General features: G+C 71.5%; 186 protein-coding genes, 3 tRNA genes, 2 rRNA genes, 1 other RNA gene, 6 pseudogenes and 1 riboswitch (1 of these 199 only partly in view). Of the genes and pseudogenes, 120 read left to right on the forward strand and 78 right to left on the reverse strand.

Features of this window, described 5'->3' with window-relative positions; all coding sequences use genetic code 11:
* Positions 1-301 (forward strand): 23S ribosomal RNA (locus AC5L3C_RS22810) (it extends 2,825 nt beyond the left edge of the window).
* A 93-nt stretch (positions 302-394) separates the two neighbouring features.
* Positions 395-511, forward strand: a 5S ribosomal RNA gene (gene rrf, locus AC5L3C_RS22815).
* 49 nt (positions 512-560) lie between these two features.
* Here rrf and AC5L3C_RS22820 read toward each other — a convergent pair.
* From AC5L3C_RS22820 to AC5L3C_RS22840, 5 genes are all read right to left on the reverse strand, one after another.
* Entirely contained in the window at positions 561-1,871 is a 1,311-nt protein-coding gene (locus AC5L3C_RS22820) for a DUF58 domain-containing protein (protein WP_493650600.1), read from the reverse strand.
* Entirely contained in the window at positions 1,871-2,860 is a 990-nt protein-coding gene (locus tag AC5L3C_RS22825; protein WP_125506088.1) for an AAA family ATPase, read from the reverse strand. Before AC5L3C_RS22825 ends, AC5L3C_RS22820 begins: the two co-directional genes overlap by 1 nt.
* On the reverse strand, positions 2,860-4,056 hold the full coding sequence (locus AC5L3C_RS22830; protein WP_493650601.1) for a DUF4350 domain-containing protein: 1,197 nt from the start codon (positions 4,054-4,056) through the stop codon (positions 2,860-2,862). Before AC5L3C_RS22830 ends, AC5L3C_RS22825 begins: the two co-directional genes overlap by 1 nt.
* Entirely contained in the window at positions 4,053-4,742 is a 690-nt protein-coding gene (locus AC5L3C_RS22835; protein ID WP_493653982.1) for a DUF4129 domain-containing protein, read from the reverse strand. Before AC5L3C_RS22835 ends, AC5L3C_RS22830 begins: the two co-directional genes overlap by 4 nt.
* Positions 4,743-4,803: 61 nt before the next feature.
* Positions 4,804-6,150: a DUF7847 domain-containing protein gene (locus tag AC5L3C_RS22840; RefSeq protein WP_493650602.1), complete on the reverse strand. Its 1,347-nt coding sequence runs from the start codon at positions 6,148-6,150 to the stop codon at positions 4,804-4,806.
* A gap of 140 nt (positions 6,151-6,290) precedes the next feature.
* Here AC5L3C_RS22840 and mtnA point away from each other — a divergent pair, with 140 nt between their 5' ends.
* From mtnA to AC5L3C_RS22875, 7 genes are all read left to right on the forward strand, one after another.
* Positions 6,291-7,439, forward strand: coding sequence for an S-methyl-5-thioribose-1-phosphate isomerase (gene mtnA / locus AC5L3C_RS22845; RefSeq protein ID WP_493650603.1), 1,149 nt, complete (start codon positions 6,291-6,293; stop codon positions 7,437-7,439).
* A gap of 4 nt (positions 7,440-7,443) precedes the next feature.
* Positions 7,444-8,133, forward strand: coding sequence for an MtrAB system response regulator MtrA (gene mtrA, locus AC5L3C_RS22850; RefSeq protein WP_206302306.1), 690 nt, complete (start codon positions 7,444-7,446; stop codon positions 8,131-8,133).
* 1 nt (position 8,134) lies between these two features.
* Positions 8,135-10,285: an MtrAB system histidine kinase MtrB gene (gene mtrB, locus AC5L3C_RS22855; RefSeq protein WP_493650604.1), complete on the forward strand. Its 2,151-nt coding sequence runs from the start codon at positions 8,135-8,137 to the stop codon at positions 10,283-10,285.
* A complete protein-coding gene (locus AC5L3C_RS22860; protein ID WP_493650605.1) occupies positions 10,275-12,113 on the forward strand; it encodes an LpqB family beta-propeller domain-containing protein in 1,839 nt (612 codons plus the stop codon). The genes mtrB and AC5L3C_RS22860 overlap by 11 nt, the downstream gene beginning before the upstream one ends.
* Before the next feature lie 101 nt (positions 12,114-12,214).
* Positions 12,215-13,129, forward strand: coding sequence for a ComF family protein (locus tag AC5L3C_RS22865; RefSeq protein WP_493650606.1), 915 nt, complete (start codon positions 12,215-12,217; stop codon positions 13,127-13,129).
* A 311-nt stretch (positions 13,130-13,440) separates the two neighbouring features.
* A complete protein-coding gene (gene hpf / locus AC5L3C_RS22870) occupies positions 13,441-14,133 on the forward strand; it encodes a ribosome hibernation-promoting factor, HPF/YfiA family (protein ID WP_125506096.1) in 693 nt (230 codons plus the stop codon).
* Between the two features lie 203 nt (positions 14,134-14,336).
* Positions 14,337-15,083, forward strand: coding sequence for a response regulator (locus AC5L3C_RS22875; protein WP_493650607.1), 747 nt, complete (start codon positions 14,337-14,339; stop codon positions 15,081-15,083).
* 30 nt (positions 15,084-15,113) lie between these two features.
* Here AC5L3C_RS22875 and AC5L3C_RS22880 read toward each other — a convergent pair whose 3' ends face one another.
* Both AC5L3C_RS22880 and AC5L3C_RS22885 read right to left on the reverse strand, forming a co-directional pair.
* Entirely contained in the window at positions 15,114-16,301 is a 1,188-nt protein-coding gene (locus AC5L3C_RS22880; protein ID WP_493650608.1) for a winged helix-turn-helix domain-containing protein, read from the reverse strand.
* A 50-nt stretch (positions 16,302-16,351) separates the two neighbouring features.
* Entirely contained in the window at positions 16,352-16,921 is a 570-nt protein-coding gene (locus AC5L3C_RS22885) for a GNAT family N-acetyltransferase (RefSeq protein ID WP_493650609.1), read from the reverse strand.
* A 279-nt stretch (positions 16,922-17,200) separates the two neighbouring features.
* On the opposite strand from AC5L3C_RS22885, the gene secA reads away from it, so the two are divergent.
* Entirely contained in the window at positions 17,201-20,047 is a 2,847-nt protein-coding gene (secA, locus tag AC5L3C_RS22890) for a preprotein translocase subunit SecA (RefSeq protein ID WP_493650610.1), read from the forward strand.
* 90 nt (positions 20,048-20,137) lie between these two features.
* Here the strand turns inward: secA and AC5L3C_RS22895 are convergent, their stop codons facing one another.
* Positions 20,138-21,019, reverse strand: coding sequence for an Rv3235 family protein (locus AC5L3C_RS22895; RefSeq protein ID WP_493650611.1), 882 nt, complete (start codon positions 21,017-21,019; stop codon positions 20,138-20,140).
* 326 nt (positions 21,020-21,345) lie between these two features.
* Between AC5L3C_RS22895 and AC5L3C_RS22900 the strand changes: the two genes are divergently transcribed.
* The 4 genes from AC5L3C_RS22900 (at position 21,346) to AC5L3C_RS22915 (ending at position 29,839) form a co-directional block, all read left to right on the forward strand.
* Positions 21,346-21,852 carry a DUF6912 family protein gene (locus tag AC5L3C_RS22900; RefSeq protein WP_493650612.1) on the forward strand — a complete coding sequence of 169 codons (507 nt, stop codon included), beginning with the start codon at positions 21,346-21,348 and terminating at the stop codon, positions 21,850-21,852.
* Between the two features lie 53 nt (positions 21,853-21,905).
* Positions 21,906-22,577 carry an HAD family hydrolase gene (locus AC5L3C_RS22905; protein ID WP_493650613.1) on the forward strand — a complete coding sequence of 224 codons (672 nt, stop codon included), beginning with the start codon at positions 21,906-21,908 and terminating at the stop codon, positions 22,575-22,577.
* 651 nt (positions 22,578-23,228) lie between these two features.
* A complete protein-coding gene (locus AC5L3C_RS22910; RefSeq protein ID WP_493650614.1) occupies positions 23,229-28,181 on the forward strand; it encodes an NAD-glutamate dehydrogenase in 4,953 nt (1,650 codons plus the stop codon).
* 131 nt (positions 28,182-28,312) lie between these two features.
* Positions 28,313-29,839, forward strand: a complete 1,527-nt coding sequence (locus AC5L3C_RS22915) for a hypothetical protein (RefSeq protein ID WP_493650615.1) — start codon at positions 28,313-28,315, stop codon at positions 29,837-29,839.
* A 54-nt stretch (positions 29,840-29,893) separates the two neighbouring features.
* Here AC5L3C_RS22915 and AC5L3C_RS22920 read toward each other — a convergent pair whose 3' ends face one another.
* The 4 genes from AC5L3C_RS22920 to AC5L3C_RS22935 form a co-directional block, all read right to left on the reverse strand.
* A complete protein-coding gene (locus AC5L3C_RS22920; RefSeq protein ID WP_493650616.1) occupies positions 29,894-31,567 on the reverse strand; it encodes a glycosyltransferase family 2 protein in 1,674 nt (557 codons plus the stop codon).
* Positions 31,564-33,759, reverse strand: coding sequence for a CDP-glycerol glycerophosphotransferase family protein (locus AC5L3C_RS22925; protein WP_493650617.1), 2,196 nt, complete (start codon positions 33,757-33,759; stop codon positions 31,564-31,566). Before AC5L3C_RS22925 ends, AC5L3C_RS22920 begins: the two co-directional genes overlap by 4 nt.
* A gap of 144 nt (positions 33,760-33,903) precedes the next feature.
* Positions 33,904-34,827 (reverse strand): ABC transporter ATP-binding protein, encoded by a 924-nt coding sequence (locus tag AC5L3C_RS22930; RefSeq protein ID WP_493650618.1) that lies wholly within the window; start codon positions 34,825-34,827, stop codon positions 33,904-33,906.
* On the reverse strand, positions 34,820-35,749 hold the full coding sequence (locus tag AC5L3C_RS22935) for an ABC transporter permease (RefSeq protein WP_493650619.1): 930 nt from the start codon (positions 35,747-35,749) through the stop codon (positions 34,820-34,822). Before AC5L3C_RS22935 ends, AC5L3C_RS22930 begins: the two co-directional genes overlap by 8 nt.
* 144 nt (positions 35,750-35,893) lie before the next feature.
* Between AC5L3C_RS22935 and AC5L3C_RS22940 the strand changes: the two genes are divergently transcribed.
* Positions 35,894-36,520, forward strand: coding sequence for a TetR/AcrR family transcriptional regulator (locus tag AC5L3C_RS22940; RefSeq protein ID WP_125506108.1), 627 nt, complete (start codon positions 35,894-35,896; stop codon positions 36,518-36,520).
* A gap of 12 nt (positions 36,521-36,532) precedes the next feature.
* Here AC5L3C_RS22940 and AC5L3C_RS22945 read toward each other — a convergent pair whose 3' ends face one another.
* From AC5L3C_RS22945 to AC5L3C_RS22955, 3 genes are all read right to left on the reverse strand, one after another.
* Positions 36,533-37,042 carry a hypothetical protein gene (locus tag AC5L3C_RS22945; protein ID WP_493650620.1) on the reverse strand — a complete coding sequence of 170 codons (510 nt, stop codon included), beginning with the start codon at positions 37,040-37,042 and terminating at the stop codon, positions 36,533-36,535.
* A gap of 88 nt (positions 37,043-37,130) precedes the next feature.
* Positions 37,131-38,771: a glycosyltransferase gene (locus AC5L3C_RS22950; protein WP_493650621.1), complete on the reverse strand. Its 1,641-nt coding sequence runs from the start codon at positions 38,769-38,771 to the stop codon at positions 37,131-37,133.
* Between the two features lie 115 nt (positions 38,772-38,886).
* A complete protein-coding gene (locus tag AC5L3C_RS22955) occupies positions 38,887-39,381 on the reverse strand; it encodes a MarR family winged helix-turn-helix transcriptional regulator (protein ID WP_493650622.1) in 495 nt (164 codons plus the stop codon).
* A gap of 123 nt (positions 39,382-39,504) precedes the next feature.
* Here AC5L3C_RS22955 and AC5L3C_RS22960 point away from each other — a divergent pair, with 123 nt between their 5' ends.
* Positions 39,505-39,918 carry an organic hydroperoxide resistance protein gene (locus AC5L3C_RS22960; RefSeq protein WP_125506110.1) on the forward strand — a complete coding sequence of 138 codons (414 nt, stop codon included), beginning with the start codon at positions 39,505-39,507 and terminating at the stop codon, positions 39,916-39,918.
* A 9-nt stretch (positions 39,919-39,927) separates the two neighbouring features.
* Here the strand turns inward: AC5L3C_RS22960 and AC5L3C_RS22965 are convergent, their stop codons facing one another.
* The 8 genes from AC5L3C_RS22965 to AC5L3C_RS23000 all read right to left on the reverse strand — a co-directional run bounded on the left by AC5L3C_RS22965 (position 39,928) and on the right by AC5L3C_RS23000 (position 53,542).
* Positions 39,928-41,487, reverse strand: a complete 1,560-nt coding sequence (locus AC5L3C_RS22965) for a hypothetical protein (protein WP_493650623.1) — start codon at positions 41,485-41,487, stop codon at positions 39,928-39,930.
* A gap of 96 nt (positions 41,488-41,583) precedes the next feature.
* Positions 41,584-42,849, reverse strand: a complete 1,266-nt coding sequence (locus AC5L3C_RS22970; protein ID WP_125506112.1) for a hypothetical protein — start codon at positions 42,847-42,849, stop codon at positions 41,584-41,586.
* Positions 42,846-45,062 (reverse strand): bifunctional glycosyltransferase/CDP-glycerol:glycerophosphate glycerophosphotransferase, encoded by a 2,217-nt coding sequence (locus AC5L3C_RS22975; protein ID WP_493650624.1) that lies wholly within the window; start codon positions 45,060-45,062, stop codon positions 42,846-42,848. The genes AC5L3C_RS22970 and AC5L3C_RS22975 overlap by 4 nt, the downstream gene beginning before the upstream one ends.
* A gap of 7 nt (positions 45,063-45,069) precedes the next feature.
* On the reverse strand, positions 45,070-47,283 hold the full coding sequence (locus AC5L3C_RS22980) for a bifunctional glycosyltransferase/CDP-glycerol:glycerophosphate glycerophosphotransferase (RefSeq protein ID WP_493650625.1): 2,214 nt from the start codon (positions 47,281-47,283) through the stop codon (positions 45,070-45,072).
* Between the two features lie 151 nt (positions 47,284-47,434).
* Positions 47,435-49,702 carry a bifunctional glycosyltransferase/CDP-glycerol:glycerophosphate glycerophosphotransferase gene (locus AC5L3C_RS22985; RefSeq protein WP_493650626.1) on the reverse strand — a complete coding sequence of 756 codons (2,268 nt, stop codon included), beginning with the start codon at positions 49,700-49,702 and terminating at the stop codon, positions 47,435-47,437.
* 147 nt (positions 49,703-49,849) lie between these two features.
* Positions 49,850-50,767, reverse strand: coding sequence for a carbohydrate ABC transporter permease (locus AC5L3C_RS22990; protein WP_125506116.1), 918 nt, complete (start codon positions 50,765-50,767; stop codon positions 49,850-49,852).
* The gene (locus tag AC5L3C_RS22995; protein WP_493650627.1) at positions 50,764-52,113 is read right to left on the reverse strand and encodes a carbohydrate ABC transporter permease; all 1,350 of its coding nucleotides are present in this window, start codon (positions 52,111-52,113) and stop codon (positions 50,764-50,766) included. The genes AC5L3C_RS22990 and AC5L3C_RS22995 overlap by 4 nt, the downstream gene beginning before the upstream one ends.
* Before the next feature lie 7 nt (positions 52,114-52,120).
* A complete protein-coding gene (locus AC5L3C_RS23000; RefSeq protein ID WP_493650629.1) occupies positions 52,121-53,542 on the reverse strand; it encodes an ABC transporter substrate-binding protein in 1,422 nt (473 codons plus the stop codon).
* A 205-nt stretch (positions 53,543-53,747) separates the two neighbouring features.
* Here AC5L3C_RS23000 and AC5L3C_RS23005 point away from each other — a divergent pair, with 205 nt between their 5' ends.
* Positions 53,748-54,386 (forward strand): hypothetical protein, encoded by a 639-nt coding sequence (locus tag AC5L3C_RS23005; RefSeq protein WP_493650630.1) that lies wholly within the window; start codon positions 53,748-53,750, stop codon positions 54,384-54,386.
* A gap of 477 nt (positions 54,387-54,863) precedes the next feature.
* Here AC5L3C_RS23005 and AC5L3C_RS23010 read toward each other — a convergent pair whose 3' ends face one another.
* Positions 54,864-59,297 (reverse strand): FtsK/SpoIIIE domain-containing protein, encoded by a 4,434-nt coding sequence (locus AC5L3C_RS23010; protein ID WP_493653984.1) that lies wholly within the window; start codon positions 59,295-59,297, stop codon positions 54,864-54,866.
* 456 nt (positions 59,298-59,753) lie between these two features.
* On the opposite strand from AC5L3C_RS23010, the gene AC5L3C_RS23015 reads away from it, so the two are divergent.
* From AC5L3C_RS23015 to AC5L3C_RS23030, 4 genes are all read left to right on the forward strand, one after another.
* Positions 59,754-61,397: a serine/threonine-protein kinase gene (locus tag AC5L3C_RS23015; protein WP_125506118.1), complete on the forward strand. Its 1,644-nt coding sequence runs from the start codon at positions 59,754-59,756 to the stop codon at positions 61,395-61,397.
* A gap of 109 nt (positions 61,398-61,506) precedes the next feature.
* Positions 61,507-62,748, forward strand: a complete 1,242-nt coding sequence (locus tag AC5L3C_RS23020) for a serine/threonine-protein kinase (protein WP_493650631.1) — start codon at positions 61,507-61,509, stop codon at positions 62,746-62,748.
* 142 nt (positions 62,749-62,890) lie between these two features.
* Positions 62,891-63,997 (forward strand): peptide chain release factor 2, encoded by a 1,107-nt coding sequence (gene prfB / locus AC5L3C_RS23025; RefSeq protein ID WP_493650632.1) that lies wholly within the window; start codon positions 62,891-62,893, stop codon positions 63,995-63,997.
* 307 nt (positions 63,998-64,304) lie between these two features.
* A complete protein-coding gene (locus AC5L3C_RS23030; RefSeq protein WP_125506121.1) occupies positions 64,305-64,997 on the forward strand; it encodes an LPXTG cell wall anchor domain-containing protein in 693 nt (230 codons plus the stop codon).
* Positions 64,998-65,114: 117 nt separating this feature from the next.
* Here the strand turns inward: AC5L3C_RS23030 and AC5L3C_RS23035 are convergent, their stop codons facing one another.
* A complete protein-coding gene (locus tag AC5L3C_RS23035; RefSeq protein WP_125506122.1) occupies positions 65,115-65,306 on the reverse strand; it encodes a hypothetical protein in 192 nt (63 codons plus the stop codon).
* A gap of 235 nt (positions 65,307-65,541) precedes the next feature.
* Here AC5L3C_RS23035 and ftsE point away from each other — a divergent pair, with 235 nt between their 5' ends.
* The 18 genes from ftsE (at position 65,542) to AC5L3C_RS23125 (ending at position 87,056) form a co-directional block, all read left to right on the forward strand.
* A complete protein-coding gene (ftsE, locus tag AC5L3C_RS23040; protein ID WP_030224873.1) occupies positions 65,542-66,231 on the forward strand; it encodes a cell division ATP-binding protein FtsE in 690 nt (229 codons plus the stop codon).
* Between the two features lie 29 nt (positions 66,232-66,260).
* The gene (gene ftsX, locus AC5L3C_RS23045) at positions 66,261-67,178 is read left to right on the forward strand and encodes a permease-like cell division protein FtsX (RefSeq protein WP_125506123.1); all 918 of its coding nucleotides are present in this window, start codon (positions 66,261-66,263) and stop codon (positions 67,176-67,178) included.
* 67 nt (positions 67,179-67,245) lie between these two features.
* Positions 67,246-68,430 (forward strand): S41 family peptidase, encoded by a 1,185-nt coding sequence (locus AC5L3C_RS23050; protein WP_493650633.1) that lies wholly within the window; start codon positions 67,246-67,248, stop codon positions 68,428-68,430.
* Between the two features lie 46 nt (positions 68,431-68,476).
* Complete coding sequence (gene smpB, locus AC5L3C_RS23055; RefSeq protein ID WP_493650634.1) at positions 68,477-68,956, forward strand: SsrA-binding protein SmpB; 480 nt, start codon at positions 68,477-68,479, stop codon at positions 68,954-68,956.
* Positions 68,957-69,060: 104 nt separating this feature from the next.
* Positions 69,061-69,460: a transfer-messenger RNA gene (gene ssrA / locus AC5L3C_RS23060) on the forward strand.
* A gap of 59 nt (positions 69,461-69,519) precedes the next feature.
* Positions 69,520-70,188: an extracellular catalytic domain type 1 short-chain-length polyhydroxyalkanoate depolymerase gene (locus AC5L3C_RS23065; protein WP_493650635.1), complete on the forward strand. Its 669-nt coding sequence runs from the start codon at positions 69,520-69,522 to the stop codon at positions 70,186-70,188.
* A gap of 372 nt (positions 70,189-70,560) precedes the next feature.
* The gene (locus tag AC5L3C_RS23070; protein ID WP_493650636.1) at positions 70,561-72,462 is read left to right on the forward strand and encodes a hypothetical protein; all 1,902 of its coding nucleotides are present in this window, start codon (positions 70,561-70,563) and stop codon (positions 72,460-72,462) included.
* Entirely contained in the window at positions 72,462-74,615 is a 2,154-nt protein-coding gene (locus AC5L3C_RS23075; protein ID WP_493650637.1) for a bifunctional polysaccharide deacetylase/glycosyltransferase family 2 protein, read from the forward strand. The genes AC5L3C_RS23070 and AC5L3C_RS23075 overlap by 1 nt, the downstream gene beginning before the upstream one ends.
* 55 nt (positions 74,616-74,670) lie before the next feature.
* Positions 74,671-75,975, forward strand: a complete 1,305-nt coding sequence (locus AC5L3C_RS23080) for an acyltransferase family protein (protein WP_493650638.1) — start codon at positions 74,671-74,673, stop codon at positions 75,973-75,975.
* A 112-nt stretch (positions 75,976-76,087) separates the two neighbouring features.
* Complete coding sequence (locus AC5L3C_RS23085) at positions 76,088-77,032, forward strand: hypothetical protein (RefSeq protein ID WP_125510342.1); 945 nt, start codon at positions 76,088-76,090, stop codon at positions 77,030-77,032.
* A 151-nt stretch (positions 77,033-77,183) separates the two neighbouring features.
* Positions 77,184-78,542: a nitrate/nitrite transporter gene (locus AC5L3C_RS23090; protein WP_493650640.1), complete on the forward strand. Its 1,359-nt coding sequence runs from the start codon at positions 77,184-77,186 to the stop codon at positions 78,540-78,542.
* A gap of 120 nt (positions 78,543-78,662) precedes the next feature.
* Complete coding sequence (locus AC5L3C_RS23095) at positions 78,663-79,814, forward strand: uroporphyrinogen-III synthase (protein WP_493650641.1); 1,152 nt, start codon at positions 78,663-78,665, stop codon at positions 79,812-79,814.
* 112 nt (positions 79,815-79,926) lie between these two features.
* Complete coding sequence (locus AC5L3C_RS23100) at positions 79,927-80,520, forward strand: CGNR zinc finger domain-containing protein (RefSeq protein ID WP_493650642.1); 594 nt, start codon at positions 79,927-79,929, stop codon at positions 80,518-80,520.
* 293 nt (positions 80,521-80,813) lie between these two features.
* Positions 80,814-81,398 (forward strand): sigma-70 family RNA polymerase sigma factor, encoded by a 585-nt coding sequence (locus AC5L3C_RS23105; RefSeq protein ID WP_004930798.1) that lies wholly within the window; start codon positions 80,814-80,816, stop codon positions 81,396-81,398.
* Positions 81,399-81,472: 74 nt separating this feature from the next.
* Positions 81,473-82,237, forward strand: coding sequence for an anti-sigma factor family protein (locus tag AC5L3C_RS23110; protein ID WP_493650643.1), 765 nt, complete (start codon positions 81,473-81,475; stop codon positions 82,235-82,237).
* 60 nt (positions 82,238-82,297) lie between these two features.
* Positions 82,298-84,649, forward strand: coding sequence for a HelD family protein (locus AC5L3C_RS23115; RefSeq protein ID WP_493650644.1), 2,352 nt, complete (start codon positions 82,298-82,300; stop codon positions 84,647-84,649).
* A 370-nt stretch (positions 84,650-85,019) separates the two neighbouring features.
* Complete coding sequence (locus AC5L3C_RS23120) at positions 85,020-86,438, forward strand: NAD-dependent malic enzyme (RefSeq protein ID WP_125506133.1); 1,419 nt, start codon at positions 85,020-85,022, stop codon at positions 86,436-86,438.
* A gap of 336 nt (positions 86,439-86,774) precedes the next feature.
* Positions 86,775-87,056, forward strand: coding sequence for an HU family DNA-binding protein (locus tag AC5L3C_RS23125; RefSeq protein WP_125506134.1), 282 nt, complete (start codon positions 86,775-86,777; stop codon positions 87,054-87,056).
* 149 nt (positions 87,057-87,205) lie between these two features.
* Here AC5L3C_RS23125 and murA read toward each other — a convergent pair whose 3' ends face one another.
* Positions 87,206-88,552 (reverse strand): UDP-N-acetylglucosamine 1-carboxyvinyltransferase, encoded by a 1,347-nt coding sequence (gene murA / locus AC5L3C_RS23130; protein WP_125506135.1) that lies wholly within the window; start codon positions 88,550-88,552, stop codon positions 87,206-87,208.
* A gap of 309 nt (positions 88,553-88,861) precedes the next feature.
* Here murA and AC5L3C_RS23135 point away from each other — a divergent pair, with 309 nt between their 5' ends.
* From AC5L3C_RS23135 to AC5L3C_RS23210, 16 genes are all read left to right on the forward strand, one after another.
* The gene (locus AC5L3C_RS23135) at positions 88,862-89,434 is read left to right on the forward strand and encodes a YqgE/AlgH family protein (protein WP_164555703.1); all 573 of its coding nucleotides are present in this window, start codon (positions 88,862-88,864) and stop codon (positions 89,432-89,434) included.
* A gap of 30 nt (positions 89,435-89,464) precedes the next feature.
* Complete coding sequence (locus tag AC5L3C_RS23140) at positions 89,465-89,746, forward strand: DUF3039 domain-containing protein (protein WP_125506137.1); 282 nt, start codon at positions 89,465-89,467, stop codon at positions 89,744-89,746.
* Positions 89,747-89,983: 237 nt separating this feature from the next.
* Entirely contained in the window at positions 89,984-91,279 is a 1,296-nt protein-coding gene (locus AC5L3C_RS23145) for an extracellular solute-binding protein (RefSeq protein ID WP_493650645.1), read from the forward strand.
* Positions 91,276-92,265, forward strand: a complete 990-nt coding sequence (locus AC5L3C_RS23150; RefSeq protein WP_493650646.1) for a carbohydrate ABC transporter permease — start codon at positions 91,276-91,278, stop codon at positions 92,263-92,265. Before AC5L3C_RS23145 ends, AC5L3C_RS23150 begins: the two co-directional genes overlap by 4 nt.
* 29 nt (positions 92,266-92,294) lie before the next feature.
* A complete protein-coding gene (locus AC5L3C_RS23155) occupies positions 92,295-93,140 on the forward strand; it encodes a carbohydrate ABC transporter permease (RefSeq protein ID WP_125510344.1) in 846 nt (281 codons plus the stop codon).
* A gap of 1 nt (position 93,141) precedes the next feature.
* Positions 93,142-94,785, forward strand: a complete 1,644-nt coding sequence (locus AC5L3C_RS23160) for a beta-N-acetylhexosaminidase (protein ID WP_493650647.1) — start codon at positions 93,142-93,144, stop codon at positions 94,783-94,785.
* An 832-nt stretch (positions 94,786-95,617) separates the two neighbouring features.
* Positions 95,618-96,511, forward strand: a complete 894-nt coding sequence (locus AC5L3C_RS23165; RefSeq protein WP_125506140.1) for an FAD binding domain-containing protein — start codon at positions 95,618-95,620, stop codon at positions 96,509-96,511.
* Positions 96,508-98,445, forward strand: coding sequence for a (2Fe-2S)-binding protein (locus tag AC5L3C_RS23170; RefSeq protein ID WP_493650648.1), 1,938 nt, complete (start codon positions 96,508-96,510; stop codon positions 98,443-98,445). The genes AC5L3C_RS23165 and AC5L3C_RS23170 overlap by 4 nt, the downstream gene beginning before the upstream one ends.
* Positions 98,442-100,757: a xanthine dehydrogenase family protein molybdopterin-binding subunit gene (locus tag AC5L3C_RS23175; RefSeq protein ID WP_493650649.1), complete on the forward strand. Its 2,316-nt coding sequence runs from the start codon at positions 98,442-98,444 to the stop codon at positions 100,755-100,757. The genes AC5L3C_RS23170 and AC5L3C_RS23175 overlap by 4 nt, the downstream gene beginning before the upstream one ends.
* A gap of 224 nt (positions 100,758-100,981) precedes the next feature.
* The gene (locus AC5L3C_RS23180) at positions 100,982-102,163 is read left to right on the forward strand and encodes an SUKH-4 family immunity protein (protein ID WP_493650650.1); all 1,182 of its coding nucleotides are present in this window, start codon (positions 100,982-100,984) and stop codon (positions 102,161-102,163) included.
* Between the two features lie 104 nt (positions 102,164-102,267).
* The gene (locus tag AC5L3C_RS23185; protein WP_493650651.1) at positions 102,268-103,743 is read left to right on the forward strand and encodes an MFS transporter; all 1,476 of its coding nucleotides are present in this window, start codon (positions 102,268-102,270) and stop codon (positions 103,741-103,743) included.
* 37 nt (positions 103,744-103,780) lie between these two features.
* The gene (locus AC5L3C_RS23190; RefSeq protein WP_086684213.1) at positions 103,781-103,981 is read left to right on the forward strand and encodes a ribbon-helix-helix protein, CopG family; all 201 of its coding nucleotides are present in this window, start codon (positions 103,781-103,783) and stop codon (positions 103,979-103,981) included.
* Positions 103,978-104,376 carry a type II toxin-antitoxin system death-on-curing family toxin gene (locus AC5L3C_RS23195; protein WP_493650653.1) on the forward strand — a complete coding sequence of 133 codons (399 nt, stop codon included), beginning with the start codon at positions 103,978-103,980 and terminating at the stop codon, positions 104,374-104,376. The genes AC5L3C_RS23190 and AC5L3C_RS23195 overlap by 4 nt, the downstream gene beginning before the upstream one ends.
* 110 nt (positions 104,377-104,486) lie before the next feature.
* Entirely contained in the window at positions 104,487-106,286 is a 1,800-nt protein-coding gene (locus tag AC5L3C_RS23200; protein WP_125506145.1) for a DEAD/DEAH box helicase, read from the forward strand.
* A gap of 276 nt (positions 106,287-106,562) precedes the next feature.
* A complete protein-coding gene (locus AC5L3C_RS23205; protein WP_493650654.1) occupies positions 106,563-107,204 on the forward strand; it encodes an IclR family transcriptional regulator in 642 nt (213 codons plus the stop codon).
* A 481-nt stretch (positions 107,205-107,685) separates the two neighbouring features.
* Positions 107,686-108,477, forward strand: coding sequence for a S16 family serine protease (locus AC5L3C_RS23210; protein WP_493650655.1), 792 nt, complete (start codon positions 107,686-107,688; stop codon positions 108,475-108,477).
* On the opposite strand, the gene AC5L3C_RS23215 is transcribed toward AC5L3C_RS23210, so the two are convergent.
* A complete protein-coding gene (locus AC5L3C_RS23215) occupies positions 108,467-108,841 on the reverse strand; it encodes a VOC family protein (protein WP_493650656.1) in 375 nt (124 codons plus the stop codon). The genes AC5L3C_RS23210 and AC5L3C_RS23215 overlap by 11 nt on opposite strands.
* 93 nt (positions 108,842-108,934) lie before the next feature.
* On the opposite strand from AC5L3C_RS23215, the gene AC5L3C_RS23220 reads away from it, so the two are divergent.
* Positions 108,935-109,906, forward strand: a complete 972-nt coding sequence (locus AC5L3C_RS23220) for a helix-turn-helix transcriptional regulator (RefSeq protein ID WP_493650657.1) — start codon at positions 108,935-108,937, stop codon at positions 109,904-109,906.
* 99 nt (positions 109,907-110,005) lie between these two features.
* Here the strand turns inward: AC5L3C_RS23220 and AC5L3C_RS23225 are convergent, their stop codons facing one another.
* The 5 genes from AC5L3C_RS23225 to AC5L3C_RS23245 form a co-directional block, all read right to left on the reverse strand.
* A complete protein-coding gene (locus AC5L3C_RS23225) occupies positions 110,006-110,974 on the reverse strand; it encodes a glycine betaine ABC transporter substrate-binding protein (RefSeq protein WP_493650658.1) in 969 nt (322 codons plus the stop codon).
* 104 nt (positions 110,975-111,078) lie between these two features.
* The gene (locus AC5L3C_RS23230; protein WP_493650659.1) at positions 111,079-111,972 is read right to left on the reverse strand and encodes an ABC transporter permease; all 894 of its coding nucleotides are present in this window, start codon (positions 111,970-111,972) and stop codon (positions 111,079-111,081) included.
* Entirely contained in the window at positions 111,969-113,243 is a 1,275-nt protein-coding gene (locus AC5L3C_RS23235) for a betaine/proline/choline family ABC transporter ATP-binding protein (RefSeq protein ID WP_493650660.1), read from the reverse strand. The genes AC5L3C_RS23230 and AC5L3C_RS23235 overlap by 4 nt, the downstream gene beginning before the upstream one ends.
* Positions 113,244-113,247: 4 nt before the next feature.
* Positions 113,248-113,895: an ABC transporter permease gene (locus AC5L3C_RS23240; RefSeq protein WP_125506153.1), complete on the reverse strand. Its 648-nt coding sequence runs from the start codon at positions 113,893-113,895 to the stop codon at positions 113,248-113,250.
* 30 nt (positions 113,896-113,925) lie between these two features.
* The gene (locus AC5L3C_RS23245) at positions 113,926-114,417 is read right to left on the reverse strand and encodes an Lrp/AsnC family transcriptional regulator (RefSeq protein ID WP_493650661.1); all 492 of its coding nucleotides are present in this window, start codon (positions 114,415-114,417) and stop codon (positions 113,926-113,928) included.
* A gap of 101 nt (positions 114,418-114,518) precedes the next feature.
* On the opposite strand from AC5L3C_RS23245, the gene hppD reads away from it, so the two are divergent.
* The 3 genes and pseudogenes from hppD to AC5L3C_RS23260 all read left to right on the forward strand — a co-directional run.
* Complete coding sequence (gene hppD / locus AC5L3C_RS23250; protein ID WP_493650662.1) at positions 114,519-115,667, forward strand: 4-hydroxyphenylpyruvate dioxygenase; 1,149 nt, start codon at positions 114,519-114,521, stop codon at positions 115,665-115,667.
* A gap of 266 nt (positions 115,668-115,933) precedes the next feature.
* Positions 115,934-116,113 (forward strand): annotated as a pseudogene (locus AC5L3C_RS23255) (helix-turn-helix domain-containing protein); the annotation flags it as partial.
* 33 nt (positions 116,114-116,146) lie between these two features.
* Positions 116,147-116,452 (forward strand): annotated as a pseudogene (locus tag AC5L3C_RS23260) (tyrosine-type recombinase/integrase); the annotation flags it as partial.
* A 203-nt stretch (positions 116,453-116,655) separates the two neighbouring features.
* Here the strand turns inward: AC5L3C_RS23260 and AC5L3C_RS23265 are convergent.
* The 5 genes from AC5L3C_RS23265 to AC5L3C_RS23285 all read right to left on the reverse strand — a co-directional run bounded on the left by AC5L3C_RS23265 (position 116,656) and on the right by AC5L3C_RS23285 (position 129,648).
* A complete protein-coding gene (locus AC5L3C_RS23265) occupies positions 116,656-117,294 on the reverse strand; it encodes a hypothetical protein (protein ID WP_493650663.1) in 639 nt (212 codons plus the stop codon).
* 11 nt (positions 117,295-117,305) lie between these two features.
* On the reverse strand, positions 117,306-124,310 hold the full coding sequence (locus AC5L3C_RS23270; RefSeq protein ID WP_493650664.1) for a polymorphic toxin-type HINT domain-containing protein: 7,005 nt from the start codon (positions 124,308-124,310) through the stop codon (positions 117,306-117,308).
* 94 nt (positions 124,311-124,404) lie between these two features.
* Complete coding sequence (locus AC5L3C_RS23275) at positions 124,405-128,046, reverse strand: LamG domain-containing protein (RefSeq protein WP_493650665.1); 3,642 nt, start codon at positions 128,044-128,046, stop codon at positions 124,405-124,407.
* A 74-nt stretch (positions 128,047-128,120) separates the two neighbouring features.
* On the reverse strand, positions 128,121-129,350 hold the full coding sequence (locus AC5L3C_RS23280; protein WP_493653985.1) for a VCBS repeat-containing protein: 1,230 nt from the start codon (positions 129,348-129,350) through the stop codon (positions 128,121-128,123).
* Positions 129,337-129,648 (reverse strand): hypothetical protein, encoded by a 312-nt coding sequence (locus AC5L3C_RS23285; protein ID WP_493650666.1) that lies wholly within the window; start codon positions 129,646-129,648, stop codon positions 129,337-129,339. Before AC5L3C_RS23285 ends, AC5L3C_RS23280 begins: the two co-directional genes overlap by 14 nt.
* Before the next feature lie 544 nt (positions 129,649-130,192).
* Between AC5L3C_RS23285 and AC5L3C_RS23290 the strand changes: the two are divergent.
* Positions 130,193-130,301: pseudogene (locus AC5L3C_RS23290) on the forward strand (hypothetical protein); the annotation flags it as partial.
* 902 nt (positions 130,302-131,203) lie between these two features.
* Here the strand turns inward: AC5L3C_RS23290 and AC5L3C_RS23295 are convergent.
* Positions 131,204-132,148, reverse strand: coding sequence for a LysR family transcriptional regulator (locus AC5L3C_RS23295; protein ID WP_125506168.1), 945 nt, complete (start codon positions 132,146-132,148; stop codon positions 131,204-131,206).
* Between the two features lie 417 nt (positions 132,149-132,565).
* On the opposite strand from AC5L3C_RS23295, the gene AC5L3C_RS23300 reads away from it, so the two are divergent.
* Positions 132,566-133,075, forward strand: a complete 510-nt coding sequence (locus AC5L3C_RS23300; RefSeq protein WP_125506169.1) for a Rossmann-fold NAD(P)-binding domain-containing protein — start codon at positions 132,566-132,568, stop codon at positions 133,073-133,075.
* A 78-nt stretch (positions 133,076-133,153) separates the two neighbouring features.
* Positions 133,154-133,900 (forward strand): annotated as a pseudogene (locus AC5L3C_RS23305) (SDR family oxidoreductase); the annotation flags it as partial.
* 54 nt (positions 133,901-133,954) lie between these two features.
* Here AC5L3C_RS23305 and AC5L3C_RS23310 read toward each other — a convergent pair.
* Positions 133,955-134,096: pseudogene (locus tag AC5L3C_RS23310) on the reverse strand (tyrosine-type recombinase/integrase); the annotation flags it as partial.
* Between the two features lie 505 nt (positions 134,097-134,601).
* Between AC5L3C_RS23310 and AC5L3C_RS23315 the strand changes: the two are divergent.
* The gene (locus AC5L3C_RS23315; protein ID WP_125506171.1) at positions 134,602-135,291 is read left to right on the forward strand and encodes a response regulator transcription factor; all 690 of its coding nucleotides are present in this window, start codon (positions 134,602-134,604) and stop codon (positions 135,289-135,291) included.
* Positions 135,288-136,730: a HAMP domain-containing sensor histidine kinase gene (locus AC5L3C_RS23320; RefSeq protein ID WP_493650667.1), complete on the forward strand. Its 1,443-nt coding sequence runs from the start codon at positions 135,288-135,290 to the stop codon at positions 136,728-136,730. The genes AC5L3C_RS23315 and AC5L3C_RS23320 overlap by 4 nt, the downstream gene beginning before the upstream one ends.
* Positions 136,731-136,934: 204 nt before the next feature.
* On the opposite strand, the gene AC5L3C_RS23325 is transcribed toward AC5L3C_RS23320, so the two are convergent.
* The 3 genes from AC5L3C_RS23325 to AC5L3C_RS23335 form a co-directional block, all read right to left on the reverse strand.
* Positions 136,935-139,088 carry an MMPL family transporter gene (locus AC5L3C_RS23325; RefSeq protein WP_125506173.1) on the reverse strand — a complete coding sequence of 718 codons (2,154 nt, stop codon included), beginning with the start codon at positions 139,086-139,088 and terminating at the stop codon, positions 136,935-136,937.
* A gap of 233 nt (positions 139,089-139,321) precedes the next feature.
* Positions 139,322-140,860 carry a trypsin-like serine protease gene (locus AC5L3C_RS23330; protein ID WP_493650668.1) on the reverse strand — a complete coding sequence of 513 codons (1,539 nt, stop codon included), beginning with the start codon at positions 140,858-140,860 and terminating at the stop codon, positions 139,322-139,324.
* 104 nt (positions 140,861-140,964) lie between these two features.
* Complete coding sequence (locus AC5L3C_RS23335) at positions 140,965-142,374, reverse strand: tetratricopeptide repeat protein (RefSeq protein ID WP_493650669.1); 1,410 nt, start codon at positions 142,372-142,374, stop codon at positions 140,965-140,967.
* Positions 142,375-142,477: 103 nt separating this feature from the next.
* Here AC5L3C_RS23335 and AC5L3C_RS23340 point away from each other — a divergent pair, with 103 nt between their 5' ends.
* From AC5L3C_RS23340 to AC5L3C_RS23350, 3 genes are all read left to right on the forward strand, one after another.
* The gene (locus tag AC5L3C_RS23340) at positions 142,478-143,893 is read left to right on the forward strand and encodes an FAD-binding oxidoreductase (protein WP_493650670.1); all 1,416 of its coding nucleotides are present in this window, start codon (positions 142,478-142,480) and stop codon (positions 143,891-143,893) included.
* A gap of 114 nt (positions 143,894-144,007) precedes the next feature.
* Positions 144,008-145,549, forward strand: a complete 1,542-nt coding sequence (locus tag AC5L3C_RS23345) for an RDD family protein (protein ID WP_493650671.1) — start codon at positions 144,008-144,010, stop codon at positions 145,547-145,549.
* Between the two features lie 99 nt (positions 145,550-145,648).
* Positions 145,649-146,338, forward strand: coding sequence for an RDD family protein (locus tag AC5L3C_RS23350; RefSeq protein WP_493650672.1), 690 nt, complete (start codon positions 145,649-145,651; stop codon positions 146,336-146,338).
* A gap of 72 nt (positions 146,339-146,410) precedes the next feature.
* On the opposite strand, the gene AC5L3C_RS23355 is transcribed toward AC5L3C_RS23350, so the two are convergent.
* Positions 146,411-146,707 carry a hypothetical protein gene (locus AC5L3C_RS23355; protein WP_493650673.1) on the reverse strand — a complete coding sequence of 99 codons (297 nt, stop codon included), beginning with the start codon at positions 146,705-146,707 and terminating at the stop codon, positions 146,411-146,413.
* 389 nt (positions 146,708-147,096) lie between these two features.
* On the opposite strand from AC5L3C_RS23355, the gene AC5L3C_RS23360 reads away from it, so the two are divergent.
* Together AC5L3C_RS23360 and AC5L3C_RS23365 are read left to right on the forward strand one after the other, a co-directional pair.
* Positions 147,097-149,454, forward strand: coding sequence for an immune inhibitor A domain-containing protein (locus AC5L3C_RS23360; RefSeq protein ID WP_493650674.1), 2,358 nt, complete (start codon positions 147,097-147,099; stop codon positions 149,452-149,454).
* A gap of 122 nt (positions 149,455-149,576) precedes the next feature.
* Positions 149,577-149,900, forward strand: coding sequence for a hypothetical protein (locus AC5L3C_RS23365; RefSeq protein WP_493650675.1), 324 nt, complete (start codon positions 149,577-149,579; stop codon positions 149,898-149,900).
* A gap of 94 nt (positions 149,901-149,994) precedes the next feature.
* On the opposite strand, the gene AC5L3C_RS23370 is transcribed toward AC5L3C_RS23365, so the two are convergent.
* Positions 149,995-150,588, reverse strand: coding sequence for a nicotinamidase (locus tag AC5L3C_RS23370; RefSeq protein ID WP_493650676.1), 594 nt, complete (start codon positions 150,586-150,588; stop codon positions 149,995-149,997).
* A gap of 163 nt (positions 150,589-150,751) precedes the next feature.
* Positions 150,752-152,104: a nicotinate phosphoribosyltransferase gene (locus tag AC5L3C_RS23375; RefSeq protein WP_493650677.1), complete on the reverse strand. Its 1,353-nt coding sequence runs from the start codon at positions 152,102-152,104 to the stop codon at positions 150,752-150,754.
* 120 nt (positions 152,105-152,224) lie between these two features.
* Between AC5L3C_RS23375 and clpS the strand changes: the two genes are divergently transcribed.
* The 7 genes from clpS to AC5L3C_RS23410 all read left to right on the forward strand — a co-directional run bounded on the left by clpS (position 152,225) and on the right by AC5L3C_RS23410 (position 157,176).
* Positions 152,225-152,542: an ATP-dependent Clp protease adapter ClpS gene (gene clpS, locus AC5L3C_RS23380; protein WP_093767120.1), complete on the forward strand. Its 318-nt coding sequence runs from the start codon at positions 152,225-152,227 to the stop codon at positions 152,540-152,542.
* Positions 152,543-152,617: 75 nt separating this feature from the next.
* Entirely contained in the window at positions 152,618-153,217 is a 600-nt protein-coding gene (locus tag AC5L3C_RS23385; RefSeq protein WP_493650678.1) for a DUF2017 domain-containing protein, read from the forward strand.
* 364 nt (positions 153,218-153,581) lie between these two features.
* Positions 153,582-155,120, forward strand: a complete 1,539-nt coding sequence (locus tag AC5L3C_RS23390; RefSeq protein WP_493650679.1) for an alanine/glycine:cation symporter family protein — start codon at positions 153,582-153,584, stop codon at positions 155,118-155,120.
* Positions 155,121-155,218: 98 nt separating this feature from the next.
* Positions 155,219-155,641, forward strand: a complete 423-nt coding sequence (locus AC5L3C_RS23395) for a M67 family metallopeptidase (RefSeq protein WP_125506184.1) — start codon at positions 155,219-155,221, stop codon at positions 155,639-155,641.
* 99 nt (positions 155,642-155,740) lie between these two features.
* Complete coding sequence (locus tag AC5L3C_RS23400; RefSeq protein WP_312847494.1) at positions 155,741-155,836, forward strand: putative leader peptide; 96 nt, start codon at positions 155,741-155,743, stop codon at positions 155,834-155,836.
* Between the two features lie 104 nt (positions 155,837-155,940).
* A complete protein-coding gene (locus AC5L3C_RS23405) occupies positions 155,941-156,219 on the forward strand; it encodes a MoaD/ThiS family protein (protein ID WP_493650680.1) in 279 nt (92 codons plus the stop codon).
* A gap of 6 nt (positions 156,220-156,225) precedes the next feature.
* A complete protein-coding gene (locus AC5L3C_RS23410) occupies positions 156,226-157,176 on the forward strand; it encodes a PLP-dependent cysteine synthase family protein (RefSeq protein ID WP_125506187.1) in 951 nt (316 codons plus the stop codon).
* 63 nt (positions 157,177-157,239) lie between these two features.
* Here the strand turns inward: AC5L3C_RS23410 and AC5L3C_RS23415 are convergent, their stop codons facing one another.
* Entirely contained in the window at positions 157,240-157,377 is a 138-nt protein-coding gene (locus tag AC5L3C_RS23415) for a hypothetical protein (protein ID WP_493654205.1), read from the reverse strand.
* Between the two features lie 201 nt (positions 157,378-157,578).
* Here AC5L3C_RS23415 and AC5L3C_RS23420 point away from each other — a divergent pair, with 201 nt between their 5' ends.
* Positions 157,579-158,331, forward strand: a complete 753-nt coding sequence (locus AC5L3C_RS23420) for an MBL fold metallo-hydrolase (RefSeq protein ID WP_125506188.1) — start codon at positions 157,579-157,581, stop codon at positions 158,329-158,331.
* Positions 158,332-158,403: 72 nt separating this feature from the next.
* On the opposite strand, the gene AC5L3C_RS23425 is transcribed toward AC5L3C_RS23420, so the two are convergent.
* Both AC5L3C_RS23425 and AC5L3C_RS23430 read right to left on the reverse strand, forming a co-directional pair.
* Positions 158,404-159,654 (reverse strand): PTS transporter subunit EIIC, encoded by a 1,251-nt coding sequence (locus AC5L3C_RS23425; protein WP_125506189.1) that lies wholly within the window; start codon positions 159,652-159,654, stop codon positions 158,404-158,406.
* A 221-nt stretch (positions 159,655-159,875) separates the two neighbouring features.
* Positions 159,876-161,189, reverse strand: coding sequence for a PTS transporter subunit EIIC (locus AC5L3C_RS23430; protein WP_125506190.1), 1,314 nt, complete (start codon positions 161,187-161,189; stop codon positions 159,876-159,878).
* 190 nt (positions 161,190-161,379) lie between these two features.
* On the opposite strand from AC5L3C_RS23430, the gene AC5L3C_RS23435 reads away from it, so the two are divergent.
* The gene (locus AC5L3C_RS23435) at positions 161,380-161,613 is read left to right on the forward strand and encodes a PTS sugar transporter subunit IIB (RefSeq protein ID WP_125506191.1); all 234 of its coding nucleotides are present in this window, start codon (positions 161,380-161,382) and stop codon (positions 161,611-161,613) included.
* Positions 161,614-161,685: 72 nt separating this feature from the next.
* Here AC5L3C_RS23435 and AC5L3C_RS23440 read toward each other — a convergent pair whose 3' ends face one another.
* Positions 161,686-163,059, reverse strand: a complete 1,374-nt coding sequence (locus AC5L3C_RS23440; RefSeq protein WP_493650681.1) for a ricin-type beta-trefoil lectin domain protein — start codon at positions 163,057-163,059, stop codon at positions 161,686-161,688.
* Between the two features lie 356 nt (positions 163,060-163,415).
* Here AC5L3C_RS23440 and rph point away from each other — a divergent pair, with 356 nt between their 5' ends.
* The 3 genes from rph to rdgB all read left to right on the forward strand — a co-directional run bounded on the left by rph (position 163,416) and on the right by rdgB (position 165,346).
* A complete protein-coding gene (rph, locus tag AC5L3C_RS23445) occupies positions 163,416-164,153 on the forward strand; it encodes a ribonuclease PH (protein WP_493650682.1) in 738 nt (245 codons plus the stop codon).
* Positions 164,154-164,296: 143 nt separating this feature from the next.
* Positions 164,297-164,695, forward strand: coding sequence for a hypothetical protein (locus AC5L3C_RS23450; protein ID WP_493650683.1), 399 nt, complete (start codon positions 164,297-164,299; stop codon positions 164,693-164,695).
* Positions 164,696-164,743: 48 nt separating this feature from the next.
* Positions 164,744-165,346: an RdgB/HAM1 family non-canonical purine NTP pyrophosphatase gene (rdgB, locus tag AC5L3C_RS23455; RefSeq protein ID WP_493650684.1), complete on the forward strand. Its 603-nt coding sequence runs from the start codon at positions 164,744-164,746 to the stop codon at positions 165,344-165,346.
* A gap of 4 nt (positions 165,347-165,350) precedes the next feature.
* Here the strand turns inward: rdgB and AC5L3C_RS23460 are convergent.
* Both AC5L3C_RS23460 and bcp read right to left on the reverse strand, forming a co-directional pair.
* Positions 165,351-165,437 (reverse strand) — tRNA-Leu (locus tag AC5L3C_RS23460).
* 39 nt (positions 165,438-165,476) lie between these two features.
* The gene (bcp, locus tag AC5L3C_RS23465) at positions 165,477-165,944 is read right to left on the reverse strand and encodes a thioredoxin-dependent thiol peroxidase (protein ID WP_125506196.1); all 468 of its coding nucleotides are present in this window, start codon (positions 165,942-165,944) and stop codon (positions 165,477-165,479) included.
* Between the two features lie 139 nt (positions 165,945-166,083).
* Between bcp and AC5L3C_RS23470 the strand changes: the two genes are divergently transcribed.
* The 3 genes from AC5L3C_RS23470 to sugE all read left to right on the forward strand — a co-directional run bounded on the left by AC5L3C_RS23470 (position 166,084) and on the right by sugE (position 167,298).
* Complete coding sequence (locus AC5L3C_RS23470) at positions 166,084-166,413, forward strand: DUF3618 domain-containing protein (RefSeq protein ID WP_493650685.1); 330 nt, start codon at positions 166,084-166,086, stop codon at positions 166,411-166,413.
* Between the two features lie 45 nt (positions 166,414-166,458).
* Positions 166,459-166,815, forward strand: coding sequence for a GroES family chaperonin (locus AC5L3C_RS23475; protein ID WP_125506198.1), 357 nt, complete (start codon positions 166,459-166,461; stop codon positions 166,813-166,815).
* 66 nt (positions 166,816-166,881) lie between these two features.
* Positions 166,882-166,945: riboswitch (guanidine-III (ykkC-III) riboswitch) on the forward strand.
* Between the two features lie 32 nt (positions 166,946-166,977).
* Positions 166,978-167,298 carry a quaternary ammonium compound efflux SMR transporter SugE gene (sugE, locus tag AC5L3C_RS23480; RefSeq protein WP_493650686.1) on the forward strand — a complete coding sequence of 107 codons (321 nt, stop codon included), beginning with the start codon at positions 166,978-166,980 and terminating at the stop codon, positions 167,296-167,298.
* A gap of 20 nt (positions 167,299-167,318) precedes the next feature.
* Here the strand turns inward: sugE and AC5L3C_RS23485 are convergent, their stop codons facing one another.
* A complete protein-coding gene (locus AC5L3C_RS23485; protein WP_493650687.1) occupies positions 167,319-169,748 on the reverse strand; it encodes a transglycosylase domain-containing protein in 2,430 nt (809 codons plus the stop codon).
* A 238-nt stretch (positions 169,749-169,986) separates the two neighbouring features.
* Between AC5L3C_RS23485 and AC5L3C_RS23490 the strand changes: the two genes are divergently transcribed.
* The 4 genes from AC5L3C_RS23490 (at position 169,987) to AC5L3C_RS23505 (ending at position 173,439) form a co-directional block, all read left to right on the forward strand.
* Positions 169,987-170,787: an ABC transporter permease gene (locus tag AC5L3C_RS23490; RefSeq protein ID WP_493650688.1), complete on the forward strand. Its 801-nt coding sequence runs from the start codon at positions 169,987-169,989 to the stop codon at positions 170,785-170,787.
* A gap of 64 nt (positions 170,788-170,851) precedes the next feature.
* Positions 170,852-171,628 (forward strand): ABC transporter permease, encoded by a 777-nt coding sequence (locus AC5L3C_RS23495; protein WP_493653987.1) that lies wholly within the window; start codon positions 170,852-170,854, stop codon positions 171,626-171,628.
* Between the two features lie 8 nt (positions 171,629-171,636).
* Positions 171,637-172,623 carry an ABC transporter ATP-binding protein gene (locus tag AC5L3C_RS23500; RefSeq protein ID WP_493650689.1) on the forward strand — a complete coding sequence of 329 codons (987 nt, stop codon included), beginning with the start codon at positions 171,637-171,639 and terminating at the stop codon, positions 172,621-172,623.
* A 33-nt stretch (positions 172,624-172,656) separates the two neighbouring features.
* A complete protein-coding gene (locus AC5L3C_RS23505) occupies positions 172,657-173,439 on the forward strand; it encodes a DUF1707 SHOCT-like domain-containing protein (protein WP_493650690.1) in 783 nt (260 codons plus the stop codon).
* A gap of 18 nt (positions 173,440-173,457) precedes the next feature.
* On the opposite strand, the gene AC5L3C_RS23510 is transcribed toward AC5L3C_RS23505, so the two are convergent.
* A complete protein-coding gene (locus tag AC5L3C_RS23510; protein WP_493650691.1) occupies positions 173,458-173,793 on the reverse strand; it encodes an EthD domain-containing protein in 336 nt (111 codons plus the stop codon).
* 106 nt (positions 173,794-173,899) lie between these two features.
* On the opposite strand from AC5L3C_RS23510, the gene AC5L3C_RS23515 reads away from it, so the two are divergent.
* On the forward strand, positions 173,900-174,280 hold the full coding sequence (locus tag AC5L3C_RS23515; protein ID WP_493650692.1) for a MerR family transcriptional regulator: 381 nt from the start codon (positions 173,900-173,902) through the stop codon (positions 174,278-174,280).
* 22 nt (positions 174,281-174,302) lie between these two features.
* Here AC5L3C_RS23515 and AC5L3C_RS23520 read toward each other — a convergent pair whose 3' ends face one another.
* Positions 174,303-175,670 (reverse strand): SGNH/GDSL hydrolase family protein, encoded by a 1,368-nt coding sequence (locus AC5L3C_RS23520; protein WP_493650693.1) that lies wholly within the window; start codon positions 175,668-175,670, stop codon positions 174,303-174,305.
* Between the two features lie 222 nt (positions 175,671-175,892).
* On the opposite strand from AC5L3C_RS23520, the gene AC5L3C_RS23525 reads away from it, so the two are divergent.
* From AC5L3C_RS23525 to AC5L3C_RS23545, 5 genes are all read left to right on the forward strand, one after another.
* Complete coding sequence (locus AC5L3C_RS23525) at positions 175,893-177,275, forward strand: DUF445 domain-containing protein (protein WP_493650694.1); 1,383 nt, start codon at positions 175,893-175,895, stop codon at positions 177,273-177,275.
* Between the two features lie 579 nt (positions 177,276-177,854).
* Positions 177,855-178,259, forward strand: coding sequence for a DUF5980 family protein (locus AC5L3C_RS23530; RefSeq protein ID WP_493650695.1), 405 nt, complete (start codon positions 177,855-177,857; stop codon positions 178,257-178,259).
* 180 nt (positions 178,260-178,439) lie between these two features.
* Positions 178,440-178,907, forward strand: a complete 468-nt coding sequence (locus AC5L3C_RS23535) for an Hsp20/alpha crystallin family protein (protein ID WP_493650696.1) — start codon at positions 178,440-178,442, stop codon at positions 178,905-178,907.
* Between the two features lie 113 nt (positions 178,908-179,020).
* Positions 179,021-179,506: a DUF2267 domain-containing protein gene (locus AC5L3C_RS23540; protein WP_493650697.1), complete on the forward strand. Its 486-nt coding sequence runs from the start codon at positions 179,021-179,023 to the stop codon at positions 179,504-179,506.
* Positions 179,507-179,744: 238 nt separating this feature from the next.
* A complete protein-coding gene (locus AC5L3C_RS23545) occupies positions 179,745-180,107 on the forward strand; it encodes a VOC family protein (RefSeq protein ID WP_493650698.1) in 363 nt (120 codons plus the stop codon).
* 27 nt (positions 180,108-180,134) lie between these two features.
* Here AC5L3C_RS23545 and AC5L3C_RS23550 read toward each other — a convergent pair whose 3' ends face one another.
* The gene (locus AC5L3C_RS23550) at positions 180,135-180,437 is read right to left on the reverse strand and encodes a hypothetical protein (RefSeq protein WP_493650699.1); all 303 of its coding nucleotides are present in this window, start codon (positions 180,435-180,437) and stop codon (positions 180,135-180,137) included.
* A gap of 131 nt (positions 180,438-180,568) precedes the next feature.
* On the opposite strand from AC5L3C_RS23550, the gene AC5L3C_RS23555 reads away from it, so the two are divergent.
* The 6 genes from AC5L3C_RS23555 (at position 180,569) to AC5L3C_RS23580 (ending at position 184,377) form a co-directional block, all read left to right on the forward strand.
* Positions 180,569-181,153, forward strand: a complete 585-nt coding sequence (locus AC5L3C_RS23555) for a sugar O-acetyltransferase (RefSeq protein ID WP_493650700.1) — start codon at positions 180,569-180,571, stop codon at positions 181,151-181,153.
* A gap of 16 nt (positions 181,154-181,169) precedes the next feature.
* Positions 181,170-181,781 (forward strand): TetR/AcrR family transcriptional regulator, encoded by a 612-nt coding sequence (locus AC5L3C_RS23560; protein WP_493650701.1) that lies wholly within the window; start codon positions 181,170-181,172, stop codon positions 181,779-181,781.
* Between the two features lie 40 nt (positions 181,782-181,821).
* Positions 181,822-182,229, forward strand: coding sequence for a YciI family protein (locus AC5L3C_RS23565; protein WP_493650702.1), 408 nt, complete (start codon positions 181,822-181,824; stop codon positions 182,227-182,229).
* Between the two features lie 8 nt (positions 182,230-182,237).
* The gene (locus tag AC5L3C_RS23570; protein ID WP_493653988.1) at positions 182,238-183,395 is read left to right on the forward strand and encodes an RNA polymerase sigma factor; all 1,158 of its coding nucleotides are present in this window, start codon (positions 182,238-182,240) and stop codon (positions 183,393-183,395) included.
* A 71-nt stretch (positions 183,396-183,466) separates the two neighbouring features.
* Positions 183,467-184,009 (forward strand): GNAT family N-acetyltransferase, encoded by a 543-nt coding sequence (locus AC5L3C_RS23575; RefSeq protein WP_493650703.1) that lies wholly within the window; start codon positions 183,467-183,469, stop codon positions 184,007-184,009.
* A 50-nt stretch (positions 184,010-184,059) separates the two neighbouring features.
* On the forward strand, positions 184,060-184,377 hold the full coding sequence (locus AC5L3C_RS23580) for a hypothetical protein (RefSeq protein WP_493650704.1): 318 nt from the start codon (positions 184,060-184,062) through the stop codon (positions 184,375-184,377).
* Between the two features lie 181 nt (positions 184,378-184,558).
* Here AC5L3C_RS23580 and AC5L3C_RS23585 read toward each other — a convergent pair.
* The 5 genes and pseudogenes from AC5L3C_RS23585 to AC5L3C_RS23605 all read right to left on the reverse strand — a co-directional run.
* Positions 184,559-185,324: pseudogene (locus tag AC5L3C_RS23585) on the reverse strand (hypothetical protein); the annotation flags it as partial.
* A gap of 142 nt (positions 185,325-185,466) precedes the next feature.
* Complete coding sequence (locus AC5L3C_RS23590; RefSeq protein WP_493650705.1) at positions 185,467-186,306, reverse strand: helix-turn-helix domain-containing protein; 840 nt, start codon at positions 186,304-186,306, stop codon at positions 185,467-185,469.
* An 80-nt stretch (positions 186,307-186,386) separates the two neighbouring features.
* A complete protein-coding gene (locus AC5L3C_RS23595; protein WP_493650706.1) occupies positions 186,387-186,860 on the reverse strand; it encodes an SRPBCC family protein in 474 nt (157 codons plus the stop codon).
* A gap of 508 nt (positions 186,861-187,368) precedes the next feature.
* Positions 187,369-187,563: a DUF397 domain-containing protein gene (locus AC5L3C_RS23600; RefSeq protein WP_493650707.1), complete on the reverse strand. Its 195-nt coding sequence runs from the start codon at positions 187,561-187,563 to the stop codon at positions 187,369-187,371.
* 2 nt (positions 187,564-187,565) lie between these two features.
* Positions 187,566-188,408, reverse strand: coding sequence for a helix-turn-helix domain-containing protein (locus AC5L3C_RS23605; RefSeq protein WP_493650708.1), 843 nt, complete (start codon positions 188,406-188,408; stop codon positions 187,566-187,568).
* A gap of 156 nt (positions 188,409-188,564) precedes the next feature.
* Between AC5L3C_RS23605 and AC5L3C_RS23610 the strand changes: the two genes are divergently transcribed.
* The gene (locus AC5L3C_RS23610; RefSeq protein ID WP_493650709.1) at positions 188,565-189,275 is read left to right on the forward strand and encodes an ATP-binding protein; all 711 of its coding nucleotides are present in this window, start codon (positions 188,565-188,567) and stop codon (positions 189,273-189,275) included.
* 155 nt (positions 189,276-189,430) lie between these two features.
* On the opposite strand, the gene AC5L3C_RS23615 is transcribed toward AC5L3C_RS23610, so the two are convergent.
* Entirely contained in the window at positions 189,431-190,285 is an 855-nt protein-coding gene (locus AC5L3C_RS23615) for a DUF6551 family protein (RefSeq protein WP_493650710.1), read from the reverse strand.
* Between the two features lie 441 nt (positions 190,286-190,726).
* Entirely contained in the window at positions 190,727-190,966 is a 240-nt protein-coding gene (locus tag AC5L3C_RS23620) for a hypothetical protein (RefSeq protein ID WP_493650711.1), read from the reverse strand.
* 198 nt (positions 190,967-191,164) lie between these two features.
* Here AC5L3C_RS23620 and AC5L3C_RS23625 point away from each other — a divergent pair, with 198 nt between their 5' ends.
* Positions 191,165-191,530, forward strand: coding sequence for an iron chaperone (locus tag AC5L3C_RS23625; protein ID WP_493650712.1), 366 nt, complete (start codon positions 191,165-191,167; stop codon positions 191,528-191,530).
* A 24-nt stretch (positions 191,531-191,554) separates the two neighbouring features.
* On the opposite strand, the gene AC5L3C_RS23630 is transcribed toward AC5L3C_RS23625, so the two are convergent.
* Entirely contained in the window at positions 191,555-192,499 is a 945-nt protein-coding gene (locus AC5L3C_RS23630) for a DUF5996 family protein (RefSeq protein WP_493650713.1), read from the reverse strand.
* Between the two features lie 452 nt (positions 192,500-192,951).
* Between AC5L3C_RS23630 and AC5L3C_RS23635 the strand changes: the two genes are divergently transcribed.
* A complete protein-coding gene (locus tag AC5L3C_RS23635; protein WP_493650714.1) occupies positions 192,952-194,022 on the forward strand; it encodes a hypothetical protein in 1,071 nt (356 codons plus the stop codon).
* 270 nt (positions 194,023-194,292) lie between these two features.
* Positions 194,293-195,150, forward strand: coding sequence for a hypothetical protein (locus AC5L3C_RS23640; protein ID WP_493650715.1), 858 nt, complete (start codon positions 194,293-194,295; stop codon positions 195,148-195,150).
* Here the strand turns inward: AC5L3C_RS23640 and AC5L3C_RS23645 are convergent.
* The 5 genes from AC5L3C_RS23645 to AC5L3C_RS23665 all read right to left on the reverse strand — a co-directional run bounded on the left by AC5L3C_RS23645 (position 195,138) and on the right by AC5L3C_RS23665 (position 197,986).
* On the reverse strand, positions 195,138-195,995 hold the full coding sequence (locus tag AC5L3C_RS23645; protein ID WP_493650716.1) for an aldo/keto reductase: 858 nt from the start codon (positions 195,993-195,995) through the stop codon (positions 195,138-195,140). The genes AC5L3C_RS23640 and AC5L3C_RS23645 overlap by 13 nt on opposite strands.
* Positions 195,929-197,125, reverse strand: coding sequence for a JmjC domain-containing protein (locus AC5L3C_RS23650; protein WP_493650717.1), 1,197 nt, complete (start codon positions 197,123-197,125; stop codon positions 195,929-195,931). Before AC5L3C_RS23650 ends, AC5L3C_RS23645 begins: the two co-directional genes overlap by 67 nt.
* Before the next feature lie 83 nt (positions 197,126-197,208).
* Positions 197,209-197,376, reverse strand: a complete 168-nt coding sequence (locus AC5L3C_RS23655) for a hypothetical protein (RefSeq protein ID WP_493650718.1) — start codon at positions 197,374-197,376, stop codon at positions 197,209-197,211.
* Between the two features lie 131 nt (positions 197,377-197,507).
* A complete protein-coding gene (locus AC5L3C_RS23660; protein ID WP_493650719.1) occupies positions 197,508-197,798 on the reverse strand; it encodes a hypothetical protein in 291 nt (96 codons plus the stop codon).
* Positions 197,799-197,845: 47 nt separating this feature from the next.
* Positions 197,846-197,986, reverse strand: a complete 141-nt coding sequence (locus AC5L3C_RS23665) for a hypothetical protein (RefSeq protein WP_493650720.1) — start codon at positions 197,984-197,986, stop codon at positions 197,846-197,848.
* A 344-nt stretch (positions 197,987-198,330) separates the two neighbouring features.
* Here AC5L3C_RS23665 and AC5L3C_RS23670 point away from each other — a divergent pair, with 344 nt between their 5' ends.
* The 3 genes from AC5L3C_RS23670 (at position 198,331) to AC5L3C_RS23680 (ending at position 201,734) form a co-directional block, all read left to right on the forward strand.
* Positions 198,331-199,674, forward strand: coding sequence for a tetratricopeptide repeat protein (locus tag AC5L3C_RS23670; protein ID WP_493650721.1), 1,344 nt, complete (start codon positions 198,331-198,333; stop codon positions 199,672-199,674).
* Between the two features lie 69 nt (positions 199,675-199,743).
* Positions 199,744-200,937, forward strand: coding sequence for a serine hydrolase domain-containing protein (locus AC5L3C_RS23675; protein WP_493650722.1), 1,194 nt, complete (start codon positions 199,744-199,746; stop codon positions 200,935-200,937).
* Between the two features lie 281 nt (positions 200,938-201,218).
* On the forward strand, positions 201,219-201,734 hold the full coding sequence (locus tag AC5L3C_RS23680) for a PH domain-containing protein (protein WP_493653990.1): 516 nt from the start codon (positions 201,219-201,221) through the stop codon (positions 201,732-201,734).
* Here AC5L3C_RS23680 and AC5L3C_RS23685 read toward each other — a convergent pair.
* Positions 201,623-202,084, reverse strand: coding sequence for a MarR family winged helix-turn-helix transcriptional regulator (locus tag AC5L3C_RS23685; RefSeq protein ID WP_493650723.1), 462 nt, complete (start codon positions 202,082-202,084; stop codon positions 201,623-201,625). The genes AC5L3C_RS23680 and AC5L3C_RS23685 overlap by 112 nt on opposite strands.
* Positions 202,085-202,202: 118 nt before the next feature.
* Here AC5L3C_RS23685 and AC5L3C_RS23690 point away from each other — a divergent pair, with 118 nt between their 5' ends.
* Positions 202,203-203,108 (forward strand): NADP-dependent oxidoreductase, encoded by a 906-nt coding sequence (locus AC5L3C_RS23690; RefSeq protein WP_493650724.1) that lies wholly within the window; start codon positions 202,203-202,205, stop codon positions 203,106-203,108.
* Between the two features lie 41 nt (positions 203,109-203,149).
* Here the strand turns inward: AC5L3C_RS23690 and AC5L3C_RS23695 are convergent, their stop codons facing one another.
* Positions 203,150-204,199 carry an SEC-C domain-containing protein gene (locus AC5L3C_RS23695; RefSeq protein ID WP_493650725.1) on the reverse strand — a complete coding sequence of 350 codons (1,050 nt, stop codon included), beginning with the start codon at positions 204,197-204,199 and terminating at the stop codon, positions 203,150-203,152.
* Positions 204,200-204,469: 270 nt separating this feature from the next.
* Here AC5L3C_RS23695 and AC5L3C_RS23700 point away from each other — a divergent pair, with 270 nt between their 5' ends.
* The 3 genes from AC5L3C_RS23700 (at position 204,470) to AC5L3C_RS23710 (ending at position 206,663) form a co-directional block, all read left to right on the forward strand.
* Positions 204,470-204,793, forward strand: a complete 324-nt coding sequence (locus AC5L3C_RS23700) for a DUF6412 domain-containing protein (RefSeq protein ID WP_493650726.1) — start codon at positions 204,470-204,472, stop codon at positions 204,791-204,793.
* Between the two features lie 141 nt (positions 204,794-204,934).
* The gene (locus tag AC5L3C_RS23705; protein ID WP_125506252.1) at positions 204,935-205,654 is read left to right on the forward strand and encodes a YidC/Oxa1 family membrane protein insertase; all 720 of its coding nucleotides are present in this window, start codon (positions 204,935-204,937) and stop codon (positions 205,652-205,654) included.
* A gap of 151 nt (positions 205,655-205,805) precedes the next feature.
* A complete protein-coding gene (locus AC5L3C_RS23710) occupies positions 205,806-206,663 on the forward strand; it encodes a fumarylacetoacetate hydrolase family protein (RefSeq protein WP_125506253.1) in 858 nt (285 codons plus the stop codon).
* A 130-nt stretch (positions 206,664-206,793) separates the two neighbouring features.
* Here the strand turns inward: AC5L3C_RS23710 and AC5L3C_RS23715 are convergent, their stop codons facing one another.
* Together AC5L3C_RS23715 and AC5L3C_RS23720 are read right to left on the reverse strand one after the other, a co-directional pair.
* Positions 206,794-207,282, reverse strand: a complete 489-nt coding sequence (locus AC5L3C_RS23715) for a heme-degrading domain-containing protein (RefSeq protein ID WP_493650727.1) — start codon at positions 207,280-207,282, stop codon at positions 206,794-206,796.
* On the reverse strand, positions 207,279-208,346 hold the full coding sequence (locus AC5L3C_RS23720) for a Gfo/Idh/MocA family protein (protein WP_493650728.1): 1,068 nt from the start codon (positions 208,344-208,346) through the stop codon (positions 207,279-207,281). Before AC5L3C_RS23720 ends, AC5L3C_RS23715 begins: the two co-directional genes overlap by 4 nt.
* A gap of 47 nt (positions 208,347-208,393) precedes the next feature.
* Between AC5L3C_RS23720 and AC5L3C_RS23725 the strand changes: the two genes are divergently transcribed.
* From AC5L3C_RS23725 to AC5L3C_RS23750, 6 genes are all read left to right on the forward strand, one after another.
* Positions 208,394-209,518 (forward strand): ROK family transcriptional regulator, encoded by a 1,125-nt coding sequence (locus AC5L3C_RS23725; RefSeq protein WP_493650729.1) that lies wholly within the window; start codon positions 208,394-208,396, stop codon positions 209,516-209,518.
* A 213-nt stretch (positions 209,519-209,731) separates the two neighbouring features.
* Positions 209,732-211,720 carry a serine/threonine-protein kinase gene (locus AC5L3C_RS23730; protein ID WP_493650730.1) on the forward strand — a complete coding sequence of 663 codons (1,989 nt, stop codon included), beginning with the start codon at positions 209,732-209,734 and terminating at the stop codon, positions 211,718-211,720.
* A 70-nt stretch (positions 211,721-211,790) separates the two neighbouring features.
* Positions 211,791-213,761: an FHA domain-containing protein gene (locus AC5L3C_RS23735; protein WP_493650731.1), complete on the forward strand. Its 1,971-nt coding sequence runs from the start codon at positions 211,791-211,793 to the stop codon at positions 213,759-213,761.
* 58 nt (positions 213,762-213,819) lie between these two features.
* A complete protein-coding gene (locus AC5L3C_RS23740) occupies positions 213,820-214,599 on the forward strand; it encodes an HAD-IIA family hydrolase (RefSeq protein ID WP_493650732.1) in 780 nt (259 codons plus the stop codon).
* A 98-nt stretch (positions 214,600-214,697) separates the two neighbouring features.
* Positions 214,698-215,333: a sortase domain-containing protein gene (locus AC5L3C_RS23745; protein ID WP_493650733.1), complete on the forward strand. Its 636-nt coding sequence runs from the start codon at positions 214,698-214,700 to the stop codon at positions 215,331-215,333.
* Between the two features lie 435 nt (positions 215,334-215,768).
* A complete protein-coding gene (locus AC5L3C_RS23750) occupies positions 215,769-216,794 on the forward strand; it encodes a glycoside hydrolase family 6 protein (protein ID WP_493650734.1) in 1,026 nt (341 codons plus the stop codon).
* A 37-nt stretch (positions 216,795-216,831) separates the two neighbouring features.
* On the opposite strand, the gene AC5L3C_RS23755 is transcribed toward AC5L3C_RS23750, so the two are convergent.
* The 4 genes from AC5L3C_RS23755 to AC5L3C_RS23770 all read right to left on the reverse strand — a co-directional run bounded on the left by AC5L3C_RS23755 (position 216,832) and on the right by AC5L3C_RS23770 (position 225,742).
* Positions 216,832-221,061, reverse strand: coding sequence for an nSTAND1 domain-containing NTPase (locus AC5L3C_RS23755; RefSeq protein WP_493650735.1), 4,230 nt, complete (start codon positions 221,059-221,061; stop codon positions 216,832-216,834).
* A gap of 176 nt (positions 221,062-221,237) precedes the next feature.
* The gene (gene glxA, locus AC5L3C_RS23760; protein WP_493650736.1) at positions 221,238-223,178 is read right to left on the reverse strand and encodes a radical copper oxidase GlxA; all 1,941 of its coding nucleotides are present in this window, start codon (positions 223,176-223,178) and stop codon (positions 221,238-221,240) included.
* On the reverse strand, positions 223,175-225,208 hold the full coding sequence (locus AC5L3C_RS23765; protein WP_493650737.1) for a glycosyltransferase family 2 protein: 2,034 nt from the start codon (positions 225,206-225,208) through the stop codon (positions 223,175-223,177). The genes glxA and AC5L3C_RS23765 overlap by 4 nt, the downstream gene beginning before the upstream one ends.
* 460 nt (positions 225,209-225,668) lie before the next feature.
* Positions 225,669-225,742 (reverse strand) — tRNA-Lys (locus AC5L3C_RS23770).
* Between the two features lie 764 nt (positions 225,743-226,506).
* Here AC5L3C_RS23770 and AC5L3C_RS23775 point away from each other — a divergent pair.
* Positions 226,507-227,124 carry a peptidoglycan-binding protein gene (locus AC5L3C_RS23775; RefSeq protein ID WP_493650738.1) on the forward strand — a complete coding sequence of 206 codons (618 nt, stop codon included), beginning with the start codon at positions 226,507-226,509 and terminating at the stop codon, positions 227,122-227,124.
* A gap of 75 nt (positions 227,125-227,199) precedes the next feature.
* Positions 227,200-228,372, forward strand: coding sequence for an SPFH domain-containing protein (locus tag AC5L3C_RS23780; RefSeq protein ID WP_493650739.1), 1,173 nt, complete (start codon positions 227,200-227,202; stop codon positions 228,370-228,372).
* 82 nt (positions 228,373-228,454) lie between these two features.
* On the opposite strand, the gene AC5L3C_RS23785 is transcribed toward AC5L3C_RS23780, so the two are convergent.
* Entirely contained in the window at positions 228,455-229,486 is a 1,032-nt protein-coding gene (locus tag AC5L3C_RS23785) for an alpha/beta fold hydrolase (RefSeq protein WP_493650740.1), read from the reverse strand.
* Positions 229,487-229,741: 255 nt separating this feature from the next.
* On the opposite strand from AC5L3C_RS23785, the gene AC5L3C_RS23790 reads away from it, so the two are divergent.
* Positions 229,742-230,347, forward strand: a complete 606-nt coding sequence (locus tag AC5L3C_RS23790; protein ID WP_493650741.1) for a lytic polysaccharide monooxygenase auxiliary activity family 9 protein — start codon at positions 229,742-229,744, stop codon at positions 230,345-230,347.
* Positions 230,348-230,423: 76 nt separating this feature from the next.
* On the opposite strand, the gene AC5L3C_RS23795 is transcribed toward AC5L3C_RS23790, so the two are convergent.
* Positions 230,424-230,497, reverse strand: a tRNA-Lys gene (locus AC5L3C_RS23795).
* Between the last annotated feature and the right edge of the window lie 189 nt (positions 230,498-230,686).

The raw sequence follows: 230,686 nt of genomic DNA on the forward strand, positions 1-230,686 counted from the left end.
ACAGTTCGGTCCCTATCCGCTGTGCGCGTAGGAGTCTTGAGAAGGGCTGTCCCTAGTACGAGAGGACCGGGACGGACGAACCTCTGGTGTGCCAGTTGTTCTGCCAAGGGCATGGCTGGTTGGCTACGTTCGGGAGGGATAACCGCTGAAAGCATCTAAGCGGGAAGCCTGCTTCGAGATGAGGACTCCCACCCACTTGATGGGGTAAGGCTCCCAGTAGACGACTGGGTTGATAGGCCGGATATGGAAGCACGGTAACGTGTGGAGTTGACCGGTACTAATAGGCCGAGGGCTTGTCCTCAGTTGCTCGCGTCCACTGTGTTGGTTCTGAAACCACGAACAACCCCATGCCATGGTCACGGCGTGGTGCTGGTTGTTGATTGTTTCATAGTGTTTCGGTGGTCATAGCGTAGGGGAAACGCCCGGTTACATTCCGAACCCGGAAGCTAAGCCTTACAGCGCCGATGGTACTGCAGGGGGGACCCTGTGGGAGAGTAGGACGCCGCCGAACAATTCTTGAGAGAGCCCCCGTGCCATTCGGCCCGGGGGCTTTCGGCGTTTCACAGCCGCCCCGCCGCCTTGAGCGCCAGATAGGCATCCGCCAGCGCCGGTGCCAGCTCTTCCGGAGTCGCATCCACGACCGTGACGCCGAGGCGGCGGAGGTGTTCCGCGGTGCGGTCGCGTTCGGCGTGGGCCTGGGCCGCCGACGCGGCCTCGTAGACGGCGTCGACGTTGCCCCGGGCCTCCGCCATTCGCGCCGTGTGCGGATCCGCCACCGACGCCAGCAGCACCGTGTGGCGTTGCGTGAGCCGGCCCAGAACGGGAAGCAGGCCCTCCTCGACGGGGGCCGCGTCGAGTGTCGTGAGCAGGACGATCAGGGAGCGTCGCGGTGCCGTGCGCAGCGCCGTCGCCGTCAGCCCCCGGGCGTCGGTTTCGACGAGCTCCGGTTCCAGCGTGGCCATGGCGTTGATGAGGGAGGGGAGGACGTCGCCGGCGGTGCGGCCCTGGACGAGGGCGCGCAGGCGGCGGTCGTAGGCGAGGAGGTCGACGCGGTCGCCGGCGCGGGAGGCGAGGGCCGCCAGGAGGAGAGCGGCGTCCATGGAGGCGTCCAGGCGAGGGGTGTCGTCGACCCGGCCCGCGGAGGTGCGGCCCGTGTCGAGGACGAGCAGGATGTGGCGGTCGCGTTCGGGACGCCAGGTGCGTACCGCTACCGCGGACTGGCGGGCGGTGGCGCGCCAGTCGATGGAACGGGTGTCGTCGCCGGGGACGTATTCGCGCAGGCTGTCGAACTCCGTTCCCTCGCCGCGGGTCAGCACGCTGGTGCGGCCGTCCAGTTCGCGCAGGCGCGCCAGTTTGTACGGCAGATGCTTGCGGCTCGTGAAGGGCGGCAGGACACGGACCGCCCAGGGGACCCGGTGTGTGCCCTGGCGGGCGAGGAGGCCGAGGGGGCCGTAGGAGCGGATGGTGACGCGGTCGGCGTGGCGGTCGCCGCGGCGGGTGGGGCGCAGGCGGGTGGTGAGGCGCCGGCGTTCACCCGCGGGGACGAGGAGGCGGTGGCGGGAGGCCTCCCGCTCCGTACCGGGCTGCCAGCTGCTCGGGGGCCAGGCGTCGCGGATCCGGGCGCGCAGAGGCCGACGGGACGGGTTGGTGATCGTCAGGGTGACGTCGGCGGTGTCGCCCAGGCGTACGGAGGTGTCGCCGGATCGGGTCAGGCCGAGGTGGCGTACCGGGGCGGCCAGGGCGAAGTCGCAGGCGCAGGCCAACGCGAGGGGTGCGTTGACGGCGAGGATCCCCGTCCAGCCGGGTTCCCAGATGCCGACGGGGACGGAGCCGAGTGCCGCGAGCAGGGCGGCGCGTCCGGTGAGGGCCATCAGCGGGGCACCGGGACGTGGGACAGGATCGCGTTGATGACCGAGTCGGTCGTGACGCCTTCCATCTCGGCCTCCGGACGGAGCTGCACGCGGTGACGGAGGGTGGGGAGGGCGAGGGCCTTGACGTCGTCGGGGATGACGTAGTCGCGGCCCGTGAGCCAGGCCCAGGCGCGGGCGGTGGCGAGGAGCGCGGTGGCGCCTCGGGGGGACACGCCGAGTGTGAGGGACGGCGATTCGCGGGTGGCGCGGCAGATGTCGACGACGTACGCGGTGATCTCGGGGGAGACGGTGGTCGCGGCGACGGCGCGACGGGCGGCTTCCAGGTCCGCGGCGTTCGCGACGGGGCGTACGCCGGCGGCGCTCAGGTCGCGCGGGTTGAAGCCCTCGGCGTGGCGGGTGAGGACGTCGATCTCGTCCTGGCGGGAGGGGAGGGGGATGGTGAGCTTGAGGAGGAAGCGGTCGAGCTGTGCTTCCGGCAGGGGGTAGGTGCCCTCGTACTCGACGGGGTTCTGGGTCGCGGCGACCAGGAAGGGGTCGGGGAGGGGGCGGGGGGTGCCGTCCACGGTGACCTGGCGTTCCTCCATGGCTTCGAGCAGGGAGGACTGGGTCTTCGGGGGCGTGCGGTTGATCTCGTCGGCGAGGAGGAGGTGGGTGAAGACGGGGCCGGGCTGGAAGGAGAACTCGGCGGTGCGGGCGTCGTAGACCAGGGAGCCGGTGACGTCGCTCGGCATCAGGTCGGGGGTGAACTGGACGCGTTTGGTGTCGAGTTCCAGGGCGGCTGCGAGGGCGCGCACGAGGAGGGTCTTGGCGACGCCGGGGACGCCTTCGAGGAGGACGTGACCGCGGCAGAGCAGGGCGACGACGAGGCCGGTCACCGCGGGGTCCTGGCCGACCACGGCCTTGGCGATCTCGGCACGCAGGGCCTCCAGGGAGGCCCGGGCGGCGGCCGGGTCCCCGGTGTGCGCGGCGTTGTCAGTGGTCGGGTCCATCATGGACGGCGTACCTCTCTTTCGAGGGCGTCGAGTTGGTCGGCGAGCGTGACGAGTGCTGCGTCGTCGCCGGGGGGCGGGCCGAAGAGGAGGGCGTGCAGGGACCGTCCGTCGCCCTGGAGGTGGGCGGACAGAGCGGGGAGCAGGGCCTCGGGCGCGTGCGCCTGGGAGGCGGGGACGCCCACGAGGGGGGCGAGGCGGGTGCGTGTGGTGGAGCGGAGAGCGAGGGCGGCGCGGTCGCGGGCGTTGGCCTTGCGGTAGAGGCGGGCGCGGCCTTCGACGGTCTCGGAGGCGCGGATCGCCACGGGGAGTTTCTCGGGGACCAGGGGGCCGAGCCGGCGTGCCCGCCACAGGGCGGCCACGGCGGCGGCGAGGAAGAGTTGCAGGGTGCCCCACAGCCAGCCGGAGGGGAGCAGGTCGAAGAAGCTGCGCTCGTCGTCCCCGGTGACGGCGGTGGTGTCGGCGAGTGAGGGGAGGTACCAGACCAGATGGGGGCGCGAGCCGAGGAGTTGCAGGGCGAGCGAGGCGTTGCCGTGCCGGTCCAGTTCCGCGTTGAGGAGGATGTCGGGCGAGCCGAGGAGGACGGTGTCGCCGTCGCCGGAGGGCGCCGGGAGGCGCAGCAGGGTGGCCAGGCGTTCGCTGGGGTAGCACTCGTCGGCGTCGAGGTGGGTGGTGGTGTAGCGGATGCCGCCCGTGTCGGCGGTGCCGGCGCGCTGGGCGGCGGGCAGGGCGCATGCGGGGGCGAGGGTGGAGTCGAAGCTGGTGGCGGGGTCGGCGGTGACGCCCGGGGCGAGGCGTTCCACGGAGGCGCTGCCGGCGGAGACCAGCACGGTGCGGCCGCCGGACCGGGCGAAGGCGGAGTGCAGCCGGGTCTGCTGGCCGGGGGTCAGCAGGTCGGGGATCGCGACCAGGAGGGTGGTGTCGGGGCCGGCCGCGTCGGCGGCCTCGTCCAGGGTCGCGACCACGCGGGTGTCCACGCCCCGGTCGGCCAGGAGTTCGGCGATGGCACGGCTGCCGTAGGGGTCGGCGGAGCGGGGGTCGAGTTCGCCGTGGCGGGCGTCGGAGCGGACCACGGCGATGGCGACGGCCGCGGCGAGCAGCAGCACCAGGGCGAGGGCGACGCCCCGCGTGCGGGTCCACACCTGGCGGACCGTGGGCGAGGCCGAGGTGGACGGGTGCGTGACCTCGGTCGTCATCCGGCGGCTCCGTGGCGGGTGGTGGTGTCCGTGCTCCGGGTGCTGCCGGCGCTGACCGCGAGCTGTGGCCGGGTGCGTTCCAGGCCGTGGTCGAGGTCGGCGATCCGCCGGTACGACTCCTGGGTGGCGGCCCTGCCGCCGTATGTCACGTCGTCGAAGTCGCGGGCGGCGGCGCGCAGGCCGTCGGTGTGGGCGGGCAGGGCGCGGCCGGCTTCCGCGGCGGCCTCGTCGGCGGTGCGGCCGGGGCGGGAGTCGAGCAGGGCCCGTTCCTCCAGGGCGCGGACGATGGCCCGCATGCGTTCCTGGACGGCCTGGTTCCAGTGGCCTTGGGCGGCGTGTGCCTCGGCGGTGGCGCGGTGTTCGGCGGCGCTGCGGGGGCGGTCGTCGAACAGGGCGGGGGCCGAGGCGGGGTGGCGGCGGGGGGTGCCCAGGCGCCACCAGAGGGCGCCCAGGACGGCGAGTACGGCCGCGACGATGACGACGAGGCCGAGGGTGCCGCCGGGTGCCGCGGTGGAGGCGGTGTCGAACAGTTTGCCGATCCAGTCCCAGAAGGCGTCGAGGGCCCGCTGGAACCAGCTGGGGTCGTTCTCGTGGTACATGCGCTTGGACAGCTCGCGTCGGGCCGCCTCCTGCGCGGGGTCGCGCGGGACGGTCAGGGGCGGCTCGTCGTCGCCGCTCAGCGGCATGCGTACGGCCGTGGCCAGGGCCTGTGCCGTGGTGAGAACTCCCCCCGTGGTGATCACCGCGTCAGCTCCCCGGGGTGGTGCCGGGGCTGTCCGCCGGGACGCCGGCGGCGCGGGCGAGTTCGAGGTCGAGCGCCTCGCGGCGGATGCGCTGGTCGATGTAGAGGAGCACGGTGACGCCGGCCGTGATCGGGAACGTGATCATGGCGCCGATGACCGAGCCGATGCCGCTGACGATGAGGAACGTCCAGCCGAGGTCGCCGCCCGCGGTGTTGAGGAAGCCGGTGGCGCCGTCCCCGCTGAGGGCCGAGGCGAGGAAGGTGAACGGGATGACGATGATCGACGCGACGACGTTGGCGATGATCGTCGCGAGGAGCTGGATGCCGAACACCCGCCACCAGGAGCCGCGGACCAGTTTGGCGGAGCGGCTCATCGCCTTGACGATGCCCTGCTTCTCGAGCATCAGCGTGGGCGAGGCCAGCGAGAAGCGGATCATCAGCCACAGGGCGAGTACGCCGGCGCAGATGACTCCGAGGACGGTGAGGGCGATGCCCACCTCTCCGCCCGCCGCCACCGACACGAGGATGCCGGGCAGCGCGCCCGCGGTGATGATGCCGGCGGTGATGAGCAGCAGCAGGCAGATCAGGCCGAACAGTTTGACGATCTGGGGGCGGGCGTCGCGCCAGGCGTCCGCGGTGGTGACGGGCCTGCCGAGCACCGCGCGGCTGGTGACGGTGGTGAGCAGGGCGGTGGCGGCGACGGTGCCGACGAGCGTGATCAGGAAGACCACGCCGGAGTTGAACAGGGCGTCGCCCATGGCGTCGGTCAGCTCGCTGAGCGTGGCGCTGGGGTCGTTGAGCGCCTCGGTGCTGGAGTTGTCGAGGACCAGGCCCTGGAGCAGGACGACGACGATCTCGGTGAGGACGGCGACGGTCAGGGCGATGCCGAGGACGGTGCGCCAGTAGGTGCGCATGGTGGAGACGGCGCCGTCGAGGATCTCGCCCACGCCGAGGGGGCGCAGCGGGATGACGCCGGGCTTGGCCGCGGGCGGGGGGCCGCCCCAGCCGCCGCCCCAGCCGCCTCCCCAGCCGGGGTGGCCTCCGGGGCCTGCGGGGGGCGGGGCGCCCCAGCCGGGGCCGGCGGGCGGGGGAGCCTGGCCGGGGCCCGTGGGGCCCGTGGGGCCCGTGGGACCGGGGCCGCCGGTGGGCGCGGACCACTGTCCGGCCGGCGGCTGGTCCTTGGACCACTGCACGCCCGGGTCCTGCGGCGCCTGGCCCGGCTGCGGGGGCCGGTCGGCGGGCTGCTCCGGGTCGTCCGGGCGGCCGGCGGGCTCGGCAGGTCCGGCCGCGCCGGGTTCCTGCCCCTCGGACGGGGCGGATCCGGGCGAGGCCCAGCCCGGAGTGTCTTTCATCGTCGCTCCTTCACGGTGCCCGTCCGCGGTCGCGGCGGCAGCTTGGCAGCCATCGTGCCATGGGGTGGTCGTCGGGTGACCTGGCGAGGTGAGGGCTGCGTTCCTTCAATTGTCGGGGCGACAGGGGGCAGACTGGCCGCATGGCTGATCAGTACGCACACAGCGGCGACACCAAGCGGCCGACCGAGATCCCGGCGCTGCGCTGGGAGGAGCCACCCGAAGGCCCCGTTCTGGTCCTGCTCGACCAGACGCGGCTGCCGGCCGAGGAGGTCGAGCTCGTCTGCACGGACGCGCCCGCGCTGGTGGAGGCGATCCGCTCGCTCGCTGTGCGGGGCGCCCCGCTGCTGGGCATCGCGGGCGCCTACGGCGTCGCGCTGGCCGCCGTGCGGGGCTTCGACGTGGACGACGCGGCGGCGGCGCTGGAGAGCGCCCGGCCCACCGCGGTGAACCTCGCCGTCGGGGTGCGCCGGGCGCACTCCGCGCACCGGGAGGTGCTGGCCCGGGGCGGTAACGCCCGGCAGGCGGCAGGGGCCGCGCTGGCCGCGGCGCAGCAGCTGCACCGGGAGGACGCCGAGGCCAGCGCCCGGATGGCGGGGCACGGGCTGGCACTGCTGGACGAGCTGCTGCCCGGCGGCGGGCACCGGATCCTCACGCACTGCAACACCGGTTCGCTGGTGTCGGGCGGTGAGGGGACGGCGTTCGCGGTGGCGCTGGCGGCGCACCGCGCGGGGCGGCTCAGGCGCCTGTGGGTGGACGAAACGCGTCCGTTGCTGCAAGGTGCTCGGCTGACGGCATACGAGGCGGCCCGCAACAACATGGCGTACACGCTGCTCACCGACAACGCGGCGGGATCGCTGTTCGCGGCGGGCGAGGTGGACGCGGTGCTCGTCGGGGCGGACCGCATCGCGGCCGACGGTTCGGTGGCGAACAAGGTGGGGAGCTATCCGCTCGCGGTGCTCGCGCGGTACCACCATGTGCCGTTCGTCGTCGTGGCGCCGGTGACGACGGTGGATCCGCGGACGCCGGACGGGGCGTCGATCGAGGTGGAGCAGCGGCCGGGGCATGAGGTGACGGAGGTCACGGCGCCGCAGGTGCCGGTGGCCGGAACGGAAGCGGGAGGGGGGATTCCGGTGGCGCCCCTGGGGACGCAGGCGTACAACCCGGCGTTCGACGTGACGCCACCGGAGCTGGTGACGGCGATCGTCACCGAGGAGGGCGCCGTTTCGCCCGTGACCAACGAGGCCCTGGCGGCGTTGTGCGCCAGGTCACGCCAGGTAACGATGAGCTAATGGGATGATGTCGTTTATGAAGGGACGAGTCCTTGTCGTCGACGACGACAGCGCACTGGCCGAGATGCTCGGCATCGTGCTGCGCGGTGAAGGTTTTGAGCCGTCTTTCGTAGCCGACGGCGACAAGGCGCTGGCCGCCTTCCGTGAGACCAAGCCCGATCTGGTGCTCCTGGACCTGATGCTGCCCGGCCGGGACGGCATCGAGGTGTGCCGTCTGATCAGGGCGGAGTCCGGGGTGCCGATCGTGATGCTCACGGCGAAGAGCGACACCGTCGATGTCGTGGTGGGCCTGGAGTCCGGTGCCGACGACTACATCGTGAAGCCGTTCAAGCCGAAGGAGCTGGTGGCCCGTATCCGGGCGCGGCTGCGCAGGTCGGAGGAGCCGGCGCCGGAGCAGCTCGCCATCGGCGATCTGGTGATCGACGTGGCCGGTCACTCCGTGAAGCGGGACGGGCAGGCCATCGCGCTGACGCCGCTGGAGTTCGACCTGCTGGTCGCGCTGGCCCGCAAACCGTGGCAGGTGTTCACGCGCGAGGTGCTCCTGGAGCAGGTCTGGGGCTACCGCCACGCGGCGGACACCCGGCTGGTGAACGTGCATGTGCAGCGGCTGCGCTCCAAGGTCGAGAAGGACCCGGAGAAGCCGGAGATCGTGGTGACCGTCCGTGGTGTCGGATACAAGGCAGGACCGAGCTGACATGTCCGGTGACAGTGCCGCTTCGGCGCCCGGCCGGTCCGGGGGCCGTCCGGGGCGGCCTGTCGGCCGGAAGGCGACGGGCTCCAACTGGGGACGTCTGTTCGAGGGCGGTTTGCTCGAGGGCGGCGTCCAGGGCAGTCCGGTCATCCGGCTGTTCATGCGCTGGGTGCGCCGGCCGCTGCTGCCCGTCATGCGGCTGTGGCGGCGCAACATCCAGCTCAAGGTCGTCGCCACCACGCTGCTGATGTCCCTGGGCGTGGTCCTGCTGCTGGGCTTCGTCGTCATCGGCCAGGTGCGCAACGGTCTGCTGGACGCCAAGGTGAGGGCGTCGCAGAGCCAGGCCACCGGCGGTTTCGCCGTGGCCAAGCAGCAGGCCGAACAGGACGTGAGCGTCACGGGCGACGAGGACATCGCGCCGGAGGGCCATCCCTCGCAGAGCGTCATCCAGTGGATGAGCGATCTCGTGGCCTCGCTCTCCAGCGGCGGCCAGGGCGCCTTCGACGTGGTGACCCTGCCCGCGGGCGGCGAGAGCGGCAGCGGGCGCGGCCCGCGGGCCTCCGGTGAGGTCAACCCGACGGTCAGTGTGCCCGCGGAGCTGCGGGAGCGGATCGACTCCAGCACCTCGCCGGCCCAGAGCTACACGCGCGTCGTCTACAACGACGACAAGGAGTCCCAGCCCGCCCTGGTCATCGGCAAGCAGGTCAACGACCCCAACGGCGACCCGTACCAGCTCTACTACCTCTTCCCGCTCACCCAGGAGGAGAAGTCGCTGAGCCTGGTCAAGGGCACGCTGGCGACCGCGGGGCTGTTCGTGGTGGTGCTCCTCGGGGCGATCGCCTGGCTCGTCGTGCGCCAGGTCGTCACCCCCGTGCGGATGGCGGCCGGAATCGCCGAGCGGCTGTCCGCCGGGCGGCTGCAGGAGCGGATGAAGGTCACCGGCGAGGACGACATCGCCCGCCTGGGCGAGGCCTTCAACAAGATGGCGCAGAACCTCCAGCTGAAGATCAGCCAGCTCGAGGACCTGTCGCGGATGCAGCGCCGCTTCGTGTCGGACGTGTCCCACGAGCTGCGGACACCGCTGACGACCGTACGGATGGCCGCGGACGTCATCCATGAGGCGCGCGAGGACTTCGACCCGGTGACCGCGCGGTCGGCCGAGCTCCTCGCCGACCAGCTGGACCGTTTCGAGTCGCTGCTCGCCGACCTGCTCGAGATCAGCCGCTTCGACGCGGGCGCGGCGGCGCTGGAGGCCGAGCCGATCGACCTGCGCGAGGTCGTGCGCAGCGTGGTCAGCGGGGCCGAGCCGCTCGCCGAGCGCAAGGGCACGCGGATCAGGATCGTCGGCGACCAGCAGCCCGTCGTCGCCGAGGCCGACGCGCGCCGCGTGGAGCGCGTGCTGCGCAACCTCGTCGTCAACGCCGTCGAGCACGGCGAGGGCAGGGACGTCGTGGTGAAACTGGCCGCGGCAGGCGGCGCGGTGGCAGTGGCGGTGCGCGACTACGGCGTCGGGCTCAAGCCCGGCGAGGCGACCCGGGTCTTCAGCCGCTTCTGGCGGGCCGACCCGGCACGCGCGCGGACCACCGGCGGTACGGGACTGGGGCTGTCCATCGCCCTGGAGGACGCGCGGCTGCACGGCGGCTGGCTGCAGGCCTGGGGCGAGCCGGGGGGCGGCTCGCAGTTCCGGCTGACGCTGCCCAGGACCGCGGACGAGCCGCTGAGGGGGTCCCCGATACCCCTGGAGCCGAAGGACTCGCGGCGCAACCGCGGGCTCGACGACGCCGGCCTGCCGCGCGGCGGGGACGGCGAGAAGAGCGCCACGGTGCCGGTGGGGCAGCCGGGCAGCGGTTCGGCCAGGGACCCGTTCCCCCTGCCGCCCGCGGCCGTGACCCCCACTGCCGACCCCACGGCCCTGCCCGGCAGCGGAGCGCGCGTGGTGGCACGGTCCGGCAGAGCTTCGGGCAGTACGCGCATGACGCCCGGCACGCTGGGCGAGGCAGGCGCGCCGCTCGGCGGGGGCGGGAAGGACGCGGCCGCGCGGCGGCCGTCGGAGGACGCCGGGGACCCGGCGCGGAGGACCGGGGACGAGGGACCCGGCGATGAGAGTGCGACGCGTGATGCGGAGAGGGACGGGGAGGCTTCGCGTGGGCGGTGAGCGCGTGCGGCGCGGCAGGGGGTCATCGGTGCGCAGGGCGGCGTACGCCGCCACGGGGGTCGTTCTGCTGGCCGGGTGCGCCTCGATGCCCGACAACGGGGGACTGCGGGGCGTGGAGTCCACACCGCGGCAGGACGCCCAGGTACGGGTGTTCGCCATGCCGCCGCGTGAGGACGCCACCCCCACACAGATCGTCCAGGGCTTCCTGGAGGCGCTGACCAGTGACGACCCCGAGTACCGGACCGCGCGCCAGTATCTGACCCGGGAGATGTCCAAGACCTGGCAGCCGGAGCTGTCCACCACCGTGCTGGCGAACGGCCCGGGCGCCCACGCCGACCGCCCGGACCGGGAGGACACCGGCGCCATGTCCTACACCCTGACCGGCACCCGGGTGGCCACCGTGGACGCGGAGCAGGCGTACGCGCCGGACTCCGGGCCCTACAGCAAGATCGTGCATCTCACCAAGGACGAGAAGAACGGTCAGTGGCGCATCGACGCGGTGCCGCAGGGCGTCGTGATGGGCAGGTCGGACTTCCAGCGCAACTACATGTCCGTCAACAAGTACTACTTCGCCTCGAACAACGCGGAGACCAGGGCCACGGACCTGCCCATGGCGGTCGCCGACCCGGTCTACGTGCGCAGGAAGGTCGACCCCACGACCCGGGTGGTGCGCTCCCTCATCGACGGGCCCACGACCTGGCTGGACCCGGTGGTCCGGTCGAGCTTCCCCACCGGCACGGCGCTGCGCAAGGGCGCGGGCCCCCTGACGCCGGACGACCGGGGCAGGCTCACCGTGCCGCTCAACGAGAGTGCGGCCGAGGTCGGCACCGGACGCTGCGAGGAGATGGCGGCGCAGCTGCTGTTCACCCTGCGCGGGGTCAGCCCCGCGGTGGAGGAGGTCGAGCTGCGGGCCGACGGCGGGCAACTGTGCCTGCTCACGCAGGACGGTGCCGAGACCGTCGCCACGCGGGGCGCGCTGAACCAGCCCGACTACCTATACTTCGTCGACGAGGAGCGCCGGCTCGTACGGATCGCCGCGGGCACCAGTGACACCGACGCGGAGCCGGTGCCCGGGGCGCTCGGCGAGGGCGAGAAGGCGCTGCGTTCGGTGGCGGTCGCGCGGGACGAGCGCACCGCGGCGGGCGTGGCCCTCGACGGCAAGGCGCTGTTCGTCTCCTCGCTGGTGACGGGCAGCTCCCTCGGTGACCCGGTGCTGAGCAGCGCCGGCAAGTCCGAGCAGGACCGGCTGACCACGCCCAGCTGGGACTCCCAGGGCGGGCTGTGGGTGGCCGACCGGGATCCCGCGAAGCCGGGGCTGTACCTGCTGGAGAAGGGCGCCGGCGAGCCGCTGGAGGTGCGCACGCCAGGGCTGGACGGCCGGGTGCGGGCGGTCCGGGTGGCCGCCGACGGGGTGCGGATCGCGCTCGTCGTGGAGCAGGGCGACCGGCTGTCGCTGCAGGTCGGCCGGATCGAGCGGAGCAGGCCCGCCGACGGTGCGGACGAGCGTCCGGCGGTGACCGTGCTGGAGCTGCGCGAGGCGACGCCCGAGCTGGAGCAGGTCACGGCCATGTCGTGGGCCGGCGACAGCCGGCTCGTGGTGGTGGGGCGCGAGCAGGGGGGTGTGGAGCAGATGAAGTACGTCGACATCGACGGCTCCACGCCGGACGTGCCGCTGCCCGCCGCCCTCACCGGCGTCAAGGCCGTCACCGCCTCCGAGGACGAAACGGCCCCGCTGGTGGCGTACTCCGTGGACGGGATCGTGCGGCTGCCCTCGGGGGCCCAGTGGCAGAAGGTGACGGCGGGGACGGCACCGGTCTATCCGGGGTGAGAGCCGCCCCCGTCCGAGGGTATGACCGGCCCCGTCCCGCCCGGTCCCGCGAGTTGTCCACAGGGGTGGCCGGGTGGGGCGGACGTTGGCACAGTGGGCCCATGCGGGACTGGTGGCACGACCTCACCGACCTGGTGCTCCCCGCCGAGTGCGGCGGATGCGGCAGGCCGCGTGCGGTGCTCTGCGCCGCGTGCCGTACGGCGCTGAGCGGTGCCGCGCCGCGCCGGGTGAGGCCGGTCCCCGAACCGGCCGGACTGCCGCCGGTGCACGCGGCGGCACGGTATGCGGACGAGGTGCGCGCCGCGCTGCTCGCGCACAAGGAGAGAGGCGCCCTGGCCCTGGCCCGGCCGCTCGGCCAGGCCCTGGCGGGAGCGGTGCGCGCGGGGTTGCGGGCGGCCGGCCCCGGGACCGGGCGGGCGGCGCCGGGTGCCGCGCCGCCCGGCGGCCGCGGCCCCCGGGACGGTCCGGTGCTGCTCGTTCCCGTGCCGTCCGCGCGCCGGGCCGTGCGGGCCCGCGGACACGACCCCGCCCGGCGGATCGCATACGCGGCGGCGGGTGAGCTGAGGCGGTCGGGGGTACCCGCCCGAGTACTTCCCGCCCTGCGGCAACGGAGGGCCGTGGCCGATCAGTCGGGGCTCGGCTCCCGGCAGCGGATGGCCAATCTCGCGGGCGCGCTGACGGCGGCCCCGGGCTGCGGCCGGCTGCTGGCCGGTGCCCGGGTCGTCCTGGTCGACGACCTGATGACCACGGGGGCGTCGCTGGCCGAGGCGGCGCGCGCGGTGCGGGCGGAGCGGGGCGCGGGATCGAGTATTTCGGGGCCCGCGTTCGTGTACCTGGGTGAGAGGTGGGAAGGGAGAGGAGAACAGCGGGACGGACCAGCTCAACAGAGGGCGCGTCGGCCGTCCGGCAGGCCGCGGGGGACGGCGGCCGGGGACCGGGCCGACCGCATCGTCGGCGTGATGTGCGCGGCCGTCGTCGCGGCATCACCAGATGCTTTCGAATTACACCGGAACTGATTGAGAACGAGCGTCGTTGCAGGTAATGAGAGGGGCAATTCCCCTGAATGGAGGTACGGCGCGGTAGAGGGTGACGACATCCGTCCGGGCGAGATATGTTCGGTTGTGAGGGAAAGCCGCAGGCCACACCTCTCGATTCCGATTGCCGTGCCGCGGGTTTTTCGCCATCACCCGCGCCGGCGGACTGGAACTCTCGTCCGTGGGGGAGGAGGTGGACGTCACCGAGTCCGAGGCTCCGGACGTCACCGGGGCCTGGTGCAAAAGGGAGGCACTCCGCATCGACGCGGAGTGATCCGGGAACGGAGTTCTGCGTGGACATCGTCGTCAAGGGCCGCAAGACCGAGGTGCCCGAGCGGTTCCGGAAGCACGTGGCCGAGAAGCTGAACCTGGAGAAGATCCAGAAGCTCGATGGCAAGGTGATCAGCCTCGACGTCGAGGTGTCCAAGGAGCCCAACCCCCGGCAGGCCGACCGCAGCGACCGGGTGGAGATCACCCTGCGCTCCCGCGGTCCGGTGATCCGGGCGGAGGCGGCGGCGAGCGACCCGTACGCGGCGCTCGATCTGGCAGCGGAAAAGCTGGACGCCCGGCTGCGCAAGCAGCACGACAAGCGCTTCTCGCGGCGCGGCGCGCGCAGGATCTCGGCCGCCGAGGTACCGGCGCACGTACCGGGCGTGGCGACGCTCAACGGGACCGGCGCGAGCTCTGCGGAAAAGGAGCCGGAAGCCGTCCCCACCAAGAAGATCGGCTCGCTGGAAGTACAGGGTGACGGACCCCTCGTCGTCCGCGAGAAGACCCATGTGGCCGCGCCCATGACCCTCGATCAGGCTTTGTACGAAATGGAGCTGGTCGGGCACGACTTCTATCTGTTCATCGACTCCGAGACCAAGGAACCCAGCGTCGTCTACCGGCGCCATGCCTACGACTACGGCGTGATCCACCTCAGCACCGACACGATGGTCACCGAGTCCAACTCCCCCGAGGCGGGCGGGACACTCGGCGGCTGATCCGCCGGGCGACAGCACAGCAGGTGCCCCTGGTGCGCGTGTGCGCCCCCAGGGGCACCGGTGTGCGCCCACTTCGCGCGCACGGCGGCACCTCGCTGTCGGCCGGGCATGGAATCATGGCGGCAACGGCTCAACCGGTGGGCCGTTGCCTTGGGTTGGCGATGGCCCGGGACCACAGGCCACAGCCTTCAGGGGGAGGAACGATGGCGGACAGCTTCGGACCGATGCAGGACGAGGATGCCGACGACGGCGTCGTCGGCATGGGCCCGGACGCGGACACTCCACGCAAGGAGCCGATCAGAGTCCTTGTGGTGGACGATCACGCACTGTTCCGCCGCGGACTGGAGATCGTGCTCGCCGCCGAGGAGGACATCCAGGTCGTCGGCGAGGCGGGGGACGGCGCGGAGGCCGTGGAGAAGGCGGCCGACCTGCTGCCGGACATCATTCTGATGGATGTGCGGATGCCCAAGCGGGGCGGGATCGAGGCCTGCACCTCCATCAAGGAGGTCGCCCCCAGCGCGAAGATCATCATGCTGACGATCAGTGACGAGGAAGCCGATCTCTACGACGCCATCAAGGCGGGAGCGACCGGCTATCTCCTCAAGGAGATCTCCACCGACGAGGTGGCGACGGCCATCCGGGCGGTGGCCGACGGACAGTCCCAGATCAGCCCCTCCATGGCGTCGAAACTGCTCACCGAGTTCAAATCGATGATCCAGCGGACCGACGAGCGCCGGCTCGTGCCCGCGCCCCGGCTGACCGACCGCGAACTCGAAGTCCTCAAACTCGTCGCCACGGGAATGAACAACCGCGACATCGCCAAGGAACTGTTCATCTCCGAGAACACCGTGAAGAACCACGTGCGCAACATCCTGGAAAAGCTGCAGCTGCACTCCAGGATGGAGGCGGTGGTCTACGCGATGCGGGAGAAGATCCTCGAGATCCGGTGACAAACGGGGCAGGCCCCGCCCCGCCCCGGCTCAGGCGACGGCCCGGGCGAGCTCCAGCACGAGGGCCTCGCGCAGCTCCGGCGCGTCCACCCGCTCCACCCGGACGTTGGCGCAGTCCACCCAGCCCGCCGCCTCCACCAGCGCCTGCGCCACCGCCGGGACCGCCTTGGGGCCGTCCAGCGTGACCTGCTTGGCCACCAGCGTGCGCCCCTCCCGGGCCGGGTCCACCCGGCCGACCAGCCGGCCGCCCGCGAGGACGGGCATCGCGAAATAGCCGTACACCCGCTTCGGCCTCGGCACATAGGCCTCCAGGCGGTGGGTGAAACCGAAGATCCGCTCCGTGCGCGCCCGCTCCCAGACCAGGGAGTCGAACGGCGACAGCAGCGTCGTACGGTGCCGGCCGCGCGGCACCGTCGCCAGAGCCTCCGGGTCGGCCCAGGCCGGCTTCGACCAGCCCGCCACCGTGACCGGGACCAGACCCGAATCGGCGATCACCGCGTCGACCTGCTCACCCTTGAGGCGGTGGTAGTCGGCGATGTCCGCGCGGGTGCCGACGCCCAGGGACCGGCCGGCCAGCCGGACCAGGCGGCGCAGGCACTCGCGGTCGTCCAGCTCGTCGTGCAGCAGTTCCGCCGGGATCGCCCGCTCGGCGAGGTCGTAGACCCGCTTCCAGCCGCGGCGCTCGACGCACACCACCTCCCCGTACATCAGCGCGCGCTCCACGGCGACCTTGGTCCCGGACCAGTCCCACCACTCGCTCGTGCGCTTCGCGCCGCCCAGCTCCGTCGCCGTGAGCGGCCCTTCCGCGCGGAGCTGCTTGATCACCTGGTCGTAGGTGCCGTCGGGCAGCTTGTGGTTCCAGTGCGGCCGGTCACGGAAGGCGCGTCGGCGGAAGGCGAAGTGCGGCCACTCCTCGATGGGCAGGATGCACGCCGCGTGCGACCAGTACTCGAACGCGCGCGGCGGCCGGGAGCCGTCCTTCCAGTACGCCTCCTCGACGGTCCGGCGCCCCACCGCGCCCAGCCGCGCGTACGGGATGAGCTCGTGGGAGCGGGCCAGGACGGAGATCGTGTCCAGCTGCACCGCGCCCAGACGGCGCAGAACCCCCCGCACGCCGGAGCGGCGGTCCGGAGCACCGAGGAAGCCCTGGGCGCGCAGGGCGATGCGGCGGGCCTCGTCGGCCGAGAGTTCCGTGGTGGGGCGTGGCAGGGTCGTCATACGTGCGCACGATAGGCGCAGGCACTGACAGCGGGGGAGGGCCCGGGGCGTCAGCCCTTGCCGGGCACGTAGGGCGTCGTGGACACGAGCCCCAGGTCGGAGGGGAGCAGGGAGCCCACCCAGCAGTCCCGCAGCACCCCCTTGTTGTTGAGCGAGGCGCGCAGGACGCCCTCGATGGTGAAACCCGCCCGTTCGGCCACCGCGCGGGAGGCGGCGTTGCCCACCTCCGCGCGCCATTCCACGCGGTCGACCGACAGCCGCGTGAAGGCCCAGCGGGAGACGGCCAGGGAGGCCTCCGTCATGTAACCGTTGCCCCGGTGCTCCTTCGTCCCCCAGAAGCCGATCTCACCGGTGCCCAGGGAGCGCATGGTGATGCCGAGCATGCCGGTGAGCTCGCCGGTGGGCAGGAAGACGCCGAAGGTGAACATCGAGCCGTTCGCCCACCCGTCCGGGGCCATCTGCTCGGTGAAGCCCCGGGCGTGCTCGGGAAGGTAGGGGGAGGGGACCGTGGTCCAGCGCTGGATGTCGGGATCCTGGCAGGCGGCGTACACGGCGTCGGTGTCCTGCCGCCCGACGGGGCGCAGCAGGAGGCGGTCGGTGGTGAGGGTGACGGGTTCCATCGGCCGATTCTGCTCACGCGTCTGTTGGCGGCGCCATCTTTTTAGCCGTGCGTGAGGAGATGATCACCCTTCGCGCAAATCACCGGTGCGGCGCGGCACCATCGCGGGCCGCGGGACGTTGTCCTTGTGAGGCAACCGTGAAACGGGTAGGAAGCAGCCGACGGTCACTGCACGGCAGGCCTCCCGGCGTGACGGGGTCCTCGCATACGATGGCCGTTGCTCCGTCAGTGAAATGGAAACCGACCGTCCCAGGCCCGACCGGCAAGGAGACCAACCCCCGTGTCCGTCCTTTCGAAGATCATGCGTGCAGGCGAAGGCAAGATCCTGCGCAAGCTGCACCGCATCGCGGACCAGGTCAACTCCATCGAAGAGGACTTCGAAGGCCTCTCCGACGCCGAGCTGCGGGCCCTCACCGATGAGTACAAGGAGCGTTACGCCGACGGTGAGAGCCTGGACGACCTGCTGCCCGAGGCGTTCGCCACCGTCCGCGAAGCCGCCAGGCGCGTGCTGGGCCAGCGGCACTACGACGTCCAGATGATGGGCGGCGCCGCGCTCCACATGGGTTATGTGGCCGAGATGAAGACCGGTGAGGGCAAGACGCTCGTCGGCACCCTGCCCGCGTATCTGAACGCGCTGTCGGGCGAGGGCGTCCACATCATCACGGTCAACGACTACCTGGCCGAGCGCGACTCCGAGATGATGGGCCGCGTCCACAAGTTCCTGGGCCTGAGCGTCGGCTGCATCCTGGCCAACATGACGCCGGCCCAGCGCCGCGAGCAGTACGCGTGCGACATCACCTACGGCACGAACAACGAGTTCGGCTTCGACTACCTGCGCGACAACATGGCCTGGTCCAAGGACGAGCTCGTCCAGCGCGGCCACAACTTCGCCATCGTCGACGAGGTCGACTCGATCCTCATCGACGAGGCCCGTACGCCGCTGATCATCTCCGGCCCGGCCGACCAGGCCACCAAGTGGTACGGCGACTTCGCCAAGCTGGTCAAGCGGCTCAAGCGCGGTGAGCCCGGCCAGCCGCTCAAGGGCATCGAGGAGACCGGCGACTACGAGGTCGACGAGAAGAAGCGCACGGTCGCCATCCACGAGTCCGGTGTGGCCAAGGTCGAGGACTGGCTGGGCATCGACAATCTGTACGAGTCGGTGAACACGCCGCTCGTGGGTTACCTGAACAACGCCATCAAGGCCAAGGAGCTCTTCAAGCGCGACAAGGACTACGTCATCATCGACGACGAAGTCATGATCGTGGACGAGCACACCGGCCGTATCCTCGCCGGCCGCCGGTACAACGAGGGCATGCACCAGGCCATCGAGGCGAAGGAATCGGTGCCGATCAAGGACGAGAACCAGACGCTCGCCACGATCACGCTGCAGAACTTCTTCCGCCTCTACAAGCGCCACGACCACAACGGCAAGGAAATCCCCGGCCTGTCCGGCATGACCGGTACGGCGATGACCGAGGCCGCCGAGTTCCACCAGATCTACAAGCTCGGCGTGGTGCCCATCCCCACCAACCGGCCGATGGTCCGCAAGGACCAGTCCGACCTGATCTACCGCACCGAGGTCGCCAAGTTCGAGGCGGTCGTCGACGACATCGAGGAGAAGCACCGCAAGGGGCAGCCGATCCTCGTCGGCACGACGTCGGTGGAGAAGTCCGAGTACCTCTCCCAGCAGCTCAGCAAGCGCGGCATCCAGCACGAGGTGCTGAACGCCAAGCACCACGAGCGTGAGGCGTCCATCGTCGCCCAGGCCGGCCGCAAGGGCAGCGTCACCGTGGCGACCAACATGGCCGGCCGTGGTACGGACATCAAGCTCGGCGGCAACCCCGAGGACCTCGCCGAGGCGGAGCTGCGCCAGCGCGGCCTCGACCCCGAGGAGCACATCGAGGAGTGGGCGCAGGCCCTGCCCGAGGCGCTCGCGCGGGCCGAGGAGGCGGTCAAGGCCGAGAAGGAAGAGGTCGAGAAGAGCGGCGGCCTGTACGTCCTCGGCACCGAGCGGCACGAGTCGCGGCGCATCGACAACCAGCTGCGCGGTCGTTCCGGCCGTCAGGGCGACCCCGGCGAGTCCCGCTTCTACCTCTCGCTCGGCGACGACCTGATGCGCCTGTTCAAGGCCCAGATGGTCGAGCGCGTGATGTCCATGGCCAACGTGCCGGACGACGTGCCGATCGAGAACAAGATGGTCACCCGCGCCATCGCCTCCGCCCAGTCGCAGGTCGAGACGCAGAACTTCGAGACCCGTAAGAACGTCCTGAAGTACGACGAGGTCCTCAACCGCCAGCGTGAGGTCATCTACGGCGAGCGGCGCCGCGTCCTGGAGGGCGAGGACCTCCAGGAGCAGATCCACCACTTCATGGACGACACCATCGAGGCCTATGTCCAGGCGGAGACCGCCGAGGGCTTCCCCGAGGACTGGGACCTGGACCGGCTGTGGGGCGCCTTCAAGCAGCTCTACCCGGTGAGCGTGACCATCGAGGAGCTGGAGGAGGAGGCCGGCGACCGCGCGGGTCTGACGGCCGAGTTCATCTCCGAGTCCATCAAGGACGACATCCGCGCCCAGTACGAGGCGCGCGAGGGGCAGCTGGGCTCCGAGATCATGCGTGAGCTGGAGCGGCGGGTCGTGCTGTCGGTCCTGGACCGCAAGTGGCGCGAGCACCTCTACGAGATGGACTACCTCCAGGAGGGCATCGGCCTGCGCGCGATGGCGCAGAAGGACCCGCTGGTCGAGTACCAGCGCGAGGGCTTCGACATGTTCCAGGCCATGATGGAGGGCATCAAGGAGGAGTCCGTCGGCTATCTGTTCAACCTGGAGGTCCAGGTCGAGCAGCAGGTCGAGGAGGTCCCGGTCGAGGAGGCCGAGCCGGTCGCCGACCTGGAGAAGAAGGACGCGGTGCCCGCCCAGGCGGGGCCCCGTCCGGAGATCCGCGCGAAGGGGCTCGACGCCCCGCAGCGGCGGAACCTGCACTTCTCGGCGCCGACGGTGGACGGCGAGGGCGGCACCATCGAGGGCGACTTCGCCACCGGTGACGAGCCGGTGCGCTCCGAGGCCGACGGCCTCACCCGTGCGGAGCGCCGCAAGCAGGCACGGGGCGGGCGTCGCCGCAAGAAGTGAGCCGAGCCGCTCCGTGGACGGGGCGGCTGTGGGACGGACCGAGGGCCGGGCACCTGGCGGGTGCCCGGCCCTCGGGCGTGTCCGGACGGCTCAACGGGCGGCCGCGCGGTGCGGGCGGGGGCCGCCCAGCTCCACGGCGGTGCAGCGCCAGCGCAGATCGCGTCCCCGCTCCAGCCGGAACGCCATGGCGCGCAGCCTGTCCCCGGCGCCGATCCGGGCGAACGCCTCGATGGCGCCCTCGCGGGGTTCGAAGTAGCCGATGTCACGGACGACGGGGCGGGCGCCGCGGGTGCGCAGCGGTCCCCGCTCGGCGAGCCGGATCAGCTCGTCGTAGGCCGGGCCGGCGGTGTGCCGCAGCATCGCGTGCACGGGGCGCCGGCCGCTGAGTACGGCGAGGAGCAGTTCGGCGAAGCGGTCGGTCGGGCGGAGCTGCGGGACGGCGGGCCGCCGTGCCGGGACCCGCTCACCGGTCCGCGGCACGACGACGGGCCGGCCCGGTCCGGCCCCCGCCGCGTCCTGGACGCCCCGTCCCGGCACCGCGCCCCGCCGCGCCCGGGCGGCACGGGCGGGCGGCCGGTTGTCGGCCGGGCGCGTGGCACGGCCTCCCCCGGCGGCGGGCCGACGCCCGCCGGGGGAGGGCGCGGATGCCCTGCGGATGGTGGGGGTGCGGGGCGGGGTGGTGCCGGCGGCCGGCACGGTGGCGGAGGGCGCGCTGTCGGGGGAGGGCGCGGATGCCCTGCGGATGGTGGGGGTGCGGGGCGGGGTGGTGCCGGCGGCCGGCACGGTGGCGGAGGGCGCGCTGTCGGGGGAGGGCGGGGAGCCGGCGTGGGCCGCCCGGCTCGCTGTGAGCGGCCGGTCTCCGGCAAGGGAGGGGGCGGGCGGACGGCCGTCGGCGGGCCGGGTGGAAGGGCCCTCCTCGGCAGCCGGTCGGGGCCCGCCGGGGGCGGGCGTGCGGGGGTGGTGTCTGGTCATGACCTTGCGCATGGGGGACCCCGTTCGGTGGGCCCGGGGCGGCTGGGGGAGCCGGTGGTACCGGGCAGTAACTTCGTGTTGGGGATCTTGTACGGGGCGATGGCCGGTGGGAGCAAGGCGGAGGAACGTGGGCCGGGGCGGCCGGAGGATTCACTTATCAGGGTGACGGGCGGGGACCCGGCCCCGTGTTCGTGCGGGCGTACCGGGTGACTTTCCGGATCGGAGTGGACGGGTCCGGGGGTGTGGGCAGGGACTCGATGGGGGACGCCGGGTCGTATCCTGAGGGCTCTGCGGAGCCCCTCCGATTCATACGAAAGCGGCTGATCATGCGCGTCTACGTCCCCCTGACCCTCCCCGGGCTCGCCGAGGCGTACAAGACGGGTCAGCTGGGGGACGGGCCGTTCCTGGCCTACGCCGTCACGCCCGCGCTACGCGAGTGGTACCTCTCCGACGACATCGAGGAGCTGGAGTACGCCGCGCTGAGCCGCGCCGCGCTGGCCTCCCTGCGGCTGCTGGCCGCGGACCCCGACGCCCCGCGGCGCCGGGTCGTCGTCGCCGTGGACGTGTCCGACGGCGCCGCCCAGTCCGACCCGGACCGGGGCCTGGACCCGGCCGCGCTGGGCGAGGTGCGGGTCGCCGGGGCCGTACGGCTGGCCAGGGCGGCCGCGGTGCACGTGGACGCGCAGGACGCGGAGGCGGACGTGGCGGCCGCGGCGGACGCGCTGCCCGCGGCGGACGCCGGTGACGACGACGCGCAGTTCGTGGTGGACGGGGCGGAGGACCACGAGCTGCTGTGGTACGCGACGCAGGAGATCCCCAACCTGGTGGACTGAGCTCTGGCCTGCGGTTCTGCCGATTGTCGGCGGAGGCGGGTACGTTTTTCGGCATGGGGATGCACACCGACGCACACATCGTCTGGGACTGGAACGGCACGCTGTTCCACGACGTGGACGCCGTCATCGGCGCGACGAACGCGGCCTTCGCCGAGCTGGGCCTGGAGCCGCTCACGCTGGAGCGGTACCGGGAGCTGTACTGCGTACCGGTGCCGAAGTTCTACGAGCGGCTGATGGGGCGGCTGCCGAGCGAGGCCGAGTGGGAGCTGATGGACAGCACCTTCCACCGGTACTACACCGAGCACCGGGTGAGCTGCGGGCTCGCCGAGGGTGTGGTGGAGCTGCTGGCGGAGTGGGCGGCGGCCGGCCGCAGTCAGTCGATCCTCAGCATGTACGGACATCAGGACCTGGTGCCGCTGGTGCGGGGCTTCGGGATCGAGCCGCACTTCGTCCGGGTCGACGGGCGGACCGGGCCGTCGGGCGGCAGCAAGGCGGAGCACATGGTGCGTCACCTGGCCGCGCTGACGGGGGTGGAGCCGGCGCGGACGGTGGTGATCGGGGACGCGGCGGACGACGCGGTGGCCGCCGCGCATGCGGGGGCCCGGGCGGTGTTGTACACCGGGGGGTCGCATGGGCGGGCGAGTCTGGAGGCGGTGGGGGTGCCGGTGGTGGATTCGTTGCGGGAGGCGGTTGTCGTGGCGGAGCGGTTGGTGGCTGCGGCCTGACGTGCGTCGGCCCCGGTTCAGTGTCCCTGCGTGGGGACTGGCCGGGGAGTGGTGCGCTGCCCGGCGTGTACGGGGTGCCTCCCCCACTCTCGGCAGCGCTCGAGCGGGAGGTACCCCCACCGCCCACCCGTGCCGCCCTGGGGGCACCTCCCAGGCCCTTGAGGCACTGGGGGAGGCACGACTGCCCGCAGGCTGGGTGCGGCTGCCCGCAGGTGGGTGCGGCTGCCCGCAGCTCAGTGCGACTGTGCAGAGTGGCAAAGTTTGGGGCTTGGTTTTGTACACATACGGCTCATGACGGGGTACCTGGAGAGGGCGATAGCCTTAGTGGCGTGATCAGCGCGATATCTCGCGGGGGCCTGCGCGTCCCCGCTGTGCGCCCGGTGAGCACGGACGACATCCGTGACCGGGTGGCAGTCGCTGGTCTTCGCGGGCGGCACGGGACGCGGCGCACCCCGGAGGGGCGGACGCCACGGAGAGCAGAGTCACACCCGTCGGACGCACCGAATTCGGCCGAGAAGCCCCCGCTCATCTCATCCCGCGGCATAGCGTCGGTACGGACCGGACACCCCGCGTCGTATCACCGCACCACGAGGTGGGAAACCGTACTTCCTTCTACGTCACGCAACGGCGCGCGACAGGAGCCAGAGGACCATGCAGACCAAGCTGGACGAAGCCAAGGCCGAGCTGCTCGATCGGGCCGCCCGGGTAGCTGAGAACAGCCCGGCCGGGGGGAAACTGCCGACTGGGACGACGGACAAGGGCATGCCCGACCGGGACACCGTGCTCGAGTTCCTCCAGCGCTACTACCTGCACACCGCCCCGGAGGACCTGACCGACCGCGACCCGGTCGACATCTTCGGAGCCGCCGTCTCGCACCTCCGGCTCGCCGAGAGCCGGCCGCAGGGCACCGCCAACGTACGGGTGCACACCCCGACCGTCGAGGAGAACGGCTGGACGTGCAGCCACTCCGTCGTCGAGGTAGTCACCGACGACATGCCCTTCCTGGTCGACTCCGTCACCAATGAGCTGACCCGCCAGGGCCGCGGCATCCACGTCGTCATCCACCCCCAGATCGTGGTCCGCCGGGACGTCACCGGACAGCTGATCGAGGTGCTCACCGCCCCGGCCGGCGGCGACCTCCCGACGGACAAGCGCGACCTCCCGCACGACGCGCACGTCGAGTCCTGGATCCACGTGGAGATCGACCGCGAGACCGACCGCGAGGACCTCAAGCAGATCACCGCCGATCTGCTGCGCGTCCTGTCCGACGTCCGCGAGGCCGTCGAGGACTGGGGCAAGATGCGCCGGGCCGCCACCGCGCTGGCCGAGGCGCTGCCCGAGGAGTCCATCCCCTCCGACGTGCCCGAGCAGCAGGTCGAGGAGGCCCGCGAGCTGCTGCGCTGGCTCGCCGACGACCACTTCACCTTCCTCGGCTACCGCGAGTACGAGCTGCGCGACGACGACTCGCTTGCCGCCGTCCCCGGCACCGGCCTCGGCATCCTGCGCTCCGACCCGCACCACTCCAGCGGCGAGGACCACCCGGTCAGCCCGTCCTTCGAGCGGCTGCCCGCCGACGCCCGCGCCAAGGCGCGCGAGCACAACCTGCTGGTGCTGACCAAGGCGAACAGCCGGGCGACCGTGCACCGGCCCTCGTACCTGGACTACATCGGCGTCAAGAAGTTCGACGCGGACGGCAACGTCGTCGGTGAGCGGCGCTTCCTCGGACTGTTCTCGTCCGCCGCCTACACCGAGTCCGTGCGCCGGGTGCCGGTGATCCGGCGCAAGGTCGAGGAGGTGCTGGAGCGGGCCGGTTTCTCCCCGCACAGCCACGACGGACGCGATCTGCTCCAGATCCTGGAGACCTACCCGCGCGACGAGCTGTTCCAGACCCCGGCGGACGAACTCCAGTCCATCGTGACCTCGGTGCTCTACCTCCAGGAGCGCCGCCGGCTGCGGCTGTACCTGCGCCAGGACGAGTACGGGCGCTACTACTCCGCCCTCGTCTACCTGCCGCGGGACCGCTACACCACCGGGGTGCGGCTGCGGATCATCGACATCCTCAAGGAGGAGCTCGGCGGCACCAGCGTCGACTTCACCGCCTGGAACACCGAGTCGGTCCTCTCCCGGCTGCACTTCGTGGTCCGCGTCCCGCAGGGCACCGAACTGCCGGAGCTGTCCGACGCCGACAAGGAGCGCATCGAGGCGCGGCTCGTCGCGGCCGCCCGCTCCTGGGCCGACGGCTTCAGCGAGGCGCTGACCGCCGAGTTCGGCGAGGAGCGCGCCGCGGAGCTGCTGCGCCGCTACGCGGGCGCCTTCCCCGAGGGCTACAAGGCCGACCACTCCCCGCGCAGCGCGGTCGCCGACCTGGCCAGGGTCGAGCTGCTCGACGAACAGCGGGACTTCGAACTCAGCCTGTACGAGCCGGTCGGCGCCGCCCCCGAGGAGCGCCGCTTCAAGATCTACCGCAAGGGTGAGGCCGTCTCTCTCTCCGCGGTGCTGCCGGTGCTCCAGCGCCTGGGCGTCGAGGTCGTCGACGAGCGGCCGTACGAGCTGCGCTGCTCGGACCGGAGCGTGGCCTGGATCTACGACTTCGGTCTGCGCATGCCCAAGGCGCCCGGCGGCGGCCTGGACTACCTCGGCGACGACGCACGCGAGCGCATCCAGGACACCTTCGCGGCGACCTGGACCGGCCAGGCGGAGAACGACGGCTTCAACGCCCTCGTGCTCAGCGCCGGGCTGACCTGGCGGCAGGCCATGGTGCTGCGGGCGTACGCGAAGTACCTGCGCCAGGCGGGTTCCACCTTCAGCCAGGACTACATGGAGGACACCCTCCGCCACAACGTCCACACCACCCGGCTGCTCGTCTCCCTGTTCGAGGCGCGGATGTCGCCCGACCGGCAGCGCGCCGGGTACGAACTGGTGGACGCCCTGTTGGAAGAGGTCGACGCCGCCCTGGACCAGGTGGCCTCGCTGGACGAGGACCGCATCCTGCGCTCCTTCCTCACCGTCATCAAGGCGACGCTGCGCACCAACTTCTTCCAGGAGGCGAGCGGCGGAGTGCCGCACGACTACGTCTCCATGAAGTTCGACCCGCAGGCCATCCCGGACCTCCCGGCACCCCGCCCGGAGTTCGAGATCTGGGTGTACTCGCCGCGCGTCGAGGGCGTGCACCTGCGCTTCGGCAAGGTCGCGCGCGGCGGCCTGCGCTGGTCGGACCGCCGTGAGGACTTCCGTACGGAGATCCTCGGCCTGGTCAAGGCGCAGATGGTGAAGAACACCGTCATCGTGCCGGTCGGTGCCAAGGGCGGCTTCGTCGCCAAGCGGCTGCCCGACCCGGGCGTCGACCGGGACGCCTGGATGGCGGAGGGCATCGCCAGCTACCGGACGTTCATCTCGGCGCTGCTCGACATCACGGACAACATGGTGGGCGGCGAGGTCGTGCCCCCGGCGGACGTCGTCCGGCACGACGAGGACGACACCTACCTCGTCGTCGCCGCCGACAAGGGCACCGCCAAGTTCTCGGACATCGCCAACGAGGTCGCCGAGGTCTACAACTTCTGGCTCGGTGACGCCTTCGCCTCTGGCGGCAGCGCGGGCTACGACCACAAGGGCATGGGCATCACCGCCCGCGGTGCCTGGGAGTCCGTCAAGCGGCACTTCCGGGAGCTGGGCGTGGACACCCAGACCGAGGACTTCACGGTCGTCGGCATCGGCGACATGTCCGGTGACGTGTTCGGCAACGGCATGCTGCTCAGCGAGCACATCCGGCTGGTCGCCGCCTTCGACCACCGGCACATCTTCATCGACCCCAACCCCGACGCGGCCGTCTCCTACGCCGAGCGCCGCCGTCTGTTCGAGCTGCCGCGCAGCTCCTGGGAGGACTACAACCCCGAGCTGATCTCGGCCGGCGGCGGGGTCTTCCCGCGCACCGCCAAGTCCGTGCCGGTCAACGCCCAGATCCGCGAGGCCCTCGGCCTGGAGTCCGGCGTCACCAAGATGACCCCGCCGGACCTGATGAAGGCGATCCTCACGGCACCGGTCGACCTGCTGTGGAACGGCGGCATCGGCACGTACGTCAAGGCGTCCACGGAGTCCAACGCCGACGTCGGCGACAAGGGCAACGACCCCATCCGGGTGAACGGCAAGGACCTGCGGGTCGAGGTCGTCGGCGAGGGCGGCAACCTGGGCATGACCCAGCTCGGCCGGATCGAGTTCGCGCTGCACGGCGGGCGGCTCAACACCGACGCCATCGACAACAGCGCGGGTGTCGACACCTCCGACCACGAGGTGAACATCAAGATCCTGCTGAACGGTCTGGTCAAGGACGGCGACATGACCGTCAAGCAGCGCAACAAGCTGCTCGCCGCGATGACCGACGAGGTCGGCCGGCTGGTGCTGCGCAACAACTACGCGCAGAACACCGCCATCGCCAACGCGCTGGCGCAGTCGAAGGACATGGTCCACGCTCAGCAGCGGTTCCTGAAGCACCTGGTGAACGAGGGCCAGCTGGACCGGGCCCTGGAGTTCCTGCCCAGCGACCGCCAGATCCGCGAGCGGCTCTCCTCCGGGCAGGGCCTGACCGGACCGGAGACGGCCGTCCTGCTGGCGTACACGAAGATCACGGTCACCGAGGAACTGCTGCAGACCTCGCTGCCCGAGGACCCGTACCTGAAGGTGCTGCTGCACGCGTACTTCCCGACGGCGCTGCGCGAGCAGTTCCCCGACCGGATCGACAACCACCCGCTGCGCCGTGAGATCACCACGACGGTGCTGGTCAACGACACGGTCAACACGGGCGGTACGACGTATCTGCACCGGATGCGCGAGGAGACCGGGGCATCGCTGGAGGAGATCGTCCGGGCGCAGACGGCGGCCCGTGCGATCTTCCGCTCCTCGGTGGTGTGGGACGCGGTCGAGGCCCTCGACAACAAGGTCGACGCGGACGTCCAGACCCGGATCCGGCTGCACTCGCGCCGGCTGGTCGAGCGCGGCACGCGCTGGCTGCTCAACAACCGGCCGCAGCCGCTGGAGCTCGCCGAGACGGTGGAGTTCTTCTCCGAGCGCGTCGAGCAGGTCTGGGCCGAGCTGCCGAAGCTGCTGCGCGGCGCGGACCTGGACTGGTACCAGAAGATCTACGACGAGCTGAGCGGCGCCGGTGTCCCCGACGAGCTCGCCACCCGGGTCGCCGGCTTCTCCTCGGCCTTCCCGACGCTCGACATCGTGTCGGTGGCCGACCGGATGGGCAAGGAGCCGCTGGACGTCGCCGAGGTCTACTACGACCTCGGTGACCGGCTGCGCATCACCCAGCTGATGGACCGCATCATCGAGCTGCCGCGCGCCGACCGCTGGCAGTCCATGGCCCGCGCGGCGATCCGCGAGGACCTCTACGCGGCGCACGCGGCGGTGACCGCGGACGTGCTGGCGGTGGGCGACGGCTCGGCGACGCCGGAGCAGCGCTTCGAGGTGTGGGAGCGGAAGAACGCGGCCCTGCTGAGCCGGGCCCGCACCACCCTGGAGGAGATCCACAGCTCCGACGCGTTCGACCTCGCCAACCTGTCGGTGGCGATGCGGACGATGCGGACGCTGCTGCGGTCGCACTCGTAACCCCGCGAGGGTGTGGGCGAGGGGCGTTTCGGACCGTGGGGTCCGGGGCGCCCCTCGCGCCGTGTGGTGCCTTAGGTGGGATGGGTGATGAATATGTGGGGTGCGGGGTGATGAACGGTTATTGCTGATATGTGAATGTCCGATTCATATCGTCCGTAGGGTCGGGGCGGGGCAGTACGCGCCGCGTACCGGCCCCTCCGGCGGCCATCGGCCGGGTTATAGCCCGGGCCGCCGCGGGGCTCGTGCTGGTCCTGCTGGTCCTGCTTGTCGTACGGCTGCCCTGGGCCGGTGACCTGGGCATCCACGCGGCGACCGTGGAGCGGCTGCGGCACAGTCTGCTCGACCCCGGCAATCCGCTGGTCGACGCGGACACCCCGAGCCCGTACTACTCGCCGTGGATGCTGGTGCTCGGCGCGGTCGCCCGGCTGACGGGGCTGGGCACGTTCGCGGTGCTGCGGCTGGCCGCCGCGGCCGGGCTGGTGCTGCTGGTGACGGGCGTCTGGCGGTACATACGGACGCTGAGCGCGCATCCGGCGGCGCCCGCGCTCGCCCTGCTGAGCCTGCTGCTGGTGTGGGGGACGACGCCGTTCGCGTGGAGCGGCTTCCTGGGGCTCAACTCGCTGGCGCTGACGATGGCGTATCCCAGCACGTTCACCCTCGGGCTCGCCTTCCACTTCTGGGCCTGGCTGACCGGGGCGCTGCGCGGGGGCGGCGCGGGCGGGTGGGGGGCGTGGACCGGCCTGGGGGTGCTGTGGGGGGTGATCCTGCTCTGCCATCAGTTCTCGGGGATCGTGGCCTCGCTGGGCGCGGTCGCCACGGTGGTCGCGGCCCGGGCGGGGCGGGCGGTGTGGCCGCGGCTGGGGGTCGCGGCGGCGGCCGGAGCGGTGGTGCTGTGGGCGTGGCCGTACTACGACTTCTTCGCCCTGCTCGGCGCGGGGGACGGGCTGGAGTCGGTGCACCGGGGGCTGTACACGCGGCTGCTCCCGCGGTACGGGCTGGTGCTGCTCGGGGTGGCCGCGCTGATACCGCGGTGGCTGCGCGACCGCAGGGATCCGCTGGTGGTGTTCTTCGCACTGGGAGTGGTGGTCGTCTCGGCGGGGTGGGTGACCGGGCACTACTCGTGGGGGCGGGCGTTGCCCGCGGTGGTGGTGCCGGCGCAGGTGGGGGTGGCGTTGGCGGCCGTAGGCGCGCGGGAGGGACGGGCGCGGGGTGTGTGGGCGCTGCTGCTCGGCGGGGCGCTGGCGGTCGGGGGGTGGGCGCAGGCGGGGACGCTCGGGTACGTGGTGCCGCGCGATGTCCTGCCGGAGGCGGTGGCCGAGCGGTACCGGGAGCCGTGGACGGGATACCACTGGATCACGCCGTGGGTGCGGTACGGGGACGTGGTCATGGCCGAGGGGCGGTCGGCGCGGCAGGTTCCGGCGTACGGGGCGTACACGGTCGCGCCCGGTTACCCCGACTTCTTCCTTCCGGACGGGGAGCGGCGGGCGGCGGCCACGGAGGCGTACTTCGCGGCGGGGACCCCGGAGTCCGTACGGAGGCACGTGGAGCGGGGGTTCGGGGTGCGGTGGGTGGTGGACCGGCGGGGGGTGCTGGCGGGGACGGGGCTGCGGGCGGTGGCCCGGGGGCCGGAGGGGGAGGTGCTGTACGCGGTGCCATGAGCTGGGGGCGGTGGGCGGGTGGTGCGGGTTCTCGAACGCCGGACGGGCTGGGTTTCAGCGCAGGGCGCCGGCGATGAGGTGGGCGGCCTGGCGGGCCTTGGGGTGGGCCAGGCGGGTGGCGAGGGGGCGGAGGGTCGCGGTGAGGCCGACCGGGGTCCAGCGGATCTGGAGGCGGCCCGGGCCGTGGCCCTCCGGTTCGACCGTGACCCGGTGCGGGGCCGCGCCGGAGCGGTAGGGGACGCGGGCGGTCCGGGCCGGGAAGTCGAGGGGAGCCAGCAGCACGCCCCGGTTGCTCTGGCCGCCGCAGGTGAGCCGGACCACGGGGTGACGCACCCCCGCGAAGCCGCTCAGCGGCAGGCGTGCCGTCGCCGGGTCGAGCCGGACCCGGCCCTCGAAGACGCCGGGCCGTACCGGTGAGAGCCGGAAGGGCACGGTGAGCCGGCGCCGGCCGGGGGAGATGACGAGGCTCGCGCGCTGGGGGCCGACCGGGAGGCGCAGGGAGGGGTCGTAGGTGCGCACGGTCAGGTCGACCGAAACGCCGGGGCCCGGGGTGAGCTCCGTGATCTCATGGCGGAACTGGGCGCCGAAGAAGGGGCGGGTGGCCGGCTCCAGGTCGGTGAGGTCCAGCTCGCGGCGGGCCCCGGCGGACCCGGGGACGCGGTCGCCCCAGTAGGTACGGCCGTCCGCGTCGGTGGTCAGCCGCCTCGGCGCGACGGAGTGGGCCAGGCCCCGGGCGGCGAGCCGGGCGTCGGTGAAGCGGCGGTCGCGGACCAGCTGGAGCACCACCCGTTCGGGGCGGGGGAGCCGGGCGTAGGCGCCGGGGGACAGGGTCCCCAGGTACGGGTTGACCACGTCCGCGAAGGACGCGAGCCACTCCTCGTCCCGGTAGGGCAGGTCGCCCGCGTACATCCGGAAGTCGTGCTTGAGGAACTTGTGGTCCTTGTCCTCGCGCAGCGCCCCGTGCCCGCTCTCCACCAGGAACGCGTCGATCAGCCGCTGTACGTGGATCCGGTCGCGGACGTTGCTGAGCAGATGCCGCTGGTTGGAGATGGACGCCGCCTCGGAGCCCGCGTACGGGGCGACGTACCAGAGGTACACGGGCTCGGGGATGATCGTGAACCGTTTCGCCAGGCAGTACGCCTGCGCCGAGAACAGCTGGTCCTCGTAGTGGATGCCCTCCGGGAAGCGCAGGTCGTACCGGTCGAGGAAGGCGCGGGCGTACATCTTGCTGGTCGACAGGTGTTCGAAGAACAGGCGCGGGTCGTCCTCGATGCCGTCCAGCGTGCGGTGCTCCTGCACGAGGTGCGGCATCCAGGTGGAGCGGCGGCCGGTGTCCACCCGGATCCGCCGCACCGCGCCCATCGCGAAGTCGATGTCGCGTGCGCGGTGCGCGGCGAGCAGGGAGGCGACCGCGTCCGGCGGGAGTTCGTCGTCGGAGTCGAGGAACATCAGGAACGGGGCCCGCGCGGTCTCCAGGGCGCGGTTGCGGGGTACGCTGCATCCGCCGCTGTTCTCGGGCAGCCGCAGGCAGCGGATGCGCGGGTCGGCGGCCGCCAGTTCCCGGGCCACCCGGGGCGTGTCGTCCGTGGAGTGGTCGTCGCTGACGATGATCTCGAGGTTGCGGTGGGTCTGGCGGCGTACGGACTCCACCGCGCGGGGAAGCCGCTCGGCGTCGTTGTGCACGATCACCGTGACGGTGACGTCGGGGATCCGCGGGTCGGTCGTCACGCGGTCGCCTCCTCGGGGGTGGGCGCCGGGGTGCGTTCCCCGATCGGCAGGACCGGCGGCAGCGACGCCTCGTCCTGGCCGAGGAAGACCCGGCGCACGACGCGTTCGGCGGCGCGGCCGTCGTCGTACTCGCAGAACCGGCGGCGGAAGGCCGCCCGCGCCTTCGCCGCGCTCTCGTCGTGCCAGGCGTCGGTGGCGAGGATCTCGGTCAGCTCCTCCTGGGTGCGGGCGACCGGGCCGGGTGCCTCGGCCATGAGGTCGAAGTAGACCCCGCGCGTGGTGCGGTACGTCTCCCAGTCGTCGGCGTGGATGACGATCGGGCGGTCCAGGTTGGCGTAGTCGAACATGATCGACGAGTAGTCCGTGACGAGGGCGTCGGCGGCCAGGCACAGCTCCTCGACCGGGTCGTAGGCGGAGACGTCCACGATGCGGCCGGAGCGGCGCAGCCCGGTGAGCGGGGAGGCGCCGCCGTCGTAGAAGTAGTGGGCGCGCACCAGCAGCACGGTGTGCTCGCCGAGGCGGTCGGCGAGGGCGGCGAGGTCCAGGCGCGGGGTCCAGCCGGCCTCGTAGTCCCGGTGCGTCGGCGCGTAGAGGACGGCCCGGCGGCCGGGGGCGATGCCGAGGCGGTCGCGGACCGCGCGGATGTCGGCGGCGCCGGCCGTGTAGAAGACGTCGTTGCGCGGATAGCCGTGGTCGAGCGAGACGAACTGAGCCGGGTACGCCCTCTCCCACATGCGGGTGGTGTGGCTGTTGCTGGAGATGCTGTAGTCCCACTTGTCGACGCGCTCGAGCAGCGCGTCGAAGTCCAGTCCCTGCGCGGCGGCGGGGAACGGCATCTGGTCCAGGCCCATGCGCTTGAGCGGGGTGCCGTGGTGGGTCTGGAGATGGACGGCGTCGGGGCGTTTGACGACCGCGTTCGGGAAGTTCACGTTGTTGACGAGGTACTTCGCGGTGGCCAGCACCTCCCAGTAGCGGCGGGTGCCGGGGACCACATGGTCGGTGCCGGGCGGGAGCAGGGCCGCGTTGCGCTCGGTCACCACCCAGACGGGATGGATGTCCGGGGCGAGTTCGGACGCCTTCGCGGCGATCGCTGCCGGATTGCAGGCGACCCCCCGGTTCCAGTAGGCGGAGAACACCGCGAGACGGGGGTCGACGGGGCGGCGCAGGGCCCTGCGGTACTGGGTGTCGCGGACCCGGGCGCCGACCTCGCGCTTCCCCGCGCGCACCGCGGAGCGCACCGCGCGGCGGGCCCGGTTGGCGGTCTGGAAGGCCCGGTACTTGGTGTAGGCGTCCTCCTCGAGCAGCGCGCGGCGCATGCCGTCCAGGCCGGCGGGGCGGCGGTGGCCCTCGGGGCGGCGGCGCAGGGCGGCGAGCGAGGCCCGGTGGAAGAACTCCTCGGCCACGTCGTCGGGCAGGCCGCCGCGGGCGAAGGTGCGCAGGCAGTCCCGGACCATGATCTCGTACAGCACGGTGTAGACGGCGGGGCGTTCCCGGGCGAGGTCGAGGAGGCGCTCGTAGCGGTCGACGAGCGCGAAGTGCTGCTCGGGGGTGGTCGCCGGGAGGCTCGCGGGGCGCAGCCTGCGGTCCTCGTGGGCGATGTGCGGCAGGCAGGCGACACGGCCGGCGAGCAGCAGGGCGGCGAGGGCGGCCTCCGGCTCGCTGTCGGTGGTGAGCCGCTCCTCGTGGGCCCGCCAGAAGCCGGCGCGCAGCACGCGGGTGCCGAGCAGCGGGGTCAGCCGCAGCAGGTAGGCGCCGTCGTCGAGGGCGAGGTCGGTGCGGCCCGCGCGGGTGAGCAGGGGTCCGTCCGCCGAGGGCAGCCCGGAGCTGCGCCAGGTGCTGCGGAGGTGGTCGACGAGCAGGACGTCGACGGTGTCGGGGAGTTCGGCGGTCCGCTCCGCGACCGTGCGGGAACTGCCGGGCGGCAGGCCGTCCTTCGCGGGGACGAAGTGCAGCCAGCGCCCGGTGGCCCGCGCGGCCCCGGCCGCCCGGGCCGCCGCGTCGGACGTGCCGGCGGGCAGCGGCACCACCTGGACCTGGGCGGAGTGCCGCTCCGCCGTCTCCCGGGCCCAGTCGCCGACGGCGGCGACGACGACCTCGACGTCCGGGAGGGGGCGGGCGGCGAGCGAGCCGAGGAGGCCGGTCAGATGATCCTGCGTGTTCGGCCCGTGGACGATGACGCTGAGCTCGGGCATCGAGGGGCTCCTTCGGCTACGCGTCGCTCCGGACAGTCCTCTTCGGTCATATTGACACCAATGCGACGAAGTGGACGCCAAGGCGCGCGGGGCGGCGCAGGTGAGCCGCGCGGGCCGTACGGTCCTACGGCCGCCCCCCGGGCCTCACGACGCGGCGGCGGCCGCCTGCGGCTCGGTCGTCGCCTCGCTCCTGGGCTCGGTCTTCGCCTCGGTCTTCGCCTCGGTCTTCGCCTCGGCCTTCGCTTCTGGCTTCGGCTTGGGCTTCGGTTTGGCCTTGGCGGTCTTGTCCCCGGTGAACGCCTCGTACTCCTTGAGCACCTCCTCGGTCGGCCCGTCCATGCGCAGCTCGCCCCGCTCCAGCCACAGCACGCGTTCGCAGGTGTCGCGGATGGACTTGTTGTTGTGGCTGACCAGGAACACCGTTCCGGCGTGCTTGCGCAGCTCGCGGATGCGGGCCTCGGAGCGCTTCTGGAAGGAGCGGTCGCCGGTGGCCAGCGCCTCGTCGACGAGGAGGACGTCGTGGTCCTTGGCGGCGGCGATGGAGAAGCGCAGCCGGGCCGCCATGCCGGAGGAGTAGGTGCGCATCGGCAGGGTGATGAAGTCGCCCTTCTCGTTGATGCCGGAGAAGTCGACGATCTCCTGGTACCGGGCCTTGATCTCGTCGCGGGACATGCCCATCGCGAGCCCGCCGAGGTGGACGTTGCGCTCCCCGGTCAGGTCGCTCATCAGCGCGGCGTTGACGCCGAGCAGGGAGGGCTGGCCGTCGGTGTAGATGCGGCCGTTCTCCACCGGGAGCAGTCCGGCGACGGCCTTGAGCAGGGTCGACTTGCCGGAGCCGTTGGTGCCGATCAGGCCGATGGCCTCGCCGCGGTAAGCGACGAAGGACACGTTGCGCACCGCGTGCACCCGGCGCACGCCGGAGGCCTTCTCGGTCTGCTTGCGGCGCAGGATGCGGTTGAGGGCCGCGGTGGCGGAGCCGCGTCCGGCGCCGGTGCCGTTGACCCGGTAGACGATGTCGACGCCGTCGGCGATGACGGTGGGGACCCTCTGGTCGGTGGTGTCAGCCACGGCCGTACCTCTCCTCGGACTTCCAGAAGTAGACGAAGCCGACCACGCCGGTCAGCAGGGCCCAGCCCAGCGCGAACGCCCACACGTGCGGCGGCAGGTACGACGAGCCGTACTCGTCGATCAGCGCGAACCGCACCAGATCCATGTACACCGCCGCCGGATTCCACTGCAGGACGTCGGCCAGCCAGGACGGAACGTCCTTGTAGTGCAGCATCGCCGGAATGAGGAACATCACACCCGAGGCGTACATCCACGTACGCAGCACGAACGGCATCAGCTGGGCCAGGTCCGGCGTCTTGCTGCCCATCCGCGCGAAGATCAGCGCAAGCCCGGTGTTGAACACGAACTGCAGCACCAGCGCCGGCACGACCAGCAGCCACGACAGATCCGGGAAGCTGCCGAACGCCAGCATGATCACCACCAGCACGATCATCGACGCCAGCAACTGCTGGAGCTGCTGCAACGCGAACGAGATCGGCAGCGAGGCCCGCGGGAAGTGCAGCGCCCGCACCAGCCCCAGGTTGCCCGAGATCGCCCGCACACCCGCCAGCACCGAGCTCTGGGTGAACGTGAACACGAACACGCCCGTCACCAGGAACGGCACGTAGACATCCTTCGGGATGCCCCGGTTGGCGCCCAGCAGCAGACCGAAGATGAAGAAGTACACCGCCGCGTTCAGCAGCGGGGTCGCCACCTGCCACAGCTGGCCCAGCTTGGCCTGGCTGTACTGCGCGGTGAGCTTCGCCCGGGAGAAGGCGAGGATGAAATGCCGCCGGCCCCAGAGCTGACGGACGTACTCGATGAGGGACGGCCGGGCGCCGCTGACCGTGAGGCCGTGCCGGGCGGCGAGGGCCGCGAGGTCGTCCTCGGCGGGTGCCGGGCCGGCCGGTGCGGGGGGCGGTGTGTGGAGGACCTGACTCACATCCGCTGCTTTCGCTAGAGGGAGGGGGAGGGCAACGGGTATTCGACGTCGGGACGGGACCGTATCGTCGTGACGGAGCGTAGGCCGAATACACGTCGGAACGCAACCGTTTCGTCGCTACGGTGGCGGCCTATGCTGGGCGGCATGACGACGAACGCAGACGAGCCCCAGCCGCGTCCGCGCCGCCGGGCCCCGGCCGGGGCGGCCGTACTGCGCCAGGACGTGACGGAGGCGATCCGGGCGGCCGTCTTCGAGGAGCTCGCCGCGGTCGGCTACGCGCGGATGTCGATCGAGGGGATCGCGCGCCGCGCGGGCGTCGGCAAGACCGCGGTGTACCGCCGCTGGCGTTCCAAGCTCCACCTGGTCCTGGACCTGGTGTCCGCGATCGCCGTCCAGGGCCTGCCCGCCCCCGACACCGGCTCCCTGGAGAGCGACCTGCGCCTCTTGTACGAGGTCAGCTCCCGCGCCCTGCGCCACCCCGTCGCCTCGCAGATCCTGCCCGACCTCCAGGCCGAGGCGGCCCGCAACCCCGACATCGCCGAGGCCCTCCAGAAGGCGGTGCGCGAGGGCCAGGACGGCGTGGCCAAGGGCATCGTCACCGCGGCGCAGGCCCGCGGCGAACTGCGCCCCGGACTCGACCACGACCTGGCGCTGGACCTCATCTCCGGCCCGCTGTACTGGCGCTCGGTGGTCATCCGCAGCCCCAGGCTCCCGAAGGGCTACCTGGCCTCGCTGACCGGGGCGACCGCCGCGGCCCTGAAGGCGCTCTGACGCGGGGCGCGGTCAGCGGGACGCGAGCGCGTCGTCCCCGGCGGGGCCGCCTCGGCCGACGGCGACCGCCCAGGCGACGGCCGAGGACGCCGTCACCTGCACCGTGCCCGGCTCATGGGCGCCGGCCACGGCGAGTTCGTTGTACGTGAGGGTGGGCTCGTCCGTACCGCACGCGAAGCGGAAGCCCGCGTCCATCGCAGGCAGCGCGACGTCGACGGTGCCCTTGCCCCGGCAGTTCACGGCGACGACGAGGGCCTTGCCCGCGGGGCCGGCCCGGTAGGAGAAGCCGCCGTCGCCACGGGCCGGGCCCCGCCGTCCGGCCAGGACCGCACCGTCCCGGGAGCCGAGCTCGGAGGCCGTGACCGCGACAGCCGACCGATCGGGGGCGGGCCGACCGGTGGCCGGCCGCTCGGTCGGGGCGGGACGCGCCGCACTGCCGCCGGTGTCGTCGTTGCCCGAGGCGCAGCCCGCCGCCGCCAGCAGTGCGAGAGCCCGGACCGCCGTCCCGCGCCGCACGCCCATCCGGCCTCCCCCAGCCCGCGTGATCACTGCTCCGGACACTATGGGCCAGGGCACGAACACGGCCACCGCCCGCATGATCCTCTGAGGATCATTTGAGCAGGAGCCGCGCCGCCGGCCCGGCCAGGCGCCGCAGCCCGCTCCGCAGGGCCGGGACGATGCCGCGCACGCCGGTGGCCACGCGCAGGGCCAGGGAGCCCGAGTGGGTGGCGTACGGGTGGACGAGGACCAGGCCGTGCCGGGGGCTCGGCAGCGCGTGGCGGCGGAGCAGGCCGGGGCCGGACAGGGCGCGGGCCGTGACGGCGCGGGCCGAGCCGTCCCGGAAGCGCAGGCGCAGCCGCAGGTCCCAGGCGCCGGTGCCGAGCGCCGCCAGCCGCTCCGGACGCACCGGGGTCTCCGCGACCCAGGTTCCCTCCATGGACGCACGCAACGGCACCGTACGGCGCAGGGCCGGCGCCGCGCCGTCCCGGTGCCGCCACTCCACCTCCGCCTCGACCGGGCCCGCCTGCGCCGTCCTGCCGTACAGGTCGTGCAGACGCAGCCGCAGGCGGCGCGCGCGGGGGCGCAGTTCCGCGTCCACGGCGAGCGGGAGCCGGGCGGTGGGGCGGGTCAGCAGGCCCTCCAGGGTGAGGCCGGGCAGGTCGTCCGACCAGCACGGGGTGCCCTCCCGCGCGCGGGCGTACGGCGGGGTCAGCCGGGCCGGCCGGGCCGCCAGCTCCCGCAGCCGGGGCAGGTCGCGCGGCGCGGGGGAGGCCAGGACGACCCGGGCGATCAGCGGTCCCGGCGCCACCGGGTCGCGGGAGCGGTCGGCGGCGTCGAACTCCGCGAGGAAGGCCCGGGTGTGCGCCCACCACGCGCGCCGGTACTCCACGTCCCGCAGCGGCAGCTCGCGCGCGTACATGCGCAGGTCGTGGTCGAGGAACTTGGCCCGTGCCCGGCGTGCCAGCCGCTTCTCCCCGGCGTCCAGCAGGATCGCGTACGCGGTGCGGCACGCGTGCGTGCGGGCGCGCCAGTTGCCGACGCCCGCGCGGTCCAGCGAGATCGACAGCCGCCGCGCGGAGCGCCGGACGTGCCAGAGGTATACCCGGTCCGGGACCAGGGCCACGCGCGGGGCGGCGGCCCACACCCGCGCGGTGAACACGATGTCCTCGTAGGGGAAGCGGCCCTCGGGGAAGCGGATGCCGTGCTCGCGCAGGAAGGCGGTGGCGTAGAGCTTGTTGACGCAGAGGGTGTCGTGGACCAGACGCGGGCGGTGCGCGGGGTGGGCGAGGACGGCGGGCGCGGCGTACAGGTCCGGCTCCCACGGCACCTCGCGGCCCGACGGCAGCTCACGGCGTACGCACAGACCGCCTGTGACCTGTGCGCCGGCCCCGGCCGCGGCCGTGAGCAGGGCGTCCACCGCGCCGGGCGGCAGGACGTCGTCGCTGTCCAGGAACATCACGTACGGCGCGGTCACCGCGTCAAGCCCGGTGTTGCGGGGTGTGCCGCAGCCGCCGCTGTTGACCGCGAGCCGGATCACCCGCACCCGGGGGTCCTCGGCGGCCAGCCGGTCCAGCAGGCCGGCGCTGCCGTCCGTCGAGCAGTCGTCGACGGCGACGACCTCGCCTACGGCGGGTCCTTGCGCGAGCGCCGAGCGGACGGCGTCGGTCACATGGGCGGCGTCGTCGTGGCCGATGACCACGACGGCGACGACGGCGACGTCGGGGGCGGGCCGGGGGTGAAAGGGGTGCATGGCGTCCTCGGGCACGTGGTGAGGTATTCATACCCTTTGCCCCGCTCGGGGAGCCCCGTACACGCCGTACCCGCCGTGCCCCCCGTACGACCGCCGTGCGCCCGCGATGCCGCCGTCACGCGCCGTCGGCCGCCGCCGTGTCCAGTGCCGTGGTCAGCCGGTGCAGCTGGGTGCTCAGCGCCTTGATCTCGTCGATCTCGAAGCCGGTCGCGGCGAGGATCCGGCGGGGCACCTCCACGGCCCGCGCCCGCAGCGCCTCGCCCTCCTCGGTGGGCCGGACCTCCACCGACCGCTCGTCGCGCGCACTGCGCTCCCGGCGCACCAGGCCGGCCGTCTCCAGGCGCTTGAGCAGCGGGGACAGGGTGCCGGAGTCCAGTCGCAGATGCTCGCCGAGCTGCTTCACCGGCAGGGTGCCGTGCTCCCACAGCACCAGCATCACCAGGTACTGCGGATAGGTGAGCCCGAGGTCCTTGAGGACCACCCGGTAGACGCCGTTGAAGGCGCGGGAGGCGGCGTGCAGGCTGAAGCAGATCTGCCGGTCGAGGCGGAGCCATTCCTCCGGGGCGCCCGGCAGGGGCGTCGCCGAGGGCGGGCTCGGGGAGACGGTCATGCCTCCAGGGTAGCTCGCGGGCCATTTGGTTGTGCGCAATTTAATTGTGTGCTCTACTTGTGGTCGTGAGAGGGCCGGACCCCCGCGGGGGACGGCCCGGTATCCGACGAGGGAAGGTCTCCCATGGACGCGCTCTACACCGCTGTCGCCACCGCCACCCACGGCCGCGAGGGTCGCGCCGTCACCTCCGACGGCAAGCTGGACCTCGGGCTGAGCGCCCCCGCGGAGCTGGGCGGCGACGGCCGGGGCACCAACCCCGAGCAGTTGTTCGCCGCCGGGTACGCGGCCTGCTTCGGCAGCGCCCTCGGCGTGGTCGGCCGCGCCGCCAAGGTCGACCTCAGTGAGGCCGCGGTGACCGCCGAGGTCGACCTCGGCAAGCAGGGCGAGGGCTTCGCGCTCGCCGTGACGCTGCGGGTGGAGCTGCCCGACGGCCTGGACGAGGCGACCGGCCGCAAGCTGGTCGAGCAGGCCCACCAGGTCTGCCCCTACTCGAACGCCACCCGCGGCAACATCCCGGTCGGCCTCGTCATCGAGTAACCGCGCCGCTCACCCCCCGACGCGCGCCAGCACCTCCCCCGTCCGCCGGCTCCACGTCACCACCACCGCCTCCTCGGGCACCCGCTGCCAGCGTGTCAGCAGCAGCCAGCGCGCGTGGTACCGGCGGACGATCGCGGCCCGCTCCGCGCGGGTCGAACCGGGATCCAGGTACGCGTGCACATCGGCCACCCGCCGCAACCGCTCCCGCTCGTCCAGCGCGGCGTCCGGCCAGGCCGGCGCGGCGAGGTTGGGCCCGTACCCGGCGATGGCGTGGACGGCGTGGTAGCCGTCGGTGATCACCACCTCGCCCGGATCGATGTGCCGCGCGGCCCAGTCGTACGCCGGCCAGTCCGGCGGCTGTTCGAAGCCGACCGGGTCGGCCGCGGGCGGCACCACCGCCCCGGCGTGCACGGTCAGGAAGCCCGCGCAGGCCCCCGCCGCCGTCGCCCCGCCCAGCACCCTGCGCCACACCGGCCACGGCCGGGGTGCCGCCAGCTCCACCGCGAGCGCGAACTGCAACGGCACCAGCGTGAGCCCGAGCACCCTGCCGTAGGTGTAGTGGCCGCTCACCCAGCCGTACGCCACCACCAGGCAGTCCAGGACGAACATCAGCACCAGCGGGTCACGCCACGAGGTCCGCCACGCCCGCAGCCACAGCGCCGGCAGCCCGAGCAGCGCCAGCCCGAACTGACCGGGCAGGTCCCGGTACAGCCGCCGGTGCATCGCGTCCACCGTGCCGTCCCCCGCCAGGGCGAACACATCGAAGTACGGCCAGCACGCGCCCACCAGCAGCGCCACCGCCACGGTCAGCGCCCACCGCCCGGCGACCGCCGCCGACCACCGGCGCTGCCACCCCGCGACCAGCGCCAGCGCGCCCAGCGCGGCCGCCACCGCCGTGATCGGATGCACGAGCAGCAGCACCCCGTACAGCGCGCCCAGCGCCGCGTACCCGGACAGCGGACGCAGCCCGCCCGGCCCCACGTACCGCACGGCCTCCGCGTCCCGGGCCCGGGCGCCCGTCAGGGCCCAGGCCCAGAAGGCCAGTCCGATCGCGAACGTCGACGGGTAGGCGAGGTTGCCGGTCATCGACATCAGGTTCAGATAGCCGCTCCACCACGCCCGCTCCACCCCCCACACCAGCGTCATCGCGGTGAGCGCCAGCACCGGCGCCCAGGGGCGCGGGGTGAGGGTCCGCACGAAGCGGCCGATCCCGGTGAGCAGCACCAGCAGGTTCAGCGGCCCGGTGAGCTTGAGCACCTCCCAGCCGCCCAGCCCGGTCAGCCGGGCGGCCACGGCCTGCACCCAGGCGAACGGCGAGTAGTAGGGGCTGCCCGCCCCCGGCAGGTCCGCCATCGGATGCCGGGGGTGCAGCAGATCGTCCTTGAGCCGCTCGACGACCGCCGCGTGCTGCCCGGCGTCGCAGCACAGCGGCACCCTCCAGTACGCCAGTGACATCACGAGCCAGAACAGAAAGCCGAAGAGCTGGTACGGAGTGGGGCGCCAGGCCCCGCCGCCGCGCAGCGCCGTGGCACCGCCCACGGTCCGCCGTACGAGGACTCCGGCGCTCATCGGATGACGAGGAATGAGGGCATTTCAGACATCTGGCGTATGTTCCCGGCGGGGTCGACCGCATGACCCCGCATCACCCCATCGAGTGACGGCAGGTCAGCGGGCGAGTTCCACCGGAGCGCCCTGCGTCGGCACCACCGCCCGCCGTACCACCGGCTCCAGCAGCAGCGGCACGCCCAGCACCGGCAGCAGCCAGGCCAGCGTGATCAAACGGCCGCCCCAGATGTTGATGTCCGGATGCCCGGCCTGGTTGAGGATCCCGGTGGCCGCCGCCGCGACCAGGAACGCCCCGAACGCCGGCCGCCGCCGCGCGCCCGCCGCACCGGCCGCCAGCGCCGCCACGAACAGCGGCTCCCACAGCTGCCGCCGCAGCCACTCCATCCAGAAGTTCCCCTGGAGCTGGAAGAACTCCGCCCACGGACGCTCCCGGTCCGGGCGGGCGAAATGATCGGTGAGCAGATCCTGCACGCTCTCCGACACCGACGGATAGTGCAGCAGCCGGGCCAGCAGCACCGTGCCCAGCACTCCCGCGCACCCCGCCGCCGCCAGGGCCGCCACCCCCTGCCCCACGGCCCGCCCCCGCCACCGGCGCCGTACCGCGACCGCCGCGCCCGCGACCGCAAGGCCCAGCCCGAGAAACAGTGCCTGCGAGTGCTTCACCGTGAACAGCGCGAGCAGCGCGGCGCACACCAGCGCCACGCCCGCCCGCGTCCTGCGCCCCTCCAGCACCAGCGCGCACCCCCACAGCGCGGCCAGGGTGAGCGCCAGCAGCAGCCCCTCGGTCATCGGGCGCATCGCGGTCGTCCCGCACGGCAGCACCAGGAACAGCGCCTGCCCGGTGAGCGCGAGCGGCACCGGCACCGACAGGGTCCGCAGCACCAGGAACGCCAGCACCCCGCCCGCGCAGGTGATCACCACACCGGCCGCCCACAGGCCCCAGGTCGCCCCCAGCAGGCCGACGAACGGCACCAGGAACACCGGATAGCCGGGACGCACCTCGAAGATCCGCATGAACCGCTCCGGCATGAACGGCACCGTGTGCCCCTCGGCCCGCCCGGCCGCGAGATGCGCCTCGACCGCCCGCCACTCCTGCTCCCGGCACTCCCGCAGCACCTCGGGCGCCGGATCCGGGGCGTGGAAGCGCACCACGTTCACGTTCTGCGCGCGGTGCGCCATCGCGGCCCGCCCCGCGCAGTAGTGGTCGATGGTGACCGCCGCCGCCTCGTGGGTGTCCGCGCCGCCCAGTCTCAGGGCGTACGACAGGTAGTTCTTGCTGTCGGGGGTGTCCCGGCCGGTGACGTTCGCGAGTTGCAGCAGCGCGAAGACCGCGGCCAGCAGCAGGACCCAGGTGCGCGGCCTCACGACGGGGTCAGCAGGTCACGGCTCCCGGCCTGGGCGGGCACCCGGTCGCCGCCCGGGGCCGGCTCCGGCAGCGGCTCGCCCAGCATCAGCGCCCGCACCACCCGCTCGGCGGCCCGGCCGTCGTCGAACTCGCCGTACCGCTGCCGGAAGGCGGACCGCAGCCGCGCCGCCTCCTCGTCCTGCCAGGTACCGGACTCCAGCAGCCACACCAGCTCACGGTAGGAGCGCGCCACATGCCCCGGCGCCTCCGCCGTGATGTCCACATACGCGCCCCGGCTCGCCCGGAAGGCGTCCCAGTCGTCGGCGTGGATCACGATCGGCCGGTCCAGCAGCGCGTAGTCGAACATCAGGGCCGAGTAGTCGGTGACCAGGACGTCCGCGGCGAGCAGCACGTCCTGCACCTCCGGCTCGTCCGTCGCGTCGATCAGCACGCCCCGCCGGTGCAGCTCCGTGAGGCCGAGGCCGCGTGCGGGACCGTCGGCGAGCGAGGGGTGCAGCCGGACCACGAGGGTGCGGCCCTCGCCCAGGTCGGCGGCGAACCGGGCCAGGTCGATCCGCTCCACCAGCCCGTCCCTGCGGTAGTCCCGGCGGGTCGGCGCGTACAGCACCACCGTGTTGCCCTCGGGGACGCCGAGCCGCGCGCGGACGGCGCGGCCGCTGTCCGGGCCCGCGCCGACCAGGACGTCGTTGCGGGGGCTGCCGCTGCGCAGGGAGGTGAAGTGGCAGGGGAAGGCCCGCTCCCACACCAGCTCGGAGTGCCGGTTGGCGACCAGGCTGTAGTCCCAGCGGTCGGCCCGGCGCAGCATCTGCGGCACGTCGAAGCCGTGCCGGGCGCCGGGCCTGTCCAGCAGATCGGCGCCCATGAACTTCAGCGGAGTGCCCCGGTGGGTGTGGATGTGCACGCTCCCCGGGCGTTTGGGCAGCGCACCCGACCAGTTGACGTTGTTGACCAGGTACGTGGCCCGCTCGGTCGCCCTGCGGTAGCCGGGCGAGCCGAGCAGGACGTACTCGGTGTCCGGCGGCAGCCCCGCCGCCTTCTCCTCGTCGGCCAGCACCCACACGCCCCTGATGTGCGGGGCGAGTTCACGCGCCGCGCGGTAGATCGCCGCCGGGTCGCCGAGCACACCCCGGTGCGAGAAGGCCGAGTACACGGCGAGCCGCGGATCCAGCGGGCGGCGCGGTACGGACCGGGCCCGCACCGCCCGGGCCGCCGCTCCCGCGCGCACCTGCCGGGCCCGCCGCTCCAGCTCCCGGCCGGCCCGCCCGGCCTGCCGCCGCAGCACGTACCCGGCGTAGCCGCCCTCCAGCACCCGCAGTTCGGCGGGGACCCGGACGCCCTCCGGGCGGTGCAGGCGGAACATCTCGGCCGTACGGCGGAAGAACTCGCCCCGGTCGGACGGGGGGAGCCGGTCCGGTTTGGAGAGGATGTCGAGACAGTGCTCGCCCATCTTGGTGTGCAGGAACGGCCGCCAGTGCGCCAGCGCCGGCCGGGCGTCGACGAAGCGGAACACGCGCGCGTACTGTTCGTGGACGTCGAAGTGCTTGCGGCTGGTGGTGGACAGGATGTTGCCCTGGCGGCGCTGACGGTAGTACAGGCAGATCCGGTCCAGGGTGGCGATCCGCCCGGCGCTGAGCAGCACCGGGAACGTCCAGGGCGTGTCCTCGTAGTAGCCGGGCGGGAAGGCGAAGCCCTCCCGGTCGACGAAGTCGCGGCGGTAGACCTTGTTCCACACCACCATCAGCAGGTCGAGGATCTCGGGCCGCTCGGCGGCCGTGAAGGTTCCCCCGGACGCGTCCGCCAGCATATGGGCCAGCGCGTTGCGCCGGGTGCCGCCCCACCAGTGGGTGCGGGCGTAGTCGAAGATCAGCACGTCCGGGTCGCCGGTCTCGTCCAGACGGTCGGCCAGGGCGCGCAGCGCGCCCGAGGTGAGGGTGTCGTCGCTGTCCAGGAAGAACAGGTAGTCGCCCGTCGCGTGCGGCATCCCGGCGTTGCGGGCCCGGCCGAGGCCCACGTTCTCCGGCAGGTGCAGCACCTGGACCCGCTCGTCCCGGGCCGCGTACCCGTCGAGGATCTCTCCGCAGCCGTCGGGCGACCGGTCGTCGACGGCGATCACCTCGATGTCGCGGTACGACTGTCCGAGCACCGAGTCGAGGCAGGCGTGCAGATAGCCCTGCACCTTGTGGACGGGGACGATGATGCTGAAGCGGGGCACTGCTTCGTCAGCTCCTCACCAGAGTGGCGGCGGCCGCGGGGGCGGGGACACGCTCCGCGAGCGGGATCACGGGCGGCAGGGCCTCCGGCGGCTCGCCGAGCAGCACCCGGCGCACCACCCGTTCGGCGGCCCGGCCGTCGTCGAAGGGGCAGAACCGCTCACGGAACCGGGCCCGCAGCGCCGTCGACTCCGCGCCGGCGTACGAGCCGTCGCGGAACACCCGGGCCAGCTCGTCGGGGGTGCGGACCACCGGCCCCGGCGGAGCCTCCATCAGGTCGAAGCAGACGCCGCGGATCTCCCGGTAGACGTCCCAGTCGTCGGCGTACACGACGATCGGGCGGTCCAGGTTGGCGTAGTCGAACATGATCGACGAGTAGTCGGTGATCAGCGCGTCGGCGGCCAGGCACACGTCCTCCGAGGAGCGGTGCGCGGACACGTCGATGACCTTGCCGGTCCGGCCGGCGGTGCCGCGCCCGCCCCGGTCGTAGAAGTAGTGGGCGCGCAGCAGCACCACGACGTCGTCGCCCGCCGCCGCGCAGAACGCCTCCAGGTCGAGGCCGGTCACGAAGCCGGTGTGGTGGTCGCGGTGGGTGGGCGCGTACAGCACGGCCCGCGCGCCCTCCGGGATGCCCAGCTCCGCGCGGATCCGGGCCACGTCGTCGGCACCGGCCGTCACATACACGTCGTTGCGCGGATAGCCGTACTCCAGGTGCTCGTAGGAGCCGGGGAAGGCGCGCTCCCACACGCGCGTGGAGTGTGGGTTGGAGGACAGGTTGAAGTCCCAGCGGTCCACCCGGCCGAGCAGCTTGCCGAAGCTGCCGGTGGCGGCGGCCACCACCGGGTACGTCGACTGGTCGACGCCCATGGTCTTCAGCGGGGTGCCGTGCTGCGTCTGGAGATGGACGCTGCCGGGGCGCTTGACGACGCCCTCCGCGAAGTTGGCGTTGTTGATCAGGTACGTCGCGCGGGCGAGGAGGTCCCAGGCGCGGTGGCTGCCGAGGACCGCGTACTCCACCCCGTCCGGCACGGTGTGCGCCTGGTCGGCCTCCACCAGGAACACCGAGCGGATGTGCGGGGCGAGTTCGCGGGCCTTCGCGTGGATCGCGGCCGGGTTGCAGGCGTAGCCGCGGCCCCAGTACGCGCAGTACACGGCCAGGTGGGGATCCAGCGGGCGGCGCAGCTGCATCCGGTACCGCAGCCGGGTGCGCAGGCCCCGCGGGCGCGGCAGCACGGCCGCCGCCCGGCCCGCCGCGCGGCGGGTGCCGCGCAGCGCGGCGAACGCCGCGTAGGAACCGGCCGCCAGCAGCCGGTGCTGCACGCCCAGGCTGCCGCCCGGGGGCCGGAACCCGGCGGGGCGGTGACGGCGGTACAGATCGCTCGCCCGGCGGAAGAAGGCGCGGCGGCCCGACGGGAGCCGCCGGGAGTGGGCGGCCGTCTTCAGCACGGCCGCGAACAGCTGCTCGAACAGCGGTCCCGACCGGGCGGCGGGGATCTCCAGGTCGGCGGCCCGGCCGAGCACCAGCGCGACCTGGTCGAGCAGCTCCGCGTGGTGCGCGCCGGGCAGGTTCAGCCGGCTGCCCTGACGGCGCACCAGATGCCGTACGACCACCGCGCGGAGCACCGCCACGCGCTCGGCGCCCAGCATCGCGAGGCCGCCCCAGCCGATGTCCGTGAAGTGTCCCCCGGGGAAGGCCAGGCACTGCTCGGCGACGAAGGCACGGCGCCACAGCGCGCTCCACGCGGGCAGGCCCACGCCGGTCAGACGCGGGGCACGCCCGGGCGCGAAGGCGCCGTCCGGGGCGCCCGCCAGCAGGGGTGCCGCCGGGTTGCCGGGCTCGCCCTCCCACCAGGGCACCCGCTCGTGCTCGAAGTGCAGCACGTCCACCCGCCCGGTCCGTTCCAGCCGCGCGTCCAGGGCGGCCAGCGCACCCGGGACCAGGACGTCGTCGCCGTCGAGGAACAGCAGATACGTCCCGGTCGCCGCCCGCATCCCCGCGTTGCGCGCCCCCGCGAGCCCCTGCGAGGGCGGGGCGTGCACGGGCGCCACCCGGGAATCCCGCTCGGCGTGCCGGGCGGCCACGTCGGCCGCCGGGGAACCGGGCGCGTCACAGACCGGGATCAGCTCGAAGTCGCCGAAGGACTGGGCGAGGACCGAGTCCAGCGCCTGGCCCAGCCGGCCTGCGACCCCGTGGGACGGGACGATGATGCTGAAGCGGGGCATGCTGCTCTTTCCGTAGGGATGTCGTGGCGCCGGCCGCACCGGCGTGCGGGACGCCGACCGGGCCGCCCCGCCGGCCGCCGGGCGGGCGGCCGCGGCGGCGCGGGCCGCGACGAGCCGGGGGGCATGGGAACTCCCCAGGGGCCAACGACGGTCAGCCGCCGTCGGTGACGGTCACCAGCCCGGCGGTCTGCCGCGGGGGTGGCGCCACGGGCGACGGCACGGCGGGCACGGCGGCCGCCGAGGGCGCCGGGCGGCGCTCCTCCACGGGGACGACCGGTGGGACGGCCGTCTCGCCGAGCAGGACCCGGCGGACGACGCGCTCGGCGGCCCGGCCGTCGTCGTGCGGGCAGAAGCGGTCGCGGAACGCCGCGCGCAGCCGGGTGGAGCGGGCGCCGCACCAGTGGCCGGAGGCGAAGATGTCGACCAGTTCGTCCTCGTCGCAGGCGACCGCGCCCGGCGGGAACGTCCCCGGGTCGAAGTAGAGGCCCCGGGCCGCCTCGTACGCCTCCCGGCCCTGCGTGTGCAGGACGATCGGCCGGTCCAGGCCCGCGTAGTCGAACATCAGCGGGGAGAAGTCGGTGACCAGGGCGTCCGAGGCCAGGCAGAGCGCCGCGGGGTCCGGGTGCCCGGTGACGTCCAGGACCCGCCCGGAACCGGAACCGGCCGGGGCGTCGTGCGGGCGGCGGTCCGGTCCCAGGGCCAGCACCGCGAACCGCGGGCCGAGCCGGCGTGCCACCCGCTCCGGGTCGAGCAGCCGGGGCTGGGTGCGCAGGTAGTCGCGGTGGGCCGGCGCGTACAGGATCGCCACCGCCCCCTTCGGCACGCCCAGCGCCTCCCGCAGCGCGGCCACGTCCGCACCGGTCGCCCGGTGGAAGCGGTCGGTGCGCGGCCTGCCGTACTCCAGGGTGGTGTAGCGGCCGGGGTACACCCGCTCCCAGGTCAGGGTGGAGTGACGGTCGGCGGAGACCACGTAGTCCCACTGGTCGACGTCCTTCAGCAGCCGCGCGAAATCGGTCTCCCGGGCCGCCGCGGGCCGCTCCTGGAGGTCCAGGCCCTCGTGCCCGAGCGGGGTGCCGCGCTGGGCCCGGACCAGGATCTGGCCCCGGCGCTTGAGCAGACCGGGCTCGCTCGCCGTGTCGGTCACCAGATAGGCGGACCGGGCGAGCGCGGTCCAGTGGGCCGCCGTACCGGGGACGATGCGGCGGGTGCCCGGAGCGAGGGCGTGATGGTGCTCGGGGGCGGCCACCCAGGCGGTGCGCAGATGCGGGGCGAGGTCGCGCACCGCCGACTCCAGGGCGCCCGGGTCGCCGCCCTGGCCCGCGTGGGCGGTGAACAGGGCCTGGTCGGCGCGGAGCGGGAGCAGCCGCTGGAAGCGGTAGTGCCCGCGCAGGGCGGCGCGGCGCAGGGCCCGCAGCAGCCGCCCGCCGAGCCGGGCCGTCCCGCGGCACAGGGCCGCCGTGAGCCTGATCGCCCGGTAGGTGCGGTGCAGCCCGAAGCGGACCAGCGTGTGGTGGACGCGGGCGCGCGCGGGGACGGGCGCTCCCGGTGTCCGGTGGCGCCGGTAGTGGGCGCGGGCCCGGCGAAGGAACGCGGCACGCGAACCGCGCGGCAGCCGCTCCCGCCGCGTGTACACCGTCACCAGGTGGTCGACCATGCGCCGGAACAGCACCGCCCGCCAGCGTTCGAGGTGGGGCCGCTCGTCGAGGAACGCGAACACCCGGTCGTACTGGTCGAAGACGTCGAAGTGCCGCTCACTGGTGGTGCGCAGGATGCAGCCGGAGCGCCGCTGCCGGTAGTGCACGCACACCCGGTCCAGCGTGGCGATCGACTCGGCCGTCATCAGGGCCGGGTACGTCCACGGGGTGTCCTCGTAGTAGCCGGGCGGGAAGGCCAGGCCCGCGCGCCGGACGAACTCCCGGCGGTAGGCCTTGTTCCAGGCCACCATCAGCAGGTTCAGCAGCCCCGGACGGTCGTCGAGCGTGAACGGCGCCGGGCCGCGTTCGGTGAGCTCGGCGGCGGCCCGGTTGCGCACGGCCTCGCCCGACCAGTACGTGCGCGCGTAGTCGTAGACCAGCACGTCCGGGTCGCCGGTCTCCTTCAGCCGGTCGGCGAGGGCGAGGAGCGCGCCCGGGGTGAGGGTGTCGTCGCCGTCCAGGAACACCAGGTAGTCGCCGGTGGCCCGGTCGATGCCGGCGTTGCGGGCCCGCCCGAGCCCGAGGTTCTCCGGCAGGTGCACCACCCGTACGCGCGGGTCACGGGCCGCGAACTCGTCGATCACCGCACCGCAGGCGTCCGGCGAGCAGTCGTCGACGGCGATCAGTTCGAGATCGGGATACGACTGGGACAGCACCGATTCCAGGCACGCGTGCAGATACGCCTGAACCTGGTACGCGGGGACAATGACACTGAACCTGGGCAAGGGGCATCCAACGGTCGGTGCGGGCGTTCTGCCCGGCAACGGCCGCTGGGCCGACTCGGTTACGCCCCGTGCGGCATCCGGGGGACGACCGTCACACGAAGGGGCGGGCCCGACCGGCCCGCCCCTTCAACTCGGAGATGTCTTCTGCTACTTGACCGCGCCGGCCATCACGCCGGAGACGAACTGCCGCTGGAAGGCGAAGAACACCACCAGCGGGACCACCATCGAGATGAACGCGCCCGGCGCCAGCACGTCGATGTTGCTGCCGAACTGCCGTACCTGCGTCTGCAGGGCGACCGTGATGGGCTGGCTCCCCGAGTCGGTGAAGATCAGCGCGACCAGCATGTCGTTCCACACCCACAGGAACTGGAAGATGCCGAGCGCCGCGATGGCCGGACCGGCGAGCGGCATCACGACCCGTACGAACAGCCGCAGTTCGCCCGCTCCGTCCAGCCGGGCCGCCTCCAGCAGCTCACGGGGGATCTCCGCGAAGAAGTTCCGCAGCAGGAACACCGCGAACGGCAGACCGAAACCGACGTGGAAGGCGACCACGCCCGTCACGGAGCCGAAGATGCCCAGCGTGCCGAAGAGTTCGGCGATCGGGATCAGCGCCACCTGCACCGGCACCACCAGCAGCCCCACGACCGCCAGGAACCACCAGTCGCGGCCCGGGAAGTCCATCCAGGCGAAGGCGTACCCGGCGAGCGAGCCGATCACCACCACCAGCACCGTCGCCGGGACGGTGATGTACGCCGTGTTCAGCAGCGATCCGGTGATGTCGTCGTTCTTCAGCAGGGTCTCGTAGGCGTCGAAGGTGAGCTGCGAGGGCTCGGTGAACACCGTCCACCAGCCGTCGGAGGCCATGTCCTCGGGCGTGCGCAGGCTGGCCAGCAGCAGTCCGAACGTCGGCACCAGCCAGAACAGGCCCACGACGATCAGGAACACCCGGACCAGACCGCCGCTCACCCACTGACCGAGCCGGGAGCCCAGCGACTGCCGGGCCCCGGCGGCGGGCAGGGGCGGCGCACCCGCCCCGGTGGTGAGACTCCCGGCGTCCGCGCTCATCGCCGCACCTCCCGCCGCAGCCGTCGTACGTTGAACCACATGACGGGGATCACCAGCAGCAGCAGGAACACCGCGATCGCGCTGGCGATGCCCGGCTGGTCCTCGGAGAAGCCCTTGCGGTAGAGCTCCAGCGCCAGCACGTTGGCGTCGTCCTGGGAGGAGCCCGGCGCGATGATGAACACCAGGTCGAACACCTTCAGCACGTTGATCATCAGCGTGACGGTGACCACCGCGAGGACCGGCGCCAGCAGCGGCACCGTGACCCGCCGGAACACCTGCCACTCGTTCGCGCCGTCCACCCGCGCGGCCTCCAGCAGCTCACGCGGCATGCCCGCGAGCCCGGCCGCGATCAGCACCATCGCGAAGCCCGCCCACATCCAGATGTACGAGCCGATGATGGCCGGCGTGACCAGCGACGGGCCGAGCCAGTCCAGGCCGTTGTACGGCGCCGCGAAGTTGCTCGCCGGGAGCCTGAGATGCGCGCCGTCGGCCTTCGACGACAGGGAGAACGTGCCGTCGTCGCCCGCCGTGGCCTTCTCCACGACCTTGCCGTCCTTCACCGCCTCGATCCGCATCCCCGCATAGCCCAGCTCCGAGGCGTCGACCCGGTTGAGCGTGCCGACCCCCTTGCCCCGGGTGAAGTCCTGCCAGGCCGTCCCGGAGATCCGGTCGTCCTCCGGCTTCGGCGCCGCCGCCCGCGCGGTGTCGTCCGGCATCTGGTCCGGGGCCACACCGACCATCGGCAGCGTCACCGTGTCGCCCGTGCGCACCGGCGACTTGGTGATGAACGCGCCCCCGCCGGCCGGCTCCAGCGGCGACTCACGGCCCGGGTGCGCCTTCGGGAACGCCGAGGACTGGGCGAAGGTGTCGTGCACCCCCACCCACACCGCGTTCGCCACGCCCTTGTCCGGGTCCTGGTCGTACACGAGACGGAAGATGATCCCGGCCGCCAGCATGGAGATCGCCATCGGCATGAAGACGACCAGTTTGAACGCCGTGCCCCAGCGCACCCGTTCGGTCAGCACCGCGAAGACCAGGCCCAGCGCGGTGGCGACGGTCGGCGCGAACACCACCCAGATGACGTTGTTCTTCAGCGCGGCACGGATGCCGTCGTCGGTGAACAGCGCCTGGTAGTTGTCGAGTCCGGCGAATCCGTCGCCGGACTGGTCGTAGAAACTGCGGACGACGGAGTACCCGATCGGGTAGACCACGAGCGCACCGAGCAGCACGAGCGCGGGCAGCAGGAACAGCGCCGCGACCGTTCTGCGCGTGCCGGTGACGCTTCTGCGCGACTTGGGAGCGGCGGGGCCCGGCTTCAGGGCCCCCGCCGCCGTGTCCGACGCCATCGCCGGTTCAGTTCCCGTACGCCGCGGCCGCTTCGGCCTCCAGCTGCGCCTGGGTGCCCGCGATGTCCGAGGGGTCCTTCAGGAAGTCCTGAAGCACCTTCCACTCGCCCTTGCCGGGCGTGCCGCCGAAGGCCTGCGGGGCCTGGTCGGACATGTCGAAGCGGAAGTCGTCCCCGGCGTCGACCAGCGCCTTGGCCATCCGCTGCTGGACCTCGTTGGGATACGCGTCGTTCGGCACGTTCTTGTTGGGCGAGAGGTAGCCGCCCAGACCGGCGTGGATGCGCGCCGCGTCCGGGGAGGCGAGGAAGGTCGCCAGCGCCTGGGAGGCCTCGGAGTCCTCCAGGATCACCGCGGCGTCGCCGCCGGACACCACGGGCGGGGTGTCACCGACCGCCGGGAACGGGAACACCTTGGCGTCCGTGCCCACCTCCGCCTCGGTCTCCCCGATGTTGACCTGTACGAAGTCGCCCTCGTAGACCATGGCGGCCTTGGGCTGGTCGCCGCCGGTGAAGGCCTGCGTCACGGACGCCGGGAAGTCGGTCTGCAGGGCACCGGAGGCGCCGCCCGCGACATAGTCCTTCTTGCCCCAGATCTCCGCGAGCGTGGTCAGGGTCTCCTTGACGGAGGGGTCCGTCCACTTGATCTCGTGCCGGGCCAGCTGGTCGTACTTCTCCGGGCCCGCCTGGGACAGATAGACGTTCTCGAACCAGTCGGTCAGCGTCCAGCCGTCCGCGCCGCCGACCGAGAACGGCGTGACCCCGGAGTCGTACACCATCTGCGCGGCGGTGAGCAGTTCGTCCCACGTCTTCGGCTCGGCCGCGCCGGCGTTCTCGAAGACCTGGGCGTTGTACCAGACCAGCGACTTGTTGGCGGCCTTGTAGTAGACGCCGTACTGCTTGCCGTCGACCGTGCCGATGTCCTGCCAGCCCTGCGAGTAGTTCTTGGCGAGCTCCGCCTTCGCCTCGGCGCCCAGCGGCTTGGCCCAGCCCTTGTCGACGGCCTGCTTGATGGCGCCCGGCTGCGGCAGCATCGCCACGTCCGGCGGCGCCCCGCCCGCGACCTTCGAACCGAGGAAGTTGATGATCGGGTCCTGGGCGGGAACGAAGGTCACCTTCGCGCCGGTGCGCTTCTCGAACTCCGCGAGGACCTTCTTGAAGTTGGCCTGTTCGGCGCCGGTCCACACGGCGGCGACCTCCAGGCTCTCGCCGTCCAGCTCGGGCAGCGTGACGGTGGTGCCGGTGTCGGCGGTCCCGCCGTCCTTGTCGTTGTCGCCGCCGTTGTCGTCGTCGCCTCCGCAGGCGGTGAGCGACACCGCGAGCACACCCGCGGCGATCGCCGCGGCGGCCCTCGTGGCCCTGCGGGTGCGGGGAGTCGTCACATGGTGGTCGGGCGACCTGCGTATCCGGATGAACCTGCTCGTCCTGCGCATCACTGCCCCGTTCTCGTACTCCGTCGTACTTCGCCGAACGTTCGAGCGCTGTCCCGTGCGCTCTGGTCTACGCCCGGGGGGTGGGGGTGGCAAGAGCGCGTCCCGTGTCAAGTCCGGGATCGTGACCCCGTCGTGACCCGGTGTCATCGGGGGGATGAGTACGGGGACTCATGACGCCCGTGGGGGGAGGCGACATGCTGAGGGGATGTCCATCAGACGATCAGTCACCGCTGCCGTGCTGCTCGCGGTCACCCTGACGGCGTGCGGGACCGAGCCGGGCGGCCGGCAGGCGGCGGCGGGGGTGCCGGAGAGCACGGAGCCGTCGGGGAGCGCGGAGCCGTCGGGGAGCGCCCGGCCGTCCTTCAGCCCGCGGCCGAAGTGCGCACGGCCCGCCGAGCCGCCCACCGTGCCCCCGTCGCCTTCCTCCACCGGGAACACGGACGCCCCCCGGGAGCAGAACGGGAACGGGAACGGGGACGGCGCTCCCCACTACGCGGAGAACCACGCCTACCGCATGCAGGGTTCGCTCACCCCGGAGCGGCGGGCCTGGGGCGTGGCGTCGGCCCGGCTCATCCGCGCGGAGCTGGAGAAGGTGCGCGAGGAGGGCGGGGCCGGCGCGTACGGCGTCTTCGACGAGCGGCGTATCGCGGCGGCCCTGGGCCGCCTCGGCTGCGGCAAGGAGCACGGCGTCTACATCGGCAACGGCTTCTACAGCGTGCACACGGGGGACGCCTGCGTGTCCGGCCGGGTGACGGAGGACCAGCTGACCGTCAAGGTCCACGGCGCCTACGCCGAGCCCCACCCCGGAACGGGCCCCTGCGTCGAGAACAGGGGAGGCCACTGACGGGCTCCACCGGGTCTGCAGGGGGGGTGTTGGCCGGTCGGAGGGGCTGGGAGCGGGGGCGCCCGTGCCGCCGAGTTCTGCCGGGTCGGTCCCGGTCCGATTGGCGGGCTGGTGTCGTGATCGGCGGGCGGTGGTGGTTGGGCCGTGAGCCGTGCGGGGTGTTTGGGCGGGCTGGTGTCGTGATCGGCGGGCGGTGGTGGTTGGGCCGTGAGTCGTGCGGGGTGTTTGGGCGGGCTGGTGTCGTGATCGGTGGGCGGGCGTGGTTGGGGCCGTGGGCCGCGCGGGCTCGCGGTGTTTCCGGTCTGCACCGGGGCGGGGGGCTGTGCCCTCGGGGTGTGGCCCCTGAGGAGGGCGGGCGGAACTCCGGGGCCCGCGTCGGTGCGGGGCGGCGCCGGTGCCTGGGCGGCCGAGGGGGCCTCTGCGGGCGCGGGGGCCCGCCGTCGTCCCCGGCTCGGCCCGGCGCGGGGCGCCGCCCCGTCACAGGAGTGACGGCACCTCCGCTGCCGAGACCTGGCGGGCCGCTCGTTCCAGGGCGCTGGCCAGCAGGGCCAGGTCGGTCGGGCCGTTGCCGAGTTCGCGTACGTGGCGGCGGGCCGGGGGGTCGCCCATCCGGTGCCAGTCCAGGGGGACGACCGTCGGGCGCAGCGTCGCCGTCCGCGGGATGCGGCCCGTGACCCGGCCGCCCTGGAACGCCGTCTCCCACCCGTCCGGGCGGGCCAGCCGGCCACGGCCCGGCGCCGGGTCGTCCGGACCGCCGCCCGGCACGGGAGCCTCCAGCGCGACCCGCAGCGACGCCTGCCGCACCGGCTCCGTCTGCGCCGTCCGTGCGCAGGGGGCGGTGGCCGACACCAGATGCACACCCAGCCGCTCGCCGTCCCGGGCCACCGCCTCCAGCGCCCGCATCACCGATCCGGCGGCGGGCCGCCCCGGTGACCCGAGCGCGGGGGAGACCAGCGCGTCCAGGTCGTCCACGACCACCACCAGCCGCGGCAGCGGCGGCGCGGCCTCCGTCCTGCGCCGGTCCGCGTCCGGCCGCAGCCGCAGCGTCGAACTGGGCGGCGCGTCCAGGTCACCGCTCGGCTCACCGGCCCCCGCGCGGGAGGCGGCCGTGCGCTGGGCGACCATGCGGTCCGACAGCTCACGTCCGGTGTGCCACTCGGCGAAGTCGGAGCGGCCCAGCAACTCGGCACGCCGCTTCAGCTCGGCGGTCAGGGACTGCGCGAATTCCCGCATCCGCACCGGATCGCCCGCCCCGAGATGCGTGGTGACATGCGGGACGTCCGTACACACCCGCAGCCCCTCGCCGTGCCCGTCGACCAGCACGATGCCCAGCCGGTCGGGGCGCTCGGCGGCGGCCAGCGAGGCGACGACCGCCCGCAGCAGCTCCGTACGGCCGCTGCCGGGAGGCCCCTCGATCAGCAGGTGCGGCCCCTCGGCGGCGAGGTCGGCGACGACGGGCCCGCGTGGTCCGGCGCCCAGTATGGCGGTGACGCGTCCGCCGAGCGCCTGGGTGTCGTCGGCCGCGTCCGCCCAGCGGGCCATCAGCGAGGCCGGGGTGGCGCGGGCCAGGCCCAGCTCGTCCAGCAGCCGCGCGGACTGGGGCAGCGGCGCGGACACGCGCGCGTGCCGCCCGCCCGCGGCGCCGTCCGTGCGCAGCGGAGCGAGCGCCCGGGCGAACCGCTCGGCCCAGGCCCGGGAGACCGCGTCGACGGTGGCGAGGGTGCCGTGGCCGACCGGGCCCGGGGGCGTCCCGGAGCCGGTCGCGGCCACCCGGAGCAGCCGCAGGGCGGTCGCCACGTCACCGCTGAGCAGGGCGACGGCCCCGCACTCCCGGAACGTCGGCGCCACCGCGCAGGCCGCCTCGTAGGTCTCCGTCACCGGCGACGCGGGCGAGGCGGCCGCCGTCTCGGCGAGGCACAGGAGGTGGATGCCGGCCCGGGGGCCGTCCTGGGCCAGCCGGGCGACCGCCTCGCGGATGTCCGCGCCGCCGGGGTCACCGTCCACGACGAGCACGGTGTACGGGCCGTCGCCCTGCTCAGCGGTGACCGCGGCGTCCGGGCCGGCCGCGCCCGCGGCCGCGTGGTCGTGGTCCGCCAGCCGGCGGAGCAGCTCGTCGGTGCGGGCCGTGGCCTGCTCCCGGTCGTGCGCGAGCAGCAGCCGGCAGTCCTGGCCGTGCCCGGGGCGTACGTGCGGCAGCCAGCCCAGCCAGGACCACTCCGCGGTGCGCTCCTCCAGGGGGCGGGTGTGGTCCGCGGCGATCAGGACGATCTCCAGGGAGTCGGGGGAGTGCAGCGCCGCGAGCTGGGCCAGCACCGCGCGGGCCAGCCCGGCGAGGCGTTCGCGCGGGCCCGCCAGGCCGAGCGAGCCGACCTCGCGCAGTCCCGCGGTGACCGGTACGGCGGGCAGCAGGCCGGAGCCGTCCGGCGCGGTCCGGTCCGCGGTGCCGAGCCGCACCGCGAGCGCCTCGGGGTGACCCGGACCGCGCTCCCACAGCCGGGGGCCGGGGCCGAGCGCGGTCAGCAGCAGCGTGGCGGGGTCCGGCCAGGTCTCGGGGAGCACGGGGGCGACGAGGGCCGACTGCGGCGCGTGCTCGCCCGGGTCCGCGCCGCGGCCGCTCCGTGCGTCCGCTGCCGCCTCCCGCTCCTGCCGTCCGCCGGCCAGCCGCCGGGCCCACGCCCCGATACCGCCCCGCTTCCGCCCGCCGGAGGGCTGGGGGAGCGCGGTGCCGCGGACGGGGGTGCCCTTGCGGGTGCCGGTTCCGCCGGGGACGGCACCGGCCCCGGTTCCCTCCAGTGCGTCGCCGGTCGTACCGACGGTGGGTCCCGCGGGCGCGCGTCCGTCGCGCGCGCTGCCGGTGGCATGCCGGGTGGGGTGGGCGGGCGCGTCACCGGCGGAGGCGCCTGTGGGGTCGCCGGAACGAGCCCCGGTCGCGGGGAGGGAACCCGGGCCGGCGGCCCCGCCGTGCGGGTGACCGTCGCGCGCTCCACCGCGGGGCGCCCGGCTCGAAGCGGTGGTGGGTGCCTCGTCCCCGGCGTCGCCGTGGCCCGTGTCCGGCGTCCGCGGTCCCGGCGGGACGGAACCGGCCGGGACGACGCCGTACCCGTCGGCGAGGCTTCCGAGGCCCGCGTGCGTCGGCTCCCCGACCGGGCCCTGCCCGGACACCCGCCGCCCCTTGGGCGCACGGGGCACGTCCGTCTGCGTGGCGATCCGCACCGTACGCCGGACGGAGGCGTCATCGTGCCGCTCACCCCCGGGCGCCCCGCCCTGCTCCGGCACCGGCACAACGGAGCCGTGCCCCGGCCGCTGTCCGTCGGGCACGGGGCCGTCGGTGCCTGGTCCGCCGGGGGCCCGACTGCCCGGAACTGCGCGTCCGTGGGCCGTCTGCCCGCCGGGGCCCCGCTGTCCGTCGGGCACGGGGCCGTCGGTGCCTGGTCCGCCGGGGGCCCGCCCGCCCGGAACCGTGCGTCCGTGGGCCGTCTGTCCGTCGGGGCCCCGCTGTCCGTCGGGCACGGGGCCGTCGGTGCCTGGTCCGCCGGGGGCCCGCCCGCCCGGAACCGTGCGTCCGTGGGCCGTCTGCCCGCCGGGACCCCGCTGTCCGTCGGGACCCCGCTGTCCGTCGGGCACGGGGCCGTCGGTGCCCGGTCCGGCGGGGGACCGCCCGCCCGGTGTCCGTGGGCCGGGCATGCGCGCACCGGGGCCGTATGGCGGTTGCTGTCCGGCGGAGGCGTGATCGCCGGCGCCGGCCCGCCCGCTCGCCGTCTGCGGTCCGGGGCCGTGTGCGTGGGGTGGACGTGCGCCGGCGTCGTGCTGCGGTTGCTGTCCGGCGGGTGCGCGGGTGTCGGCGGCCGGTCCGGCGCCGGACCGGCCTCCCGGCGCATGTCCGTGGGCCGTCTGCCCGCCGGGGCCGTGCTGCGGCTGCCGTCCGTCGGGCACATGGCCGACGTGGGCCTGCCGGCCCGGGATCCGCCCACCGGGGCCGTCCACGGCCCGTCCGTCGGCCGCGCGGGCGCCGGCCGTCCCGTCGCCGTCGGCGTGTCCGGCGGCGGAGGCCGGTCCCGCAGGAGCCCCGCCGCCCGGCGCTCGCCCACCGCCCGCGGGCAGGTTCGCCGAGCCGTAGGCGTGACGGGTCTGCCCCCGGGGCGGTTCCGTGGGCCGCACGCGCGTGTGCGGCACCGCGCCCGTGTCGCCGGTGACCGGCGGGTCGTCCGCCGCACCGCCGGAGACGTCCCCCGTGGCCCGCGGCCCCGGCACCCGGACGTGTCCCTCCCCGTCCGGTGTCGTCGCCGCCCGCGCGGTGGAGCCCGCCGCCGGCGTCAGGCGCAGGGCCGACTCGCCGATGCGCAGCAGCGCGCCCGGGGCCAGCCGGACCGGGCGGGGACCCACGCGCCGGCCGTCGAGGGTGGTGCCGTTGGTGGAGCCGAGGTCGGCGACCGAGACGCGGCCGTCGGGGGCCACCGTCACCGCGCAGTGCAGACGGGAGACGTCCGGGTCGTCGAGCGGTACGTCGGCGTCCGCGGAGCGGCCTATGCGGATCTCGCCCCCGTGCAGCAGATGCACCCCGCCCGCGTCCGGACCCGCGACGACATGCAGCCGGGTCGGGGTGTCGTCCAGCTCGGGATGCGGCTCGGGCTCACCGGGCGCGCCTACGGCCAGCACCGCGCCGTCGATCAGCGGCGGTTCGCCCAGCGTGCAGCGCTGGGCGTCGAGGCGCTGGTCACCGGCGTACAGCACCGGCGTGCCCGACGCGCCCGCCGTGCCGTCGCCGCCGGAGACCGCCGAGGCCAGGGCGGAGGCGACCGCGGCCAGAGCCGTGCCCGCGGGCGCCGTGACCAGCACGTCGCGGCTCGCGGCCCGCTCCCGCGCGGGGGAGGCGGGGCCCAGCGGGTCTACGACGGTCAGCCGGATCTGCATCGCCGTCAGCGGTCCCTTCTGCGCGAGCGCCCGCGACAACGGGGGAACGAAGCCGCCCCGCGGTCCCCCAACCGCGGACTACCCCCACCATCACACGCGCACGTACGGCCAGTACTGCACGCATCCTCGCACCTGCCACCGACAACGCGCCCGCCCTCCGGCAGCAAATGATCTTGATTGGTCGGCTCTGCCCGCAAAAGTGCCTGTCCAGTGACGCGCCGGTGATCGCTACGGGCGCACTTGAGATCGGTCACGTCCGCCTTGCGGCAACCAACGGACCGAGTGGAGCGTCTTTCCTGCGAAACCGTCGAACACGGGCGGGGGCCGGAACGTAATACCAGGGTCGAGATCGACCGACCGGTATCCCGCGCGGCGGCACTACAGTGGGTCGGAACATTCCGCAGCAGGGTGGACCTCGGTGTACGCCAGCCAAGCAAGCAGCAGGGAGCGCATGACGTGCGGCCGGTAGGGAGTAAGTACCTGCTCGAGGAGCCGCTCGGTCGCGGCGCCACGGGCACCGTCTGGCGCGCCCGCCAGCGGGAGACCGCGGGCGCCGAGGCGGCCGTACCGGGCCAGCCCGGCGAGACCGTGGCCATCAAGGTCCTCAAGGAGGAACTCGCGAACGACGCCGACGTCGTGATGCGGTTCCTGCGCGAGCGCTCCGTGCTGCTGCGGCTCACCCACCCCAACATCGTCCGGGTCCGCGACCTGGTGGTCGAGGGTGATCTGCTGGCCCTGGTCATGGACCTCGTCGAGGGCCCCGACCTGCACCACCACCTCCGCGAGAACGGCCCCTTCACCCCCGTCGCCGCGGCCCTGCTGACCGCGCAGATCGCCGACGCGCTCGGCGCCAGCCACGCCGACGGCGTGGTGCACCGGGACCTGAAGCCCGCCAACGTGCTGCTCAAGCAGGACGGCGGCGAGATGCACCCGATGCTGACCGACTTCGGCATCGCCCGCCTCGCCGACTCCCCGGGTCTGACCCGCACCCACGAGTTCGTCGGCACGCCCGCGTACATCGCGCCGGAGTCCGCCGAGGGCCGCCCGCAGACCTCCGCCGTCGACATCTACGGTGCCGGCATCCTGCTGTACGAGCTGGTCACCGGCCGCCCCCCGTTCTCCGGCGGCTCCGCCCTCGAGGTGCTGCACCAGCACCTGAGCGCCGAACCGCGCCGTCCCTCCACGGTTCCCGACCCGCTGTGGACGGTCATCGAGCGCTGTCTGCGCAAGGACCCGAGTCAGCGGCCCAGCGCCGAGAACCTCGCGCGCGGGCTGCGCGTCGTCGCCGAGGGCATCGGCGTGCACGCGAACTCCGCGCAGATCGCCGCCGCGGAGAACGTCGGCGCGCTCCTCGCACCCGACCCGACGCCCGCCCAGGTGCCCGACGCGCCCGGCGCCGCCGACCCGACACAGGTGCTGCCGCACACCGGCGGCGCCTACGACCCCAACGGCGCCACCAGCGTCCTGCCGCAGACCGGCGGACCGGCCGGCGCCGCCGACCCCACCGCCGTCATGCCCCCGGTGCCGCCCGGGCAGCCGGGGCAGCCCGGCGGACCGGGACCCGAGGACCCGCATCCCTGGCAGAGCCAGCTCCGCGCGGCACGCGACCGCAACGAGCAGACCCAGGTCCAGTACCTCGACCCGAGCCAGGACCCGCTGCGCCGCCGCCCCCAGCGGCAGGTCGCCCGGCCCCAGCAGCCGCCCCAGCAGCCGCCGCAGCGGCGTCCCCAGCCGCAGCCCGGCCCGGGGTACGGCCATCCCCAGCAGCACCAGCCCCAGCAGTACGCCCCGCCCCCGCCTCAGCCTCAGCGGCAGCAGCCCCAGCCGCAGCGCTACGCACCGCCACCGGAGCCGCAGCGTCCGGCCCGCGAGCCCCGGCCGCCCCGGCAGCGCAGCGCCAACCCGATGCGGATCCCCGGCCTCGGCTGTCTCAAGGGATGCCTGTTCACGATCGTCATCCTGTTCGTCGCGGGCTGGCTGATCTGGGAGCTGAGCCCGCTCCAGGACTGGATCGGCACCGGCAAGGGCTACTGGGACCAGCTCACCGACTGGTTCGGCGCCGTGACGGGCTGGATCCAGGACCTGGGCGGCTCGGGCTGAGCCTGTTTGCTGATTTGTCGACATCTGGGGGTCGATTTCCGTATCCCCGGTGAAGGCAGGCTGTCCGGACGCGTAGTTTTAGCGACAACACGCGTCGGTAGGAGCAGTCTTGGCACGGAGAATCGGCAGCCGGTACACCGCCCATCAGATCCTCGGGCGGGGCAGCGCCGGCACGGTGTGGCTGGGCGAGGGTCCCGACGGGCCCGTCGCCGTCAAGCTGCTGCGTGAGGATCTCTCCTCGGACCAGGAGCTCGTCGGCCGCTTCGTGCAGGAGCGCACGGCCCTGCTCGGTCTGGAGCATCCGAACGTCGTCTCCGTGCGCGACCTGGTGGTCGACGGCAACGACCTCGCCTTGGTCATGGACCTGGTCCGGGGCACCGACCTGCGTACCCGCCTCGACCGGGAGCGCAGGCTGGCCCCGGAGGCGGCGGTGGCGATCGTCGCCGACGTCGCCGACGGACTGGCGGCGGCCCACGCGGCCGGTGTCGTGCACCGGGACGTCAAGCCGGAGAACGTGCTCCTGGACATGCAGGGCCCGCTCGGCCCCGGCGGCTCGCACCGCGCCCTGCTCACGGACTTCGGAGTGGCGAAACTCATCGACACGCCGCGCCGCTCCCGCGCCACGAAGATCATCGGTACGCCGGACTACCTGGCCCCGGAGATCGTGGAGGGCCTGCCGCCGCGCGCCTCGGTCGACATCTACGCGCTGGCCACGGTCCTGTACGAGCTGCTCGCGGGCTTCACGCCGTTCGGCGGCGGCCATCCGGGCGCGGTGCTGCGCCGCCATGTCACCGAGACGGTCGTGCCCCTCCCCGGCATCCCGGACGAGCTGTGGCAGCTGCTGGTGCAGTGCCTGGCGAAGGCCCCCGCGTCCCGGCTGCGCGCCTCCGAGCTGGGCGCCCGGCTGCGGGAGCTGCTGCCGATGCTGGCGGGGATGCCGCCGCTGGACGTCGACGAGCCGGACGCCGAGCAGGCGGAGGAGGCGGGGGAGGACCCCGCGTCCGGTCCCGCCCCGGCCGCCGGGGAGCCGGTGCGGCGGCGCGGCGCGGTCCCCCTGGTCCCCGGCGCGAAGCCGTCCGACTCCAACCGCGACACGCATACGTCCATGAGGGTGCCCGCCCCCGACGAACTGGCCGGCGGCGCCCGGGGCACCGCCCGTGCCCCCCGCGCGGCCGGCGCCCCCCGCCCCGGCTCGGCCCGCAACCGCGCGGTGACCCGCCGGCGCCGCCTGACCCTGGCGGTCGCGGCGGTGCTCCTGGCAGCGGCCGGCGTAGGCACCTGGCTCGCGACAGCGGACGACCCGCCCACCCCACCTCAGGACACCAAGAACTCGGCCCCGACGACTCCGTAGGAGCAGCCCGCCTCAGGGGTGCGGGACTGCATCGATGTGCGGCGGGGGCGAACCCACCCATCCCCCCCACCCCGCAGCACCCGGCGCACCCCCGTCCCCCGCCCGGCGAGGGCCGCCGCGTGGAACCGTTACGCTGGAGGGCGTGGCAGTCGTCGATGTATCCGAAGAGCTCAAGTCCCTCTCCTCGACCATGGAGTCGATCGAGGCCGTTCTGGACCTCGACAAGCTGAGGGCAGACATCGCCGTGCTCGAGGAGCAGGCAGCCGCGCCGTCCCTGTGGGACAACCCGGACGAGGCGCAGAAGATCACCAGCAAGCTCTCCCACCTCCAGTCCGAGGTGCGGAAGGCGGAGGCGCTGCGCGGCCGGATCGACGATCTCGCCGTGCTCTTCGAGATGGCCGAGGAGGAGGACGACCCGGACACCCGCGCGGAGGCCGAGTCGGAGCTGGCCTCGGTCCGGAAGGCGCTGGACGAGTTGGAGGTCAGGACCCTCCTCAGCGGCGAGTACGACTCCCGTGAGGCGCTGGTCAACATCCGCGCCGAGGCCGGCGGTGTCGACGCCGCCGACTTCGCAGAGAAGCTCCAGCGCATGTACCTGCGCTGGGCCGAGCAGCACGGCTACAAGACCGAGCTGATCGAGACCTCGTACGCGGAGGAGGCCGGCATCAAGTCGACCACCTTCTCCGTGCAGGCGCCCTACGCCTACGGCACCCTCTCCGTCGAGCAGGGCACGCACCGCCTGGTGCGCATCTCGCCGTTCGACAACCAGGGCCGCCGCCAGACCTCCTTCGCGGGCGTCGAGGTGCTGCCCGTCGTCGAGCAGTCCGACCACGTCGACATCGACGAGTCCGATCTGCGCATCGACGTCTACCGTTCCTCCGGCCCCGGCGGCCAGGGCGTGAACACCACGGACTCGGCGGTGCGCATCACGCACATCCCGACCGGCATCGTGGTCTCCTGCCAGAACGAGCGCTCGCAGATCCAGAACAAGGCCACCGCCATGAACGTCCTCCAGGCGAAGCTGCTGGAGCGGCGCCGCCAGGAGGAGCAGGCCAAGATGGACGCCCTCAAGGGCGACGGCGGCAACTCCTGGGGCAACCAGATGCGTTCGTACGTGCTGCACCCCTACCAGATGGTCAAGGACCTGCGCACGGAGCACGAAGTCGGCAACCCCGAGGCCGTGTTCAACGGGGAGATCGACGGGTTCCTCGAGGCCGGAATTCGCTGGCGCAAGCAGCGGGAGAAGTAACTCACCGGCGTTCACGCCGATTTGTCGACAAGGCAACTGCCGTCCTGATGGCGGCAGTTGCCTTTTGCTTGCCGGGATGTCCGGGATTTACGTCACACTCACGTCTTCCTTCCCGCGCAAAGCACACGTAGCCGGACATCGCGCACGCAACGGCCTTGACGTTCTTTTGGAAAATCGGAAGGGTGAAGCGTGGCATGCGTATCTCTGGGGCGCATGTGAACCGGGGGCGTTTCACTGGAGCAACCCCCGTTGATCACGGCCCCGAGCGCCGCCTCATTGACGATGAGCTACTGGGGGTAGCAACCACATGACCAAGAAGACGCGGATCCGTGTCGCTCGGATCGCGGCGGGCGCCGTGATCGCGGCCGGTGCTTCGCTGACGGCGGCCGGCGCGGCCTCCGCCCTCGACCTCGGCGTGAGCGCCGAGGTGTCCGACGACGGTGCCAACGTCAACGTCTCCGTCGAGGGCGACGAGACGGACGACCCGGGCTGCGACGTCGGCACCGGTCCCGACTGCGAGGACGAGGGCGAGACCCCGGGCGGCGAGGAGCCGGGCGGGGAAGAGCCGGGTGGCGAGGAGCCGGGCGGGGAAGAGCCCGGCGGCGAGGAGCCCGGTGGCGAGGAGCCGGGCGGGGAAGAGCCCGGTGGCGAGGAGCCGGGTGGCGAGCAGCCCGGTGGCGAGGACCCGGTCGAGGAGCCTTCCGGCAACCCGTCCACCCCGGCCAACGGCGGCAATGGCGGCAACGGCGGCAACGGTGGCGGCAACGCCGCCGACCCCGACGGTGGCGCCTCCACCCAGGAGGAGGGCTCCTCCGCCCTCACCGACACCGGCGAGGAGGCCCCCGCCGCCTCGGCCCAGGGCAACGGCAAGGAGCTCGCCGAGACCGGTGCCGCCGAGACCACCTTCCTGGTGATCGGCGCCGCCACCATGATCGCCGGCGGTATCGGCTTCCGGGTGCTGCCGCGCCTGATGACCGGCCGCGGCGGCGCCGCCGCCTGACGGTGACGGCACGCGTACGCACCGTACGCGCCACGTGAACGGCGAAGGGCCCGGAGCGCACAGCGCTCCGGGCCCTTCGGCACATCCAGGTTCCTGGCTCCGCCCCGCTCCCGCTCGTCAGACGGTCTGCTGGGCGAGCAGCGCCACCGCCGCGATCAGCACCGTCACCAGGGCGATCAGCGTCATGGGGGTCAGCCCCGCGAAGAAGTTCTCCTGTTGCAGCCGCTCGCGGCTGGCACGGCACACGGGGCACCGGCCCTCGCTCACGGGCGCGGCGCAGTTCGCGCACACCATCCGGTCATACGTCATGCGCTCGCCCTCCTCGCACCGGTTCCACTCGCTCAACGCCCGCAGGTCCGCGAACGTTCCCCTCTTCCACTGTGCCAGGTTCCCGCGGAAGCTGCGCCGGGGTCGCTCCGAGGGGGCGGTCCGCCACCGGAACAAAAGGGCGCATCTCTTGCGCAACCGCCACCGGTGCCTGCGCTCGGCTCCCCGGTTCGCGTATGGTCACGCTCATCTACCCCCGGCTACCCGTGGTGCATCCGTGATCCGATTCGACAACGTGTCCAAGGCTTACCCCAAACAGAACCGTCCTGCCCTCAGAGATGTCTCCCTGGAGGTCGAAAAGGGCGAGTTCGTGTTCCTCGTGGGGTCCTCCGGCTCCGGAAAGTCCACCTTCCTGCGGCTGATTCTCCGCGAGGAGCGGGCCAGCCACGGGCAGGTGCACGTCCTGGGCAAGGATCTCGCCCGCGTCTCCAACTGGAAGGTGCCCCAGATCCGGCGCCAGCTGGGGACCGTGTTCCAGGACTTCCGCCTGCTGCCGAACAAGACGGTCGCCGAGAACGTCGCCTTCGCGCAGGAGGTGATCGGCAAGTCGCGCGGTGAGATCCGCAAGTCCGTGCCGCAGGTGCTCGACCTCGTCGGGCTCGGCGGCAAGGAGGACCGGATGCCCGGCGAGCTCTCCGGCGGTGAGCAGCAGCGCGTCGCCATCGCGCGGGCCTTCGTCAACCGGCCCAAGCTGCTCATCTGCGACGAGCCCACCGGCAACCTCGACCCGCAGACCTCCGTCGGCATCATGAAGCTGCTCGACCGCATCAACCGGACGGGCACCACCGTGGTGATGGCGACGCACGACCAGAACATCGTGGACCAGATGCGCAAGCGCGTCATCGAGCTGGAGAAGGGCCGTCTCGTCCGCGACCAGGCACGCGGCGTCTACGGCTACCAGCACTGACGCTCCACGGAAAGGCTTGATCAGACGCCATGCGCGCCCAGTTCGTTCTGTCGGAGATCGGCGTCGGTCTCCGCCGCAACCTGACGATGACCTTCGCGGTCGTCGTCTCCGTCGCCCTGTCGCTCGCCCTGTTCGGCGGGTCGCTCCTGATGAGCGACCAGGTGAACACGATGAAGGGCTACTGGTACGACAAGGTCAACGTCTCCATCTTCCTGTGCAACAAGAGTGACGCCGAGTCCGACCCCAACTGCGCCAAGGGGGCGGTGACCGACGACCAGAAGGGTCAGATCAAGACCGACCTGGAGAAGATGTCGGTCGTCGACACGGTGACGTACGAGTCGCAGGACGAGGCGTACAAGCACTACAAGGAGCAGTTCGGCGACTCGCCGCTGGCCAGCTCCCTCACGCCGGACCAGATGCAGGAGTCGTACCGCATCAAACTGAAGGACCCGGAGAAGTACCAGGTCATCGCGACCGCCTTCGACGGGCGGGACGGCGTGCAGTCGGTGCAGGACCAGAAGGGCATCCTGGACAACCTGTTCGAGCTGCTGAACGGCATGAACTGGGCCGCCCGCGCGGTGATGGCGCTGATGCTGGTGGTCGCCCTGATGCTGATCGTGAACACGGTGCGCGTCTCCGCGTTCAGCCGCCGCCGGGAGACCGGCATCATGCGGCTGGTCGGCGCGTCCGGCTTCTACATCCAGGCGCCCTTCATCATGGAGGCCGCGGTCGCCGGACTGATCGGCGGCACGCTGGCGTGCGGGTTCCTGCTGGTCGCGCGGTACTTCATCATCGACCACGGACTGGCCCTGTCCGAGAAGCTGAACCTCATCAACTTCATCGGCTGGGACGCCGTTCTGACGAAGCTGCCGCTGATCCTCGCGACCAGTCTGCTGATGCCGGCGTTGGCCGCCTTCTTCGCGTTGCGCAAGTACCTGAAGGTGTGACTCTTGCCAAGAGGGGCGTGCGGCCAACCGGCCGTGCGCCCCTTCGCGTTGTCCTAGACTCACCGGCATGTCAGGTCGTGCCCTGTTCTGCCAACCCCGCCGCATTCGCCGCGGGGCCGCCCTGACCTTGGTGTTCACGAGTGTGCTGGTCGCCGGTGCGGCCACCGGGAGCCTGCCCGGGGGTGAGCGCGGGACCGCGGACGACGGTGCCCGTTCGGCCGCCCCCGTGGGCCATCACGCGGAGGTCGCACGGGCGGCCGAGGAGGCCGCCGCGGACGGCACGTCCCCCATGGAGGCCGCCCAGCGCGCCGTGAGCCGCAGCGGTGACCGCTGGGCCGCCGTCTACTCGCCGGGCGAGTACGAGGAGTTCGAGGACTCCCTGGACGGCCGGTACACCGGCGTCGGCCTGTGGGCCCGGGCGCGGGACGGCCGTATCGAGGTGACGAGGGTCGGCAGCGACACGCCCGCGGCCGAGGCCGGCATCCGCGCGGGGGACCGGCTGCGCAGCGTCGACGGCCGGAAGGTGGACGGGCGGCCGGTCACGGAGGTCGTCTCGTTGCTGCGCGGCGACACCACCGGCGAGAGCGCCGGCAGCACGGTCCGCCTCGGTCTGGAGCGCGGCTCGCGCTCCTGGCACGAGACCGTGCGCCGGGCGCGGCTGTCCCGCGACACCGTGACCGTGCGCGAGCTCGCCTCAGGGGTCACCGTGATCGAGGTCTGCGCCTTCACCAAGGGCTCCGGTGAGCAGGTCCGCACCGCGGTGCGGCAGGCCCCGGCCGCCGCCGGGATCGTCCTCGACCTGCGGGGCAACTCCGGCGGACTGGTGGCCGAGGCGGTCACCGCGGCCTCCGCCTTCCTCGACGGCGGTCTGGTCTCCACCTACGACGTCGAGGGCGAGCAGCGCGCCCTGCACGCCGAGCCCGGCGGCGACACCGACAGACCCCTGGTCGCGCTCGTCGACGGCGGGACGATGAGCGCGGCCGAGCTCCTCACCGGCGCCCTGCAGGACCGCGGACGGGCGGTCGTGGTGGGCTCCCGCACCTTCGGCAAGGGCTCGGTCCAGATGCCGACCGAGCTGCCCGACGGCTCCGTGGCCGAACTCACCGTCGGCCACTACCGCACCCCCTCCGGCCGGGGCGTCGACGGGCACGGCCTCACCCCCGACGTGGAGGCCGACGAAGAAGCGCTCCAACGGGCCGAGACGGTCCTGAGCGGACTGGGCCGCCAGGACGACGCGCCCGGCCCGCGGTAATCGGCTTCCCGCGACCCCCCTCCGTAGTGCGAAAATGGGCGGCACTATGGCTAAGGAAAAAGGGCGCAAGCTGATCGCGCAGAACAAGAAGGCGCGGCACGACTACCTCATCATCGACACCTACGAGGCCGGCCTGGTCCTCACCGGGACCGAGGTGAAGTCCCTGCGCCAGGGGCGGGCGTCGCTGGTGGACGGCTTCGTCCAGCTCACCGACGACGAGGCGTGGCTGCACAACGTGCACGTGCCGGAGTACAGCCAGGGCACCTGGACCAACCACAGCGCGCGGCGCAAGCGCAAGCTGCTGCTGCACCGCGAGGAGATCGACAAGCTGGAGGCCAAGTCCCAGGAGACCGGGTACACCATCGTGCCGCTGGCCCTGTACTTCAAGGACGGCCGCGCGAAGGTGGAGATCGCGCTGGCCAAGGGCAAGAAGGAGTACGACAAGCGGCAGGCGCTGCGGGAGAAGCAGGACCGGCGCGAGGCGGAGCGGACGATCTCGGCGATCCGCCGCAAGCAGCGGGCCTGACCCTGCGGGAATAGGCTGGCACGGTCGTGCGTTGGTCACGTACGATGGCTCTGCACCCCACGGAGGGTGCGGTGCGACCCCCTCGGGGTTTGAAAAATCAACATGGGGATGATCGGTTTCGACAGCGGCTGTTGAGGCAGGGGAAGCGTGTCGAGGAAGCGGCCATGATCTCGTAAACCACAGGCCGAAAAAAATAATCGCCAATTCCAAGCGCGATTCCTCCCAGCAGGCCTTCGCCCTCGCTGCCTGATCTCAGGTAGCAGAGCGAGCCTCCTACTACGGGAGTGTCAGCCCGGGGCTGTTCCCGACCCGGATCCTGGCATCAGCTAGGGAACTAAACCTTGATCCCGGTCACGGGGTGAAAAGGGAAATCAAACAGTGACTGGGCCCGTCGGAGACTTGTCCGCGTGATCTCCGGGGCCGAGAAAAGCGTAGCGGACTGCACACGGAGAAGCCCTGGTTCTGCACCGTTGGACGCGGGTTCGATTCCCGCCATCTCCACTCATCCCATGTGGGCACGGGTCCCGTCGCGTCGAGCGGCGGGGCCTTTGTCATGGGGCCACATGCTGACAGCCCTCCTGGCCGCCCGTCTCTCCGTCCTCCTTGCCCCCGCCCCGGCCTCGGCCGCCTCCCTCGCCCAGATGGTCGACCGGCAGCTCGCCGACGTCTCCGGCGGCCCCTCGCGCGTGTACGTCACGGGACTGTCCGCCGGGGGCGGGATGACCGCCGTGATGATGGCGGCGTACCCGGAGAAGTTCGCCGCGGGAGGCGTCGTCGCCGGGCTGCCGTACGGCTGCGCCCAGGCCGCCGGCTCGCCGTACGTGTGCATGTACGTCGGTGCCGCGCAGACGCCGGGGCGGCGGGGCGGCCGGGTACGTGCCGCGCGGCCCGGGTACACCGGACCCTGGCCGGCGCTCACCGTCCTGCACGGCACGGCCGACCGCACGGTGCGGGCCGCGAACATGACCGCCCTGGTGGAGCAGTGGACCGATGTGCACGGCGCCGACCGCACCGCCGACGTCAGCGACACCGTCGCCGGACACCCGCACCAGGTCTTCCGGAGCCCGGGCGGCGACGCGGTGGTCGAGACGTACCGCCTGACCGGCATGGGACACGGTCGGCCCGTCGACCCCGTCAGCGGTGACGCCCCGTGCGGGACGGTCGGCGCGTACTTCCTGGACGTGAACCTGTGCGCGGCGTACCGGCTGGGGAAGGCCTGGGCGCTGGGCTGAACCGGCGGCCTTCCCCAGCACCTGGTGGCCGGAACGCGTCACCCGGTCCTCGCCGGCGTGGACTTCCCGCCGATCCCGCTCTGGGCGGACTTGGACGGGGCTGCGGCCGTGGTGGCGGGCGAAGAGGGCTGGCGAGGATGCCCGGTGATGGTCGGATTCCGGCCACCGCTCTGTACTGCCGGCATCCCCGTGATGTCTCGCATTTGATACGAAAACCCACTGGGGAAACACAGAACCTCCGCGTGCGCTACATTCATTGCCTGAGCACAGTGTGATAAACGGGGCGCTCGGAGCGGGTGGGGGCCCGACCCGGCGGCAAGCGCTCAGGTCGTACGCGCACCCGGAACTGTCCCTGGGGGGAAGTGCGTGCGCGTGGAAGAGTGGCGAGAAGACGCCCAACCCGAGAGGCTCGAGGACGCAACGGCGGCCGAGGAGCTTCCGAAGGCCGAGGGCGACGAGGGCTCCGCGGAGACCGGTTCGCTCGAGGAGCGCTGGGCCCGCCTCGGGGTCCACCCCCCGCGCGGCCGCCCGCCGCACGCGGACCACACGGTAACGCTCCGCGCGGACTCCCCGCGAACCCAGGAGCCGGCCACCCCGCAGGACCGTTCGGCCCCACACCCCCAGCGGCCCACGACCGCGTCGAGCGAGGCGGACGGCTCCGGGTCTCCGCGCGGAGAACGGACGAGCGCCCCGTCGCCCTCACGGGACGCCCGCGAGGGCCGGGCGGCCACCGCGGCGCCCCGCGGTGAGCGGGTCACGAGCCTGTGGGACGCGCCCCGGACCCCGGCGGCGCGGAACACTCCGTCGGCCTCGCGGGACGACCGAGCGGACGCCTCGCGCGGCGCGCACCGGGCCGAGGACGCCCCGCGCAAGGAGCGCGTGGACGCCCCGCGCGGTGCCGACGGCGGCACCGCCTTGCACGACGACCGCCCGGACCGCGCCGCGGCTCCGCATGACGCGGACCGCACCACGGCCCTGTTCGGCACGTCCCCCGTGGACGGCCCGCGTGACGCGGGCGGCTCCGGGTCCCCGCGTGGTGAGCGGACGAGCGGCCCTTCGGCCCCACCCGCCGATCGCGCCGGCGGCCATGCCGGCTCCCGTGGTGAGCGGGCCTCGGGCCCGCGTGACGCGGCCCCGACATCGGCGGCTCGCGGCGGGTGGCCGGCCGCTCCGTCGGCCCCACGCGCCGGCCGCGCTCCCGCCGCGGGCGGCAATGCGGCCTTCCCCGGTGAGGCCGCGCCCACGTCGCGCGGCGCGGCACCGCGTGGTGAGAGGGCCTCGGGCCCGCGTGAGGGCCGCGCGGCCGCCTCGCACGGCGCCGACGGTGCCTCCGCCCCCCGTGACGTGGACCGTACCGCGGTGCTGCCTCGCACCGACGCCGCTGAGACGGACGCGGAGCGGACCACCATGTTGCGCAGTCCCTTCGCCAAGCCCGGAGGGAAGAACCCCTGGCCCGTCTCCTCCTCCGCGGACGCCGCCGCGCGGGATCCGTGGCAGGAGGAGGAGACCCTCGCGGAGCAGCCCGCCGAGGCCACGCACGACCCGCACGAGGTGACCGTCCAGCTCGACGCCGTGCAGTTCGGGGACGGCGTGCTGAGCCGGGCGCCCGCCCGTCCCGACGCCGGTCAGGACGGCTCCGACGGCCCCGTGTTCGTCGACGAGTCCGGCCGCCGCAGCCGCAGGTACCGCCGCATCGGCATGACCATCGGTCTGCTCTGCGCCGGCTACGCCGTCGTCATCGTCGCCACGCTGCTGTCCGGCACGTCCGACGCCCCCTGGCTGCCCGTCCCGGGACAGGAGCAGGAGGAGAAGCCCGCCGGCAAGGTCGAGACCACCCCGGAACCCGGGCAGACGGAGGCCACCCCCAGCTCCGGCACCAGTCTCCTCCCGGGCGGCTCCGCCGGCCCCGGCGCCTCCAACCTGCCCGGGCCGGGCGCCGGCGTCTCCTCGCCCGGCACGACCGCCGGCCCGGACACGCCCGCCAGGACCACCGACCCCGCGCCCTCCAAGACACCCGGCAAGACCGAGCAGCCGGGCGGCGGAGCCGCCGACGACCCCACGTCGAAAGCCCCCGTGGAGACGCCCACCACCCCGCCCGCCACCACCCCGCCCGCCGACGACGATCCCGATCCGGAGACGTCCGCCCCCGAGGGCGGCGAAGCCGGCGGCACCGAAGTCAACGGCGCCGGCGCCAACGCCGAACCCAACAGCGACACCGGCGCCCTCCCGGTCGCCGCCGAGACCGCCGCACCGTCCCCGGAGTACGTCCTCTGATGGCATCCCGAAACCGCCGTCGCCGGCTGCCCTTGCGGCTGCTGCTGCCTGTGCTCTTCCTCGTCGCCCTGATGGCGATGCTCATGCTGCGCGGCTACGTGCACAGCGAGATCCTCGCCGACCACCGCGTCCAGGCCCCGACCTCGTCCGACCGGGTGCCGGACAAAATACTGGAGGGCGGTCCGGTCATCGACACCCGCGGCGGCCGCGCGGAGACCCTGGGCGTGCCCGACCGGCACCTCGTGCTCACCTTCGACGACGGCCCCGACCCGGTCTGGACGCCCAAGGTCCTGGACGTGCTGAAGAAGTACGACGCGCACGCCGTCTTCTTCGTCACCGGGACGATGACCTCCCGCTACCCCGACCTGGTCCGCCGCATGGTCGACGAGGGCCACGAGGTCGGCCTGCACACCTTCAACCACCCCGACCTCGCCCTGCAGTCCAAGAACCGCATCGACTGGGAGCTGTCGCAGAACCAGCTCGCCATCACCGGCGCCGCGGGCATCCGCACCTCCCTGTTCCGGCCGCCGTACTCCTCCCAGTCCGCGGCCATGGACAACAACACCTGGCCGGTCACCCAGTACATAGGCGACCGCGGCTACATCACCGTCGTGAACACCCACGACACCGAGGACTGGGCCAAGCCCGGCGTCGACGAGATCATCCGCCGCGCCATTCCCGAGCGCGGCAAGGGCGGCATCGTCCTGATGCACGACTCCGGCGGCGAGCGCCACCAGACCGTCCAGGCGCTCGACCGGATGCTGCCCGACCTGAAGCGCAAGGGCTACGAGTTCGACAACCTGACCGAGGCCCTCGAGGCGCCCAGCGCGCACACCCCGGTGACCGGCGTCGAGCTGTGGAAGGGCAAGGCCTGGGTCTTCCTCGTCCAGGCCTCCGACAACATCACCGGCGTCCTCGTGGTCGGCCTCGCCATCATCGGCTTCCTGGTCATCGCGCGTTTCGTGCTGATGCTCGTGCTGTCCGCCATCCACGCGCGCAAGGTGCGCCGCAGGGGCTTCGCCTGGGGGCCGCCGATCACCGAACCGGTGTCGGTGCTGGTGCCGGCGTACAACGAGGCCAAGTGCATCGAGAACACGGTGCGTTCCCTCGTCGCGAGCGACCATCCCGTCGAGGTCATCGTCATCGACGACGGTTCCAGCGACGGCACCGCGCGGATCGTGGAGTCCCTGGGACTGCCCGGCGTCCGGGTGGTCCGCCAGCTCAACGCGGGCAAGCCCGCCGCCCTCAACCGCGGTGTGGCCAACGCCCGCTACGACATCATCGTGATGATGGACGGCGACACGGTCTTCGAGCCGACCACCGTCCGCGAACTCGTGCAGCCCTTCGGCGACCCCCGCGTGGGCGCCGTCGCGGGCAACGCCAAGGTCGGCAACAAGGACAAGCTGATCGGCGCCTGGCAGCACATCGAGTACGTGATGGGCTTCAACCTCGACCGCCGGATGTACGACGTCATGCAGTGCATGCCCACCATCCCCGGCGCCGTCGGCGCCTTCCGCCGCTCCGCGCTGGAGCGGGTCGGCGGCATGAGCGACGACACCCTCGCCGAGGACACCGACATCACCATGGCCATCCACCGCGACGGCTGGAAGGTCGTCTACGCGGAGAACGCCCGCGCCTGGACCGAGGCACCCGAGTCGGTGCAGCAGCTGTGGTCCCAGCGCTACCGCTGGTCCTACGGCACCATGCAGGCGATCTGGAAGCACCGCCGCGCCCTGATCGAGCGGGGCCCCTCCGGCCGCTTCGGCCGCATCGGACTGCCGCTGGTCTCGCTGTTCATGGTCCTCGCCCCGCTGCTGGCCCCGCTGATCGACGTGTTCCTCATCTACGGCCTGGTCTTCGGCCCGACCGGCAAGACGGTCCTGGCCTGGTTCGCCGTCCTCGCCCTCCAGGCGGCCTGCGCGGCCTACTCCTTCGTCCTCGACAAGGAGAAGTTCACCCCGCTGCTCTCCCTGCCCCTGCAGCAGATCCTCTACCGGCAGCTGATGTACGTCGTGCTGCTGCAGTCCTGGATCACGGCCCTCACCGGCGGCCGGCTGCGCTGGCAGAAGCTGCGGCGCAAGGGCGGCGTCTCCGCCCCGCCCGGTGGCTCCGCCCAGCAACCGCAGCCCCTGGGCGGCAGCCCGGTGGCGTAGCCCGCCGCTCCTCCTCTCCCGCCTGCCCGGCGGCACACCAGGAAGACCCACGCACGTGACCGCACCCCTCCTGCCGACCGGCACGGACGGTACCGACGGAACCGACGGAACCGACAAAACCAGCGCGACGGATCTCGCGGACGGCCGGGACGGATCGCACGACCCGTCCCGCCCCGCTCCGTCCGAACCGGCGCCGCGCCCGCCCGCCCGTGACCGCTACTTCGACCTGCTCCGCGCGGTCGCCCTGTTCCGCGTCGTCCTCTACCACCTGATGGGCTGGGCCTGGCTGCCCGTCGTCTTCCCGTCCATGGGCGTGATGTTCGCCCTGGCCGGCAATCTCATGGCCCGCTCCCTGAAGCGGCCCGCCGTCCAGGTCGTACGGGGCCGGATGCGTCGCCTGCTGCCCCCGCTGTGGCTGCTCGGCGCGATCGGTGTGACCGGCATGCTGGCGCAGGGCTGGAGCCCCGACGACGACGGCCACCCCGGCTGGTGGTTCCTGCACCTGGCCTACTGGGTGCTGCCGCTGAGCGACCCGCCCTACGCCGAGGGCGTCGCCGGGATCCAGGGCGTGCTCGGCGAGGACTGGGCCGCGGAACTCGCGGGCCCGCTCTGGTACATCCGTGCCTACCTCTGGTTCGTGCTGCTCTCCCCGGTCCTGCTGAAGCTGCTGCGCGCCCTGCCGTGGCCGGTGATCGTCGCGCCGCTCGCGCTGTCGGCGGTCCTGACATCCGGCTGGCTGTCCCTGCCCGGTGAGCGGATCGACTCGGCGCTCACCGACTTCTCCACCTTCGGCGCCTGCTGGATCCTCGGCATGGCCCACCAGCAGGGTGTGCTCAAGCGCCTCCCGCAGTACGTCGTGCCCTCCCTGGCGCCGCTCGTCGCCGCCTTCGGCCTCTGGTACGCCTTCCGGCAGGACTTCGGGACCGGCCACGACCTCGACTCCATCCCCTTCGCACAGGCCGTGTGGTCGTTCGCGACCGTCCTTCTGCTGCTGCACCTCAGCCCCTCGTGGACCGAGTGGCCGCGGCGGCTGCGCCGCTGGGACCGGATGGTCACCCTGCTCAACTCCCGCGCGGTGACCATCTATCTGTGGCACAACGTCTGCATCCTGGTCGCCGCCACCCTCTACGACCGGCTGTGGGGCTTCGAGACGCTGGAGCTCAACGTGCCCTGGCTGCTGGAGAGCCCCTGGCCGGTGCTGGTGCTCGCCTGGATCCTGATCTCGGGATGTGTGCTGGCCTTCGGCTGGGTGGAGGACCTCGCGGCCCGGCGCAGGCCCCGGCTCTGGCCGGACGGCCGGGCGGACGGCCGCGCGGGCGGCGGCGGACGCCGGCGGGCTCCCAAGCGGGCGCGGGGCTGACCCGGCCGGGGCGGGCGGGCCCCGCGGGTACCGCGCGGGCGTACGTCCGTGCGAGACTGCCCCGGTTGCGAAGGTGAACCGGGTGACCGGTGAGACGGGGGAGCGGGTACGGATGAGCAAGCGGCAGACCCAGAAGATGCTGCAACTGATGGCGAGCGGGGAGCCGGTCGAGGTCGCCAATCCGATGGCGTCCGTGAAGAAACTCGCCCGACTCGCCTTCATCGCCCAGCAGTTCGGCTACGAGTACGCGGAGGTGTGGCAGGGCGGCCGCAACAACAGTCAGCTCAAGATGCTGATCGTGCCCGACCCCAGCCCGCAGGCGCGGGCCCGGGCCGCGCAGAACTGGGCGCAGTATCCGAACGCGGGTGACGGGGAGTCCCTGCCGCCCCTCGTGCCGGACGCGGTGGAACTGCTCAAGGCGCGCATCAACTTCGACCTCACCGGCAAGAGCGCCGAGAAGCGGATGGGCTACGGGGCCATCGGCGTCTCCATCGGCTGTGTGATCCTGGCCTACCGGCTCGGGGGAACATCCACGGACTTCGTGATCTCGGGCGGGATCTGGCTCGCCCTCATGGCGGTCTTCGGCATCGGTGTCGTCGTCACCCGCAAGCGCAACGCGAAGTTCGCGGCCCGGCTCCAGGCGGCGGGGTTCGCGCCGGTGACGGACGAGACCGGCCGGGTGCGCTACCTGCCCCCGGGCGGGCAGATGCCGGGCCACGGCAACCCCTTCGGCGGCGCCCCGTACGGCGCCCCGGCGCCCGGCTACGGACAGCAGCCGCAGCCGCCGGGCCCCGGGTACCAGGGCGGGCCCGCGATGCCGTACGGTCAGCCCGCCCCGGGTGCCTACGCCCCGCCCGCCCCGGGTGCCTACGCCCCGCCCGCCTACGGCACACCGCCCGCGCCCGCCCCGTACGGCGCCCCGCCCGCCCCGTACGGCGCCCCGCCCGCTCCGTACGGCGCCCCGCCGCAGCCGCAGGTCCAGCCGCAGTCCCCTCCGCAGGCCCAGCCCCAGCAGAACGTCCAGCAGAACCCCCACTGGCAGCCCCCGCAGCGCTGAACCCCGCATCTCTCATCCCGCCCCCGCGCGGGGTGAGAGCAACGTTCCCTGCCGGTCACTGTGCGGCACAGTGACGAAACCCCGCCTCCCTACCTTCGGGACCATCCCCGCGCGGCACCCCGCCCGCGCCCCGGAGCACAGTGGAGGCCCCATGACAGCCCCCCGCGGACGCTGGATCCAGCAATGGGACCCGGAGGACGAGACCTTCTGGAACCGGACCGGAGAACCGATCGCCCGCCGCAATCTCCTCTTCTCCGTGCTGTCCGAGCACATCGGGTTCTCCGTCTGGACGATGTGGTCGGTGCTGGTGCTCTTCATGGGCCCGGAGTACGGGCTCACACCGGCCGACAAGTTCCTGCTGACGTCGCTGGTCACGCTCGTCGGCGCCGTGGTCCGCGTCCCGTACACCTTCGCCGTCGCGGTCTTCGGCGGCCGGAACTGGACGGTGATCAGCGCAGGGCTGCTGCTGGTGCCCACCGTCGCCGCCTTCGCCGTGATGGAGCCGGGCACGTCCTTCAGCACGTTCATGCTGGTCGGACTGCTGGCGGGGATCGGCGGCGGCAACTTCGCCTCCTCGATGACCAACATCAACGCCTTCTTCCCGATGCGGAAGAAGGGCTGGGCGCTCGGGCTGAACGCCGGCGGCGGCAACATCGGCGTCCCGGTGATCCAGATCGCCGCCCTCGCCATCATCGGCGCGAACGGCGGACCGCGGGTGCTGCTCGGCCTCTACATCCCGCTGATCGTCGTGGCCGCCGTGCTCGCCGCCCGCCACATGGACAACCTCGCCTCGGTGCGCAACGACACCGGTGCCGCGCTGGACGCCACGCGGGACGCGCACACCTGGATCATGTCGTTCCTGTACATCGGCACCTTCGGCTCGTTCATCGGCTACAGCTTCGCCTTCGGGATGGTGCTCCAGACCCAGTTCGGCCGTACGCCGCTGCAGGCCGCCTACGTCACCTTCATCGGCCCGCTGCTCGGTTCGCTGATCCGCCCCGTGGGCGGCAGGCTCGCCGACCGCTACGGCGGCGCGCGGATCACCCTGTGGAACTTCGTCGCCATGGGCGCGGCGACCGCCGTGCTGATCGCCGCCTCCATGCGGGCGTCGCTGACGCTGTTCACCGTCGCGTTCGTCGTCCTGTTCGTGCTGACCGGCCTCGGCAACGGGTCGACGTACAAGATGATCCCCGGCATCTTCCACACCAAGGCGCTGGCCCGCGGCCTGCGGGGCGAGGAGGCGGCCGCGTACGGGCGGCGGCTGTCCGGGGCGGCCATGGGGCTGATCGGCGCGGTGGGGGCGCTCGGCGGGGTCGGTATCAACCTGGCCTTCCGCCAGTCCTTCCTCTCCTACGGCTCGGGCACCGGGGCGTTCGTCGCGTTCCTCGCCTGCTACGCGGTCTGCTTCGCGGTCACCTGGGCGGTATACCTTCGCCGCCCCGCGGCCCGTCCGGGTGACACGAGCCCGGCTCCGGAGGAGAAGTCGCAGCTCAGCTATGCCCGGGTGTGACGTAACACTGGTGACATGAAGCCGAACCGAGCCTGTCATGGACCGTTGACAGGCTCGATCGGCATGGAGGTGGAGCCGCACCTTCATGCGGGACGCCGACTGGAGCGCGGGACGAGAACCATGGACGACGAACAAGAGCAGCCGGACCACGGGCCCCTGGCCGGGTTCACCGTGGGTGTGACGGCGGCGCGCCGTGCCGACGAGCTGGGCACCCTGCTTCAGCGGCGCGGAGCCGCGGTGCTGCACGCCCCCGCCCTGCGGATCGTGCCGCTCGCCGACGACAGCGAACTGCTGGCCGCCACCAAGGAGATCATCGGGCAGGCCCCGGACATCGCGGTCGCCACCACCGCCATCGGCTTCCGGGGCTGGGTGGAGGCCGCCGACGGCTGGGGACTGGGGGAGGACCTGCTGGCGCGGCTGCGCGGGGTGCGGATCCTGGCGCGCGGGCCGAAGGTGAAGGGCGCGATCCGGGCCGCCGGGCTGACGGAGGAGTGGTCGCCGCCGTCGGAGTCGATGGCGGAGGTGCTCGACCGGCTCCTGGAGGAGGGCGTCGACGGTCTGCGGATCGCCGTACAGCTGCACGGTGAGCCGCTGCCGGGGTTCGTGGAGTCGCTGCGGGCCGGGGGAGCGGAGGTGGTGGGGGTGCCGGTCTACCGGTGGCTGCCGCCGGAGGACCTCGGCCCCGTGGACCGCCTCGTCGACGCGGTCGTCGCCCGCGCCCTGGACGCGGTGACCTTCACCAGCGCGCCCGCCGCCGTGTCCCTGCTGTCGCGCGCGCGGGAGCGCGGACTCCTCGACGAGCTGCTCGCCGCCCTCGGCCACGACGTGCTGGCCGCCTGCGTCGGCCCGGTCACCGCGCTGCCGTTGCAGGCCCGCGGCGTCGCCACCGTCCAGCCCGAACGCTTCCGGCTCGGCCCTCTGGTCCAGCTGCTCTGCCAGGAACTGCCCGCGCGGGCCCGCGCGTTGCCCGTCGCCGGGCACCGGATGGAGATCCGGGGGCACGCGGTCCTGGTGGACGGCGGGCTCAGGCCGGTGCCGCCGGCCGGGATGTCCCTGCTGCGGGCGCTGTCCCGGCAGCCCGGCTGGGTCGTCTCCCGCGCGGAGCTGCTGCGCGCGCTGCCGGGCGCGGGCCGCGACGAGCACGCGGTGGAGACGGCGATGGCCCGCCTGCGGTCCGCCCTCGGCACCCCGAAGCTGATCCAGACGGTCGTCAAACGCGGCTACCGCCTCGCCCTGGACCCGGCCGCGGAGTCGAAGTACGGCGTGGGCTGACCGCGGCCCGAGGGGTTCCGGGGGCCGGTGCGGACGGGCACTGTGGGAGGAGGACGGATCCCGGATCGCTCACGGCCCCGCGCGCGGGGCCACGCTAGGCGGTGGCAGGAACATGGCACTGGGTACGGTCACGGCGCCCTACGAGCTGAGGTTCGACACCGGGCGGGTCTGCCTGGATCTGCTCGCGACCACCCATCCCGAGGAACGGCTCGACTCCGTGGCGGTGCTGCGGGCCTGGATCACCGGCTCCGGGCTCGTGCCCGAGGGCACCGCGCTGGCCCACGCGGACACCTCCTGGCTGGTGGCGTTCCGTGAACTGCGCGGCCGGATCGGCCCGTTGGTGCGCGGCCGGCCGCCCTCCGGGGTCCGCTCGTACGACCTGGCGCTCACCCGGGTGAACGAACTCGCCCGCGCGGCGCCCCCGGCGCCCCGCGCGGTGCCCGGCGAGGACGGCCTGCTGGTGCGCCGGCTCGACGGGCCGCCCGGCCGGGCCGCGCTGCTCGGGGCCGTCGCGCGGGATGCCGTGGACCTGATCACCGACCCCGTCGCCCGCGCGAGCCTGCGCCAGTGCGAGGGCGACAACTGCCCCATCGTGTACCTCGACACCTCCCGGGGGCGCAGGCGCCGCTGGTGCTCCAGCGAGGTGTGCGGCAACCGGGAACGCGTGGCCCGTCACCGCCGCCGCGCGGCGCTGGCCCGCGCCTGAGCGCCTGTCCGACTCAACCGCCTTGCTCCCTATGCGGCTTCTGCGCGCCGGCGGTGCGGAAAAATTCTGAAGTGACGTCCGTTACACCCTCGTTGGCCCTCCGCGCGGTGCCGGCGGGACGGCCGCCCCCGTCGCTGTGTCGGAAATGTAAAGAAGTGGCGGGGGGAATGTGCGTTCATGTCCAGGTCGTCGCGTCGCCCCGCAGAAAACTCCGATCTCCCTTTGAACACCCGACCCCTGGCGTCCGTACCGGATGTCGAGCGACCGACTGGGGGATCCCCCGGACACCGGAGGTGGGCGTGCGCAAGGATGCGGCCGTGGCCAATGAACGTGGAGCGAGGGCCCGACATCGCATGTCCTCACAGCCCTCGGAGCCAGACGAGGAGCTGATGCGTGCGCTGTATCGCGAGCACGCCGGGCCTCTGCTGGCCTACGTCCTGCGGCTGGTCGCCGGAGACCGGCAGCGAGCCGAGGACGTCGTGCAGGAGACGCTCATCCGTGCCTGGAAGAACGCCGGTCAGCTCAATCGGGCGACCGGTTCGGTACGCCCCTGGCTGGTGACGGTCGCCCGGCGCATCGTCATCGACGGCCACCGCAGCCGGCAGGCCCGGCCGCAGGAGGTCGATCCGTCGCCGCTGGAGGTCATCCCCGCGGAGGACGAGATCGACAAGGCGCTGTGGCTGATGACGCTGTCGGACGCGCTCGACGACCTGACCCCGGCCCACCGGGAGGTACTCGTCGAGACGTACTTCAAGGGGCGTACCGTCAATGAGGCGGCACAGACCCTCGGCATACCCAGCGGCACCGTCCGCTCCCGGGTGTTCTACGCCCTGCGGTCGATGAAGCTGGCTCTGGAGGAGCGGGGGGTGACGGCGTGATGAGTGTGTACGGGGGAAACCAGGGATTCGGCACGGGCGGTACGGGTATGTCTGGTGCCATGGAGGGATCACCGGTGCCGAACGAGCACGAGACCGTCGGTGCCTACGCCCTCGGCATCCTCGACGACGCCGAGGCGACCGCCTTCGAGGCGCACCTGGCGACGTGCGAGTGGTGCGCCCAGCAGCTCGACGAGCTCGCCGGCATGGAGCCGATGCTCGCCGCGCTCGCCGACCTTCCCGGCACCGGGACGCCCGCGCTGGGCGAGTCGCTGTCCGCCAAGCCCTCACCGCGCGTGGTGGAGAAGCTGGTCGACGAGGTCGCCGAACGCCGCGCGCGCAAGCGCCGCCGCAACTTCTACATGGTGGCCGCCGCGGGCGCGCTCATCGTCAGCGGACCCTTCGTGGCCGTGGCGGCGAGCAACGGAGGCGGCGAGGGAGACGGCGGCGGGGGCGGTACCAACCGCACGCTCGCGGCCAACCCCGCCAAGGAGGCGTTCGACAAGAGCTCCGAGAAGATCATGGCGACCGACCCCGAGACCCAGGTGACCGCGACCGTGGCCCTGGAGAAGAAGCTCTGGGGCTCCGAGATCGTCACGGAGCTGAAGAACGTCAAGGGTGAGCAGAAGTGCTCGCTGATCGCCGTCGGCAAGAACGGCGACCGCGAGACGGTGAACTCCTGGTCCGTGCCCGGAGAGGGCTACGGCCTGCCCGACGCCAAGACGGACAAGGCCAAGCAGCCCCTGTACGTGCAGGGCGGCGCCGCCTTCGCGCCCAACGAGATCGACCACTTCGAGGTCATGACCTTCGACGGCGACCTGCTGGTCCAGGTCGACGCGTAGCCTCCAGGGGCCCCCTTCGCGTACGGTTGACGGCTGCCCAGCACGTCAGAAGGGGGCCCGGTGGCCGCTCAGGCTCAGCAGGAAACCGGGGTCGAACCGGTCCACGACTCCGTTCGGGACCGGGAGATCCGAGTCGAACAGGAACACCTGGACCGGGTGTACCGGCGCCTCGACGAGAAGATCCACGAGGCGGAGTTCCTCATGCGCGACGCCGCCCGGCGCGGCCACGTCGGCACGCCCGGCGCCCTCGCCGAGCGGGACGCCCAGGTCTTTAGGGCCGGCATCCACCTCAACCGGCTGAACAACGAGTACGAGGACTTCCTCTTCGGCCGGATCGACCTGCTGCGGGGCAAGGACGGCAAGAAGGGCCCCGACGGCGCGTACACCGCCGTCGAGCCGGCCGAGGGGGCCATCCGCCCCGACAACACCGCCGACATCGCCGAGACCCTGCACATCGGCCGGATCGGCGTCCTCGACGAGGACTACGCCCCGCTGGTCATCGACTGGCGGGCCCCCGCGGCCGCTCCCTTCTACCGGTCCACCCCGGTCGATCCGGGCCGGGTCGTGCGGCGGCGCGTCATCCGCTCCAAGGGCCGGCGGGTGCGCAGCGTCGAGGACGACCTGATGCGCCCCGAGCTGACCGCGTACCTCGACGGACGCGAGCTGCCGGTGATCGGCGACGGCGCCCTGATGGCCGCGCTGGGGCAGGCCCGTACGCACACCATGCGGGACATCGTCGCGTCCATCCAGGCCGAGCAGGACCTGGTGATCCGCGCCCCCGCCGCCTCCGTGACCTACGTCGAGGGCGGCCCCGGCACCGGCAAGACCGCCGTCGCCCTGCACCGCGCGGCCTACCTCCTCTACCAGGACCGGCGCCGCTACGCCGGGGGCATTCTGATCGTCTCGCCCACCCCGCTGCTCGTCGCCTACACCGAGGGCGTGCTGCCCTCCCTCGGCGAGGAGGGCCAGGTCGCCATCCGCGCCATCGGCTCCCTGGTCGACGGCGCCGAGGCCACCCTGTACGACTCCCCGGCGGTGGCCCGGGTCAAGGGCTCGTACCGCATGCTCAAGGTCCTGCTGAAGGCCGCGCGCGGAGCACTCGAGCTGAACGATTCACCGCAGCGGCTGCGGGTCGTGGCCTTCGGCCGGCGCCTGGAACTCCAGGCGCCGGAGCTCGCGGACGTCCGCCGCACCGCCCTCGGCGGCACCGCCCCGGTCAACCTGCTGCGCCCGCGCGCCCGCAAGCTGCTCCTCGACGCCCTGTGGGAGCGCTCCGGCGCGGGCCACCGGCACACCGACCCGGAGCTGGCCGCCGAGCTGCGCGCCTCCTTCGACGAGGACGTCACCGCCGAGGACGCCTTCACCGACTTCCTCGACGCCTGGTGGCCGGAGCTGGCCCCGGCCACCGTCCTGGACGCCATGGCGGACGAGAAGTGCCTGGGCCGATGGGCCCGCCGCGTCCTCAACCCGGGCGAGGTCCGCAAGGTCGCCCGCTCGTTGCAGCGGGACGGCCGCTCCGTGCACGACATCGCGCTGCTCGACGAGCTCCAGGCCGTCCTCGGCGCCCCGGCCCGCCCCCGCAGGAAGCGCGAGCTGGACCCGCTGGACCAGCTCACCGGCCTGGAGGAGCTGATGCCGGTGCGCGAGGAGACCCAGCGGGAGCGGGCCGAGCGGCTCGCCCAGGAGCGCGTCGAGTACGCGCACGTCATCGTCGACGAGGCGCAGGACCTCACGCCGATGCAGTGGCGCATGGTCGGCCGCCGCGGCCGGCACGCCACCTGGACGATCGTCGGCGACCCGGCCCAGTCCTCCTGGTCCGACCCCGACGAGGCCGCCCAGGCCCGCGACGAGGCCCTCGGCACCCGCCCGCCCGTCTCCCACCACCACCCTTCCAAGGAAGGCCCTTCGGGCCGCCCCTCTCGTGGCCGCCGCTTCGAGCTCACCGTGAACTACCGCAACCCCGCGGAGATCGCCGACGTGGCGTCCAAGGTGCTCGCCCTCGCCATGCCCGGCTCCGGCGCGCCGCGGGCGGTGCGCTCCACCGGTGTCGCACCGCGCTTCGCCGTCGCCGGGGACGCGCTGGGCGAGACCGTGCGCGCCGAGGCCGCCGGGCTGCTGGAGCGCGTGGACGGCACCGTCGGCGTGGTCGTCGCCATGCAGCGCCGTGCGGAGGCCCGGCGCTGGCTCGACGGGCTCGGCGACCGCGTGGTGGCGCTCGGCAGCCTGGAGGCCAAGGGCCTGGAGTACGACGCGACGGTCGTCGTCTCCCCCGCGGAGATCGCCGACGAGTCCCCGGCCGGGCTGCGCGTGCTGTACGTCGCCCTCACCCGGGCCACGCAGCAGCTCACCGTGGTCTCGGCGGACCGCGACGAACCGGACGCGGACGGGGTGCCCGACCTGCTGCGGGACTGAGGGGCAGCACGTCCGCGCACGGCACTCGTGCCACGGGAATGGCCTTACGGGATCTGTTTGTTAGCCTGGACGTGGCACCGGCCCGATCCAAGCCCCCGGGCCCAACCTTCGTCGCTTCGAGCGACCACTTGCCGCGAGGCGAGCATGGCGGGTCGGTGTCACAGGCGTAACGAGAGGCCCACGTCACTTCCGGTGACGTGGGCCTCTTTCGTTGTCGGAACACCTCTCGTATGGTGAAAACTGTTTTCCGAAACGCGTCCCGTCCGGAGAACAAAACGTCCGCAATCCACGGCGGCTACCGCGTACCCAGGGGTAGGTGCGACGATCGGACAGCACAACTCGCGACACGGTAAAGCAGAGGAAGTCGGCCATGGCAACGGCGCCCAGCGTCTCCTACTCGATGACCATCCGGCTGGAGGTGCCCGCGGGAGGAACCGCGGTGTCCCAGCTCACCGGGGCTGTCGAGTCCCACGGAGGCTCGGTGACCGGCCTCGACGTAACGGCCTCCGGCCATGAGCGGCTCCGTATCGACGTCACCATCGCGGCCACCTCCACCGCCCACGCCGAGGAGATCGTCGAGCAGCTGCGCGGCATCGAGGGCGTCACCCTGGGCAAGGTCTCCGACCGTACGTTCCTGATGCACCTCGGCGGCAAGATCGAGATGGCGTCGAAGCACCCCATCCGCAACCGTGACGACCTCTCCATGGTCTACACGCCGGGCGTGGCCCGGGTCTGCATGGCCATCGCCGAGAACCCCGAGGACGCCCGCCGCCTCACCATCAAGCGCAACTCCGTTGCGGTCGTGACCGACGGCTCCGCCGTGCTGGGCCTGGGCAACATCGGCCCCAAGGCCGCGCTGCCGGTCATGGAGGGCAAGGCCGCCCTGTTCAAGCGGTTCGCCGGCATCGACGCCTGGCCGCTGTGCCTGGACACCCAGGACACCGACGCGATCGTCGAGATCGTCAAGGCCATCGCCCCGGGCTTCGCCGGCATCAACCTGGAGGACATCTCCGCGCCGCGCTGCTTCGAGATCGAGGCCCGGCTGCGCGAGGCCCTCGACATCCCCGTCTTCCACGACGACCAGCACGGCACCGCCATCGTCGTCCTGGCCGCGCTGACCAACGCGCTGCGGGTCACCGGCAAGTCGATCGACACCATCCGGGTGGTGATGTCCGGCGCCGGCGCCGCCGGCACGGCCATCCTCAAACTGCTGCTCGCCGCGGGCGTGAAGAACGCCGTGGTGGCCGACATCCACGGAGTCGTCCACGCGGGGCGCGAGGATCTGGTGGACGCCGCCCCCGACTCCGCGCTGTGCTGGATCGCCGACAACACCAACCCCGAGAACCTCACCGGCACGCTGCGGCAGGCCGTGCGCGGCGCCGACGTCTTCATCGGCGTCTCCGCCCCGAACGTGCTCGGCGCCGAGGACGTCGCCGCGATGGCCGAGGGCGCGATCGTGTTCGCGCTCGCGAATCCCGACCCGGAGGTCGACCCGGCAATCGCCCGGCAGACGGCGGCCGTTGTGGCCACCGGCCGCTCCGACTTCCCCAACCAGATCAACAACGTGCTGGTGTTCCCGGGCGTCTTCCGCGGTCTGCTGGACGCCCAGTCCCGCACCGTCAACACCGAGATGATGCTGGCCGCCGCGAAGGCGCTGGCCGATGTGGTCACCGAGGACGAGCTCAACCCCAACTACATCATCCCCAGCGTGTTCAACGACAAGGTCGCGGGAGCGGTCGCCGGCGCGGTGCGCGACGCGGCGAAGGCCGTGGGGGCGACTGCCTCGTAGGACACCCGGCGTCAAGAGGGCTGTGAGGATCACCACGACCGGTGTGGATCCGGCGCGTCGCGGGACCCGAAGATCCTGACAGCCCTCTATCGTGGCGGACCGGGCCGTGGCGCTCTTCGTGTGACTCCCTGGGGTGTTCTCACGACGCGTGCGGGTGCCGGATTGGCTTTACCGCCGCAGGTAGAGGCAGGATGCGTCCCTGGGCGCGAGGGTCCGACGGCGGACCCGGGTCCGGGGACTCACCGAGGAACCTGGCAGCATCGGCTTGGCCGTGCCCAACATGCGGCTCCGCCGCGTGGCACGCCTCAACGGCAAGAAGAACACGGGAGTAAGAACATGAACCGCAGTGAGCTGGTGGCCGCGCTGGCCGACCGCGCCGAGGTGACCCGCAAGGACGCCGACGCCGTACTGGCCGCGTTCGCCGAGGTCGTCGGCGACGTCGTCTCCAAGGGCGACGAGAAGGTCACCGTCCCCGGCTTCCTGACCTTCGAGCGCACGCACCGCGCCGCTCGTACGGCGCGCAACCCGCAGACGGGCGAGCCGATCCAGATCCCCGCGGGGTACTCCGTGAAGGTGTCGGCGGGCTCGAAGCTGAAGGAAGCCGCCAAGGGCAAGTAGCCTTCCCTGCCGAGAGCGTCGCGGGCGACTGCTGACCAGTCGTGGCCGGTCGCGCGGTGCCCCGCGGCCCTGGGAAGTCGCATCAACGCCGATGGGGCGGTCACCCGATCCGGGTGACCGCCCCATCGGCGTCTTCGTGACCGGTCCCGTCAGACCAGCGCCTTGCCCGGGAGTTCGACCTTGGCGCCCAGGTCCGAGAGCTTCTCCATGAAGTTCTCGTAGCCGCGGTTGATCAGGCCGATGCCGTGGACCCGCGAGGGGCCCTGCGCGGCGAGGGCGGCGATGAGGTAGGAGAAGCCGCCGCGCAGGTCCGGGATGACCAGGTCGGAGCCCTGCAGCCGGGTGGGTCCCGAGACCACCGCCGAGTGCAGGAAGTTGCGCTGGCCGAAGCGGCAGTCCGAGCCGCCCAGGCACTCGCGGTACAGCTGGATGTGGGCGCCCATCTGGTTGAGCGCGGAGGTGAAGCCCAGCCGGGACTCGTAGACCGTCTCGTGGACGATGGACAGCCCCGTCGCCTGGGTCAGCGCGACCACCAGCGGCTGCTGCCAGTCCGTCTGGAAGCCGGGGTGCACGTCCGTCTCCAGCGCGATGGACTGCAACTGCCCGCCGGGGTGCCAGAAGCGGATGCCGTCGTCGTCGATCTCGAAGGCGCCGCCGACCTTCCGGAAGGTGTTCAGGAACGTCATCATCGAGCGCTGCTGGGCGCCGCGGACGTGGATGTTGCCCTCGGTCGCCAGCGCGGCGGACGCCCAGGAGGCGGCCTCCAGGCGGTCCGGTATGGCGCGGTGGGTGTAGCCGCCGAGGGTGTCCACACCGGTGACGCGGATCGTCCGGTCGGTGTCCATCGCGATGATCGCGCCCATCTTCTGCAGCACGCAGATCAGGTCCTCGATCTCCGGCTCCACCGCCGCGTTGGACAGCACGGTGACGCCCTCCGCGAGCACCGCGGTGAGCAGCACCTGCTCGGTGGCGCCGACGGACGGGTACGGCAGCCGGATCTTGGTGCCGCGCAGCCGGTGCGGGGCCTCCAGGTACTGGCCGTCCGCCCGCTTCTCGATGGTCGCGCCGAACTGCCGCAGCACGTCGAAGTGGAAGTCGATGGGGCGGCCGCCGATGTCGCAGCCGCCGAGCCCCGGGATGAACGCGTGCCCGAGCCGGTGCAGCAGCGGGCCGCAGAACAGGATCGGGATCCGCGAGGAGCCGGCGTGGGCATCGATGTCGGCGACGTTCGCGCTCTCCACGCTGGTGGGGTCGAGCACCAGTTCGCCGGGCTCGTCCCCCGGGCGGACCGTCACGCCGTGCAGTTGCAGCAGGCCGCGTACGACCCGCACGTCGCGGATGTCCGGCACGTTGCCCAGCCGGCTCGGTGCGCTGCCCAGCAGCGCGGCGACCATGGCCTTCGGTACGAGGTTCTTCGCACCGCGGACACGGATCTCGCCCTCCAGCGGGGTTCCGCCGTGGACAAGCAGTACGTCATCAGCGCCGTTGACGGTCATGAATCTCGCGTTCCGTGGGGAGCGGGGCAGGGTCAGGAGGGAAAGCGTAGTCGCCTCCGACCCCCCTTCTGTAAGCCTGAGGACGCTCCGGGTACGTCATGGGTTCGTCACAACACGAACCGTTCCCCGGCGGCCACGCGCGGTGACCGCGGGCCGTGTGCGCCGGGCGTGCTCCCGTCCGCCCTCCCGTCTCCCGCCACCACCCTCAACTGGGGCCTTACCAGGCCGCTCCCTTATTTCATGGCTGCATTCACTCCCGTACCCCCATTGCCTCCCCGCGCGGCGGGCAGATGCGGGATCATGTCTGGCATGACCGAGGTGTCCTCGCTCACAGGGCGGCTGCTCGTGGCCACTCCCGCTCTGGCGGACCCGAACTTCGACCGCGCGGTGGTCCTCCTTCTCGACCACGACGAGGAGGGCTCCCTCGGTGTGGTCCTCAACCGCCCGACGCCGGTGGACGTCGGCGACATCCTCGAGGGGTGGGCGGACCTCACCGGCGAGCCCGGGGTCGTCTTCCAGGGCGGACCGGTCTCCCTGGACTCGGCGCTCGGCGTCGCCGTCGTCCCGGGCGGGGCGGCCGGGGAGAGCGCGCCGCTGGGCTGGCGGCGGGTGCACGGCGCGATCGGGCTCGTCGACCTCGAGGCCCCGCCCGAACTGCTCGCCACGGTCCTCGGCTCGCTGCGCATCTTCGCCGGTTACGCCGGCTGGGGCCCCGGCCAGCTGGAGGACGAGCTGGTGGACGGCGCCTGGTACGTGGTGGAGTCCGAGCCCGGTGACGTCTCCTCCCCGGCCCCGGAGCGGCTCTGGCGCGAGGTGCTGCGCCGCCAGCGCAACGAGCTGGCGATGGTGGCCACGTATCCGGACGACCCGTCGCTCAACTGATGCGTGTGAGCTTCAGTACCCTTGGCTGTTATGAGCACTCTTGAGCCCGAGCGCGGGACTGGTACGGGGACCCTCGTCGAGCCGACGCCGCAGACCTCCCACGGCGACGGTGACCACGAGCGCTTCGCCCACTACGTCCAGAAGGACAAGATCATGGCGAGTGCCCTCGACGGCACTCCCGTCGTGGCGCTGTGCGGCAAGGTCTGGGTGCCCGGCCGCGATCCGAAGAAGTACCCGGTATGCCCCATGTGCAAGGAGATCTACGAGTCCATGGGCGCCGGCGGCGACGATCAGGGCAAGGGCGACAAGTAGTCCGCCCGGCCCGGCCGTACCGGCCGGTCGGATGTGTTTTCCCGTGAGGCCTCCGGGGTGCGTTTTGCGTGCCCTGGGGGCCTTTGTGCTGTCCGTCCGTTGCACAGGGTGCGTCTGCCGGTCACAGAGTGGTTGAGATCTCTTGTGGCGTGGTTCATCCACTCCATAGCCTCCGTGGTGTTGTGCACAGCGAAACCGGTATTGCGTATGCTGCAACGCGTTCGGAGGAGTAACTCCATGAAGCTGTCCGCCCGCCTGGTCGCCGTCGCGGCCGTCCTCGCCACCGCCGCCGCCTGTTCGCCCCAGACGTCCGACAACTCCTCCTCCGAAAAGGACGAGAAGACCGGCACTCTGCGCGTCTGGCTCTTCCAGGAGGTCAACAACGACCCCAAGAAGCAGGTCGTCGACTCCGTGGTCGCCGAGTTCGAGAAGGCGCATGAGGACACCGACGTCAAGGTCGAGTACATCCCCGTCGAGACGCGCGCCCAGCGCATCAAGGCGGCCTTCAACGACCCGGACTCCGCGCCCGACCTCATCGAGTACGGCAACACCGACACAGCAGGCTATGTGAAGGACGGCGGACTCGCCGACATTACCGAGGAGTTCAAGGCCTGGGACGAGGCGAAGGACACCGACCCCACCGCCAGACAGTCGGTCACCGTCGACGGCAAGATCTACGGCGCCCCGTACTTCGTCGGCGTCCGCGCCCTGTACTACCGCACCGACGTCTTCGACGACCTCGGCCTCGACGCCCCGAAGACCCAGGCCGAGTTGATCTCCACCGCCAAGGAGATCCACAACGCCAGGCCCGAGCTGTACGGCATCGCGGTCGGCGGCGCCTACACCTACGGCGCGATGCCCTTCATCTGGGCGCACGGCGGTGAGCTCGCCACCGGCAAGGGCGGCTCGTACGCCTCCGCCATCGACAGCCCCGAGGCCCAGAAGGGCATCGAGGCGTACACCTCGCTCTTCGGCGACGACAACTGCCCGGCCGCCAAGTGCGCGGGCATGGGCGGCAACGACACGGTGACCGCCTTCGCCTCGGGCAAGGCGGCCATGGCGATCGGCGGCGACTTCAGCCACGCGGCCATCGAGGCCGGCAAGGTCAAGGGCAAGTACGCCGTCGTGCCGCTGCCGGGCGTCGAGGAGGGCTCCATCGCCCCCGCGTTCGCCGGCGGGAACAACCTCGGCGTGCTGAAGTCCACCACGCACCGCACCCTCGCCGTCGACCTGATGAAGCGGCTCGCCTCCAAGAAGACGCAGGGCACCCTGTTCGACTTCATGGGCTTCCTGCCGACCTTCTCCGACGTGCGCGACCAGGTCGCCGCGAAGGAGGAGTTCGTCAAGCCGTTCGTCGAGACGCTCGCCGCCGACACCAAGTTCGTCCCGGCGTCGCCGGCGTGGGCGCAGATCGACTCCTCGCAGGTGCTGCCGACCATGTTCCAGGAGGTCGTCTCCGGTAAGAAGGACGTGGAGAAGGCGTCGGCCGACGCGGCGAAGAAGATGAACGAGGCATTCGGGTCCGTCGGATGACGGTGCCCACTGACTCGGGGGTTCTGGAACGCCGTCGGGTGCGGGGGGCGCACGGCCCCTCGCGCCCGCGTGGCGGCGGCCGCGCACCCGGCAAGGCCCTCCGCCCCCTGCACGCCCCCGCCGGCACGCCGTGGCTCTACCTGGCGCCCGCCCTCGTCGTCCTCGGCGGGCTGCTCGCCTACCCGATCTACCAGCTCGGGCTGATCTCTCTCTTCCACTACACCCAGGCGCAGGTCAGCGGGGGAGAAACGACCACCTTCGAGGGGCTCGGGAACTACGCCGAGCTCTTCCGGGACGATCAGTTCTGGCAGGTGCTGCTGGCCACCGTGGTGTTCGCGGCGGCCTGTGTGATCAGCACCCTGGCCGTCGGGTGCGCGCTCGCGGTACTGCTCACCCGGATCCGTGCCGTGCCGCGGCTGGCGCTGATGCTGGCCGCGCTCGGCGCCTGGGCCACCCCGGCGATCACCGGCTCCACGGTGTGGCTGTTCCTGTTCGACGCCGACTTCGGGCCCGTCAACCGGGTGCTGGGGCTCGGTGACCACTCCTGGACGTACGGGCGGTTCAGCGCCTTCTTCCTGGTGCTCCTCGAAGTGGTGTGGTGCTCCTTCCCGTTCGTGATGGTGACGGTCTACGCCGGCATCCGCTCCGTACCGTCCGAGGTGCTGGAGGCCGCCGCCCTGGACGGCGCCTCGCAGTGGCGCATCTGGCGCTCCGTGCTCGCGCCGATGCTCCGGCCGATCCTGGTGGTCGTCACCATCCAGTCCGTCATCTGGGACTTCAAGGTCTTCACCCAGATCTACGTCATGACCAACGGCGGCGGCATCGCGGGCCAGAACCTGGTCCTGAACGTCTACGCCTACCAGAAGGCGTTCGCGTCCTCGCAGTACAGCCTCGGCGCGGCGATCGGCGTCGTCATGCTGCTGATCCTGCTCGCCGTCACGCTGGTCTATCTGCGGCTGCTGCGCCGGCAGGGGGAGGAACTGTGACGATCGTGAGCCAGGGCCGGGGGCGCCGGGTGAAACCCGTGCGCCGGTTCGGCCGGCGTCCGGGACGGCTGGCGGCCGAGGCGGCGGCGCTGCTGATCGCCGCCGTGGTGGCCTTCCCGCTGTACTGGATGGTCCTCAGCGCCTTCAAACCGGCCGGGGAGATCGAGTCCACCGAGCCGCGCCCCTGGACGCTCGCGCCCACGCTGGACTCCTTCCGGCGGGTGTTCGGGCAGCAGGACTTCGGCCGGTACTTCCTCAACAGCGTCGTCGTCGCGGTCGCCGTGGTGGTCGCCTCCGCGCTGATCGCCTTTCTCGCCGCGACGGCCGTCACACGTTTCCGCTTCCGTATGCGCACCACCTTGCTGATCATGTTTCTGGTGGCGCAGATGGTGCCCGTGGAGGCGCTGACGATCCCCCTGTTCTTCGTCATGCGGGACTTCGGCCAGCTGAACACGCTGTGGTCGCTGATCCTGCCGCACATCGCGTTCTCCCTGCCGTTCGCGATCTGGATGCTCAGGGGGTTCGTGAAGGCCGTTCCGGAAGCGCTGGAGGAGGCCGCGTACATCGACGGGGCGAGCCGCGCCCGCTTTCTGTGGCAGATCCTTTTCCCGCTCGTCCTGCCGGGCCTCGTCGCCACCAGCGTGTTTTCCTTCATCTCCACCTGGAACGACTTCCTGTTCGCCAAGTCCTTCATCATCAGCGACATCTCGCAGTCCACCCTGCCCATGGCGCTGCTGGTCTTCTACAAACCCGACGACCCGGACTGGGGCGGCGTCATGGCGGCGTCCACGGTCATGACGATTCCGGTACTGGTCTTCTTCGTACTCGTACAGCGGCGTCTGGTCTCCGGACTGGGCGGCGCGGTAAAGGACTGACGTGACTGAACTGATTCCAGCGCCCCGCAGTGTCGTCGCCGGCTCCGGCGAGGTGCGGCTGACCGAGCGCACCCGGATCCGCGCCGGCCGGGGGACGGAGGACGTCGGTGACTGGCTGCGCACCGTCCTCCGGCAGGCGACCGGACTGCCGCTGCCCGTGGGGCGGGACGGCGGCGACGCGGACGGGGAGAGCATCGCGCTCGCGCTCCGCGCGGGGCTCGGGTCCGAGGAGTACCGCCTCGTCAGCGGCCCGGCGGGGGTGCGCATCGAGGGCGGGAGCGCGGCCGGTGTGCTGCTCGGCGCCCAGACGCTGCGCCAGCTCCTCGGCCCCGACGCCTACCGCAGGGCACCGGTCCGCCGCGACCGGGCGTGGGCGGTTCCGCACGTGACCGTCGAGGACGGTCCCCGCTTCCGCTGGCGGGGGCTGATGCTGGACGTCGCGCGGCACTTCATGCCGAAGGACGGGGTGCTGCGCTATATCGATCTCATGGCGGCGCACAAACTCAATGTGCTGCACCTGCATCTGACGGACGACCAGGGCTGGCGCATCGAGATCAAGCGCTATCCGAAGCTCACGGAAGTCGGCTCCTGGCGCGCGCGGACGAAAGTCGGCCACCGCGCCTCACCGCTGTGGGACGACAAGCCGCACGGCGGTCACTACACCCAGGACGACATCCGCGAGATCGTCGCCTACGCCGCCGAGCGGCATATCAGCGTCGTCCCCGAAATCGACGTGCCCGGGCACTCGCAGGCCGCCATCGCCGCGTATCCGGAACTGGGCAACTCCGATGTCGTCGACACGGCCTCCCTGACGGTCTGGGACACGTGGGGGATCAATGCGAACGTCCTCGCGCCGACCGACGACACCCTGCGCTTCTACGAAGGGGTGCTCGAGGAAGTCCTGGACCTGTTTCCCGCGGACGCCGGTCCGTTCTCGCCGTTCGTGCACATCGGCGGCGACGAATGCCCCAAGGACCAGTGGCGGGAGTCGGACACCGCGCAGAAGCAGATCAGCAACCTCGGGCTCGCCGACGAGGATGCCCTGCAGGCCTGGTTCATCGGGCACTTCGACAGCTGGCTCGCCGCGCGGGGGCGCCGGCTGATCGGCTGGGACGAGATCCTGGAGGGCGGCCTGGCCCCCGGCGCCGCGGTGTCGTCCTGGCGCGGCTACGCGGGCGGGGTGACCGCCGCCCGCGCGGGGCACGACGTGGTCATGTGCCCCGAGCAGCAGGTGTACCTGGACCACCGTCAGGCCGCCGGCCCCGAGGAGCCGGTGCCGATCGGGTACGTGCGCACCCTGGAGGACGTCTACCGGTTCGAGCCGGTTCCGGCGGAGCTGACGGCGGAGGAGCGTGCGCGGGTGCTGGGCACGCAGGCCAACGTGTGGACCGAGGTGATGGAGGACCAGGGGCGCGTCGACTACCAGACGTTCCCCCGGCTCGCCGCGCTCGCCGAGGTCGCCTGGAGCGACCTGCCCGCTCCGGCGGACCGTGACTTCACCGATTTCGAACGCCGGATGACCGCGCACTACCGCCGCCTGGACGCCCTGGGCGTCGGCTACCGCCCGCCCACGGGCCCCCTCCCCTGGCAACAACGCCCGGGCATCCTGGGCCGCCCCATCGACGGCCCCCCACCGACCCGGTAACCCCTCCCCGGCCCCTCGCGAACACCCGCACACCCGGGCCCGCTGCCCCGCCGGCAGCGCGCGGGTGCCGTGGGCCCGTCCGGTGGGCGGTTCGCTGCGGTCGCGTGAGCTCCTCCGGCCCCGGCGAAGACCCGCGCACCCGGGTCCGCTGCCCCGCCGGCGGCGCGCGGGTGCCCTGGGCCGGCCCAACGACGGCCCGCCGCCGCATCGGTGGGCCCCACGGGTCTTGCCCCGGGGCTGCCTGGCGGCGCGCGGTCGGAGCTGCGGGCAGTCGTGCCTCCCCCGCTCGTGCCTCCCCCCGCTCGAGCGAAGCCGGGAGTGGGGGAGGGCCGGGCACAGCGGCACCGGCAGGCGCCGGCGGAGCGCGTCCGCCGCCCCCTCCCGCGTGTCCTGGGAATGCCGCACCGGTCGCGCGCGTCCGCGCCCCCGACGAGGCCGCATCTCTCCGGCGCAGCCGCGCACTTCGGGCCGCTGTCCGGCAAGCAGCGGCCCGGCGCGCCGGGCCGTCCGTCCGCGAGCACGGGGACGCCGCACCGGACTTCCGCGCGTGCCCCGGGGCCGACGAAGGTCCCCCTACGGCGCGCCCCCGGGGCCCGTCGAGCAGGCCGTGTGATACGGGGACAGGCCTCGCCGAAGTGTGGCAATACGCGGCAGACCGGTGATGGCGGGTGAAATTCGGCAGGTCCGGGGTGAGGTGGGCGAATGCCTCCTAGCGGACCCCCGTCTTCGGCGCCTGCCAAGATGTGCCAGAGTTGCCACGTCCGCCCTGTCAGCACGTACCGTACGGCGCACAGGTGGGACCAGGTGGGGCAGCGGGAAGGGGCAGCCGGTTTTGAGCACGCACGCACCGCAGGCGGCGCAGGCCGTGACGCTGCCCACGACACTGGACGAGGCCGTGGCCGCGCTCACGGCGATGCCCGCCGCCGTGCCCGTCGCGGGCGGCACGGACCTGATGGCCGCCGTCAACTCCGGGCAGCTCAGGCCCACCGCGCTGGTCGGCCTCGGCAGAATCAGCGAGATCCGCGGCTGGCAGTACCTGGACGGACACGCCCTGCTCGGCGCCGGCCTCAACCACGCGCGCATGGGCCGCCCCGACTTCGCCGCCCTCATCCCGGCGCTCGCCGCCGCCGCGCGGGCCGCGGGACCGCCGCACATCCGCAACGCCGGCACCCTCGGCGGCAACATCGCCTCCGCCGCCCCCACCGGAGACGCGCTCCCCGTGCTGGCCGCGCTGGAGGCGACCCTGGTCGTCGCCGGTCCGGGCGGCGCCCGCCGCGAGGTGCCCGTGTCGCACCTGCTGGCCGGCATGGACCTGCTGCGCCCCGGCGAACTCATCGGCTTCGTGCGCGTACCGCTGCTGCACGCCCCCCAGGTGTTCCTCAAGGCGACCGGCCGCACCGGCCCCGGCCGGGCGGTCGCCTCCGTCGCCCTCGTGCTCGACCCCGCGCGGCGCGGGGTGCGCTGCGCGGTGGGCGCCATCGCGCCGATGCCGCTGCGGCCCCTGCAGGCCGAGCAGTGGGTCGCGCAGCTCATCGACTGGGACAACAACCGCGCGATCGTGCCCGAGGCACTGAGCGCGTTCGGGGAGTACGTCGCCGCGGCCTGCATCCCCGACGCCACCCCCGGCGAGGACGGCACCGTCCCGCCGCTTCCGCCCGCGGTACTGCACCTGCGGCGCACCGTCGCCGCGCTGGCCCGACGAGCACTGGGGAGGGCGCTGTCGTGACCGACGACCAGCACGGAGAGGGCACGCCCCCCGGCGGCAGCCGCTGGGACCCGCTGCCCCAGGGCGACTACGACGACGGCGCCACGGCCTTCGTCAACCTCCCCGAGGGGGGCATCGACGCCCTGCTCGACTCCATGGAGAGCCCGCTCGCCGCGCCCGGTCAAGGCTATGTGCCGCCGCAGATAACGGTCGCCCCCGCGACCACCGCGGGCACCGACCCGGCGGCCACCGGCAGCTGGGCCGTGCCCGGCGCGCCCGTCGACGGCGCCCAGTGGCACGAGCAGGGCAGCCCCGAGGCGAACGCCGAGCCGGGGGACCGGTTCGGGTACGAACCGGGCGCCACCGGTCAGTGGAACTTCGAGGACACCGCGGCCGCCGGGAACGGCACCGCGGCGGGGCAGGACGTCACCGGCCAGTGGTCGATCCCGGTCGCCGACGGCGACCTCCCGGACGAATCGGGCGAGTTCACCACGTCCTCCCTGGCCGAGCAGTGGGGCGGCGGCACCACCCCTCCGGCCACCCTCCCGGGCGGCGCCCCGGCCCCCTGGGCCGCCACCCAGTCCATCGGCCGGCCGTGGGGCCCCGGCGTGCCCGGAGTCCCGCAGGAGCCCGAGCAGCAGGGCGGCGGGCACGGCACCGCGCGGGAGCAGCGGGACGCCGCGACCCGGCCGCACGGCGAGCCGCAGCCGGCCGCCGGAGAGCGCGCACCGGAGCCCGCACCCGGCCACGGCACCGACCAGCACCCGCCGTACGGCGCACCCGGGGGCGCGGAGGCCGCCGCCGCCCCGCCGCAGGCGCCCGCGCGGGACGGCGCGGCGTGGGAGTCCGGGCCGGCCGACGGCTCCGCGCACGCCGGACCCCGGTCGTCCGGCATGCCCCAGCCGCTCCCCGCCGACGACCGCACCGGAGCGGCCCCGTGGCACCCCGGCGCGGAAGCCGCCGACGGTGCCTCCGCGGAGCACTGGGAGCACCCGCGCCCCGGCGCCCCTCAGGACGCCGTACGCCCCGCTGACGCCCCCGCCGCGTCGTCCGGGGACGCCGACCGGGCCCCTGACGCCCCCGGCGGCCCGCCGGAGCCCCCCGCCGACCGCGCGGAGGCCGAACGGCGCGCGGAGGCCGAACGGCGCGCGGAGGCCGAACGGCGCGCGGAGACCGGCGCGGCCGCCGGCGACGGCGCGCCCGCGGACGATGCCCGCGGCGCCGCCACGGAATCCGGCACTCCGGACGAACCGGATGCGGACGCCGGGGCCGAAGCCCTGCCGCTGGATTCCCCGGCCACCCCGCACGACGACCACCCCCTCGCCTCCTACGTGCTCCGCGTCAACGGCACCGACCGGCCCGTCACCGACGCCTGGATCGGCGAGTCGCTGCTCTACGTGCTGCGCGAGCGGCTCGGCCTGGCCGGCGCCAAGGACGGCTGCTCGCAGGGCGAGTGCGGCGCCTGCAACGTGCAGGTCGACGGGCGGCTCGTGGCGTCCTGCCTGGTCCCGGCCGTCACGACGGCGGGCAGCGAGGTCCGTACCGTCGAGGGACTGGCCCAGGACGGCCGGCCCTCGGACGTGCAGCGCGCGCTCGCGCGGTGCGGCGCCGTGCAGTGCGGCTTCTGCGTCCCCGGCATGGCGATGACCGTGCACGACCTCCTCGAGGGCAACCCCGCCCCCAGCGACCTGGAGACCCGCCAGGCCCTGTGCGGCAACCTGTGCCGCTGCTCCGGCTACCGGGGCGTGGTGCAGGCCGTCAAGGAGGTCGTCGCCGAACGCGAGGCGCACGCCGAGGACGCCGGGTCCGACACCGACGGCGAGGGCGACGCGCCCCGCATCCCGCACCAGGCGGGCCCCGGCGCCGGCGGCGTCAGCCCGACGGCCTTCGGCGGTCCCGGCCCCCTCGAGCAGCCCCATGACCAGCCCTACGGCCAGGACGGAGGCCAGGCGTGAGCAACGAAGCAGCCACCGCACCGGCCGCGCGGGCCCCCGAGGCCGCCCCCGAGCCGGAGCCGGTCCCGCACGGACTCGGCGCCTCCCTCCCGGCCGCCGACACCCGCGCCAAGACCGAGGGCACCTTCCCGTACGCCGCCGACCTGTGGGCCGAGGGCCTGCTGTGGGCGGCCGTGCTGCGCTCCCCGCACCCGCACGCGCGCATCGTCTCCATCGACACCGCCCACGCGCGGGAGATGCCCGGCGTCCGCGCGGTCGTCACCCACGAGGACGTCCCCGGCACCCCGCTGCACGGCCGCGGCAAGGCCGACCGCCCGGTCTTCGCCTCCGAGGTCGTGCGCCACCACGGCGAGGCCATCGCGGCCGTCGCCGCCGACCACCCCGACACCGCGCGGATGGCCGCCGCCGCCGTCATCGTCGAGTACGAGGTGCTCGACCCGGTGACCGACCCCGAGCAGGCCTTCGAGGCCGAACCGCTGCACCCCGACGGCAACCTGATCCGGCACATCCCGCTGCGCCACGGCGACCCCGAGGCGGCCGGCGACATCGTCGTCGAGGGCCTGTACCGCATCGGCCGCCAGGACCCGGCGCCCATAGGGGCCGAGGCCGGGCTCGCCGTGCCCCGCCCGGACGGCGGCGTCGAGCTGTACGCGGCGTCCACCGACCCGCACGGCGACCGGGACACCGCCGCCGCCGCGTTCGGCCTGGAACCCGATCGGGTGAAGGTCGTCGTCACCGGGGTGCCCGGCGCCACCGGCGACCGCGAGGACCAGAGCTTCCAGCTCCCCCTGGGGCTGCTCGCGCTGAAGACCGGCTGCCCGGTGAAACTCACCGCCACGCGCGAGGAGTCCTTCCTCGGCCACACCCACCGCCACCCCACGCTGCTGCGCTACCGCCACCACGCCGACGCCGAGGGCCGGCTGGTCAAGGTCGAGGCGCAGATCCTGCTCGACGCGGGCGCCTACGCCCACACCTCCTCCGACGCCCTGGCCGCCGCCGTCGCCTTCGCCTGCGGCCCCTACGTCGTCCCGAACGCGTTCATCGAGGGCTGGGCGGTGCGCACCAACAACCCGCCCTCCGGCCATGTGCGCGGCGAGGGCGCCCTTCAGGTGTGCGCCGCCTACGAGGCGCAGATGGACAAGCTGGCCAAGAAGCTCGGCGTCGACCCGGCGGAACTGCGTCTGCGCAACGTCATGGCCACCGGCGACCTGCTGCCCACGGGCCAGACCGTCACCTGCCCGGCACCGGTCGCCGAACTCCTCGAGGCGGTGCGGGACTTCCCGCTGCCGCCGCTGCCCAAGGACACCCCCGAGGAGGAGTGGCTGCTGCCCGGCGGCCCCGAGGGCGCGGGCGAACCGGGCGCGGTGCGCCGGGGCGTGGGCTACGGCCTGGGCATGGTGCACATGCTCGGCGCGGAGGGCGCGGACGAGGTGTCCACGGCCACCGTGCGGGTCCACGGCGGCGTGGCGACCGTGCTGTGCGCGGCCGTCGAGACCGGCCAGGGCTTCTCCACCCTGGCCCGGCAGATCGTCCAGGAGACCCTCGGCATCGACGAGGTGCTCGTGGTGCCCGTGGACACCGACCAGCCCCCGGCAGGACCGGGCTGCCGCGGCCGGCACACCTGGGTGTCGGGCGGCGCCGTGGAGCGCGCCGCGAAGATGGTCCGCACCCAGCTCCTCCAGCCGCTCGCGCACAAGTTCGGCATGTCCACCGAGCTGCTGCAGATCACCGACGGCAAGATCACCTCGTACGACGGCGTGCTGTCCACGACCGTCACGGAGGCGTTGGAGGGCCGGGAACTGTGGGCCACCGCCCAGTGCCGCCCGCACCCCACGGAGCCGCTGGACGAGTCCGGCCAGGGTGACGCCTTCGTCGGCATGTCCTTCTGCGCGGTCCGCGCGGTGGTCGACGTCGACATCGAGATCGGCTCGGTCCGGGTCGTCGAACTGGCCGTCGCCCAGGACGTGGGCCGGGTGCTGAACCCGGCGCAGCTGAACGCGCGGATCGAGGCGGGCGTGACCCAGGGCCTGGGCGCCGCGCTCACCGAGAACCTGCGCACACCGCGCGGTCTCGTGCGCCACCCCGACCTCACCGGCTACGCCCTGCCGACCGCGCTGGACGCGCCGGACATCCACATCGTGAAGCTGGTCGAGGAGCGGGACGTGGTCGCGCCGTTCGGCGCGAAGGCGGTCAGCGCGGTACCGGTGGTGACCTCACCGGCGGCCATCGCCTCCGCCGTCCGGGCCGCCACGGGCCGCCCCGTGAACCGCCTCCCGATCCGTCCGCAGGCCGCGGTGGTCACCGGCACCTGACACGCGTTGCGGCGTTTCGCGGGACGAGGCAACGCGAGCGGCCGAGCGTGCGTCTTGAGAGGTGAGGGGCGCCGGATGCCGCGCGCTCTCGGACCGGGGGCGTTGTCAGTGGTGGCGCGTAGTGTTCCGGTCAGTGGGACGGCCCCGGTCCATGAGGGCAGGCCGTCCGGCCCGGGCGGGGCGTACGCGGACCCGGGACCGAACGCACGGATCGCGGGGGAATCATGAGCAGCACCGACACCGTTGTCGCAGAGGTGATCACACTCGCCGAGGCCGACCTCGACCCCTTCATCACACACGCGTGCACGCGCAGTTGGCTGACGGGCCCCGGACTGCCGGCGGACAACGGCCTGTTCAGCTTCGCGGAGCTGGCCCGGCGGGGCGGCCCGCACACCGTGGCCGGCTCGACGGGCGGCCCCTGCGACCGGCTCCCGGCCGGGCTGCGCGACCAGCTGGTCATCGGCGGGGTGCTCGGCCCGGAGGGCCTGGAGACGGAGTCGGTGCTGCTCGACGGCGCGACCGGCGAGGTCTCGACGACGTACTTCTTCCACGACCGCCCCGACCTGATGGACCGCCGGCCGCTGGCGCCGTCCCTGCCGACGCTGGTGCGGTTCGCCGCGGCGACGGACGAGCTGGCAGGGCTGCGCGGCCAGTTCGCCGCCTACGCGGGGCGGTACGGCACCGAGGCGGCCGCGGAGGCCTCGCGCCAGCTGCTGGCGGTCTTCGAGGAGGGCGCGGACGGGGAGCCGGCGCCGTTCTGGCGGATGGCCGCGCTGATCCGCCCGCTGGCCCTGGTGGCCGGCCCCGGCACGGCCTCGGGGCTCGCCCTGGACCTTCCCGTCCGCCTCCTGGACGACGCGTTCGGCCGGGGCGCGGTGGTCCGCTTCGAGGAGGTCGACTTCCCCGCGACGCTGACGCACGAGCCGACCCGGCGGTTCCTGCGCGAGACGGGCCTGCCGGAGGACGGCTTCCTGTTCTCCCTGGACACGGACCTGCCGCTGCGCACGCTCGTGGAGTACTACGCCGAGGACTGCCGCGGCGGCCTGCCCGCCGCCCTGTCCCCCGCCCGGGCGGCCCGCCTGATCCGCCTGGGCGGCCTGGTCGACGACCACAGCCTGCTCGTCGACGGCGCCACGGGCGCGGTGTTCAGCTGGAACGAGCCGGCCGCCCTGCTCCACCCGCTGAACACGGACGTCTCCACGCTCGCCTTCACGCTCTGGCTGCTGCACCGCGAGCGCTCCCTGGACGCGGAGTCGGGCCACGCGCTGACCACCGACGCCTACGACCAGCTCGCCCTGACGATGATCCAGGTCCTGTCCGCCATCGACCCCACGGGCACGACGGCCGACGCGGACTGGCACTACTGGACGGAGCTGTTCCAGGACGAGGCGGGCGGGGTGCTCTAGACCCGTCGGCCCGGTGACCGGGCCGGTCCTACGACCATGGTCCCGGTGCCGTTCGCGACCCCCGACAGGGGTCAAACCCCGCTGCGGCCCTTACGCTGGCGGGCATGACCACCCCGAACCCGCGCGACGCCGGTGTCGCCGAGCCCGCCGGTGCCCGCGCCCCGGCCGGCGCCGTACCCGACGAGACGGTGCTGAGCCGCCCCTACCGGGCCCTCAGCACCGGCATCGTCTCCGTGGTGCTGCTGATCGCCTTCGAGGCGACCGCCGTCGGCACGGCGATGCCGGTGGCGGCGCGCGAGCTGGACGGGGTGGCGCTGTACGCGTTCGCGTTCTCGGGGTACTTCACGACCAGCCTGTTCGGCATGGTGCTGTCCGGTCAGTGGTCCGACCGCAAGGGCCCGCTCGGGCCCCTCACCGCGGGCATCGCCTCCTTCGCGGCCGGCCTGGTGCTAGCCGGGACGGCGGGCGCGATGTGGCTGTTCATCCTGGGGCGGGCGGTGCAGGGCCTCGGCGGCGGGCTGGTGATCGTCGCGCTGTACGTCGTCGTCGGGCGGGCCTACCCGGAGCGGCTGCGCCCGGCGATCATGGCGGCGTTCGCGGCGAGCTGGGTGGTGCCGTCGATCGTCGGCCCTCTCGCGTCCGGCGCGGTGACGGAGCACATCGGCTGGCGCTGGGTGTTCCTCGGCATACCGGTGCTCGTGGTGTTCCCGCTGGCGCTCGCGCTGCCGCAGATACGGCGCCTGGCGTCCGGCCCGGTCGGCCGGGACGGGCCGGACGGGGACGGCGCCCCGGCCTCCTTCGACGGCCGCCGCATCCGGCTGGCCCTGGCCATCTCCTTCGGCGCCGGGCTCCTCCAGTACGCCGCGCAGGACCTGCGCTGGGTGTCGCTGCTGCCGGGCGCGCTGGGTGCGGCCCTGCTCGTCCCCGCCGTGCTCGGCCTCCTCCCGCGCGGCACGTACCGGGCGGCGCGCGGACTGCCCTCGGTCGTGCTGCTGCGCGGCGTGGCGGCCGGCTCCTTCATCGCGGCCGAGTCCTTCGTCCCGCTGATGCTGGTCACCCAGCGCGGCCTCAGCCCGACCCTCGCCGGCTTCTCGCTCGCGGCGGGCGGCGGCACCTGGGCGCTGGGCTCCTGGGTGCAGTCCCGGCCCCGCCTCGAGCCGTACCGGGAACGCCTGATGGCCCTCGGGATGGTGCTGGTCGCGGCGTCCGTCGCCGTCGCGCCCAGCGTGCTGATCGACGCCGTGCCGGCCTGGACGACGGTGGCGGTCGCCTGGGCCTTCGGGTGCTTCGGCATGGGCCTGGTGATCTCCTCCACCAGCGTCCTGCTGCTCCGGCTCTCCGCCCCCGCGGAGGCCGGCACCAACTCCGCCGCCCTGCAGATCTCCGACGGCCTCTCCAACGTGCTGCTCCTGGCGGTCGGGGGAGCGGCCTTCGCGGCCCTGGGCGGCGGCACGGCCGGCCACGCGGCGACGCAGGCCACCGCCTCCCACCCGGCCGCCTTCGTCGCGGTGTTCCTGCCGATGGCGGGGGTGGCGCTGGCCGGGGCGTGGGTCGCTACGCGGGTGAGAGCAGTCAAGTAGTACCACTTTGGTATCGCTGGAGTAGTACCGTTTTGGTATGGCTATGAACCTGCGTCTCCGCGACGACCAGACGGAAGCTCTCAAGCTGCGCGCCGAGGAGGAGGGCGTCAGTATGCACGCGATACTGCTGCGGGCCGTGGATGACTATCTGGCGCGGACGGCGCACCAGGCGCTGGTGCGCAAGGCCGCCAAGGAGCAGACCGCCAAGTGGGCCGAGTTGCTGGAGCGGCTGAAGTGACGCACGTCTACCTCACGGCCGAGGATGTCCTCCTGGCCATTGCCGGGGACGCCGTCGACGACCAGGACGTCGCCGTGCGCGACGCGGGGCTGCTGGAGTCGGCCGTGCATCGCCCCTCGGCGTCCATGTTCGGGCAGGAGGCCTACGCCGATCTGTTCGACAAGGCGGCGGCACTTCTGCAGTCCCTGGTCATCAACCACCCTCTCGTCGACGGGAACAAGCGCACGGCCTGGGTGTCCTGCGTCGTCTTCCTGGCGATGAACCAGGTGCAGTTGCGCCCCGACATCGATGCGGCCGAACGCCTGGTCATCGCCGTGGAGACCGGCAGTATGGACGAGGTCAAGGCGATCTCCGAAGCGTTGAGGGACTTGGCCGAGCAGCAAGGTGTGACCTGAGTCCCATCCCGGGCGGTACCGGCGGCGTACCGCCATGGACGCCGCCGGGCCATCGGTAGGGTGGGCCGGTCGTCATACGTACCTCCTCGCCCGACCACCCCACGGAGACCGTGACTACCACCGCCAGTTCCGCGTCCCACTCGCACCACCTCTCCCCGGCCTTTCCCGGACGTGCCCCCTGGGGCACCGCGGGCAAGCTGCGGGCCTGGCAACAGGGGGCGATGGACAAGTACCTCCAGGCGCAGCCCCGGGACTTCCTGGCGGTGGCCACACCCGGCGCAGGCAAGACGACCTTCGCGCTGACGCTGGCGTCCTGGCTGCTGCATCACCACGTGGTGCAGCAGGTGACCGTCGTCGCGCCCACCGAGCACCTGAAGAAGCAGTGGGCCGAGGCCGCCGCACGGATAGGCATCAAGCTCGACCCCGAGTACAGCGCGGGCCCGCTCGGCAAGGAGTACGACGGCGTCGCCGTGACGTACGCCGGTGTCGGCGTGCGCCCCATGCTGCACCGCAACCGCGTCGAGCAGCGCAAGACCCTCGTCATCCTCGACGAGATCCACCACGCCGGTGACTCCAAGTCCTGGGGCGAGGCCTGTCTGGAGGCGTTCGAGCCGGCCACGCGGCGGCTCGCGCTGACCGGTACGCCGTTCAGGTCCGACACCAACCCCATCCCCTTCGTGACGTACGAGGAGGGCGACGACGGCATCCGCCGGTCGTCCGCCGACTACACCTACGGATACGGCTCCGCGCTCGCGGACGGCGTCGTGCGGCCCGTGATCTTCATGTCGTACAGCGGCAACATGCGCTGGCGCACCAAGGCCGGCGACGAAATCGCCGCCCGCCTCGGCGAGCCCATGACCAAGGACGCCGTCAGCCAGGCCTGGCGCACCGCGCTGGACCCGCGCGGCGAGTGGATGCCGGCCGTGCTGCGCGCCGCCGACCAGCGGCTCACCGAGGTCCGCAAGGCCGTCCCGGACGCCGGCGCCCTCGTCATCGCCTCCGACCAGGACTCCGCGCGGGCCTACGCCAAGCTCATCCGGGACATCACCGGCCACAAGCCCACCGTCGTGCTGTCCGACGACACCGGCGCGTCGAAACGGATCGACGACTTCAGCGCCGGCGACGACCGCTGGATGGTCGCCGTCCGCATGGTGTCCGAGGGCGTCGACGTACCGCGCCTCGCGGTCGGCGTGTACGCCACCACCATCTCCACCCCGCTGTTCTTCGCCCAGGCCGTCGGGCGTTTCGTACGGTCCCGGCGGCGCGGCGAGACCGCGTCCGTGTTCCTGCCGACCATCCCCGACCTGCTCGGCTTCGCGGGCGAGATGGAGCGCGAACGCGACCACGTCCTCGACAAGCCGAAGAAGGAGGGCGAGGAGGACCCGTACGCCGAGTCCGAGAAGGAGATGGAGGAGGCGAACCGGGAACAGGACGAGGACACCGGCGAGCAGGACATGCTGCCCTTCGAGGCGCTGGAGTCCGACGCCGTCTTCGACCGGGTGACGTACAACGGCGCCGACTTCGGCATGCAGGCCCACCCCGGCAGCGAGGAGGAGCAGGACTACCTCGGCATCCCGGGACTGCTCGAACCCGACCAGGTGCAGCTGCTGCTGCAGAAGCGGCAGGCCCGGCAGATCGCGCACAGCCGCAAGAAGCCCGCCGAGGAGGCCGACCTCCTCGAGCTGCCCGCCGAGCGGCGCCCGGTGGTCTCCCACAAGGAGATGATGGAGCTGCGCAAGCGGCTCAACAATCTCGTCGGCGCCTACGTCCACCAGAGCGGCAAGCCGCACGGCGTCATCCACACAGAGCTGCGCCGGGTCTGCGGCGGCCCGCCCTCGGCGGAGGCCACGGCGGGACAGCTGCGCCAGCGGATCGAAAAGGTGCAGGAGTGGGCCACGCGCATGCGGTGACCCGGGGGTGCGTATCGGGACATAGGGAACCACTTTCCGGCGAGAGTGCCCGGATTCTGGACGGAGCCTTCCGCTCACCGAACCGGCTCGCTACTGTCCCCGCTACGCACACGCCCCGTGGCAGCGCCGCCGCGGAGCGCAGCCGTGAAGCGACTGTGCCCGGGACACTGCCGGGCCGCCGGCCGATCGGCGGCCTCTGAAGCGCGTGACCGACGGGACTCGGTGACGCATCCGCCGCGAGGGGGCCGTCGACCTCACCACTAAGGAGTGGGCGTCGTGACCGCGGAGACCTCCCAGACGCTCGACAGGGGACTACGCGTCCTCAAACTGCTCGCCGACACGGATCACGGGCTGACCGTCACCGAGCTTTCCCACAAACTGGGCGTCAACCGGACCGTTGTGTACCGGTTGCTCGCCACGCTGGAACAGCATGCCCTCGTACGCCGCGACCTCGGCGGACGGGCCCGCGTCGGCCTCGGCGTGCTCAGGCTGGGGCGCCAGGTGCACCCGCTGGTGCGGGAGGCGGCGATGCCGGCGCTGCGGTCGCTGGCGGAGGACATCGGCGCGACCGCGCACCTGACGCTGGTGGACGGGTCGGAGGCGCTGGCCGTGGCCGTGGTGGAGCCGTCCTGGACGGACTACCACGTGGCGTACCGGGCGGGGTTCCGGCATCCGCTGGACCGGGGGGCCGCGGGCAAGGCGATCCTCTCCGCCCGGCAGCACTCCGCCGACGAACCCGGGTACACGCTGACACACGGGGAGCTGGAGGCGGGGGCGTGCGGGGCGGCCGCGCCGCTGCTGGGGGTGACGGGGGTCGAGGGCAGCGTGGGCGTCGTCATGCTGGCGGACGTCGTGCCGGAACGGGTGGGCGCCCGCGTGATGGACGCCGCCCGAGAAGTCTCCGACGCCCTCCGCTGACACCCCGCTGCGGCCAACCGCCCGCCCAGCCGCCGCCCCGCCGTCCCCGCGTGCGCGTCGCCCCGCCGTCCCCGCAGCCGCTGGCCCGCCGTCCCCGCGGGCGCGTCGCCCCGCCGTCCCCGCGGGCAGTCGTGCCGCAGGGCGGCACGGGTGGGCGCGACGGCACCCCGTAGGCGCCGGGCCGCGCCACCTCCTCCCGGGCCACACCAGCACCGGTGCGGTACTCGGCCGGGGGCGGGCTGCTCTGCCGGCACTTGCCGGGTGCCTCCCCCACTCTCGGCTTCTCCCCCACTCTCGGCTCCGCTCGAGCGGGAGGTACCCCCATGAGCGGGAGGTACCCCCACCGCCCACCCGTGCCGCCCTGGGGGCACCTCCCAGGCCCTCAAGGCACTGGGGGAGGCACGACTGCCCGCAGCGGCGGACGACTGCCTGCGGGGAGCGGCACGATCGCCCGCAGCTGCGGCACGTTAGATTGGCTGACGTGTTCTCTCGCCTCACGCGCCCCCAGAAGGCGGCCGCCCTAGCCACCCCCGTCGTGGCACTCCTGGCCACCGCCGGCCTCGCCCCCCTCCCCTTCTCCGTGGCGCAGCCCGGCATGACCGCGAACGTGCTCGGGGAGAACAAGGGTGAGCAGGTCATTACCATCTCCGGCGCCCCCGTACGGGAGACCACCGGCCAGCTTCGCATGACCACCATCGAGGCGACCTCCCCGGACACCCGCGTCGACCTCGCCGACGTCATCGACAGCTGGTTCAGCACCGACCAGGCGGTCATGCCCCGCGACTCGGTCTACCCCAGCGGCGACAGCGTCGAGGAGATCGAGCAGTACAACCGCAAGCAGATGAAGGAGTCCCAGGACGAGGCGACCAGGGCCGCGCTGAACCACCTGAACCTCCAGGACGAGGACATCGACGTCACCCTGAGGCTCGCCGACGTCGGCGGCCCCAGCGCCGGCCTGCTGTTCTCCCTCGGCATCGTCGACAAGCTGGACGGCGACGGCAGCGGCGGCGACCTCACCGGCGGCCGGGTCATCGCCGGCACCGGCACCATCGACGAGGACGGCACCGTCGGCCCCGTAGGCGGCGTGCCCCTGAAGACACAGGCGGCCAGGCGCGACGGCGCCACCGTCTTCCTCGTCCCCGAGGCCGAGTGCGCCGACGCCCGGGCGGAACTCCCCGAGGGTCTGCGCCTGATCCCGGTCACCACCCTCGACGGCGCCGTCGACGCCCTGATCGCCCTGGAGAAGGGCACCGGCAAGGTCCCTAGCTGCTAGCGGGCGTGAAGAAGTTGACGAGGTTGCCGTCGGGGTCGCGCAGCAGCAGCGACCGGTTGCCCCAGGGCATCGTGACGGGACCGTTGACGAAGTCGGTGACGAAGGCGCTCAGCTCCCGGTGCACCCGGTCCACGTCATCGACGCGGAACTCGATGATCACGCTGTGGTTGTCCGCCGGGCGCGCGGAGCCCGGGGCGAACAGCGGGACGGTGCGGGTGCTCGCGATCGCGAGCGTGGCGCCCGCGGTCCTGATCTCGGCGAAGTCCTCGTTGGCCCACGTCGCCTCCACCCCCGTGGCGCGCTCGTAGAACGCGACGAGGCGGGCGACGTCGCCGGTGATGACGCGGATCGAGACGAACTCCATGGAAATCTCCTTGGCCGTGCGGGAGGCGTGCACGCCACAGGCTAGGAGAGATAGAGGACAGAATCGGTCCGGTATGGACGTTAGGCTGCGGCCATGCCCCGACCCACCGGCCGCGTCCTGACCCTCCTGGAGCTGCTGCAGTCGGGCGGCACCCGGACGGTGGCCGAACTCGCCGACCGGCTCGGCGTCGAGGGACGCACGGTGCGGCGGTACGTGAACCAGCTGATCGACCTCGACGTACCCGTGGAGTCGGTGCGCGGCCGCTACGGCGGGTACCGGCTGGCCCCCGGGTACCGCCTGCCTCCGCTCATGCTCAGCGACGACGAGGCGCTGGCCGTACTGCTCGGCCTGGTCGCCGGCCGCCGGGCGGGGCTGACGACGGCGGAGCGCACGGCGAACGAGACGGCGGCCGCGAAGATCCGGCGGGTGCTGCCCCGGCACCTCGCCCGCCGGCTCGACACCCTCCTGGACGCCCTCGCCTTCACGGACCCGCCCGGCGCGTCCGACCCCCCGGACACCGGGATCCTGCTCACGATCGCCGACGCGGTGCGCCACCGCCGCCCGGTCTCCGTCCGCTACACCGACCGCGGCGGACGGTACAGCGAACGCACGCTGCACCCGTACGGGATCGTCGCCCACGGGGGCCGCTGGTACGTGACGGGCCAGGACGCCGAAGCCGGCGAGGACCGGACCTTCCGGCTCGACCGCGTCGTCTCCGCGAGAGCCCTGCCCGGCTCCTTCGAGGCACCGGCGGGCCCCGATCCGGCACAGCGCCTGCTGACCGGGATGGCCACGGCCGAGTACCGGCACCGGGTCACCCTGCGGATCCAGGGGACGGCCGAACAGATCCGCGCGCACATCCCGGCCAGTGTCGCGACCCTGGAGGAGCACGACGCCGCGCCCGACGGGTGGCTGCGCGCCGAGCTGCGGGCGGAGCGGCTCGACTGGCTGCCGCCGGTGCTCGCCGCCCTCGGCCGGCCGTTCGTCATCGAGCGCCCCGACGAACTCCGCGACCTCGTCCTCGCACTCGCCGACCGCCTCACGACGTACGCCCGCCGGACCTGACCGCGGGGACCCGGCGGCACCGGGCGGCGCGCCTCACCGGACGGTACGCCTCACCGGACGGTACGCCTCACCGGACGGTACGCCTCACCGGGCGGCGCCTCACCCCTCCTTGACGAACCCCTCGTCCACCATCCAGTCCAGCGCCACCTGGTGCGGGTCCTCCCCGTCGACGTCCACCTTGGCGTTCAGGGTCTGCGCCACGTTGTTGTCCAGCTTCTCCGTGACCGGGGCCAGGACCTCGGCGATGGCCGGCCACTCCTCGAAGGTGTCGGAGTTGATGGTGGGCGCCGCGTTGTAGTTGGGGAAGAACTTCTTGTCGTCCTCCATGACCACGAGGTTCATGGACTTGATGCGCCCGTCGGTGGTGAAGACCTCGCCGTAGGTGCAGGCGCCGTCGGCCGTCTGGGTGTAGATGATCCCGGTGTCCATCTGCGTGACGTTGCCCGCCGGGATGTCCATGCCGTACGCCTTCTCCATGCCCGGCAGGCCGTCCGCGCGGTTGGCGAACTCGCCCTCCACGCACAGCGTCACCGCGCCCGGGTCGGTGCGCGACAGATCCGCCACCTCGGAGAGGGTCCGCGTGCCGTACCGCTCGAAGTTCGCCTGGTTCATGGCCAGGGCGTAGGTGTTGTTCAGCTCGGACGGCTCCAGCCAGGTCACCCCGTTCTTCGCGTCCGCATCCCGCACCGCCAGCCACTGCTCGCGCGGATCGGGGATCGGTCTGCTGTTGCCCTGGTACGTGATCCATGCCGTGCCCGTGTACTCGAAACCGGCGTCCGCCTCGCCGTTGACGACCGCCTCGCGGGAGCCGACCGAGCCCTGGATGCCGGTCCGGTCGACGACCTCCGCGCCCGCCGCCTGGAAGGCGATGCCCATGATCGCCCCGAGGATCAGCTGCTCGGTGAACTCCTTGGAGGTCACGGTGAGTTTCGCGCCCTCCAAGGGCTTGCCCTGCCCGATCGAGCCCGGCTCGACGTCGTCGACCATGGGGGACCCGCTGGTCAGACCGCAGCCCGAGGCGAGCACGAGCAGGGCGGCGACGGCGAGGAAGAGGCGCACACGCCTCATGGCCCCGGCATGCCCCACGACCCCGACCGGTCTCATGGCCCCGGCATGTCCCACGACCCCGGCCGGTCTCATGGCCCCGGCATGCCCCACGACCCCGACCCGTCTCATGGCCCCGCCTCCAGACCCCGCGGCCGCAGCAGCAGTTCCGCCAGGGACGCCAGCCAGTCCACCAGCAGGGCGAGCGCGACCGTGAGGATCGAGCCCACCATCAGCACCGGCATCCGCTGGCTGGTGATCCCGGTGGTGATCAGCACGCCCAGACCGCCGCCCCCGCCGAAGGTCGCCAGCGTCGCCGTGCCGACGTTCAGGACCAGCGCCGTCCGGATCCCGGCGAGGATCAGCGGCACCGCGAGCGGCAGCTCCACCCGGGTGAGCACGCCCAGCGGGGACATGCCGATGCCGCGCGCCGCCTCCAGCAGGGTCGGGTCGTTGGCCCGCAGACCGGCGATGGTGTTGGCCAGCACCGGCAGCACGGCGTAGGCGATGATGCCGATCAGCGCCGCCCTGCGGCCGATGCCCAGCCAGATCACCAGCAGTGCCAGCAGACCGATCGCTGGGGTGGCCTGCCCCATGTTGGCGAACGCCATCGCGGCCGGGGTGGCCCGGCGGAACATGCGGCGGGTCAGCAGGATGCCCAGCGGGATCGCGATGATCAGCACGAAGAACGTGGAGATCGCGGTGAGCTCGATGTGCTGCCACAGCGCCTTGCTGACCTGCCCGTCCGACAGCGCGTTCCGGGTGAGCGCGTCGAGCTCCGCCTGCTCGAACCACAGCCACGTCGCGAGCAGTACGGCGATCAGCACCAGCGGCAGGAAGGTCAGCTTCTGCCAGGTCACCCGGGAGCGCTGCGCGGCCGTGGGCGGGGGAGTGGCGTGTTCCTCGTCGGAGTGTCCGCCGCCGTCGTCCCGGAAGACCAGCCCCCGCACCTCGTGCTCGCCCTCGGGCCGCCGCCCGGAGGAGCCGGAGGATCCGGACGCACCGGATGTCGAGCTCGTCACGCCTTCGCCTCCCCGCCGAAGCCCTCCTGCTCCGCGTGGGTCTGCGCGGCCCGCTGCTCCTCGAGATCGTGCTGGGCGTCCATCGCCTCCAGACGATCGGCCTCCAGCAGCTCGTGCACGGAGTTCATCAGCGTCTCCACGTCCACGACACCTTCGTACGCGCCCCGCCGCCCGGTGACCGGGACCCGGCCGGTGTTGTCGGTGAGGACGGCCTCCAGCGCGTCCCGCAGGGTCGCGTCCCGGGTCACCGTGTCGTGCACCAGCTGGCCCGCGCGGGCCAGCGAGCCCTTGGCGCGCATCATGTCGCCACGCCGCAGCCACTTGTACGGGCGGCCCCGCTTGTCGAGGACCAGCACCTCGTTGACGCCGCCCGCGCGGAGCTTGGTGAAGATCTCCTGGAGCGGGTCGTCGACGTTCACCGTCGGATAGTCGGTGATCCCCACGTCCCGCACCCGGGTCAGGTTGAGCCGCTTCAGGGCCGCCCCGGCGCCCACGAAACCGGAGACGAAGTCGTCGGCGGGGTTGGTGAGGATCGCCTCCGGGGTGTCGAACTGGGCGATGTGGGAGCGTTCGCGCAGCACCGCGATCCGGTCACCGATCTTGATGGCCTCGTCGAAGTCGTGGGTGACGAAGACGATCGTCTTGTGCAGCTCCCGCTGGAGCCGGATCAGCTCGTCCTGGAGGTGGTCCCGGGTGATCGGGTCCACCGCGCCGAACGGCTCGTCCATCAGCAGCACCGGCGGGTCCGCCGCCAGCGCCCGCGCCACGCCCACCCGCTGCTGCTGGCCGCCGGAGAGCTGACGCGGATAGCGGCCCTGGAACTCGCCGGGGTCCAGGCCGACCAGGTCCAGCATCTCCTCCACCCGCGCCCGCACCCGCGCCGACGGCCAGCGCAGCATCCTCGGCACCAGCGCGATGTTCTGCGCCACCGTCATGTGCGGGAAGAGCCCGCTCGCCTGGATCGCGTACCCGATCTTGCGGCGCAGCCGCACCGGGTCCATGTCGGTGACGTCCTCGCCGCCGATGCGGATCCGGCCGGCGGTGGGCTCGATCAGCCGGTTGATCATCTTCAGGAGGGTGGACTTCCCGCAGCCTGAGGGGCCGACAAGGATCACCGTCTCGCCCTCCCGGATGTCCATGGTGACGTTGTCGACGGCCGGCAGCGCACTGCCCGGGTACCGCTTCGTCAGCCCCTCCAGCTCGATGGTCGCCCCGACCGATCGGGGCTCCTCCGTCTCCGAGGCGTCGGAACCGGGCGCGGAATCAGCCATGGAACTAGGCACGGATCCCCCTGGGAATGGTCAGCCGCCCGATCAGGACGTACGCGGCGTCGAACAGCAGGGCGAGGACGATGATCCCGAGGGTGCCCGCGAGCACCTGGTTCAGCGCGTTCTTGCTGCCCAGCGAGGCGATCCCGCGGAAGATCAGGTTTCCCAGGCCCGGCCCCGAGGCGTACGCGGCGATGGCGGCGATGCCCATCAGCATCTGCGTGGAGACCCGGATTCCGGTCAGGATGGGCGGCCAGGCCAGCGGCAGCTCCACCCGGGCCAGCCGGGCGGTGCGCGACATGCCGATGCCCGTCGCCGCGTCCACCAGCGACGGGTCGACCCCGCGCAGGCCCACGATGGCGTTCCGCACGATCGGCAGCAGCCCGTACAGGGTCAGCGCGATCACGGTCGGCGGCACGCCGAGCCCCACGATCGGGATCAGCAGACCGATCATGGCCAGCGCCGGAATGGTCAGCAGGGTGGCGGTCGTGGTCGTGGCGAGGTTGCCCGCCCACTCGCTGCGATAGGTGACCACGCCGATCAGCACACCGAGCACGGTCGCCACCACCATGCACTGGAAGACGACGCTGGCGTGCTGGTAGGCGTCGATGAGCAGTTGCTGGTGCCGGCTCTCCAGGTACTCCCAGAAGTTCACACGTGCTCACCCCAGCTCGGCCAGGTCGGATCACTCGCCGAGCGCGGCCTGCTCCACCAGCGGGATGATCCGCAGCGGAACGGGATTCTCCATGACGATCGCCGTGGAGGCCCGGACGATGCCATCAAAACCGACGACGCGGTCGATCACCCGTTGAAGATCGGCGTTCGAGCGAGCCACCAGCCGGCACATCATGTCCCCGGTGCCGGTGGTGGTGTGCAGCTCCAGCACCTCCGGCACGGTCGCCAAGTGGGCCCGTACGTCCGCCCCTTGACCCTGCCGGATCTGCAGCGTCGCGAACGCCGTGACCGGGTATCCGAGGGCCGCCGGATCCACCTCGGGGCCGAATCCGCGGATGACTCCGTTCGACTGAAGCCGGTCGAGCCGGGCCTGCACGGTGCCCCGCGCCACGCCCAGCCGCCGGGACATCTCCAGCACCCCGATCCGCGGCTCCCGCGCCAGCAGCACGATGATCCGCCCGTCCAGATGATCGATCGCCGTACCGTCCTCCCAAATGGTCACCCTGTACAGAAAACCCGCCTGCACGGGCATCCGACTGCACACATTGCCCAGTGAATATCAGAACTATTGCGCACCTTGCAGGGCTGCCCCACCCTGCACCTATGACGCAGACCACAGACCACACTCCCGCAGCGACCACCCGGCAGGCCGACCCCTTCCCGGTCAAGGGAATGGACGCGGTCGTCTTCGCCGTGGGCAACGCCAAGCAGGCGGCCCACTACTACTCCACCGCCTTCGGCATGCAGCTCGTCGCCTACTCCGGACCGGAGAACGGCAGCCGCGAGACCGCGTCCTACGTGCTGGAGAGCGGCTCGGCCCGCTTCGTGTTCACGTCAGTGATCAAGCAGTCCACCGAATGGGGCGCCTTCCTCGCCGACCACGTGGCCGCGCACGGCGACGGCGTCATCGACCTCGCCATCGAGGTCCCGGACGCGCGCGCCGCGTACGACTACGCCATCGAGCACGGCGCCCGCTCCGTCACCGAGCCGTACGAGCTCAAGGACGAGCACGGCACCGTCGTCCTCGCGGCGATCGCGACGTACGGCAGGACCCGCCACACGCTGGTCGAGCGCAGCGGCTACGACGGCCCCTACCTGCCCGGCTACGTCCCCGCCGCCCCGATCGTCGAGCCGCCGGCCCAGCGCTTCTTCCAGGCGATCGACCACTGCGTCGGCAACGTCGAGCTCGGCCGGATGAACGAGTGGGTCGAGTTCTACAACAAGGTCATGGGCTTCACGAACATGAAGGAGTTCGTGGGCGACGACATCGCCACCGAGTACAGCGCGCTGATGTCGAAGGTCGTGGCCGACGGCACGCTCAAGGTCAAGTTCCCGATCAACGAGCCCGCCATCGCCAAGAAGAAGTCCCAGATCGACGAGTACCTGGAGTTCTACGGCGGCGCCGGCGTCCAGCACATCGCGCTGAACACCAATGACATCGTCCACACCGTCCGCCAGATGCGCGCGGCCGGCGTCCGGTTCCTGGACACCCCCGACTCCTACTACGACACCCTCGGCGAGTGGGCCGGCGAGACCCGGGTCCCGGTCGAGACCCTGCGCGAGCTGAAGATCCTCGTCGACCGCGACGAGGACGGCTACCTCCTGCAGATCTTCACCAAGCCGGTCCAGGACCGCCCGACGGTCTTCTTCGAACTCATCGAACGCCACGGCTCCATGGGCTTCGGCAAGGGCAACTTCAAGGCCCTCTTCGAGGCCATCGAACGCGAACAGGCCAAGCGCGGCAACCTGTAACGCCGCAGGCGTCCCCGCGGGCAGCCGGGCCTCCCCTCAAAGTACTGGGAAGGCCCGCCTGCCCGCGGACACGTGTGCTCGGCTCGGCTGCGCACGCCAGGCAGTTTCGTCGGATCAGAAGGCGCAAGCCAACAGGCCTCGGCTTCGGTGGTGCGCCGTGGCCGTCGGCTGGTCGGTCGGCTGTGCGGTGGTCGGGTGCTCGGGCTGGCAGATACGGCGCTGGGGCGGGGTACCGTCGAAGTGTTGCCGCACAACGGAGTTCGCCAGTGTCGCAGAGCATCGAGGCGCACACCGGCGCTCGGATCGCCCGTATCCGGAAGCAGCGCGGCCTGACACAGCAAGGGCTGACGATGCGGGCGCCCCTGTCGAAGTCGCTGTTGTCGAAGGTCGAGTGCGGGCAGAAGCCCGCTTCCCCGGCTCTTGTCGCCGCCTGTGCCCGCGCGCTGGGGGTCTCACACCTCCGACCTGCTACTGCCGTCCCCGCTCGTGGCACCCGCCGCTTCCGGAGCTTCCTCAGCCGCGCCGGAATCCGCCGCATCCGCTTCCACGACCTACGACACTCGGCTGCGACCCTGCTCCTGGAACAGGGCGTTGAACTCGTCATCAAGGAACTTCTCGGCCACGCTCACATCGGCGTCACCGCCGGCGTCTACGCCCACGTCCGACTCCGCCTCCAGCGTGACGCCATCGACGCCCTCGGCACCGCGCTCGGAAGCCCCACGATCACCGAAACAACCAACGGCGATGGCGACGAACCGCCACCCTGCGCCGCCCTCGTCCGCTGACGTTGCCGTCAACTACTGCCGTCATCCCACGCAGAAGCCCCGCCAGGACATACCTGGCGGGGCTTCAAATTTGCGACTGCTACCCAACATGGTTTGCGTCGCCCCGGATGGCGAGGTTGCACCTCGCCCTCCAACCGACGCAGCACCCCGGCGGCAGTTGCCGCACCGCCAGTAGGCATCAAGGGGCAGTCCGGCGGAACCTCTCAGGGCAGACGCAACCGATCCACCTTCAGCACCAACTTCATCTGCTCTGCGAGAGCAAGGTTCGCAGCCCCAGCCCGACGCATAAACCGAGTCGCGGGAAACTCGTCAGCGGGAAACTCCCCAAGGAAATCCACATCGCCCTTGGTTTCGGCTAGGGATGCTTCCCCGGCCTCGTCACCCTTCAGGAAGTACTCCCCTTCGTCACTCTGATATTCCGCCAGGAATTCGGCGATCTCCGAGCGGATTTCGGCGATCGAGATCGCCGAGTTCACTGCGGACTCTGGATCTGCCTCAAGGAAGCTTGACATCGCGGACACCGATACGGAGATGGCATCCGCTGCGAAGCCGGCGGCTTCTCCGCCGACATCCTCAAGGCGAGTGATCCAGCACTCTGCCTTCTCTCGGACCCGCGTGAGATCCGACGCCGAGGCCTGCTGGATACCGCGCAGGTCCAGCCACACCGCATCCAGTCCGTTGTTGATCCGGTAAAAGGAGTCTCCCTCTCCTGAATCATGAAGGAACGCCATGGATACCGATCGCACCTTCGTCGCACACAGAGCCGTGACGGCCAGCCGTTGGCGTGGGGTCAGCCGTGCGCACTCCACACGGACGACTTCGACGTCTTCGAGAAATCCCATCTCAATTCACCTCACGGAGTCCAAATCGCCTGTGTATCGCTGACCAGGGTCGCACCCTTGCCCTGCAGGAAACCCCGACATGCTGGGCAGAACGGTCTATTCACTGCCAGGCCTGTCGGCGTTAGGTCAAGATGGACTGCTGTCTCCCAGAGCTTGACCTCTGCATGCGGGAAGTTTCCTGATGCGTCCACGCCAGTGCGCGATATCCCGAGCTCGTGAGGGAGGAGCTGTGCACGTTGAATCTGAGAGATATTCTTCCGTGCTCCAACGGCCACAACGTCGAGAGATTCCGGTCCACCGCCTACCGCGTGCATGACTCCAGTGGTCGCCCTGTCGTTCGCCTTCCCCGCCGGGATGAGCGCGTGCAGGGTGTCGGCTCGGTCTTGCAGGTTGTCAAGATCGAGAGCGCCGCCGCCGCAGTTGTGAACCAGGACCGGCGTGGCCCCCGCCAGCACATAGTACGTGTGGATGCCGGTGACCGTGAGGTCGTGTGTGCGCTGGCGTTTGTCGAATGCGCGGGTGGCTTTGAGGGTGACCGAGTCGCCGTTCGCGGTGTGCAGGCGCATGCCTGGCTTGAGGTCGCCGGCCTCGATCCAGGCCTGCTCGGAGTCCGACCAGAAGGGGTGGGTCGTGGTGGAGACCAGTTTCTCGGACGTGCCGGAGACCTGTTTGATCGTCAGGTCGACGAAATGTTTGTCGTCCTCGGTGACGATCGTGCCGACGACCTCGCGGACCGTGTTGCCGCCCGTCTTCGGGTCGGTGACGGTGATCTTGTCGCCGAGCTTCACCTTCTCGATCGGCTTGGTCTTGCCGTTGGCGAGGAGGACCTTGGTGCCGGGTAGGAAGCTGTGCTTCCCTCCGACGAGGCAGGATCCGGCGTCGCCGGCCGTTTCCTTCTTACGTGCGGCTGCTGCCTTCTTTCTGGCATCGGCCAGTTTGTCCTTGGCCTTCGCCAGGCCGGCCCGTGCCTTGCCCAGGGCCTTGCCCGCCTTGTGGAGGGCCTTGGTTCCGCCGATCAGGTCTGCGATCAGGCCGGTGACCCGCTTGGCGAGTTTGGCGCCCTTCGCCCAGTTCCACGGTGCCCCGTACTTGGCGAGGATCTTGCCCGCCAGTCCGCCCGCGAAGCTGCCGGCGATGTTGAGCAGGGTCTCGCCGCAGGCTCCGACGTCGCCGCTGGAGATGCAGTCCAGCGCCGCGTCGACGCCCACGAGGTCACGGACAATCTTGACGAGAGCCTTGCCCGCCGTCTTGATGCGCTGCTTGGCGACCAGTTGCTGTGCCCTCGCCGACGCCACGTTCGCCGACGCCTCATTGACGTCCGACTGGGCCTTGTCGACGTCCTTGTTGCCGGTGTCGGTGTAGGTGCTGGGACCACCTTCACTCTTGGGATCGCCGTAGCCGGCGCAGTACCCGTAGCCGAAGCAGCTCTCGAGGCCCGACGGGTCGGACAGGGTCACCGGGGAGTTGTCCGCGTAGGCGTAGCCGTTGATCTGGTGCGGGCGGGTGTAGTCGATGAGGGGGTCGACCGAGATGAACTTGCCCAGGTGCGGGTCGTACTCGCGGGCTCCCAGGTGTGTCAGGCCCGTCTGCGCGTCGATCGTGCCGCCGACGAAGCCCTTCTCCCCCGGCCACATGCCGGAGTCCTCGCCGCGCCGGACACCGTAGGGGTCGAAACGACGCTGGGACACCGCCCCCGTCGCCGAATCGATCGCCAGTTCACCCGTGCCATGGTGATCCGAGGCGACGAACGACAGCTTGCCGTCCGTGCGCACGGCCACCGACTGCCCGGCGTACTCGTAGTAGCGGGTGGCCGATGTCTTCGTACCGTCGGCCGACAGCTTCAGCTCGGTGCCGGGGAGGTAGACGGTCGTCCCGGAGGAGTCCTTGCGCATGACCCGGCTGCCGGAACTGTCGTACAGGTAGCTGGTCTTCGAGCCGTCCGCCTCGGTGACCTCACGGACCTTCCCGGTGTCCGTCCAGGCCAGGGTCTGCGTGTCGCCGCCGATGGTGCGCTGGGTGGTGTTGCCCGCGTCGTCGTACTCGTACGACGACTGCCGGTCCCCGGTCGGGGTGTTCTCCACCACCTTGGTGACCTGGTGCGGGCCGCTGCCCTGGGCCCCCGCGCCGCCGTACTCGTAGCTACGGGTGATGTTCTTCGAAGCATCGAGCCCGGTGTCGTGAACCGTCTCCGAGACACGGTTGCCAATGGCGTCGGTCTCGTAGGACTTCCAGTACGGGGCCGGGCCGCCCAGGGCGCCGGTGCCCGCCGCGGAGTCACAGGCCGTCGGGCCGCTGCCGTCCACCGGGGTGGTGGAGCCACGCGTTCCCGTGCCGGCCGCGCTCGCCGCGGTGGCCTTCGGAGTCCACGCGTCCTTCAGTCGCTGCCGGGTGTCGTAGGCGAAGCACTGCAGGTCTGGGGAGGCGGAGTTCGCGGTGTCCGCGATGGACAGGACGTTGCCTGCCTGGTCGTAGGAGTACCGCGCGTCCTTCGCGGGGGCGGTCGCGTCGTAGACGTCGACCACCGAGCGGGTGAGCCGGTCGGTCCCCTTCTCGTAGCTGAAGGTCTGCCAGACCTTCTTGCCGCTGCCGGTGGACAGCTCCAGCTGCTGCACCAGGCTCTTGCCGGAGTAGACGGTGTCGGTGACGTACGGGGTGATGCTGCCCGTCATCGACTTCGGCCGCTGCAGGGAGTCGTACGTGTAGACCAGCCCCTCCGCAGGCAGGTCGCCGATGGCCGGCAGACCCATGCCCTGGACCGTTCCGTCACGGTTGTAGGTGGAGGTGAAGACGTAGGTGCCGGCCAGGGAACCCTGAGAGGCCGGGACCTGGTACGCCGTTTTCAGCGGGCGGTAGAAGTCGTCCATCGACTGGACGGCCGTGGCGAAGTACTCCGTCGGGGAGACGTAGCTGAGGGTGGCGTACCGCTGCCCCAGCCAGCCCGCCCTGTCGTACCGGTTCTCGCTCAGCTTGGTGCCGGTGTTCGGGTCGCCCTGCCAGGTCGTCACCACGCGGCCGAGCGCGTCGTAGACGGTCGAGGTCTTCTTGCCCCGGCCGTCGTAGGTCGCGACCGGCCGGTCCAGGTCGTCGTACTCCGTGCGTGAGGTGCCCGCGTCGGGGTCGACCGACTTGGTCTTGCGGCCCAGCTGGTCGTACTCGTACCGCCACTCGTTGCCCTTGGCGTCGGTGACCGTCTCCAGCTTGCCTGCCGGGGTGAACGTGTACTTCGTCGACTCGTACGGCACGCCCACGCCGGGTGAGGAGCCACGGTGGTGACGGATCTCGATGGTGTTGCCCTGGGCGTCGGCGACCGTCGTGGTCGGCAATGCGCCGACGGGCGGATCGACGTGGGTCAGCTCACCGTCGTACGTGGTGGTGGTGCGCCACTGCTCCGCGCCGCCGACCGCGAAGATCTGCGCGGTGGTCCGGCCCAGGCCGTCGTACTGCATGAGGCTCTGTGCGCCGATCTCACCGTCGGGGACCACCAGCAGTTCGCCGGAGGCCGCGCCGGCCGCGTTGTACGTCGCGTTGGTCTTCTTGATGTTGCCGGTGCCGTCGTAGAACGTGTCGGCGACCATCCGTGTGCCGTCCGGACCCTCGGTCTGGATCTGGCGCGGTCTGAGAAGAGCGTCGTAGAGCTGGTACTCCGCGCCGTAGGTCCCGTCGTTCTCGATCTTCTCGGTCTTGATCGAGGTGACCTTGTCCTTGCGGACGTCGTACGAGTACTTGATGCTCGGCGTCTGCCTCTTCTGCCGGTCCGCGAGCCATACGGAGGTCAGGCGGCCCAGTGCGTCGTAGGCGAGGTCCGTGCGCTGGCCGTTGGGGTCGGTCTGACCGGTCGACATGCCCCAGGCGGGGGCGTAGTCGGTCGTGGTGACATGACCCAGGGCATTGGTGACGACGGTCTTCGTCAGCAGACCGTTGGTCTCGGTGTAGGCGGTCTTCGTCTCGTTCTGCCCGGCGTCCTTCTGAGACAGCGGGCGGCCGAAGACGTCGTAGGTCGTGGTCCCGGTGACCTGGTACGTCGCCGTGGTGCCGTTGTGCGACGTCATCCGTTCGGTCTTCGTCGCGTCACCCTTGGTCGGGGCCGCTCCGAAGGCTCCTCCGTCGTAGGACGTGCGCTCGTCGGCCAGGACCTGCGTCCTGCGGTCGGGGGTGGCGGAGCACCTCACCGACACCGCCTCGCTGCGCGCGGGCAGGGAGAGGATGTTCTTCGCCGCGTTGTCCGCGTAGGTGGTGCGGGTGCAGGTGTCGTCCTCGGTGGTGGAGAGGTCGCCCTGGTCGTCGATCTCCTTGACGCGACCGGTGTGGTTGCCGGTCTCATAGGTGGTGGTGGACTTCGTCTCGCGCCAGGTGCCGTCGGACAGCAGGTTGAAGCCGCGGCCGGTCCGGGCGCGCACGATCGACGCGCGTGTGGTGCCCCAGCTCTTGGCCCGGGTGGCGGTGTAGTGCTTCCAGGGTGTGTTGATCGTCTTGGAGATCAGCCGGCCGCCGTCGTAGGTGGCGGTCTCCAGCTCGTGGCCGGTGAACTCCTCGGCGTCGGTGTACTCGGTTCCGGTGGAGTCCTTGACCTTCACCGACCGGGTTCCCCCGGCCGGGTCCTTGTCGCCGTCCATGCCCTGCAGGAAGGTGTGGTCGACTCGCGAGATCTGCTTGTCCGCGGTGCCGCTGGTGACGGTGACCTTGCGGTACCCCTGCCAACTGCCCCAGGTGAGGTACTTCTCGTCGGTGATGCCGTCGGGCTCGGCCTTACGCCAGGCGGCGTCGCCCTGGTACGAGTAGCGGGTGACCATGCCGTCGCTGCCGCCGGTGCGGTCCGTCTCGATGATCGCGGAAACGACGTACTTGTGGAACCAGTCGGTGATCGGGTCGATGGAGCCGGGCGGTGCCCATTTCACCGGGTAGCAGCGCTTGGTCGACTCACCCGGCTTGGGCAGCGTCGCTTTGGTGCAGTCGGCGGGTGCGTAGTTGACGTCGAGCTGGGCGCCGGTCTCGCTGAGCACCAGGGAGAGCCGGTAGCGGTGGAAGGGTGCGATGTTGTCGCCGGTCGCGTCGACGCGGTTGGCGAGCTGCTCACCGAAGAGTTCGACGGAGGGCAGCTCGACGGCGGTGCCGGCCCGGCCCTCGTGGTCGATCTTCGACAGCCAGAGGGTCTTGGAGTCGTCGCCGTTGTCGGTGAACAGGTGAGTGAAGGTCCAGGCGTCCACGTCCTGGTAGGTCGTGGCGTCCTCGCGCATCTGCGTGGTGATCGACGTCAGGCGCTTTGTGGTGAAGAAGGTCTGGACGGGCGAGGTGCACTTGGTGTCGGCCTTGCACTCCTGGTCGACGGGTACGTCCGGCCAGTGGGAGGCGTTGGCCTTCGTGCGCTTGCTCGCCGCGCAGTCGAAGTCGGCGGTGGGCAGGCAGCGTTCGGCGATGCCGAAGACGATGCGGGCCGGGGCCTTGGCGTCGTAGACCTTGCCGTCCTGCTGGCCGTAGTCGATGCGCTTGAGGTAGCCGCCGCGGTGGTACGCGGTGCCGTTGACGTCCGTCTTGCCGTTCAGGGCGTAGCGGTTGGTCTCGCGCCCGTAGTAGTAGGACATCACGTTGCCGTGCGTGTCCTTGACGTAGTCCAGGCTCCAGCGCCATGCCTGCTTGCAGTGGGCGCTGGTGAAGGTGCTGTTGTAGCAGGGCTCACCGGAGTCGTCGCCGAAGACGGGGGCCGTCCAGACAGAGGCGGTCTCCTCGTTCCCCGAGGCCCAGCCGGGCAGGCGGTTCTTCCCGAAGTAGTACTCGGTGCCCTCGGGCGTGGTGATGCGCCAGTGCTCGCCATCGTTGTCGCCGTTGGTGGCGCCGGTCAGCTTCTCGACCTTGGTGCCGTCGTCGGACGACATGTGCCACTCGCCGGTGGTGTCGTCCTTGACCAGCTCGCCGGACATGCCGTTGAGCATGATGGTGGCGTTGTCGTACGCCCAGCACTGCTCGCCGGAGCCGCTGTGGCCGTCGTCGGAGCAGGGCTTGTAGCGGCGCTCGATGTACCCCGGGTCGTAGGAGAATCCCTCGCCGATCCAGGAGCCCTGGTTGTTGGTGGCGGACGTGCGGCCGTCGGCCGACTGGGAGGAGTAGCCGAGACCGACGGTGGGCGTGAGACCGCCGGGGGTCGGGACCGTGCGCAGCGGATAGTTCCAGCTGAATGCGCCGGAGGAGGCGGCGACGGTCCAGTCGGCCGAGGGGGACAGTGCCGTCGCCTTGTACGTGCCCTGCGCGCTCGACGGGCCCGCCGTCACCGCGACGAGCGAGGTGGCGTCGGCGGCCATGGTGGAGACGCCCTTCGCGGGGGCGGGAGCGGCCGTGACGTCGGCGGACATCGTGCCGGTCCGCACGTCGTTGACGGTGGGCAGCGCCTTGGGCTGCTCGGGGCAGGCCTCGCTGCCGGGCACGGCGGCCGTGGCGCAGGCGGGGAGTTGCACCAGTTGCAGACGGGAGGCGTAGGAGCCGCCGAAGCCCTCGGCGAACTCCGAGTAGTCCACGGTCAGGCGGACTGTGGCTGCCTTGTCCTCGCCGTCGGCGCGCCGGACGCCCAAGAGGACGTCGGCGCCGGTCTTCGCGGCGCGCGCGGGGTCGAGGACGTCCACGCGGACCCTGTCGGCGGGTTGCGCCGACTGCGCGGCCTTCGCCTTGGTCCTGGCTCCGGTCTTCGCCTCGCCGACCTTGACCGGCAGCCCTCCGACCTCGGTCGGACCGGCCGATCCCACGGTCATCTCGGCGCCGCCCTGCCGGGGCCACAGCGCCTTGTCGAGGCCCTTGACCGCGGCCTTACGGGCCGGGTCGGAGGGGCGGGGCTTCGCTTTCCCGGAGTGTCCCTCGGCGGGATCCCCGTCATCCTGGACAGCGGGGCGGTCGGTGCGGCCCCGGTTTCCGCCGTCGAGCGGCACTGCCTGGACCGACGACGCGGACAGGGCGAGCGCGAGCCCGAGCACCGTCGCGACGACCACCGGTCTGGGCGGGCGGCGGCTCAGTAAGCGGCCACGGAAGAGCATCCGTCAACTTCCTGATCGTAGGGGGCGGGAGAGAAGGAGGCTGAACAGGTGTGCCGGACTCTTACGGCCCGACACACCTCACTTCGACGGAATGTCACATGTCAGGGAGAGCAGTCAGGCGGGCCATCTGCTGCACCGCGACCGGATCCGCCGCGCCGCTGTACGCCCGCACCTCGTCGATGGCGCCGGCGAAGTATTCGCTCTCTCCGCGCAGCGAACGGCCCACCTGAAGGCCGCCGGTGGCGGACCAGAGGGTGGCGTCCTGGCCGTAGGCGCCGGCGACGAGCTGGCCGTCGACGTACAGCCGGATCGAATGGGCGAAAGCGTCGTACACGACGGCGAGGTGCTGGCCGGAGGCGCCGGTGTCGGGCAGCGCCTGGTCGTCGGTGAAGGTGACGATCTCGGGGGCGGCCGCGTCGGTCCGGGCGACCGCCAGCTCCCACTGCTGCGTGGCGGCCTGGTAGCGGACCTGGACACGGTTGGCATGGGCCCCCGGCAGGGAGAGCACCGTCTGTGACTTCTCCGGGTCCAGCGAGGTGAGCTGGGCACGGGCCGTCAGGGTGAAGCTGCTGTTACCGGTGACGGGGGCGGTCGCGGTGGCGGCGTGGTCGCCGTCGCCGTCCAGCACCAGGTTGCCTTCGCCGACCAGGGCCGAGACGTCGAACAGCGGGTCGGCCGGACGGTAGATCGATGCGTTGCCCGCGAGGGTCAGCGCCTGACCGCCGCCGGTTTCCGGGGAACCACCCCCGGTGGCCTCATCGAGCTGCCAGTAGCCCTTGCGGGCCGGCTTGACGGTCATCAGCTCGGCGACCTGAGCCGTCGGCAGGACACGGTCGAAGGCGCGGACCTCGGCGAGGTCACCAGTGAAGTGGTCGCGGTAACCGCTCTTGGCCGTCGCCCGGCCGATCTGCAGCGGGCCGTACGACTTCCACGTGGAACGACGGTCGGCGGTGCCCTTCAGGTCCTTGTTGACGTAGATCTGGAGCTGCGGTCCGCCGGCCTTCTGCGCGTCATAGACGCCGGTCAGCAGTACCCATTGGTCCTTGATCACCGTGGTGTCGGCGGCGAGGGCCTGCCACTTGCCCAGCGAATCGACGTCGTTGACCGGGACGGCGAAGGCCCAGGTCTTCGCCGTCGCGTCGTAGCCGAGGGTGAAGCCGGGCTCCCCGGTGCCGTCCTGGCTGACGACCGTCGTGTCGTGGTCGAGCGCGGTGGGCCGCACCCAGGCGCTGACGCTGAAGCTCTTGGCGGTGTCCAGCACGGTCTCGCTGACGTCGAGGTACGCGTCGGCGCTGCCGTCGAGATGAGCGGCACTGTCCGCATTGCCGCCGGGGCCGTCCGCGCCGAAGGTGACGGCTGTGCCCGCGGTTGCCGAGAACTCACCGCTCTCGTCGTGGGCCTCGGTGCCGTCAGCCGGGTCGGCGAGATTCCACTGGGCGACGACCGGTCTGCCCTCGCTCACCAGGAAGTCGTACAGGGTACTGCTGGCGTGTCCCGCCTTGTCGACAGCGATCACTTCGAGCACCTGGCGCCCGGAGCGGGTCGGCATCCACTGCGTCGAGACGGAGCCGCCCGCCTTGGCCGGGGTCAGCCGGGTGAGCGCGGCACCATTGAAGGAGTAGCGGTACTCGACGACATCGGTGTCCGGGATGGAGTCGTTCGGGTTGGGCGAGAAGCTGAAGGTGCCGTAGGTGCCCACGCCGTCGTGGTAGACGGTGTCGGAGGGGTACTGCTTGGACAGGACCAGCGGCTTGCCCGGCCATGTCTTGTCATAGACGAACTCGCAGCGTTGCGCGGGGTCACCCGCCGAGCTCCACGGACCGTAGCCGTCACCGTCGGTCGCTCGTGCGCTCCAGTAGATGACCGTGTTCTGCGGGATCGTCGACTTGACGGTGTGCTTGAACTCGGTCCCCCGGGTGGGGGAGAGCCAGTCACGGCTCAGATATGTGTAGGACTTGGCCTCCTTCGTGGTGGGATCCGTCCACTCCACCTTGAACTGGACCTTGACCTTGTCGGTCTTGCCGTTGCCGTGGTCCGGGTCGCTCGCGATGGCCTCCAGCGTCGGTGGCCTGTCGGTGGTCGCGCGGCCCGCGCCCCACTTGCACGAACCACCCGGGTCCGTGGACATGTCCGCCGTTCTGATCTGCCGGGGCAGGTTGTTGTACTTGATCGACAGGTAGGCGTTGCCGCAGATCCGCTTCCACTCGGCGAAGCGGGACTCGTCGGCCGCACGCAGGCCGAGCGTCATCGAGTTCCAGCCGTTCGCGGCGGCCGTCTTGACCTCGCTGGTCAGCTCGCCGCTTGCGCCGCCCTCGAAGTGCAGGTTGGCCTGGCTGGAGCAGGATGTCGGAGAGATCGCCTTGTCGACGGTCCCGATGTGGTCGTCCCAGTCGTCCGAGGTGTTGGACCAGTTGCTGGACGAGGTGATGCGGTAGTCCTTGCCACCGATCCGGTAGAGCCGGATCGGCTCTGCGGTCGGGGTCGCGCTGTAGATGTGTTCCACCCGGGCGGAGAAGGTGGCGCCCATGATCTGCTTTCCTTTGTAGAAGGAGAGCGGCATGGTGAACAGCAGGCGGCGACGGCCGATTCCGTCACACGACTTGGGGCTGTAGTCGGTGGGACACTTGCCGACACCGGCGCTGCCGGAGTACTTCCAGTCCTGCTCCGAGGGCATTCCGGACATGATCCCGGTCCAGGCGGTACGGGAGGTGGTCCGCTGGATGGGGTCGATGACCACGGGGAAGACGGTGTCCTCGCTGCTGAGCAGCTCCTGGTCGGGAATGAGGCTGAGCCTGCCCTGGCCCACCTCGACATCCAGGGGGGCGACGCGGCCGCCGCCGCCCGGCCCCTCGAGGGCCGACTCGGACACGTCCTGTGTGCCGGGCACGGCCGTGGGGATCGCGGACTCTCCCGCTGTATCCTGCAGCGTCTTCGCCACAGCCTTCGGGCCCTGCTTCCCGGCCGGCGTCTCCTCGACGGCAGCCGAGTCCCACATGACCGGCTTGCCGGCCTGGAAGACGGTACCGCCGACAGTGGCGTCCTCGGCGACGATCGCCCCGGCGGCGTCCTCCGCGACGTGCAGCCCGTCGGTCGTCATGCCCAGGTCGAGCCGGGCGATGCGCGGGTCGGACGCCGCTTCGGGTGTCTTGACGACGAGCAGATGACCGAAGCCGTCGGCCTCGGCACGCAAGGCCAGGTCGACGCCGGGCAGTACCTCTGGGTAGGTGGCGGTGTCGCCTTCGACGGTCGGCTCGGGCAGCCGGCCGTACGGCCAGGACAGGGCCAGCTCACGGCCGGCCCGCCGCATCGTCACGAACGGCTTGTCCGTCTGTCCGGCGGAGAAGGACACGTCGACGGTGGCGGCCTTGGGTCCCCAAGTACCGTCCGCACGCTCCACGAGCGTCTCGTCGACATCGACCCACTCGCCGTTCTGCACGGTGCGGACGGGCTCGGTGTATTCGCGAGCGGTGAAGCTCCCGTCAGGCTCGGCGAATACCTCGCGGCGCTCGCTGCGCAGCCCGACGACCTCGACCTTCCGGCCGCTCTTCTGTGCCTCGGCGAGAGCTTGCTGCTCGGTCACCATCGGCTGGTCGTCCGCGACGGGTGCGTGGCGCTCCGGCCCGCCGTCGGCCGGGAGCGCGACCACTCCCGCCACCACCGCGCCGGCGGCTGCGGCCGCCACTGCGGCGCGCAGCGCGACGGCTCGTCGTATCAGTCGGGGTCTGTCCGAGGACACGTGTCCACTCTCCAGTCGGTTCATGTCTGTCCCACTGGTGCGGCCACCGGCGGCACCCCTCTCCCGAGGCACCGTCACCGGACCGTCACGCCGAAGGTGGTGTCGGCCGCCGGGATCCCGCCCTCACCGGGCCTGATCGTCACTGTCGGCGCTCCGCCGGACGCCACGTCCCACGGGAATCCGTGAACCGCGTGCCCCTCGGCCGGTCCGTAGGGCATTCCGACGTACAGCAGCGAAGGGGTGGCGGCGAGCGACAGGCCGGCGAGCTGGCGCGAGGCGGGGATGCCCGGGATCCCGTAGCCCGGGTCGATCCACTCGTCGGAGGCACCGGGCGGACCGACCAGCGGGACGATCTGGACACCGCCCTTGTCGCTGTGCTCCTCGGACGACTCCTCGCCGGGTACACCGACGGCAAGTCGGGTGTTCGTCGCGGTGGTCGTGGAGTTCGGGGCGGTGTTGACGGCGACGAGCCGCCGGCCGAAGAAGTCACCGGCCTCGGTGTCCTCCGCCATGTCCGCGGCGTTCTGGTCGATCCAGGTCATCTCCGTGAAGGCGCCGCTCGCCGCTATCCGGAACACCTGGACGGCACCCGCGTCGACCGTCGTGGCCAGGTCCTCTCCGGGAATACCGACCGCGAGCAGTGACTCGGTGGTGGAGGTGGCGCCGGAGGGCCGGTACGGGACCATGGCGATCGCGGCGCCGAACTGGTCTTCGACCTCCTCCGCGCCGAGGACGGCCTCCTGGTCCTGGGCGATTCCGGTGAGAGGTTTGGGACGGCCGGAGCTGAGCGTGTGGCTGAAGGTGGTCACGGCACCGGCGAAGGTGGTCGTGCCGAGCGCCTCGCCGGGCGCGCCGACCGCGAAATGGGTCGGGCTTGCGGCGAGGGTGGTACCGAAGCGGTCGTCCCGATCGGCAGTGCCGGGTACCGCACCGCCGGTCTCGGTGTCCTGGTTGACGCCGACGACCGTCTGCGCCGTTCCATGGATGTAGCAGAAGCCTCCGGCGTCCTCCTGATCGCCGACCGACTCACCGGGGATGCCGATCAACAAGTACGGGTTCCCGTTCGCGGTCTGGCCGGCGGTGACCGCGTAGCCGACCCAGTCGCCCGCCTCCGCGGCGCCCCCCAGGGGTTTGTCGGCGCCCTGGTAGAACTCCTTCACGGATTTGGTACCGGCGTTCAGACCGTCGGGGGCCCCGTAGAGCAGGTGGACGGCGCCGGAGTCGGCCGCGGTGCCGATGTCCTCATACGGCGAGCCGATCACCAGGTCGCTGCAGCCGTCGAGGTCCGCGTCATAGACGGCCAGCGCGTAGCCGTACTGGTCCCCCGCCTCTGGCCCCCCCCGGGATGTCGTCCAGCTCCTGGGACACGGTCAGCGTGCCCTTGCCCCCGCCGTAGACGACGTGAACCTGCCCGGCCTCCCGCACGCCGGCCACCGTCGCCTCGGGATCTGCGATCGCCGTATCCCTGATGCCGTCACCGTTGAAGTCCGAGTCGATGCCCGACGGACAAGCGACGGCGGCCGCGGCCGGCGTACCGCCGGCTCCGAGCCCGAAGGTGAGCAGCGCTCCCACGGTGACGGCGACGGAACTGCGTCGCCACACTTTCCCGAGTCCTAACACACACGCCCCGTAAATAAGGAAGGGATGAGAAAAATCAAAAGCCGAAGGATCATCACTGCGGATGGAGTGAGCCTGCAATACCCGCGCACCTCTTGGAGCTCGTGACATAAGTCACAAAGAATGCACACCATCTCCAGACTCTGGGCACAAGTAGGCACTCGCTCTCCCGTTCATCCTCACGCACCCGTTGACGCGAATCCGGCAATCAGTCATCAAACGGCAATCTGCACACCCGTGGTTGCGGGCAGGAGCTGCCAATTTTCACTCATTCATACCTATATGCGTTGATTGCCGTTGCCGACCCTTCGCTCGGGCGGCGTCCCTCGCCAGCTGGGACCTGCGCTCGCGCATTGGCCACATACCAAACGTGACCACATCACTGGCCGAAAAGAACCGCGCGGAACAGCAGCTTGAGAAGGTAATGCAACCTCCGGCCCACCGCATCGGCGGCTTGCCGCCAAAGCGGCGAACAGCCCTATAGCTCACTATTTAGGAATGCAGATACGACTCGGTCACCCTCAAAGCCACCCGCGCATTCGACAAACGCCAGCGCACACACGACCTCACGGTCACCGGAATCCACACGTACTATGTGCTGGCGGGGACCACACCGATCCTCGTTCACAACTGCAATGACAGCCTGGACTTTGCTCACGGTACGACATCGACGCACGCGGATGCCATCCAGGCGAACGGGCTGAGTGGGGATGCAGCGCGCGCGAACGCGCACGGAGGATCGCTGAATCAGCCGGGGAGCCTGTTCACCTATCGCGTCACACCGGGGGACGGCGAGACGTTGAGCGCTACCGCCTCTTTCGGCGCCTCGTGTGCGGGGCTCGGCGAGCGTCCGGCGCTCATGATCTTCAGGATGTGCCGATGCGAGTATGACCGACCAACTGCCGCTGGCCACATCACAACTCGCGTAACCGGCGAGGTCAGCGGAAGGATCGAGCGCATATTCAGTCCTGAGGCGATGTCTTCGCTGAGCCTCGTGCAACGACTGAACTTCTGATGCTCGATGTGCCGAAAGAACGAGAGCGAGCTGAATGTGTCGAGCGCTGATGGCTACGACGAAGCGATGCCGGAGGTTCGCGAGTATGTCGCTGCATACCAACGTGCACTTGAGCGTGTCCGGGCCAGTCACCGTGGGCGGCCAATGGGCGACGTGCGCCGGGCTCTCCTGGAGGAGTTCGAGACTGAAGGGCTTCAAGTGTGGAGCGAGGTAGTAACAGATGCGGCGCGCATCATCGCTGGTGATGCGGACTGAAGTCCGGCCCCCGCAGACCGTCCCGACGTTCGCTTTAGTGAATATTCGGGATCGACGCTAGTCCATTGTCTGCCGTTATGCGTCACCTGACGGCAGTAGCTGACGGCAACGGCGGCGAACATCAGGGGGTCCTGCTCGGCCATGCACCCGCAGGGGCCCGCAGCTCCTCATCAGCGGCGTCGTCGTCGTGAGACGCCGGGCGGCCAGGTGACGTGAACCATCTGGTGCAACCGGATGTAGGCCATACCCGGCGCCTCTGGATCTCCGGACCTACGACGGCCCGTCCGACCCATCGACAACGCCAGACCGGCTGACAGGATCCGGGGGCTCATGCCGCATCGCCTGGAGCATGGCTCGCGCACCGGCCGATCGCTCGGCCGCCGTGACCATGACCGTCTCTCTTGTGATGACGAGTGCCGGGTCCCGGACGGGGAGCCACTTCACACCCTGCGGAACGGCGTCCGCCGCGAGTCGGGGAAGGACGGAGATCCCCAGTCCGGCGGCGACGAGCCCCAGCCGGGTTTGCCAGCCACGAGCTTCATAGGCCACTCGAGGGGCTTCCAGGGTGGGCCAGGCACCGAACTGAGGACTGCCTTCGTCGCCGGTACCGACGATCCAGGACTCCTGGGCCAGCTCGTCGATGTGGACCTCCTTCCGGGAGGCCAGCGGATGGTCGGCGCTGACGGCTACGCCCATGCCCCGTCCGGTGGGCACGGCTTCGATGCGCAGGCCCGTCAAGTCGTAGTCGGGTAGCCCTTCCCCGATGGCCACAACGGCCACCTCGATGCGTCCCGCGCGCAGGCGACGCAGCTGTGCGGGGCTGGAGGCTTCCCACAGGCTCACCGTGAGGGCCGGATGAGCTTGGCGTAGGCGCGCGATGGCCCGCGGCACCAGACCGGCCGCAGCGGTCGGGTACGCGCCGACGGCGAGGCGACCTGCGAGGCGGTCGCGGAGCCCGGCCATCTCCAGTTCAGCTGATTCCAGATGGGCGATCACCTGCCGGGCATGGCGCAGAAGAGCCTCCCCCGGCTTCGTCGGCCGCACGCCGCGGGCATGCCGTTCGAACAACAGGGCTCCCGCAGCGGCTTCGGTGGCGTTGACCTGCCGCGAGACCGCGGACTGGGTGTACCCCAGTGCCTCCGCCGCCGCGGTGAACGACCCCTGCCGAGCCACTTCCAGTACGACTCGCAGTCCGGTCAAGGTCAGTTCCGCCATGAGCTGGACGATATGCGCGGCGTTCAGGGGGTAGCAAGCGAGCCCTTACCCATCCGTCATGGCGCTGCGCGGAAGAGCCCGTCGTGGCCGCGGCGAGCGAGGGCACGGGCTCAGGGGCATTTCCTGGTCCACCACGGCCAGACAGGGCGTGCCGGCTGCGGCCCGGGCGCAGTGGCAGCCCACGGAGTCGTACTGCAGAGAGAGACGGATGGCGCCGAGAGGGCCGGCGGCCGCGAAGGTGACAGTCTCGGCTCCGGTTCTCGGGTCGGCGCGGTGACCGTGTGGGGTGCCGGCGAGTGGTCCATCCGTGAGGCATGCGATTGCCGCATGCCTCCCATGAGAAACCATCGCTTGTCGACATGGCTCATGTGACGGATGTTGGAGGTGCTCCACCACAGACGAAACGGAGGTCAGGTGATGAGCCTGTCGGCACAGAACACAGGAGGGCATCCGAGCGGCCCCGTGCATCAGGGGCGGCTGCCTGCCGATGCCGCGATGAGTCCGGACCAGGTATGCCTTGTCACTCGGTTCTCCGCGGTCGATGATGCGGCATTCCGCAAGCTCGTCGATGAACTGCGGGCAACCGCTGCGGGAGTCGCCTTCGCACCGGACATCACCAACCCGACGTACAGCGCCACCAAGGCGGCACTGCACTCCTTGGTCCAGTCCGTGCGACTCCAGCTCGAACGCGACGGTTCACCGATCAAGGTCTTCGAGTTCATGGCCCCCCTCGTCGACTCCCCGTTCTCAGCCGGCGTGGTCTCCGACCGGAAGATGCCCGCCACCGACGCCATCGCCGCACTGTTCGACGGCGTGGAACGCGAAGAACTCGAACTGCACGTAGGCATGACGGCAGACGTCCACCAGGCACTACGCCGCTCCTCTGATGCGGCAGCGCGTGCCGTCAACGCCGCGACCGGCGGCTGACACCGGTCCGCACTGGTGCCGTGCTCACCCCCTCATTGACCCGACATCGAAACCATCACAGTCTCAGGAGCAGGAACAATGACCACCTGGCTCATCACCGGAGCCTCTCGCGGCATCGGCCGTGAACTGACCGAGCAGCTGCTCGCCCGCGGCGACAGGGTCGCCGCAACCCTGCGCAGGCCCGAGCAGCTCGACGACCTCGCCAACAGGTACGGCGACCGGCTGTGGCGCCGGCGCCTCGATGTGACGGACACCGCCCAGATCGATCAGGTGATGAGCCAGGCCTTCGCCGATCACGAGCGCATCGATGTCGTCGTCTCGAACGCCGGTGTCGGCGTGTTCGGAGCGGCGGAGGACCTCACCGACGAACAGGTCCAGGCAACGATCACCACCAATCTCACCGGCTCGATCCAGCTCGCCCGCCGTGCCGTCCCGCACCTGCGCGAGCAGGGCGGAGGCGTACTCGTCCAGATGTCGAGCATGGGCGGCCACATCACCTTCCCCGGGTTCGCGATCTACCACGCCACCAAGTGGGGGGTGGAGGGCTACTTCGAGTCGCTGGCTACCGAGATCGCCCCGTTCGGAATCAAGACGGTGCTCGTCGAACCCGGAATGGTCCGAACCAGTTTCTACGATGCGGCTCAGCGGGTTCCGCTCAGCGAGCCGTACCAGGGCGGACCGGCGGACATGCCCGAGATCAAGCTGGAGGACATGGTCGGCAGCCAGTCCGGCGTCGCCCACGCCACCATCGAGGCGGCTCTGTCCGACGACCCGCCCCTACGGCTGCTGCTGAACTCCGACGCCTACGAGGCTGTCACCACCACAGTGCGTGACCGACTCACATCCTTCGAAAAGCAACGCGACACCGCATACGCCGCGGACGCGGAGTGGGGCGTGGCCGAGGAGTTCCTTGATCACGACAAATGTCGACGCCCTGTTCCAGGAGCAGAGTCGCGGTCGAGTGCCTGAGGCCGGGGGAGCGGATCCGACGGAGGCCGGTCTTGCGGAGGAGCGTGGCGAATCATCAGGGGGTTACCTCGGAGACGCGCTCCCGAGACACCCAGTCGCACGGGTGGTATCGCTCGCAGGAGCAGGGTTGGGGCCACGTGCACGGCCTGCACCGACTTACCGATCAGCGCGGGCAGGTCGCGCACCATGTCCGTGTACTGCGCCTGACGGCGCTCCAGAGCCCGTTGGACATCCGTCCGGATCCACAGGCCAAACGCGGAGCCGTCTCCCAGTCCGGCGCGATCTCTCAGTTCTCCAGCCCTTCACCAACCAGAGGGTTCATGAAGGGCTGGTCATGGCTTTCAGGGACATCTCTCGAAGCGGGACGTTCCTGGCGGATTGGGTGCCTGACGGGTAGCCCGGCGGTTGGCAGGGCTTCAGCGTGGTCACGGCGCCGTCGTCGCCGGTGGGCGCAGCGGCCGGCAGAACGGCCACCAGGAGCCGCCGCTCTAAGCCTGGCCTCAGGTTGGTCGGGGACAATGGGCGGCAAAACCATTGACCGGAAGGGGCCGGGCGGCGTGCGGATCATGATCGCGGATGATGACCCGGCCATCCGGGACTCGCTGGAGCGGGTGCTCCAGGTCGAGGGGTACGACACCAGCACCGTCACCAACGGTTTCGCCGTGCTCGACGGGGTCGGTGGGGCCGGCGGTGACACGCTGGATCTGCTGCTCCTCGACGTGATGATGCCCCGCCTCGGCGGGTTGGAGACCTGCCGGCGGCTACGGGCCGCGGGCCGGGATCTGCCGGTGCTGATGCTGACCGCCCGAGACCAGGTCTCCGACCGGGTCGCGGGGCTGGACGCGGGCGCCGACGACTACCTGCCCAAGCCGTTCGCCACCGAGGAGTTGCTGGCCCGGGTGCGGGCCCTGCTGCGCCGGCGCACGCCGACCGAGGAGTCGCAGATCCTGTCGTACGCCGACGTCCGGCTCGATCCCGACCGGTTCGAGGCGTGGCGGGGCGACCGGCCGCTGCATCTGACCCGGACCGAGTTCTCCCTCCTCGAGGTCCTCGTGCGCAACGCGACCCGGGTCCTGACCCGCGACGCGCTGTTCGAGGCGATGTGGGGCTTCGGCATGAGCTCCACCGCCAACAACCTCCAGGTGTACGTGAGCTACCTGCGCCGCAAGATGGAGGCCGACGGTGAGCCGCGATTGATCTACACGCTGCGCGGCCTGGGATACACGTTGCGGGAGACTCCTCCGTGAGCAGGCCCGCCGGCCGGGAACCGCGCCGGCTGACGCGATGGTGGCGTCGGCGGTCCCTGCGGGCCAGGCTGACGGTGATCGCGGCGACGGCCATCGCGGTCAGCGTGTTCGTGGGCTTCCAGGTGGCCAGCGAGCTCATGGAATGGGAGCTGCGGGACACCGTCGAGGAACAGCTGCGCGCCGACTCCCGCGTCCTGGCGGCGAACGCGGAGCGCGCCGGTCTGGCGCAGGTCCAGCTGTCGCCGTATGCCGGATCCGGTCGGCTGGTGCGGGTCATCCTGCCCGACGGCTCGGTCCGGACGCCGGCCGGACAACCCGCGCTGCCCCCGGTCAGCGAGAACGCCGGGCGCGTGGCGCGGGGCGCGTCGGCCGATCTGATGGAGTCGAACGGCAGCGACGAAGAGGGCTACGCCGTCTACACGCTGCGGGCGGGCGACGGCGCGGTCCAGGTGGCCCGCGTCGTCGACGACAGCCCGGTCAACCGGTTCGGGTTCGGCATGCTGCTGATCGGGCTGCTCTGCGTGGCCGGCGGCGCCCTGGTCGGGCGGGCCGTGGCGCGGACCGGGCTGGCACCGATCGACCGGCTGACCGCCGCCGCCGTACGTGTCGCGCACACCCGGGAACTCGACGCCGACATCCCGGACGAGGGCGGTGGGGAGATCCGGCGGCTGATCCGGTCGATCAACGACATGCTCGCCGCGCTCCGGGACTCCCGGCAGGCACAGCGGCTGCTCGCCGAGGACGCCGCCCACGAGCTCAAGACCCCGCTCACCAGCCTGCGCCTCAACGTCGAGCTGCTGATGCGGCTCGATCGGCGCGGCACCCTGGACAGCGCACTGCCGGCGGAGAGCCGGACCCGGCTGCTCAACGATCTCGGCGCCCAGGTGGCCGAGTTGGGCACCCTTGTCGCCGAGCTGACCGACCTGGCGCGCGGTGACGTCAGCGACGAGAGCACCGAGGTGCTCGACCTCGCCGACGTGGTGGTCGCCGCCGCGGCCCGGGCGCGTTCTCGCGTGCCCGACGTCGACATCGCGCTCGACGTGACCTCCGTGCGGGTGAACGGGCGTCCCGCCGCGCTCGAGCGAGCGGTGCTCAACCTCATCGACAACGCCGGCAAGTGGTCCCCCGAGGACCAGCCGGTCCAGGTCCGGCTCCGTGCCGAGGGCGAGTCGGCGGTGCTCGAGGTCGACGACGCCGGGCCGGGCATCGACGCCGGCGACGTACCGCGGGTGTTCGACCGGTTCTACCGTGCCGACAGCGCCCGGGCGCTGCCGGGATCCGGTCTGGGGCTGTCGATCGTGCAGCGGGTCGTCGACGCCCACGGCGGCAGTGCCACCGTCGCCCGCTCCGCGCGCGGTGGCGCGCTGCTTCGGCTCGACCTTCCGGCCGCGGCCCCGCCCGCGCGGCTCACCGCCGGGGATGACACCGGGCTGCGCTGACCGCCCCTCCGGTGCGGCGCAGGACGTGGGGCGGCGGGCCTGGGGTGGGCCCCGCGTGGCTCACCGCCGGGGCAGCGCGTCGCGATGTGCCGCGCCCCACCCCGGCGCGTGGCGCGCGACCAGAGGGCGGCGACCGTCGGACCCATGCAAAAGATCCGGGACGGGCCTGGGTTCCCGTCCCGGATCTCGTCCGTGGCGCCGCGCTCACCGTTGCAGCGCGGACTCCTCCTCGTCGGCGAGCGCCGCCTGTCGACCGTCCGGCAGCTCCGCCGCCGGACGGGCCAGGCGGCTCGGCCACCACATCCGCCGCCCGATCAGCAAGGTGAGGGCGGGCACCAGGACCGACCGCACCAGCAGGGCGTCGAGCAGCACGCCGAAGGCGACCAGGAACCCGACCTCCACCAGCATCACCAGCGGAAGTGTGACGAGGACCGCGAACGTGGCCGCCAGGACCAGGCCCGCCGAGGTGATGACGCCACCGGTGGCCGAGAGGGCCTTGAGCATGCCCTCCCTGGTGCCGAGACGCAGGGTCTCCTCCCGGGCCCGGCTGGTCAGGAAGATGTTGTAGTCGACGCCGATCGCCACCAGGAACAGGAACGCCAGCAGCGGCACCGAGGAGTCGATGCCCTTGAACCCGAGGATCGTGTCGAAGACGAACACGCTGCCGCCGAACGCCGCGGCGAACGAGACGATCACGGTGGCCATCAGGACCAGCGGGGCCAGGACCGCGCGCAGCAGCAGCCCGAGAATGATCAGGACGACGACGAGCACCAGCGGGATCACCAGCTTTTCGTCGCGCTTGGTGGTCACCTCGGTGTCGAGGTTCTCCGCACTCGGCCCGCCGACGATCGCCTCCGCCCCGCTCACCGCGTGCACGGCGGTGCGCACCCGCTTGATCGTGTCGTACTCCGCGGCGGTGTCCGGCGCGTCCTTCGGGAACACGGAGATGTTGGCCCAGTCACCGCTGGTCTGCTCCGGGACGGCCATGGCCACACCGGGAGTGTCCTCGACGACGTCGAGCACCCGCTCCTGGTGCGCCGGCCGCGTGAAGACCGTCATCGGCTGGCCGCCGAGCTCCGGGAAGTGCTCGCGGAGAACGGTGAAGCCGGTGACCGACTCGGGCGCGGACAGGAACTGGTCCTGCTCCCGCAGGGCGCCGGTGTTGCCCGCCAGCCCGAGGGCGAGCACGCCGAGGACTCCGAACGAGCCGAGCGTCGCCACCCACCGGCGGCGGCTGAGGGCGGTGCCGAGCCGTCCCCACAGCCCCCGCTTCTCCTCGACGGCCGTACTGAACCGCGGAACGGCCGGCCAGAAGATCCGCCTGCCGAGCACCACGAGCACCGCCGGGAACAGCGTCAGCATGGCCACCAGCGCGCACAGGATGCCGGCCGCACCGATCGGGCCCAACCCGCTGGTGCTGTTCAGGTCCGCCACGAGCAGGCAGAGCAGGCCGGCGACCACGGTGGCCGCGGACGCGACGATCGCCGGCGCCGCACTGCGCAGGGCGTGGACCATCGCGACCCGGACGTTCTCATGGTGGTGCAGTGCCTCCCGGTATCGGGCGATGAGCAGCAGCGCGTAGTCCGTGCCGACGCCGAACACCAGGATCGTCAGCAGCGCCGAGTTCTGGTCGTTGACCACGATGCCGAAGCCCTTGACGAGCAGGTAGACGGTCCCCATCGCGGTCAGTGCGGCCGCGCCGACGGCCACCAGCGGGATGATCCACAACACCGGGCTGCGGTAGGTGAGGATGAGCAGGAGCGTGACGACGGCGATGGTGGTGAGGAGGACCTGCTCGTCGATGCCGTCGAAGACGGCATCCATGTCGCCGTCGATCGCGCCCGGGCCGGTCACGTCGAGTTCCAGGCCGGAGGGGCGGTCCTCCGCGGCGTCGCGCAACGGGCCGACGATCTCCTCCGGTGGGCCGTAGTCCGTGCTCACCTCGAGGGTGAACGTCATCGCCTTGCGGTCGGTGGAGAGGCTCGTCGGTGAGCCCTCGTCGTCCTCGTCGGCCGCCTCCGCCTCCTTCGGCGGGTACCGCTTGGCCAGGGTGTCGTAGTGCCGCTCGACCGTCGCGCGGTCGGCGTCGGTCATGCCGTCGGCCCGGTGGTACACGAAGACGAACGTGCTGTCCTCGCCGCCGGGGAGACTGTCGTCCAGCGCCGCCACCTTGGTGGACTCGGCACCGGCCGGCAGGGTGTCCACGGCGCTGTCGGTGGTGACCGAGCTCAGCTTTCCGCTCAGCGGCACCATGCCCGCCGCCAGCACCAGCCACAGGCCGATCACCAACCATGGCACCCACCGGCCGGCCAGCCGGCCGGCCGGCGCTCTCCCGGACGGCGCCGCATTGACTGCCATCACTAGCCTCCTGCATAGGGGTTGCATCGCTGATCTGGATGCCAACTTCCTAGCGAGCGAACCTGAGGCCACTGTTAGTACGCTGCTCAGACCGGCTGCCCGAACCGCGTGCCGAACGCACACATCGGCGTGCAAGGCCGGTTCACGCGGCAGCCCGGGGCGGTGCGCGTCCCGGCGAACATGGGCGGGCCCGCCGGTTGAACCGGGGGCCCGTCGGGGTTCGGCTCTTCTGCCTACTCACCCGTCAAGGTGCAGCCCTCGCGGGACAAATCCAGGTGGGAGCCCTTGGTCAGGCAGGTGGTGATCATGTGTACCTGCTGGCCGTAGGCGCGGCCCGGGGCGGAGGTCACGGCACCGTGGCGGTCGACCTCGCAGGGGTTGTTGTCGGTGCACTGTTCGCCCGCTTCGTTGTGGGTGTTGTGGATGCCCACGACCGTGGTGCCGTCGGGTGACAGCAGGGGTGAGCCGGACGTGCCGTAATGGGGGGTGCAGTCCTCGCTCGTGGTGTAGCGGATCGCGTTGTCCTGCTGGTAGCCGCCCTCCCGCAGGTGCGGGACCACGGCCTCGGCGGTGCAGGTGAAGCGGCGGCCGGTGTAGGCCATGGTCAGCGGGTCGCCCGCGCGTACGGGGGCGGAGGTGAGCCGGAAGACCTTCGCGCCCTTGGCCCTCAGTTGGGCGTAGGTCTTGTCCAAGCGGTAGAGCGCGATGTCGGTGCCGGTCATCGTCGCGTAGACGAGCCGGGTCGCGCGGGCCGTGGTCCGGGGGTAGCCCTGGGGGTCGGCCATGGGGACGGGCCGGTCGGCGGGGCGGTCGACCAGGGCGCTTCCGGGTGCGGGGCGTTGGCCCTGTACGCAGTGGCCGTTGGTCAGCAGCAGGGCCGGGTCGTTCGGCCGGGCGGCGGGGGTGCGGATCACCGAGCCCGCGCAGCCGTTCAGGTCCACGGTGCCCTCCACGTCCGGGATCACGTCATCGGGGGGCACGTTCGTGCCGTTGATGATGCCGTTGATCCAGTCGGCATGCCGGGTGACGTCGGTGTACAGCGTCGGCGCGTCGTCGCCGCTGGGGCCGCTGACCACACCGGCGACCGCCCACTGGCCGTCCTCGCGGACCAGCGCGGGCCCGCCGGAGTCCATGTTCCTCGCGGAGACGCCGCCGTCGCGGCTGCCGACGCACAGCTCCCCGGACGCGGCCACGGGACACACGGAGAGCGGCTGCACCACCGTGTCCGCCTCGCGCAGTCGCGTGGGGAGGCACTCCGGATCGCCGGTGTCGTTGTCGCAGGTCGTGCCCCAGCCCATGATGCGGACGGGCGTGCCGTCCGGCGGCGTGGCCGAGGCGAGGCGTACCGGCTCGGCCCGGACCGGCTTCCGCAGGTGCATCAGCGCGAGGTCCTTGCCCCAGAAGCCGCCCTCGTCGCGGCTGGTCGCCAGCCGGTAGTAGTGGTCGACCTCCGCGACCTCGCCTCCGGATGTCGTGTCCAGCGACCCGACCCGCACCTTCCAGCCGCGCGGGACGCCCGTCTTCGCGTTGGTCGGGTTCTTGCCGGCGCAGTGGCCGGCGGTCAGGACCCATTGCGGAGCGAGGACTTCCACCCCGCAGCCGTGGTGGTCCGGGCGCGGCGGCGCCGGATACGACGGCTGGAATGAGCCCATGAACGAGTAGGGCTCGGTCGACTCGGTGCCGCCCACGACGGACTGCGCCGGAGAGGCGGACAGTAAGGGAGCGGCCAGTGCGAGCACGGCGGCCCCCAGCAGGAGCGAGTGCTTTCTCATGCGGCTCACCTTGGACGCCGGTCGTCTCCGGTCCGCCGCGGCGGTGTTGCAACGGCTGCTCGAGGGTGTATCGGTTCGTCCGCCGTGCGGGCTGCCGGTGCGTCTCAGTGGGACTCCGGGCCCGCCTGGACGGACGGTTCGCCCAGCCGGTTCAGGGCCGCCTTCGCCTGCGGCACGCGCAACGGGGAGAACCACGGGTTGATCTGGAGGGCCTCCTTGAGGTGGCGGCGGGCGGCTCCGTACCGTTCCACGGAGCGCTCGATCATGCCCCGGTGGAACGCGTGGAGGGCACTGCGCACGCCGCCTCCCCGCGTCCCCTCGGTCGCCCGTACGGCGAAGGGCAGCGCCTCCTCGTGCTCCCCCGCCCGGTGGAGCGCCCAGCCCAGCGCGTCCGCGACCTCCGTCGACGGCTGACGTTCCCACTCCGCCCGGAGCCGCCGCACGGCGGCCTCCGCGTCCCCGTGGTCCGCCTCGTAGCGGCCCAGGACCAGCTCCTCGTCCGCCCCGTGCGCGGCCGCCGCCCGCACCCGCTCCCGCAGCACCCCGTACTGCACCCGCGCCGCCTGCTTCAGCCCCAGCGACTCGTACAGCTCGCCCAGTTCCAGCGCGTACTCCGGCCGCGGGTGCTTCACCAGCGCCACCCGGTACGCGCTCAGCGCCTCCGTCATCCGGCCCAGTGACGCCAGCGCCCTGCCCTGCCCGGCCTGCGCCGCCCGCTGCTCGGGGTCGATCCGCACCGCCTCCTGGAACTGCCGCAGCGCGTCCTCCCGGTCGCCGCGCTCCCAGGCGAGCTGCCCGGCCCGCTCCAGGTACGCCGCCCGTTCGGCGGGCTCACCGGCGGCCGACACCGCGTCCGCGAGCTTCGCCGCCGCGTCCTCCCGCCAGCCCTTGTCCCGGTACACCGCCGCCGCCCGCGCCATCATGGCGGGACCGGAGCGCAGCTTCTTGAGCTGCTCCAGCAGCTGTGCGGCCTCCTCCTCGTCTCCGAGCCCGGCGGACGCCTCGATCAGCAGCGGATACGTCGTCCACCGCTTCGGCTCCAGCTTCCGCGCCGCCTCCCCCCACTCGCGCGCCTCGGCGAAGTCCCGCCGCGCGTTCGCCAGCGCCGCCAGCCCGCGCAGCGCCGGGGCGTTGCCCTCCGGCCGCACCTTCAGCGAGGTGCGCAGCGCCTTCTCGGCCCGCGTCCAGTACGCCGGGTCGGCCAGCCGCAGCCCCTGTTCCACCCGGGCCGCCCCGAGCACCGCCCAGGCCCGGGCGTCCCTCGGGTGCGCTGTCAGATGCCGCTCGCGCTCCTCGGTCAGCGCGGCCAGGTCAGGGAGCGTGGCCGGTACCCCGCTGGTGACCGCCGCCAGCGCCCGTGCCTGAGGAGTCGGCGCGGGCAGCGCCTCCCGCTCCCACGGCAGCACGACCAGCACCCCGCCCAGTACGGCGCACCCGGCGGCCGAGGCGATCAGCGCGCGACGCATCCGCCGCCGGGGCTCACGTGGCTTGTCGTCCATGGCGCACTCAGTCATGGCGCACACTGTGCGTCACACACCGCGTACGTACGATGATCACACCCCGGTGTGACGCGGCTGCCCGCGCGGGGTTCACACCGATGGCCCCGGGTGACACGCTGTGATCATGAGCCGTATCGAAGCGCGACGCGACGAAGACACGGTGGCGGCCGGCCCCCTCGTCGAGCGGCTGCTCGGCGGACTGCCCCGCGAAGCCGTCCTCACCGACCCCGACATCACCGCTTCCTACGCCCACGACATGGCGAGCTTCTGCCCGGCGGGCAGCCCCGCGGTGGTCGTGCTGCCGCGCACGGTGGAGCAGGTCCAGCACGTCATGCGCACCGCCACCGCACTGCGCGTCCCCGTCGTCCCGCAGGGCGCCCGCACCGGCCTGTCCGGCGCGGCCAACGCCACCGACGGCTGCGTCGTGCTCTCCCTGACGAAGATGGACCGCATCCTGGAGATCAGCCCGGTCGACCGGATCGCCGTCGTCGAACCCGGCGTCGTCAACGCCGCCCTCTCCCGCGCCGTCGGGGAACACGGCCTCTTCTACCCGCCGGACCCCTCCAGCTGGGAGACCTGCACCATCGGCGGCAACATCGGCACCGCCTCCGGCGGGCTGTGCTGTGTGAAGTACGGGGTGACGGCCGAGTACGTCCTCGGGCTCGACGTCGTGCTCGCCGACGGACGCCTGATGTCCACCGGGCGCCGCACCGCCAAGGGGGTCGCCGGATACGACCTGACCCGGCTGTTCGTCGGGTCCGAGGGCTCCCTCGGCATCGTCGTCCGCGCGGTCCTGGCGCTGCGGCCGAAGCCGCCCGAGCAGCTGGTGCTGGCCGCCGAGTTCTCCTCCGGCGCCGCCGCCGGCGACGCCGTGTGCCGCATCATGGCGGGCGGCCACGTCCCCTCACTCCTCGAACTCATGGACCGTACGACGGTCAAGGCCGTCAACGACCTGACCCGCATGGGTCTCCCGGAGTCCACCGAGGCGCTGCTGCTGGCCGCCTTCGACACCACCGACCCGGCGGCGGACCTCGCCGCCGTCGGCGCGCTGTGCGAGGCGGCCGGCGCCACCCAGGTCGTCCCGGCCGAGGACACGGCCGAGTCCGAACTGCTGCTCCAGGCACGGCGGTCGTCCCTGGTCGCCCTGGAGGCGGTCAAGGGCACCACGATGATCGACGACGTGTGCGTGCCCCGTTCGAGGCTCGGCGAACTCATCGACGGCGTCGAGCGGATCGCCGAGAAGCACCGGCTCACCATCGGCGTCGTCGCACACGCGGGCGACGGCAACACCCATCCGACGGTCTGCTTCGACGCCGCCGACCCGGAGGAGTCGCGGCGGGCGCGGGAGTCCTTCGACGCGATCATGGCGCTCGGTCTCGAGCTGGGCGGCACCATCACCGGCGAGCACGGCGTGGGCGTGCTGAAGAAGGAGTGGCTGGCGCGCGAACTCGGCCCGGTCGGGCTGGAGATGCAGCGGGCTGTCAAGAACGCCTTCGATCCGCTCGGCATTCTGAACCCCGGCAAGCTGTTCTGACCGCGAAGGTGCCCGAAAGGAGTGGGGTCCGGCCGGAGGGGCGGTCAGGTCCCCGCCCGTCTGATAGATGTGGTTTCCCCCGACCCACCCCTCGAGCAGATACGGGACGACGGAATGAGTGCCCCTACCCCGGCCCCCGGTGACGACAGGCCCCGCGAGGGGTACTACCCGGACCCGTCCATTCCCGGATATGTCCGGTACTGGAACGGCGCCTCGTGGGTTCCGGGCACGAGCCGCCCGGCTCCGAAGGACGGGGAGTCCCTCGCTCCGCCGCCCGGTGCGGGACCCTCGCGGCCCTCCGTCGAGGAGACCGGCCCGCACTTCTTCGACGAGGACCCGGTGGACGAACCCGGCCCGGCCGCACAGGCGCAGGCGCCGTCCCAGGCGTCCGCGCCGTCCCCGGCTCCCGCGCCGTCCCCGGCCGAGGCCCAGCACGGCAGCCGGCCCGAACCCGCCTCGGCCTGGGGCGCCGACCGCTCCCGTCAGTCCGGCTTCGGCGGCGACCAGGACCGCAAGGTGTCCTGGGGCGCCGACCCGAGGGTGCCGCACACGCCTGCGGGACCCGCGCCCCGGACCCCGGCCGCCGCGGCAGACTCCGGCACCCCTGACACGGCGGCCGCCCCCGACGGCACCTTCGTCTTCCGCAGGCCCACGGGCACGCCCGGTCCGGCGGCCGACGCCGGTGGCGGGGACGAGGGCACGATGACCTTCCGCGCCGTCAGCCGCGAGGAGCAACAGGACGCGGGTGGCCGGAGTCCGGCCGGGCAGGGAGGTTCCGCTGCGGGACGGCCCGGGTTCGGGGCCGGGAAGGCCGCCGCCGCACGGGCCGCCGCGGCCTCCGCCCCGGCGACCCCGGCGACCCCGGCGGCCCCGTCCGGACCTCAGCAGGCCACCGCTCCGGCCGTGCCGCCGCAGACCCCCGCCCCGGCCCGGCCCGCAGCCGCCGCACCTGTCACCCCTGCCGCCTCGGCCGCTCCCGCGGCCTCTGCTCCCGCCCCCGCCGCCCCCGCCTCCGCGGCTTCCGGTTCCGCCCCTCTGACGAGCGGGCCCGGTGGTGGCCAGGCCTCCTGGGCACAGCAGGTGCACCGGCTCGCCGGCGGGGACGAGCCGCCCGTCGCGCCGTGGCGGCCGCCGGCCGACGACCCGTTCCAGGCCGCCGCCCGCCGGCAGGCCGCGGCCCGCCCCGCCGCGCTCGGCAAGCGGCTGGCCGCCCGGCTGCTGGACACCCTCGTCCTGGTTGCCGTCACCGCCACGGCCGGAGTGCCGCTCGGCATCAAGGCCATGGACCACATCGACGCGAAGATCGAGGCGGCCAAGCTCTCCGGCGAGACCGTCACGGTGTGGCTGATCGACGGCACCACCTCGGTCCACCTCGGCATCGTCCTGGCCGTCCTCCTCCTCGCCGGGGTTCTCTACGAGGTGCTGCCCACCGCCAAGTGGGGCCGCACACTGGGCAAGAAGCTGCTCGGTCTGGACGTGCGGGACATCGAGGGGCACGAGGCCCCGGGCTTCGGCGCGGCCCTGCGCCGCTGGCTGGTCTACAGCGTCCCCGGGCTGCTCGTCGTCGGTGTGGTCGGCGTCCTGTGGTGCCTGTTCGACAAGCCCTGGCACCAGTGCTGGCACGACAAGGCCGCGCACACGTTCGTCGCCGGCTGAGTCTCGGGCGAGGCCGTACGCCCGTACTGCCCACGCCCGATACTCCGGACGGCCGCTCGCCGGATGCGGGCCGGGGGCGTTCACGGTCGACTCGGGGGCATGACCACCGAACCGCCCCCCGGCTCCGGTCGGCAGCCGCCGGACGACGACCCGTTCAAGAAGCAGCCCCCACCGGGCGGCCCCGGAACCCCGCCGCCCGGCTCCCCGTACGACACCCCCGGCTCGGGCCCCTACGGAGGCGGCGGCCCGGGCGGCGGCCCCGGAGGCGGCGGCCCTTACGGCGGCGGCGGAGGCAGCCCGTACGGCGGACCCCCCGGGGGACCGTCCGACCCGCTGGCCGGCATGCCCCCGCTCGCGGACAGCGGCCGGCGCACGCTCGCCCGCATCATCGACATGGTCCTCGTGGGCGCCGTCGTGGTGCTGCTCACCCTGCCGTTCGGACTCGCCGAGTACGACATCGACGACAACAACGTCGACGTCGGCAGCGGATTCGTGCAGTCCGTCATCGCCGCCGTGCTCTTCATCGCCTACGACACCGTCATGACCGCCCGCACCGGCCAGACCCTCGGCAAGAAGTGGCTGCGCATGCGCGTGGCCGACCTCGCCGACGGCTCGACCCCCTCCATGCAGACATCGCTGACCCGCGCGGCCGTGCTGTGGCTGCCGTTCGCGTTCTGCTGCGCCTGCGTCTGGACCGTGATCGCGGGTGGCTGGAGCTTCTTCGACCGGCCCTACAAACAGGGCCTGCACGACAAGGCGGCCAGGACCGTGGTGGTCAGCACCGGATGAGGCGGGGACACACGACCGACGGACGGACCGGGATACGGACCGACGGACGCGTCAACAGACGGACAGAAGCCCTCAGGACGCCGCTCGTTCGCGCACCGGCTCCCGCCGCACCGTCTCCCGCACCGGGGAGGGAACGGTCGCCCGAACCGGCTGCGTCGCCGCCGGACGCCCGGCCGCGACGGGCCGCCGGGGCGCGAGCAGGGGAGCCGTCATGGCCACCAGCAGCCCGAGGGCGAGTGCCGCGACGGCGATCACCGCGATGGCCAGGGGCGAAGTCGCCCCCGACAACAGCAGCATGGCGAACGTCGCGAAGATCACGGCGCACGAACCGTAAGCGAGCTGAGCGACAGTAGGACGGGGCATGGCCATCGTGTCCTCGGAAGTCGGGGGCTGTCGGCCTGGCTTTCCACCGGCTCAAGGGCGTTCCGCCAAGCGACTCTAACCGCGAGCGTGCCCGAGCGGAACGGACAGTAAGCGTGACCTAACCGACAGGGCCGGTGCACAGGGGGCGCACGGAGTCATGGCGTCCATCAAGTGGACGTTTGCACGCGCCCGCTGAGGTTTCGCGCGGAAGTGTCCGGAAAGCGAACCGGAACTCCGCATAGTGCACTTGAACTGTCCAAGTCAAGGTCTGTTTTTTCTGCCGAACCTCTAGTCAAATGTCGTCACTTGACTACACGCGTTGATCACGTGCGCGCGGGACCTTCCATACCGGAACCTCCTACATCCGCGCGTGCGCACGCGGGAGGGGATCTCAAGTGACCAGTAGACCCTGGACGTTCAGGGCAGCCGCGACAGGCGTGGCGCTCGCGGCGGTTACCGCCACCTGCTCTGCGTTCACCGTGGCCCAGGCCGACACGGCTGACAAGGCCGACCGTCCCGGCGCCGTGGAACGGCACGACCCGGCCGAGCACAACCATGTGGAGCACGACCTCGCGGGCCCGATGTCCAAGACACAGGCGGCCCAGCGTGAGGAGGCGCTCAACCAGGTCATATCCGGTAAAACCAAGGTCAAGAACCGTGAGGGTTCGAAGGTCGTCCAGCTGAAGAGCAAGAAGGGCGACGCCAAGTACGTCGAGCTCGGCCGCGAGAAGACCGACAAGATCTTCACGATCCTGGTCGAGTTCGGCGACGAGATCGACAGCCGCTACGGCGGCACCCCGGGCCCGAGGCACAACCAGATAGCCAAGCCGGACCGCAAGGTGGACAACTCCACGGCCTGGCAGGCGGACTACGACCAGCAGCACTTCGAGGACCTGTACTTCGGCCACGGCAAGGGCGTCGACTCGGTCAAGACGTACTACGAGAAGCAGTCCTCCGGCCGCTACTCGGTCGAGGGCGAGGTCTCCGACTGGGTCAAGGTCCCCTACAACGAGGCCCGTTACGGCAACAACGCCTGCGGTGACAGCAACTGCCCCAGCGTGTGGAACGTCGTCAGCGACGGTCTGAACGCCTACGTCGCCCAGCAGAAGGCGGCCGGCCGCACCGACGCGCAGATCAAGGCGGACGTCGCCCGCTTCGACGAGTGGGACCGCTACGACTTCGACGGCGACGGCGACTTCAACGAGCCCGACGGCTACATCGACCACTTCCAGATCGTGCACGCCGGTGAGGACGAGTCCGCGGGCGGCGGCGCCCAGGGTGAGGACGCGATCTGGGCCCACCGCTGGTACGCCTTCGGCACCGACGCCGGCGCCACCGGGCCCGAGCAGAACAAGCTCGGCGGCGCGCAGATCGGCTCCACCGGCATCTGGGTCGGCGACTACACGATCCAGCCGGAGAACGGCGGACTCGGCGTCTTCGCCCACGAGTACGGCCACGACCTCGGTCTGCCGGACCTCTACGACACCGCCGGCGGCGAGAACTCCACCGGCTTCTGGACGCTGATGTCCTCCGGTTCCTGGCTCGGCACCGGGAAGAAGGAGATCGGCAACCTGCCCGGCGACATGACCGCCTGGGACAAGCTCCAGCTCGGCTGGCTGAACTACGACACGGCCAAGGCGGGCGTCAACTCCTGGCACAAGCTGGGTGTTGCGGAGTACAACACCAAGCACAAGCAGGCGCTGGTCGTCGAGCTGCCGAAGAAGGCCGTCACGACCGAGATCATCGAGCCGGCCGAGGGCGAGACCCAGTGGTGGAGCGGCAGCGGTGACGACCTGCGGAACACGCTGACGCGTTCGGTCGACCTGACCGGCACGTCCTCCGCCGAACTCACCTTCGACGGCTGGTACGACATCGAGGCCAACTACGACTACCTCTACACCGAGGTGTCGACCGACGGCGGCGCCAACTGGACCGCCATCGACGGCACGGTGGACGGCCGGCAGATCCCGCGCGACGGCAGCGACAAGCCCGCGTTGCACGGCACGCTCGACGGCTACCAGAAGTTCGCGTTCGGCCTGGACGCGTACGCCGGTCAGAAGATCGACCTGCGCTTCCGCTACCAGACCGACGGCGGCGTGGCCCAGAAGGGCTTCACGGCCGACGCGATCACGGTGACGGCGGACGGCGCCCCGGTCTTCTCCGACAACGCCGAGACCGCGGACGACGCCTGGACCGCGAAGGGCTTCACGCGCCAGGGCGCGTCCTTCACCAAGGACTACGCGCAGTACTACATCGCCGAGAACCGCCAGTACGTGTCGTACGACAAGACCCTCGAGGTCGGCCCGTACAACTTCGGCTTCAGCTCCCGCCCGGACTGGGTCGAGCACTTCGCGTACCAGAACGGTCTGCTGATCTGGAAGTGGGACACCTCCCAGGCGGACAACAACACCAGCCGGCACCCGGGCACGGGTCTGATCCTCCCGGTCGACTCGCACCCGGCGGCCCTGAAGTGGGCCGACGGCACGGTGATGCGCAACCGCATCCAGACCTACGACGCGACGTTCAGCAAGTTCCGCACCGAGGGCATGACCCTGCACAAGGCGGACGTCGCCAAGTGGATCCCGTCGTCGAAGGGTGTGTCGGTCTTCAACGACCGCACCCACACCTACTACGACGAGGAGAACCCCGGCGGCAGCGTCAAGATCACTGACACCAATACGAAGATCAAGATCCTCAAGGAGGCGCGGAACGGCTCGACGATCGAGCTCGAGGTCCGTCCTGCCGGTAGGTAATTAGCATCTTCGCAGGTCAGAGCGTGATCGGCGGTGACCCCCTGGCGGGTCACCGCCGATCCGTGTTTAGGTGCCTCCTGTGACTCTCTTATTGACACCGGTTGACACGGGGGTATGAGCGCATGGCCGCAGGAGGTTTCTGCAAGCTGCCGAACGGCACGGTGGTGGTGGCACTGAACCTGCCCAGCCCGGCTGCCGACGCGTCCGGCGGCGTGCGTGTTCTCGTCCACGCGCAGAACCGTGCGCGGGCCCTGACCAGGCTGCGCAATCTGGGGCTGCGGGCGATCTATCTGCGGGGCAACACGGCTCCGCCGACGCCGGATGAGGTCACGGCGGTGCTGCATCATCCGGACGGGCTGATATGGCGTACGACGCCGGATCCGACCGTGCTGACGGTGGAGCTCTGGCACCCCATAAAGGCCCTGCTCAGACGCCCCGCCGCGTAGTCCGGGCGTACCGCGGTGGGGAGAAGCCGAGAGTGGGGAGGCACCGGCAAGCGCCGCGAGCTGGAACCCCGCCCGGTCATTCCAGCGGCAGCGCTCAGCGCACGACCGGCTTGCCCGAGAGCTCCACGCCCGCCTCCCGCAACTCCTCCAGCGCGCGCTCCGTGGACTCGCGGGACACCCCCGCCGTCAGATCCAGCAGCACCTGTGTCCGGAAACCTTCCTTCACCGCGTCCAGCGCGGTGGCCCGCACACAGTGGTCCGTGGCGATCCCGACCACGTCGACCTCCGTCACCCGCCGCTCGCGCAGCCACTCCGCCAGCGGTGTCCCGTTCTCGTCGGTCCCCTCGAACCCGCTGTACGCCGCCGAGTACGCCCCCTTGTCGAACACCGCGTCGACGGCCCCGGAGGTCACCGCGGGCGCGAAGTTCGGGTGGAAGCCGACCCCCTCCGTGCCCGCGACGCAGTGCGCCGGCCAGGAGCGGACGAAGTCGGGGTTGTCGGCGAAGTGGCCCCCGGGCGCGATGTGGTGATCACGGGTGGCGACCACATGCTGGTAGCCGCCGGAGGAGGCGGCCTGGCCGATCAGCTCGGTGATCGCGGCAGCCACATCCGCACCGCCGGTCACGGCGAGGCTGCCGCCCTCGCAGAAGTCGTTCTGCACGTCGACGACGATCAGTGCGCGGCGCATGGTCGGTGTCCTTCGGCTCAGGGATCTGGGATCTATCTGGAATCGGGATCTGGATCTGGGATCTGAATTCGGACAGTGGCGGGCCCGGCCGGTGAACCTCCGAGCCTATTGAATGAAGAGCGAGACGGACAGTGGCCCGCGGGACCGCGGTCGCGGCTTGCCCTCAGCCACCCGACGGCCCGTGCGCGTACTCCGTCGGAAGTACGGGTTCCCCGCGGGAGAGCTGTGTAGCCGACAGCGGCAGACCCGCGCGCGCCGCCGCGTGCCGGTCGCGGACCACGTCCAGCGGCTCACGGACGAGCACCTCGCCGCCCCGGACCAGCGGCACCAGCAGCTGCCGGCCGGCCAGCTCGGGCGGGACCTCGCCCGTGCCGACGACCTCGGCCTCGGCGACGCCCTCCTCGTCCAGCCGCCGCGCGGCCCACTTGCGGCCGCCTATGGAGGTCTTGCCGCCGGTGGACTTCTTCGCCACCGGGACCAGGGGCGCCGCGCGGTCGGCGGACTCGGCGCGGGCGACCAGCTTGTAGACCATGGAGGCGGTCGGGTGCCCCGAACCGGTGACCAGCTGCGTCCCCACCCCGTAGGCGTCCACGGGCGCGGCGGCCAGCGAGGCGATGGCGTACTCGTCCAGGTCCGAGGTCACGATGATCCTCGTGTCGGTGGCGCCCAGCTCGTCCAGTTGCTGGCGCACCCGGTGCGCCACCAGCAGCAGGTCACCGGAGTCGATCCGCACCGCGCCCAGCTCCGGCCCGGCGATCTCGACGGCCGTGCGGACGGCCTCGGCCACGTCGTAGGTGTCCACCAGCAGCGTCGTATCGCCGCCGAGGGAATCGACCTGGGCCCGGAAGGCGTCCCGCTCGCTGTCGTGCAGCAGGGTGAAGGCGTGGGCGGAGGTGCCCACGGTCGGGATGTCGTAGCGGAAACCGGCCGCGAGGTCGGAGGTGGAGGCGAAGCCGCCGATGTAGGCGGCCCGGGAGGCGGCCACCGCGGCCAGCTCGTGGGTGCGCCGGGCGCCCATCTCGATCAGCGGCCGCTCCCCCGCGGCGGCCGCCATCCGGGAGGCGGCGGCGGCGATCGCCGAGTCGTGGTTGAGGATCGACAGGATGACCGTCTCCAGCAGCACGCACTCGGCGAAGCTGCCCTCGACGCGCATGATCGGCGAGCCGGGGAAGTACACCTCGCCCTCGGGGTAGCCCCAGATGTCGCCCGAGAAGCGGTAGTCGGCCAGCCAGTCCAGGGTCGTGCCGTCGACGATGTCCTTCTCGCGCAGGAAGGCGAGGACGTCCGGGTCGAAGCGGAAGTTCTCCACCGCGTCCAGCACCCGCCCGGTGCCGGCCACCACGCCGTAGCGGCGGCCGTCGGGCAGGCGCCGGGTGAAGACCTCGAACACGCTGCGCCGGCCGGCTGTGCCGGCCTTCAGCGCCGCCTGCAGCATCGTCAGCTCGTACTGATCGGTGAAGAGCGCCGTCGAGGGAACGCCCACCCGTCGTCCACGCCCAAGGTCCGCTGTGTTCATGGCAGGGATGCTACCCCCATTTCGTCAGTTTGACGATTTTGGTCCGGGTGCCGGAACGGCCGGGATCCGGACACCGCGACAGCCCGCCGGTTTGTGCGACCACCCCCCTGCGGTGGCAGCATGGGCTGTGTGACGTCACCCGCACCCCTGGAGATCGAACGCACCGAGTCGGCGGAGGAGGTCTTCGCCGTACCCGAGCCCGACGTCCCGTGGGTCACGATCGTCCACAACGACCCGGTCAACCTCATGAGCTACGTGACGTACGTCTTTCAGACGTACTTCGGCTACTCGAAGGACAAGGCGACCAAGCTCATGCTCGACGTCCATCACAAGGGCCGGGCGGTCGTCTCCAGCGGTACCCGCGAGGAGATGGAGCGCGACGTCCAGGCCATGCACGGCTACGGGCTGTGGGCGACCCTCCAGCACGACCGGAAGTGACCGAGCCGGACATCCCGGAGATGACCCGTACATGACCCCATCCCGCCCGCAGGACCGGAAGTAGCGATCGCCTCCATGCCAGGAACCTTCGAACCGCTCCCCGGCGGCGGCGCGGCCGTCGCCCTCGACGACGTCGAGATCTCCATCATCCGGTCCCTGGCCGTGCAGTTGATGGAGCTCATCGGCCCAGGACCGGCCGAGGAGTCCGGTGACCCGCTCGCCGACCTCTTCGCCGAGGGGCCGAGCGAACCGCCCTCCGACCCCGTGCTGCGCCGTCTCCTCCCGGACGCCTACAGCGACCCCGAAGGGGCGCCGCAGGGCAAGGAGGCGGAGGAACAGTGGGCGTACTCCGCGGAGTTCCGCCGCTACACCGAGAACGACCTGCGGGCCGGCAAGCGCGACAACGCCCTCACGGTGATCCGCTCGCTGGACGCGCTCGCCGCCGAGGGCGAGGGCGGCGCGGTGCTGAAGCTGTCGCCGGACGAGTCCCGCCAGTGGCTGGGCGCGCTGAACGATCTGCGGCTCGCGATCGGCGCCCGGCTGGAGATCAACGACGAGGACGACAGCGATCTCCTCTTCCATCTCCCCGACGAGGACCCGCGCAAGCCGATGGTGATGGCGTACCTGTGGCTGGGCGGTCTCCAGGAGACGCTCGTCTCAACTCTCCTGCCGTAGATATATCCACGCGCTTCCGAAAGGTCCTCCGTTCTGTTCGCTCAGATAAAGCTCAAGTCCGGATAACGATCGCGTCACCACCCCTGCGATTTCACCCCGAAGGGGTGGTTTTCCGTGACCTGAGTCACTCGATGGCGGGTAAACGCCGTGGTAAAAATCGGCAACTTGCTTGCGGCCCACCCCTCGCTGTGAGCAGGAAAGCCGGTCACCGCCGGTGTGTTTCGACCAGCACGACAACAGGCCGCGGTCCCCGTGCACGGACCGCCGAGCCGCCACCGTCGCCGAACGGGACGTGGGCCCCGGGCCCACATCGCCGCCCGCTCTGCTGCCCACGCCAGCACGTCCCCGCCATTGAGGAAGCTCGATGTCACTCGACTCCATCACTCAGAACATCGACGACGCCGTAAGTGATTTCTTCGACCCTGTCGCGACCACCGTGGGCGACATCGTCTTCTATGCCGTTTCGGTCGGCGACGCCGAGCTTCCGCTCATCGTCGCCTGGCTCGTGATCGCCGGTCTCGTCTTCACCGGCTGGTTCGGGCTGGTCCAGGCACGCAAGATCAAACTTGCCTTCGACGTCGTACGCGGCAAGTACGACGAGCCCGACGCCCCCGGCGAGGTCACCCACTTCCAGGCCCTGACCGCCGCCGTCTCGGGCACCGTCGGTCTCGGCAACATCGCCGGTGTGGCCGTCGCCGTCTCCATCGGCGGACCCGGCGCCACCTTCTGGATGATCCTCTGCGGTCTGCTCGGCATGGCCACCAAGTTCGTCGAGGTCACCCTCGGTGTGAAGTACCGCGAGGTGCACCCCGATGGCACCGTCTCCGGTGGCCCCATGCACTACCTGCCCAAGGGTCTCGCCGAGCGCTTCGGCCACGGCGGCGCGCAGCTCGGCAAGGTGCTCGCCGTCCTGGCGTCCATCATGGTCCTCTTCTTCGGTCTGTTCGGCGGCAACCTGCTCCAGGCCAACCAGAGCTACGCGCAGATCTCCTCCACCGTCGGCGGCGAGGACGGCTTCATGGCCAGCTCCGCGGGCGCCGTGCTGTTCGGTCTCGTGGTCTCCGCCCTGGTCGGTCTCGTGCTCCTCGGCGGCATCCGCTCCATCGCCTCCGTCACCAGCCGCCTGGTGCCCGCCATGGCGCTCATGTACGTGACGGCGTGTCTGATCGTCATCCTGTCCAACGTCACCGCCGTGCCCGACGCGATCGGTGACATCTTCCAGGGGGCGTTCCAGGCGGACGGCGTCGTGGGCGGTGTCATCGGTGCCCTGATCGTCGGTTTCCAGCGCGCCGCCTTCTCCAACGAGGCCGGTCTCGGCTCCGCGCCCATCGCGCACTCCGCGGTCAAGACCAAGCACCCCGCCAGCGAGGGCCTGGTCGCCCTGCTCGAGCCCTTCATCGACACGGTCATCGTCTGCACCATGACCGCGCTGACCATCGTCATCGCGGCCCCGGCCAGCTGGACCGAGGCCCGCGAGGGCGAGAGCATCGGCGGTGTCACCATCACCTCCGACGCCTTCGAGACCGTGCTGCCCTGGTTCCCGCACCTGCTGACCGTCGCGGTGCTGCTCTTCGCCTTCTCCACGATCCTGACCTGGGGCTACTACGGCCTCAAGGCCTGGGCGTTCCTCTTCGGCCGGAGCAAGACCAGCGAGATGACGTTCAAGGCGATCTGGAGCGTGTTCGTCATCGCCGGCTCGCTGCTCTCCCTCGACTCGCTGATCAGCCTGGCCGACTCCGCGCTCTTCCTGCTCTCGGTGTTCAACATCATCGGCCTGTACCTGCTGGCCCCCGTGGTCAAGCGCGAGCTCAGCTCCTTCCTGGAGCACATCCGCACCCGCCGCGCCGGAACCGGCGCCGAGGAGGAGGAGGACGCCAAGGCCCCGGTCACCGAGGCGCCCTGACGGCACCGGCCGGCCCCGTTCTCCCGGGGCGTCCGGCATACGGGCTGTTCCGTACCACTCTTCGGTACGGGGCAGCCCGTCTGCTTATCCTGAGCCCCATGCTGACCATCACGAAGGCGCTGTACGAGCAGATCGTGGCCCACGCCCGCGAGGACCACCCCGACGAGGCGTGCGGTGTGGTGGCGGGCCCGGTGGGCTCCGGCCGCCCCGAGCGCTTCATCCCCATGCTGAACGCGGCCCGCTCGCCCACGTTCTACGAGTTCGACTCCCAGGACCTGCTGAAGCTGTACCGGGAGATGGACGACCGGGACGAGGAACCGGTGGTCATCTACCACTCCCACACCGCGACGGAGGCCTACCCCTCCCGCACCGACGTCGCCTACGCCAACGAGCCCGGCGCCCACTACGTCCTGGTCTCCACCGCCGACACCGACGGCGCCGGGGAGTTCCAGTTCCGCTCGTTCCGCATCCTGGAGGGCGAGATCACCGAGGAGGAGGTCGAGATCGTCGAGGCGTACTGACCCGCCGCGACGGCCTGACGTCCCGCATCGCGGAAGCATGGCGTCCGACAGATGAGATCACACTCCGGGGGTCCGTACGGGAATCGATACGATGACCCCATGGTTCTTCTCGACGTGAGCGAAACAGCGCCGGGCGCACTGCTCGTGGCGCGGCTGCACGTCGACCTGTGCCGGCTGAACAGCGCCATCTGTTGATCCTCCGCCGCCGCCGTACGGCCGAGAGCCGCGGCGGGTTGCCGCGTGCCGCCGCGCGCCCTTCCCGAACCCACGACAGACTCTTCCGACAGGAGCCCTCAGCCATGGCCATCGAGGTCCGCATCCCGACCATCCTCCGCCAGTACACCGACGGTCAGAAGGCGGTGGAGGGCACCGGGAACACCCTCGCCGAGCTCTTCGCCGACCTCGAGTCCCGGCACACGGGCATCCAGGCCCGCATCGTGGACGGCGCGCAGCTGCGCCGCTTCGTCAACGTCTACCTCAACGACGAGGACGTCCGCTTCCTCGAGGGCATCGACACCAAGCTGAGCGACGGCGACAGCGTCACGATCCTGCCGGCCGTGGCCGGCGGTATGGCCTGATAGCCGATGCGTTACGACTCCCCGCTGGCCGCGGTCGGCAACACACCCTTGGTGCGCCTGCCGCGGCTGTCGCCGTCCGCCGACGTCCGGATCTGGGCGAAGCTGGAGGACCGCAATCCCACCGGCTCGATCAAGGACCGTCCGGCGCTGTTCATGATCGAGCAGGCGGAGAAGGACGGCCGGCTCACCCCGGGCTGCACGATCCTCGAGCCGACCTCGGGCAACACCGGTATCTCGCTGGCGATGGCCGCCAAGCTCAAGGGCTACCGCATGGTCTGCGTGATGCCCGAGAACACCTCGCAGGAGCGCCGTGACCTGCTCGGCATGTGGGGTGCGGAGATCATCTCCTCCCCGGCCGCGGGCGGCTCCAACACCGCCGTGCGGGTCGCCAAGGAGCTCTCCGCGGAGCACCCCGACTGGGTGATGCTCTACCAGTACGGCAACCCGGACAACGCCGGCGCGCACTACGCGACCACCGGCCCGGAGATCCTCGCCGACCTGCCGTCGATCACCCACTTCGTGGCCGGCCTCGGCACCACCGGCACCCTCATGGGCGTCGGCCGCTATCTGCGCGAGCACAAGAGCGACGTCCGGATCGTCGCCGCCGAGCCGCGCTACGACGACCTGGTCTACGGTCTGCGCAACCTCGACGAGGGCTTCGTCCCCGAGCTCTACGACGCCTCCGTGCTCACCACCCGCTTCTCCGTCGGCTCCGCCGACGCCGTCACCCGGACCCGGGAGCTCCTCCAGCAGGAGGGCATCTTCGCCGGCGTCTCCACCGGCGCCGCCCTGCACGCGGCGATCGGCGTCGCGAAGAAGGCGCTCAAGGCGGGCGAGAGCGCCGATGTCGTCTTCGTCGTCGCCGACGGCGGCTGGAAGTACCTGTCGACCGGCGTGTACACGGCCGCGACGACGGAAGAGGCCATCGAAACCCTGCGCGGCCAGCTCTGGGCCTGAAGCGTCAGCCGCATCGAGGGGCCGGAGACCAGCGTCTTCGGCCCCTCCGCCGTTTCCGCTGGTTCACTCCCCTTCGTCGCCGCGCCGTTTGAACCCGCGCCGCCGCCGGGGCCGGTGCCCCCGCCCCCACCCGTCGACGAGCGCGGTGACGAACGCGAGCAGCACCACCGCCGCGAGCGCGAGCCACCAAGCCGTGTCCATGCCCAGACCGTACCGGCGCGCGCCGGAGCGCGCGCCCCTCCCGTCACCGGCACGTGCGTCTTCCAGCCGAACCGGTGACAGCACAGGTGAGTTCGCCCACAACGGCCCCTGGTGGAGGAGCGACCATGGGTTTTGCGCCTTACGCTCGACAAACCGCACGACCCCCGTCTCTCCATACCCGCCAGCGGAGGTTTCTGCTTCATGAAGCTCACCGTCGTCGGCTGCTCGGGGTCGTTCCCGTCCGCGGAATCGGCCTGCTCGAGCTACCTCGTCGAGGCCGACGGCTTCCGGCTGCTTCTCGACATGGGCAACGGCGCCCTGGGCGAGTTGCAGCGCCACTGCGGTCTCTACGACCTCGACGCGATCTTCCTCAGCCATCTGCACGCCGACCACTGCATCGACATGTGCGCCTACTTCGTGGCGCGCTACTACCGGCACGACGGCGGCCGCTGCGCCCCGCTGCCGGTCTACGGACCCGAGGGCACCGAGCACCGGCTGACCACCGCCTACGCCGACACCCCCTCGGCCTCCTCCATGAGCGAGGTCTTCGACTTCCACACGGTCAAGCCGTCCACCTTCGAGATCGGCCCGTTCCTCGTGCACACCGAGCGCGTCGCGCACCCGGTCGAGGCGTACGGCATCCGCATCGAGCACGGCGGGAAGACGCTCACCTACTCCGGCGACACGGGGGTCAGCCCCGCGCTCGACGACCTGGCCCGCGACGCCGACCTCTTCCTGTGCGAGGCCGCCTTCACGCACGGCAAGGAGAACATCCCCGACCTGCACCTCAACGGCCGCGAGGCGGGGGAGACGGCGGCCCGGGCGGGCGCCCGCCGTCTGATCCTCACCCATATCCCCCCGTGGACCGACCCGCAGGTCAACCTCACCGACGCCCGCAGGGTGTTCGACGGCCCGGTGGGGCTGGCGTCGCCGGGGACGACGTACGAGATCTGAGGCGCCGGCGCACGGCGAAGGCCCCGGAACCGGGTCGGTTCCGGGGCCTTCGTGCCGTTCAACAGGCCCTGCTCACGCCTTGGTGGCGTCCTCGAGTTCCTCCTCCGGTTCGCGTCCCGGAGTCGGCAGGTTGAACTTGGCGATGGCGAAGCGGAACACCACGTAGTAGATGACCGCGAACACCAGGCCGATCGGGATGATCAGCCATGGCTTGGTCGCCAGGTTCCAGTTGAGCCCGTAGTCGATGGCGCCCGCGGAGAAGGTGAAGCCCGCGTGCACCCCGAGCGCCCAGGTGATGGCCATGGACAGGGCGGTGAGGACCGCGTGGATCACGTACAGCGCCGGGGCGATGAACATGAACGCGAACTCGATGGGCTCGGTCACGCCGGTGACGAAGGAGGTCAGCGCGAGCGAGACCATCATGCCCATCACGGCCTTGCGGCGCTCCGGGCGGGCGGCGTGCGCGATGGCGAGGGCGGCGGCCGGGAGGCCGAACATCATGATCGGGAAGAAGCCCGACATGAACTGGCCGGCGCCCGGGTCACCGGCGAAGAAGCGGTTCAGGTCGCCGTGGACGACCTCACCGGCGGCGTTGGTGAAGTCACCGATCTGGAACCAGGAGACGGTGTTGACGAACTGGTGCATGCCGATCGGGATCAGCGCGCGGTTGATCAGACCGAACAGACCGGCGCCCGCGGCACCCAGACCCGTGATCCACTCGCCGGCGTCCGAGATGACCTCGCCGATCGGCTCCCAGACCAGGCCGAAGAAGACGCCCATGAGGGTGCCGACGAAGGCCATGATGATCGGGACGAGCCGGCGGCCGTTGAAGAAGCCCAGCCAGTCCACCAGCTTCTTGCGGTGGTAGCGCTGCCACAGCACCGCCGCCAGCAGACCCATGATGATGCCGCCGAGGACACCGGGGTTGTTGTAGGTCGCGGCTATGTCCTCGCCCGCCTGGACCTTCGCCTCGGTGACGGGGAAGGCCTTCAGGACGTTGCTGTAGACCAGGAAGCCGACGAGCGCGGCGAGCGCGGTGGAGCCGTCGGCCTTCTTGGCGAAGCCGATGGCGACACCGATGCAGAACAGCATCGGCAGGTTGTCGAAGATCGCGCCACCGGCGGTGGCGAAGACGGCGGCGACCTTGTCCCAGCCGAAGCCGTCCGCGCCGAAGACGTCCGGCTGGCCGAGCCGGAGCAGGATGCCCGCCGCCGGAAGGACGGCGATCGGGAGCTGAAGGCTGCGGCCCACCTTCTGCAGGCCCTGGAACAGGCCGGATCCCCGCTTCTTCGCGGGGGCCGCCGAGTCGGTGGCGGTGCTCATACTTCCTCCATCGGTGGTGGTCTACACCACTAGTGGTGTAGACCTGTTGTACACGATGAAGGCCACATAAAGGAACCCGTCGATCCCGCGACCGCGAAGCTACCCACCGTGTCCGCAGGACACCGCGAAACGGAACCGCTACGGAACCGCTCCCGGGCACGCCGAAAAGCCCCCGGACCGCAGTGTCCGAGGGCTCGACAAGCCGCTTCCAGCCTACGAGATCACGCTTTCGTCGCGTCCTCGACCTCCTCCTCCGGCTCCCGTCCCGGCGTCTTCAGATCGAACCGCGTGATCGCGAAGCGGAAGATGACGTAGTACAGCGCGGCGAAGCCCAGACCGATCGGGATGATCAGCCACGGCCGGGTCGCGAGGTTCCAGTTGATGACGTAGTCGATCAGCCCCGCCGAGAAGCTGAACCCGTCGTGCACCCCGAGCCCCCACGTCACCGCCATCGACACACCCGTCAGCACCGCGTGCACCGCGTACAGCAGCGGCGCGATGAACAGGAACGAGTACTCGATCGGCTCCGTGATGCCGGTGACGAACGACGTCAGCGCCACCGACAGCATCAGCCCGCCCACCTCCTTGCGCCGGCTCGGACGCGCGCAGTGCGTGATCGCCAGCGCCGCGGCCGGCAGCGCGAACATCATGATCGGGAAGAACCCGGACAGGAACTGCCCCGCGTCCGGGTCGCCCGCCAGGAACATGTTGATGTCGCCGTGCACCACGGTCCCGTCCGGCTTGGTGTACGAGCCGAACTGGAACCAGATGGGCACGTTCAGGAACTGGTGCAGCCCCACCACCAGCAGCGCCCGGTTCGCGACACCGAACACACCCGCGCCCCACGCGCCCAGACCGGTCATCCAGTCGCTGAAGCTCTCCAGCGCGTCGCCGATCGGCGGCCACACCCACAGACACAGCGCCGCGAACACGATCGCCGCGAACGCCATGATGATCGGCACCAGCCGGCGGCCGTTGAAGAAGCCCAGCCAGTCGACCAGCTTCGTACGGTGGAAGCGCTGCCAGAAGTACGCCGCCATCAGCCCGATGACGATGCCGCCGAACACCCCCGGGTTCTGGAAGGTGAACGAGGTCACCGTGCCCGACCCGTCGGTGGCCTGACAGCCGACCTGCGGCACCGCTCGCGACCCCTCCGGGCAGTCCTCCGGGAACTGGCGCAGCACATTGAAGTAGACGAGGAACCCCGCCACCGCCGCCAGCGCCGTCGAACCGTCCGCCTTCTTCGCCATCCCGATGGCCACACCCACACAGAACAGCAGCGGCAGCCCCAGCGAGCCGTCCAGCAGCGCGCCGCCCGCACCCGACATCACCTTCGAGACGTTCGTCCAGCCGAGCCCGTCGTCCCCGAAGACGTCCGGCTGCCCCAGCCGGTTGAGGATGCCCGCCGCCGGCAGCACCGCGATCGGCAGTTGCAGGCTGCGGCCCATCTTCTGCAGGCCCTGGAAGAACCGGTTCCAGCGGTCACGGACGGGGCTCACCGTAGGCTCGGCACCGGCAGGACTGTCGGCACTCACATCCGGCCCCCTTCGCTGCGCAGCGGTCACGACGGGTTTGGCGGCAGTCCACCGGGTGGTGTAGACCAGTCACGAGGGCGGTCGCACTGTCGTGACGCCATCCTTCGGCACCCACGACATGACCGCTCGCAAAGCTGGGCCAACTGTGGGTTACTGCGACAAAGCGGTTCGGATCAGGGAGAAACAGAACATGGCCACCAAGGCTGAGAAGATCGTCGCCGGGCTCGGCGGCATCGACAACATCGACGAGATCGAGGGCTGCATCACCCGCCTCCGCACCGAAGTCGTGGACCCCTCCAAGGTCGACGAGGCCGCCCTCAAGGCCGCCGGCGCCCACGGCGTCGTCAAGATGGGCAGCGCCATCCAGGTCGTCATCGGTACCGACGCCGACCCCATCGCGGCCGAAATCGAAGACATGATGTGAACCCCGGCGAGAGCCACACCTGCCGGGCCCGTCCCGCGGCGGCAGCCGGTGCGGGACGGGCCCGGCACCGGGTCAGGCGGACTGCCGCCGCCACTTCTGGTTGGGCGTGTTCCCGCACGTCCACTGATGCAGCCCCGTTCCGTTGGCGGTGCCGCTCCACATGGCGTCCACGCACTTCTGCGACTGCGGGTTGACGAGGTACTGCTCACCGCTGGTCACGAAGGTCTGGGCAGGGTTGCCGCTGCACCGGGCCAGCTGGATCAGGGCGCCGTCGTCCCGGGAGCCCCAGGCCACATCCATGCACATGTCCATGGAGCGGACGGTGCCGTCGCCCCGGAAGTCCCACCGCTGGTTGGCGGCCTCGGGGTCGCAGTCCTGCAGCACCAGCCCTGTGCCGTCGTGCGCCTTGCCCTTCTTCAGCGGGACGGTGACGCACCGGTCGGACCCGACCCCCACGATGAGGTCACCGACCAGGGCGACGGACTCCTCCTCCTCTTTCTTCTTCTCCGTCTCCTTCTGGTCGTCACCGGACGCCTCGTCCTCGGAGCCCGCACCGTCCGCGTCCCCGGAGTCCTTCTTCTCCGGTTCGGGCTCCTTCTCCTCCTGTGACGGCGCGGTGGGCAGGGCGGCCGGAGCGGACAGCGCCGGGCTGGGCACGGGGATCCCGCCGGCCTCGGTCTTCGCCGTCTGTTCGGTGGCCAGGGAGCGGACCTGCGGCTTGTAGGCCAGCCAGACGACCACGAACGCGACGGCCAGCGCCAGCGCCATCCCCAGCACCGTGGCCAGCCACCTGGGCAGGAAGCCGCGCTGGACGAACGTCCCCTCCACCTCGACCGGATCGGCGCCCGACCGCTTCACCGCCAGCGTGTACGGGCGCTCCTGCTTCGAACCGAGCCAGATGATCTCCCGCGGCTTCAGCCGCGTCTCGACGAACGCCGCACGCCCGGGTTCGATCTGCACATTGGCCGGAGTCAGGTCGTACGAGAGCTGCTCACCGTTGTCACTGCCGCTCAGCGACGCGGTCACCTTGGTGTTCCCGAGGTTGTCCACCGCCAGCCTCGGACGCCCCCGCAGACGTCCCTTCACCACCGGCGGCACCAGCTCGGCCCGCACCTCGGTGAACGGGGTCACGGTCAGGTTCCCCTCGGGGACGGCCGTCGCCTCCGGATGCTCCGTGGGCGTGATCCGCACCGCGTACGGGTGCGGACCGGCCGCCGCGTCCGGTGTCCGCGGCACGGTGAACGACACCTCCACCGTCCCCGTGGTGCCCGGATACAACCGGAGCGACTGCGGCTCCACCCGCGTCCACGGCGCGAGGTCACCCACCGGCTCGAACCGGTATTCGTCCACGACGTCACCGGTGTTGCGCACCCGCAGCCGCACCGTCGCGCTGTCGCCGGGATCCACCGTCGTCGACACCGGCTCAAGAGAAGTCCAAAGGGTCACGCACCGAACGCTAGGGGAGACACGCCGGGTGATCGGAGGACTCCGAGGCAAGATCATCTGCCCGAAAAGGCACCCGCTCGCCCGGCCTGTGGTGCTACGCCCGTCCCGTCCCGCCGACTGTGCTCTCCCCCGCCCCGGCCGGGGCGTCCGCGTCCTTCGCCGTACGCCGGCGAAACGTGCCCTTCCGGGCAACGGAAATGCCCGGAACGCGGCGCTCCCCGCCGTTCCGCCCGACGCGCCTCACGCGTGAGGCTGATCACCGTGGTGCGTGACCACCCGCAGCACCACCCGCCCCTGTCGCACCGGGGAACGCAGGCCGCGATCGCCCACGGCCGGCGTCCTCTAGGCTCGGCGCCATGTCTCGAATCGACGGCCGCACCCCCGAACAACTCCGCCCGGTCACCATCGAACGCGGCTGGAGCAAGCACGCCGAGGGCTCCGTCCTGGTCTCCTTCGGCGACACCAGGGTCCTCTGCACCGCCTCCCTCACCGAAGGCGTCCCCCGCTGGCGCAAGGGCAGCGGCGAGGGCTGGGTCACGGCCGAGTACTCGATGTTGCCCCGCGCCACCAACACCCGCGGCGACCGCGAGTCCGTCCGCGGCCGCATCGGCGGCCGCACCCACGAGATCAGCCGCCTCATCGGCCGGTCCCTGCGCGCCGTCATCGACTACAAGGCGCTCGGCGAGAACACCATCGTCCTCGACTGCGACGTCCTCCAGGCCGACGGCGGCACCCGCACCGCCGCCATCACCGGCGCCTACGTCGCCCTCGCCGACGCCGTCGCCTGGGCCCAGGCCAAGAAGTTGGTCAAGCCCGGCCGTCAGCCCCTCACCGGCACCGTCAGCGCCGTCTCCGTCGGCATCGTCGACGGAGTGCCCCTCCTCGACCTCCGCTACGAGGAGGACGTCAAGGCGGACACCGACATGAACGTCGTCTGCACCGGCGACGGCCGCTTCGTCGAGGTCCAGGGCACCGCCGAGGCCGAGCCCTTCGCCCGGGACGAGCTCAACGCCCTCCTCGACCTCGCCGTCACCGGCTGCACCGAACTCGCCGCCGCGCAGCGGGCCGCACTCGACACGGTCCTGGAAAGGTAAAGCACACGCCAAAACGGGTGGCCGGGGCCGAGCAACCGCCCCGGCCGCCGCCGCGTCTCATCGGGTACGGGCGCACGGCTCATCCCCGGGCGCCCGGCCAATGACGCGGGCCGCACCGGCCCGACGAGGGAGGGGAACGATCCATGGCCGCGAGCCGCCGACGCCGCACCGCAGCCGTCGCCGCCACCCTGGCGGCCGTCGTGCTGACCGCCGGACTCACCACCGGCTGCGACGCCGTCGACAAGGCACTGGACTGCGTCCAGACCGCCGACGCCATAGCCGACAGCGTCACCGACATGCAGCAGGCCGTCGAGACCGCGGGCAACGACGTCACCCAGCTCGAGGAGAGCCTGAACTCGATCGACCAGAACCTCGACGAGATCGGCGACAAGACCGACAACGCCGACGTCTCCAAGGCCGTCGACGACCTCGCGAAGGCCGTGGACAACGTCCGCACCTCCATCGAGAACGGCGACGAGACCCCGGACATCAGCCCCGTCACCGACGCGGCCGGTGAACTCACCAAGGTCTGCACGCCGTAGGTCTGCACGCCGTAGGAGCGCGCGCATGGGCCCGGGGATACTGGGCCCATGACCCGCCTGATCCTCGCCACCCGCAACGCCGGAAAGATCGCCGAGCTGCGCTCGATCCTCGCCGACGCGGGCCTGCCCCACGACCTCGTCGGCGCCGACGCCTACCCCGACATCCCCGACGTCAAGGAGACCGGCGTCACCTTCGCCGAGAACGCCCTGCTCAAGGCCCACGCCCTGGCCCGGGCCACCGGCCTGCCCGCCGTCGCCGACGACTCCGGGCTGTGCGTGGACGTCCTGGGCGGCGCTCCCGGCATCTTCTCCGCCCGCTGGTCCGGCACCCACGGCGACGACCGCACCAACCTGGAACTGCTCCTGGCCCAGCTCTCCGACGTCGACGACGCGCACCGGGGAGCCCACTTCGCCTGCGCGGCGGCGCTCGCGCTGCCGGACGGCACCGAACGGGTGGTCGAGGGCCGCCTCACCGGCACCCTGCGGCACACCCCCGCCGGGACCAACGGCTTCGGCTACGACCCCATCCTCCAGCCCGAGGGCGAGAGCCGGACCTGCGCCGAACTGACCCCGGCCGAGAAGAACGCCATCAGCCACCGCGGCAAGGCATTCCGCGCCCTGGTACCGGTGGTCCGGGAGCTGCTCGGCTGAACACTGGTGCGGCCGGAGGGACTCGAACCCTCACGGGAGTTACCCCACTGGGACCTAAACCCAGCGTGACTGCCAGTTCCACCACGGCCGCCTGATGCTGCCCGGCCATGCTAGCGGCCGGGCAGCGGCGTCAGATGCCGAGATCCTTGATGATCTTGGCCACGTGGCCCGTCGCGCGGACGTTGTACAGGGCGCGTTCGACCTTGCCCTCCTCGTCGACGACGACCGTGGAGCGGATGACGCCCATGTAGGTCCGGCCGTAGTTCTTCTTCTCGCCGTAGGCGCCGTAGGCGTCGAGGACCTTCTTGTCCACGTCGGAGAGGAGGGTGATCTTCAGCGACTCCGTCTCGCGGAACTTGGCGAGCTTCTCCGGCTTGTCGGGGCTGATGCCGATGACGTCGTAGCCGGCGCCCGCGAGCAGCTCCAGGTTGTCGGTGAAGTCGCAGGCCTGCTTCGTGCAGCCGGGAGTGAGGGCGGCCGGGTAGAAGTAGACGATGACCTTGCGGCCCTTGTGGCCGGCCAGCGAGACCTCGTTGCCGTCGGCGTCGGGCAGGGTGAAGGCGGGGGCCTCGTCCCCGGGCTGGAGGCGGTCGCTCATCGGTCTGGTCTCCTCGTACGTGCGCGCTGGGTGGATCGGGTGCCGGGATCGAGGGTAACCGGGGGTCCTGACCGTGCGGGGCGGCCCGGAGCTGACAGACTGTCCGGCACAGGTATCAGTGGATTTCGGAGGCGACACGGTGGCGGACACGGCGGACACCAGAACCCCGGCGCAGATCGAGGCGGACATCGAGCGCCGCCGTGCGGTGCTGGCCGAGACCCTGGACGAGATCGGGGTGCGGGTGCACCCGAAGACGATCGTGGGCGACGCGAAGGCCAGGGCGGTGTCCCATGTGGACCACACGCTGGGACGGGCGTACGTCCGCGTCAACAGCGTGGTGAGCGACGTCAAGGGGCAGTTCGTGAACGAGGAGGGCTCGCCCCGGCTGGAGCGGGTCGTGCCGGTCGCGGTGCTGGTGGTGGGCGTCGTGGGGCTGCTGGCCCTGGGCTCGCGGCGGCGTCGGCGGTGACCCCTCCCGCGTGCGCGCGTGGCGAAGACAGGTAGGTTTCAGGACGTGAGCGCCAAGAGACTCGAGCACAGTTCCCAGCACGACAAGCTGCCCATCCGGATGCTGCACGACCGCGTACTCGTGCGGCAGGACACCAACGAGGGCGAGCGGCGTTCCGGGGGCGGCATTCTCATTCCCGCGACGGCCGCGGTGGGCCGCCGGCTGGCCTGGGCCGAAGTGGTCGCGGTGGGGCAGAACGTGCGGACCGTGGAGCCGGGCGACCGGGTGCTGTTCGACCCGGAGGACCGGGCGGAGGTCGAGGTGCGCGGCACCGCCTACGCGCTGATGCGGGAGCGCGATCTGCATGCCGTCGCCGCGGACCGCTTCGAAGGTTCCGAGGATTCGACCGGCCTGTACCTGTAGTTCCGAGGTCTGTAGGGGCTGGTGACCATGGTCACCAGCCCCTACGGCTCTCTTCGGCTACGGTGGGAGGACCCCTCAGGGGGCCCCGACGAGACGCGCCGTACCGGGGTGAAGGCAAAGACGACGCACCCCCGTTTCCGTTCGTGTCCCGGAGGTGCCGTCATGGCCTGGGTCCTGCTGGTCGTCGCCGGTCTGCTGGAGGTCGGCTGGGCGGTCGGTCTGAAGTACACCGAGGGGTTCACCCGCCTGGTGCCCAGCGTGTTCACGGCCGCCGGGATCGTCGCGAGCATGCTGCTGCTGTCGTACGCCTCCCGCACGCTGCCGATCGGTACGGCGTACGGGGTGTGGGTGGGGATCGGCGCGGCCGGTGCGGCGGTGGTGGGCATGGTGGTGCTGGGGGAGCCGGTGACCGCCGCGCGGATCTTCTTCATCTGTCTGCTGCTGGTCGCCGTGGTCGGACTGCGGGCGACCTCGGGTCACTGAGCGGCGGGCCGCCGGGCGGCTCACCAGACCCGGCGGGCGCTCTGGGTGAGGGAGCCGGTGAGACCTCCGGGGCCGGTCCCGTCGCCGTTGGAGTCGCCGTCGGAGCCGCCGCCCCCGCCCCCGCCCGAGCTGCTCCCGGAGCCGCCGTCGCCGGTGCCGCCGCCCGTCGGGGTGCCCCCGTCGGACGTCCCGTCACCACCGGTCCCGCCCCCGCCGGTGGGAGCGGGGCTGGTGGCGTCCTCGTCCCGGCCGCCGCTCGGCCCGTCCCGCTCCGGTTCCCCGGTGCCGCCCGGGGTGCGGCTGCCGCCGTCCTCCTCGTCCGGCGTCCTGCCGCCGCCCTCGGAGGGGTCGCCGGAGGAGGACGGGCCGGTGCTCTCGTCGGAGGGCGGCTGGCTCTCCCAGGCGCCCGGCTGGAGCCGGAGGCTGAACGACTGGACGGGCGTGCCCTTCAGGGCCTTGCGCGTGTACTGGCCCCAGATCTCCGCGGGCGCGCCGCCGCCGTTCATCCGGGGCAGGCCGAGGGCGCCGTACAGGGACTTGTGGCCGGCGGTGACGGGGTCCTGGCCCATGACGGCGACGACGGTGGCGAGGTCGGGGGTGTAGCCGGCGAACCAGGCGGCGGTGTCCTCCTCGGCGGTGCCGGTCTTGCCGGCGGCGGGCCGGCCGGCGGTCCCGGCGGCGGTGGCGGTGCCCTTCTCGACGACGCCCTTGAGCACGGAGGTGGTGGTGTCGGCGGCCTGCCGGCTGACGGCCTGCCGGGTGTGCCGTTCAGGCAGTTCGACGGTCTCCTGGCCGCGGGTGACCTTCTCGACCAGCGTGTAGTCGGTGTGCTTGCCGTGGTTGGCGAGGGTGGCGTACGCCTTGGCCATGTCGAGGACGCTGGCGGTGGCGACACCGAGCGCGATGGACGGTCCGGCGTCGTCGAGGCTGGGGGTGTCCTCGGACAGGCCCAGGGCGATGGCGGTCCGGCGCACCTTGTCGGGGCCGACGTCGACGGCCATCTGCGCGTACACGGCGTTGACGGACTTGTCGGTGGCCTCGCTGACGGTGATGTCGCCGTAGTCGCGGTGGTCCTCGTTCTCCGGGGCGTAGCGGTCGCCGGGCCAGCCCTGGACGGGGCGTTCGCTGGTGCCGTCGTAGTGGGTGTTGGGGGTGATGCGGCGGCCGTCCTGGGTGCGGGAGCCGTTCTCGACGGCGGCGGTGAAGACGAACGGCTTGAACGAGGAGCCGGTCTGGAAGTCCCGGCGGGTGGCGTTGGGGGTGTACTGCTTGACGTAGTCGATGCCGTTGTACATCGCGACGATCTTGCCGGTCTTCGGTTCGATGGAGGCGCCGCCGGCCCGGACGTAGGTGTCGACCTTGCGGTTCTCCGGGTCGAGCCGGTCCATCAGCTTGTCGTCGACGGCCTCGACGAAGGCGTCCTGCTTGTCCTTGCGCAGGGTGGTGGTGATGCGGTAGCCGCCGGAGTCGAGGGTGGCCTCGTCGACGATGCCCCGGCCGGTCAGGTACTTCTTGACGATGTTCACGATGTAGCCGCGCTGCCCGGACATGCTGACGGAGTGGGTGGTCTCCTTGGGCGTCGGGAACGTCAGGCCGGCGCGCTCGCGCTCGCCGAGCCAGCCCTCGTCGACCATGCCGTCCAGGACGTAGTTCCAGCGGTCCTCGACGGTGTCGCGGTTCTCGGGGTGGGTGATGACGTCGTACTGGCTGGGCGCGTTGACGAGGGCGGCGAGGTAGGCGGCGCGGCCGGCGTCGAGTTCGGAGGCGTCCATGTCGTAGTAGGCGTGGGCGGCGGCCTGGATGCCGTAGGCGCCGCGGCCGAAGAAGCTGGTGTTGAGGTAGCCCTCGAGAATCTGGTCCTTGCTCTGCTCGCGGTCGAGCTTGATGGCGATGAAGAACTCCTTCACCTTGCGGGTGACGGTCTGCTCCTGGCGCAGGTAGTAGTTCTTCACGTACTGCTGGGTGATGGTGGAGCCGGACTGTTTGCCCTTGCCGGTGAGCGTGTTCCAGGCGCCGCGGACCATGGCCTGGGGGTCGACGGCGGACTCGGTGTAGAAGTCGCGGTCCTCGGCGGCCAGCACGGCGTGCTGGGCGGCCTCGGAGATCTGGGAGAGGGTGACGTTCTCCCGGTTGATCTCGCCGTCGCGGGCGATGACGGAGCCGTCGGCGTAGAGGTAGACGTTGGCCTGCTGGGTGGCCAGGGCGTTGGCGGCGGGGATCTGCACGAGGTGGTAGCCGAGGAAGAACCCGCCGACGACGAGGAGGCCGGTGAGGAGGAAGCCGACGGCCACCATGCGCCAGGAGGGGATCAGCCGCCGCCATCCGGTGCGCTTGGCTCTGCCCCTGCCTCCCGCGCCGCCGTCCGCCGTCCCCTCGGGGCCGTCCGCCGCCTGAGAGGGGTCTCTCGGTGCCCAGCCGGGGTGGCGCTGCGGCCGCGGGTCGTCGCTCATGTCGTGCACGGACTCCTGTTTCGCCTTGTTCGTTCCTGTACGCCGGGTGCGTTCCTCTTATTCAAGACTGTCCCATCCTGCGGCGCCTTCCGCGGCGGCGGCGCGCGTCGCGCACACTTGCGGCTTCTCACACGCATGGCCCTGCCGGTCCGTCCCGCCGGAAATTGCGTGGCAGCGGGCCCGGCGTGCGCATTAGGCTCCTGCGCTTCGGTGCCGGGTGCGGGAGGAAGGGGCGGGCGTGAGTGCGTGGCGCGTGTACCCGGCCGTCGCGGCGGGGGCCTTCCGGCGGTACGCGACCTACCGGGTGGCCACGGCCGCCGGGGTGTTCACCAACACCGTCTTCGGCCTGATCCTGGTCTACACGTATCTCGCCCTGTGGGAGGCCCGGCCCGGTCTCGGCGGGTACGACCAGGCGCAGGCCGTCACCTATGTGTGGCTGGGCCAGGCGCTGTTCGCGATGCTCGCCGTCCAGGGCGGCGGCTGCGAAATCGAACTGATGGAACGCATCCGTACGGGTGACATCGCCGTCGATCTGTACCGGCCGGTCGATCTGCAGCTGTGGTGGCTGGCGAACGACGTGGGGCGGGCGGTGTTCCAGCTGCTGGGGCGGGGCGTGATCCCGTTCGTCTTCGGTGCGTTGGTCTTCCCGAGCGCGCTGCCCGCCCGGCCGGCGGTGTGGGCGGCGTTCCTGCTCGCCCTGCTGCTGGCGCTGGTCGTCAGCTTCGCCATCCGCTTCCTGTTCGCGCTGAGCGCGTTCTGGCTGCTGGACGGCCAGGGCGTCGCCCAGGCCCTGATGGTGACCGGGCTCTTCTGCTCGGGCATGACGCTGCCGCTGAACGCCTTCCCCGGTTCCCTCGGCGAGGTCGTCCAGGCGCTGCCGTGGGCGGCGCAGCTCCAGGTGCCGGCGGACGTGCTGATGGGGGAGACCGCGCCCCTGGCGGCGTTCGCCTTCCAGGCGGTGTGGGCGGTGGCGCTGCTGGCGGCGGGCCGGCTGCTGCAGTCGGCGGCGACGCGGCGGGTGGTGGTGCAGGGTGGCTGAGGCACCGCCGTACACGCTTCCTCCCGCGCGTTCGCGGGTGACGGAGGGGCTGCGGGCCTACCGGATGATCGCCGGGATGTGGATCCGCTCCACCCTGGCCTACCGGACCTCCTTCGTCCTGACGGTGTGCGGCAACGTGCTGCTGACGGGCCTGGACTTCGTGGCGATCCTGCTGATGTTCTCGCAGGTCGACGCGCTCGGTGGCTGGACGCTGCCCGAAGTGGCCCTGCTGTACGGCCTCTCCGTCACCTCGTTCGGGGCCGCCCAGCTGGCGTTCGGTTCGGTGGGCTCGCTGGGGAGCCGGGTGCGCGACGGCTCGTTCGACACGCTGCTGGTGCGGCCCGTGCCGGTGCTCGCCCAGGTCGCCGCGGACCGCTTCGCGCTGCGCCGGCTGGGCCGGGGCGTGCAGGGCGCGGCCGTGCTGGGCTGGGCGCTGGTGGCGGCCGACGTCGAGTGGACCGCCACGAAGCTGCTGCTGGTGCCGGTGACGCTGCTGTGCGGAGCGGTGATCTTCGGTGCGCTGTTCGTGGCGGGCGGCGCCTTCCAGTTCCTGGCGCAGGACGCCGCGGAGGTGCAGAACGCGTTCACCTACGGCGGCACGACGCTGCTGCAGTATCCGCCGACGGTGTTCGGGCGGGACCTGGTGCGCGGGGTGACGTTCGTGCTGCCGCTCGCCTTCGTCAACTGGGTGCCGGCGGCGCATCTGCTGGGGCGCCCGTACCCGCTGGGGCTGCCGGAGGGGTCGGCCTTCGCGGCGCCCCTGGTGGCGGTGGTGTGCGCGGCCCTGGCCGGGCTGGTGTGGCGGGCGGGGCTGAGGTCGTATCGGAGCACGGGGAGTTAGGGGCCGTCATGACGGACGCCTTCATCGCACTGGACCACGTCGAGAAGGTCTTCGAGGTGCGCAGGAAGACCGGTTTCCTGAAACGGGAGCGGCGGCAGGTGCGCGCCGTGGACGCGCTGTCCTTCACGGTGGAGCGCGGGGAGATGGTCGGCTACATCGGCCCGAACGGCGCGGGCAAGTCGACGACGATCAAGATGCTCACCGGCATCCTCACGCCCAGCGCGGGCCGGCTGCGGGTGGCGGGGATCGACCCCTCGCGGGAGCGGACCCGGCTCGCGCACCGCATGGGCGTGGTGTTCGGGCAGCGTACGACGCTGTGGTGGGACCTTCCGCTCATCGACTCCTACCGGCTGATGCACCGTATGTACCGCATCCCCGACGCGCGCTACCGCGACAACCTCGAGCGGCTGGTCGAACGCCTCGACCTGGGCGACCTGCTGGACGTGCCGGTACGGCAGCTCTCCCTCGGCCAGCGGATGCGCGGGGACATCGCGGCGGCGCTGCTGCACGACCCGGAGGTGCTCTACCTCGACGAGCCCACGATCGGTCTGGACGTCATCTCCAAGACCAAGGTGCGCGACTTCCTGCGGCAGTTGAACGCCGACCGGGCCGTCACGGTGCTGCTGACGACGCACGACCTGCAGGACATCGAGCAGTTGTGCTCCCGCGTGATGGTCATCGACCACGGCCGCCTGGTCTACGACGGCGCGCTCGCCGGGCTGCACGGGGCGGGGGAGAGCGAGCGGACCCTGGTGGTCGACCTGGCGCGGGAGCTCCCGCCGATCGAGGCGCCCGCCCCCGCACGGGTGGTACGGGTGGAGGGCCCGCGCCAGTGGCTGGCCTTCCCGGCCTCGGAGTCGGCGGCCCGACTGGTGGCCCAGGTCGCCGCCCGCTACCCGCTGGTCGACCTGTCGGTGAGGGAACCGGACATCGAGGCGGTGATCGCGAGGATGTACACCGAGCGCGGCGGGACGCCCGTCGCCGAGCCCTCATAGCGGTGTGACGGAGACAACTCGTAGGCTGCTGGTATGACCGACGACGCAGCCGCACCGGACCTTCGTGCATCGGACGCCGACCGTGAACGGGTCGCCGACATCCTGCGGGACGCCCTGGCGGAGGGCCGTCTGGACATGGAGGAGTTCGGGGAGCGGCTGGACGCCACCTACGCGGCGCGTACGTACGGGGAGCTGGCGCCGATCACCCGCGACCTGCCGGGCCCGGGGGCGAGTGCCGCGCCCGCCGTCTCCCTGACCAAGGACCCGGAGCCGTCGGGCGACTGGGCGGGCCGGATCGTCGGCGACGGCGACGCCGGGACGTCCTCGTGGGCGGTGGCGGTGATGTCGGGCTTCCAGCGCAAGGGCCGCTGGACGGCCCCGCGCCGCTTCAACTGCTTCGCCTTCTGGGGCGGCGGCGAGGTCGATCTGCGCGACGCCTACTTCGCGGACCGGGAGATCGTGATCAACGCGGTCGCGATCATGGGCGGGGTGGACGTCATCGTCCCGCCGGGCGTCGAGGTCGTCGTGCGCGGCGTCGGCATCATGGGCGGCTTCGACCACCGCGAGGAGGGCGTCCCCGGCGAGCCCGGCGCGCCCAGGGTGATCGTCACGGGCCTGGCCTTCTGGGGCGGCGTGGGCGTCCAGCGCAAGCTGCCCCGGGCGGAGAAGCAGCGCCTGCGCGAGGAACGCCGCCGCGAGCGGCTGGAGCGCAAGGAGGAACGCCGCCGGGAGTTGGAGTCACGCGTCCAGGACCACATGAACTACCACGACGACCTCCTGCGCAAACGCTCCCCGCGCAGACACGAGGACGGCTGAGGGCCTGGGAGCCGCCGCTCAGATCACGACCCGCTCCTCCGTGACCATCACCGCCACCGAGTCCATGTCGATGAACCTGCTCTCGTCCGGGTTCACCAGCTTCTTGTAGTTATCCGAGGCGAAGAAGGCGTCGTGGGCCTCCCAGCTCTCGAACCAGATCTCCGTGAGACCGTCGTAGGCGGGGCCCGGGTACCCGTCCGCGGGCACCGGGTGGGAGACGGTGTACTTCCTCACGTACTGCCGCGCCTCCGGGATCGACGTGAACAGCGGCGCGTGGCGCTCCCGGTGGTACGCGACGAAATCGTCGCGGCTCATGCCGTCGATACGGTTGATCATGAAAGCGAACTTGATCACGTGCTTTTTCCTTCCATCGATGTCTTCGGTGACCTGGGGCGAACGTAAACGCTCACATCGACGTCAAGGGCAAGTCGTGTGACCCACTGCACGTGAGGGGAGCGGGATGCGGATCGGTGAACTGGCCGCGCGGACGGGAGCGAGCCGTCGGGCGCTGCGCTACTACGAGCAGCAGGGCCTGCTGGTCAGCGCGCGGTCCTCCAGCGACCAGCGGTACTACGACGAGAGCCACGTCGAGCGGGTGAAGCTGATCCGGACCTTCCTGACCGCCGGAATGTCCAGCAGGGCCATCGCCCAGCTGGTCCCCTGCATGACGGAACCCACCGAGGAGCGCGCCCGGACGGCCCTGACCTCGATGAACCGCGAGCGGGCACGTCTGTCCTGCGCCGTCGACGACCTGACCGCCGCCCGGGAAGCACTCGACCGGCTCATCGAGGTCAACCGGGACTTCCTGGCGAACGCGGCGGAGGGCACGGCCCGGGACTGACGCGCAGGGCCCGCTGCCGGCCCTACAGCTCCGCCGGAGCCCCGCCCTTCAGCGCGTCCAGGTCGAAGGCCTCCGCCATCCGCGTGTACCCCCGGTCGCTCGGGTGCAGGTGGTCACCGGAGTCGTACACCGCGCGGAACCGCCGCGGGTCGTACGGATCCCGCAGCGCCTCGTCGAAGTCGGCCACCGCGTCGAAGACATCGCCCGCCCGGATCTCCGTGTTGATCCGCTGCCGCACGGCCTCCCGCGCCTCCGTGTACCCCCGGTGCCCGCCGAACGGCATCAGCGTCGCCCCGACCACCTTCAGCCCGCGCGCGTGCGCCCGCGCCACCAGCGTCTCCAGCCCCGTCAGGACCCGCTCCGGAGCGATGGCGCCGGGCGTGCGCAGGATGTCGTTGATGCCGAGCACGATCACCACGGCCCTGAGGTTCGTGCGGCCCAGCACGTCCCGCTCGAAGCGGTGCAGCCCGCTGGGGTTCCCGGCCGGCCGGCCGAGCCCGTCGGCCAGCACCTGGTTCCCGCTGATCCCCTCGTTGACGACGCTGTAGCGGGGTACGTCCCGCCCGGCCGCGAGCGCCGCCCGCAGCCGGTCGGACAGCACGTCCGGCCAGCGGTTGTTCGCCCCGGTCGTCGAGGTGATCCCGTCGGTTAGCGAGTCGCCGAGGACGACGACCGTCCCGTCCGCCTCGTCGCTCAGCACGTCCAGCGCGGTCACGTACCGCCAGACCGAGCTGCGCCCGGTGTACGGCGTTCCGCTCACGTCCCGGGTGTGCTCGCCCTCGGCGACGTAGGAGATCTGCCGTGCGTGCGGGTGGAAGGTGACGGGGCCGGACTCGGTGGGGGAGTAGGTGGTGATCAGCACGTCCCCGTCGCGCGGCACCCGGATGCGCACCACGTCGCTGATCACCTCCCCGCCGGCCGGCACGACGACCGACGGGCGGCCGCCGAACGCCAGCGGCCGCATGGTCCGGGTGACCGCCGCCGCGGTGTCCGGGCCGGCGGAGACGGCGATCGAGGCGTGGGAGACGGTCAGCGGCGACTGCCCGTAGAGATTGGACAGCATGACCCGGGCACTCGTACCGCCGGCGCTGGTGTGCACCACGTTGCGCACGGAGCGGCCCGCGAGGCCCGTCAGCTCGGTGCCGGGCTCGCCGCCGACCGGGGAGGTCGCCCAGGAGGCGACCCACGTGCCGGTGGAGGCGGGTGCCGCCGGGTTGTTCCGGGCGCCGCTACCGCCGGCGAGGGTGTCGCGGCTCTTCGTGGCGCCGTCGGCCGCCACGCCGACGTAGATGGCGGCGGAGACCGCCATGATCGCGGCGACGACCGCGGCGAGCAGGGCGCGCTGCCTGGCGGGGGGCGTCACCGCGCCCCCGTCACGACCCCGGGTCATGCTGTTCTGTTCTCCTCGGGAGACGGGAGGGGAGTCGGATGTCCGATACTCCGATCCGATGAACCCATGATGAGCCATGGGCCGGTGGGGCAGACGGGAGGGACCCCTTGGACGATCCCACCGGAGCGTCACTCTCCGGACAGACGCTGGGAACTCCTGTTCCGTTCCAGGAGTCGGTCAGGAAGGGACAATGTGTGAGGGATCACCGAACGGGTGGAGTGGATGGAACGGGCTGAAACGGAAGATACGTCGGAAAAGGCGACAGCGGCGGGACCGGCCGGCCCGGCGGACCGGACCTCCGAAGGGCAGCATGCCCGCGCCGCCGCCTTCACCAACCGCGCGATGAACACCTTCAGCCCCGCGGACGAGGAGAAGCAGCGCGGCGTACGCCGGATGAAGCTCACCGCCACCGGCCTGCTGCTGTTCGTCGCCCTGGTCTACGTCCTCGCCGAATGGGCCTCCCACCGGGGCGCCGGCGCCTGGGCGGGCTATGTCGCCGCCGCGGCCGAGGCCGGGATGGTCGGCGCGCTCGCCGACTGGTTCGCCGTCACCGCCCTCTTCCGCCACCCCCTCGGCCTGCGCATCCCGCACACCGCGATCATCCCCACCAAGAAGGACCAGCTCGGCGTCTCCCTGGGCGAGTTCGTCGGCGAGAACTTCCTCTCCGAGGACGTCGTACGGCAGCGGCTGCGCGCCGTCGGCATCGGCAGCCGGCTCGGCGCCTGGCTCGCCGTCCCCGAACACGCCGACCGGGTCACCGCCGAACTCTCGACCGCCCTGCGCGGCGCGCTGACCGTGCTGCGCGACTCCGACGTCCAGGCGGTGGTCGGCGAGGCCATCACCCGACGCGCCGACGCACAGGAGATCGCCCCCGGCATGGGCAAGATGCTGGAGCGGATCGTCGCCGACGGCGGCCACAAACGCGCCGTCGACGTCATCGTCTCCCGCGCGCACGACTGGCTGGTGCTGCACGCCGACACGGTGATGGACGCCGTCCACGGCGGCGCGCCCGGCTGGACGCCCAAGTTCGTGGACCGCAAGGTGGGCGAGCGCGTCTACAAGGAACTGCTGCGCTTCGTCACCGAGATGCGCGACATGCCCACCCATCCGGCGCGCGGCGCCCTGGACCGCTTCCTCACCGACTTCGCCACCGACCTCCAGTCCGACGGCGACACCCGCGCGCGGGTCGAACGCCTCAAGAGCGAGATCCTCGGCCGCGGCGAGGTGCAGGACGTGATCGCCTCCGCGTGGACCGCCGTACGGTCCATGATCGTCTCGGCGGCGGAGGACGAGCGCAGCGAGCTGCGGCTGCGCGTACGGGCCTCACTGCTCTCGCTCGGCGCGCGCCTGTCGCTCGACCCGAAGATCCAGGGCAAGGTCGACGGCTGGCTGGAGAGCGCGGCGGTGTACGTGGTCACGACCTACCGCAAGGAGATCACGTCCCTGATCACGGACACGGTGGCGAGCTGGGACGCGGAGCACACGACGAAGAAGATCGAGGCCAACATCGGCCGCGACCTGCAATTCATCCGCATCAACGGCACGGTGGTCGGCTCCCTGGCGGGCCTCCTGATCCACACGGTCTCCCGGGCCCTGGGGGCATAGCGCACACCGGTGAGTGCACCCACCCAGGGGCGCGGGGAACTGCGCGCCCAGCCACGACGGCCCCGCAGAAGACCACGGCGACCGGCTCCCCCCGAGGGGCGTGGGGAACTGCGCGCCCAGCCACGACGCACCCGCAGAAGACCACGGCGACCGACTCCCCCCCCCAGGGGCGCGGGGAACTGCGCGAACGGCCACGACGGCCCCGCAGAAAACCACGGCGACCGGCTCCCCCCAGTGGCGCGGGGAACTGCGCGAACAGCCACGACGCGCCGTCGGAAGACCACCCACCGCAACCGGGGTTGAAAAGCGGGTGGGCGTGAGAACGCCCACCCGGGGGCACCCGACGAAGGTTCGCTTCGTCAGGGGAGCCCATGACCACCGCGCAGGAAGCCGGTGACCGCTGTCATGTGACGGGGCGGTAGGGGCGCTTGCCGGACAGCGGGCGATGACATCAGGCCAGAGGTCATTGAAAGTGCAACTACACTCTTGTTATAGGCTCTCATGTGCGTGAGGCTCACTTACTTCCGACCCGCACTTGATCTGGAGGTAGTGATGAAAGCACGCCGACGTGGGGCTGGAATGCTCCTTGGTCTGTCCTCCGCCCTGACGCTCTCCTTCCTCGGCGCGTCTCCGGCGTCCGCATCGAGCGCGACGTGGTCGCTGGAGGCGCAGGGGCAGGTGAAGTGTGTGCCGGGCGGGTACTCCTTCACCTGGGTAGAAGCCCCGGTGTCCGGAAGCTGGTCGACCGATGTCAAGGTCGGCATCCGCAACCTGCCGGGGCAAGGGTCCCAGGAGCTGGGCGGCTCCACCATCGCTCCGGGAACGAACGAGCCGGGCCCCGACGGTGAGCTGAAGGTCAACGGCTACGTCTTCATGTCCCTGGGGAGCGCTCCGCTCGGTGACTACACCGCCGAGATCTACGCCACCGACGGCACCCACACCGAGACCGACACGCTGACGCTCGCCTACAGGGAAAGCTGCTGACAGGCCCCGAAAGGCTCGTGAACAGGGGTGCCCGTGTGCGTCCGGCGCACACGGGCACCCCACTTGTGTGTCTCTTGTGCGCGTCGACTTGAGCCTGTGCTTGTCAGGTTTCCTCCTTCGAGTTATATAAGAAGTGCCAGGGCATCGCACAGAACGCACCGCAGAAAGGAGTGGACTGTGATGCTCATGCGTACCGACCCTTCCCCAACTCTCGACTTCGCTCGAGTCCGGGGAGGCCCCTATCGTGACTTCGACCGGCTCGCGCAGCAGGTCTTCGGCTCCAGCGCCGTCGCGCGCGACGCGGCGATGCCGATGGACGCCTACCGGTCGGGGGACGACTTCCTCGTCCACTTCGACCTTCCCGGCATCGACCCGGAGACCATCGAGCTCGACGTCGAACGCAACGTTCTCAACGTCCGCGCCGAGCGCCGTTCGCCCGCTCCCGAGGACGCCGAGACCGTGGTCGCCGAACGTCCCACCGGCACCTTCACCCGTCAGCTGTTCCTCGGGGACACGCTGGACACGGACCGCATCGACGCGACGTACGACGCCGGCGTCCTGACCGTGCGCATCCCGGTGGCCGAGCAGGCCAAGCCGCGCCGCATCGAGATCAGCGGCGGCGACAAGCGCAAGGAAATCGCCGGCTGACCGCAGTACCCCCCGTAACGCGTCCCGCAGGCACCGGCCGCACCCGCGCGGCCCGGCCGCGGGACGCGCGCATGCCCGTCCCGAGGCCCCGGAGAAGGAGAGGAGCCGTACAGATGACCACCCTGACCCCGCACAGCCCCGCGCTCACGAGCCCGGAAGCGGTGATCCCCGCCCCGCACCGCGACCGGCCGGCCCGCGACGACGGCTGGCGTGAACTCGTTGACGCGGTGCGGGAGTCGGGCCAGTACGCGACGTGGACGGAGGCCGAGAGCGTCACGCGGATCGTCCTGTCGGCCCTCGGGGGCCATGTCGTCGGCGACGAACGCGTCGACCTGGCCCGGGCCCTGCCCGAGGAGGCGGCGCGCGTGGTGGCGTCCCAGGTCCCGGCGACCCGCGGGCTCACGGCGGCGGAGTTCGTCGACTCCGTGGCGCGCCGTATCGAGGGCGCGACCCCGGCCACGGCCCGCTGGGACGTCAGCTCGGTCCTGAGCGTCCTGCCCGGCGTGGTGGGCGACGCCCTGGTGACCCGCATCCTGGCCCAGCTCCCCCCGGGCTACGCCCTCCTCTTCGGCCGGGCGGAACTGGCCCCGGCGGAGTAGCGGAGCACCCACCCCCCTCCGTCGATGCCCCCGCCCTCGCCCACCGCGCGCCGTCCGCCGTCAGAGGTACCCCGTGCGACCGCGGCCGCGCGGCGGCGAGGGCGGGCCCGGCGGCCCACGGCCCCGCGCCCGGGCCCCCACGGTTCACCATGGACGGGCCCCGGCCTGGCGTACCGGCGCCGGCCGGGACCACCCTGGACCTCACGGACCGTCCACGCACCGACCAGGGAGCCGCCCCATGACCATCCGCCGGATCATGCCCGACGTCCACGTCGCCTCGCAGGACGCGCTGGACTCCAGCAAGACCTTCTACGGCCTTCTCGGCTTCGAGCAGGCCATGGACATGGGCTGGGTGGTCACCCTGGCGTCCCCGGCCAACCCCACCGCGCAGATCAGCTTCTTCACCGAGGAGCGCACCGCCCCCGTGGTCCCCGACCTCAGCGTGGAGGTCGAGGACGTCGACGCGGTGTACGCGCGGGTCCGCGCCTCCGGCGCCGAGATCGTCCGGGAGATCGGGGACGAGGAGTGGGGCGTACGCCGCTTCTTCGTCCGCGACCCGAACGGCCGCGTCGTGAACGTCCTCACCCACCACTCCCGGTGAGTGGGCGCGCCCTCCCCGCACGGCCGGTCAGCCGCGCCGGTCGGCCACCGCCCACGAGGCGAGCGCCACGGCCCCCGCCGCCCCGAAGACCGCGGGCCAGGCCCCGACCCTCTTCGCCAGCGGATGCGACCCCGCGAACGCGGCGACGTACGCCACCGACAGCGCCCCCGCGGCCTTCCCGCCGGCCCGTTCCCGCCACTGCTGCGCGGCGACGGCCCCCGCGGCGGCGAGGACGACGCCGCCCAGCTGCCGCTTCCGGGTCCAGCGGGCCACGCCGTACCCGCCGACGAGCCCGCCCGCGGCCACCACCGAACTGGGAACCTTCGCCATTGCTGTCTGCCTCTCGCACGCGCCACGCCCGCCCGCACGGGCGGGCGCTGTCTCACCGGTCACCGAGGCTAACGCCCCGCCAGATCCCCGACCGCACCCGGCCACCGCCCTTAGTGCGTACGATCGTACGCATGCCGACGGACGACTACTTCGCGAACGATCCGCGCACCAACCTGGAACGCATGACCGCGGGCGACCTCTACATCGCCGACGACCCCGAGATCGCCCGCAGACAGCGCCACGCGATGCGGCTCGCCGCCCGCTACCAGGCCGCGTACCTCGAGGACCCCGACGAAGCCCGCCCGATCCTCGCCGAGCTCCTCGCCTCCGCCGGCGACGGCATCGACGTACGCCCGCCCCTGTACGTCGACTACGGCAGCAACCTCTCCATCGGTGCCCGCACCTTCGTCAACTACCACCTGACCGCACTGGATGTCGCCCGCATCACCATCGGCGAGGACTGCCAGATCGGCCCGGGCGTCCAGCTCCTGACCCCCACGCACCCCGTGGAACCGCAGCCCCGCCGCGACAAGCTGGAGGCCGCGCTGCCCATCACCATCGGCGACAACGTCTGGCTCGGCGGCGGAGTCATCGTCTGCCCCGGGGTGTCCATCGGCGACGACTCCGTCATCGGCGCCGGCGCGGTGGTCACCAAGGACATCCCCGCCGGCGTCGTCGCCGTGGGCAACCCGGCCCGCCCCGTCCGCACCCTCTGACCGCCCCCGCCCCCTCATGGCCACCGGACACACGGACCCGCAGCGCCGCGCCCGCATCCTCGCCGCCACCCTCGACCTGATCGCCGAGGAGGGCGTCGCCGGCGTCTCCCACCGCAAGATCGCCGCCCGTGCCCGGGTCCCGCTGGGCTCGATGACGTACCACTTCGCCGGCATCGACGACGTACTGCTGGAGGCGTTCACCGGCTACGCCGACCACGTGGTCACCGTCTTCGAGCAGCACCTCGCCGGCGTCACCACCCCCGACCAGGCCCGGGACGCGGTCACCGACCTCATCCACACCCTCTCCGAGGGCCCCGGCCGCGATCTGATCCTCACCCAGGAGCTCTACACCCTCGCCGCCCGCCACGAGCCCTACCGCGCCCTGTGCAGGCGGTGGATGCGACGCAGCCGCGACCTGCTGGAACGGCACTTCTCCCCGCCCACGGCCCGCCGGCTCGACGCCCTCATCGAGGGCCTCACCCTGCACCGCGCCCTGGACGACGACCCGCCCGACCGGACCCTGACCCGCGAGGCGGTGCGGCTGATCACCGGCGCGTGCGGCCGGGCGGCGGAAAAAAACTCCGGCGGCGATGTCGAGAACCCGCGCCGGGCTCCGTCCCAGGGGTGAACGCGACCACAATGGCCGCACCGCACCGAGGAGACACACCATGGCCAAGTACCTGCTGCTGAAGCACTACCGCGGCGCCCCGACCGCGGTGAACGACGTACCCATGGACCAGTGGACGCCGGAGGAGATCTCGGCCCACGTCCAGTACATGAACGATTTCGCGGCCCGGCTGGAGAAGACGGGCGAGTACGTCGACAGCCAGGCGCTCGCCCCCGAGGGCACCTGGGTCCGCTACGACGGCGAGGGCCGCCCGCCGGTCACCGACGGCCCCTTCGCCGAGACCAAGGACCTCATCGCCGGCTGGATGGTGATCGACGTCGACACCTACGAGCGCGCCGTCGAGCTGGCCGGGGAACTGTCGGCGGCCCCCGGAGCGGGCGGCAAGCCCATCCACGAGTGGCTCGAACTGCGCCCGTTCTACGGCGTGTCGCCCACCATCACGGAGTGACGCCCGCGATGGACGAGGCCCTCCTCCGCGGCCTCACCCCACGTGTCCTCGCCGTCCTCGTCCGCCGCGGAGCCGACTTCGCGGCGGCCGAGGACGCCGTGCAGGACGCGCTGGTCGAGGCGATCCGCGTCTGGCCCGCGGACCCGCCGCGGGACCCCAAGGGCTGGCTGATCACCACCGCCTGGCGCAAGTTCCTCGACGCGGCCCGCGCCGACACCGCGCGCCGCCGCCGCGAGGACCGCGTCGAGGAGCAGCCCGCGCCCGGCCCCGCGCCCGCGGCGGACGACACCCTCCAGCTCTACTTCCTGTGCGCCCACCCCTCGCTCACACCGTCCTCCGCCGTCGCCCTCACCCTGCGCGCCGTGGGCGGGCTCACCACCCGGCAGATCGCCCGCGCCTACCTCGTGCCCGAGGCGACGATGGCGCAGCGGATCAGCCGCGCCAAACGCACCGTCTCCGGCGTCCGCCTCGACCGGCCCGGCGACGTCGCCACCGTGCTGCGCGTCCTCTACCTGGTCTTCAACGAGGGCTACTCCGGCGACGTCGACCTCGCCGCCGAGGCCATCCGGCTCACCCGGCAGCTGGCCGCCGCGATCGACCACCCCGAGGTGTGGGGACTGCTCGCCCTCATGCTGCTCCACCACGCCCGGCGCGCCGCCCGGACCGCCCCCGACGGCAGCCTGGTGCCGCTCGCCGAGCAGGACCGGAGCCGGTGGGACACCCGCATGATCGCCGAGGGCGTCACGATCCTCCAGGCGGCCCTCGCCCGCGACCGCCTGGGCGAGTACCAGGCCCAGGCCGCCGTCGCGGCCCTGCACGCCGACGCGCCCACCGCCGAGGAGACCGACTGGGTCCAGATCGTCGAGTGGTACGACGAACTCCTCCGCCTCACCGACAGCCCCGTCGTCCGGCTCAACCGCGCGGTCGCCGTGGGCGAGGCCGACGGACCGCGCGCCGGCCTGGCCGCGCTCGCCGAACTCGACGACTCCCTGCCCCGGCACACCGCGGCGGCCGCCTACCTCCACGAACGCGACGGCGACCTGGAGACGGCGGCCCGCCTTTACGCCGAGGCCGCCCGCAAGGCCCCCGACCTCGCCGAACGCGACCACCTGACCCGCCGGGCCGCCCGCCTGAACACCAGCCTGCGCGGCTCACGGCGCACCTGACGGCGTACCCGATGGCGTCCCGGGGGCATATTCAATTGCCCCCGGACGGCCCCGCCGGATAGGAAGTCCGGATGCTGCGAGGAAGCAAGGTCGGGCTGCGGGCCCGCCACGAGGAGGACATCCCGGTCCTGCGGGCCGAGCTCTACGACGACGTGGTCAACGGCTCGCGGGCCGAGAGCCGCCCGTGGCGGCCGATCACGCCGGGCACCAAGGACCCGCGGCTCGTGGTGGACGACACGGTGGACGGCCACGTCCCGTTCTCCGTGGTGGAGCTGGACGGCGGCACCCTCGTCGGCACGGCCACGCTGTGGGGCATCGACACCCACAGCCGGGCCGCCCACATCGGCCTCGGCCTGCTCCCCGCCGCCCGCGGCAAGGGCTACGGCACGGACGTGGTCGCGGTGCTGTGCCACTACGGCTTCGTCGTACGGGGCCTGCACCGCCTCCAGATCGAAACCCTCGCCGACAACGCCGCGATGCTCCGCGCCGCCGAACACAACGGCTTCGTCCGCGAGGGCGTACTGCGCTCCTCGGCCTGGGTCCTGGGCGAGTTCCTCGACGAGGTCCTCCTGGGCCTCCTGGCCGACGAATGGAAGCAAGTCCCGGCGGTGTAGGCCCTGTTCGACCCGGGACCGGTCCCACCCGACGGCGCTACCATCCGTCCATGCCGTCTGACCGGATGAGCAGGCCCCCGGGGCCGGTCGTCGCAGTGGCCGCGTTCCACGCGCTGCTGGCCGCCGGCGCCCTGATCTTCGCCGTCGCCATGCTGATCGCAGGCGCGCCGGGGCTCGCGCTGCTGGGCCTCGTCGGCCTGCTGCCGGGCTCGGTGGCCCTGGGACTGTGGCAAGGCAATCGCGGGGCGCGGGTTGTGGCGATCCTCCTGACGATCCCGTCCCTGGTGGGCACGCCCGTGGTGTTCCTGCTGCTCGCGGTACCCGAGTCGTCCCGAGCGTGGTTCACCCGCGACAGCGCGGGCGCGTAGGACGACGCCGACGAGTTCGGCGACGACGAGGGCGACGAACCGCCGCCACCGCACCGCCGGGCAACGCCGCCAGCAGACCTGGTCCTCTGGTCCTCGCCGGCCCCGTCATCCGGCGTCACGGCGACGATCGCCACCGTCGGAGGCGGCGGCGACGGCGTGTAGACGTACGCCACGGCCAACCCGGGCACGTCGCCCCGGGGTTCGATCTCCTGTGTCGTCGGCCCGGGCGTCCCGTAGGCAACAAGGCATCGAGCACGCGCTGAATGACATCCGAGGTCAGTCCCTCGGGCACCTTGACCGGCCGCCCCCCGGAGGCCACCAGCAAGTGGGCGAGCGCCTGCCCGGCCGCCGCCTCCCACCGTGGACTCCACGACCAGTAGTGACCGGTCCCGGCCCGCCCTCCCCACGTGGCGATGGGCTCGAACGGGGGCGTCCTCTCAGCGCTCCACCACCTCCGCCCAGGACAGCGGCACGGCGTGACGACCGCCGACGAGCCGTCGCCGCACCGCATCCGAACTGAGCCGCACCACCTGCCACAGCGAGCAGTCGTCGACCCGGGCCGCCACAGGCAGATCGCACGCCTCGCACGCCAGGTTGGGCCCGTCGCCCCCGTCGAGGCCACAGCACGCACCGTCGTCCTTCCCGGGAATCAGCCGGGTCCCCCGGACATCACCGGGCGCGATCACGAACGCCCCGGCGGTCCCGTCGGACAGCGAGTGAACCGGCGCATAGATGCCACGCGCCTCCGCCTCACCCGGACCAACCTCGTCCCACCCCCGCCACGGCCCTCCCCACGGATCCGGATCCACGGCGAACGTCCCCGACTCCATCAGCACGGGAAGCTGAACCCCGTTGCCGTACGTCTGCCGGGCGTGAGGCGGAAGGGCGACCTGGGAAAGGGGAACGGTCAACTCGGCCCCGCACCCCACACACACAAAGACGAACACGGGCCCCTTTCCCCTGGGAAACAGGCGCATCGTCGCAGCTCGACGACAGCGGATGCCACCGTGTTTCCCGCCCGCCGAAAGTGAGAGCGGCCGACCAAGGGCTTGCTCCAACCGGGAACCTCGCAAGCGGCGGGCGGGCCTCTCAGCGGGAGCGGTACTGCGAGGGGCGCATGCCGGTCTCGCGCAGGAACGCCGTCGACAGGTGCTCGGGACTGGAGAATCCGCTGAGGGCCGCCACCTCTCCCACGGGCTTGCCCGCGTCGAGCAGGCGTGCCGCCTCCGCTATGCGCAGGCGCGTGAGATAGCGCCCCGGCGTCCGGCCGGTGGCCTGCTTGAAGACACGCAGGAGGTGATACGAACTCAGGTGCACCTCTCTCGCGAGCTCGGCCAGCGTCAGCCGCCGGTGCACGTTCTCACGCATCATCGCGACGACTTTGCGGACCCGCGGGTCCTCCCGCTCGGGCAGGCGGGGCGTCAGCTGCCCACCACCGGTCGCCAGATGGACCGCGAGGAACTCCGCTGCGCTGTCGGCGTACAACGGGTCCGCCTTCTGCTCAGCGGCCTTCGCCAGGGAGCGCATCAGGGAAGCGATCAGCTCGTCACCGAGGGGATCCTCCCCGACCGGTTCGGGCGCCACCGGGCCGAGACCGAACTCTGCCCTCACCCGGTCTACCGTTTCGCCCGGCAGGTGAACCTGGAGGGTGCTCATCGGGCTCTCGGAGGTGTAGCGAATGTCGGTGGGAACACCCGGAGTCGCCCTGCCGACACGTCCGGCCCTGATGGGGGCGCGCTGCCACCCGTGCGTCGTCGACCGGACGCTCATGCTGCCGGTACCGCTCGTGATCAACCAGAAATGGTGGGACGCGGACGCCGGCAGGGTGAGCAGTTCGACCGCTTCGGTATGCGTGAACCGCTGGAGGAGCAGCGCCGTCCAGCCCGCGTCGTCCCAGCTCGACAGGGTCCGGGTGACGTATGACGACATCTCCGGACCGTCGTAGCCGCCTGTGCCGAATCGCTGCTCCCGCGAGGAGCCCGGGCAGCGGTCTCCGCCGGGCCCGCGCGTCACGACTCGGACACGTCCACGTCCCGCGCCGACGAGGAACGTTCTGCGGCTTCGGCAAGTCCCGTGACCATGCGCTGCATGGTGCGCGTCAACTCGGGCGCAAGGAGGGCGTGGACGTCGCTCGACACGTCGTACTCCCCGCTCCAGCGAATCTCCACGCCTCCCTCGCCCCTCTCTTTCAGCGTGACGCGAGCCGAGTAGTTCTCCATGAACGGGTTGCTGGCGCCCTCATAGGCGAAGAGCTCGCCGGGCCGCAGCTCGGTGATGCGCTCGCTCGTGACGACGTCTCCCGTGCGGAACGCACGTACTGCCCCCACCTCGTCACGTCCGTCGGGCGAAAGACGCTCCGACGCGTCCGCGACGAGGGCGTCCACCGTCCCCCACCGGGGCCAGCTGCGCGCATCCACCAGCAGGGACCATACCGTCGACGCCCTCGCCCGCGAGTCCGCCGTGACGTCGTAGAACCCCTTCATGCCCATCACTTCCCTTGCTCCGAGCGACCTCGGCGAGCCGAGCCACGCTGTTCATGAGTCCCGAGGCGCGCCGGGAACGCGTTGCGTCGACGCCCCGGCTCGGAGGCCGCACACACGGCTGCCTGCCCGCCCGGTGCCGATCTGCTCCGGGTACACCCGCGCGCCCAAAGCTATGGGCACGGAACCCTTGCGGGAATGCGCGATATTGACGAGAACCTGCGCGAGATTGCGGCGCACGACGCCGACGGTGCCGGGGCGGGCCAACACGCTCGGGGGCGTAGTCGCCGACCAGAGCGCACGGGCATCACTGGAAGCGCGGGCCGACCCATCCGGGGCTGTGGGACCACCACGCGGCCATCCGTCGCGGTTGTCACGTCAACAACCGAACTCGGCAGCTCAGCTGACTCATGCGACGGCAGTGATCACCATGTCAATTTGACCGTTTTTACGCTGCTTGGCACGGAAACATGCCTTCTTCTGTTGGTTGCTCTCCCTGGAGGCGTCAGGGTCAGCGAGCCAACTGATCGGCTTTGAGTGCTTGCAGGAAGAAGGCCCAGGCGGAGTGGCCCACTGCGATCGCGGAGGTCTCGGCGTCCTTCGAGTCCCGTACATGTGCGCAGTCCTGGCTGATCGCGCACTCCACGCACTCGGTGCCGCTGCCGCCACTGTAGGAGGACTTGAACCACTGAGAGGCCGCTATCACCGTCACTCCTCGCTCAAACGCTGGATGAGCTCTGCCGACGACTCGAGGTCGTGTGCCTGGGCGCTCAAGTATTCGAACGCCAACCTATACCGATCCAGCTCCGGCTTCTTCTCCATGAACAGGCCGCCGCCGAGGATGTCGACGTACACCACGTCCAGATCGGGTGCTGGGCCACGCAGCACTACGAAGCTCCCAACAGCCGCCGCGTGAGCACCCGTTGCGAACGGCAAAATCTGCACGGTCACGTGCGGGCGCTTGGTCATGGCGAGTACGTGTCGCAGTTGTTGCTGCATGACCGAACGCCCACCCACCTGGCGCCTGAGTGCGGCCTCGTCGATGACGCACCAGATGTGGGGCGGCTCCTCGCGGTCCAGAAGTTCCTGCCGTTTCATGCGGATATCGACCATATGCTGTACCTCGCGCTCCGCGCAGTGCACCTCCGAGGCGCGGTGAACGGCTTCTGCGTATGCGCGAGTCTGAAGCAGGCCGGGAATGTACATGCAGGCATAGTGGTCCTCGCGTACAACCTCGTCTTCGAGGGTGAGCATGAGGTTCATGGACTCCGGAATGGGATCGGCGAGTGATCGCCACCATCCTTGGATCTTGGCGCCTTTAGCCAACTCGACCAAGGCCAGGCGTTCTTCGTCTGTAGCGTCGTACTCCCGGCACAGGGCGTCCACGGCGGGCCACTTGACGGCGCCTTCTTTCGTCTCGTAGCGGCTGAGCGTCGCCTTCGAGATGCCGACACGAGCGCCTGCCTCTTCCAAGGTCAACCCCTTTAGCTCGCGGAGTCGACGCAGGTCGGCGCCTAGTTGACGCCTACGGGTGGTGGGTCCAGCTGCCATGCCTATGGCCCTTCGTCTCGACGAGGTCGATCGTCGCCGCCCTGGGTGAGGAACGGCAAGGCGGAGTGCGCCGGGGGCGCGTACCGCGGCCGCGCGCTTCCATAGAAGCTCTATGAGAGTTCCATTTTGAGAGTTCCACTGCAACCCTAAGTGACCATGAAGCCACTCAGAGAGCAGATCGCGTTCAACGGCGAGACTAAGAGAGCGGGTGGGGTAGGGGAGGACTGCACCGATTGTCTTCCGCGCAGGGTGTGGCGACTGCCGTTCCTGGCTGAGGCTGAAGGCCTCGCCGTCCTGCGTCGCATGCTGCGGTTGCACCTGGAGTCTTGGGGGCTCTGGGAGCTCAGTGATCCGGCACAGCTCTGCGCAAGCGAGTTGGTGACCAACGTCATCAACCATGTGGGGTCTGGGACTCCGGCGACTCTTGCCGTCTCCGTGATGGGCACTTGGCTGCGCATTGAGGTGGAGGATCCGCACCCCCAAGCCCTCCCGATCCTGACCAGTGCGGAATCGGACGCCGAAACGGGTCGGGGAATGGCGCTAGTCGATGCCGTGGCGGACCGGTGGGGCGTCGATCTGACGACCGAGCGCAAGGTGACGTGGTGTGAGTTCCGTGCGGGACCCATGCCTGTCCACGCGTATGCCGCTGCCCATCGCGTGGCCCGAGCGACAGACGTGCTCGGGCTCTACGGCAGTGAGGTGAAGGCGCCGCAGGGGATCAACCTCAGCCGCCTGGGGGTGACGGTCGCGGAGGAGGCCGTCATCGACGTGATCACCGACCTCCTCCACTGGCTCCGCGTCCACGGCCGGGACCCGGACGACGTACTGGACCGGGCACAAAGGCTCTATGAAGCCGAGGCGGCTTAAAGGTTCGCGGCGAAGGATGCGGGTGGGTGACCGGCTGCCGGCATCCGCGCCTGAGGCTCAGGACCCAACGCCTGGTCCCCCTCGATGTTTGATTGAGAGCGGACGCGGTCCCCCCCCCGCCTGCAGCGGGAGGGGCGGGCACTGCGGGCCGTGGTCTACTCGAAAATGTTCGGGACGGGGATGCGATTAACGCGGCGATTGGCGTTCCATGCCGAGGCTACCGCCAAGTGAGCAGCCTTGAGACGGCCCTTAGTGCCGTCGTGGCGTGTGTTGTTGTTGGTGGCGATGGTCTGAATCTTGGCCCTAAAAGACGTGGGGTCACCTTGGCGCTTGAGCTTCTGCGCCAACTCATGCGGTTTCAGTTCAGGGTGCTTGGACATCACCGTCGCAATGCCGCCGATGGTGACGGAGTGCCAGGTGTCCGGCGTGCGGCCCCAGGCGTCCTCAGCAATGGTGAGTGACAGGTCCAAGATCTCAGGACCGTGCTCCATGACGATGCTGAGAATCCCCTTGATGCCACGCACGCCGTTGACGCTGCTGCTGCCGACCTTGAGTTGGTGCTTCTCCAGGACGGTGTTGGTGTCTTGGAAGAGTGGGTGTCCAGCCAGTACGCCGATCCTGAACTCGTCGTTCGCCCCAACCTTCGAGGACTCTTTGTTCTTGATGATGAACAACGAGGCCTCGTTGGCCATTGAGAGGCCGGAGTGGACTTCACATGTTACGGCCTGGACTGCCTGCCGAACCTCTTCCGTGGTCGAGCTCTTGCCCGCCAGAATAAGTTGGCAGGCGTAGACGCGGTGCATCCCATCCACTGCGTACAGGCCATCATCGCGCTGCGAGACGATCGGAGTCCCGAGCGCGGTGGGGACCAACTTCTCAGCGATGGTCGCCGCACGGGTCTTGTTGAGGTTGCGCTGCGCGCGGGGGTCGAACTTGACGGTCCGCGGGTCCACCTTGATGTATTCGATCGGGTGGTCTGGGATGTCGTAGCTGTAGTCCTTGGCGGGCAAGGTGTCTCCTCTTGTGTCAGCGCCCCAGTGGGGGCGACGGCGACACATGTCAGCTCCCGTATGCGGGAGACGGCGACTAGGCGGCGGTCACACTATCGGACAACTGGGCTGTGTCGGGTTGGAATTAACAAACGAGCACATTCGCTTCTGAGGTGAAGGTTGGGTGGCATCAGGGGTGCGGCGAACTGGGCTGCTTGTCTCCGTCTGCGGTGCAGTAGAACGCGAGTTGCCCCGGCTACAGCAAGTGACCAACTCCGAGAACCCGGCATGGTGGGACGACTACAGGGGGCGAACGGGAGACGGGCGCCGGGTGAAGCGTCAAGTGGTCTGTGATGCGGTTGGTGAACCTCACCCTTGCTGAGGGCCTGGCCGCTTCTTCAGGACTACGCGGCAAGCGGGGCGTCGTCGGTCCGGGCTGCGCCGCAACCGTTTCAGAAGTGATCAGCGAGTGATGTCCGGGAACGCCTCGGTGATGATGTCCAATAGTGCGCGAGCGCCCTCGGCGTCGAGCTGAATGCTTTGGCTGATCTTGTTGGGGATTGCACGGTCAGTGGAGCCGTACGTGTCTAGCTGAAGGATGCGACGACCTTCGATCGTAAATGCTCGATACCCGCACATGACCGGTCCGTGCACTTTCTGGGCGTCCGAGGGTACCTGCTGGAAATCTTCGATCAAGGCCATGCACAAACCATGCCATGTGCGTAGGAGGCTCTCAACTGTCCCGACCGCACCGTCTGTTCAGATCGCCCCGCTCGTTTAGGGGCATCCCGGCGGCCTCGAGTAGTCGGCAGGGGGCACGGCTGCTCACTGGAATGGGTGGGAGTAGGTCCAGGGACCACTCCTGAGGGGCGATATCGCTGGCAGCCTTAGACTGCACACATGGTGCAGAGCAGCGCGGCAGACGTCGACGCCTACCTGGCCGAGGCCCCCGAGGGGCGCAACGGTGTTCTCGTCAGGCTGCGGGAGCTGTGTCGGGGCGAGCTCGAGGGGTTCGACGAGGTCATGGCGTACGGCATGCCGGCGTATGAGCGGAACGGCACCGCGGAGATCGCGTTCGCGAGTCAGAAGCAGTACATCTCGTTCTATCTGATGCGCGGCGACGTCCGGGACGCGTTCGAGGAGCGGCTGGCCGGACAGGACATGGGCAAGGGGTGCCTGCGGTTTCGTCAGCCGGAGCGCGTCGACTTCGAACTCGTGCGAGATCTGCTGCGGGCCACCGCGGCCGCGCCGGGTGAGGCGTGCTGAAGGCCTCGCCGGCGACGGATTCGGTCATCGAGCGGGGCGAGCCGTCAGGTGCTGGTCCGTTACGCCTCCGGGGCAGGCCAGCGCGGCCATGTCCCAGTCCGCGCGCCGGGCTCCGGCCCGGTAGGCGCTGTCGTAGAAGGCGAGCACGGTGGCGCGCGGGTCTGGTGCGGCCCGGGCGTCGTCGTAGCGGAGCACGGCCAGATGGCTGCCGTTGCGCGCGACCCACCGGGCGGCACTCGGTGTGAGCGGCTCCTCCGCCAGCCCCGGGGGTTCCGGCGCCGTGTAGGAGTAGAACGCGGGCTCGGGGAACGTGTCGTCCCCGAACCAGAAGCCGAAGCTGATCACCTCGCGGGAGTATGCCTCGCGGGTGATCGGGTCGGCCTCCGTCGGCTGCTCGGTGTGCCGTCCGGAGAACCGGGTGTACGCAAGGTCAAAGGTGTGCCAGAAGTGGTGCACGGGGCTGGCCTTCCCCGAGAAATCTGCCGCGAACTCCTCCAGTACCAGGGCTACTTGGCTGAGGACTTGCCAGTAGCGGTTGACCTGCACGGGGTCGTAGGCCGCGTGTTCGGTGTCCTCGGCGAACGGCCGTGAGGCGTCCGGCAGGTCGAACGGATGGGGTACGGGGATGTTCACCCGGACACCCAGGACGGTCAGGGCGTCCAGGGTCGCGCGGCGGAACGAGGCCACGGACTGGCCGTAGAGCGGAAAGGACACCTCGGTGCCGTTCAGCGAAGCGGCGACCAGCTGATGGCGGACGAAGTCGAAGTCGATGGTGAACGGATCACCGTCGGCCCATCCCATCGGACGCGTGGTGATGCCGCACGCGGTGAGGTGGAAGGGCACATTCCACCAATGGTTGCGCCGTACGCTGGCGGCGAGCCGGATCTTGCCGACGACCTGCGCGAACCGGTGCAGGGTCTCCTTGCAGTCCCGCCATTCGGCGAGCGGAATCGGTGGGAAGAGCTCCATGCGCCTTCCTTCCTGCGTGGAGCAATCGACTGTGCGCCGGTGCCGGCAGCTCCTCCACTCCATGATGGTTGTCGCCCCTTGATGGGGCACGTCGGGAGGTACGGCCGCGGTGCTTGGCAGCGCGTGCGGGGGCCGTTGTGAGCGGGCGAGCTGATCACGCTCTGCGGTGTGACGGCTACGCGCGTGGCGAAGATCCCGGCGGGCCCGGTAGGCAGTGCGACATCGTGGACGGCTCCGGGCAGGACCGGCGCCGTCCCTGGCAGTCGACCGAAGGGATCCGTGGGCAACTGCGGGTTCATCCCGTGTGCCCGCAAGGTAAGCGCAGGGCGACTGGCCGCTCCCCGGCCGCTGCCCGCGTCGAGGTGTCACGCGCGGCGGGCCGCCCTTCCTTTGACGAGCCAATAACCATATAACCGAGGCTTCTTGTTGCTCAAACGAAGCGGGAGCCGTTCGTGATGCACACCCCTGTCCTTCTCGTCGGCAGCGTCCCACTGGACAATGCCGAGGAGGTATTCCGTACCGCCGGCGAACTGGTCGGCGACCGTGTCGAGGCGCTGCCGGACGGCGAGACGGGCGACCGCCATCAATGGATAACCTTCCTTGCCTTACGCACGTACTACATGCATCCCCAACTGGATTTGTTGCAGCGGCCGGCCGCTGTGGAGGGAGAGGAGCAGTGGATACCCAGCTCACACGGAGACCACTGGCAGTTCCGTGTGAAGCCCGGCGTGACCGACCTGCTTTTCGAAGACCTGCGGTACGCGGGAGCCGCCCTCAGCTCCTACCTGACCTTCCGGGAGCTCAAAGAGAAGGGCGTGATCCCCCCTCACGTGCGCTTCCAGGTCAGTCTGCCGTTCCCCTGGAGCGGGACGCTGCTCTTCTTCACGCAGGCCCTGGATGATCTCCCACAGGTCGTCTCCGCCTACGAGAGGGCGCTCGTCCGGGAGATCCAGAAGCTGATGCTGGCCATCCCGGCCGACGAGTTGTCCATCCAGTTCGATGTCTGCCTGGAACTGCTCGCCCTGGAAGGCGTTTTCCCCTTCGTCCCGCCGGGCGACGCCATTGAGCGTTTCGCCGGCTGGTGCGAGCTGTTGGCCGCCGACATACCGGAGAACGTCCGCCTCGGCTATCACTTCTGCTACGCCGACCTGGGGCACCGGCACATCAAGGAACCCGAGGATCTTGCCCCCTCAGTGACGATGGCCAACACAGCGGTCGCCTCCTCGCGGCGCCGGGTCGACTACGTCCACATGGCCGTCCCTCGCGACCGGCACGACGATGCCTATTTCCAGCCGCTCGCCGCGCTGAACGCCCCGGATACCACCACTTACCTCGGCCTGGTTCACATCACCGACGGCGTTGATGGAACCCGTCGGCGTATGGGCACCGCGCGCGCCCATCTACCGCGCTTCGGTATCGCCACGGAATGCGGTTTCGGCCGCCGGCCCCCTCAGCAGGTCGACGAGCTCCTCCGCCTGCACGCGGTACTGAGCTCTTCTCAGCCTGCCCGGCGGGACGAGTAGTTGGGCCGACGGACAGGTGAGGCCAGCCCCTGGTAGATGGTGGGAGCCCTTTTCCACCGGTCAGCAGGCGGTCACAGTCCCACGCCAAGATCCGCGCCCTCGTCGACGCTGCCGAACCGTGCCTCGGAGAGGGTCACTGCCGCCACGCCGGGTGGGGTGGCTGACCGCGACAAACTCGATCTGGAGGGCGTTTCCGAGTCCACAGCACGCCTATTTCGTTGGGTCGCGTTGTGACCGAGCGTCCCGTCGGCCGCTGCTACGGTCGCGTGTATGACGCTCTCAGTGTCCATGGGCCGGCCTGTCGATCTGCGGGTGGAGCCGGTTGACGAGGTTCTCGACCGCGTCGAGCGGTCTCTTCAGGTCCGCTTGGTGCCGGACACGGTGGTGCGTAAGCGCCGGTCCGTGGGAGCGCGGACGGACCGCGAGACCTGGGTCCGCGTCGAGCGGCGCTCGCTCGACAAGATCACTGATCAGGGGTGGAACGGCACCGAATGCGCCACAGGTCTGAAAGGGGTCGTCCAGCCGACCTGGCACGGATGCGTGGTCTGGCGGGATGCCGGAGGCACGGCGATGTGGAGGGCCGATGAGACAGACCTTCTGTCGGCTGCCCCCGCCGGGAGCGCCGTGGTGAGTGAGGCACCTGAGCTGCCAGAGGCATGGTGGCAGGCGTTGAACGCCTCGCTGGACGCGTTGGCGTCTCATAGGACGAGGCGGGTTGCCACGCCCGACACCGAAATGATCACCCAGGAACTGGTCACCGAGTCCATCCGCGGCGTCTTCCCCGGAAACTTCGATACGGCCGTGAAGCGATGGGTGCCGGCTCATGCGGACCTGAACTGGGCCAATGTGACCGCTCCGGTGTTCAGCCTTTTCGACTGGGAGGACTGGGGCAACGCGCCGCGAGGGCTGGACTCCGCGTCACTGTGGGCAAGCGCGCTCGCCGTCCCGGCCCTGGCCGATCGCGTACGGCGGGAGCGCCGACGCGATTTCGAGAGCCGGGACGGCAAGCTGATGACGCTGTTCGTCTGCGCGAAGATCCTCGGGCCGTACGCGCACCCCGAGGACCCTCGGCTGGAGCCCGCGCGGCGTGTGGCCGAGCAGGTTGTCGAAGAGCTTCAGGCGGGCTGATCGTGCGATCGGTCGCGGAGGAGTCTTCGGTACTCGTGGACGGTTCGCTCCTCGACCTCGCCCGCCAGGACATCGACGAGTTCGCCGAGGTGCGTGGGGTCGTCAGTGCCCACCGCGACGGAGCCAACTCGCGGGAGGTGGTAGGCAGCCCGGAAGGCCGCCTGCACGCGGGAGAACCTGCTCCCGTGCCGCAGGAAGAGGCGCGGGTCGATCCTGGCCCACACCGGGTCGTCAATGCTGCCGCCGAAGGGGCTCATCCCCCACACCGCATGGTCGCCGAGATCCCATGCTTCGGCGAGGGCGTCAGCCGCGGCGAGTGATCCGCCCCCTACCAGCAGGCCTGCTCGGATCATGAGGGCCGACGGTGTCGGCGCGGTCGGGTCGACCAGGTTCAGTAGGTGCGACGGGTTCCAGGATGCGATGCCCCAGGCGGCGCACATCCCTTTCGTCACGGAGTCGTCGAGTGCGGCGCATGCCAGCGCCAGTATCTCCCGGTCGAGAGGAGCAGCGTCTCCGAGCGAGTGTTCCGGGTTGTGCAGGAACACCAGATCGGGTTCCCGGCCGAGGTCTCCCACAGCCTGCTCCACCGCTGCGTGCAGTCGTACGGGATCCAGGCAGTGCTCCGCGCCGCTCAGCCTCGGGAAGTATCCGACTTTCGTGGAGAGAGAGAATCTCGGCAGCAGGTCACCGGCTGTTCGCGCCAGGACACGGTGCGAGCGGAAACCGAGGTAGTTGGCGCTGGTGTCGAGGGCAGTGACGCCGAGATCGAGCGCTCCGGTCAGGACACGGCGTTCGTGACGAGACCTGTGTAGCCCGAGGACAACTCGGGGGTCAGCACCGCGCACATCTCCTCCTCCACCAGGATTTCGGCGACCTCCTTCACTTCCGCCCCGAGAACAGTTGTGGCCTTTTCCAGCGGGACCGGCCTGCCGCTCAGCAGCAGGCGCAGCGCGGGGAGAGCGCCGGCCTTGAGAGTCAGCTTCTTCCCCGCCGCCACGACGTGGACGGTTTCTTCGTTCTCTCGAATCCGGGGTGGGAAGTGAGTGGTGCACACGACGGCGTCGAGCGGTCCGAGGACGTCGAGGAACGGCACGTGACGGGGCAGGGCCGTCTCCTGCTCGTACGCGGTCAGGAAGTCGGCCGGGGAGCGTTCGCCGATCAGGAGGGCGGCGGCCTCGATCAGGGCCTTGTCGTCCAGGCCCTGGCCCCGGTCCAGGTCATGCCGGAAGATCTCGCGCTCGCGGCACCAGTCGGCAAGCCAGGCGAGCCAGTTCGCTCCGGTGCGCTTGGTGATCCCGAACGTGATGTGGAGACTCTTTCCCGAGCCACTGCCGGTCCGGGTCGCCTGGTGCCAATGCCCGCGAGGGATGTGCATGACGTCGCCGGTCTTCAAGAGGCCGGACCAGATGACCTCGTCGCTCGGGGTGTTGTTGGGGTTGGAGTCCCGGTACATCGGGACCTTGCGGGAAGCCGAGCGCACCTCCCATTCCTTCTCACCTGCGAGCTGCACGATCACGACGTCGTGGTCGTCCCAGTGCAACGGGAAGCCGGCGGCGTCGTTCGTGGTCAGGTACGCGTTGACCTGCACTCGTTCATGAGACCACCACTGCAGGGCGCGGCACACGACCTCCATCGTCGGGTCGAAGGCGTTGACCTGGTCGAGGATGAGCGTCGCGCCTTCCCGAAGGAGCCGCCCGAGGCTGCGCATCTCGACCATGGGGATGCTCTGTCCTCGAGGGCTGACGCTGTCGGTGTAGTAGACGGCCGGGTGTATTTCCTCGCCCTTCTGGAAGCACCGGAACTGCGGGCGGTCCAGGCTCCTGCGCATCGCAATGTCGAGCAGGCGGTTCGGAGTCAGGAGACGGGAGATGAGGGCGGGGTCCGCCATGCTTCCCCGCGCAAAGTTTCTGCCCAACTCGTCCGCTCCGCTCCATTCGAGTGCCCTCTCGACCGCACTGATCAAGCGATGTTCCATCGCGGCGTCCTCCATGAGTTCGACGAAGTGGTGCGGACACGGTGGGGCGGCACAACCGGTCGTACCGCCCCACCGCTCGGTGCCTACTCGCTGTCGTGCAGGTTGCCGTCGCCGCCCGGCCACGGGGCGTCGCCGGAGCTTCCGGAGTTGTCGGACCGGAGGCTGTCGTACCGGTCGTGGACGACGGACAGCTCCTCGACCGCCATCAGGAGACCGCTCCGGATCGGCAACGGGGTCGATTGCTCTTCCATCACTCGTGCTCCTTCCTCGTCGGTTCCTCCGCCGGGGTTCCGGCGGAAGTCGTGGTCGGCCCTTGCGGCTGTGGGCGAGAGGGAGTTTCACGGGCTGTGGCGGTCCCCGAACAGCGGGAAGAGCCGCAGTGCTACGTCGGTGGTCGGACAGGCCGGCCGATGCCCGAGAGGGCGTCCGCGTCCTGACGCAGAGCGGTCTCCAGGACGCGTTGGTCCAGTTCGTACAGACACGTGCGGCAGGCGTAGAGGGCCGCATGCATGCCGCTCGATCGGACGGGACCGATCCAGGTCACCTCGACGTCGCCACGTCTGCACCACAGCCAGCACTCGCCGCGCGCCTGCCATCCATGGCGGTCCCACAAGGCGTAGGCGGTGGGCTCTCCAGTGGCCGCGTCGATGTCGCGGCGGGTCGGTCGGTACACGACTTCGGAACCGGACAGCGGCGCAGCACGTGCGCTGTGCTGTCCCATCACGCGACCGCCGCAGTCAGCCGCTCGCATTCGGCTCCGGCCATGCGCTTCGTCAGCGGGGCGAACAGCCTGCGCAGGACGACGGACTCCGGGGTGTCGTCGAGGCGGATGGCGACGGCCGCGCCCTCGACCAGAGGCACACCCCACTCGCGTACCTGGTCGACGACCGTGCGCCGGGCCGGGGGACTGCCGCTTCGGTACCGGCGAAGACGAATCGATGGACGAGCGTGCGCATGCGGGGCCTCCGAGGAGCTGGAGAGCGGTTCCGTCCCCGGCGGGGCACGGGGACGGAACCGCCGATCTAAGGGCCGTTCCGAGAACGTGGGCCTTGGGCGCATCCCTTGGACGGCTGGTACTCAGTCAACGGCGTCGGTCTTCCCGTCGGAACGTTTCCGGGGGGTTTCTCTCCTGGGACGCCTCTCCTCGGAGACGGGTACAGGGCGTAGCCTCCCGACTACGCCTGGGAGACGACGGGAGTGGTGACATGCCCGGTGAGTCGTTAGCGGTCCACCCGCTGAGCTTCCTCCTCCAGACGCGCGGGTGGGGTAAGGCCGAATTCGCACGACTCATGCAGGAGCGTGGGAGGTCGCTCGGAATCCCGCTGGCAACCAACCGGACGACGGTGTGGAAGTGGGAGCAAGGGCAGGAGCCGGATGCGGATGCCCAGCACGTCCTCGCCCATCTTCTGGGTGTTCCGCACGAACAGGCGTGCGCGGAGGAGTGGCCCCGGTGGCTGCCGGTTTGGGAGGTGACAGAGCTCACCGCTCCATGGACCGAGGCCGGCACGGTCGAGACGCTGTCCGACTTGGTGGGAAGCGGCCGCATGGATCGCCGGGGGTTCCTCACCATTACCGGCGCGTCCTTGACCGGTCTCGCGGCGAGCTGGGTGGAAGCGCCCTCCGCCTTCGCCTCCGCGCTGAACGGTGATCGGGTCACGGACGCAATGGTCTCGACGATCGAGCAGCGCATCAGCACCCTCCGCACGCTCGACGACCAGCTCGGCGGGGCCCGGCTCCTGGAGCAGGCACGCGGCGATCTCGCCCTGGTCACCGGTCTTCTGGGCACCGGACGGTACACGGACGAAGTCCACCTCCGTCTGTACGCGCTGGCGGCAAGGGCGTCGCACCTGACCGGGTGGATGGCCTACGACGCCGGACTGCGATCCGCAGGGCAGCGCTACTACGTCGGCGCCCTGCGCAGTACCCGTACCGCCGGGGACGATGCCTTCGGCGCCTTCGTCCTCGCGGAGATGGGAGTACACGTTTCCGAGGCAGGACGCACCGAGGAACGGGTCGCTCTTATCACGACGGCGATCGACAACGCTCCTCGTGCTTTGTCATCCGTTACCAGGGCCTTCCTCCACCTGCACGAGGCGGAGGCTCTGTCGCGCGACGGCGACCACCGCAAGGCCGCCACCGCGCTCAACCGCGCTGCTTCTCTCTGGGAACGTCGTACGGCGGAGGAGAACCCGGACTGGCTCACCTGGTTCGGTGAGGCGCAACTGCGGTCGACTGAGGGCAAGGTCCTGTTACGCGCCGGACAAGTGGAGCGAGCGACACGCTCCTTGGAGACATCCGTGACGAGCGCAGCTCCACGGGACAGAGCAGTACGGGCCAGCCGCCTGGCCGAGGCGCGGCTCGCCGGCGGTGATGTGGAGGGGGCGCTGGACGCTGCCAACCACGGCGCCGGGCTCTTGGAGGACGGTGTCGGCTCCGTGCGAGCTCTGGACCGCCTCAAGGAGTTCTCGACCCGACTCGAACCGCACAAGAATGTGCACCTCGTCCGTGAGTTCCGCGAGCGCCTCCAGGAACTGCTCGTCCTCGTTTGAAAGTCGCCCATGCGCGTGTGGGCGATCTCTCCCATCGGACAGTACGGCCGGGCTGTCAGGATGTGCCGCATGACGACGATCGGCGGTGAGACGGCGCCCGGGTTCGAACCGGTCCGCGAGGCATTCGAGGTGAACTTCGCCCAGCATGGGGACATCGGAGCGGCGGTGTGCGTTTACCGGCATGGTCGGCCGGTGGTGGACCTCTGGGGAGGCGTGGCCGACACGGATACCGGCCGTCCGTGGGCACGCGACACGCTGCAACTGGTCTACTCGGCGACCAAAGGCGCGACCGCGGCCGTAGCGCACATGCTGGTCGAGCGAGGTGCGCTGGACCTGGACGCACCGGTGGCTGAGTACTGGCCGGAGTTCGCCGCGAACGGCAAGGGGGATATTCCGGTGCGTTGGCTCATGTCTCACCAGGCCGGCCTGGTCGCGCTGGATCGGCCGGTACCGCTGAAGGACGCTTTGACCTGGCGTCCGATGGCAGGAGCACTCGCCACTCAACGGCCCCTGTGGACTCCGGGCACGGCCCACGGATACCACGGCCGGACCTGGGGTTGGCTGATCGGCGAGGTGATCCGCCGTGTGTCCGGCCGCACACCTGGCCGCTTCTTTGCCGACGAGATCGCGGCGCCTCTCGGACTGGACTTCTTCATCGGGCTGCCGACGCGTGAACGTGACCGCGTCAGCCGCATGGTGTACCGGAAACCGGACGTCGATCTCACCACCGTGCCCGTCGAGTCGATCCCCGAGGAACTCCGCGAACAGGTCGCTGCCTGGCGCGATCCGGATTCGTTCAGCAACAGGGCGTACGCGGTCACCGACCCCGCCGAGATCGACTTCGACGCGCCGGAAGTACAGGCCGCTGAACTTCCGGCTTCCAACGGCATCGGTACGGCACACGCCCTTGCGCGCATGTACGCCGCGCTGATCGGAGAGGTGGACGGCGTGCGCCTACTCAGCCGGGAAACCTTGAAGAGGGCCACCGATGAACAGGCCGCGGGGAAGGACCAAGTCATGCTTGTGCCGAGCCGCTTCAGCGCCGGATTCATGCTGCCGACCACGTCCAACCCCATGACCGGCCCGTACGCCTTCGGTCATACGGGCAGGGGTGGCTCACTTGGATTCGCCGATCCCGAGCATGGCGTCACCTTCGGTTACGCGATGAACCACATCATCGGAGGCGGCGACGATGTGCGTGCAAGGTCTCTGGTGGATGCCCTGCGAGGTTGCATTGGCCCGAAGCGGGCTTCGAACGCCTGAGAATGCCGGGCCGCCAAGCAGGTCGCGGGGCGCTCGGACCCTTAACGTGCTGAACTGCCTGGGGATTGCGTGGTTGCGCGAGTATCGATCTCCGGGGGGAGGGTCACGTGGCTTCGCGGGCCGACAGGCGGGTCATCCACAAGTTCAGCCTGCGGCCGAGGCAGTTGGTGTTCATCACCTTGTTCCTGGGGTTGCCGGGCGTCCCCTTGGCACGTCCGGTCCTGGCGGAGGATGACGTGCCTGTCGCCTTGCAGGCGGCGGTGCTTGTGCCGGTGGGGCTGGTGTATCTCGCCATCGTCGCGTTCTGGCGGGCGGCGACCCTCGTCCATCAGGATCACATCGCGGTACGGCAGTTGTTCCGGACGCGTCGAATCGAGTGGTCGGACGTGCTGAGCATCGAGGCCGATGCCCAGTTTGGTTCGTCCAGGGTGTTGCTGCTCGACAGGGAGGGGCAGCTGTTCGCTCTGCTGGGGGGTGTCGAGGCGCATGGGGACGAGGTGCGCACCGTGAAGGGCCTCTGGGAGCAGTTCCGCGGTGAGAGTTGGGCGCCCCCGTCCGCGGCCTTCGTGGCGAGGCCCAGCGCCGTGCGCGGGCGCGGCGGTCCGCTCGCGTGGTGTGGGGCTGTCTGGTGGCGGTCGGTGTGGTTGTCGTGCTGGTGGGCTCCAGGGCGGCCCTTGACGCCTGATCAGTCCGTCCGGGGGTCGAGGGACTGCGCGATGTGCGCCGTGAGGGTGCCCAGCTGGTCGGCCTGCTCCTCCGTGAGCCGGCCGAAGACGTGCTCGCGCAGGGTCGCGTAGTAACTCGGCGCCACTTCCGCGTACTTCTGCGTGCCCGCCTCCGTCAGTGAGGCGATCGTCACGCGGGCGTCCGTGGGGTCCGGCTTGCGGACGAGCCAGCCCTGGCGCTCCAGGCGGGCCGCGATGCGGGACAGGTGGGACGGGGTGACGCGGGACAGTTCCGCGAGTGAGCTCATGGTGTGGGTGCGGCCCCGGTGCTGGGTCAGGCACCACAGGATCAGGAACTCGTGATGGCTCAGTCCCTGCTGCTTGAGCCGCCCGTCCAGGGCTGCCGGAAGCCACAGGAGTACCGACAGCAGTGACTCCCACGTCTCCGTCTCGGCCGGGGCCAGCTCGTATTCCGCGTCCACAGGCGCGATCGTAGCGCGTCGGAACTTTCCGCGGTAAGTGACTCTCCGATACTTGCAGCGGAAAGTAATCCACTCTAAGTTAGTTTCCGTTGCAAGTGATTCCATCGAGGAGTGAACCATGCGTGCTGCCCGCTACCACGACTACGGCCCCGCCGACGTGCTCGTCATCGAGGAGATCCCGGAGCCGCACGCCGGGCCCGGCGAGATCCGCGTCCAGGTCGCCGCGGCCAGCGTCAACCCCGTCGACTGGAAGCTGCGGTCGGGGGAGGTCCGTGAGCACTTCCCGGTCGACTTCCCGGCGATCCCCGGGCGCGACGCCGCCGGTGTGGTGGACGAGGTGGGCGAGGGCGTCACCGGCGTCGCCGAAGGCGACCGGGTCTTCGGGCTCGGCGGGATCTTCGGGGCGTCCGCGCAGTACGCCACGCTGACCGCCTGGGCGCCGGTGCCGGAACCGTGGACCCTGGAGCAGGCCGCCGGGGCCGGACTGGCCGTCGCCACCGCGGGCCGGGGGCTCGACGCGCTCGGCGACCTGTCCGGCCGCACGCTGCTGATCGAGGGGGCGGCAGGAGGCGTGGGCAGTGCCGCCGTCGCCATGGCGGTGGCCCGCGGCGCCACCGTCATCGGTACGTCGAGCCCGGGCAAGCACGCCTATCTGCGCACGCTGGGAGCCCTGCCCACCACCTACGGCCCCGGGCTGGCCGACCGGGTGCGCGAACTGGCCCCGGCCGGAGCCGACGCCGCGTTCGACATGGCCGCCTCGGGTTCCCTCGCCGATCTCGTCGCCATCGCCGGGGACGCGGACCGCGTGGTGACGGTCGCCGACGTCGCGGGCGCGGAGCGGCTCGGCGTGCGGCACCTCTACGCCGAGAACGACTCCACGGTGCTCGCCGAGGGCGCCCGGCTCGGCAGCCAGGGCAGGTTCACGCCCCACCTCGCCGCGACCTACCCGTTGGACAAGATCGCCGACGCACACCGGGAGGCCGAGCTCGGGCACACCCAGGGGAAGATCGTCATCACAGTGTGAGGGGGATCTCGCCCGGTGAGGGGGTACCGGCGAACGGCCGTTCAGTCCGTACCGTGGCACTCCCCGTAGGCCCGGCCCGAGCCGCACCAGCACTCCGCCGACCGCTCCGGAGGCCAGGCCACCGCACGCCCGCGAGCCGCGAGGGTCGTGGCGTACTGGGGGAGCAGGGTCGGGTCGGCGGGGGAGCTGAGCTCCGAGGCCGCGAAGGCCTCGTACGAGGGGACCGTGCCCGTGACGATGCCCAGGTTCCCGGTGCCCGAGGACGCGAGTTCGCGCAGGGCCGCCTCTATCGTCGCCAGGTGGGCGTCGTAGGACGGGTACTCCTCCGCCAGGTCCGGGTACGCCTCCGTCAGCTCGGTCAGTTCGTTCGCCGGCCAGTGCAGGACCGCCACCGGGAACGGGCGGGACAGGGCCTCGCGGAACTGGCCCAGTTCCGCGCGCAGGCGGACGATCTCCGCCTCCAGCTCCGCCGGGTTCTCCGAGCCTAGGGACCACACGCGCTTGGGGTCGTGCAGTTCGTCCAGGGTGATCGGCAGGGTGTGGACGGTGTCGGCCAGGGCGTCCCACTCGTCGTGCGCCGCGCCGAGCATCCTCCGGACGCGGTGGCGGCCGAAGAGGAGCGGGTGGGTGGCCCGGGGCGGGGTGGTCCCTACGGCCCCCTGGGGCCCGTCGGCTCCCGCGGCCCCCTCGGTCAGGAGGAGGCGTACCGCCTGCGTGAACGTCTCGTGCGCCTGTTCCAGCTCGTCGTGCGACTCCAGGGACTCCGCGACGATCACCCAGGGGGCGGGGTCGCGCGGGGCGGCCGCGCGGATACCGGTGATGATCGCGCGGGCCTCCGCCTCGTGGCCGTACTCCCACAGGTTCGAGGCCTTGAGGGCGCGGACCAGGTGGGGCTGGTCCAGGTCCGTGGCCGAGGTGAGGAGACGGTCGTAGAGGGCGGTCGCGGCGGGGCGGTCGCCGGAGAGTTCGCGGTGCGCGGCGGCCCGCAGGAGCAGGGCCTCGGCGTCCTCGGGGTAGCGGTCGGCGGTCCGCTCCAGGCGGGCGGCCTCTGCGGTGTGGTCGACGTTTTCGGCAGGCGTGTCGGGGCGCATGGGGGACACCGTACTGCCGACGGGTGACAGGAGGTGAGAGCGCGGGGGCGGAGGGTCCGCGTCCGGCACGTTCCCGTCGCTGCCCGACCGTCACCGCTGCCACCAGCGCCGGGACCGTCGTCGTGGGGTTTGTGTTCACGCCCGTGACGTCCGGCACACCGGGTGCGGAACCGTCGTGCGCGGTCGGACGTTGAGGTGGTGCCGGTGTAGCTGCGGTGCGGGGGGATTCGATACGGTCCAGGGGGCAGAGAACGGGGAGGTGGGCGACGGGTGATCCGGCATCGGGTGACCGGGCGTTCCGGCTTCGCCGTGCTCCTGCCGCTGCTTCCGTTCGTGCTGCTTCTGCTGCCCGCCGCCGGTGGCCTCTCCGTCGTCGATGTCGCGCTCGCCGCGACCGCCGCGGCCGGCAGTGCGCTCGCCGTCTGTGCCTTCGTCGCCGCGCGCTGCGTGCCCGCCGTCCCGCCCACCCGGGTGCGTACGGCCATCCGCGACCGTGACCGGCGTACCGCCTTCCTGCCCCAGCGCGATCCCGACGCCAAGGGGCGCACCCGGCCCCGGGCGCCCGGACGCCTCCTTCCGGCGACCGCCGCGTAGGGCACGGCACCTTCCTTCACGTTCACGCCTTTTCACGTTCACGTTGAGGGGCCGCGCCTTGCTGCGGGTCGTCATGCCGTCACGTCATCCACCGGTTCTTCCGGTGTTTCCGGCACGACGAGACCCCCGGAGGGCTCACCCATGTCCGTCTTCGCCAACCTGGTCGACAGCCTGGCCGATCTGCTCCGGCCGCTGTTCGGCCTCTCCGCGGCGGCCGCCGCGATCGTTCTGTTCACCGCGCTCGTACGACTTCTCGTCCACCCCCTCTCCCGGGCCGCCGCGCGCGGTCAGAAGGCCCGGACGGCGCTCCAGCCCCGCATCGCCGAACTGCGCCGCAAGCACCGGCACAACCCCGAGAAGCTCCAGCGGGCCGTGCTGGAACTGCACACCGAGGAGAAGGTGTCGCCGCTGTCCGGGTGTCTGCCGAGCCTCTTCCAGCTGCCCGCGTTCTTCCTGCTGTACCACCTGTTCTCCAGCGAGACGATCGGCGGGCACCCCAACGAGCTGCTCGGGCACCGGCTGTTCGACGCGCCGCTCGGCGGGCGGTGGGCGGACGCGCTCGGGGACGGCGGGATGTTCGGCGGGGCGGGGCTCGTCTACCTCGGGCTGTTCGCCGTCGTCGCGGTGGTCGCCTGGTTCAGCTACCGGTTGTCGCGGCGCATGATGGCCGCCCAGCCGTCGACGGCCGCCGGTGCGGGGGACGGTGAGCAGGTGCCCGGGCTGGGGGCGGTGACCAAGGTGATGCCGTTCATGTCGTTCTTCACGCTGATCACCGTCGCCGTCATGCCGTTGGCGGCCGCGCTCTACATGGCGACGAGTACGACGTGGAGTGTGGTGGAGCGGGCCGTGCTGTACCGGTGAGCGTGCCGTTGATGCAGGGTCCAGTACGTGAACCAGGTCTTGCGGTGTGCACCGGGGACTTGGAGGATCGACCAGCCCTCCGGTGGCTGCGCCTCGCCGCATCCGGGTCGTCTTCATCGGCGGGCGGCCCGCGATCGAGGGAGACGTGACCATGAAGCTGCTGCGAGTCGGTACGGCGGGACAGGAGCGGCCCGCGCTGCTCGACTCCGAGGGGGTCCTGCGGGACCTCTCGGGGCTCGTCGCCGACATCGACGGGGCGCTGCTCGCCGACGAGGCGGCGCTCGGGCGGATCCGCGCCGCCGCCGACACGGGCGAACTGCTCGCGCTGGACGCGGAGGGGCTGCGGATCGGGCCGCCGGTGGCGCGCATCGGCAAGGTCGTGTGCATCGGGCTCAACTACCACGACCACGCACGTGAGACGGGGGCCGAGGCGCCCGCCGAGCCGGTGATCTTCCTCAAGGCGGCGGACACGGTCGTCGGGCCGAACGACACGGTGCTGGTGCCGCGCGGGTCGGTCAAGACCGACTGGGAGGTCGAGCTGGCGGTCGTGATCGGGCGTACGGCGCGGTACCTGGAGTCGGCGGAGGAGGGGCTCGCGCATGTCGCCGGGTACGCCGTCGCGCACGACGTCTCCGAGCGGGAGTTCCAGATCGAGCGGGGCGGGACGTGGGACAAGGGCAAGAACTGCGAGACGTTCAACCCGTTGGGGCCGTGGCTGGTGACGGCGGACGAGGTGGGTGATCCGCAGGATCTGTCGTTGCGGTTGTGGGTGAACGGGGTGTTGCGGCAGGACGGGACGACCGCGGATCAGATCTTTCCGGTGGGTGAGGTCGTGCGGTACGTCAGTCACTTCATGACGCTTTATCCCGGGGATGTGATCAATACGGGGACGCCGGCGGGGGTGGCCATGGGGCGGGCCGAGCCCAAGCCGTATGTGCGGGCGGGGGATGTGGTGGAGCTGGAGGTTTCGGGGTTGGGGCGGCAGCGGCAGGTGTTTGCCGGGGCGTGAGGAGGGGGGTGGGGGCTTGGATTTTTTCGCCCCCGCCGCCCCTTCCCGTCCCGTCCCTGGGGGGCTGCGCCCCCCAGACCCCCTTTTGCGCCCACGCGGCGGAGCCGCATATCGATACAGCCCCGCGCCCCTATGTGTCGCCAGCCTGGTTCAAGAAGTGGTCCAGTGCTTCTACCACCATGTTGTGGTCCTCCAGTTGGGGGAGGCCCGAGACCGTTACCGTGCCGATGGTTCCCGCTCCGGTCACCGTGATGGGGAAGGAGCCGCCGTGGGCCGCGTAGGTGTCGGGGTCCAGGCGGGAGGAGTCCTCGAAGGTCGTGCCCTTGGCGCGGAAGCGGGCGCCGACCAGGTAGGACGCGGAGCCGTAGCGCTCCACCACCCGGCGCTTGCGGGCGATCCAGGCGTCGTTGTCGGGGGTGGAGCCGGGCAGGGCGGCGTGAAAGAGCTGCTGGCCGGAGCGGTGGATGTCGATGGCGACGGGGGCCTGGCGCTCCCGGGCCATCTCCACCAGCAGGGAGCCGAGCGCCCACGCGTCGTCGTGGGTGAACCGGTGGAAGACCAGGCGGCGTTCCTGGGCCTCGAGTTCCTCGACGGTCGGGGTGAGTTCGGGCGTGGTCACAGGGTCACCGTCACTTTCTCCCGGGCGGAACGGCGGGCCGCCTCCAGTACGTCGAGGGCGGCGGCCGCCTCCAGCGCGGTCACCGGGTTGGGGGCGCCGTCCAGGAGGGCGCGCGCCACGCCCTCGTAGTAGGCGGGGTAGTCGCCCGGGAGGGTCGGTACGGGGGTGCCGCCGCCGGTCACCGGGGACTCGCCTGCGCCGACCCTGCCCCACAGCTCCTCGGGTTCCGTGCCCCAGCCGGGGCCGGGGCGTGCGCCGTCGCGCAGGGCGGCCTCCTGGGGGTCCAGGCCGTGCTTGACGTAGCCGGCCTTCGAGCCGAGGACGCGGAAGCGCGGGCCGAGCTGGGCCGTGGTCGCGGAGACGTGGAGGTGGGAGCGGACGCCGCTCGCGTGCGTGAGCGCGATGAACGTGTCGTCGTCGGTCTGCGCGTTCTCGCGGCGGATGTCCGTCTCGGCGTACACGTGGGTCACCGGGCCGAACAGGGTCAGGGCCTGGTCGACGACGTGGCTGCCGAGGTCGTAGAGCAGGCCGCCGATCTCCGTCGGGTCGCCGGACTCGCGCCAGCCGCCCTTGAGCTGCGGGCGCCAGCGCTCGAAGCGGGACTCGAAGCGGTACACGTCGCCGAGTCCGCCCTCGTCGATCAGCTTGCGCAGGGTGAGGAAGTCGTTGTCCCAGCGGCGGTTCTGGAAGACGGACAGGAGCAGTCCGCGCTCCTCCGCGAGCGTCGCCAGCTTGCGGGCCTCGGCCGCCGTGCCGGCGACGGGCTTGTCCACGACGACCGGCAGTCCGGTCTCCAGCGTGACGGTGGCGAGCGGGACGTGTGTCCTGTTCGGGGACGCGATGACGATCAGGTCCAGCTCGTCGGCGCGGCCGAGCAGCTCGTCCGCAGTCGCGGCGAGGCGTACGTCCGGGTACGCGGCGCGGGCCTGCTGCTGCCGCTCGGGGTTCGAGGTGACCACCGTGTCGAGCGCGAGGCCCTCGGTCGCGGCGATCAGCGGGGCGTGGAACACGGAGCCCGCGAGGCCGTAGCCGACGAGGCCGACGCGGAGGGGAGTGCCAGTCATGGCACTACTTTCGCAACGCTGTTGCCAAAGTGCAAGCGGGAGGGAGAATGGGGCGGGTGAAGAAGACGAACCAGAGCAGCGGTGCCGGGCAGCTGGGGGCCAATCTCCTCGCCCTGCGCAGCCACAACACCGCGCTCGTGCTGGACCTGCTGCGCACCGCGGGGACGGAGGGCATCAGCCGGCTGGAGCTCGCCGAGCGGACCGGGCTCACCCCGCAGGCGGTCAGCAAGATCACGGCCCGGCTGCGGGAGGACGGGCTCGCCGCGGAGGCGGGACGCCGGGCGTCCACGGGCGGCAAGCCGCGCACGGTGCTGCGCCTGGTGCCGGAGGCGGGACACGCGGTCGGCGTGCATCTGGACCGCGACGAGACGCGGGCGGTGCTGGTCGACCTCGACGGGACGGTGGTGGCCCGGCGCGGGGCGCCGCTGGACCTCGGCGCGGGGGCGGACGCGGTGCTCGCCGGAGTGGCCGGGGTCGTCGAGCCGCTGCGGGCGGAGACGGCCGGGGGGCGGCGCGCGCCGCTCGGGGTGGGGGTGGCGCTGCCGGGGCCGCTCGACCACCGGCGGGGCGTGCTGCACCGGGTGACGGGGTTCCCCGAGTGGGACGGCTTTCCGCTGCGGGCCGCGCTGGCGGAGCGGCTGGGGGTGCCGGTGGTCGTCGACAAGGACACCAACGCGGCGGCGCTGCGGCTGGCGGTCGGGGGAGTGGGCGGTTCGTTCGCCTATCTGCACCTGGGTACGGGTCTTGGGGCGGGGCTGGTGATCGGGGGGAGCGTGCACCGGGGGCCGCGGACGGGGGCGGGTGAGTTCGGGCACCAGGTGCTGCAACTGGACGGGCCGCCGTGCGGGTGCGGGAACCGAGGGTGCGTGGAAGTGCTCTGTCTGGGTGCGATGGCACGCGGGGAGGCCGAGGAGGCGGCGCGGGTACTGGGCGCGGCCGCGGCGAATCTCGTGGGGTTGCTGGACATCGACCTCGTTCTGCTCGGGGGACGGACCGTCGAGGCGGAAGCGGGGGCGTTCGTGAAGGGGGTGCAGGCGGTGCTGACGGCGCGTGCGGAGCGTACGGGGGAGGCGACGGTGCCGGTGCGGCTCGCGGGCGGTGGTGAGCTCGGGGTTGCGGAAGGGGCGGCCCAGCTGGTGCTGGCGCCCGTGTTCGGGCGGGGGGACGGCTGAGGGCACCGACGGGGTGTGATCAGTCCAACTGTCGCTATACGTAAGGAAGTTGTCACTGCACGGCATAAAAGTGGAGTGCTTCGACTTTCACGAAAATTGAGTGTTTAATCAAATTGCCGAGCTGCGGCGCGCACGGTCGGGAGGCCCAGGTTCCCCTTTTCCTGTCCACGCGTCGGTGGCCCGGTCGTCGCGAAGACAGGGAGTATGCCTCCGATGCAGGATCAGGACGCGGTCCTACCGGACGCAGGTGCAGAACGGCTGGTCGCCGGCCGCTACCGACTGCTGTCCGTCCTCGGTGCGGGCGGCATGGGCAGGGTGTGGCGCGCCCGGGACGAGGTGCTGCAACGCGAGGTCGCCGTCAAGGAGGTCCGCGCGCCCGCCGAACTGCCGCCGGAACGCGTCGAGATGATGTACGCCCGGCTGGAGCGGGAGGCCTGGGCGGCGGCACGCATCAGCACCACCAGCGTGGTCACCGTCCATGACGTGGCCACGTTCGACGAACGCCCCTGGATCGTCATGGAGTTGGTCCGCGGCCGGTCACTGGCCGACGAGATCGACTCACGGGGTTTCCTCCCGCCCGGGGAGGCCGCGCGCATAGGCGCCCGGGTGCTGGAGGCACTGCGCGCGGCGCACGCGGCGGGCGTGCTGCACCGTGATGTGAAACCCGCCAACGTCCTGCTCGCCGACGACGGCAGAGTGGTGCTCACCGACTTCGGCATCGCCACCGTGGAGGGGGATTCCGCGCTGACGATGACCGGCGAGGTCATCGGCTCGCCCGAATACCTCGCGCCCGAGCGGGCGTTGGGCCGTACGCCCGGCCCCGCTTCGGACCTGTGGTCCCTCGGTGCCCTGCTCTACTCGGCGGTGTCCGGCCGGTCGCCCTTCCGTCGCACCTCCGCCCTGGCCACCCTGCGCGCCGTCGTCGACGATCCCCTGCCGCCGCTGGACGCCGGGCCCCTCACGCCCGTCCTCGACGGACTCATGCGCAAGGACCCCGCGGACCGGCTGACGGCCGAACAGGCGGCGGAGCTGCTGCGGCGCGCGGGGGAGGGGAACGGGGACGAGGCGGCGCCGGCCGGTGGACAGGACGCCGCGACGGCGGCACGGGCTTCGGGGCCGGATCCCGACGGCACCACGGCCGTGCTGCCGACCGACACCGCGCCCTCGACGCTCCCCGACCGGTCCGTGGATCCCCGGATCTTGGTGGCGGCAGACGTTCCGCCCGGGAGGGAACGGTCCGGTGCCGGTACGGCGGCCGCCGGGGCCGGCGACCCCACCGCGACGGCCCGCGCCGACGCTCCCCCGACGGCGGCCGGCACCTCGCGCACGGTGGCGAACACGCCCACCGTCGCGGCGGACCCCCGGCCTCCGGCGGCGGACCCCCGGCCTCCGGCGGCGGACCACGGCGCAGGACGCCCGGACACGCCCGCCGCGCCCGTCGCCCCTGCCGCGCCCACCGCGCCCGCCCGGGACGACGCCCGGCCGCCCACGGCGATGAACCGGCAACCGGCACCCGTGCCCGCGCCGGTACCCGCGCCCCCGGCCCAGCCGATGCCGACCCCCACACCACCGCGGTCCGCGACGGCCCCCGCCCAGGCCGTCCCGCCCCGCCGCCCCCGGCGCACCGGATTCCTGGTCGCCGCCGCGGCGCTGGCGCTCACGCTGGTCGCCGGAGGTGTGTACGTGCTCGTCGACCGCGCCGGTGCCGGCGGGGAAGGGAAGGCGTCCGGCTCGGGGGCGGCGGGCCAGGCGTCCGCCGGCGCCTCCGAGGCGGCGGACGACACACAGGACGACACACAGGACGACACACAGGACGACACACAGGACGGCGCACGGGGCGACGCGGACCGGAACCCCGTGTCGGTCACCGTGACCGGCCGCTCGACCACCTACGCCGGATCCTGTCCCCCGCAGGGCACGGACGCACCCTGGTTCACCGCGACCTTCACCGCGTCCGAGCTGCCCGTCCAGTTCTCGTACCGGTGGGTGTCGTCCAACGGGTCCGTGGTCGACTCCGAGTGGCGGACCCTGGCGTTCCGCGAAGGCGGTTCCCGCACCCACAAGGAGACCGTCCGGCTCTCGACGTACGCGCGGGCCGGGACGCTGCGCAGCGAGATGGCCGTCGAGATCCGCTCGCCGTTCGACGCGAAGTCCAACTCCGTTCCGTTCTCGGTGACCTGCGGCACGTCGGCGGGTTCGTGAGACCGGTCGGCAAGCGAGCGCGGGGGGCGGCAGGCCTCCCGCGCCAGGCAGAACGACGTGAGGAGCTGCCGTGGCGTCGGTCATCGTGGGGCGTACGGGTCCCTTCGCCGGTCAGAGTGTCGTCCTCGGCGACGCCCCGCTGACCTTCGGACGCAAGAGCGACAACGACGTCGTCATCGTCAGTTCCAAGGCCTCCCGCCTGCACGCCGAAATCGTGCCGGAGAACGGCGCGTTCGTGCTGTACGACCGCAACAGCAGGAACGGGACCTTCGTCAACGACCGGCGGCTGACCGCCGGTCACGCGCTGGAGCACGGGGACGCCGTCCGCATCGGCGAGGAGACCTTCCTGTTCGAGACGCAGGAGGCGCTGGAGACGGTCATGGACCTCTCCCAGCTCGACCTGCCCCGGGCGGCCGACGTACGGGCCGACCCGGGCGAGCTGCGCGTCACCGTGTCCGGCGGAGGGCCGGTCGGCCTCGCCTTCGCGCTGCTCCTCGAGCACGCGCTGCCGGGCCGGGTCGCCATCACCGTGCACGACGGGCGGTGGACCCTGCGGGGCTCCGCCGTGGTCTGGAAGGACGAGTCCCAGGGCAACGTCCGCCGTCAGCAGGTCGTCACCGTGCAGAGCCGGCAATATCTGGCGCTCACCGAGGAGATGCGGTCGGCGCTGTTCGGCGCCGGGGAGTACGGCGAGATGTGGCCGGTCGGGCCCGACTCCGTGGACGGCCGTCCGCCGCGCAACGTCCGGATCGCGCACGTCGAGGACAAGCTGCTGGAGCTGGCCGGCGCCAAGTCCGCGATCCGCCTGGTGCCCAGGCGCTTCGACGCGGCGGAGCAGGAGCACCGGATCGCCCAGGAGCACGTCCTGGTGATCAGCGAGGGCGGCCGGTCGCGCACGCGCGAGCACTTCGAGAGCCGGTTCGGCGCGGCGGACGCCTCGATCTACTCCCTCGACGGCGAGCACCTCCAGGACGTGGTCCTGGGACTGCGCGTCAAGTCCCGCCTCCCCGACCCGATGAGCGTGCTGCTGACCGTCGCGCAGAACCGGTTCCTGCTCAACTCCCTGAACGGCGAGGGCTTCCTCAACATGCGGCTCACCCGCGAGGAGACGCGTGACGTGATCGGCATCGACCCGGTCCGGCACGTCTTCGAGGAGTGCATCGCCTCCCGGCCCTGCGTCATGACCCGCCACGAGGACAACGAGTTCGTCTGCCCCACGCACGGCACCCTGTTCCTGCCCGCGCTGCTGCGCAGTTCGCCGCTGTGGAAGCGGATCCTGGAAGGACTGCGGCTGTTCGGCGTCGCCGAGGACGACCTCAGCGCCGTCACCTCCTTCCGGCTGGACATGGTGCAGCGTCCGCGCTTCACCGCCCAGCTGACCCGCCCCACCGCCGCGCACCCCGGAACGTACGGGTTCCTGCTGGGCGACGCGGCGAACGCCATCCACTTCTGGCCGGGGCGCGGCCTCAACAGCGGCTTCGCCTCGGCCGTGTCCCTCGCCCGGTCCCTGAGCCGGGTCTGGCGGGGCCGTCCGCTGCGCGACGCCGACTTCATCCGGCACGAGGCGGCGATGTCCATGCTCCAGTACCGGCACAAGAGCCGCGCCTGGAACGCCATGGTGACCACGGACGAACGGGGCGCGACCCACGCCATCAAGGACGTCATCGCCCGCAGCATGGAGGGGGAGACGGCCGGCCCGGCCGCGGAGTCCGACCTGGAGTCGCTGCTGGACCGGATGCGGGCCATCCGCGACCGGCTCGCGCCCCGCCTGCCGGGCCTGCCCGGCGACGACGTCCTGCGCGCCCATCTGTCCACGCTCGCCCCGGCCACCGTGCGCACCCTCCAGCGGAGCGGCGCCTGGGACACCCTGATCGTCGGCGGGGAGGAGGCCGACATCGACCTCTTCTACCAGTCGGAGGCGCCGGTCTTCGTCGCCCGGCCCCCCGACCCGGGGACCGGCCGTCCCGTGGATCCGCGGCAGCCGGGGGCACTCGGCCAGGTGCCGGCCGGGCAGCGGGCCGTACCGGGCATTCCCTCATGATCCCGGTCTGTTTAGGCTGAGGCGCACGCAGGAACGCGTACGGCAGGAGATCCCGCACATGGCAAACCGCAAGCCGATCCGATCGTGGCTCACCGACATGGACGGGGTGCTGATCCACGAGGGCGTACCGATCCCCGGCGCCGACGCCTTCATCAAGAAGCTGCGCGAATCCGGCAAGCCCTTCCTGGTCCTCACCAACAACTCCATCTACACCCCGCGCGACCTGCACGCCCGGCTGCGCCGCATGGGCCTGGAGGTGCCGATCGAGAACATCTGGACCTCCGCCCTGGCCACCGCCAAGTTCCTGGACGACCAGCGGCCGAACGGCTCGGCGTACGTGATCGGCGAGGCCGGGCTGACGACCGCACTGCACGACATCGGCTACGTCCTCACCGACCACGAACCCGACTACGTGGTGCTGGGGGAGACCCGCACGTACTCGTTCGAGGCCATGACGAAGGCGGTCCGTCTCATCAACGACGGCGCCCGCTTCATCTGCACCAACCCCGACGAGACCGGCCCCTCCGTCGAGGGCCCGCTCCCGGCGACCGGCGCCGTGGCCGCGCTGATCACCAAGGCGACCGGCCGGCAGCCGTACTTCGCGGGCAAGCCGAACCCGCTGATGATGCGCACCGGGCTCAACACCATCGGGGCCCACTCCGAGAGCAGCGCGATGATCGGCGACCGCATGGACACCGACGTGCTGGCCGGCATGGAGGCCGGGATGCAGACGTTCCTGGTGCTCACGGGGCTGACCAGGCCGGAGCAGGTGGAGAACTTCCCGTACCGCCCCTCGCAGGTCGTGGACTCCATCGCGGACATCGTCGACCTGGTCTGACCCCGGGCAGCTTCACCCGTACGGAGTAGTCGGCGCCGGGGCCGGGGTGCGGGTCCCCGGACCGCGCGGGAACCTCCAGGAGTGTCTGGAGGTGCACGATGGGTTCCCTGCGCATCACTCTCCGTGCGGGCGGGGGCCGTCGGGAGGAACGCCGTCTTCCGTCGGGCACCGGGCGGCTGCTCGCCGGAGTGGCCTGGCTGGTGCTGCTGCTCGGGCTGTGGCTGTGGGGCGGCCCGCCGCCGAACGGCGCACCCGCGGGCCCGGCCGGGCCCGCGACCGGCGACATGGCGGCGGCCGGACGCCCGTCGCCGGCACCCTCCGCCACCGTGCCGCGCCGCCTCGACATCCCGGCCCTCGGTGTGCGAGCCCCGGTGACCGCCCGCGACCTGGACGAACACGGCGCGCTCGCACCGCCCCCGCCCGGCACGGTCGCCTGGTACGCGGACGGGGCGGCCCCGGGCGCGCCCGGCACGGCGCTGATGGCGGGGCGGATCGGCGATGCCGGGGCCCGGCCCGCCGTCGGCCAGGAGATCAGGGTGGTCGGTGCGGACGGCGAGGCCGCCGGGTTCACCGTGCGGGACGTGCGGGTCGTCGCCCGGGACCGCTTCGACGTCCGGCAGGCCCACGCGCCGCGCGACGACGGACGGGCCGAGCTGAGGCTGATCACCTGCGGTGGCACCGCCGCCGCCTGCGGGGACCGCGTCGTCGTCACCGCGTATCCGGCCGGCGGCTGAGCACCCGGGCCCAGGGCGGCCCCACCTGCCCGGTCGGCGGGCCGCTCCCCGGGGGCCGCCGACCGGGCCGGTCCTCGACCACGCGGACGGCACGGGACGCGGGAGTGACCCGGCGCGCCGCGCGGGAGGCCGCGACCGACCGGGGGCGTGCGGGGGCAGCGCACGCACCGACCGGCCGGAACGGTGCATGTGACTCTAGGGCCGGAGCGGGGCCGGGCCCAGGGCTGAATGACGCCAAGTCCGCGACCGGTTGCGTTGCGTGATCGTCGCAGGTCGTGGCAGTTTCGGGCGTCGGCGGCGCCGATGGCGGCCGGGCCGTGCCACCGTGCTGTAACAGCTCGCGGACAAGGGGGGTTGAGCGCCGTGGGCGTCGCGGCGCGTATGTCAGGATTGAGGCTCGGAACAGATGGAACAAGTGCACCCAAGGGGGGCTGGATGTACGGCAGCAGGGGGGCCGGGGGGTCCGCCGGGAGGCGGGCGTCCGCAGCCGTGCTGGGGGCGGCACTGCTGATCACGGGGTGTTCCTCGTCCGGCGACGACAAGGGGGAGGCGGCCGGCGGGGTCGTCACGGAGCAGCCGAAGGACGCCGCCCCGTTCTGGGTCAACCCCGAGGGTGTCGCCGCGCGGCAGGTCGCCGAACTGCGCGAGGACGGCAAGAAGAGCGAGGCCGAGGAGATCCGCAAGATCGCCGAGCAGCCCGTCGCCGAGTGGATCCGTCCGGAGGACGCCCAGGAGCACGCGCGCGGCCTCACCGAGGCCGCCGACAAGGTCGGCCGCACCGCGCTGCTGGTGCTCTACAACATCCCGCACCGCGACTGCGACCAGTACTCGCAGGGCGGCGCCGGCGACGGCAACGCCTACCGGGACTTCGTCGACGCGGTCGCCAAGGGCATCGGCGACCGGCCCGCGATGGTGATACTCGAGCCGGACGCGGTGCTGCACCTGGTGGACGGCTGCACCCCGCAGCAGTTCCACGAGGAGCGCTACGACCTCCTCAGCGGCGCCGTCGGCAAGCTCAAGAGCCTGAAGAACACCAAGGTGTACCTGGACGCGGGCAACGCGGGCTGGGGCAACCCCGACCAGATCTTCGACCCGCTCAAGCGGGCGGGCCTCGACCAGGCCGACGGCTTCTCGGTGAACGTGTCGAACTTCTACTCGACCGAGGAGTCCATCGCCTACGGCAAGCAGCTCTCCGCCAAGGTCGGCAACAAGCCCTTCGTCATCGACACCAGCCGCAACGGCAACGGCCCCTACACCGAGGGCGACCCGAAGGAACGCTGGTGCAACCCGCCCGGCCGCGCGCTCGGCGAGACCCCGACCGTGGACACCGCGGACCCGCTGGTCGACGCCTATGTGTGGGTGAAGCGGCCCGGCGAGTCGGACGGCGAGTGCAAGGGCGGCCCGAAGGCGGGCGAATGGTGGGAGGACTACGCCCTCCAGCTCGCCAAGGCCAGCGACTGACACCCACGCCGCGCCCGGGGCGAGGCGACGGGAGACCTCAGTGACCGGGGCAGAGGTTCCCGACCTCGCCCCGGTCGGCCGCGAGGTCCTTCTCCACGCCGTTCAGCTCCCGTTCCGCCAGCGTGCACACCCGCTCGATCCACCGCTCGGGGTCGAGCGGGACGACGGAGGCGCGCGATCCGTCCAGGAGGGCGAGCCTCTTGCCGTCGGGGCTCGGGGAGGCCGTCGTGCCGGAGCCGACGTAGTAGCGGTACAGCTCCTGACGCTTCGCCACGTCCCATACCAGCTGCTCACCGGACTCGGTGGTGGTGTGCAGGACGCGGTTGTCCAGGAAGTGGCCGAGCCAGTACACGTCGTCGTAGGTGAGGTCCAGATCGGACCAGTCCTTCTTCCCCACGTCCCAGAGGCGCACCTGCCCCCCGGAGAAGAGCACGGCCAGCAGCTTGCCGTCGGGGGACAGGACCATGGACCGGATGGCCCGCGTGTTCGGCTCCCGCGGGAACCACCGGGTGAAGTCCCCGGTCTCGAAGTCCCAGACCCCGACATCCTCCAGCGTGCGCACGATCGCCCGGGAGGTGTTCGGGACGGCACCGGCGAAGGTCCAGGCCGCCTCGTTGGCGAGCTGGTACCGCTCCTGGACCGAGGGCTGATACGTTCTGCCGTCCCGCTCACCGGTGTCGAGCCGCCAGCGGGAGACATAGGACAGTCCGGAGATCACCGCGTGGTGGTCGTCCGGGACATTGATGTTGATCCACGACGGGGTGAGTCCCGTGAGCGGATCGGGGCCGTCCGCGCTCAGGCCGGACGGTGCGGGCAGCTCCAGCCGGTGCTCCTCGGTGAGCCGGGTCCCGCCCGACTCCTCGGCGATCCGCCACACCAGGACCGTGCGCTGGTCCTCGGCGACGGTCAGCATCCGCTTCCCGTCCGGAGTGAAGGCGCTGTACAGGGCGGCCAGCGGCTGCGACGGCCGCGCCGACGCGAGCAGCCGCCGGTCGGAGAGGCCGAAGAGCCGCAGTCCGGTGCCGTCCTTGTCGACCACCGCCATCCTGCCGTGCGCCGCGTCCAGGGTACGGACGCGGCTGAGCAGCGCGTTGGTGTCGAACTCCCCGGGTGGCCGGACCCGTACCGTGACGACGCTCCCGCCGACGCCGACCGCCGCCCGCAGGTCGTCGGGGGGCCCGGCCAGGGCGACCGGCGGTGCGAACGCGCGTCCGGTGACGGACTGGTCCTCGACCGCGGGGGCCGGGGTGTCGAACGTGGCGGGCCAGCCCTTCTCCAGGTCGAGGACCAGGAACCGCAGCCGGCCGAGGTCGGCGCCGATGCGGCCGGTGGGGTTGACCAGATAGCGGCCGGAGGCGTCGAGGCGGGGCGTGTACAGGGGACACAGCCCGGGGAAGCCGGTGTTGTTCCAGTTCCGGAAGCGGCGCGGGGTCCCGCCCAGCCGCCACGCCTCCAGCACCCCCTGTTCCGTGCAGGTGACCAGGACCTGCCCGTTGCCGCTGACCGTCGCGGAGGCGGCGGCCCGCTCGCCCCAGGGGCGGCTGAGCTTTCCGTCCTCGAGGTCCCAGGCGACCAGCCGGCCGCGCCGGTCGTCCGCCTCGGCGCCGGCGGGCACGATCCGCGCCACCACCGTGCCGTCCGCGCCGAACCACGCCTGCGCCGCGTCCCAGCCGCGGGGCGGGGCGAGCGTCCGCCCGGTACGGCGGCCGTCCTCGGTGCGCCACACGAGCACGCCCTCGCGGGGGACCGCGGCGAGGACACGCGCACCGTCGCCGTCGAAGCGCAGGTCGTGCACGCCCCGCAGGTTGTCCTCGACGTCCGCGACTTTGCGCAGGGCGACGAGCTTCAGGGCACGCGGGTCGGGGTCGGCGGTGTCGCGCACGCCGAGCGAGACCAGGCCCCAGTCGTTCGCCCGGGCGACGACGCTCCCGTCGGGGGAGACCGCGATCCGCTCGTTGTCGCTGTCCTTGGTGCGCGGCCAGGGCTTCTCCCGCTTCTCCACCCGCAGGTCCACGCCCACGAACGCGCCGTTCCTCAGCAGCGCGTACAGCTGCGCGCCGTTCTCGGTGAGCGCGACGTCCTCGACCTCGTCACGGTTCTCCACCGCGATCCGCTCCACGTCCCGCAGCCGCAGGTACTGCGCGAGCAGCGCGGACCGCGCGTCCGGGCGGGCGTCCGTGCGGTACGCGGCGGCGGTGAACAGCGAGGAGGTCACCAGCGACACGTCGTCGTACGTCGCCGCCTGCTGGGCCAGCCGGTCCGACGCCAGCCGCCGCTGCTCCTCGAGCAGGTTCAGGTACAGCACGGACACCACCGAGGCGGCCACCACGGCCAGGACCGTGACCGTCACGCCCAGGTACCGCAGCCACCGCCTGCGCCGCTCGGACCGGTGCGCCTCGCGTCTCTTGCGCTCCCGCAGGGCGGTACCCGCCGCGATGAACTCCCGGTCCTCGTCGGTCAGTTCGTCACCCCGCTCGGCGAGCCAGCGCTCCGCAGCGGCGAGCGCGGGATCCTCCAGCAGGGCCCCGTCCGGCCGTCCCTCCCGCCACCAGCGCGCCCGGTCGTAGCGCAGCTCGCCGCGCCACGCGAGGAACGCGCGGTCGCTCTCCAGCTGCTCGGCCAGCGGCTGCCAGTGCTCGATCAGGGCCTCGTGCGCCAGCTCGACCGTCTCGCCCCGCTCGGGGTCCGCGCCCAGCACCAGCACGCGCGCCTCGGCCAGCCGCCGGGCGATGGCCCACCGCTCCTCGCCCGCGTCGCGGCGGGCGAGCCGGGCCCGCAGCGCCGTGCTGCCGCCCGGCGGCAGCTGGATCAGCGCACGGAGCAGACCGGCCGCCGTGTGCGGCGGCGCGCCCCGCAGCGCGCGGCGCCAGGCGGAGTCCGCCGTGCTGCTCAGCACACCGCCCACGCCGCCCAGTTCGCGGTAGGTGTCCAGGCGGAGCCGGCCGCCGACCTGGCGTTCCCACAGGGTGGTCAGGACGAACCCCAGCAGCGGCAGCGCCCCGGGCCGGCCCGCCGCGTCGTCGACGAGGCGCTCGGCCAGCCCGTTGTCGTACTCCATCCCGGGGAAGGACCGCAGCGGCAGCCGGACCACCTCGGTGAGCTGTTCGCGGCTCATCAGGCCCAGCGGGTGGGCGGGAGCGCTGCCGAGGAGCCGGCTCAGCTCCGGGTGGCGCAGCGCGGCGTCCTGGAAGTCGGTGCGCAGCACCACGAGGACCCCGACGCCGTGCCGGGCGCAGGCGTCCCTCAAGGCGTCCACCAGCTCCCGCAGTTCGTCCTCGGGGCGCAGCAGCAGGGTCTCCGCCTGGTCCAGGGCCAGGACCGTCCCGCGGGCGGGACTCCCTTCCGCCAGCGCCTCGCGGACCGTGCGGGCGTCGGGCAGCCGGCCGTCGGCGCGCAGGGTGACGACCTCCACCCCCCGGTCCCGCAGACGGGGTGTCACACCGGCCAGCAGCAGGGAGGACTTGCCCGAGCCGGAGGGCCCCGTCAGCGTCACGCAGCCCTCGGGCAGGCCGCCCGGGCAGAGCAGGTCGGCCACGGCGGTGACGTCCTCGTCCCGGCCGAAGAAGTGCGCGCTGTGCTCCTCGGTGAAGGGGCGCAGCCCGGGGAAGGGGGAGGCGGGCGCGAGGAGACCGGCCAGCGCCGGTACCTCGTCGAGGACGGTGCCGGTGGGGATGCAGAAGCTCTGGCCGCGGCGCGGTGACGAGACCGACGCGACGACGCCGACCACGGCGCCGAGTTCGAGGTCCCACACCGGTGAGCCGCTGAAGCCGCGCTGGACCGGGTCGGCCTGTGCGTCGGACGGGGACATCTGGAGGCGTCCGGTGCCGGTGCGGGCGCGCAGGACGGCGGTGTGCCAGCCGCCGCCGGTGCCGTCGTCGGGCAGGCCGAAAACGATCGCCTGATGGTTCCACACCGTGCGGGGCGCCACCATCGGCACCGGGCGGGCGCCGGGCAGCGGGCCGGCCAGCGACAGCACGGCGACGTCCCCGCCGCCGTCCGCGCGCACCGGGACCCAGTCGCGGACGACGGCCCCGGTCTCCTCACCGGCCCCGAGGGCGAGACGGACCCGGACGGCGGAGGGCGGGGGTTCGGCACGGGTCAGGGGCAGCCGGGAGGCGCCCAGGACGACATGGGCGCAGGTCAGGACCAGGGTGGGGGCGATGAGTACCCCGAGGCCGCCGATGTGCCCGTCCCCGGCCGCGACCTGGACGGTCGCGGCGGCGAGGACGTCCTCGGCCACCTGTTCCGATGCGGTCGACTCGGCCATCCCCGTCTCCCCCGCCACGGCTGCCCCGCCCGCCGGCCCTGTCGTACCGAGGTCACACCAGCACCGCGCACCCGGCAAGATTGTTTCGGGCCAACGCCGACCGCCCGGTCGTCCGCTGTACGGGAAAGGGGGCGCCCCCCTTCGCGGAGGGCGCCCCCTGTCTCACGGCCGTACCGCTACGGCACCTGGACCCACTGGGCCTTGCTGGGCGTGCCGTCGCCGTTGTTGACGAAGAGCATGTACCAGCCGGACTGGACCAGGTTCCGGTTCTCCGGGACCGTCACGGTGATCTGGTCGCCGTCGGTCTCGAAGTCCAGCGCGACGGAGCGCTGGTCCACGTCGGTGACGTGGGTGGATGCGCTCGGCCGGATCAGCCGCACGCTCTTGATGGACGCGGCGTCCTTCGAGGTGAAGGTGCCGGACTCACCGCGCCCGATCTCCTTCGGCCCGCCGGACAGGTCGGGCTGCTCGGTGTCGCCGTACAGGTACGGCGGGGTGTAGATCTCGATGCGCTGCTCGAACTCGCCCGGCTTGGTGTTGGCCTTGTCGGCGTAGAGCGAGTCGGAGCCGAAGACCATCACCCGGCCGTCGGGCAGCAGGATGGACCCGGAGTGGTAGTTGCGGCCCACCAGCGGATCGGCGACCCGCTCGAAGGTGTTCTTCTCCGTGTCGTAGATCCGCGCCTCGAGGATGTTGGAGTCGCTGCGCCCGCGGTAGTCCTCCGAGCCGCCGGTGACGAGCACGTCGTCGTTCGGCAGGATCGAGGCCTGCGGGTAGCGGGTGCCCTTGTCCAGCGAGGGGCCGTCCACGAACTTCGGGTCGTCGGCCTTGAGGTCGACGACCCGGGTCTTCTCACTGGACAGCTTGGACTCGCCGACGCCGCCGCCGCCGATCACCATGTACTTCTCGTCCTGGGCGGGCGGCAGCAGCACCGTGCCGGACGTCTCCATCATGTTCGGGTCGCTGAGCCCGGGGATCTTCTCGAACTTGTTGGTCTCCACGTCCCAGATGCCGGGATCGCGGCCCACGTCGTCCGGACCGTAGCCCGCGTTGGAGCCCGAGTAGAAGATCTTGCCGTTCTGCATCAGGAACAGCGCCGGGTACGTCGGGAACTGACGCACCTCGTCGGTGTACGTCCACTCCTTGGTCTCCGGGTCGTAGATCTCGTTCTTGCCCGGGACCAGCTGGCCGATGTCGTCGAGGCCGGAGACGCTGAGGATCCTTCCGTCGCTCAGGGTGGTGAGCGTCGGGTACCAGCGCGACTCCTTCATCGGGTCGACCTTGATGTACTTCTCGGCGACCGGGTCGAACTCGAAGGCGTCGTCGATGCCCTGGAAGTCCTTCTTGTCCAGGGCGAGCTTCTCGGCGATGCCGTACGTGTTCTGCGCGTCCTCGCCCTCGAGACCCCGCACGGTGTAGTTGTCCTGCGTGCCGGTCGCGTACTTGTTGCCCTCTTTCTCCGCCTCGACGTAGGTGCGGCCGTAGCCCGGGGTGTTGCCCAGGAACTCGCCGGTCTCCTCGTCGAAGTTCTTCTTGGCCCGGGGGACGAGCACCGGGTCCTTGGAGACGAAGGTCTTGCCGTTCTCCTTGCCGGTGAACTTGGTGCCGGCCGGCAGGGTGATCGGCTTGTCGGGGTTCTCGTTGTGGACGACCATCAGGCCGCCCGCCTTCTTCACGTCACCCTTGAGCTTCTCGTACCGCTTGGTGCCGCCGGCGATCAGCAGGTTGCCGTTGGCCAGCTGGGTGTGGCCGGTGCAGAACAGGTCAGTGGGCGTCGGCACCTTCTTGATGGTCCCCTTGACCGGGTCCCAGATGCGGGTGTCGTACTTCTTCGCGTCGAAGTTGTCCTGATTGTTGCCCGAGCCCGCGACGAGCAGCACCTTGCCGGTGTGCAGCAGCGCCGCGTGGATCGTGTTCTGCCGGTACTCCTCGGGAAACTCGACGATCTCCCACTTGCCGTTCGCGGCTTTGTACTCGGGCTGGTTGATCTTGTACTGGTGGTATTTCTCGGTGCCGAAGCGGTACAGCCACGGACCGTTCATCCCGGCCAGCGCTAGTACCACCGCCGTGCCTATCGCGATCCGACGGGCGCGACGGCGGCCTGCACGGTCAGTCATTCCTTACGTCCCCCAAGTCCACCAAGGGCGATTTGCATGGTCTGGTCGTTGCCGGGGTTGCCGCCCCCGGGTCCCCCCGGCCCTTCGGGGCCCCCTGATCCGCCCGGTGCGCCGTGGGAACCGGTCCAGGCGGGCCGGGCCTGCGGCTGGTGCGGTGCGTACTGCTGCGGCAGCTGCTGCGTCGGAGGCGCCTCGGCGTCCTCCGGCCGGCCGCCGCCCGCATGGGCACCGGGCTTCTTGCGGTCCTGCCTCATGCCGTGGCGCCAGGCGAACATCGGCGCGGCGGTGATCAGCAGGGCGAAGGTGGCCCAGATGACCATCGCCGGGTGGGAGTGTCCGTAGACGGAGCCCGCGGCGATGGAGCCACCGAAGATCAGGATGAAGTACCAGTGGTACCGGAAGGTGCCGAACCAGGTGTCCGGGCTGGCCGAGTCCCCCTTGGGGGTGACCACGAACTTGCTCTTCCTGCGCAGGGCGGAGTCGATCAGCGCCTTCGCGTAGAGCGGGGCCGACAGCGCGGACATCACCATGCCGGCCACACCGCCGGAGCCCTCGGGCTCGTGCGGCGAGACGTTGTGGCGGCGGTTCCAGATGTACAGGCCGATCTGCAGCGCGGAGGCGTTGCCGTAGAGCATCAGCCAGATCGTGGGGTCGATGTTCACACCCGAGGCGCCCAGGCCCAGGAACAGCGCACAGCTGATCGCGGCCAGGATCCAGTTCAGGGCGGCCATCGGGTAGAAGATGATCATCATGGTGTAGTTGAAGAGCTTGCTCGGCGGGAGCGAGTACCAGCCCTTCCAGTACTGCTTGAGGATCGTCTCGTACGTACCGCGCGACCAGCGCATCTGCTGGGTGAAGAAGTCCGTCCAGGCGTTGGGGCCCTCGCCCACCGCGAGCACGTCCGGGGTGTAGACCGAGCGCCATTTCCGGCCCGTCGCCGGGTTCTTGTGGCGGTGGATCTCGAAGCCGGTCGCCATGTCCTCGGTGATCGAGTCGTACAGGCCGCCGATCTGCTTCAGCGCGCTGATGCGTACGGCGTTGGAGGTGCCCACGAACATCGGCGAGCCGTAGCGGTTGCCGGCCCGCTGGATCAGGGCGTGGAAGAGGAACTGCTGGGACTCGGCGGCCTTGGTGACGAAGTTGTCGTAGTTGCCGTAGACCTGCGGGCCGATGACGAAGCCGACGTCCGGGTCGCGGAAGAAGCCGAGCATCCGCTCCAGGTAGTTCGGCAGCGGCACGTGGTCGGTGTCGACCGAGGCGAAGTAGTCGTAGTGGTCGCCGTGCGCGTCCAGCCAGGCGTTGTAGTTGCCGTGCTTGGTCTTGGCGCGGTGGGGGCCCTTCTTCTGGTTCCACTTCGCGACGCCCTTGCGGGAGAAGTGGTACACACCCAGCCGGGCGCAGACCTCCTTCACCTCGGGGTCGTCGCCCTCGTCGAGCAGCCAGACGTGCATGGTGCCCCGGTGGCGGATCCGCACGGCCGCCTCCAGGGTCTTCGTCACCATCTCGATCGGCTCCTTGCCGGGCACGAACGAGGTGAGGAAGGCCACCCGGGTGCCGGTCTCCGGCACCACCGGGACCGGGTCGCGGGCGACCAGGGTGGCGTGCGCGTTCGACAGCACGTTCATGCAGCGGAAGAACTCGATCAGGCCGATCGAGACGAGCATGACGATGTCGAGGGCGGGCAGCCACTCGAACTCCACGTAGTCCCGCTCGGTCCAGTGCGAGGGCTGGAGCAGCCACACCAGCAGCACCAGCGACAGCACCGGGGCCGCGGCCAGCATCAGCGCGATGCGGATGCGGTGCGGCTCCTGGCCGATCAACGAGCGGTACTGGACCTTGTAGGGCTTGTTCGGATCGGGCTGGGTGAGGGGACCCGCGAGCCGGCTGTAGTGCTCGTAGTCGTATCTCGGCAGCGTCTTCTTGATCCGGCGGAACGTGCCCGTGGTGGATGTCCGATGGGCGGGCACCCTGAGCTGGGTGGTCTGGGACGGGTCGTAGTCCCCTTGGGCACCCGTCGGGCTCGACGTCATGAGTCATCCCCCCACACGCGCAACCGCGCGTGTTTCGTCGCTTCCTCACGTCCGTTGGGGTCCCCCTCGACCTTCACAGACGTATCAGTGGTGAACGGCTGTCACCACGTCCCGCACACTTTATAGACACGGCCCAGCGCTGTTCCGGTTGCATGATGCCCCTCGGTATCGCCGCACGGACGGGATCCGCGTCCCGCATCGCCGGTAACCGGTTCCATGCCCCCCAACAGCCGCGTAACCGCAGCATCTTGAAGAGACCAGGTTCTACGGTGTCCATCATGATCGCAAGCTGCGAAACATGCTGCACACCGGACATACGCGGATCAATCGGGACGCCTTCGTGGGACTGTCGAGTCACCGTTACATACGTGAGACAGGGGAATTCCGCTCACCGCGCGCGAGAGGAAATCCGGCCAAAGGCAACGGGCCCCTCGTGTGCGCGAGGAGCCCGTTCCGTCGGTGCGCCGCCAGGGACTCGAACCCCGGACCCGCTGATTAAGAGTCAGCTGCTCTAACCAACTGAGCTAGCGGCGCGCGCTGACGGCGTCACTCTACAGGACCCCGCAGGGTGCCCCGACCACCGGCCGCCCGCCGCTCACCGCCGGCCGGTCGTGACCCCCGGGCCTTACATCATTCGGACCGTCAACATGCGGGCCCGGAGGACCGTTGCGAAACTGGCCGTGGCGCACAGGTGCGGAGGAATCGGGCGGACGTGTGAGGGGAATCGCATGGGGTCGGCGGCGTTCGGGGAATTCGGTCCGGGGGGCGACCGCGGCTGCCCCGGCTGTGCGCACTGGCGACGGGTTCTGCCGCATGCCCCGGCGGGCCGTTCCCTCGGGCATCCGGCGGCGCACCGGACCGTTCCCGCCGTGGCCGCCCCCGCCCGGCAGGCCACTGATACGGGTGTTTGTGCAGGTGAGAGCCGTGTGATCCCGCAGGCGCCGCAGGTTCCGACGCACGGTCCGGACGGCCGGGTCCTTCCGCCCGGCTCTCCCGCGCGGGCGTCCGCGACCGGCCGCGCGGACCTCGTGGCCCGGGCCCGCCGGTGGGTCGCGCGGAGAGTCCCCCGGGGCGCGCCCGCGTTCGGGGCCGACGGATATCGGCGGAACTGTTCGGATCAGGTGCCGATGACCTGGGTGCCGTCCGAAAACGCGACGAGAAGCCTCGGGGAATTCGCTCACAAAAGCGAAGAGAACGAACTCCGGCCCGGGGGCACGCCGCTGTTCCCCCCTTTCTCCGGCCCATATGACGGATCGCCTGTCGCCCTTTCCGGTGACGGCACGGACTCCGCGCGCTCCGTGCCGTACCGCTGTTCGGGAGCGGGAGCCGCGGGGAACACACCGCTGGTCCCGCCCACCCGTACGCCATTTCCCGGAGCGGCGTATTTCGGCCCCGGCGCCCACAACGCGTACGTCAGGGAACTCGGCCGCACGCTCGTCCGGCGCGGTGCCGGGCGCTTCTGCGGCTCCCCGCCCGGCCCGCGCCGGACGGACGCGGACCGCGGGGCGACCCGGGCGTTCCAGGAGGCGCGGGGGTGGCGGGGCGCGGTGACGGACGGGCCGCCGTCGATCTGGGAGCTGCTGGTCTCCGGCGGGGGCCGGCACCTCCCTGGCGGAGCTTCCGCTTCCGGTCCGGGCGAGGGCACGCAGGCCGTCGCGTCGCACGGGGTGCCGGGCCGTCCGGGCCGGGCAGGCTGGGCGTCGTTCCGTCCCCGCTCCGGGAACGCCCACGTCACCCGGCTGGGCCGGCACTCCGTGCGCAAGGGGTTCGGCCGCCGCCACGGCTCCGGACCGGGCCCGCTCCGGGGTGAGGAGGACCAACGCGATGCGGCGGCCTTCCCGCGTGCCCGGAGCCGGCGCGGCGGTGCGGCGGACGGGTGTCCGGGCCCGGAGACCTGGCGGCGGCTCTTCTCATGACCCACCCCGGGCGCCGCCTCCCCGGCGTCCGGGTCCCCCGAGGTGACGCATCTGGCGCGGAGGCTGGAGGCACGCATGACCACGACGACGTCCCACATCCCCGAGCACGCCCCCGACCCCGGGGAACCGGCGGACGGCCGCGCAGCCGTGCGTGGCCCCCGGTGCGAGGAGCCGTCGGACGGCGCGGCGGCCGCGCGCCCGGTGCGGCTCATCCACAGCGAGTCCACCACCGAGATCCCCGTCCATCTGCTCTTCCGCGACGCCCCGGGACCCGCGCCGGTACGGCTGCGGCCCGCGGTGGTCGCCCGTCGGCCCGGCGCGGTGCGGGAGAAGGGGGAGCGGCCGGGCTCCGCCGTTCCCCGGGTCGACCCCGAACTGGCGGAGCGGCCCGCCCAGGTGCTGCCGGGCGCCGCGGGAGTGCTCGCCGGGCTGTGCGGGGTGGCCGGGTGCGTGGCCACCGCGTGGTGGGCGGGAATGCTGCCGCCGCTCGCGGCGGAGGCGCTCGGCCTCACCGCCCGCGCCGGCGCGGCAGGACCGGGGCCCGCCCACTGGGCGGCGTACGCGACGGCCGGGGCCCTCGCACTGTTCGGGTTCGGCGGGCTGGCCCGCGGGCGGACCGGACGGGCCTGGGTGCTGGACCTGTTCGGCCGCTACCGGGGGACCGTGCGGCGCACCGGGCTGCTGTGGGTCAACCCGCTGCTGCTGCGCCGCCGGGTCGACGTGCGGCTGCGGCACTGGCGCGGGGAGCCGATGCAGGCGGCCGACCGGGGCGGGGTGCCGCTGCGGGTGACCGTGCTGGTGGCGTGGCGGGTGCGGGACACCGCGCGGGCCACGCTCGGTGTCGAGGACCACGAGGCGTATCTGCGCGCCTGCGTCGAGGCGGCGCTGCTGCGGGTGCCGGTCGCCACGCCCGGCGCGGGACGGGGCGCGACGCAGGCGACGGAGGACTCGCTGACCCGGCTGGTGGCGGCGGACGCCGCGCCGGTGGGGGTGGAGGTGTGCGCGGTGCGGCCGGTGCGGGTGGAGTACGCGCCCGAGGTGGCCTCCGCCATGCACCGGCGCCGGATCGCCGCGCTGGACGCCCAGCACCGGGCGAACGTGCTGAGCTCGGTGGTGGATTCGGTGGAGGACACCGTCACCCGGCTCACCATGCGCGGCCTGGTGGACCTGGACGACTGCGAACGCAAGGTGCTGGTGAAGGACCTGACGGTGGCGTTCTGCGCGGGGCGGGCGGAGACGGGGACGTGAACGGACGGCGGGGGCGGAGGTCCGGAGGGTGCCTCCGCCCTCGCCGTGGTCCGTCCCCGGGGGCGACGCCCCCCGGGCCGGGTCAGTCGTCGCCGAGGAACTTCAGGAGCTGGGCGGTGACGAAGCGGGGGTTCTCCTCCATGAGCCAGTGGCCCGCGCGGGGGACCTCCGCCGTCTGGACGATGTCGGTCAAGCGCGGGGCCACCGTGGCCCGTATGGCGTCGAGTTGTCCCTCGGCGGCCATGACGAGGGCCGGGACGCGCACCGGCTTGGCCGCCTTGGTGTCGCGGACGTCCTTGTCGAGGGTGCGGTAGAGCGAGAAGCCGCCGGCGAGTGCCTGGGGGCGGCTGTAGGTGCGGGTGTACTCGTCGATGTCGGCGTCGGTGAACGGGGACCGGTCGGACGTGCCGCCGTAGGACGAGCCGCCGTAGGAGACCTGGGGGTAGAACAGCTCCAGGTAGGTGCGGACGTCGTCGTCCACCACCGCCTCGGGCACCCGTCGCTGGGCGTGGAAGGCGATGTGCCAGCTCAGGGAGCGCCAGGTGGCCGCGTCGATCGCGGGTCCGGGCAGGGGGAGGTCGAGGTAGCCGAGCCGTTCGGTGTCGTCGGGGAACTGCGCGGCGTACTGGAACGCGACCGCGGCGCCCCAGTCGTGCCCGATGACGCGCGCGTCGCGCACGCCGAGCCGGTCGGCGATCAGCGTGTGCACGTACCGCGCCAGGGTGGCCTTGTCGTAGCCGTCGGGGGTGCCGGTGCTGTCGCCCAGGCCGGGGAGGTCGACGGCGTAGACGGTGTGGTGCTCGGCGAGTTCCGGCATCACCGGCCACCAGCCGTACCAGGTCTGCGGCCAGCCGTGGATCAGCACGACCGGTGAGCCGCTGCCTCCGGTGACGTAGTGCATCCGGACGCCGTCGACGTCGTCGAACTCGTGCCGGAAGGTTTCCTCGAACTCGGGGTCGTCCCGGGTGACGGCGCTGTGCGCGGGCGGGTCGTCCGGCGGCGGCGTGGAACAGGCCGCGGTGCCGGCCGTGAGCAGGAGGGTGAACAGGAGGGCCGCCGCCGTGCGCAGCGGGGCGCGGCGCGCGCGTGGTCGTGGACGGGGGAGCGTGAACATGTGCATCGCGTTCCTTACGTGGGTGGATGCCCAGTCTGTGAAAGAGCCCCGGAAATGGCACGCAAGGTTGCTGTTACCGCAACAAGATCGGGGGTACCGCCGCTTGCCGGACCGGGCCGCACGCCGGAAAAGGGCGGGAAACGGCGCGTGCGATTGGTATGGACATGTGGAATCCGCGTCGATACTTTGAAACTTGGTCTAGACCTACCTGCAACGGCTCACTGCAACTCCCCCCACTTCACCAGGAGCGGCAGCATGCGCACACGGACCAAGCTGTACGCAGCCGCGGTGGGACTGGCCACGACCGGAGCTCTCGTGCTCTCCTCCGGTGGTGCCAGCGGCCACGGCTACACCGATCTCCCCATCAGCAGGCAGAAGCTCTGCCAGAACCGCACCGTGACCAACTGCGGCGACATCCAGTGGGAGCCGCAGAGCGTCGAGGGCCCGAAGGGCTTCCCCGCCTCCGGCCCCGCCGACGGCCGGATCTGCTCGGCCGGCCACGCCCGGTTCGGCCAGCTCGACAGCCCGCGGACCCCGTCGGGCGGGGCCTGGCCCACCACCCGCGTCCAGGGCGGCCAGAACTACACCTTCCGGTGGCAGTTCACGGCCATGCACGCCACGACCGACTTCACGTACTACGTCACCAGGCAGGGCTGGAACCAGAACCACGCCCTGACCCGGTCCGACCTCAACCTCACGCCGTTCCTGACCGTGCCCTACCACGGCCAGCGGCCGCCGCAGACCCTCTCGCACAGCGGCCGGCTGCCGTCCGGGCTCAGCGGCCACCACGTGATCCTCGCGGTGTGGACCGTGCATGACACGGGCAACGCGTTCTACGCCTGCTCCGACGTCACGTTCTGACGTCGTCGTCCTGACGGCCACGGAGGTTTCCGGGCACGTCAAAGGGCCTCTCGCTCCCACGAGAGGCCCTTCAGGGTGCGCCGCCAGGGACTCGAACCCCGGACCCGCTGATTAAGAGTCAGCTGCTCTAACCAACTGAGCTAGCGGCGCATGACTCCCGCCGTCCGCTTGCGCGGGCGGCGACATGACAATACTACCTGGTCCGCGGGGGTGGTTCCGACCGCCTCCGCGGACCAGGACCGGCCCTAGTGCCCCGACAGGCAACGTTCGCCCCGCGACGCCCGGCACGCACTCTCGCCGCACCGGCCGAAAGCCCAAGTACGTCCAGTACGAGGACTT

The organism is Streptomyces speibonae, from assembly GCF_984686075.1.

Excerpts from the sequence above, each read along its gene's own strand:
- AC5L3C_RS23390 (WP_493650679.1), top strand. The coding sequence starts at position 153,582 with ATGTCACTCGACTCCATCACTCAGAACATCGACGACGCCGTAAGTGAT.
- AC5L3C_RS23415 (WP_493654205.1), bottom strand. The coding sequence starts at position 157,377 with ATGGACACGGCTTGGTGGCTCGCGCTCGCGGCGGTGGTGCTGCTCGCG.
- AC5L3C_RS23545 (WP_493650698.1), top strand. The coding sequence starts at position 179,745 with ATGACCATCCGCCGGATCATGCCCGACGTCCACGTCGCCTCGCAGGAC.
- AC5L3C_RS23365 (WP_493650675.1), top strand. The coding sequence starts at position 149,577 with ATGGCCGCAGGAGGTTTCTGCAAGCTGCCGAACGGCACGGTGGTGGTG.
- AC5L3C_RS23270 (WP_493650664.1), bottom strand. The coding sequence starts at position 124,310 with ATGCTCTTCCGTGGCCGCTTACTGAGCCGCCGCCCGCCCAGACCGGTG.
- AC5L3C_RS23605 (WP_493650708.1), bottom strand. The coding sequence starts at position 188,408 with ATGGCAGCTGGACCCACCACCCGTAGGCGTCAACTAGGCGCCGACCTG.
- clpS (WP_093767120.1), top strand. The coding sequence starts at position 152,225 with ATGGGCTGTGTGACGTCACCCGCACCCCTGGAGATCGAACGCACCGAG.
- AC5L3C_RS23420 (WP_125506188.1), top strand. The coding sequence starts at position 157,579 with ATGAAGCTCACCGTCGTCGGCTGCTCGGGGTCGTTCCCGTCCGCGGAA.
- AC5L3C_RS23520 (WP_493650693.1), bottom strand. The coding sequence starts at position 175,670 with ATGACCCGGGGTCGTGACGGGGGCGCGGTGACGCCCCCCGCCAGGCAG.
- AC5L3C_RS23090 (WP_493650640.1), top strand. The coding sequence starts at position 77,184 with ATGACAGCCCCCCGCGGACGCTGGATCCAGCAATGGGACCCGGAGGAC.
- AC5L3C_RS23330 (WP_493650668.1), bottom strand. The coding sequence starts at position 140,860 with ATGAGAAAGCACTCGCTCCTGCTGGGGGCCGCCGTGCTCGCACTGGCC.
- AC5L3C_RS22910 (WP_493650614.1), top strand. The coding sequence starts at position 23,229 with ATGCAGACCAAGCTGGACGAAGCCAAGGCCGAGCTGCTCGATCGGGCC.
- AC5L3C_RS23100 (WP_493650642.1), top strand. The coding sequence starts at position 79,927 with ATGGCACTGGGTACGGTCACGGCGCCCTACGAGCTGAGGTTCGACACC.
- AC5L3C_RS23220 (WP_493650657.1), top strand. The coding sequence starts at position 108,935 with ATGCCCCGACCCACCGGCCGCGTCCTGACCCTCCTGGAGCTGCTGCAG.
- AC5L3C_RS22865 (WP_493650606.1), top strand. The coding sequence starts at position 12,215 with ATGCGGGACTGGTGGCACGACCTCACCGACCTGGTGCTCCCCGCCGAG.
- AC5L3C_RS22955 (WP_493650622.1), bottom strand. The coding sequence starts at position 39,381 with ATGACCGTCTCCCCGAGCCCGCCCTCGGCGACGCCCCTGCCGGGCGCC.
- AC5L3C_RS23035 (WP_125506122.1), bottom strand. The coding sequence starts at position 65,306 with ATGACGTATGACCGGATGGTGTGCGCGAACTGCGCCGCGCCCGTGAGC.
- AC5L3C_RS23710 (WP_125506253.1), top strand. The coding sequence starts at position 205,806 with ATGAAGCTGCTGCGAGTCGGTACGGCGGGACAGGAGCGGCCCGCGCTG.
- AC5L3C_RS23125 (WP_125506134.1), top strand. The coding sequence starts at position 86,775 with ATGAACCGCAGTGAGCTGGTGGCCGCGCTGGCCGACCGCGCCGAGGTG.
- AC5L3C_RS23500 (WP_493650689.1), top strand. The coding sequence starts at position 171,637 with ATGACGGACGCCTTCATCGCACTGGACCACGTCGAGAAGGTCTTCGAG.
- AC5L3C_RS23705 (WP_125506252.1), top strand. The coding sequence starts at position 204,935 with ATGTCCGTCTTCGCCAACCTGGTCGACAGCCTGGCCGATCTGCTCCGG.
- AC5L3C_RS23730 (WP_493650730.1), top strand. The coding sequence starts at position 209,732 with ATGCAGGATCAGGACGCGGTCCTACCGGACGCAGGTGCAGAACGGCTG.
- hppD (WP_493650662.1), top strand. The coding sequence starts at position 114,519 with ATGACGCAGACCACAGACCACACTCCCGCAGCGACCACCCGGCAGGCC.
- AC5L3C_RS23505 (WP_493650690.1), top strand. The coding sequence starts at position 172,657 with ATGACCGACGACGCAGCCGCACCGGACCTTCGTGCATCGGACGCCGAC.
- AC5L3C_RS23765 (WP_493650737.1), bottom strand. The coding sequence starts at position 225,208 with ATGACGTCGAGCCCGACGGGTGCCCAAGGGGACTACGACCCGTCCCAG.
- AC5L3C_RS23450 (WP_493650683.1), top strand. The coding sequence starts at position 164,297 with ATGGCCGCGAGCCGCCGACGCCGCACCGCAGCCGTCGCCGCCACCCTG.
- murA (WP_125506135.1), bottom strand. The coding sequence starts at position 88,552 with ATGACCGTCAACGGCGCTGATGACGTACTGCTTGTCCACGGCGGAACC.
- AC5L3C_RS22940 (WP_125506108.1), top strand. The coding sequence starts at position 35,894 with ATGACGACGAACGCAGACGAGCCCCAGCCGCGTCCGCGCCGCCGGGCC.
- AC5L3C_RS23630 (WP_493650713.1), bottom strand. The coding sequence starts at position 192,499 with ATGGAGCTCTTCCCACCGATTCCGCTCGCCGAATGGCGGGACTGCAAG.
- AC5L3C_RS22925 (WP_493650617.1), bottom strand. The coding sequence starts at position 33,759 with ATGCCCGAGCTCAGCGTCATCGTCCACGGGCCGAACACGCAGGATCAT.
- AC5L3C_RS23065 (WP_493650635.1), top strand. The coding sequence starts at position 69,520 with ATGCTGACAGCCCTCCTGGCCGCCCGTCTCTCCGTCCTCCTTGCCCCC.
- AC5L3C_RS23625 (WP_493650712.1), top strand. The coding sequence starts at position 191,165 with ATGGTGCAGAGCAGCGCGGCAGACGTCGACGCCTACCTGGCCGAGGCC.
- AC5L3C_RS23405 (WP_493650680.1), top strand. The coding sequence starts at position 155,941 with ATGGCCATCGAGGTCCGCATCCCGACCATCCTCCGCCAGTACACCGAC.
- AC5L3C_RS23495 (WP_493653987.1), top strand. The coding sequence starts at position 170,852 with ATGATCGCCGGGATGTGGATCCGCTCCACCCTGGCCTACCGGACCTCC.
- AC5L3C_RS23410 (WP_125506187.1), top strand. The coding sequence starts at position 156,226 with ATGCGTTACGACTCCCCGCTGGCCGCGGTCGGCAACACACCCTTGGTG.
- AC5L3C_RS23580 (WP_493650704.1), top strand. The coding sequence starts at position 184,060 with ATGCCGTCTGACCGGATGAGCAGGCCCCCGGGGCCGGTCGTCGCAGTG.
- AC5L3C_RS23375 (WP_493650677.1), bottom strand. The coding sequence starts at position 152,104 with ATGAACACAGCGGACCTTGGGCGTGGACGACGGGTGGGCGTTCCCTCG.
- AC5L3C_RS23135 (WP_164555703.1), top strand. The coding sequence starts at position 88,862 with ATGACCGAGGTGTCCTCGCTCACAGGGCGGCTGCTCGTGGCCACTCCC.
- AC5L3C_RS23610 (WP_493650709.1), top strand. The coding sequence starts at position 188,565 with ATGAAGCCACTCAGAGAGCAGATCGCGTTCAACGGCGAGACTAAGAGA.
- AC5L3C_RS23180 (WP_493650650.1), top strand. The coding sequence starts at position 100,982 with ATGAGCAGCACCGACACCGTTGTCGCAGAGGTGATCACACTCGCCGAG.
- AC5L3C_RS22880 (WP_493650608.1), bottom strand. The coding sequence starts at position 16,301 with ATGACGACCCTGCCACGCCCCACCACGGAACTCTCGGCCGACGAGGCC.
- AC5L3C_RS22895 (WP_493650611.1), bottom strand. The coding sequence starts at position 21,019 with ATGACCAGACACCACCCCCGCACGCCCGCCCCCGGCGGGCCCCGACCG.
- AC5L3C_RS23235 (WP_493650660.1), bottom strand. The coding sequence starts at position 113,243 with ATGGCTGATTCCGCGCCCGGTTCCGACGCCTCGGAGACGGAGGAGCCC.
- AC5L3C_RS23050 (WP_493650633.1), top strand. The coding sequence starts at position 67,246 with ATGTCAGGTCGTGCCCTGTTCTGCCAACCCCGCCGCATTCGCCGCGGG.
- mtrA (WP_206302306.1), top strand. The coding sequence starts at position 7,444 with ATGATGTCGTTTATGAAGGGACGAGTCCTTGTCGTCGACGACGACAGC.
- AC5L3C_RS23370 (WP_493650676.1), bottom strand. The coding sequence starts at position 150,588 with ATGCGCCGCGCACTGATCGTCGTCGACGTGCAGAACGACTTCTGCGAG.
- AC5L3C_RS23185 (WP_493650651.1), top strand. The coding sequence starts at position 102,268 with ATGACCACCCCGAACCCGCGCGACGCCGGTGTCGCCGAGCCCGCCGGT.
- rdgB (WP_493650684.1), top strand. The coding sequence starts at position 164,744 with ATGACCCGCCTGATCCTCGCCACCCGCAACGCCGGAAAGATCGCCGAG.
- AC5L3C_RS23435 (WP_125506191.1), top strand. The coding sequence starts at position 161,380 with ATGGCCACCAAGGCTGAGAAGATCGTCGCCGGGCTCGGCGGCATCGAC.
- AC5L3C_RS23140 (WP_125506137.1), top strand. The coding sequence starts at position 89,465 with ATGAGCACTCTTGAGCCCGAGCGCGGGACTGGTACGGGGACCCTCGTC.
- AC5L3C_RS22990 (WP_125506116.1), bottom strand. The coding sequence starts at position 50,767 with ATGAGCGCGGACGCCGGGAGTCTCACCACCGGGGCGGGTGCGCCGCCC.
- AC5L3C_RS23555 (WP_493650700.1), top strand. The coding sequence starts at position 180,569 with ATGCCGACGGACGACTACTTCGCGAACGATCCGCGCACCAACCTGGAA.
- rph (WP_493650682.1), top strand. The coding sequence starts at position 163,416 with ATGTCTCGAATCGACGGCCGCACCCCCGAACAACTCCGCCCGGTCACC.
- AC5L3C_RS22875 (WP_493650607.1), top strand. The coding sequence starts at position 14,337 with ATGGCGGACAGCTTCGGACCGATGCAGGACGAGGATGCCGACGACGGC.
- AC5L3C_RS22945 (WP_493650620.1), bottom strand. The coding sequence starts at position 37,042 with ATGGGCGTGCGGCGCGGGACGGCGGTCCGGGCTCTCGCACTGCTGGCG.
- AC5L3C_RS23650 (WP_493650717.1), bottom strand. The coding sequence starts at position 197,125 with ATGGAACATCGCTTGATCAGTGCGGTCGAGAGGGCACTCGAATGGAGC.
- AC5L3C_RS22965 (WP_493650623.1), bottom strand. The coding sequence starts at position 41,487 with ATGAGCGCCGGAGTCCTCGTACGGCGGACCGTGGGCGGTGCCACGGCG.
- AC5L3C_RS23725 (WP_493650729.1), top strand. The coding sequence starts at position 208,394 with ATGGGGCGGGTGAAGAAGACGAACCAGAGCAGCGGTGCCGGGCAGCTG.
- AC5L3C_RS23225 (WP_493650658.1), bottom strand. The coding sequence starts at position 110,974 with ATGAGGCGTGTGCGCCTCTTCCTCGCCGTCGCCGCCCTGCTCGTGCTC.
- mtnA (WP_493650603.1), top strand. The coding sequence starts at position 6,291 with ATGGCTGATCAGTACGCACACAGCGGCGACACCAAGCGGCCGACCGAG.
- AC5L3C_RS23570 (WP_493653988.1), top strand. The coding sequence starts at position 182,238 with ATGGACGAGGCCCTCCTCCGCGGCCTCACCCCACGTGTCCTCGCCGTC.
- AC5L3C_RS22820 (WP_493650600.1), bottom strand. The coding sequence starts at position 1,871 with ATGGCCCTCACCGGACGCGCCGCCCTGCTCGCGGCACTCGGCTCCGTC.
- AC5L3C_RS22960 (WP_125506110.1), top strand. The coding sequence starts at position 39,505 with ATGGACGCGCTCTACACCGCTGTCGCCACCGCCACCCACGGCCGCGAG.
- AC5L3C_RS23485 (WP_493650687.1), bottom strand. The coding sequence starts at position 169,748 with ATGAGCGACGACCCGCGGCCGCAGCGCCACCCCGGCTGGGCACCGAGA.
- AC5L3C_RS23525 (WP_493650694.1), top strand. The coding sequence starts at position 175,893 with ATGGAACGGGCTGAAACGGAAGATACGTCGGAAAAGGCGACAGCGGCG.
- AC5L3C_RS23345 (WP_493650671.1), top strand. The coding sequence starts at position 144,008 with ATGAGTGCCCCTACCCCGGCCCCCGGTGACGACAGGCCCCGCGAGGGG.
- AC5L3C_RS23530 (WP_493650695.1), top strand. The coding sequence starts at position 177,855 with ATGCTCCTTGGTCTGTCCTCCGCCCTGACGCTCTCCTTCCTCGGCGCG.
- AC5L3C_RS22950 (WP_493650621.1), bottom strand. The coding sequence starts at position 38,771 with ATGCACCCCTTTCACCCCCGGCCCGCCCCCGACGTCGCCGTCGTCGCC.
- AC5L3C_RS22835 (WP_493653982.1), bottom strand. The coding sequence starts at position 4,742 with ATGCCGCTGAGCGGCGACGACGAGCCGCCCCTGACCGTCCCGCGCGAC.
- bcp (WP_125506196.1), bottom strand. The coding sequence starts at position 165,944 with ATGAGCGACCGCCTCCAGCCCGGGGACGAGGCCCCCGCCTTCACCCTG.
- AC5L3C_RS23595 (WP_493650706.1), bottom strand. The coding sequence starts at position 186,860 with ATGAAGGGGTTCTACGACGTCACGGCGGACTCGCGGGCGAGGGCGTCG.
- AC5L3C_RS23145 (WP_493650645.1), top strand. The coding sequence starts at position 89,984 with ATGAAGCTGTCCGCCCGCCTGGTCGCCGTCGCGGCCGTCCTCGCCACC.
- AC5L3C_RS23395 (WP_125506184.1), top strand. The coding sequence starts at position 155,219 with ATGCTGACCATCACGAAGGCGCTGTACGAGCAGATCGTGGCCCACGCC.
- AC5L3C_RS23640 (WP_493650715.1), top strand. The coding sequence starts at position 194,293 with ATGACGCTCTCAGTGTCCATGGGCCGGCCTGTCGATCTGCGGGTGGAG.
- AC5L3C_RS23675 (WP_493650722.1), top strand. The coding sequence starts at position 199,744 with ATGACGACGATCGGCGGTGAGACGGCGCCCGGGTTCGAACCGGTCCGC.
- AC5L3C_RS23620 (WP_493650711.1), bottom strand. The coding sequence starts at position 190,966 with ATGGCCTTGATCGAAGATTTCCAGCAGGTACCCTCGGACGCCCAGAAA.
- AC5L3C_RS22980 (WP_493650625.1), bottom strand. The coding sequence starts at position 47,283 with ATGCCCCGCTTCAGCATCATCGTCCCGTCCCACGGGGTCGCAGGCCGG.
- AC5L3C_RS22995 (WP_493650627.1), bottom strand. The coding sequence starts at position 52,113 with ATGGCGTCGGACACGGCGGCGGGGGCCCTGAAGCCGGGCCCCGCCGCT.
- AC5L3C_RS23350 (WP_493650672.1), top strand. The coding sequence starts at position 145,649 with ATGACCACCGAACCGCCCCCCGGCTCCGGTCGGCAGCCGCCGGACGAC.
- AC5L3C_RS23300 (WP_125506169.1), top strand. The coding sequence starts at position 132,566 with ATGAGCCTGTCGGCACAGAACACAGGAGGGCATCCGAGCGGCCCCGTG.
- AC5L3C_RS23755 (WP_493650735.1), bottom strand. The coding sequence starts at position 221,061 with ATGGCCGAGTCGACCGCATCGGAACAGGTGGCCGAGGACGTCCTCGCC.
- AC5L3C_RS23425 (WP_125506189.1), bottom strand. The coding sequence starts at position 159,654 with ATGAGCACCGCCACCGACTCGGCGGCCCCCGCGAAGAAGCGGGGATCC.
- AC5L3C_RS23540 (WP_493650697.1), top strand. The coding sequence starts at position 179,021 with ATGACCACCCTGACCCCGCACAGCCCCGCGCTCACGAGCCCGGAAGCG.
- AC5L3C_RS23560 (WP_493650701.1), top strand. The coding sequence starts at position 181,170 with ATGGCCACCGGACACACGGACCCGCAGCGCCGCGCCCGCATCCTCGCC.
- AC5L3C_RS22900 (WP_493650612.1), top strand. The coding sequence starts at position 21,346 with ATGCGCGTCTACGTCCCCCTGACCCTCCCCGGGCTCGCCGAGGCGTAC.
- AC5L3C_RS23670 (WP_493650721.1), top strand. The coding sequence starts at position 198,331 with ATGCCCGGTGAGTCGTTAGCGGTCCACCCGCTGAGCTTCCTCCTCCAG.
- AC5L3C_RS23010 (WP_493653984.1), bottom strand. The coding sequence starts at position 59,297 with ATGCAGATCCGGCTGACCGTCGTAGACCCGCTGGGCCCCGCCTCCCCC.
- AC5L3C_RS23005 (WP_493650630.1), top strand. The coding sequence starts at position 53,748 with ATGTCCATCAGACGATCAGTCACCGCTGCCGTGCTGCTCGCGGTCACC.
- AC5L3C_RS23750 (WP_493650734.1), top strand. The coding sequence starts at position 215,769 with ATGTACGGCAGCAGGGGGGCCGGGGGGTCCGCCGGGAGGCGGGCGTCC.
- AC5L3C_RS23590 (WP_493650705.1), bottom strand. The coding sequence starts at position 186,306 with ATGTCGTCATACGTCACCCGGACCCTGTCGAGCTGGGACGACGCGGGC.
- AC5L3C_RS23075 (WP_493650637.1), top strand. The coding sequence starts at position 72,462 with ATGGCATCCCGAAACCGCCGTCGCCGGCTGCCCTTGCGGCTGCTGCTG.
- AC5L3C_RS22905 (WP_493650613.1), top strand. The coding sequence starts at position 21,906 with ATGGGGATGCACACCGACGCACACATCGTCTGGGACTGGAACGGCACG.
- AC5L3C_RS23400 (WP_312847494.1), top strand. The coding sequence starts at position 155,741 with ATGGTTCTTCTCGACGTGAGCGAAACAGCGCCGGGCGCACTGCTCGTG.
- AC5L3C_RS22885 (WP_493650609.1), bottom strand. The coding sequence starts at position 16,921 with ATGGAACCCGTCACCCTCACCACCGACCGCCTCCTGCTGCGCCCCGTC.
- AC5L3C_RS23695 (WP_493650725.1), bottom strand. The coding sequence starts at position 204,199 with ATGCGCCCCGACACGCCTGCCGAAAACGTCGACCACACCGCAGAGGCC.
- AC5L3C_RS23295 (WP_125506168.1), bottom strand. The coding sequence starts at position 132,148 with ATGGCGGAACTGACCTTGACCGGACTGCGAGTCGTACTGGAAGTGGCT.
- AC5L3C_RS23355 (WP_493650673.1), bottom strand. The coding sequence starts at position 146,707 with ATGGCCATGCCCCGTCCTACTGTCGCTCAGCTCGCTTACGGTTCGTGC.
- AC5L3C_RS23190 (WP_086684213.1), top strand. The coding sequence starts at position 103,781 with ATGGCTATGAACCTGCGTCTCCGCGACGACCAGACGGAAGCTCTCAAG.
- ftsX (WP_125506123.1), top strand. The coding sequence starts at position 66,261 with ATGCGCGCCCAGTTCGTTCTGTCGGAGATCGGCGTCGGTCTCCGCCGC.
- AC5L3C_RS23780 (WP_493650739.1), top strand. The coding sequence starts at position 227,200 with ATGACCACGACGACGTCCCACATCCCCGAGCACGCCCCCGACCCCGGG.
- AC5L3C_RS23095 (WP_493650641.1), top strand. The coding sequence starts at position 78,663 with ATGGACGACGAACAAGAGCAGCCGGACCACGGGCCCCTGGCCGGGTTC.
- smpB (WP_493650634.1), top strand. The coding sequence starts at position 68,477 with ATGGCTAAGGAAAAAGGGCGCAAGCTGATCGCGCAGAACAAGAAGGCG.
- AC5L3C_RS23150 (WP_493650646.1), top strand. The coding sequence starts at position 91,276 with ATGACGGTGCCCACTGACTCGGGGGTTCTGGAACGCCGTCGGGTGCGG.
- AC5L3C_RS23655 (WP_493650718.1), bottom strand. The coding sequence starts at position 197,376 with ATGGAAGAGCAATCGACCCCGTTGCCGATCCGGAGCGGTCTCCTGATG.
- AC5L3C_RS22830 (WP_493650601.1), bottom strand. The coding sequence starts at position 4,056 with ATGACGACCGAGGTCACGCACCCGTCCACCTCGGCCTCGCCCACGGTC.
- AC5L3C_RS23265 (WP_493650663.1), bottom strand. The coding sequence starts at position 117,294 with ATGGGATTTCTCGAAGACGTCGAAGTCGTCCGTGTGGAGTGCGCACGG.
- AC5L3C_RS23325 (WP_125506173.1), bottom strand. The coding sequence starts at position 139,088 with ATGGCAGTCAATGCGGCGCCGTCCGGGAGAGCGCCGGCCGGCCGGCTG.
- AC5L3C_RS23720 (WP_493650728.1), bottom strand. The coding sequence starts at position 208,346 with ATGACTGGCACTCCCCTCCGCGTCGGCCTCGTCGGCTACGGCCTCGCG.
- mtrB (WP_493650604.1), top strand. The coding sequence starts at position 8,135 with ATGTCCGGTGACAGTGCCGCTTCGGCGCCCGGCCGGTCCGGGGGCCGT.
- AC5L3C_RS22840 (WP_493650602.1), bottom strand. The coding sequence starts at position 6,150 with ATGAAAGACACTCCGGGCTGGGCCTCGCCCGGATCCGCCCCGTCCGAG.
- AC5L3C_RS23575 (WP_493650703.1), top strand. The coding sequence starts at position 183,467 with ATGCTGCGAGGAAGCAAGGTCGGGCTGCGGGCCCGCCACGAGGAGGAC.
- AC5L3C_RS23000 (WP_493650629.1), bottom strand. The coding sequence starts at position 53,542 with ATGCGCAGGACGAGCAGGTTCATCCGGATACGCAGGTCGCCCGACCAC.
- AC5L3C_RS23745 (WP_493650733.1), top strand. The coding sequence starts at position 214,698 with ATGGGTTCCCTGCGCATCACTCTCCGTGCGGGCGGGGGCCGTCGGGAG.
- sugE (WP_493650686.1), top strand. The coding sequence starts at position 166,978 with ATGGCCTGGGTCCTGCTGGTCGTCGCCGGTCTGCTGGAGGTCGGCTGG.
- glxA (WP_493650736.1), bottom strand. The coding sequence starts at position 223,178 with ATGACTGACCGTGCAGGCCGCCGTCGCGCCCGTCGGATCGCGATAGGC.
- AC5L3C_RS23740 (WP_493650732.1), top strand. The coding sequence starts at position 213,820 with ATGGCAAACCGCAAGCCGATCCGATCGTGGCTCACCGACATGGACGGG.
- AC5L3C_RS23385 (WP_493650678.1), top strand. The coding sequence starts at position 152,618 with ATGCCAGGAACCTTCGAACCGCTCCCCGGCGGCGGCGCGGCCGTCGCC.
- AC5L3C_RS23535 (WP_493650696.1), top strand. The coding sequence starts at position 178,440 with ATGCTCATGCGTACCGACCCTTCCCCAACTCTCGACTTCGCTCGAGTC.
- AC5L3C_RS23785 (WP_493650740.1), bottom strand. The coding sequence starts at position 229,486 with ATGTTCACGCTCCCCCGTCCACGACCACGCGCGCGCCGCGCCCCGCTG.
- AC5L3C_RS23550 (WP_493650699.1), bottom strand. The coding sequence starts at position 180,437 with ATGGCGAAGGTTCCCAGTTCGGTGGTGGCCGCGGGCGGGCTCGTCGGC.
- AC5L3C_RS23215 (WP_493650656.1), bottom strand. The coding sequence starts at position 108,841 with ATGGAGTTCGTCTCGATCCGCGTCATCACCGGCGACGTCGCCCGCCTC.
- AC5L3C_RS23515 (WP_493650692.1), top strand. The coding sequence starts at position 173,900 with ATGCGGATCGGTGAACTGGCCGCGCGGACGGGAGCGAGCCGTCGGGCG.
- AC5L3C_RS23085 (WP_125510342.1), top strand. The coding sequence starts at position 76,088 with ATGAGCAAGCGGCAGACCCAGAAGATGCTGCAACTGATGGCGAGCGGG.
- AC5L3C_RS23335 (WP_493650669.1), bottom strand. The coding sequence starts at position 142,374 with ATGACTGAGTGCGCCATGGACGACAAGCCACGTGAGCCCCGGCGGCGG.
- AC5L3C_RS23690 (WP_493650724.1), top strand. The coding sequence starts at position 202,203 with ATGCGTGCTGCCCGCTACCACGACTACGGCCCCGCCGACGTGCTCGTC.
- AC5L3C_RS22825 (WP_125506088.1), bottom strand. The coding sequence starts at position 2,860 with ATGGACCCGACCACTGACAACGCCGCGCACACCGGGGACCCGGCCGCC.
- AC5L3C_RS23030 (WP_125506121.1), top strand. The coding sequence starts at position 64,305 with ATGACCAAGAAGACGCGGATCCGTGTCGCTCGGATCGCGGCGGGCGCC.
- AC5L3C_RS23565 (WP_493650702.1), top strand. The coding sequence starts at position 181,822 with ATGGCCAAGTACCTGCTGCTGAAGCACTACCGCGGCGCCCCGACCGCG.
- AC5L3C_RS23790 (WP_493650741.1), top strand. The coding sequence starts at position 229,742 with ATGCGCACACGGACCAAGCTGTACGCAGCCGCGGTGGGACTGGCCACG.
- AC5L3C_RS23120 (WP_125506133.1), top strand. The coding sequence starts at position 85,020 with ATGGCAACGGCGCCCAGCGTCTCCTACTCGATGACCATCCGGCTGGAG.